Here is a 205006-nt window from a genome sequence, read left to right on the forward strand (position 1 = left end):
TGTCCTGGCATTTCTTCATCGGCCAATGCTCCTTCTGCGGGCTGTGCGAGCAGAACTGCCCGACCCGGGCGATCCATCTGCGCGCCGACGTCCCCGGTTCGATGAACAGCGCCAGCGGCGACGGGCTGCGGCTGGAAAGCGTCATCCGCCTGCAGCCCTGCACCCGCTGCGGCGCCGCCCATGTCCCGCTGCCGGCGGCGACGATGGACGCGCTGTGGGCAGCGGGTGCGGACGAGGCCGAGCGCGGCTATTGCCCCGACTGCCGTCGCTGGGCGGCGAGCGCGCGTCTGCGCACCGCCTTCATCCCGGACGGCGCCGTCGCGGAGGGAGGTCGCCATGACCGCTGACACCATGACCGCCGACATCGAAAGCACCGAACGCGCATTCCCGCGCCTGACCGAGGCGCTCAGGGCCATTCCCGGCGTCCGCTCGGTCGCCGCCCGCAACGGCGCGCTGTGGGCCGACGCTCCGCTGCTGGATGTGGAGGCGATGGCCGCCGCGATGGCGGCACTGGGCATCCGGCTCGGCACCGTCACCGCCATTCCGCACCCCGACAGCGCCGAATCGACGGTGATCTACCATTACATCGACGAACATCGGATCATCAACGTCAAGACCTGCACCCGCAACGGCGCGCTCGCCTCGCTGGCGCCCAGCGTCCGGGCGGCGTCCTGGGCCGAGCGCGAGATCCGCGACCTGTTCGCGGTCGAGTTCCCCGGCCACCCCAACCCGGTCCCGCTGATCCGCCCGGAGGGGATCGACACGGCGACGCTGCGCGAGGCGATGTGCCGCCCGGCGACGGTTGCCCGCAAGCCTTCTTCTCCGCTGGCCTCTCCCCCGGCCTCGCCGCCCGCCCCCCCTCCGGCCCGTTCCTAGGAGTTCCCGGCCATGCCCTACAGCTTTCCGCTCGGCCCTTATCACCCGGCCCTGGAAGAGCCCTTCAAGGTCAAGGTGCAGTGCAGGGGCGAGGTCATCGAGTCCGCCACCGTCGAGGTCGGCTTCAGCTATCGCGGCATCGAGCTGCTGGCGCAGAAACGCAACTGGGTCGAGGTCATCACCCTGATCGAGCGCGTCTGCGGCATCTGCTCCAACACCCACGCCATGACCTTCTGCATGGCGGCGGAGACCATCGCCGGCATCGAGCTGCCCAAGCGCGCCGCCCACATCCGCACCATCATCGCCGAGCTGGAACGGCTGCATTCGCACCTGCTGTGGGCCGGCGTCGGGGCGGAGGACATCGGCTTCCATTCGCTGTTCATGGAGGTCTTCACCCTGCGCGAGCGGGTGATGGACACGCTGGAGGCGATCAGCGGCAACCGGGTCAATTACGGCATGAACTGCATCGGCGGCGTCCTGCGCGACATCCCCGATCCGGCGGCGCATCTGCCGGCGCTTGACGCGCTGGCCAAGGGACTGGGCGAGATCGTCATCCCCACCTTCACCCAGAACCCGACCGCGCTGGCCCGCACCCGCGGCGTCGGCCGGCTGAGCAGGGAGCAGGCGGTGGAATGGGCGGTGGTCGGCCCGGTGGCGCGCGCCTCCGGTCTCGACATCGACGTGCGCAAGGACCAGCCCTACCTGTCCTACGCCGATCTCGGCTTCGAGAGCGTCGTCCGGCCGGAAGGCGACGTTCAGGCCCGCGTCGTGGTGCGGGCGCTGGAGATGATGGAGAGCGTTCGGCTGATCCGCGAGGCGCTGCTGTCGCTGCCCCCCGGCCCGCTGAGGGCGACCCAGGGGCTGCCGGAGATACCGGCCGGCGAGGCGACCATCCGCACCGAGGCGCCGCGCGGCGAGGCCTTCTACTACGTCGCCTCGGAAGGCGGGGCCTCGCCGGCCCGCGTCAAGATCCGCACCCCGTCCTTCGTCAACATCCCGGCGATCGAACCGATGGTGATGGGCCAGACGCTGGCCGACCTCTCGATCATCCAGGCCTCGGTGGACCCATGCATTTCCTGCACCGACCGGTAGCGAACGGCGTTGGTGCACGGAGGCAGCGAAGGGCGGATTTGGGAAAATCAAAAGGTTAGAGTCTGTCCGACGCTTCAATAAGCATCGGACACCTCCCTGCGGGCCTGGTCGCGGGTTTCGAACCGAGTACGATGGACCAACTCGACCTTGAGAGTGTGGAGGAAGCTCTCCATGGGAGCATTGTCGTAGCAGCAGCCCCTGCGCGACATGGACTGCCGCATCCCGGCCGCCTGCAACATGTCCCGGTAGTCCCGGGAGGCATACTGACTGCCGCGATCGGAATGCTGGATGAGACCTACAGGCGGCCGTTGGCGCTGGATGGCCATGACCTGGGCCGAGGTGGCGAGTTCGGCGCGCATATGGTCGCGCATCGCCCAGCCAACGATCTTCCGGGTCGCCAAGTCGAGGACAGCCGCCAGATACAGCCAGCCTTCAGCTGTGGGCAAACAGGTGATGTCGGCAAGCCAGACCCGGTTGGGCTCGGCCACCTGAAAGGCCTGGCCCAGCAGATCGGGAGCGACTGGCAGGCCATGGCGGCTGTCGGTCGTGACGGGCCGGAACCGGCGTGCGGCGGCACCCCGGATGCCGTGCCGGCGCATCAGACGCGCCACCCGGCCCCGGCTGGCGGCGACGCCCTCCGCGCGGAGGGCTGCATGCACGCGCGGGCTGCCATAGCGACCATGGTGATGATCATGAACGCGTCGAACCTCGACCAGAAGCTGTCGGTTGGCAGCGGCCCGCTGGCTTTCCGGCCGCCCACGCCACGCGTAGTAACCGCTGGCGGACACCCCCGAGCACCGAGCACATGAGCCGGGTCGGGAACTCGTCCCGATGATCCTCGATGAAGCGGAATCTCATCTCGGTGGTTCCGAGAAGAAGCTGATGGCCATTTTTAAAATGTCGCGTTCCTGCCGGACGCGCTCCAACTCGCGTCGCAGCCTCGCGATCTCTGCCGTCTGCTCGTCCGGCTTGGCCGTGCCGGATACGGCGGGGGCACCGGACTGTGAGCGCGGCGGGTGGCCTTGGGCTACCCGCCGCCGGTTCCGCATCACCGAGGCCTGCAGGCCCAACTCCCGCGCCACATGCTCCAGTGGCCGCCCGCTCCCTTCCAGCAGGGCAACGGCCTCACGCTTGAACTCGTCCGTGAAGGATCGCCTCGCCTTCGGCATCAGACACCTTCCCGCTCCACGCGGAGCTTAGCTGTGGTGTCCACCCAACCGGGGCAAGATCAGTTATTACATTCGCCGCGGCTCCGGAAACTCCAGCGTCGGCATGTCCGGCAGCGCCGCCTGTCCGGGCATCACCCCTCCGGCCGTCCCGTCCAGGATGCGGCGGGCCGCTTCGGCGCATTGGCTGCGCAGTTCCGGCACCGCGGTCATTTCCCAGAAGGGGGCCTTGGCGACCGGGCCGAAAGCCAGCAGTCTAGGGGAGGGCGTGCCGTCGGCGGCGATGACCGCACCGCTTTCCGTCACGTCCAGCCCCAGCCGCAATGGGTCCGGCCGGGCGAGCCCGCGGTCCAGCAGCGAACGCACCAGCGGATGGCGGATGCGGGTATAGTCGCAGTTGGTGCCGGTGGCGTTGATCAGCGCGCCCACATTCAGCAGACGCTCCGCCGTGCCACCGCGCTCGGCAATGCGCAGTTCCAATCCGTCGGCGGTGAGCGCCGCGTCCTTCAGGCGGCCTTGCAGGATGCTCAATTGGCCTTCAGCACGGGCGGCGGCGATGCGGTCCGCCACCTGCGGCGCCATGCGGTGGCGGTGGACCTCCCAGAAGGGCCGGGCATGGCGCAGGAAGCGGCGGCGCTCCTCCATCGGCAGATGGGCCCAGATGCGGTGATGGTGCGGCCGCAGCGCGTCGAAGGCCGATCGCCAGTCGTAGCCCGCCTCGACCGCCCGCCGCGCATCGGCCTTCAAGGCGATCAGCACATCCAGCACCGTGCTCGGCAGCACGTCCGGATGCAGGAAGGTGGTGTAGGGCCGCGTCTCCTCATGGTGCAGCGGCAGCAGACCGCGGCGCGACACCGCGGTGATCGGCCCGCGATGCCCCTGGTCGAGCAGCGACAGCACCGTGTCCACCATGGTCAGGCCGGTGCCGAGGATGGCGACGGCGGCATCTCGGTCGATCCCGCCGATGGCGGCGGCATCCCAGGGGTCGCCGACGAAGCGGTCGGAGGCGAAAGCCTCGTCGGCGGTCGCGGACGCCAGAGAGGGTGGAGAGGGTGGGAAATTGCCGATACAGAGTGCGACGGCATCGGCGCTGATCCCCCGGCCGTCGCCGAGCCGCACATGCACCGACGGCCGGCCGCCGGCCGGGCTTTCGGTGCGGACGTCCAGCGCTTCGCCGCGGATCAGATTCAGCCGCGCATGGGCGGGTGCCTCGGCCTGCGCTTCGGCCAGCACGTCCTGGATATAGGCGCCGTACAACGCGCGGGATACGAAGGCATGGCCGCTGGGCGGCATCGGCTGATCCGGCGTCGGCCCCTCGGCCCGGCTCCACAGCCAGCGCAGAAAATGGCGCGGATCGTCGGGATAGGCGCTCATGTTGTATGCGCGGACGTTCAGGACATGCGTGCCATTGGGGGTGGAATAGGCGACGCCGGTGCCCGGCCGGTGTCCGTATTCGATCAGATGGACCACCAGCGGCGCCTGGGCGCCGCGCAGCAGATGGGCCGCCAGCAGGCTGCCGGTGAATCCGGCGCCGACAATGGCGATCTGGCCGGGCTGGTTGAAGGAGCTTGGCGGGGTGCCGCCGGTGGGGTGGAAGTGAGGCGTTGCAGGCATCGGTGTCCGTCCTTCCGTGAGTCATTCCGGAAAAAGGCCGGCCGTTGGCGTCTGTTCCCCAGAGTTCGGCCCGTCAGCCTCCGCTCTATGGGTCCCGTTCGGTAAGGGGATTCGCGTCGGCCGTGTGTCTGCTCGGTCCGCTTCATTCTCTCCTGCATATCACAGGGCCCGGACGCGCACCATCGGCCGAACGGCAAACACCATTACCAAAGTAGAATTCATTTTATTTCCACACAGAAGTTTTTTTGTGCATTGACTCATATCCCACTCATCGAGTAGAGAATTGGGGCGAACCCGCTACCGGAGCCGCCGCGGCAATTTGAATCAGCAGCTTGCGCCGCGTCACCAAACGCTAAAGCGCCACGATCCCGGTCGTGGAATCGTCGAAGGAGTGACCGGACATGTCCTTGGTCGCATTTCCAGTTTCCATCCCGTCTTCCGTCGTTCCGACCTCACCGACGCTCTGTTGTCGCTGCCGCCGTGCATGAGGCTTCAAGCCTGAAGGCATGCGTCCGCCCCCTCGCGGCGGAAAACCGCACCTGACTTCGGGCGCCTGAAACCCTATGCGTGGTGCCCCGTGCCTGATGCCGGGCGCAGCCGATCCTTGTCCATCCGGTCCCCGGATGTGCTGCCGCCATCTGTGGCCTCGCCATTCCCCGGCCCGTCGCCCCGTCCTGGAGGCCATGACGGCGTGCGCGACTCTCCGCGCCGCACCGGGAGACCTGCACCGATTTTAAAGGTGGTCAGTCCATGAAACCATTCGCAAAACGGATCTCCCGCGCGCTCCTGGCAGCGGCCGCCGTCCTGGCGGTCGCCGGAAGCGCCGTCGCCGAGCCGGTCACCATCCGCTTCGGCTTCGCCCAGGTCGGAGTGGGCAACCGCCAGTTCGGCAGCGGCAACACCGCGGCAATCCTGCATTCCAGGGATATCCTGGCCGAAGAGTTCAGGAACGATCCCGACGTCAAACTCGACTGGTCCTTCTTCAAGGGCGCCGGCCCCGCAGTGAACGAGGCGATCGCCAACGGCCAGCTCGACTTCGCCCTGCAGGGCGACCTGCCGTCGCTGGTCGGCCGTTCCAACGGGCTGAAGACCAGGATCCTGGCGGCCAGCGGCCTGCGCTCGAACCTCTATCTGGCGGTAACGCCGAAATCGGGCATCCAGTCGATCGCCGATCTGAAAGGCCGCAAGGTGGCGCAGTTCCGCGGCACCAACCTGCAATTGGCGACCGACAAGCTGCTGGCCGCCCACGGCCTGACCGAACGCGACATCAAATTCATCAACATGGACTTCGCCACTGCCACGGCGGCGCTCGCCACCGGCGACATCGACGCGGCGTTCGGGCAGGCCGACTATCTGGCGCTCGACGGCCAAGGCGTCGCCAGGGTCGTCTACAGCACCCGCGGCGACGATCCGGCCTTCACCCGCCATTCGCACCTGTTGGTGACGGAGGCGTTCGAGAAGGCCCATCCCGACGTCACCTATCGCGTGGTGAAGGCGCTGGTGAAGGCCGCGGCGTGGGCTTCGGACGAGGCCAACCGCGAGGCGGTCTTCGAGGAATGGGCCAAGTCGGGCATTCCGGCCGAGACCTTCCGCGCCGATTTCGACGGGCAGGCGCTGGGCTACCGCAACAGCCCGCTGATCGACGATTTCCTCGTCGCTGCCTACCAAGATCAGGCGGAGCGGGCCAAGGGGTACCGGCTGGTGCGCGGCGACGTGCGGATCGACGGCTGGTTCGAGCCCGCCTATGTCGACCGCGCCGTGGCCGAACTGGGGCTGGCCGGCACCTGGAAACGCTACGACGCCAACGGGCATCAGCAGACGGCGGCGAAGTGACGCCCCGCCGATCGAAGGAGTTCGCCGCATGACGAACCTCGAACTGAGCCGTGCCGCCCATGAATCCGCTCTGATCGCCGGCAACGGGCGGCTGGATTTTCCGGTAGAGACCGACCCGAAGCCGATCGGTGCCTTGCTGCGTCCCGCGTTGCGCCCGGCGTTGTGCGTCGTGGAAGCGCTTGCCTTCCCGCTGGCCCTGTTCGGGCTGTGGACGCTGTCGTCACGGCTGGGCTGGCTGCCGGTCCAGATCCTGCCGACGCCGGAACAGGTGGCCGCCACCCTGGCCGATCTCGCCGGCAGTGGCGACCTGTGGTTCCACACCAGCATCAGCCTGCTGCGCGTGGTGCAGGGTTTCGCGCTCGGCGGCACGGCGGGGCTTCTGCTGGGCATCGCCATGGGGCTGTCGCCCCGGGTCCGCCGGACCGTCGAACCACTCTTCACCGCACTGGCCCAGGTGCCGCCGCTCGGCTGGATTCCCGTGCTGATGCTGCTGGTCGGCATCGACGAGGGGTTGAAGCTGCTGATCATCGCCAAGGCGGCGCTCGTCCCGGTGGCGCTGAACACCCAGAAGGGCATCCGCAACGTTCCCGACAGCCTGCGCGAGGTCGGGGCGGTCCTGGCCTTCGGCCGATGGGCGACGCTGACGCGCATCGTCCTGCCGGCGGCGGTGCCGTCGGTCTTTACCGGCGTGCGCTACGGCTTGACCAGCGCGTGGCTGGCGCTGGTGGCGGTGGAGCTGCTCGCCTCGTCGGAGGGGCTGGGATACCTGATGGTGTGGGGCCGCCAGCTGTTCCAGCTGGACATGGTGATCGCCGCGATGCTGGTGGTCGGGCTGGTCGGCTTCGCGCTGGACTGGACGCTCTCGCGGGTGGAACGCCGCCTGCAACGGTGGGAGCTCGCCGGATCATGAGCACGCCCGACCTCGCAATCGCTCCGTCTTCCCGCCGCCTCCCAGCCCGTCTGTTTCATCCCCGTCGCCTTCAGGGTCTGGCCCCGGTACTGGCCCTGCTGGCGGGATGGGAGATTGCCAGCCGCAGCGGCCTGCTCGACCCGAAGCTTCTCCCCTCCCTGCTGACCGTCGCCGGGCGTGCCGGGCGGGAGTTGGCCGAGGGACGGCTCGCAGTCGACGTCGCGGCCAGCCTCGCCCGCGACATCGCCGGCTTCGGCATCGGCAGCCTCGCCGGAATCGTTGTCGGACTGGCACTCGGCCTGTCGCGAGCGGCCGGCAGGCTGATCGGTCCCAGCTTCAACGCCGTCAAGCAGATCGCGATCTTCGCCTGGATCCCGCTGATCTCGGTGTGGTTCGGGGTGGGAGAGGAGGCGAAGATCGCTTTCATCGCGCTCGCCGCCTTCACTCCCGTCGCCGTCAACACATGGGAGGGCGCCTGCGCCGCACCGTGCAAGCTGATGGAGGTCGCCCGGGTGCTGGAGTTCGGCCGCTGGCGCAGCCTGCGGCTGGTGATCCTGCCGGCGGCGCTGCCCGCCATCTTCGCCGGACTGCATCTGGGGCTGATCAACGCCTGGCTCGCCACGGTGGGGGCCGAATACTTCATGACCGTCGGCCCCGGCATCGGCGGGCTGATGACCGAGGGGCGCGAGCATTTCCACATGGACCTCGTCCTGCTCGGCGTCCTGCTGCTGGGGCTGATCGGCCTCGCCCTCAACACCCTCGCTGCCCGGCTGGAGGCACGCGCCCTGCGCTGGCGCCACCGCTGAGCCTGAAAGGAGAATTCCCACCATGGCCGACACCATCCATCCGATCCATCATCCCGCCCATCAGGCCGCGGCGCGCGGCGCGCTGGAGATCCGCGGGCTGACAAAGCGCTACCGCGTGTCGGGCACGCCCTTCACCGCCTTGCAGGACATCGGCCTGTCGGTGGCGCCGGGCGAGTTCGTCTCCATCGTCGGCGCGTCCGGCTGCGGCAAGTCGACCCTGCTGCGGCTGATCGTCGGGCTGGAGCGGCAGTTCGACGGCGAGATTCTGCTGGACGGTCGCCCGGTCGCCGGCCCCGGCCTGGACCGCGCCATCGTCTTCCAGGAGCACCGCCTGTTTCCCTGGCTGACGGCAGAGGAGAATGTGGCGCTCGGCCTGCTGAAATCGCACCATCCCGCGGCGGACAAGCGCAGGCTGGTGCGGGAGCATCTGGAACTGGTCGGGCTCGGCGCCTTCGCCAAGGCCTATCCGTCGCAGTTGTCCGGCGGCATGTCGCAGCGGGTCGCCATCGCCCGCGCCCTGGTCGCCCGCCCGCGCATCCTGCTGCTGGACGAACCCTTCGGCGCGCTGGACGCACTGACCCGCAGCCATCTGCAGGCCGAACTTCTGCGCATCGTCCGGGCCGAAGGCATCACCGCCATCCTCGTCACCCACGACGTGGAGGAGGCGCTCTATCTGGGCGACCGCGTGGTGGTGATGCACCCGCGCCCCGGCCGGATCGCCGGCATCATCCCGGCCGGTCGCCTGCCCCTGGCGGAGGACGGCGGCGCTCCCGGCCCCGGCTTCGGACATGACCGTGCCGACCCGGCCTTCATCCGCCTGCGCGAAGCCGTGCTGGCCGAACTCGGCGCCGGCCATGCCCAACCGCCCGCCCGGCGTGCCGCCTGACCCCGCTTCTTTCCATTCCCTTTCCAAATCCCATACCCAACGATAAGGACCTCCCGATCATGACGACCCTGACCGACGGCATCGATACCCGTTCCGATTCCACGCTGGCCGGCTTCGGCCTCGACATCCGCCCGATCGGCGGACGCATCGGGGCGGAAGTGCAAGGCTTCCGCCTGTCCGGCGACCTGCAGCCCGCCACCATCCGCGCCATCCGGCAGGCGCTGACCGCACACAAAGTCCTCTTCTTCCGCGGCCAGACCCATCTCGACGAAGTGGAACAGGAGGCCTTCGGCCGGCTGTTCGGCGATCTGGTTTCCCACCCGACGGTGCCGTCGCTGGCGGGAACGGAGCATGTGCTGGACGTCGACGGCAGCCGCGGCGAGCGCGCCAGTTCCTGGCATGCCGACGTCACCTTCGTACCGGATTATCCGTCGATCTCGATCCTGCGCAGCGTCGTGGCGCCCGAGCGCGGCGGCGACACCATGTGGGCCGACAACGTGTCCGCCTACGACGAGTTGCCGGAACCGCTGCGCGAGCTGGCGGAGAAGCTGTGGGTGGTGCATTCCAACGTCTACGACTATGTCGGCGACCGCCAGAACCGGTCGGAACAGGCGCTGCACCGCTACCAGACCGTCTTCACCTCCACCCGCTACGAGACGGAGCATCCGCTGGTCCATGTCCATGCCGAAAGCGGGGTGAAGGCCCTGATCCTCGGCCATTTCAGCCAGAAGATCGTCGGCCTGACCAGCACCGACTCCCGCCTGCTGCTCGACCTGTTCCAGAGCCATGCCACCCGCCCGGAGAATGTCGTGCGCTGGCGCTGGAGCCCGGGCGACGTGGCGATCTGGGACAACCGCACCACCCAGCACCGCGCCGTCGACGATTACGGCGACCAGCCCCGCGTCGTTCGCCGGGTGACGGTCGCCGGCGTTGCGCCGGTGGCGGTCGACGGGCGCCGCAGCTTCTCCCGCTCGATCGTTCGCGCCAGCGCCGCGGCCTGAGGCGGACAGGGGGCGAGGCGGGGCGGATTTTCCCATCCCGCACCGCCCCCGTATCATCGCGGTCGCCAATCCGGCGCCGATGCAGCACATGCGATGGGGCGTTCCCGTCGAGGCGCGCCTCGTCCCATGACCCGCTCCCGCCATGACGCGGCCGCTGGACGAAACCCAATGTCCCGATCTTACGTGTCGGAGCCTGCGGACGGCCCAAGGCCGTGGGGAGCGGGGACCATCGACACGATGCGGGTGAACAGCGAGCGGAACTCCCCGGTCGGGCCGGACCAGGGATCCTTGTTGGCTTCAAATGCGGCGTCGATGTTGGCCCATTCCCCCTCGCTCAACCCCTTGCGGGCCAGCGGCAGAAGCTCGCGCTCCTCCAGTGCGACATGGCTCCAGCTGTTGGCGATATAGGCGCGGGCCGTCGCCTCGAACGTCCGGAAGCCTTCCGGTCCCTCCTCCCGATAGCGGCGCAGCGTGTCGCGCAGTTCCGCGATGTGCCGGTTGCCCTCGGCATGGTCGTGCTGGAGCTTGTCGATCAATGCACCCGCCTGCGGGAGGCGCGCTCGCAGGGCCACGAACAGGACCTCGTCCTCCTTGGGGTGATGCAGCTTGTCGGGGACCTCGGTGATGTATTCGATCATCGCCTCCAGCAGGGTGAAGTCAGGCTTCAACCGGCCGTCGCGCACCTCGTCGAGGATGAAGCCGAACGCCTGGAGCACGGCGCCCAGCGCGCGGTGTTCGGCGTGGATGATGTCGATCGCTTTCATGACGGTCTTCCTGTCGATCAGTGCGCCACGACGCCGAGCCAGCCGTCCAGCAGCGCGCGGTCGTTGAGCAGGGTTTCGCTGTCGCCGCGATAGACGGCCTTGCCGCGTTCCAGCACAAGCGCCTGACGGGTCAGCGGCAGGATCTGACGGGCATGCTGCTCGACCAGGATGATCGCCATGCCGCTGTCTTCGGTCAGGCGCTGGATGATCGTCATCAATTCCTGCACGATCAGCGGCGCCAGCCCCTCCATCGGTTCGTCCAGCAGCAGAAGCCTGGGGTTCAGCATCAGCGCGCGGCCCATCGCCAGCATCTGTTGCTCGCCGCCCGACAACTGGTTGCCCATGTTGCCGCGGCGCTCCTTCAGGCGGGGGAACATCTCGTAGACCCGCTGCAGGGTCCAGGGGCCGCGTGTCGCCACCACGGTCAGGTTCTCCTCCACCGTCAGGGAGGGAAAGATGTCGCGTTCCTGCGGCACCCAGCCGAGCCCGGAATGGGCGCGGGCGTGGGCCGGCACCCGGGTCAGATCGCGGCCGGCGAAGCGGATCGCTCCGGATCGGTGCCGGGCCGCCCCCATCAGGGTGGAGAACAGCGTCGTCTTGCCCATGCCGTTGCGGCCGAGCAGGGATAGGCTGTCGCCTTCCCCCAGCGTCAGGGAGATGTCCTCCAGCACCACGGCGTCGCCATAGCCGGCCCAGACGTTCTCCAGCGTCAGAAGCTCAGGCACAGATCGCCTCCCCCAGATAGACTTCGCGGACCTTCGGATCGTTGGCGATCACCTCGGGCGTGCCGTGGGTCAGCAGCGCTCCGCCGACCAGGACCGAGATGCGGTCGGCGAAGCGGAACACGAGGTCCATGTCGTGCTCGATCAGCAGGATGGTCACGTCGCGCGGCAGCGCGGCGATGGACTCGAACAGCTCACGGCTTTCGGTGGTCGGCACGCCGGCCGCCGGCTCGTCCAGCAGCAGGACGCGCGGCTTCATCGCCAGCGCCAGCGCGATCTCAATCAGCCGCTGCTTGCCGTAGGCAAGGCTGCGGGTCTTCTCGTGGGCGACATCGAGCAGGCGCAGGCTGTCCAGCAATGCCACCGCCTCCTCCACCGCCTGGCCATGGGCGCCGACCGGCTTCCAGAAGCGGGCACCCAGCCCCAGCCGCTCATTGACCGCCATGGTCACCGATTCCAGCACGGTCAGGTCGGCGAACAGCCGGTTGATCTGGAAGGTCCGCGCCAGACCGCGCTTGACCCGCTGGTGCTGGCCCAGCCGTGTCACATCCTCGCCCTGAAGGATGACATGGCCGGCCGTCGGCTCAAGAAAGCCGGTGAGCAGGTTGATGAGCGTGGTCTTGCCGGCGCCGTTCGGGCCGATCAGCGCGTGGCGCGCGCCGGCCTCGACATTCAGGCTGACATTGTTGGTGGCGGTGAAGCCGCCGAAATTCTTGGCGAGATTGCGTGTCTGCAGAGCGTAATCCATCACCGTGCTCCCTTCCGGAGGCCGCCGGCCGCATGGCTCAGCCGCCGCAAGCCACCCATCACCCCGTCCCGCGCGAAGAGAACGACCACCACCAGAAGGGCGCCCAGCCAGAACTGCCAGTATTCGGGGTTCATGTCGGACAGCACATGGTGGGCCGACATGAAGACGATGGCCCCGATCACCGCGCCGTAGAGCGATCCCGACCCGCCGAGAACCAGGATCAGCATCAGCTCGGCCGACCGGTTGAAGGACAGGACGTCCAAGGCGACGAACTGCGTCGTCTGGGCCAGCAGCGCCCCGGCGATTCCGGCATAGGCGGCGCCGATCGTGTAGATGGCGGACAGCCGGGCATTGACCGGCGCCCCGATGGCCGGCATGCGCGCGACGTTCAGGCGGATGCCCTTCAGGCTCAGTCCGAACGGGCTGTGCACCAGCTTGCGCGCCGCCCAGAACAGCAAGAACAGGACGGCGACCGCGTACCAATAGGCGGTCTTGCCGTAGAGGTCGAAAGTGAACCGGCCGAGCAGCGGCGTCATCTCGATGCCTTGCAGCCCGTCGACCCCGCCGGTGAGGTCGGTCAGCTTGTTGGCGACCTCGTACAGCATCATCGCGATGCCCAGCGTCACCATCAGCCGGGTCAGGTCGGAACCGCGCAGCACCAGGAAGCTGGTGACGAAGCCGAGCGCGGCGCTCGCCAGTGCGGCCACCGCCAGACCGGCCAGCGGATCGCCGATGCCGTTGGCGGCCAGCAGCCCGGCCGCGTAGGCGCCAAACCCGAAGAAGGCGGCGTGGCCGAGCGAAACGATGCCGGCATAGCCGAGGATCAGGTCCAGCGACAGGCAGAACAGCGCGGTGATGGCGATCTGGGTCAGCAGGACCAGATTGTCGGGAAAGACCAGATAGGCGGCGACCGGCAGCAGCCAGAAGGCCAGTTCCGCCGGATGCCAGCGATCGGCGCGGCGGAGCGGGGTCAGATCGAAGGTTGCGAGACTCATGCTCTTGTCCTCTAGCGCGCCGCGCGGCGCCCGAACAACCCTTGCGGGCGAAAGATCAGCATCACCACCATGACGGCGTAGATGACGAAGGCGCCGATCTGCGGGACGTAGTATTTTCCGGCGACGTCGAGCACGCCGAGAATGAGCGAGGCGACCAGCGACCCGGTGATGTTGCCGCTGCCGCCGACGGCGACGACGATCAGGAAATAGACGATGTATTTGACCGGAAAGCCGGGATCGAGGCCCAGCATCTCGACGCCCAGCGCGCCGCCCAGCCCGGCCAGCGCCGTTCCCAGGGCGAAGGTCAGGGTGAAGACGCGCTCGACATTGATGCCGACGCCGCGCGCCGCCCGCGGGTTGTCGACCGATGCCCGCAGCTCCGCCCCGAACCGGGTGCCGCCGACCAGACGCTGCAGGCCAAAGGCGATCACCAGGCTGAGCAGGATGAGAAACAGGCGGTAGGCGCCCATGTCCAGTCCCGGCAGGCTGATCTGGCCGCGCAGGAAATCCGGCAGGGTCAGGGGTTGCTGCTGCGCACCGAAAAGGAACTGGGCCGCCGCGATCGACATGAAGACCAGACCGATCGAGAACAGCACCTGATCGAGATGGGTTGCCGTGTACAGCCGGCGGTACAACGTGCGTTCCAGCACCACCCCGACCAGGGCGGTCAGGCCGGCCGCCAGCGGCAGCGCGGCCAGGAACGGCACGCCGACGCGGTTCAGCAGCAGGACGCACAGATAGCCGCCGACCATGGCGAAGGCGCCATGTGCCAGATTGACGAAATTCATCAGCCCCAGCGTGACCGACAGACCGACGCTGATGAGAAACAGCAACATCCCCGAGGCGACACCGTCGAAGAGGACGGTCATGGCAAGCTCCTTTGTCGACGGTGCGAAAGGGCGGCACGAAAGGACGCGATGAAAAGCGGAAGGTTGCGGTCCCCGGCGGGGGCACCCGGGACCGCGGCGCGCGGTTAAGGCTTGCCCGGATCGCGGACGTTGGCCACGGCGTCGAACTCGACGTTCTGAAGCTTGCCGTCGACCCGCTCGACCTTGCGGATGTAGATGGTCTGGGTGATGTCGCGGGTATCCGGATCGATGGCGATGGAGCCGCGCGGACTGGTCCAGCTCATGCCGCGGGCGGCCGCCATGAATTTGTCGGCGGTGACGTCGCCGCCGGTCTTCTCCAATGTGCGGGCGATCAGCTGCATGCCGTCGAATCCGCTCACCGACATGTAGTTGGGGCGGTCCTTCGGATAGGCGGCGTAATAGGCCCGGGTGTAGGCGGCGTTCTCCGGCGAGTTGTGGACTTCCGAATATTGCAGCGAGGTGATCAGCCCCAGCGCGTTGTCGCCGACGGCGTCGAGGATGTCCTCCTCCGTCAGGTCGCCGGTGGCCACGATGCGGATGCCGGCCTTGGCGAGGTCGCGCTCGACGAAGCCCTTCATGAAGGCGACCGTCTGCTCGCCGGGCGGCACGAACAGGAACACCGCGTCCGGCTTGATGTCCTTGATCTTCTGCAGGAAGGGAGCGAAGTCCGGGTTCTTCACCGGGGTGCGCACCTCGCCGACGATCTCGCCGCCGCCGGCGGTGAAAGTCTTCTTGAACTGTGCCTCGGCGTCGTGGCCGGGGCCGAAATCGGCGACCAGCGTATAGACCTTGCGGATGCCGTTCTTGACCGCCCAGTCGGCGATGGGGGCGGTCAGCTGCGGCAGCGTGTGCGAGACGCGCAGGACGTAGTTGGATTTGGTGGTGATCGCCGACGCGGCCGCGTTCATCACGATCATCGGCTTCTTCGCCTCGGTGGCGATCGGCGCGGCGGCGAAGGCCGACGGCGTCAGGCCGAAGCCGCCCAGCACGTCAACCTTGTCCTTGACCACCAGCTCCTGCGCCGCGCGCTTGCTGATTTCCGGGGCGACGCCGGTGTCGTCCTTGACGATCAGTTCCACCGGGCGGCCGGCGATGGTTCCGCCGGACTGCTGGAGGTAGAGGCGGGCGCCATGCTCGATCTGCTTGCCGTAGGAGGCGAAGGGCCCGGACATCGGCAGGACCAGCCCGACCTTCAGCGGATCCGCGGCCCAGGCGCTGTGGGCGGCGAGCGATAGGGCAGAGGCGGCGAGCGCGGCGGTCACCCACGCGATGGACGTCCTCGGTTGCATTCTTCCCTCCCTTTTTTCTGTTCGGTCTTGTGTGGCGGTTCGGTGTGGCGGTCAGGTTGCGTCGGGCTGGTTCGCAGGTGCGGCGCGGCGGAAGGCATCAAGGGCGGCGCAGGCGCGGTCGATCGCCACCAGTGTGGGGTAGGGCGTCAGGTCGACGTTGAACCGCCGCGCGCTCTCGATCTGCGGCACCAGATAGACGTCGGCGATCGTGGGCGCGTCGCCGAAGCAGAAGGCGCCCCGCCGCGTGTCGGTGGCGAGCATCGTCTCCAGCGCCTGGAAGCCGGCGTCGATCCAGGTGGCGCACCAGGCGAGCACCGCCGCCTCGCCACAGTCCAGCGACCTGCGCAGATATTCAAGGACCCGGCGGTTGTTCAACGGGTGGATGTCGCAACCGACCAGGGCGGCCAGCGCCCGCACCCGCGCCCGCGCATCAGGATCGGCGGGAAGCAGGGGCGGTATCGGGTAGCGCTCCTCCAGCCATTCGATGATCGCCGGGGATTGGGTCAGCGCGTGGGCGCCCTTTTCCCCATCGACGGCCAACACCGGCACCAGCCCCTGCGGGTTGATCGCCCGGAACGCGGTGCCGCTATGCTCTTCGGTGCGCAGGTCGACTGCGACGTACTCGACGTCGAGCCCCTTCAGGTTCAGCGCGATGCGCAGGCGATGCGACGTTCCGCTGCGAAAGAAGTTGTAGAGCTGCATCATGGCCTTGAACCCTTCAGCCCTGGGCCAGGCAATTGCCGATGTTCCAGCCGTACAGCCATTCCATCGCATCGTAGAAGCGCTCGGTCGGGCGGCCCTTCCACAGCGAGTTGCGGACCAGACGCTCGACGCCCTTTGCGTGGTAGATTCGCCCCATTTCGCGGCCGGAGAGCACAATCCGCGCGGTGCGGGTGATGCGCGACCGCTGGTACAGGTCCAGCGCCTTGGGCCAGTCGTTGCCGGTGACCCGCAGGGCCTCGCCCAGCGTCACCGCGTCCTCCAGCGCCATGCAGGCGCCCTGGGCCATGTACTGCGTCGTCGGGTGGGCGGCGTCGCCCAGCAGCGTGACGCGGCCGAAGGTCCATTGCGGGATCGGCTCGCGGTCGGCGGTGGCCCAGCGCTTCCACTGCTTGGGCAGGTCGATCAGCTGGCGGGCCTTCGGGCAGATGTCCTGGAAATAGCTGCGGACTTCCTCCGGGCTGCCTTCGGTCACGCCCCACTCCTCCTTGTTGCGGCTGTGGAAGGTGACGACGACGTTGTATTGCTCGCCGCCGCGCAGCGGGTAATGCACCAGATGGCAGTTGGGACCGACCCAGATGCTGGCCGCGTTCCATTTCAGCTCGTCGGGGAACTCCGACTTGTCGATCACCGCGCGGTAGACGACATGGCCGGTGACGCGCGGCGGGTCGTTCACATACTGCTGGCGCACCACAGACCGCACGCCGTCCGCGCCGATCAGGGCCACGCCCCTGTAGGCGTTGCCGTTCTGGTCATAAACGGTGACGCTGGTGTCGTCCTGCTCGATGCGTTCGATCCGGGTGTTGGTGCGGAACTCGACCCGGCCGGTCTCCTGCGCCCCCTCCAGCAGCGACAGATGCACGTCGACCCGGTGGATGACGGCGTACGGGTTGCCGAAGCGCTGGCGGAACGCCTCGCCTGTCGGGATCTTGCCGACCTGATATTCGTCGATGGCGTCGTGCATCACCATGTAGTCGGTGAAGACGGACCGGCTGCGGGCCTTGTCGCCGACACCCAGCGCGTCGAAGGCATGGAAGGCATTCGGGCCAAGCTGAATGCCGGCACCGATCTCGCCGATCTCGGGGGCCTGCTCGAACACCTGGACCTTGAAGCCGCGGCGCACGAGGGCCAGGGCCGCCGCCAGACCGCCGATGCCGCCGCCGGCGACGAGCACGGGAAGTTCTTCAGTCATCTCTTCCTCGGATTTTCGAAACGGAGGGGTGTCGGGGCGTTATTCGGCAGTGCCGATGGTGAGGGCGATGTCGCCGACCTTCTCGACGTGCCCGGTGAGACGGTCGCCGGGCTTGACCGGGCCGACACCCTCCGGTGTTCCGGTAAAGATCAGGTCGCCGGGCTGCAGGTGGTAATAGTGTGAAAGATCGGCCAGAAGCTCGGGGATGTCCCAGATCAGCTGGCTGAGGTCGGCGCTCTGCTTCTGCTCGCCATTAACCTGAAGGCTGATCGCGCCGGTCTTCAGAACGCCGAGATCACCCTGCGGAACGATCGCGCCGCACACCGTGGAGTTCTCGAAGTTCTTCCCAAGATCCCACGGCCGACCCTGGTCGCGGGCCACCAGCTGCAGATCGCGGCGGGTCATGTCGAGCCCGGCGCAATAGCCGTAGATCAGGCGTCCGGCATCGGATTCGGTGACACGGAAGCCCTCGGCGCCGATGGCGACAACCAGCTCCATCTCATACTGGTAGTTGGCGGTCCCGGCTGGGTAGGGAACCGTCATGCCGGACGGCACCAGGGTCGACGGGTCCTTCAGGAAGTAGAAGGGCTTGGACGACGCCTTGTCGACCGGGCGGCTCATTTCGATGGCGTGGGCATGATAGTTGCGACCGACACAGAAGATCCGCTTCACCGGGAAGCGCGCGTCGCTGCCCCGCACCGGCAACGAGGTGACCGGCGCGGGCGTCCAAAGATATTTGGCATCAGACATGTCTCGTCTCTTTTCTTTGACTTAAGTGCGGACTTCGTAGAGGCCCAGCTTCTTCTGAAGCGGCGCGTCGTCGGCGATGAAGAGGAAGGCGGGTTGCTCGGCGGACGGGTTGCGCAGGTTCACCGGTTCGTAGCCGGGCACGCAGCAGGTGTCGGCCTCCGCCAGGGCCAGGTGCTTGCCGTCCAGTGTGACGTCGGCGGCGCCCTTGATCAGGTGGAAGACCATGGCGGTGGACCGCGCCGGCAGGTCGAGCCGTTCGCCCGGACGCAGCATCAAGGCCGAGAAACCGAGAAGTTTCTGGCAGTCGGTACCGGTCTCCGGGTTGACGTAGGCGACCTGTACCGCGTCGATGCCGGGCTGGCTCTCCGCCAGGGCCAGCAGCGCCTTGCGAACGTCGGCCCAGGGGTAGCGCAGCATCGGGAAGGGCTTTCCGGCCCGGTTGAAGACGGGCGACGGAACCACGCCGCCGCGCTGGTAGGCGCGTTCGGCCGCCTCGCCATTTACCGACTGGGCGTTGCCTTCGGTGACGTAGGAAGCTTCCATGTAATAGACCATCGGCAGGTCCAGCACGTCGAGCCAGACCACTGGCTTGTCGCCGTCATGGCCATGCTCGTGCCACAGGCCGGTCGGGGTCAGGATCAGGTCGCCGCGGCTCATCGGGCATTTCTCGCCGTCCACCGTGGTGTAGGCGCCTTCGCCTTCGACGATCATGCGCACGGCGTTCGGCGTATGCCGGTGGGCCGGCGCCCATTCGCCGGGCAGCAGAAGTTGCATGCCGAGATAAATCGTCGACGTCGCCTGCATCTTTTCCAGGCCATGCCCGGGATTGGCCATCACCAGCACGCGCCGTTCCGCCTTTTCCATCGGCGTCAGGTCACCGGCGCGGAGCAGCAGCGGGCGCAGGTCCCGATACGACCAGGCGATCGGCTGGGTCCGCCGCGCGGGCTTGCCGGGTGGCAGGACGGCCCGCAGGCTGGGCCACAACGGCACCAGATTCTGCGCGGTCAGGGCGGCACGGTAGTCCTCCGGCAGGTCTTCGAGACGACCGAGTTCAAGCATGGAGAGTCCTCCGATTCCGGCGTCAGCCGGTTCTGGCAAAGTTTGGGTGCAGGGCGCCGTTCGCCGGCTTCGTCAAGCGGCGGGCGGGTGTTCGGAATCTGGAAATTTCAAAACAGGGAAATTATCAAATGAAACTATAGGAGCATGAAGAAAGCGCGCCAAACTCCTGGCGCACGGGTCAGTCAATCATCTGGCCAACTTGCCAGAATGGGCAGCGTTTACTTCTTGAATGGAGCGCGGCTGCTTTCGTTGTTCTCGTCCACCAGGCGTTCCAGCAGGGCCATGAAAACCGCGCGCTCGTCGCCGTTCAGCGGTTCCAGCAGGCGTTGCTGCACCCGCTCCACCGACGGCTCCACCGTTTCCAGCATGGCTTGCCCGGCTTCAGTGAGGGACACCAGCTTCTGGCGCCGATCCTCCACCCCGACCGTCCGGCGGATCCAGCCCTTTTCCTCCAGCCGTTCGACCAGACCGCCGATGGTCGAACGGTCCAAGGCCGCCCGTGACGCCAGGGTGATCTGATCGAGGTCCGATTTCTCCCGCAGCACGGCGAGCACCGCGTATTGCGTCGGAGTCAGGTCGAATTCCTTGCACTCATCAAGAAAGATCGACACCGCGATCTGTTGCGCCCGGCGGATCAAATGGCCGGGTTTGAGATGCAGGTCGCCGTGCAACATGAAGTCCCCCATTGCCGCCTAACTCCAGATCGATGGCGCGACGTGTTTCGTAGCACGAACCGCACACCGTGCAATCCCCACCTGCCTCCGCGCCCGCCGGTCATCTCTCCGCTCCGTCGAAGTTAATCAGTGTGCTGATAGACAGCATACTGATCGTCAGTGATTTGTTCAACATGTTTTTTGGTGGGGATGGCGGGGTGATCGAAGGGTTGAACGGAACGATTGCCAGCGCCGTCCGGCGCCGTCGGCAGGGCTGGCGATGATTTGAGAAGCGATGATCGGCCACCAGCCGTCTTGTGCTCAGACCAACTGATACTATATTCTAGGATCAAATGATCGGAGGCGGAGATGCAGGTTCAGGAGATTGTCAACGTCATGGGCGGCTGCGCCACCTTTGGCGGTGCCGTCACCACGCCGATGGATCTGCTGCGCCGGATTGGCGAGGGGGTGACCGTCGACGCCCTCGACCAAGTTGCCCGCCATGTTTATGCCGATCCGGTGGCGCGCCGGACGCTGATGAACCGCATCGTGCCGGAAGGAACGCTGAAGCGCCGCCTGCGGGAGGGACGGCTCAGCCCGGCGGAAGGCGAGCGCACGGCGCGCGTGGCGAACGTCATCGCGCATGCCGAATACGTGTGGCGCAATGCCGAGGATGCCCGGCAGTGGTTGACGACGCCGCACCCGGAACTCGCCGATCGTGCTCCCATCGAGGTGGCCGTCGATGAATTCGGCGCCCGGCATGTCGAGGACATTCTCGACGCGATCCTGCACGGTCTGCCCGCGTAAGCCATGCCATCACACACGACGGGGCCGTTGACGGCATTTCGCATCGCGGATGACCGCTTTCCGCTGCTGGACGGTGGCGGGGCCTTCAGGACCGGCGGCCGCTGGAACTCCAAGGGACGTCATGTCGTCTATGCCGGGCTTGGCTTCGCCACCGCGATGCTCGAAAAGCTGGCGCACACACGGATCGGCCGGATCCCCGCCGGGCAGCAGTTCGCCGAGATCTTCATTCCGGGGCACGTCGAGGTCGAGGAGATCGGACTCGGTGACGTGCCCGGATGGGACGATCCCGGCTACGCGGCCAGCCGAGCCTATGGCGACGCGTGGTACGACAGCCGACGGTCGGCGGTCCTGGTCGTGCCGTCGCACCCGGCCATGGGCTTCGAGCGCAACCTCCTGATCAATCAGATTCACCCGGACTTCGCCGACATCCGCGCATCCCGCCCTCGGCCCGTGATCTGGGATGCCCGCTTGCTTGGGCCGTCCCCCTGAGGGCTCTGTGGCAAAGTTGGCCGGCACGCGGCGGAATGGCTGGCAGTTGAATGGAGCCAAGCCGATTGGCTGCCCCTGTTCCCCGTGCGGCGGAGCTGCTCGGAGCTGTCCGCCGAGGAGGGGGGTGGATCATGCGCCAAGTCGCCTGAAGCGCGGCCATTCCCCGACGTCCCCCTCCCGGCGGAGGTCAGCAGGTCACGCCGTCGTGGAGATGATCGAAATGGTGGAACGGCGTCATTGCTGAACCGCCCCGGGTTTGTCGGAGGCCATTCGGCTTGAGTCACGCGGCCATGGCGACGTCGTCAGCTTGGGCATAGTAGCGTGCTTCGGCCTCGGCGGGAGGAATATTGCCGATGGGTTCGAGCAGGCGCCGGTGATTGAACCAGTCCACCCATTCCAGGGTGGCGAACTCGACGGTGCTGTCAGGTTGGCGGGCGCGCCCTGTCTGTGACAGGTTTCCGGTCATGAGCACGCCCATCAACCCGTACCGCGGCTTCCGTTTTCCGGCGGCGATCATCAACGAGGCCGTATGGCTGTACCATTGCTTCAGCCTGAGCCTGCGCGAGGTCGAGCTGATCCTGGCGGCTCGCGGTATCGAAGTCAGCTACGAGACCATCCGGGATTGGGGCCTCCGGTTCGGGCGTGACTTCGCCGACACCCTCAGGCGTCGCCGGCCCAGACCGGGTGACAAATGGTTTTTCGACGAGGTGTTCATTCGTATCCGCGGCAAGCAGCACTACCTGTGGCGTGCTATCGACCAGGATGGCGTGGTCCTCGACATCTTGGTCCAGAGCCGCCGCAACACGAAGGCAGCCAAGCGCTTCTTCCGCGAGCTGCTGAAGGGGCTGCGCTATGCCCCGCGTGTCCTGGTGACCGACAAGTTGAAATCCTACGCGGCGGCGAAGAAGGACTTGAAGCTCGGCAGCGAGCATCGGCAAAGCCGCTACCTTAACAACGCCTGCGAAGTGTCGCATCAACCGACCCGACGGCGCGAGCGGCACATGAAGAGGTTCAAATCCGCCCAGCATGCCCCAAGGTTCCTCTCCATCCACAGCGCAATCCACAACCATTTCCAGCTGCACCGCCACCTGATCTCCGCTACCGAGTACCGTACTACCCGAGCTCGCGCCTTCACCATCTGGCGCGAGGTGACCGGCCTCGCCCTGACCCCCTGAAGCATCCAGAACGTAGGTTGTTCAGACCCTCAGCTCGTCAACCGACCGTGAAGTTGACAGTACCGCCGGCAGGAAGAGCAGATGGGCGCCGACATCCCACATGGCCTTGCATGCGGCAGCTCCCTTATGACTGCTGACCTCGTCGAGAACGACAACATCTCCCGGCTTCCCTGCAGCACCGCCGTTATCTATGCAACAACCCGAGTTCATGGATCCATGCTCGCTGGACTATTTATCCTTGATTGCGAATGTCTCGAAGCGAGACCAGAGCCGTTCCGCTTCCTTCAAGCGGTCGGCGATTTCAGTCTTGCGGAGTGCGGCCACGACGTTGCTCAGAGCGTTGGCCGCGAACATCAGAGCCGCATAGGAATCGAACAACGAGGCCCCTTCGACCGGGCAGTGGATGCCGAAACTGGCCATCGCGGCTATCGGCGACGTTTCACTGTCGCCGAGCAGCAGGACCTGGGCCGAGCGCTCACTAAAGGTTTGCGCCACGTAGAGCGATGAACGGGCATAGCGTCGGGGATCGACGACCAGCAGACTGTCGTCGGGGCCAACCTGCAGCAAGCGGTCCGCAAGCAGCGACTGCTCGGACGTCAGCATCACCACCCGGTCCAGACAAAGATTGAGTTGGGCGTACAGGTAGAAGGCGACGGCATGCGCCTTCTTTTCCCCGTAGACGTAGAGCGTTCCTTTCGACTGTACGAGGATCTCGGCCATGCCGATGATCCGGCTCGGTTGCATCCCGGCACTGGCCGCCTGAATATTGCGCAGATCGCGCTCCATGGTCTGGGCGACCAAGTCCGTCATCGACTCCGCGTTGGCCCCCTTCGTCCCCAAGCGGCCGAGCGGCGAACTCAGGCGCTGCTCGATCTGTTCGCGGACTTCACGCTGCACGTCGGCAAAGCTGTCATAGCCCAGCTTCGTGAAAAACCGCGTCGCGGTCGCCGCGCTGACATCGCACTTCTGCGCAATCTGGGCTGCCGGCTCGTAGGCGAGGCCGGCGTAGTTCATCGCGACGTAGCGGGCGAGCGCCTGCTCGCTTTCCGTCAGATCGTCGCGGCGCAGGCCGATCCGTTCCAGCAGGTTCATCTCTAGGTCTTCCCGGTTACGCGTGTCGCTTAAATTTCATGATTGCCTATCAATGAAAAACACATTGCGCCTTTTTACGCAATGATGCAAGATACCTTTCATTAAATCGCCATAACGAAACGCGTGGCTCTACGAACTGTGCGTTGACCACTCATAAGGGAGGACACCTTGCTCTCATTGCGGACCCTTACCCTCCTGTCCGTGTCGCTGGCGGTCGCGCTGGGCAGTGCGGCTCCATCTCGTGCGCAAGAGAAGGAGCTGGTCGTCGTCGCGACGGGCGGCGCGTTCGAGCAGGCGCTGCGCAAGAATTTCTATGAGCCCTTCACGGAAAAGACCGGTATCCGCATCCGTCCGGTGGCCGCCAGCAACGCGGAAACCTGGACCAAGGTGAAGGCCATGCGCGAGGCGAACGCTATCGGCTGGGACATCGTCACGGCTTGGCCGGAGGATCTGGTGGCGCAGGCCGACAGCCTGGCCAAGCTTGACTGCTCCAGGCTCACGAACCTCTCCCAGGCGGTTGACGGTGCCTGCACCGAGCGCGGCCTGCTGCGCACCATGGGCGGCGTCAGCATCGTGTACGACGCCAAGCGGTTCCCTCAGGGCGGGCCACAGACCTGGGCCGATTTCTGGGACGTCAAGCGCTTCCCCGGACCGCGCGCGATGCCCAACGCCGGCGCGCCCTGGTGGCCGCTCATGGCGGCACTGATGGCCGATGGGGTGCCGCGGGACAAGCTCTTCCCGCTCGACCTCGACCGTGCGTTCAAGAAACTCGACGAGCTGCGCCCATCGATCGCCGTCTGGTGGCGCACCGGCGACCAGAGCATGCAGCTGCTCCGCTCTGGCGAGGTCGTCATGGCCATGATGTGGTCAGGCAGCGGTTTCGTCCTCAAGGACCAGGGGCTGCCCATCTCCGTCGTCTGGAACGACGCCGTGCCGAATATCGGCTATTGGGCGATGCTCAAGGGTGGAGCGAACCAGGACAAGGCCTACGCCTTTCTCGACTATTACCTGACCCGGCCGGAAGCACACCTCACCTTCGCGAACGCATTCAAATACGACACCTCGAACCGCAACATGCTGGCGCTTCTCAGCCCCGAGGACCGTGCAGCGCGTGGCTCGGCGCCGGAAAACATGGCGAAGATGGCCGTGATCGACCCTGCATGGATCGCCGCCAACCGCGCCGCGGTCATCGAACGGTGGAATCGCTGGCTCAGCAGGTGACGCTCCCGACCGTCGCCCCAGCCTGAAAACGCGAGCCTGAAACGCGAGCCTGAAACGATGGCGCCGATCGAAACGGCGCATCAATCCTGGATTCATCGACCATGGACGCTTGCAATCCGAATGGGTCCGGTCTGACCCTATCCCAACTGGCGACGGCTCTGGCCGAGGGCCATCTGTCCTCCGAAGCCGTCGTCTCCGGCTGTCTCGATCGCATTCGGCGGGACGATCCGACGTTGAACTCCTTCGTCGCCCTGGCCGACGACGCTTTGTCGCTGGCCCAGGAAAGCGATGCCCGCCGCCGCAGCGGGCTGGCGCGCGGTCCGCTCGACGGCATTCCGCTGGCGGTCAAGGACCTGTTCGACGTGGCCGGCCTGCCGACGCGCGGCGGGTCGAACGCGCGACCGCCGACCCCGGCGCCTGCGTCCTCCTGGCCGGTGAAGCGGCTGCAGGATGCCGGGATGATCGTTCTCGGCAAGACCGCGACGGTCGAGCTGGGCTGCGGCGGCTGGGGCACCCAGAGCGCGTCCCCGGTCCCCCGCAACCCCTGGAACGCCGGGGAGCACTGCGTTCCCGGCGGGTCGAGCAGCGGGTCCGCGGTCGCCGTCGCCGCCGGGTTGGCACCGATTGCCCTGGGCTCCGACACCGGAGGGTCGGTGCGCATTCCTGCCGGCTTCTGCGGCATCGTCGGATTCAAGCCATCTCCGGGGCTGGTGCCGCTCGACGGGGTGATCCCCTACAGCCCGACGCACGACGTCGTCGGGTTGCTCGGCCAGACCGTCGAGGACGTGCGGATAGTCTTCACGTCGCTGTTGCAAGGGGGCGGGACCGCTGGCGGATCGTCATGGGATTCCGGCGCTCCGCTGCGGATCGGCGATCTCGAGGACGCCGAACTGGACACGGTGACCCCGGAGATCCAGGCGATCTACCGGGCGGCCCTGGCCAAGCTGGCGCATGCCGGGCACCGGGTCGGACGGTTCCGCAGCCCGGAGCGCCTCGAAACCTACTCGGCGCTGGCTGGCCACCTTGCACTCTACGAGGCCTACACCATCCATGGGGCGGCGATCGAGGCGACGCCGGAACTGTTCGGGCCGGTCGTCCGCAATCGCATCCTGAGCGGCCGGGTCAAGCCGCCGCACGAGGTGATGATCGCGGAGCGGCGGCAGCACCAGCGGCGGTTCGACACCGCGATGCGCGGGTTCGACGTCATCGCGCTTCCGACCTGCCCCGACGGCGCGATCGCCGTGTCCAAGGTGGACGAGGACCGCGTGCCGACCGTCTTCACCCGGTTCGCCAACTATCTCGACCTCCCGGCGCTGTCCATCCCGATCGGCTTCACGGCCCGAGGCATGCCGGTGGGCCTGCAGTTCGCCGCACGGCGCCATGACGACACGATGCTGCTGTCGTTCGCGACTGAGGCGGAGCGCGCCATCGACAGCCCGGTTCCAGGGCAGCGCGCGACGCTGTGCCGCGTCGCGGCGTGACGCACCGCGTCCCGGAATTTACCCCGTCACTGCACCAAGAACCCTGCCCCGCCGTCAGGCAGCGGCGGGTGTCTCCTGAGAGGAGAGCTCCATGACCACAGCCCACCCCATCCACGAGGACTATTCCGGCTTGCAGCCCATTCGCGGCGGAACGGTGTCGATGGACAGCATCATCAAACACTACGGAAGTTTCAAGGCGGTGGACGGCGTCAGCCTCTCCGTCGGCCGGGGTGAGTTCGTGGCGCTGCTCGGCCCCAGCGGGTCGGGCAAGACGACGTTGCTGATGATGATCGCCGGCTTCGAACACCCGGACAGCGGCTCCGTGTGCATCGACGGGGTCGACGTGTCACGCATGCCGGCGCACCGCCGCGACGTTGGCATGGTGTTCCAGAAGTACGCGCTGTTCCCCCACATGACCATCCTTGACAATGTGGCGTTCCCGCTGCGCATGCGCGGCGTCACCACCGGGGAGCGCCGGCTGAAGGCGCTGGACGCGCTGCGCGTCGTCGGGCTGGAGGGCATGGAGAAGCGGCTGCCGGCGCAGCTCTCCGGTGGCCAGCAGCAGCGCGTGGCCCTGGCCCGCGCCATCGTCTACCGGCCCCCGGTGCTGCTGATGGACGAGCCGTTGGGGGCGCTCGACAAGAAGCTGCGCGAGCGCATGCAGATCGAGATCAAGCACCTCCAGGAGTCGCTGGGCGCCACGGTGATCTACGTCACCCACGACCAGGAGGAGGCGCTGACCATGGCCGACCGCATCGCGGTCATGAACCGCGGCCGGCTGGAGCAGGTCGGCACCCCAGCGGAGCTGTACGAGCGGCCGGCGAACCCCTTCGTCGCCAGCTTCATCGGCGAGACAAACCTGCTGGACGGCGAGCTTGTGGCTACCGCCGGCATGGAGTGGATGGTGCGGCTTGCCGGTGGCGCGGTGGTGCGGGGCACGCCGGCGGCGGCGGCCCGTCACGGCACGGCGGCGGGAGCACGCGTGCGTCTGACGGTCCGTCCGGAGCGCATTGAGTTGGCGCCCGCCACCGCCGGCGGGATGTCCGCCACGGTGTCCGACGTGATCTATGCCGGCCCGACGCTGATCTACCTGCTGCGCTCGGGCGGCCTGCCCGAGATCACCGTGCGCGTCCCGGTGCAGAGCGACGCGATGAAGCCCGCGCGCGGCGAGGCGGTGTCCCTGACCTGGGACCCCGCTAACGCGCTGGTCTATTGAGAGGCGCCGCCATGACCGCATCACTGAAACGGTTCGCGGCCACGCTGTGGCAAGCCGACGGGCGGAGGTTTCCGGCGCCGCTCTCCCTGCTGCTGGTCGGCCCGCTGGTGATCGGCCTGTGCGTGGCCTTCATCCTGCCGGTCGGCCGCCTTCTTGCGGTGAGCGTCTGGAACCCGGATTTCACCCTCGCCGAGTTCGTCCACATCACCGAGTCCCCGCTTTACCTGCGCATCCTCGGCCGGACCTTCCTGCTGGGCGGCGTGGTCACCGTCCTGACGCTGGTGCTCGCTTATCCGGTGGCCTTCCTGATGGCCCGGCTGAGCGGCTGGCGGCTCGCCGTGGCGACCGCCTGCGTCCTGGTGCCGCTGTGGACCAGCGTGCTGGTGCGCAGCTACGCCTGGATCATCATTCTGCAACGCAATGGCCTGCTCAATTCCATACTGACGGGCCTGGGGCTGACCGATGCGCCGCTGCCGCTGCTCTACAACGAGCTGTCAGTCACCATCGCCATGACCCACGTGCTGCTGCCCTACATGATCCTACCGATCTGGGCGGCGCTGCGCACCATCCCGCGGGACCTGCCGCTGGCGGCACAGAGCCTGGGCGCCAACGCCGTCCGCGTCTTCTTCCTGGTGGTCCTGCCGCTGAGCCTGCCGGGCGTCGCTTCGGGCGTGCTGATGGTCTTCATCCTGTCGCTGGGCTTCTATGTCACGCCGGCGCTGGTCGGCGGACCGGAGACGCTGATGGTCGCCACGCTCATCGGCCAGCAGACCACGGAGCTGCTCAACTGGCCTTTCGCCGGAGCGCTCGCAGCCCTTCTGCTCGGCATCACCCTGCTGCTCGTCACGGTGTTCAACCGCTTCCTCGGGCTCGACAAGAAGGCCGCGTCATGACCTCGCACGCGCATTCCGCGCCGGCGGCCAACGCGGCCGCCCGGCGCCAGAACCTCTCGAAACTCCTCGGCGACGCGCTGCTCAAGGGCGTCTGCGCCCTGATCTTCCTGTTCCTGCTGCTGCCGACCCTCGTCGTCATTCCGACATCGTTCAGCGATACCCAGTATCTGGCTTTCCCGCCGGCCCACTGGTCGCTGCGCTGGTACGTCGCGTATTTCCAGGACCCGGAATGGATCGGCGCCACGCTGTTCAGCCTGAAGGTCGCCGGATTGACCACTGTCGCGGCCATGACCTTCGGCACCTTGGGCGCGCTGGCGCTGGTGCGGGGCAGGGTGCCGTTGAAGGGCGCGGTGCGGGCCGTCGTGCTGGCCCCGATGATCGTGCCGCACATCGTGATCGCCGTCGCCATGTACATGGTCTACATGAAGTGGAACCTGCTGGGCTCGCTGACCGGCTTCGTGCTGGCCCACACGGTGGTCTGTCTGCCCTTCGTGGTCATCACCGTCTCGGCCGGCCTCCAGAAGATGGACCCTAGCCTGGAGATGGCGGCGGCCAGCCTGGGGGCGAACCGGCTGCGCGCCTTCCGGCACGTCACGCTGCCGCTGCTGGGGCCGAGCTTCGCGACCGCCGCGGCCTTCGCCTTCATCACCTCGCTGGACGAGGCGGTGATCTCCTACTTCCTGTCCAGCAGCACCGAAAAGACGCTGACGCGCAAGATGTTCGAGGACATCGACTTCGACCTGTCGCCGACCATCGCGGTGGTTTCCACGCTCATCATCGTCATGTCCGTACTGCTGATGGGCACCATCGAGGGACTGCGGGCGCGGGCGGCACGCCGGGCCAAGGCATAAGGACACATCATGGAAATGCTCATCACTCCGTCTCTGCCGCAGCCCTGCGGCGGGGACGGAAACGGGGAACCGCGACCGCTCTACGACGTGGTCCTGCGCAACGGCATGGTGGCCGACGGCAGCGGGCGACCGGTCTTCGCGGCGGATGTCGCCATCGTGGCGGACCGTATCGTCGCGGTCGGTCCGTTGCCACCGGCCAGCGGCGCGCTGGAGCTGGACGTGGCCGGACTGGTGGTGGCGCCCGGATTCATCGACGTCCACACCCACGACGACCGGCTGATCCTCATCCAGCCGGAGGCGGAGCCGAAGGTCACGCAGGGCGTGACGACCGTGGTCACCGGCAATTGTGGCGTCAGCCTCGCTCCCGTGATTCTTGATGCCGAAGCCTCCGACGGTGCGGTGCCGGCTCCGCTGAACGTGCTGGGCAGGGCGACGGACGACTTCTTCGGCACCTTTCCCGCCTATCTGGCGGCGGTGGAGGGGGCGTCACCGGCGGTGAACGTGGTGCCGCTGGTCGGCCACATGGGGCTGCGTGCGTCGGTCGGCGCCGACCCGGCACGGGCGGCGTCGGACAACGAGGTCGCCGCCATGCAGGCGATGCTGGACGGGGCGATGCGGGCGGGAGCCTTCGGTTTCTCCACCGGTCTCGCCTATCCCTTCAGCCGCAATGCGCCGATGGAAGAGGTGGTGGCGCTCGCCTCGGTCGCCGGCCGCTATGGTGCGGTCTACACCACCCACATGCGCGACGAAGGCGAGGGGGTGCTGGCGTCCCTGGCGGAATCCTTCGCCACTGCGCGGGCGGCCGGCGTGCGGCTGGTCATCTCCCACCACAAGTGTCTCGGCGTGTCGGTCTGGGGGCGTAGCGTCCTGACGCTGGCGGCCATCGACGCGGCGGCTGAGATGTCGGACATCGCCCTTGACGCCTACCCCTACACCGCAAGCTCTACCGTTCTGCTGCCGGAAAAGCTCAAGCGGTCCAGCGAGACCTGGGTGACCTGGTCCACCCCCTTTCCCGAGGCGACCAGCCGGCGGGTCGAGGATATCGCCGCCGACTGGGGCTGCACGCCGGAGGAAGCGGCGGAACGTCTGGCGCCGGCCGGTGCGATCTACGTCAATATGGACGAAGGGGATGTCCGCCGCATCCTGAAGCACCGGCTCTGCATGATCGGGTCCGACGGCCTGCCGCACGATCAGCACCCGCACCCGCGGCTTTGGGGCACGTTCCCGCGCGTGCTCGGCCATTATTGCCGCGAGACTGGCCTGTTCACCCTGGAGGAAGCGGTGCACCGGATGACCGGGTTGCCGGCGCAGCAGTTTGGCATTCCGGATCGCGGAGCGGTGCGCGCCGGGGCCTATGCCGACCTCTGCATCTTCGACCCGGCCACGGTGTGCGATCGCGCCGACTTCCGCAACCCCACCGAGCCGGCGGCCGGCATCGTCCACGTCTTCGTCAACGGCCAGCCCGTGCTGCGGGACGGCGGCATCGTCGGCGCGCGTCCCGGACGGGTCATCCGCAATCCCCACACCAGCGCGGCCTGACCCGCGCAGGAGGCGTTCATGAACACAGGTCCGGGCACGCGCGCCAAAGGCATCGCGACCAAGCTGCTCCTCCTCTTCGGTATGTTCGTGGCGGTGTCATTCGCCGTGGCCGGCGTCAATCTTCGGGGTCTGGAGGCGATCGGCCGCAGCGGGGAGGCCACCGTCCAGGGATATGAAGTGATCGGCCGGCTGCAGCAGATCCTCCAGAACGTCTCCGAGCAGGACATGGCCGTCAGCCTCTATCTGGCGTCCACCAATCCGGAGGTTCTGGCGCCGTTCAAGGACACGCTCAGGCGACGGTTCGACACCCTTGTCGCGGAGACGCAGGCGCTCCGACCAGCCGACCTGCCTCACCGCGCCCGGCTCGAGGCGACCGTTGAGGCGGTCAAGCAGTGGCGCGGCGCGGTGCAGGGCGACATCCGGATCATGACCGCCACCGACGCGTCGCGCAATGCGATCGAACGCATTCGCCACTCGGTCAGCGAAACCATCGAAGCGGAGCGCACGGCCCTTGCCGCGCAGTCGCAGGCCGCGTCGGAACGCTTCGCCGAGCAGCGCCTGATCATGGCCGTCGGAGCGGCGGCGTCGGTGATCGGAGCGGTCATCCTCTATGCGTTCGTGGCGCGGATGGTGTCCCGTCCGATGCTGCGTATCGCGCAGGTCATGCAGCAGCTGTCGGCCGGCGATACGAGGATCACGGTGCCGCATGCTTCGCGCTCCGACGAGATCGGCACCATGGCGCGATCCGTCCAGGTGTTCCGCGACGCGCTGCTGGAGCGTGCGCGGCTGGAGTCCGAAGCGGCGGCACAGGCCGACCGGGCCGCGGCCGAGCAGCAACATCTGATGGCCGGCATCTCGAACCGCCTGGAAAGCAGCGTGCACAGCGTGGTGGCGGCGCTCAACGAGCGTGCCGGCCAGCTCCAGAAACGCTTTGGTATCGTCTTCGAGGCCGCCGAGTGCTCGAGCCGCGAGGCGGCCAAGGTCGCCTGCCTGGCCGACGAGGCGTCGGTGCGCGTGGATGCCGTGGCCGGCGGTGCCGAGGAACTGTCGGCATCCATCGCCGACGTGTCCAGCCAGGTCAGCCGCGCCGCCGATGTCGCCCGCGAGGCCACCGCCAAGGCCCATCACACCAACGCGATGGTTGCCGGCCTGGAGACGGCGGCGGAGCGCATCGGTCGCATCGTCACGCTGATCAGCGAGATCGCCCACCGGACCAACCTGCTGGCTCTGAACGCCACCATCGAGGCGGCCCGGGCCGGCGAAATGGGCCGCGGGTTCGCGGTCGTCGCCTCGGAAGTGAAGAGCCTGGCCTCGCAGACGGGCAAGGCGACCGACGAGATCAAGGCGCAGGTCGACGCGATGCAAAGCGCCACCGGCGCAGCCGTGACCGCCATTCGCGAGATCGCCGACACGATCACCGCCATGCAGGAGATCTCCGCCACCATCGCCACGGCGGTCGAACAGCAGGGTGCCGCCACCGCCGACATTGCCCGCAACGTGCAGGGAGTGGCATCGGGCACACGGGAGGTATCGCACCACATCACTGACGTCAGCGTGGCGGCGGAGACCTCTTCGGCGACGGTTCGCGAGGTGCAGGCGGTCGCCAGCGAGTTCGTGACCGAGGCTGAAAACCTGCACGGAGCGGTGGCCCGGTTCCTGGCGCAGTTGCGCGCCGCGTGAGCGGATGCCGCGCTCCAATTGAAAGATGCACGCATGAACATCATCGTTCTCGGGGCCGGTATCGCCGGCCTGACCACCGCTTACTGCCTTGCCCGGGACGGCCACGATGTCACGGTCGTCGACCGGGAGCACGGTCCGGCGCGCGGTGCCAGCTATGCCAACGGCGGTCAGCTCAGCTACAGCTACGTCGCACCGCTGGCCGGCCCCGGCGCCTTGCGGGATTTGCCGCTCTGGCTGCTCGACCGCAATTCGCCATTGCGTTTCCATCCGCGTCTCGACCCGCATCAATGGCGCTGGTGCCTGCAGTTCCTGGCGGCGTGCACCGGCCGGCAGAGTCGCCGCGCAACTGAGCGGCTGCTGGACCTCTCCTTGTACAGCCGCGCTCTGCTGGAAGAGTTCGTAGCGCGAACCGAACTGGACTTCTCGCACTCCCGCACGGGCAAGCTGGTTGTCTACTCCAGCGAGAAGAGTTTCCAGGGTGCCGTCGCGCAAATGCGCTACCAGGAGCGCTTCGGCTGCGTTCAGCACGCCATGGATGCGGCGGAGTGCCTGACGATCGAGCCGTCTCTGTCCCGCATTCGCGACCGTCTGGTCGGCGGGATTTTCACGCCCAGCGAGCAGGCTGCCGATTGCCATCGGTTCTGCGTCGGGCTGGAAGCGCTGCTCCGCGCAGAGCCCTACACTGTCAAATTCGCCTACGGCCTCGCGGCCAGCCGGTTCGTCTGCGACCGGGAGCGGGTGCTGGCGCTCGAAACCGACCAGGGCGCGATTGAGGCCGACGCCTATGTCCTTGCTTTCGGAACGGGAAGCCGGGCGCTGGCCGGCACGGCGGGGATCGATCTGCCGATCTACCCGCTGAAGGGATACAGCATTTCGGTGGCGGTGCGCGCAGCGGCGGCGTCTCCCGCCGTCAGCGTCACGGATTATGCCCGGAAGATCGTCTACGCTCCGTTGGGCGATCGGCTGCGTGTCGCGGGTATGGCCGACATCGTCGGGTACGGGCGGGACATGGACGAACAGCGGCTGGCGCTGCTGATCCGGGAGGCGAGGGCTGCTTTCCCCGACGTTTCCGACTATCGGCAGGTCGAGCCATGGTGCGGCTTGCGGCCGGCGACGCCGACCAGCATGCCGATCCTCGGACCGACGAAGTTCCCCAATCTGCTCTTGAACGTCGGGCACGGCGCTCTCGGCTTCACCCTGGCGATGGGGTCGGCGCGGGTCGTCGGTGATCTGGTGGCCGGCCGTCGCCCGGCCATTTCGCTCCAGGGGTTCAGCTTGCCCAGCCTCGCCGCAACCAGCGCCGGACTGGTTCCCGCCTCTTAACAAGTGTCTGAGGGGGTATCCGGGCGGATAGGGCAATGGGACTGACCAATCTTCCAACGCGATTCAACGGCGGCAATTCCGCCATTTCCGGAGGTTATAGTGTTCATCAGCGATGCGGACGTTCGTAGCGTCCTGACCTTTCCCGATGCCATCGCTGCCATGGCAGACGCTTTCCGCGATCATGGACGCGGCGGCGGCGCCATGCAGGACCGTGTTCGGGTATATGGCGGCGGTGTATCGCTCAGCATGATGGGTGCCATCCTCACCGACGCCGGCGTCACGGGCGCCAAGGTCTACCCGACGGTGGACGGCAAGTTCAATTTCATCCTCCCTCTGTTTTCCAACACCGATGGCCGGCTGATCGCCGTCATGGAAGGCAACGCGCTGACTGAATTCCGCACCGCGGCAGTCACGGTGGTGGCGGCCAATGCATTGGCCCGGCGCGATGCCGAGGTGCTGGCCGTGTTCGGCACAGGCATCCAGGCCCGTGCGCATTTGGAAGCCTTTCTGACCACTCGGTCGTTCGGCTTCGTGCATATTGTCGGCCGGGAGGGGGCTGTCGATTGCGCCAGATGGGTTCGCGACCGCTTCGGGGTCGATGCGGCGGCGGTCGAGGCGGCTGAGGCCCTGCGTGAGGCTGACATCATCGTTACGGCTACCCGTGCCAAGACCCCGCTTTTTTCCGGAAATGCAGTGAAGCGTGGTGCCTTCGTGGCGGCGATCGGATCAAGCAAGCCCGACACACGGGAAATCGATGCGATCCTGCTCGAGCGCGCGGAGCGCATTGTCGTGGAGTGGAAGCCGCAGGCGCGCCGCGAGGCGGGGGATCTGGTGCTCGCTGGCGACGTGGTGGACTGGGAGCGCGTTGAGGAGCTGGGCGCCGTGGTCGCTGAACCCAACGCGTGGAGAGGTGATCACGAACAGATCATCGTCTTCAAGTCGGTTGGCGTAGGAATTGAAGATGTGGCGCTCGCCAACCTCGTTGCTCGTCGGCTCTGTATCCGCACATAAGATTAGAGAATTGCCACTGAGATCTTGTTCGTAGCGGGGCGTTTCAATTGGAATTCTTGAGAACACTCCTTTGAGGAGAGCGGTGCTGTTGCAGCGGTCGGACGGACTGGTATGCAGATATCCGTCACCAGTGCCTGCAACAGCATTCGTAAGACACGTCGATGCCGCCGACCTCCCGGTGGCTGAGAGTAAAGCCCAGATACAGCCAGATCGCATGCTGGACAATCGCGGGCCGGAATTGGTGGCGGGCATATGATAACGGCGACATCCTGCGAGGTTTCCGTCACGAATGACAGGCCGCCACCGTTGATGTGACAATGCCCCTTCGACGTAGCACGCGCCGACGGCCGCCGGCGTTGGCGACGCTGCCTAACCGGATGTCGCCAAGCCGCGGTTTCTGCGCCAAGTGAAGCGCGAGGTCGTCTTTAAAGACAAGATCCACTCGCTCACGATCCTGCCGGCGCGGATCGAGCGCCGAGTGAAGAATGGCGGCACCGACGTCGTTGCGGAAATCGACGCGTTTCCCGGTGAGCAGGTCGTTCAGAAGGTCATCCGCCGGCTTTGCCGATGATACGGCCCACCCCGCCGCCGGTAGGGCGGCCGTCGCGCAACGCCATGTGCCCGTTGACAAGCACATGGACGATGCCGGCGGCAGGCTCCGTCGGACGAGCGAAATCGGCGTGGTCACGCACCGTCGCCGGATCGAAAACGCAGAGGTCGGCAAAGGCGCCGACGGTGACGGTGCCGCGGTCGGCGATGCCGAAGTGGCGGGCCGGCAGGCCGGACATGCGATGCACCGCCTCCTCCAGGGGGAACAGCCCGATATCCCGGCTATAGTGGCCGAGGACCCGCGGGAACGTGCCCCACAGCCGCGGGTGCGGGTGTTGGTCATGCGGCAGCCCGTCCGATCCGATCATGCACAGCGGGTGATTCAGGATGCGGCGGACATCCGCTTCGTCCATGTTGACGTAGATGGCGCCGGCCGGGCCGAGCCGTGCCGCCGCCTCTTCAGGCGTGCAGCCCCAGTCGGCGGCGATGTCCTCGACGCGCCGGCCGGTCGCCTCCGGGTGCGGGGTCGACCACGTCACCCAGGCCTCGCGCGCGGTCTTGAGCTTGCCGGGCAACAGGATGGTCGAGCTGGCCGTGTAGGGATAAGCGTCGAACGCGACATCCCACGACCGCGCAGCCTCGTCGATCACCGCCAGCGTCTGTGCGCTGCGCCCCCACATCGACATGCCGAGGCACTTGTGATGCGAGATGACCAACCGCACCCCGGCGGCGCGCGCGGTGGCGAACGACTCTTCCAGGGCCGCCAGCATGCCTTCACCCTCGTCGCGAATGTGGGTGGTGTAGATGGCGCCGAATTCTCCGGCCACCGCGGCGAGCGCCGTCACTTCCGCCGTGGACGCGTTGTTGCTGAACGGATAGGCCAGTCCGGTCGAAAATCCGCAGGCGCCGGCTTCCAGGGCTTCCCTCAGCATGGCCTGCATGCGGACGATCTCGTCGGCCGACGCCGCCCGTGCCGGGTCGGCGCCGACCGACGCGCGCAAGGTCATGTGTCCGACCAGCGGCACGACATTCACCGCGGGGGAGGCCTTCCCGACGGCTGCCATGTAATCGGCGAACGAGGCGAAGAAGTCGCCGGCGCTCTTGCCCAGGAGGTTCAGAGGTCCCGGGACCGGGTCGTTCAGCATGGCCGGTGCGAGACTGGCCCCGCAGTTGCCGGTCACCACGGTCGTGACCCCTTGGGTGATCTTCGGCGCCGCCTGCGGCTGGATGAGCACCAGCCGGTCGTCGTGGGTGTGGACGTCGATGAATCCGGGGGCCACCACCAGCCCGGTCACGTCCACCTCCGCTACGCCGCTTTCCGCCGGCAACCGGCCGACCGCGGCGATGCGGTCCGCGGCGATCGCAACGTCCGCTGCGAAGCCCGCCCGGCCGCTGCCGTCCACCACGGTTCCGTTGCGCAGGACCAGATCATAGGCCGGCCGTAACGCTTCCAAACTGTTCATGGGGTAAATCCTTCCGGCCCGGCGGCGCCATCTGGCGATAGGTGGCGGTGCGATGGAAAGGAGAAGGGCCGTGGTGGCGACATCATGGTGCAGCCTTGATCAGGGGGTGGGGCGACGGACGTGGACCGGGCTATGCGGCGAGATGGCACGCCACCCGATGCGACGGGGGGCCGCCCGCGGCGGGCGGCGCCAGCGCCGGCGCGGTCTCCCGGCATTCGGCCCGGGCGAACGGACAGCGGGGATGGAAGCCGCAGCCGCTCGGCGGCTTGAACGGACTCGGCGGGTCGCCGAGCGGGAGCACCCGCTCCGCTTTCGCCCCGGGGCGGGGCGACGGCACCGACGACAGCAGCATCCGGGTGTAAGGGTGGGCGGGGTTGTTGAACAGCGTGTCGCGGTCCGCGATCTCGACGATGCGGCCGAGATACATCACCGCCACCCGGTGGCTGATGTGGCGGACCACCGCCAGATCATGGGCCACGAACAGATAGGCTATGCCGAATTCCGCCTGCAGGTCCATCAGCAGGTTGACCACCTGAGCCTGGACCGAGACGTCGAGTGCCGACACCGGTTCGTCGCAGACGATCAGCTTCGGGTTGAGTGCCAGCGCGCGGGCGATGCCCAGACGCTGGCGCTGTCCGCCGGAGAACTCGGCCGGCAGCTTGCGCATCGCCTCTGGCCGCAAACCGACCCTGGAGAACAACCAGGCGATGCGGTCCTCCCGTTGTCTTGCCGAGCGCCAAGCCGGGTCGTCGAAGTTGCGCAGCGGCTCGGCGACGATCTCGCCGGCCGGCAGGCGCGGGTTCAGCGAGGCATAGGGATCCTGGAAGACGATCTGCATGTCGCGACGGCGGCGGCGCATTTGGGTCGGGGACAGCGAGAGCACATCCTCGCCGTCGAGGCGGATCGAGCCACCGCTGGGTTCTATCAGGCGCAGCACCGACTTACCCGTGGTGGTCTTGCCGCAGCCGGACTCGCCGACCAGCGAAAGCGTCTCGCCCCGGTCCAGCGCGAAGGACACACCGTCCACCGCCTTCACGCTCGGGGCAGGCGCCCACGGCGCCCGGCGGCTGAGCACGAAGTGCTTGGTGAGGTTCGTCACGTCCAGGAGAGGCGACGGGGTGACGATCGATTGCGGGGTCATGCGGATGCTCCAGCCTGGGATGGAGAGGTCTGGAAGGGGAGGGGGAAGGCCGCTGTGATGCAGCCCACGCGCTCCGCCTCGAAGCAGGCGACGGCATGGCCGGCGCCGACGGCGGTCAGGGGCGGGGGCTCGCGCCGGCATCGCTCCGTGGTGAAGGCGCAGCGCGGGGCGAAGGCGCAACCGGCGCCGAGATCCTGGGGAGCGGGAACCATGCCCGGAATTTCCGGCAGGCGCGAACCGCCGCCGGCCATGGACGGCATCGATGCCATCAGCGCGCGGGTGTAGGGATGCAGCGGACGGTCGAACAGATCCTCGACCGGCGCCTCCTCCACCTTGCGGCCGGCATACATCACAACGACGCGGTCGCAGCATTCTGCCACCACCCCGAGATCATGAGTGATCATGATGATCCCCATGCCGAGCCGGGCCTGAAGATCGCGCAGCAGGTCGAGGATCTGCGCCTGGATGGTCACGTCCAGCGCGGTCGTCGGCTCGTCGGCGATCAGCACGTCGGGATGGCAGGCCAGCGCCAGCGCGATCATCACCCGCTGGCGCATCCCGCCCGACATCTGATGCGGGTACTCGGCGGCACGGCGGTCCGGCTCGGCGATCTGGACCAGCCGCAGCATCTCCACGGCGCGGGCCCACGCTGCGCGCCGGCCGAGGCCCTGGTGCAGCATGACCGTCTCGGCGATCTGACGTCCGACCGTCAGCACCGGGTTCAGCGAAGTCATCGGCTCTTGGAAGATCATCGAAATCCGGTTGCCGCGGATGTCGCGCATCTCGCGTTCCGACAGCGACAGCAGATCGATACCGCGGAAGCGGATGGCGCCTCCGGCGAAGCGGGCCGGCGGCGATGGCAGCAGGCGCAGGATCGACAGGGCGGTCACGCTCTTGCCGCATCCGGACTCGCCGACAATGCCGAGCGTTTCCCCGGCGTTCAGCCGGTAGGAGACGCCGTCCACCGACCGGACGGTGCCGGCCAGCGTGTCGAAATGGGTGCGCAGCTCGTCGATTTCCAACAGGGGCGGATCGTCCCGCAGGTCGCGTGAGGCGGTCATGGCGGAATCCTAGAGTTGGCGGGCCAGACGGGGATCGAGTGCATCTCGCAGCCCGTCGCCGATCAGGTTCACCGACAGCACGGTGGCGGCAAGGAACAGACCGGGGAACAGAGCGGCGTGGAAGGCGATGGCAATGAAGTTGCGGGCGTCCGCCATCATGGTGCCCCAGCTCGGGATCTGCGGCGGCAGCCCGACGCCCAGGAAGGACAGCAGCGCCTCGATCAGAATGGCGGTCGCGGCGATGAAGGTCGCCTGCACGATCAGCGGCGTGATCATGTTGGGCAGCACATGGCGGATCAGGATCACCGGCAGCGGCGTGCCCAGCGCATGCGCGGCCTCGACATACTGCCGCTCGCGCAGGCTCAGCGCCAGCGAGCGGACCAGACGCACCACCCTCGGCACCTGTGGAACGGTGATGGCCACGACCACGGTGGTCAGGCCGGCGCGCGTCACCGCCATCAGCGCGATGGCGAGCAGGATGTCCGGAATGGCCATCAACCCGTCCATCAGCCGCATCACCGGCCCCTCTGCCCAGCGGACGAAGCCGGCCAGCAGGCCGAGCGCCACCCCGGCCGAGGTCGCCAGCACCGCGACCAGCAGGCCGACCGACAGGGAGGCGCGGCCGCCCCAGACGGTGCGGCTGAACAGGTCGCGGCCCATCGCATCCGTGCCGAAAAGATGCTCGGCCGAGGGCGGCCGGAATCGGGCCAGCGGATCGAGCGCCTGGGGATCATGGCTGGCGATCCAGGGTGCCGCCACCGACAGGGCGGCGACGGTGGACAGCAGGGCGGCGCCAACGATCAGGGTCGGATGTTTGCGCAGCCAGCGGCGCATGCGCGAGCGGATGGTGGGCGTGCATACAGCGGCACCGGCCGCCGCCGGAGCGAGAGAAACTGTCGTCATGGCAGTGGACCTTTCGTCGGGGCTTTCATTCCGGCCGGCATTCCGGCCGGGTTCAGGCGCGGATGCGCGGATCGAACAGGCGATAGCTGAGATCGATCAGCAGATTGATCAGCACATACATGCCCGCCGACAGCAGCAGCACGCTCTGGATCACCGGATAGTCGTGGCGTTGGACGGAATCGATCACCAGCCGCCCGACACCGGGGATCGCGAACACCGTCTCGCTCACCACCACGCCGCCGATCAGAAAGGCGATGCCGACGCCTATGGTGGTCACGATGGGAATGGCGGCGTTGCGCAGCGCGTGGCCCAGCACCGCGACCACCCCCAGCCCCTTGGCGCGGGCGGTCCGGATATAGTCCTCGTGCAACACGTCGAGCACGGTGGCGCGCGTCATCCGGGTCAGGAGCGCGATGTAGACCAGCGACAGGTTCACGCAAGGCAGGATCAGGTGGCTCAGCCACGGCCAGAAGCCCTTGGCGAGGCTGACATAGCCCTGCACCGGCAGCCAGCCGAGCCTGATGGCGAAGCCGTAGATGAACAGGTAGCCGACCAGGAAGACGGGCGTCGAAAAGGCCAGCACGGCGAAGATCATGACCAGCCGATCGACCCAGCTTCCCGCCTTGTGCGCCGCCAGCACCCCGAGCGGCACCGATACCAGCACGGCCAGCGTCATGGTCAGCAGCGCGATGGAAAGCGTCGGTTCCAGCCGCTGTGCCAGAAGCGAGGCGACCGGCACTCCCGTGAAGATCGAGGTGCCGAGGTCACCCCCGGCGAGCCGGCCGATCCACCGCAGGAACTGATTCCAGAGCGGCTGGTCGAGGCCGAGCACGCCGCGCAGCCGGGCGATGTCCTCGGCGGTGGCGGTGTCGCCGGCGATCAGGGCGGCCGGATCACCGGATGACAGGTGGATCAGCAGAAAGACGAGGATCGCGACGACCGCCATCACCGGCAACGTGGCGGCGACGCGGCGAAGAACATAGGTCATGACGATCACTCCACGAGCGCGTTGACAGTCATCGGGGGACGGTCATCGGGGGGCAGTCACTTGGTGGTGGTCACTGGGTCACGGGACTCTTGTCCAATACCCACAGCTGGGGTACGTCGCCGGTCAGCCGATCGACGTTCGTCACGTCGTTGCGCACCGCGTAGGGGGAGGCGTACTGGCCAAGCGGGATATAGGGCACCGTCTGGTACGCCCGCTCCTGGAAGGCGTCGAGCCGGGCGCGGCGCTCTTCCGGCTTGTCGGCCCGGATCCACTCCGCCCGCAGCTTGTCCAGCGTCTCGTCGCAGGGCCATCCGGGCATGCTGTTGCCACAGGCCGAGCCCAGCATGAAGTTGTTGATCGGCGAGTTGACGTCGAAGCTGGCGGCATAGGTCGCGTACGCGCTCCAGCCGCCTGCGCCCGGCGGATCCTTCCTGGCGCGGCGGGCGACCACCGACGCCCAGTCCATCGACTGTGTCGTGACGTTCATCCCGATGTCCTTCAGCGTCTGGATGACCATCAGTGCCGCGGCATTCAGCACGGCATAGTCGGTGGGCAGCAGCACCACCACCGGCTCGCCCTTGTAACCGGATTCGGCCAGCAGCCGTTTGGCGGTGGCGATGTCGGGCTTCATGTAGGCGTCGGCACCGGCCGAGGTTTCGTTGGGGCCGCTGCAGATGAAGAAAGTCGCGCAATGCTTCATGCGCAGGTCGGGCGGGTAGCCCATGGCGGCCAGGAACTTCTCCTGGTCGATCGCATGCAGCACGGCCTGACGGATTTTCGGGTTGTTGAAAGGGGGGTGCAGATGATTGACGATCATGGAGGCCTGGATGGCGCCGCCCTGCCGGACCTGGATCGTCTTATCGTTGCGCAGGGGGGCGATGTAGTCAGGCGGCACCAGCTCCAGCATGTCGACTTCGCCCAGGGCGAGCGATGCCGTGGCGCTGTTGGAATCGGGAAGGTAAAGCCATTCGATGCGGTCGATATGTCCGGCGCGGTTGCCGGAGAGGAAGTCCGCCGGCTCGCTCCGCCCGACATAGGCCGGATTGCGCACGAACACCACCTTGCTGCCGGGTACCCATTCATCCCGCTTGAACATGTAGGGGCCGGAGCCGATGGCCTCGTTCGATGGCTCGTCGCCCGACCGGCTGGCGGTGCGTTCCGGCATGATGACCGGAATCATGCCGGATGCCTTGGCAAGGGATTCGAGCACCAGACCGAAGGGCTGGGTAAGCGTCAGGGTGAAGCGGCGCTCGTCCTCCACCCGCCACTGCGCGCCGGCGGCCATCATGGCGCGGCCGTAATTGTCGCGCTTGGACCAGCGTTGCAACGACGCGACGCAGTCGGCGGCGCGGACCGGAGCGCCGTCGTGGAAGGCGAGACCGGGTCGGAGAGTGAAGCTCCAGGTCAGCCCGTCGTCGGATCGGGTGTAGCTTTCCACCATCTGCGGTTTCGGCACGCCGTGCGAATCCAGGCCGAACAGCGTGTCGAAAACGAGATAGCCGTAGTTCCGCGTCACGTAATTGGTCGTGAACATCGGATCGAGGAACTTCAGGTCCGCCTGCGGCACCATGCGCAGGGTCGTGGGAGCGCCGGCGGCGCCCACATCCGCAGCGGCGAGCAGCGGCAGGCAGGCGCTGGCGGCGAGGACCGAACGTCGAAGGAGCGATGGCATGGGCAAGGGCATGGGTAAGCTCCGGTCGGGAGGGGACGGCGGGGGTCAGGTCCAGTTCGTGTCGGCGGCGAGATGGACGACGCAGTCGCCGGGTTGCACGTGGGTGAAGCTGCGGACGCAGACCGCGACACCGGAGCCGCGGAAATGCAGTTCCACGGCGTCGCGCCAGGGCGCGTGGGGGTCGTGGATGCGACCGGCGAGCTGCCCCTCGCTGACATCGTCGCCGAGGCGGAAAGCGGGTTCGAACAGGCCGGGGCAGGGGGCGAAGACATAGTGCCGTTCGCCCTCCACGCGCAGCAGCCGGCCCGGGCGCGGCTCGGGTGCCGGATGTTCGGGCAGCAGGCCGACCGTGGTCAGCAGACGCTCGATGCCGTCCTCGACGATGGCCAGGCCGGTCGGATCGCAGGTGCCGAACCCTCCGAATTCCCCGCACAGGAACAGCTTGCCCTGGCGTTCGGCGGCGGCGGCGAAGGTGCGGTCCTCGCCCAGCAGGTTGGCGATCATCACGTTCGGCGCGCCGAACCCCTCGACCAGCCGGCGGTAAAGTCCCTGCCGCTCTTCGTCTGGCGGCGGCGAGGCGAGCAGGGTCGGCAGATGGTTCATTGACGCTCCCCCGGCGTGCAGGTCGAGGGCCAGGTCGGCCATCGGCAGCAGGATGGTCTCCACATAGTGGGCGATCATCTGGGTCGGCGTGCCGTCGCGGGCGCCGGGGAACATCCGGTTCAGGTTGCCCTTGTCGATCGGCGAGGTGCGGCTGCCGTTCATATGGGCCGGGAAGTTCAACGCCGGGATCACGATCAGGCGGCCGCTGATCGCCAGCGCGGGCAGGCGGCGCACCAGCTTGGCCAGGGCGATCGGCCCCTCATATTCGTCGCCGTGATTGCCGCCGGTCAGCAGAACGGTCGGTCCGGTTCCGCGCTTCAGCACGGCGACGGGGATGGCGATGTGCCCGTAGGCGGACCGGTCGTGGGAATGGGGAACGCGCAGCGTGCCGGTCTGGAAGCCGTCGCGTTCGAAATCGACATCGGTGGAGATGCGGGACGTCGCACGGGTCATGCGGACCTCGTTGGGCAAAGGGGGTCTGTTTGAAAGCAGCGTCGCGAGGTGCCGACCGTTCCGGCAGCATCGTTCGGGTCACTGACTGTCATCAGTGTTGCGAATTCCCGATGGAACTGCGAGTGCTGTTTTCTGCTCATACTGATGCCTCCCAGGCATCGGTATGAGCATGGCAGCGCGCCCGGAAAGGGTGGTCAGAGAGCGGCGGTAATGACGGTGCGGAAGCGGATCAGCGCCGGGTTGGCGTTCTCGGACAGGCACGCGAAGGATAGCGGCAGGCGGATCGACACGTCCGCCAGATCGAGGAACTGGGCCCGTGCGGGGGGACGCGCGCGGTTCGCCGAGTTGACGATGGCCGCTCCGATTCCGGCGGAGACCAGCGACAGGATGGCGGCTTCGGTCGACACCTCCTGCACCACATTCAGGGTCAGCCCGGCTTGGCGGCAGGCGCTCAGCAGCAGGTCGTAGTAAGCTGGGTAGATCGAGCGGGGAAAGGTGACGAATGGGCGGCCGGCAAGGTCCCGGGCGCGCATCGGAACATCCGCCGGCAGCCCCCAGGCGCGCGGCACCGCGAGCGTCACGCCATGGTCGAGCAGGGGGACGGTCGCGAGGTTGGCCGGCGGCGGCTCGAACAGGTAGACGAAGCCGCCGTCCAGGGTTCCATCTTCCATTTCTTCCAGCTGCATCGGGGTGTTGAGCGGCGCCAGCTCGAACTGGACACCGGGAGCCTCCCTTTGGAAACGGCTGAACAGTTCCGGCACCAGTCCGTCCCAGCCGGCGTTTTCTACGAAGCCGATCCGCAGCCGCCCCTGTAGACCGGCGGCGATGAGCTTGACGGAGCGGCCGGCGGCTTCCAGTTGTGCCAGGAGTCTGCGCGCCTCGACCAGATAATGGGCGCCGGCGGCGGTGAGCCGCAGCCCGCGCGGTCCGCGATCGAACAGTGCGACCCCCAGTTCCTCCTCCAGGAACTGGATCTGGCGCGAGATGGCGGGTTGAGTGATGTGCACCCGCTTGGACGCCAGCCGCACGCTCTCATGCTCCGCGACGGCAATGAAGTAGCGGAGATGGCGCAATTCCATGTGCTACGCTCCGAATGGGGGCGTTTGGGTGGCGGGTTCCCGGCCGCCGCACGCGCGTGGTCGGCGCGGCGACATCGCCCCGGGGCGATTCATGCGAAGGTACAGTGGAAGCACTCGCCCCTGCGTACGACGCGGCCCGCCGAACGGCCGCCGAAATGTGCGGGAAGGACCAGCGCCGAACGCTCCGCGGTGTGTTCCAGCGCCCAGCGGCGCGATCGGCGGGCCGCTTCGGCATCCTGGCAGAACATCGAATTCCAGGTGGGGCGAAGCACCTGCACCGGGCTGTGAAGGACGTCGCCGCTGAAGAAGGCCTCATGGCCGGCGGAGCGGACGGAAATGGACATGTGGCCGGGTGTATGGCCCGGGGTGGGATGGAAGGTCACCCCCTCGATCACTTCGCCGCCGTCGTCGGGTACGAGGTCGAGCAGGCCGGCCTCGATGACCGGCAGCACGCTGTCCTCATAGACGCCGGCGGCGGGGCCGGTGCGGAATCCTTCGCTGGCCGCCTTGTCGTTCTCAGTCCGCGACCAGAGATAGCGTGCGTTGGGAAATGCGGGGGTCCAGTGCCCGTTGTTCCAGCATGTGTTCCATCCGACATGGTCACTGTGGATATGGGTGCACAGCACGTAATCGACGGCCTCCGGAGCGATGCCGGCCGCCCTCATCCGATCGAGCAGGCCTGTGTGCAGACCGTCGAACTGCGGGATCCGGCGGGTGCGGCCGTCGCCGATCCCGGTGTCGATGACCATGAGATGATGCGGGGTCCTTACCACCCACAGATTGACGTTGACCACCAGACCGGCACTGTCGGGAGTCATCGCATCCGGGATCAACTCGTCCTGATGTGGAGCGATCAACTCGTCGGCCCAGTCCAGCAGGACCATGTTCGCCGCAAAGGGGGGGAGGACGATTTCGGTCAGCCGGAGAATGTCGAGGCTGCCCAATTGGAAGCGCGGTTCGTCGGTCATCCTCGCAGCCTCCCATGGAGCATGGTGTCTGTGGTGCCGTGGCCGGCTAGATATAACATGGGCACCGTCATGTGTGGACGACCGCTGCGGCGCAAGGGAAAAGAGATCTGGCTTGGCGAAAAGGTCGGGTGCGGTCATGTGTCCGGCCTCGAAGAATGCGGTGCTGATGACCGCGGGCCATGATGAACTCCGCGGGATTGGGTCCCGATCAACTTGCCGGGCTCGAGGCGCATGACAGTACGTGGGTCTTCCCAATCCCTGGCTCGAACCGTTTCGCCATCACCTCTCTCTGCACCCTCACACAGCGTGGTCCTGTTCTTCAGCGTTACCAAACCGGACGGTCCAGCGACACGGTGGCTTGCATCCGATGGTGGGACAGACCGCTCGTCGGCGGGGCCTTGTCAAGCCCAGCGCCGCCGCAGGGCCAGGCTTGAGAAGGTTCCGCGGACGGGCGGACCATCCGCTCCGGATGCTCCTGACGCTGACGGCTCAGGTAACCGCCAGAACCGGGACAGTCTTGCGGTAGACGTCGCCGCGGCTGAGCACCGCCCAGGCGATGCGGGCCATCTTGTTGGCCAGCGCGATGCTGGCCAACCGAGCCGGTTTGCGGGCCAGCAGGCCCTTCAGCCACTCGCCCTCGCCGGGCGCTTTGCTGCGGGCATAGCGGATCACCGTGGTGGCGCCCATGACCAGAAGACGGCGGATCGAGCGGTCGCCGGCCTTGGTGATGCCGCCGAGCCGATCCTTGCCGCCGCTGGAATTCTGCCGCGGCACCAGCCCCAGCCACGCGGCCAGATGGCGGCCGTTCTTGAACGCGCTCGGATCGGTGACGGTGGCGGCGAGCACCGAGGCGGTGATCGGCCCGATGCCAGGAATGGTGGCCAGATTGCGACTGGCCTCGGTGGTGCGATGCCACGCCAGGATGGCCTTCTCCAGGGCCGCAATCCGCGCGCTGCAGCTCTCGACCTGCTGGACCAATTCCCCCAGGGCCAAGCGAACCAGCTCGGGGATCGGCAGATCGCTCAGCCGATCGATCAACTCGACCAGCTTCCGGGGGCCCTGCGCCCCCACGATGCCGAATTCCGCCAAATGAGCGCGCAGGGCATTGAGCAGCATGGTACGCTGGCGGACCAGCAGGTCACGGGAGCGGTGAAGGACCAGAACCGCTTGCTGGTCTTCGCTCTTGATCGGAACAAAGGCCATCTGCGGCCGGGTCACGGCCTCGGCGATGGCCGCGGCATCGGCGGCGTCGTTCTTCTTGCCGCGCTGGACGTAGGCCTTGACCCGGGTCGGCGGGATCAGCCGGACCTCATGGCCGAGAGCCCTGATGAGACGCGCCCAGTGATGAGCCGTCGCGCACGCCTCCATACCGACCAGGCAAGGCGTCAAGCCACGAAAGAACGCCTCCATCTGCTCCCGGCGAAGCTGCCGGCGCACGACCACCTTTCCGACTTCATCAACGCCATGAACCTGGAAGACGTGCTTGGCAAGATCGAGACCGACGGTGACAATGCTCATGTGGACGGCCCTCTCGTCTGGTGGGAGTCTGCAACCACCAATCTATGGCACCTCGATGCCGGGAGCAGCGGTCGTCCACACCATCAACTTGTCGGTTACCTTGTTGCCAAGGCCGGCGAAGGCGGGATATGGGACGGCGTGACGACATGCTCCGATCCCCGCTACGCCGGCTACCGCTTTACCGCCGAGATAATCGCGACGGCGGTGGGGCTGTACCTCCGCTTTCCACTCAGCTTGCAAATGGGGAAGGAGATGTTGGCGGCACGCGGCATCGCGGTGAGCCATGAGGGTACTGTCAGGTTGGCGGGAGCGGGACTCTCGTGGCATGTTCGCGGACATGAGCACGACCCGCAACCCCTACCGCGGCTTCCGCTTCCCAGCCGAGATCCTCAGCGAGGCCGTGTGGCTGTACCACCGCTTCAGTCTGAGAGCTTCTCTGATTGGTTTTCCTCTTCGCAAACCCACGGCATCTATGACGTTATCCCGAATAGGCTTTGGTCCCTGTCCCAACAGGTCGAGGCCGCGGCGCACCTCGGATCGGGGATGGCGCTCGGAGGCCGGTCGTCTCAGGGAAACGGAACGAGCTTTCCGTGCGCTTCGTCCCACAGCCAGAGCCGTCCTCCCGCCAACGCCGCACCCAGGGTGAGAGCGGGCACTTCCTGCAGCACCGGAAAGTGCCGGTGGCATTCCTCGAGACGATAGTTGGGAATGCGGGGGTTCAGATGATGGATGTGATGGAAGCCGATGTTGCCGGTAAACCATTTGAGAATGCCGGGGAGGCGCAGGTAGGAGCTTCCCTGCAGGGCCGCCAGTTCCGGATCCCACTCTTCCTGCCGAACCCACAGCGTGTGCTCGAACCGGTGCTGGACCGAGAACAGCCAGACCCCGGCGATGCCAGCGAGGATGGTGATGGGCAACTGCACCAGCAGCACGGTGCCAACGCCGAGCCAGGCCGCGAGTGCCAGCAGGACGACGGCGATCATCAGGTTGGTCGTATGGACGGACAGCCGCTCCCGCCGCCAGTCGGGCGGCGTGTCGAAGGGGAAGCGGTACAGCATGAGGAAGACCAGAGGCGGCAGCAGGATCAGTGCCATCACCGGATGGCGGAGGAGACGATGGAAAAGACGCTCGCGACGGTCGAGCGCATTGTATTCACTCAGCGTCAGGCAGGATGAATAGATGTCGTATCCACTGTTTCGCCGGTCGAGATTGTTCCAGTTGGCGTGATGACCGGCATGCTGGCGCCGCCAGTTGGCATAGGGGGTCAAGGTCATGACGCCACACAGCGTGCCGACGGCGTCGTTGACCCGGCGCGACCGGAAGAAGGCGCCATGCCCGCAATCGTGTTGGATGATGAAAATGCGCACCAGAAAGCCGGCGGCCGGAATGGCCAGCAGCAGCGTGACGGCGTAGCTGATGTCGAGGCTGAGGACCATGAGTGCCCAGCACCCGATGAAGGGCAGGACCGAGGTCGCCAGTTGGGCGAGGCTGCGGGTGAGGATTGGTGTCTGGTAGGGACGAAGCCGATTGCGCAAAAGCGCCTGTCCATCGTTACCGATGGAGACATCGTCGCGCGGAAGCATTTTTATGCCGGCGGCACCCTGAGTCATGGGCCCTCTCCTCGAAGACGCTATTGGAGGCCGGGGCATACTTTCACGGGGGTGGCGTAACGAACCTCAATCGTGACTGCGACATTTATACTCGATGTCGTTTGCCGAAGAGCTGTCCACCCGTGTCCAGATCTCGCTCCGCCCAAAGATCGGTAACCCTATATAGGCACGAACTCTCAATGATTCATCCGACAGGACGGTAATGCCACCGCTATAGGTCCGGCCATCCTGAGGATTGTAAACGGACCCATCCCAATGATCGGGACCGGCTGGGGTGAGGCCGGTTATGACGACGAGGCCGCAGATCCGCTGTGCCTGCCTCGCCGGATCCGGGTTCTTCTGATCCAGGCGAGGCGAACCGCTCCGATCCATGGCGTTCTCCAACCAGATGATCCGACCGCAGAATCGATCGCCACAGCGGGTGATCCTGAGGACCGCATCCTTGTCTGCGGTCAGCCAGACACCTTGCAGGTCGGCTGCCGAAGCCGCCCCCGTCAGTCCGGCGAGCGCCAAGCATCCGGCCGATACCACCACGGTCCGGAACATCGCCAACTTGTCCAATGCCGCCTCCTCCTGATTTCACGGCACCCGTTGATATCGTGGACACCCGACCGGATCGCCATGGGTCGACGTCCACCATCCTTATCAGCGGCACGCTTTCGTAACGGTCCATGTTCTGCCCGAAGGCAGCGTTGCGGAATTGCCGGTGGCCGTTCCGGTGTCACGCCGGGCTATCCCGTTCGCATCGTTCCCTCGTCACAGGCGATCCTCTAGGCTGGAGACTGCCGCGCAGCCCGGAGGCATGCCGTTGGTCGAGGACAGCGCCACCGACGAAGCCTGGAGCCGGCCGATCTCGGCCGTCCTCGAGACGCTGGGTGCGACCCCCGCCGGGCTGAGCCGAACCGAGGTGGAGACGCGCCGTCGCCGATACGGCCTCAACCAACCGCTGGCGCGCCGCCGCCGGCCATTGTGGCTGCAATTCCTGACACGCTTCCTCAACCCGCTGGTGCTGATCCTGCTGTTTGCCAGCGGCCTGTCGGCAGCCACCGGCAACGTCACCAGTTTCGTCATCGTCCTCGTGATGGTCGTACTCAGCGTATCCTTGGATTTTGTCCAGGAAATGCGGGCTGAGAAGGCCGTGGATGCGTTGCGCCGCACCGTCTCGGTGCGCGTCCAGGTCCGCCGGGACGGCGTGGAGGTGTCGGAGCCGGTGGATCAACTGGTCCCTGGCGATGTGGTCCGTCTGGCCGCCGGCGATCTGGTTCCGGCCGACTGCCGCCTCATCGAAGCGCGCGACCTGTTCGTCAACCAAGCCATGCTGACCGGGGAACCCTACCCGGTGGAAAAGCGCGCCGATGCCGTCGCAATCCCGGCCGGAAATGCCGGGCAGGCGCCCGGCACCGTCCTCATGGGGACCTCGGTCATCAGCGGCAGCGCCATCGCCTTGGTCTGCCGGACCGGCGACATGACGGCGTTCGGCCAATTGAGCGGCACCCTGCAGGCGCCTCCACCACCCACCGCTTTCGAGTTGGGCATCCGCCAGTTCGGTTTCCTCATTCTGCGTCTGACGATCTTCCTGGTGCTGTTCGTGCTGGCGGTGAACGTCCTGTTCCACCGGCCCTGGCTGGAATCCCTGATGTTCGCCCTGGCCTTGGCGGTCGGGCTGACGCCGGAACTGCTGCCGATGATCGTCACCGTCACCCTGGCGCGCGGGGCGATGCGGCTGGCGAAGCGCCGGGTCATCGTCAAGCGGCTGGCCGCCATGCACAATGTCGGCGCCATGGACGTCCTGTGCACCGACAAGACCGGGACGCTGACCGAGGCGACGATCCGGATGGTCCGGCACCTGGACTTCCGCAGCGAGGAGAGCGAGCGGGTCTTCCGCCTCGCCTACCTGAACAGCCATTTCGAGAGCGGCATCAAAAGCCCGCTGGACGAGGCCATCATCGCCTTCCGCAGCCTGGACGTGTCCGGCTGGCGGAAGATCGACGAGGTGCCGTTCGACTTCGAGCGGCGACGCGTTTCGGTTCTCGTCACCGATGGCACCGAGCGGCTGCTGGTGGTCAAGGGGGCGCCGGAGGACGTGCTGCGGCAGTCCACCCATTACGAAGGAGAGGGAGGCGTCGAGAAGCCGCTCGACCCGGCGGCGCGGGCCGAGTTGGATGCCCTTTTCCAGAAGCTGGGAGAGGACGGGTTCCGGGTGCTGGCGATCGCCTCCAAGGCGATGGGACCGGAGCATGCCTCCGCCGCGCTGGGAGACGAAAGCGCGTTGGCCTTTGCCGGCTACGCGGTTTTCCTCGATCCGCCCAAGGCAAGCGCGATGGCGGCGATCCGCGATCTGACCGGGGCCGGGGTGGCTGTCCGCATCCTGACCGGCGACAACGAGCGGGTGACGCGGCACGTCTGCGCAGAACTCCGCCTGCCCGTCACCGGCCTGATCACGGGCGACGATCTGCGGGCAATGAGCGAGGACGCGTTGCGCGCCCGCCTCCCCAAGGTCAACGTGTTCTGCCGGGTGACGCCGGCGCAGAAGGAACGCGTGCTGCTGGCCTTCAAGCGGTCCGGCCGGGTGGTCGGTTTCCTCGGTGACGGGATCAACGACGCCTCGGCCCTGCACGCCGCCGACGTCGGCATCTCGGTGGACAGCGCCGCCGACGTTGCCAAGGAAGCCGCCGGCTTGATCCTGCTCGACCACGATCTGTCTGTGGTGCACGAGGCGGTGATGGAGGGGCGCCGGACGGTGCAGAACGTCACCAAGTACATTCTGATGGGAAGCAGTTCGAATTTCGGCAACATGTTCAGCATGGCGGGAGCCTCGCTGTTCCTGCCCTTCCTGCCGATGCTGCCGACCCAGGTGCTGCTCAACAACCTGCTCTACGATGCATCGGAAGCCGGCGTTCCGCTCGACAACGTGGAGGCGGAGGCGTTGGCCCTGCCGGTGCAGTGGGATCTGCGGCTGATCCAGCGTTTCATGCTGGTGCTGGGCCCGGTCAGCTCGCTGTTCGATTTCCTGACCTTCTACGCGTTGCTTCACCTCTTCAACGCCGATGAGGCGCTCTTTCAGACCGGATGGTTCGTGGAGAGCCTGGCCACCCAGGTGCTGGTCATCTTCGTGATCCGCACCCGCCGCAGCCCTTGGCTCAGCCGACCCAATGCGACCCTGGCCGGGTTGTCGCTGGGAGCTGCCGCCGTCGGCGCGCTGCTGCCGCTGACACCGCTGGCATCCTTCTTCGGCTTCGTGGTGCCGCCAGCGTCCTTCTATCTGTTCCTGGCGGCGGCCGTCGTCACCTATCTGGTCCTCGTCGAGATAATCAAGCGGGTGTTCTTCCGCTATGTCGCTCCGCGGCGCGGCGTGCGAGGCCAAGTTACATTGCGGCGCTGATCTTGCGATCCATTCCTTCCGGAAGGTTTACCGGGTGATCGCCACGGAATGACGATGCCGGTCGGATCAGAACCTGTTCGCAGCGGGTGCGTCCCATCCGGCTTTAACCGGGATGCTGCTTTAGGCTGAGCAAGAGTGTTGCGGCAGGAGCGTGATCTGGTGACGTTGGTGCACAAAGCCCGGGCTGGTGGTGGTCGGGAGGGCGAGCGGGTATAGAGGCGGCCCGCTGAAGTCGAGCCGCTGATGCCGTACAAGGTCAATGAGCCCCGCCGCCACAAGATCCCCCGTGCCCGCTACCGGGTGGAAAACTGGTCGGCCTACGATGCGGCGCTGCGCTGGTGTGGCGACCTGACGATCTGGGTAACGCCGGAGGCGATCGCTGCCTGGACGCCGACGCGTTCTGGCCGGCGAGGCCGTCCAGCAGCCTACTCGGACATCGCCATAGAAACCGGGGTCATGCTGCGCTTGGCCTTTGGGCGCCCATGGCGGCAGACGGAGAGGCTGCTGCGCTCCATTGTCCAGATCCTCGGCATGGAGTTGCCGGTTCCCGATTATACGACGCTTGCCCGACGCAGTGCCCGCCTGTCACTGGCGGCCGCGCTAGTGAAGCCGATCGACCCTATGACCTTGGCGGTCGACAGCTCGGGCCTGAAGATGGTCGGAGCCGGCGAGTGGCACTTGGAAAAGCACGGTGGAAAGTCACGCCGGAGTTGGCGAAAACTCCACATTGCCATCGATCCGGACAGCGGTGACATCCTGGCTGCGGAGCTGACCACCACCGGGGACGGCGACGCCTGCCAGGTCGGCCCCTTGCTCGACCAGATCCCCGGCCTGACTTTGGCGCGCAAATGGGCGTGTGCGCAGAGTCTACCGCGGGGCAGCGGTGATCAGGCAACCTTGCGGGAGACTGGCATGCCCGAACCGGTCATGATGTTCATGACCTTGCAGCCGGCAGCGGCCTCGACTTTCTGGGTCAGCAGACGACCGACCTGATGATCGTCGAGCAACGTCTCGATCATCGCGTCGATGGCGAGAAGTCGGGTGCGCCAGAGCGCCAGATCCTCGCAGGCATGCCGGATCCGCACGCGATAGACATCGCCGCTCTGGGCGGCCACGGTCTGCTTGGCGGCGGCGATGAACTGGCGCGCCAACGGGTCGCCAACGAGGTGCCGCGGTCCGTGGCGCAGCTTGGCCAGACGCCGGGGCGTGGCGGCGGCGACGTCCGTCGCGGTTGGGAACGCTTTCAGGATCGTCAGGGCGAGCACCGTGTCCAGCAGGGCGATATGGTGCTTGAAATCGGGGAAGGTGAGGTCCAGCAGGCGATGGAGTTGCCGCACGCTGTCGCCGCAGTCTTGGACGAGGCGGTCGCGATTACGGACCAGTTCGCGCAACTGCTCGGTGGCGTGATCAGGCAAGGTTGCCGGCAGTGGCCGCTTCTACTGGCCGAGGCGGGCGAGCCCCAGGGCGTCGAGTGCGTCGGTCTTGGTGCGCATCAGCGCTTCCTGCTGGAAGCGGGCGGACTGCAGCGGGTTGAGGACGGCCACCGGTAGGCCGCGGGCTACCAGCGCGGCGGCGAGGTTTTCCAATAGTGTCCGGTGGCTTCCAGCACGACGAGCTGAACCGGTGCCAGCCGCTCAAGCTCGGCAAACAGTGCGGTATGTCCCGCTTGGTCCGCGGTGAAGCGGAACGGCTTGCACACAGTCGAGCCCTGATCATTCACCGCGGCGGCGGCATGGACTTCCGCGCCGATGTCGATGCCCACGAAGGTCATGGCGTCCCTCCTGTGATTACGGGCCGCGAAGAGCCTCGGAGCCGTTGCCGGCACCTGTCCTTGTGAATGCTGCGCCACCGGCGGATCGGTGCCGATGCGTCGTGATACCGTGCAGGCCCCGGGGCAATGGACGAGGGTGCCAATCTATGGCGCGGGGCCGAACCCCGGAACGGGCGACGACACCCCTCTTCCGAACCCACCCCTCTCAACCGCGGATGAACGACATCGGCAGCCAAAAGGGCGGACACAGAACATACAAGAACGGACGAAAATATACGCTAAGCGAACAAAATAAGAGCGGCAGGAGACCATGAATTCGATGGGAGCGGGCAGTGAGCGGTGTCTCGACGTGACCGGTGTGGATCAGCTTCCAATCTCGGCCAATCCCTGTATTCGGTTATCTTGTTGAGTTGTTGAGAGAAGCGTTTAGAGGTTTGGTCTTTCAACGACGTCCGTGCAGCCCCCTCCAGAGGAACTTCCTTCTAAAAGTCAATGATATAGCCTGTTAATCCGTATGGCTGCGGTAGGACACCGATCCACAGCTGATACACAGGTGCCTCCTAATCCCGCAATCAAACGGCCCGGACAGTGCCAAGAAAGCTCGACACTTCACGGTTGAGTCGCTTGCTCTCTTCAGAGAGCGCGCCTGCGGCATCGAGCACATTAAGGGCAACACCGGCCGTGCTGTCGACCGCTTGGCGAACCACGCCGACGTTGCCCGATACCCGGCGGGTGCTCTCCGCTGCATTGTTGATGTTGTCGGCGATCTCGCGCGTTGCCGCACCTTGCTGCTCGATGGCGGCGGCAATCGTTGCGGTGATCTCATTCATCCGGGTGACCGTTACGCTGACCTCCCGGATGCGCGTTACCGCTGTCTCCGAGATCGATTCGATTCCCGACACCGTTGCTTGGATCTCATCGGTCGCTTTGGCAGTCTGCGCGGCCAGTGCCTTGACCTCGCCGGCCACGACGGCGAACCCTTTACCGGCTTCGCCCGCACGTGCGGCCTCGATGGTGGCATTCAAGGCCAACAGGTTGGTCTGGCTTGCGATCCGGTTGATCAATTCGACGATGGCCCCGACCCGTTTGGCGGCTTCCGCAAGCTGGGTCATGGCGACCTGAGCCTCACTCGCCTCGCCCATCGCCCCCGAAGCGATCTGGGAGGAGTGCGAGATCTGCCGCGAGATTTCCTGAATTGACGCGGAGAGTTCCTCGGTGGCGGACGCAACGGTTCCGACATTCTCGCTCGTCTGTTCCGCGGCACCAGCAGCCGACGTTGTCTCGCGCTCCGCGAGGTGCGACGATTCCGACAGCGCGTTGGCCGAGCTTTCGATCGTGCCTGACGACGATGCGATGGAATCGACCACAGCCATCACCGAGGCTTCAAACGCATCGGCAAGCTTGTCCATCTCCTGCCTATGCTGGCGGGACGCCTCCGCCTTCATCAGCTCCTGTTCCGTGGAAAGACGCAATGCTTCCTCCGAGCGGAGCTTCAGCACACCGATCGAGTGGGCCAGCGACCCGATCTCATCCCGCCGCCCCTGCCCAGGGACCGCGACCGACAGGTCTCCGTCGGCGATGCGGTTTGTCACGGCGGTGAGGCGCAGGATGGGAAGGGTGATCCTGCGGCCCAGCCAGAAGGCAGCGCCGAAGATCAGCACCGCCAGCGACCCGCCGACCTCGGCAATGGTCGTGGCATTCCGCCAGACCGCCGCCTCGACGTCGTCGAGGTAGACGCCCGAACAGACGACCCATTTCCAGGCGCCTGATTGCAAGGCGTAGGCCACTTTGCGCTGGGGAGGCGTGTTCGGCGCCTTGGGCCAGGAATATTCGGTGAAGCCGCCGCCGGCCTGGGCTGCCTTGATCATCTCCCGGCTGAAATAGACGCCGTTGGCATCCTTGTTGTCGAGTGCGGAGCGTCCATCCCGGTCCTTGAACATGCCGCTCATGGCGACGGTCCCATCCTGTTCAAGGATGAGGATGTATTCGTTGCCGTCGAAGCGGACAGCGCGCAGTGCCTCTTTCGCGGCATCCTTCGCGGCGGCTTCCGGGAGATCGCCATTTGCGACCTTCGCTTCATAGAATTGAACGATCTTCGACGCCGCCTCGACGACGACGCGGGCGCGCGCCTGGCGCTCCTCCCCGGTCACCGTTCCGATCGTGCGGATCGAGAGAACACCGACAATCGCGAATCCTACCAGCGCCATGCCAGTGATGAGATTGATGCGACTGTTGAGGCCGAAAATGACAGATGGCATGGCCATGTCCTCTCTGACTCGGGTTGGCGGGCGCCTCGATGAACGGTTATGAATTATCCTGAGAAAATGAATTCCCGTTTAACGGGATCGAGAGATCTCCAGTATTAAAATTTATCTTTATTGTGCGGCGCAATATAGAACGGTCAAGTCATCCTTGATCCGACTGAACTTGACCGGTTAAGGCGTTCCGTGCGGATGCATTCTATCGCCTGCACGGAACGCCACATTGTCGGAAGCTTCGGTATCAGTAGCCTCGGTCAGAAGGCCACCATCGTCCGGGCCAGAAGCACATGGGCGCGATCGTCGGGCGACCCGGAGGCCAGGGTCACGGCCTTGTCGCTCCTGGTGTCGAAGTAGTCGTACTGGAGTTGCACCCTCAGGCCCGGCGCCACCGTGTAACCGGCTCCCACTTCATAGACGTCGGCGGTCCGCTTGCCGGGACGGTTCACTTGTCCAGGATCCTCAGTCCGGATATAGGCGGCGCCCAGCACATAGGGGCCGGTGACATACTGCGCGCCGATCTGCCAGGTCCAAGTCTCGTCCATGTAGGCATAGCGCGCGTTCTGCCCGCTTTTGCCGTAGTTCAGATAGTCACCGCCAAGCGAAAAGCCGGCATATTCGAACCGGAAGCCGCCGATGTAGCCCCGGAGATCCTTGAAGGAATCCGCGGCCGCTCCGCTGCCGGTCGCCTTGCCGCCCATGTAGGCCGCCGACAGCGTCGCCTTCACCGGGCCGAGCGTCGCCTTGTAGTTCGCGCCGACCTCGACGATGTCCTGGAAGTTGCCGGTGAACTGCGCCGCCGGGGTCGATCCCGTCTTGACGCGGTTGATGTCGGTGTTCGAGCTGTCGTTGCGCGGCGTGTAGCTGCCGCCGACCTGCAGCCCGGCGAAACGCGGCGAGGCGTAGAGGATTTTCGTCGCGCCGGCGTCGGCATTGAGCCAGGGCCACATCAGGGTGGCGGGCGGCTGCAGCGCGTCGCCGACGCCGCCCCGGAAATCGCCGCCGGTGTAGCCCCCGGTCGCCGGGTCCGTTCCCTGGGCGCCGCCGGCCGGTCCGACCCAGGCCGCCGCATGATCGTACAGGCCGAAGGGCAGGTAGGCGATGGGACGGCCGGTGCCGTTGGTCAGATGGGAAATCTCGCCATCGAAGCCCGGCGTGACGCCCAGTCGCACCGTGCCGAAGGAGCCTGAGGAGAACAGGTAGCTGCGGTCGATGTCGACCGCCCGGCTGCCGAGCGCGCTGCGCAGGCGCAGGTTCGCGCCGTATTCCAGACCGTTGTCGGCTTTCGCCTGCGGAACGACGGTCAGGCGGAAACGATTGCGGGCCTCGGTGGATCGCAGATTGCGGTCGTTGGTCTGCGAAACGAGGCCCATTTCAAAATAGGCGTCACCGCTAAGCTGAATGTCGAACCGGCTTTGCGCCTGGGCCGGTCCGGTGATGTACGAAGCCAGCAGTGCGCACAGAGCAATGGTTTGCGTTTGCTTCATGGAAAGATACCGCCGATGAAAAGGAGGTGGATGGAAATCCCATGGCATCCCGCCCAGTCGGGAGGCGTGGCCAGATCGGTCCGGTCACGCCGGTTTTCCATCGGGGGGCGGGGAAGATGAGGGCGGCAGAAGGCGGGGAACGGGAGCGCGCCGAAGGAAGGGACGCTCCGGCGATGCAGCCGTGCGAGCGCAATTCTCCACTCCCGGGTTTCGTCTGCCCGATGTGGAGCGCGCGAAATCTTGGTTCTCAAATCCGGTAGTCGGGGTCAGGCGTCAAATCGGGCCGCGCCTGTCATGCGATCCGGTGCGAGGCACTGCATCGGTGGCCGTGACGAAGGCCGATGGCAAGGTGGGGGGTGCCTAAAGGTGGCAGTTGGATCCCGTCCGTTGCGTTTCCTGCACCGGCGCGCATCCGCTGCCACCCTGGGGCTTGCCTGTTCAGCAGCCTCCGTTCAGGGAGACAGTTCTTCCAGAACCCGGCCCTTGGTCTCGATCGCGAAGAGCGTGGTGACAACCGCTCCGACCAGCGATACGGCGGCGAAGGTTGCAAAGACATACTGGACGCCGACCGACCCCATCAGCACACCGACCAGGATGGGGCCGGTGGAGGAGCCGAGGCGCAGCCAGGCGCTGCCCAGCCCGGTGCCGAGCGCCCGCATGCGCGTGGGATAAAGCTCGGCGGAGTAGAGGTAGAGCGAGAAGGTGATGGTCTGGAGGATCGCGTAGGCCAGACCCGCGAGGATCAGAACTTCAAGTGGCGATGTGGCGCCGAGGAAGGCGAGTGCCAGAAGCGGCAGCGGGGCGGCGAAGAAGGCGATCATGTACCAGCGCTTGCGGCCGACCCGGTCGATCAGCAGGGCGCAGGCGACCGATGCGACGACGCCGGCGACCGAGGTCAACAGCCCGTACAGCAGGCTGGTTTCGAGCGGCAGATTGAAGGTCTGCCGATACAGCGTCGGCAGCCAGGTGATCATCCCGTTGGCGACCAGGTACGAACAGAACCACATTGCCCAGATGGTGAAGGTGCGGCGCCGGTAGAAGCCGGAGAACAGTTCACGCCAGTTGGAGTCCGCCTTCGCGCGGGTGGCGACAGGCTTCGGGGCGTCCAGGCTGTGTCCGGACGCTGTGGCACTCGCCTCGAGCTGGCTGACGATCCGGTCGGCTTCCTCGTAACGGCCCTTGGAGGCCAGCCAGCGCGGCGATTCCCTCATGAAGAAGCGGAACGGGATCAGGATGATGCCGGGAATGATGCCGACGAGGAACATCGCCTGCCAACCATAGACCGGAATCAGCGCCCGGGCGATCAGGCCGGCGCCGACGAGGCCCAGCAGGAACATCACCTCGTAGAGCAGGAAGAAGCGGCCGCGCCCCTTCGATCCGATATATTCGTTGATGTAAGCACTGGCAACCGGCACCTCGCCGCCCGTTCCGATGCCCTGAATGAAACGGAACACCATCATCGATGCCGCGCCCCAGGCGAACAGGCAGGCGACATCCATGCTGACGAACAGCAGGATGGTGAAGAGGAGGACGCTCAGCCGGCCGATCCGCTCGGCGAGCCAGCCGAAGAAGACCGCCCCGATGAGCTGGCCCAGATAGCCCATCGATAGGATCAGGCCGGTCTGTTCGGGTCCCAGCCCCCATTCGCGAACCAGCACCGGCATCGCATAGGCGATGGCGATGACCGTATAACCGTCGAAGAAGGTGGCGGCGCCGATGATGTTGCGGGTCCAGAACACCCGCCGGGTGACCGGAAGCCGTTCAAGCCGGGCGCTGATGTCCGCCTGTCCATCGAACGTGCCGGCCGCGGCGTCGCGCGCCTTGGTGGCGACATCCTCGGATGTCTGCATGAGCATGGCGTTTCCTCTCAAGCCTGATTGTTTGTTTTTTTATTGCCGGAAGCCTTTGGCCGCCGGAGGCCCCCAAGAGTTGGTTCCGCGGCGGCGATCCGGAAAAGCCCGGATCGCCGCCGATTGCATTACGGTACGAAAGAGAGGCCACCCGCAGGGGTGGCCCCGGTCTCTCAGGCGGCGAGGGCGTTCTGGATCACGGTCAGGCCGGACGCCTTCACCGCGGCGCGGATTTCCTCGTCGGCACCGTCGCCCAGCGGCTTCAGCGGCTCGCGGACATTGACGTTGTCGATGAGGCCGCGGGCACGCAGGGCATGCTTCAGCGCAACCGAGCCTTCCATGTGCGACCCGCGATGGTAGACCGCGCGGGTGATCGGCAGCAGCTGCTCGTGATACTTCCGGGCGAGCGTATAGTCCTGCGCCTTGCCGGCGGCGAGATACTCGAGCAGCAACTCCGGCGCCATGTTGCCGTAGCCGACCAGCAGGCCATCGACGTCGAACATCGTCGGCAGCAGCCATTCGTCATGGCACGACATGATGGCGAGGTCGGGGAAGGCGTTCTTCAGCGCCGGGATTTCGTCGTACCAGCGCTTCATGTCGCGCACGCCGTTCTTGGTGGCGGTGACGCCCGGCACGGCGGCGATCTGCAGCTGGGTGTCGAGGTCGTAGTTGGCCTTGGTCACGGCCGGGTACTGGAACAGGATGCATTCCAGGCCGGACTGGGCGACGGCCTTGTAGCGGTCCACGGGAGCGCCCTTCTGGTAGCCGAAGCGCAGCCAGCCGTGGTTCGGATAGACCAGGGCACCGGTGGCGCCGGCCTCGAACTTCTCCTTCGCCTCCAGCTCGGCGACCTTGGTGCCCTCGCCGGTGATGCCGGCGACCACCGGCAGCGGCGTCGCGTCCTTGTAGACGCGGATCAGCTCGATCTGCTCGTCATGGGTGAGGAAGGTGCCCTCGCCGGCATGGCCGAGGATGACGAGGCTCTTCACGCCGGGGATCGAGGCCAACCACTTCGCCAGGCGGGCGTTGCCGTCGAAATCGACGTCGCCGTTGTCCTTGAACAGCGTGACGGGCGCGGGGTTCAGTCCCTTCCAATCGATGGCCATGGTTCCGATGCCTTCCAGAAACATTATGGGATGTGAGGGGGCCGGGCCGTCATTGAGCGGACCGGGAGCGTCCACCAGCATGTTTAGTAACGATACCGGGAACGTTCCCAACGTATGTCTTGAACAATTGGGGTGTCAACCATTATCTTGCATCGAGACGTGGATTCGTGAGGGGCTGGGTGTGTTCACAAAGGACGATCCGCAGGAGAAGCACGGCCGAGTGACGCTGCACGACGTGGCAGCGGCGTCGGGGGTATCGAAGTCGACAGTGTCGCGGATTCTCGACGAGCGTCTGCCGCGGTCCGAGAGCGAGACCGCCCGCAAGGTCCGGCGGGTCGCGGCGGAACTCGGCTATATGCGCGATGTGGCGGCGGCTAGCCTGCGCCGAGGAAACACCAACACGATCGGCGTGATCGTGCCGCGGCTGACCGACACGGTCATGGCGATGCTCTACGAGGCGTTGGCCCATGCCTGTGCACGCTCGGGACGCTTCGCCATCGTGGCGACGACCGACGACGAACCGCAGGCCGACCGTGCCGCGGCGGAAAGCCTGCTTCAGCGTGGGGTGGACGGTCTGGTGCTGTCGACCGCCAGGGAGGGCGACGATTTCCCCGTCCGGCTGGAGAAGCGCGGCATTCCCTATGTGCTTGCGCTGAGAAGCGATGGCCGCAGCATGTCGTCGGTCGGCGATGACAAGCTGGGCGGCTATCTGGCCACCCGCCATCTCCTGGATCTCGGGCATCGTAGGATCGGTATCATCGCGGGGCCAAGCTACGCTTCGAGCAGCCGCGGACGACTCGCCGGCTACCGGTGGGCGATGACCGAGGCAGAAGCGGCGATCGATCCCGATTGGATCGTCGAATCGAGTTTTGGGATCGATTCCGGTGCCGAGGCGGCCGAGCGGCTGATGGGCATACCGGCCCGACCGACCGCGATCTTCGCTATGAACGATAACACCGCCATCGGCGCGCTGTCGGCTCTGATAAAGCTCGGGCTGTCCGTGCCGGAGGATATTTCCTTGGTCGGGTACAACGACATTCCCATCGTCAGCCGGCTGTCTGTGCCGTTAACGTCAGTGCGCGTGCCCTTTGACCGGATCGCGGCGGAAGCCCTGGATCTGCTGTGCCGGGGTGCGGAGTCGCCCAATGATCGTATTCGGATCGCGCCTCCGACGCTTATTCCACGTGCGTCATCGGTCCACTGTCGATCTGCCCTCCGTTAGAGCCTGTTGATATTCATCGTATTATCGGGACGGCTGCGACAAGGTGGATTGTTCCGGCGAAACTTGGGACGACGCCATAGAACAGGGGAAAATATACGGCTCTGTTGCAAAGTTGGCCGGCACGCGGCGGAATGGCTGGACGTTGGAGGGAGCCAAACCGTGTCGGACTTCAAGGGTCGCCATTTCGAGGGCGAGATCGTGCTGTGGGCCGTGCGCTGGTACTGCCGGTACGGGATCAGCTACTGTGACCTCGAGCAGATTATGGCCGAGCGCGGCGTCACGGTCGACCACACCACCATCTACCGTTGGGTCCAGAAGTATGCCCCCGAGATCGAGAAACGGCTGCGCTGGCAGTGGCGCTGCCCACGATCGACCAGTTGGCGGGTCGATGAAACCTATGTGAAGGTCGGTGGCAAGTGGGCCTACCTGTACCGGGCCGTCGACAAGCATGGCAACACCATCGACTTCCACCTTTCGCCCACGCGGAATACCGCGGCCGCCAAGCGCTTCCTCGGCAAGGCGCTGAACGGCCTGAAGGATTGGGAGAAGCCGATGGTCATCAACACCGACAAGGCGCCCACCTATGGGCCGGCCCTAGCGGAGCTGAAGGCCGAGGGCAAATGTCCCGAGGAGACGGAACATCGGCAGGTCAAGTACCTGAACAATGTCGTCGAGGCCGACCACGGCAAGTTGAAGCAGCTGATTCGGCCGGTGCGGGGCTTCAAGACCCTGAAGACGGCTTATGCGACGATCAAGGGGTTCGAGGTGATGCGTGCGCTCCGCAAAGGGCAGGCGGCCGCCTTCAACCTGACCCGCGACATGCACGGCGAGGCACGCCTTGTCGAGCGCGCCTTCAACGTCGGCCCCTGCGTGCTCGCCGAAGCCGTTCAGCTCGTCAACCAGCAGCTCGAACTCCAGGCCGCGTAGCCTCCGACAATGATGCCGGTCGTCATCATCACGCGCCTACAGGAAGAGTTTGCAACAGAGCCGGAACCGGCACACCGGACAACGAAAATTGTCGGCTGTGAAATATTTTTCACTTCTCAAATCGAAAGCGCCACCAATTATAGTCTGGCAGTTATTATTGCCGATATCAAAAAAGATATCTCCATCGGCGCGCGGGTCCATAGCTTTTGCGCGGCAACACATCGGTGAACACTGGCATATCTTCTGGAGAAACCCCGAAACAGGAGAGCTGCGGATGTCTGGAAGGCTGCTGAACGACCGTCGTGTCCTCATCGTTGAGGACGAGTTCCTCGTTACCGTCGTATTGGAGGCGGCAGTCTTGGAGGCAGGCGCCAGTGTTGTTCGGCTTGCCGCTTCGACCGTGGACGCTCTCGCTCTGATCGAAGCCGAAACCTTCCATGTTGCGCTTCTGGATGCCAGATTGGACGAAGAACCGGTCACCTCCGTTGCCGAGGCTCTGGACGCACGGGGCATCCCCTTTGTTTTTCACTCGGGATATGGCCCCGAGCATCTGCCAAGCTCCCACTGTCATCGCCCCCTGCTCCGTAAGCCGTCGCTTTCGTCCACTGTCGTACAAGCGCTGCATGAGGCGATGAAATGATTGGAACCGAAGGATCGTCCACAATGCAGCGAAAACTGCCGAGTTCCTCAGACAGTCACCGTTGCCTGACGCGATGGCCTACATCCCTTCGGCCAAATCGACCAGAAGTGAAGGCATATCGTCGATGTGGAGGATGTGGTCCGGGTGATCGTCACGCAGGGCGCTGAGCGGCATCGAGGGTGCTTCGGCTTCGTGAGGTTGCTGAACGATGATAAGGCCGCCCTGCGCCTTGATGGCTCTGGCGCCTGCCGTTGCGTCGAAATCCCCGCCGGTCAGCACGACCCCGACCGTTCTCGCCCCGTATGTCGCTGCCGCAGACTCGAAAAGCGGGTCAGCTGCCGGGCGGGTGTGGCGGACCTTAGGACCGCGATCAAGGTGAATGGCCCCCGGCTGCAGCCGCATGTGGAGATCGGGCGGCGCAACGTAGATCCGACCGCGTTCGATGGGCTGGCCATGAACGGGATGATAGGCAGGGATGGGGCCGGCTCGGCTGAGGAGATGGGGCAAAAGACTGGGACGGTTGGTACCGATGTGGACGACGACAAAAAGGGTCGCTGCCAAGTCGGCAGGAAGTTGGCTGACCAGTCGCTGGAGGGCCTGAACGCCACCGGCGGACGCCGCAACGACAACAATATCCCGAATCTGCCGATCCATGCCGGACTCTTATCGTTCAGTTCTGTCCATCACCGCCGGATCAACAGCGGACGCGGCCGTCCGACACCGTTGCTTTCGAAATTTCCCGCCTTGCCCGGTTCGCCGCTCAGCCGATGGCAGCGCACAGCGCGCGGATGATGGCAGCGGGATCGGACGGCTTGCGGAGCAACGGCCGGTGACGGTGCCGTGACGGCAGATGCTCCGGTCCATATCCCGAGTGGAAGACGAAGGGCTTTGCGCCGGCTTCGAGCGCGTCGGCGATGGCGGTCACCCGCTCATCATCGAGGCGGGCATCCAGCACGGCGGCGTCGAAGTCTTCCCGCTCGATCAGCGCCAGAGCATCCGCCACGCAGCCCGCCATGCCGACGACCGTGGCTCCTGCATCCTGCAGGATTTCCTCCAACGCCATGGCGATCAGCAATTCGTCCTCGACGATCACGATCCGGCAGCCGTCCAGACACTTTCCGGTCACCGGGCGCTCTCACGGGAATCGGGAGCTTCGTCGTCGCTCCTCAATTGGGCGATCGGTACGGTGAAGGTCGCCTCAAGGCCGGTCGGACGGTAATCGACCGTGGCGTCGCCACGCAGTTCGTAGCGGATCTGCTGGGTGATCAGTTTGGAGCCGAAGCCATGATGGGAAGGCGGCGACAGCGCCGGACCGTCCGCCTCGCGCCAATGGACAAGCAGTGCCGCATCGGCATCCTTCTCCCCGATCTCCCAGGTCACGACGACGCGGCCCTCCGCCACAGACAATGCGCCGTATTTGACGGCGTTGGTCACCAGTTCGTGGATCACCATGCCGAGTGCCAGCGCGGCCTTGGGCCGGAGCTGAACGGCAGGCCCTTCAACGGTGAACCGTCCTTCGTTGCCGGCATAGGGCTTCACCTCGTTGAGCACGATGTCGATCAGGGGAATATTCCCCCAGCGGTCACGGGTCAGCAGGTCGTAGGTGCTGGCAACCGCTTGCAGGCGTCCGAGAAACGCCGTGCATTCCGGGGCCTCGGCAATCGTCTTCAGCGTCTGCTGGGCCAAGGCGATCACGACGGCGAGCATGTTCTTGACCCGATGATCGAGCTCGCCGATCAGCTGGCGCTGCTGCTCCTCGGCCTCCTTGAGCGACGTGACATCCACAAAGGTCAACAACAGGCCTTCCAGATCGTTGCGGGCGTTCCGGTACGGCAGGATGCGCATGATGTAGTGCCTGGTGCCGTCCCGGGAGCGGACCGCCTTTTCCACCGGCTCCGACCCCGAAAGGGCTTGGCCGAGGTCGTGGTCCAGATCCAGCTGATCGAGATGACTGACGATGTCGGTCAGCGGGCGGCCGCGGTCGGTCGCGATCAGATTGAAAATCCGGGTGACCGCCGGCGTGAAGCTCCTGATCAGCAGGGACCGGTCCAGGAAGACGATCCCGATCTGGGTGCTGTTGAACAAATTCTGGAGGTCGTTGTTGGATTGATCAAGTTCCTCCACCTTGCTGCTGAGCTCGATGTTGACGGCATGGAGTTCCTCGTTGACGGACTGAGTTTCCTCCTTGGACGTTTCCAGTTCTTCATTGGTCGATTGCAGCTCCTCATTGACCGAGATGAGTTCCTCGTTTGCGGACTTCAGCTCTTCCAGCGAGGTCTCGTATTCTTCGATCGTGCTCTGGAGACGCTCCTTGGTATCGCGAAGTTCACGCTCCAACTGCTCGACCGCGACGGGATCCTGCCCCCATTGGCTCTCCTTGCCGTAAATGTCCTCCGGCGGACTCGGGCGGCCGACATCGGAAAACAGGACCAGGAAGAAGGACTCCTCCTCGCGGTCGAACGGTTCGATCGTCAGATCCAGCAGCTGGACGCGATCGTCCACCTCCACCGCAAGGTGCTTGCGGGTTACCGGCTTGTGGGTCTGCATGGCCTCGTGCAGGGCGCCGCGCAGATCCAGCCGCAATCCCTTGCGGGCCATCGCCAGAAGCTGGCGGTTCGGAGCGCCGGGTGGCGCCTGAAGGTACTTGCCGGTGTTGGCGGAATAATAGACCACCTCGCCGTTCTGGTTGACGACGACATGGGCCGGGGCGAATCGCTCCAGAACGCGCGCTTCCACATGCCCGCGCAGGCTCGCGGCATTGGACTGGATGGAGCGGGGCGTTTCGGCCGCTCCACGAGCCGGGCGACCGCCATGTTCCGCCAAGGCGAAGGGAATGGTCACCGAGACGGTGTCCTGCCGGCGGAACAGGCGGTGCTTCTTGTCGATGGGCACGAACAGGGCCTGATGCTGCCCGATCGTCTCGGCCACGCCGAGGAACAGATAGGCACTGGGGCGCAGCGCATAGTGGAACATCGGGATGACCTGATCCTGAAGCTCCATCCCCAGGTAGATGAGCAGGTTGCGGCACGAGATCAGGTCGATGCGTGAGAACGGCGGGTCGCGCACCAGGCTGTGCGCCGAGAAGATGCACAGGTCGCGCACCTCCTTGCGGACGAGATAGCTGGTGCCGTCTTCGATGAAATGGCGTTTGAGCCGCTCCGCCGGGACATCCCGCACCAGACTGGCGGGATAGCGCCCGGTGCGGGCCACCTCCAGGGCATGCTCGTCGATATCGGTGGCGAAGACCTGGATCTTCGGCATGGAGTGGAGGGTTTCCGCATACTCTGACAGCAGCATGGCGATGGAGTACACCTCCTCGCCGGTGGCGCAGCCGGGAATCCAGACGCGCACCACGTCGCCGGCGCTTTTCCCGGCGAACAGCTGCGGGATGACAAGCTCCTCCAGCGCCTGGAAGGTTTCGGCGTCGCGGAAGAAGGTGGTGACGCCGATCAACAGGTCGCGGAACAGCGCTGCGGCTTCGGTGCGATCCTCCCGCAGATAGTCGACATAGCTGTCGATGTCCGTCAGCCGCAGGGCCTGCATCCGGCGTTGGACACGACGCAGAAAGGTGTTGTGTTTATAGCCCCGGAAGTCGTGCCCGATCTGGTTGCGCAGGATCGTGGTGATGCTTCGCCGCGCCGCCTCCAGCCGTGCATCCTCACGCACATCCTTCTCGTTCGTCAGGTCGCCCAGCGGCGTGGCGGTTCGTGTGTAGTCCACCAGCGTCGCCGCCATCGTCTCCACCGGCGCGACAAGGTCGACGACGCCGGTGGCGATGGCGCTGTTCGGCATTTCGTCATGGCGGTGGATGCCGTCAGGGCCCTGCGCAATGGTAAAGCCGCCCCGCTCCTTGATCGCCTTGATGCCCAGGGTGCCGTCGCTGCCGCTGCCCGATAGGATGATGCCGACGGCCCTTTCCCCACAGTCGCCGGCAAGAGAGCTGAGGAAGATGTCGATCGGGTTGCGCTCGCGATGGGCCGCGTTTTCCGGCCGGACACGCAGCCGGCCGCTCTCGATGGTCAGCAGGGTTCCGGGCTGCAGGGTATAGATGCGGTCGGGTTCGACCTCATCGCCATCACGCGCCTCGCGTGCCGGTGTGGGGGTGCATCGGCCGATGATGTCCGCCAGCAGGCTTTCGTGTTGCGGCGCCAGATGGGTGACAACCACGAAAGCCATGCCGCTGTCGGCAGGCAAGGCGCGGAACAGTCCCTCCAAGGCCTCCACCCCGCCGGCGGACGCGCCGATGCCGACGATCGGGAAGGATGCCTTATCGCTCATGGTACTGCCCTTCCGCGGCTCCCGAAGGGCCGAACCGATATCGTTTGAGGGTGCCGCTGATGGCGTATTCGCTGACAGTGCATTTCTCGATATTTCAACTGAGACGATCCACGGTTCGGCAACCCGTGCGTCCCAGTCGGCGTTCCATTCTACCGTCGATGCCAAATTTTTACGCCAACGGTCAACTCACTCTTTAGCATCCTCTCGCGGTCGTGCACCACCAGCGTCGTCCCAGTTGCGGAATTGGGAGCCGCGCTCCCGCTGGTATTGACGTTGGCCGGGAACCGTCACGGCTATCGGAAGCACACACGCGGTTTGGATGAACATTTTCCCGTGTAGAAAATGGACATACGATGGACCTTGGGGCACAAATCGACGAGAGGGCAGGGTCCACCGGCGGGCAGTGGTGATCAGGCGACCTTGCGGGTGACCGGCATGCCCAAGGAGGTCATGATGTTTATGACCTTGCAGCCGACGGCGGCCTTGACCTTCTGCGCCTGCAGACTCCGAGCCCGGAGGCAACACCCGATCAGTTGCTTGTAGCGCATCATTGCTACCTCGCCCAAGGAGCGGCGTCCGTACTGGACGGCCCGCTGCCAGCCGAGCCGACCACGCTCAGCGATCAGGTCAATGTGGCAGTCACGCTGTGTGCGGGTGCCTTCGATCATGCTGCTCGCCACCGCGGTCGAGCGCGGTGGGATGATGACCTCCGCCTCGGGGCTGTGGGCGGCCACGGCGCGGTAGACCGTCTCGCCGTCATACGCGCCGTCGGCCAGCACCGTGCTGATCGGGCAGGCGATCTGGTTGAGCAAGGGGCCGACCAGAGAGGCATCTCCCTCTTCGTTGCTCGTCAATGCCGAGGCGAGGATCTCGCCGGTGCCGGGATCGACCGCTAAGTGGAGCTTTCTCCAGCTCCGGCGCGCTTGGCCACCATGCTTTTCCAGGCGCCACTCGCCCGTGCCGATGATTTTCAGCCCGGTCGAATCGATGACCACAGTGACCAGGCCGTCCGTCTTGGACAACGCGGACGCGACCTCCAGATCGGGACTGCGCCGGGAGAAGGTCGTAGGCGGCGATCGCCTCGGGCGTCGCCCAGACGGTCAGGTCGCCGCGCCGGCGTAGTGCCGCATCGTAAGCTGACCAGTTCTCCACTCGGTAGCGGGCGCGCGGGATCTTGTGGCGACGGCTCTCGTTGGCCTTGTACGGCATCCGGATCTCGGTTCCAGCGGGGCCACTTTCCTACCCGACACCCCAGCCCAGGCCAACTCCAACCGATTTACGCGCCAACGTCTTAGGCGCTCTTACTCCGACAGCACATCCCATCTCGCGCGATTCCTGCACGAGTAGGAGGCAGCCATACCAAAAGTGGAAGGTCGGCCGTAAGCGCGGGGAGAGCGAGACAGCGGCCATCAGGTACGCCCGCCGATATTGACGGCAAGCGTTCCTCCTTTCCCCGGCTGCCGCAAATCTGCTATGGCCGCTGGATCGGGCGGGAGCTAGGCCATGCCCGGTTGAAAGGAGTGGGCGTCATGTGGCCCCGGGACTGGATCCGCCATTCTTTGCCACGCACCCTGCGCGGTAAGCTGCTCCTGGTTTCACTTGCCGTGGTGGTCGTGCCCATCTCGCTGACCGGCTATCTGTTGGAACGGGAGGGGCGGCAGGCGCTGGTTCAGGAAAAGTCGGAGAAGCTCTTCGGCCTGACGCGCCTGCTGGATGCGCATCTCGGTCCGGGATTCGATCCCTTGCTGGCCGATATGGGCGTCGCGGCCAACGACCGTGGTGCCGCCATCCAGGCCCTGTCGGCGCGCCTGACTCCCTTCACCGACATGATCGCCAGGGCGAATCCAGGGGTAGGGGTCGGCTTTTACAGCAGGGCGCTCAACGCCATCATCACCTATGGACCCAGCCGGGATTACGGTGCGACGGTCGGCACCAGCATTCCGCCGGAGCATCCGGGCTGGCATGTGCTGGAAAGCGGGAAGCAGGCTGTCGAAAGCGGGCGGCAGGTGCGCGGCTTCATCCTGAACGCGATGCTGCCCATCGTCCGCGATGGCACCGTGATCGGCTACATCTGGGCCAATGAGCTGTCCGACGATGTTGAGCGGCAGGCGGCGGCCATGGACCGCGCGGTTCTGACGGTCAGCCTCGGAGGAATATTGCTCGGGCTTGCGTTGACACAGGTGCTGGCGCGCGGGGTCGGCCGCGACATCCGACAGATCATCGACGGCTTGCTTCGCATGCGCAACGACCTCGGTGACGCGATCCGACCGCCGCCGGGCGAGTTCGGCGCCATCGCGGTCGAGGTCAACGCCATGGCACGCGCCCTGCTGGATGCGAGGTCGCTGACCGAGAACATCCTGCACAGCATCGCCGACGGCGTGATCGCAGTTGATCGGGCCGGGCAGGTCACCGCGCTCAACCCGGCCGCCGAAGCGATGATCGGGGTGACCGCAACCGAGGTGATCGGCAAGCCCTACGAGTCGCTTTTCAAGCCGGATGCCCGGTTCTCCAGCCCGTTGCTCGACACGCTGAAGACCGGTCGGCCGCATGTCGGCGTGACGTTGGAATTCCCGGGGGGCAAGCAGACACTTCATCTGACCGTGTCGAGCAGCGTGCTGCGCAACAGCCACGGCGACGCGATCGGCGCGGTTGTCGTGCTGAGGGACCTGACCGAGCAGCAGCGGCTCCGGACCCAGATCATGCGTGCCGACCGGCTGGCGGCGCTGGGCGAACTGGTCGCCGGCCTCGCCCATGAGGTGCGCAATCCTTTGACCTCGATCCGTGGCTTCATGCAGTTCCTTGAAAGCTCCGACGATGTCGCGGAGTGGCAGCGCTATGCCCCGCTGATCGTGCGGCAGGTCGACAGCCTGAACCGCCTCGTCACCGAATTGCTGGAGTTCGGTCGGCCTCGCCCACCGGCCTTCTCGCCGGTGCAGCTGAACGATCTCATCCGCGAGGTGTCGCTGCTGGCGGGGCGCAAGTCGAACGCGCGCATCGCCCTGCATCTTTCCCCCGACCTGCCTTTGGTCGAAGCCGATGGCGAGGCGTTCAAGCAGGTCATGCTCAACCTGATCATCAACGCGACTCAGGCGACCTCCGAAACCGGAGGCATCTCCATCACCACGGCGGCCGTGACCCAGGACCGTGGCGAGGCCATCGTCACGGTGGCTGACGAGGGCGAGGGGATCGCGTCGGAAAACCTCGACAAAGTGTTCGATCCCTTCTTTTCGACCAAGCCCAACGGCACCGGGTTGGGGCTGGCGATGGCCCACCGGATCGTGGATGCTCACCATGGGACGATCACCATCGTCAGCACGCCCCGATCGGGTACAACGGTGACCTTGCGGATTCCCGTCCTACACAGTCAATCGGTTGAGTCATGACGACCCAGTTTCCAGCGGTGCAGACCACGACAGCGCCGGCCGTCCTGGTGGTCGATGACGACGAGGCGATCCGTGAGATGCTCGTTGCGGTCCTGTCGCGCGACGGGCTGTCGGTGACCACGGCCGCCGACGGGGTGGAAGCCGTCGCCGCCTTCGCCGCGCAACGTCATGCCGTGGTGCTGATGGACGTCCGCATGCCGCGGATGACGGGGTTGCAGGCGCTGGCTGAGATGCGGAAACTCGACCGGTCGGCGTCGGTCATCCTGATGACCGCCTTCGCCGAGGTCGGCTCGGCCGTCCAGGCGATCAAGGATGGCGCCTTTGATTATGTCATCAAGCCGTTCGACATCGCGGAGATCCTGCTGCAGGTCGGGCGGGCGTTGCAGATGCGTCGGATGCGCGACGACATCGCGACCCTGCATCGCGAACTATCCAGCAGCTATCACACCGACCGCATCCTGACCGCCAGCCCGCGCATGGGCGAGCTTCTGCAGACCATCGCCAAGGTGGCCAAGAGCAACGCGACCGTGCTGGTGACCGGCGAGAGCGGCACCGGCAAGGAGCTGGTGGCGGCGGCCATCCACTACAACAGCCCACGCAACGCCGGGCCCTTCGTCAAGGTCAACTGTGCCGCGGTGCCGGAAGGGCTGCTGGAAAGCGAGTTCTTCGGCCACGAGAAGGGTGCCTTCACGGGTGCCCAGGCCCGCCGCCGCGGCCGCTTCGAACAGGCCGAGCACGGCACCCTTTTCCTTGACGAGATCGGCGACATCTCCCCCAGCCTGCAGGTGAAGCTGTTGCGCGTCCTGCAGGAACGTGAGTTCGAGCGGGTCGGCGGCACCGAGCTGGTGCGTACGGACGTGCGCGTCATCGTCGCCACCAACCGGAATCTGGAAGAGATGGTCCGCCAGGGGCTGTTCCGGCAGGATCTCTACTTCCGGCTGAATGTGGTGACCCTCAGGACCGTACCTCTGCGCGAGCGGCCGGAGGATGTCCGCCTGCTCGCCAGCCATTTCCTGCAACGCTTCGCCGCCGAGAACCAGATCGATGTCAGCGGCATCGATGAGCAGGCGATGGAGCGCCTGCTGGCCTACCGCTGGCCGGGCAACATCCGCGAGCTGTCCAATGCCATGGAGCGTGCCGTGGTGATGAGCACCGGCGCGATGATCGTCGTGGAGGATTTGCCGGAACAGATCGCCGGCCGGGCGGACGACGGCGATACCGTGGCCGGCGACTCCGCTGCCGGAATCGAGGCCTCGGCGTCCGTTGCCGGCGGTGGTGCCCTGCGCGAACAGGTCAGCCGATTCGAAGCGCGCGTGGTCGCCGAGGCGCTGGCCCGCAACGACGGCAACCGCATGAAGACCGCGCTGGAGCTTGGGATCAGCCGTCGTTCGCTGCTCTACAAGTTGCAGGAATACGGCATTTCCTGAACAGGGCAGGGGTCCGTCATCGCTGCGCAAAATTTTGCGCAGCACGCACAAAGTTGCGCACCCGACGGCGCCGGCCGTTTACGATTCCGCCCGCTGCCTGACCCGCTCCACGGCCGGAGGCCTCGGTTTTCGCGCTGTCCGCCACGGCACCGCCGGCTGGCACATCCATTGCAAATATGTGGGTATGCCGGTTGGCCCCGAGCATCCCATGCAACGGCGTGGGTGTAGCAGGCCCTCCGATCGCAGCGCTATGAAACCAAGAATGAGCGCGCGGTTCGTCTTTCCGGTCCCGCTTCGGACCGGGGGGCGGGCTCCGCGCCCGCGGGGTCGCGGCGGGCATGCCCTGCTGTGCCCCGACGTCCAAGGGAGACGTCGAATGAGTAAAGTGCGGAAGCTGGAAGACACCGTCGCCATGATTCCCGACGGCGCGGTGCTGATGATCGGGGGATTCATGGGGGTTGGAACGCCGCCCCACCTGATCGACGAATTGCTGCGCCAGAACAAGCGAAACCTGACGGTGATCGCCAACGACACCGCCCGCCCGGCGGTGGGCATCGGCCGGCTGATTGCCGCAAAAGCGGTGCGCAAGGTGATCGCCAGCCACATCGGCACCAACCCCGAAACCCAGCGCCAAATGATCGCCGGCGAGACGGAGGTTGAACTGGTGCCGCAGGGCACGTTGGCAGAGCGGGTGCGGGCCGGCGGCTTCGGCCTTGGCGGTGTGCTGACCCCCACCGGCGTCGGTACGGTGGTGGAGGACGGCAAGCAGCGCATCGAGCTGGATGGAACCGTCTATCTGCTGGAAAAGGCGCTGAAGGCCGATTTCGCCCTGATCGCCGCCAAACGGGCCGATTACCTGGGAAATCTCGAATACGCGCTGACCGCGCGCAACTTCAACCCGCTGATGGCGATGGCCGCCGAAACGGTGATCGTCGAAGCCGAGGACATCGTGCCGGTGGGCGTCATTCCGCCCGACAGCGTCGTCACCCCGAATGTGCTGGTCGACTGCCTGGTCGCCAAGGAGCATCGCCATGGATGAGAAAACCCTGATCGCCAAGCGCGTTGCGCTGGAACTGCGGCCGGGCAACCTGGTGAATCTCGGCATCGGCCTGCCCACCATGGTCGCCGCCCATCTGCCGGCCGGCGTCAACGTCTTCTTCCAGTCGGAGAACGGCATCATCGGCATGGCGCCGGTGCCCGAGCCGGGGGCGGAGAACGAGGATCTGAGCGACGCCGGCGGCAGTCCGATCGGCGCCGTGCCGGGAGCCGCGTCGTTCGACAGCGCGATGTCCTTCGGGCTGATCCGCGGCGGGCATCTGGACGTGACCGTTCTGGGCGGCCTGCAGATCGACGAGGAGGGCCGGCTCGCCAACTGGATGGTACCCGGCAAGATGGTGCCCGGCATGGGCGGTGCGATGGATCTGGTCTCCGGCGCGAAGCGGGTGATCGTCGCCATGCAGCACAGCGCCAAGGGCACGCCGAAGATCGTAAAACGCTGCGAACTGCCGCTGACTTCGGTGCGGCGCGTCGACCTGATCGTCACCGAACTGGCGGTGATCGAGCCGACGGACAAGGGGCTGGTGCTGCGGGAGATCGCGCCCGGCGTCACGGTCGCCGACGTGCTGGCCCAGACCGGCGCCGAGCTGATCGTCCCGTCCGTCGTGCCGACCATGCCGGTCGGCGCCTGACCGTCCTTCATTCTTGAGCATGGGGAGGCCCCTTCCCCGCGCCGCGCGGCTTTCGTGCCCGGCGGCGCAGGAACGGGCCCCCCTTGTGCCGGAGACCCGCCATGAGCGTCACCACAGCCCCCCCGCCGGCGCCGGACGCCAGCGCCCGCTTCAACCCGATTACGCCGATTTCCCGCGCGCTGACCTGGCTGGTCAGCCGCTATCTGCCTGACCCGCTGATCTTCGCCATCATCCTGACCGTGCTGACCTTCGGCTTCGCCTGGTGGCTGACGCCGAGCGGGCCGGTCGATCTGGTGCGCATGTGGGGCAACGGTTTCTGGAACCTGTTGGCCTTCTCGATGCAGATGGCACTGGTCCTGGTCACCGGCCACGCCCTCGCCAGCTCGGAGCCGGTGCGCAACGTCATGGGGCGAGTGGCCTCCATCGCCAAGACGCCGACCCAGGGCGTCATGCTGGTCTGCTTCGCCGCCGCCGTCACCAACGTCGTCAACTGGGGCTTCGGCCTCGTCGTCGGCGCCATGTTCGCCCGCGAGGTGGCGCGCCGCGTTCCGAAATCCGACTACCGGCTGCTGATCGCGTCCGCCTATATCGGCTTCATGACCTGGCATGGCGGCTTCTCGGCCTCGGTTCCGCTGGTTGCCGCCACCAAAGGCAACCCGATGGAGAAGACCGTCGGCCTGATTCCGATCGCCGACACCATCTTCACCACCTACAACATCGGCATCACGCTGGCGCTGATCATCCTCCTGCCGCTGGTCTGCCGGATGATGCACCCGAAGCCGCATGAGGTGGTGGCGGTCGACCCGGCCCTGTTGAAGCCGGAACCCTCGACCAAGCGCGTGCTCGGCCCCGATGCCAGCCCGGCCGAAAAGCTGGAAGAGAGCCGCATCCTCGGCTTCGTCGTCGCGGCGCTCGGCATCGCTTACCTGTTCCTGCACTTCCAGGCCAAGGGTTTCGACCTCAACATCAACACGGTCAACCTGATCATGCTGGTGGCCGGCCTGATCCTGCACGGCACGCCGATGGCCTATGCCCGCGCCGTCGCCAACGCCGCCCGCGGCACCGCCGGTATCATGGTGCAGTTCCCCTTCTATGCCGGCATCCAGATCATGATGGAGCATTCCGGGCTGGGCGGTCTGATCACCAACCTGTTCGTCGACATCGCCAACAAGGAGACCTTCCCGGTCCTCGCCTTCCTGTCGTCGGGCCTGATCAACTTCGCCGTCCCGTCGGGCGGCGGCCACTGGGTGGTCCAGGGTCCCTTCATCATGCCGGCGGCCCAGCAGCTCGGCGTCGATCTCGGCAAGGCGGCCATGGCCATCGCCTATGGCGAGGAGTGGATGAACATGGCCCAGCCCTTCTGGGCGCTGCCGGCGCTCGCCATCGCCGGGCTGGGAGTGCGCGACATCATGGGCTACTGCGCAACGGCGCTGGTCATCACGCTGCCCATCTTCCTGATCGGCCTCTATTTCTGAACCTTTGCGACCAACCGGCCGCCGCGATCCCGAACGGGCGCGGCGGCCTTCCATCCTGCAAGAAACCTTGTTCCGGAGGAGTCCTCCATGACCGAGATCGTCATCGCCAGCGCGGTCCGCACCGCCATCGGCAACTTCAACGGCGCGCTGGCGTCCGTCCCCGCCCATGAGCTTGGCGCCGCCGTGATCCGCGAGGCGCTGTCGCGCGCGCATACCGACGCCGCCGAGGTGACCGAGGTGATCCTGGGCCAGGTGCTGACCGCCGGCCAGGGCCAGAACCCCGCTCGCCAAGCCGCGGTCAAGGCCGGGATTCCGGTCGAGAAGACCGCCTTCGGCATCAATCAGGTCTGCGGGTCCGGCCTGCGCTCTGTGGCGCTCGGGTATCAGGCGATCCGCTGCGGCGACGCCGAGGTGATGGTGGTCGGCGGCCAGGAGAACATGAGCCTGTCGCCCCACCTGATGCAACTGCGCAACGGCACCAAGATGGGTGCCGCCGAGATGCTCGACAGCATGATCAAGGACGGGCTGTGGGAAGTCTTCCACGGCTATCACATGGGCACCACCGCCGAGAATGTCGCCCGCGCATGGGAGCTGAGCCGCGAGCGGCAGGATCAGTTCGCGCTGGCCTCGCAGCAGAAGGCGGAAGCCGCGCAGAAAGCCGGCCGCTTCCGGGACGAGATCGTCCCGGTGACCATCAAGGGCCGCAAGGGCGACACCATCGTCGACAATGACGAATATCCCAAGCACGGCACGACGCTGGAGGCGTTGGCCAAGCTGCGCCCCGCCTTCGCCAAGGACGGCACGGTGACCGCCGGCAACGCCTCCGGCCTCAATGACGGAGCGGCGGCGCTGGTGCTAATGACGGCGGAGAACGCCAAGCGGCGCGGGGTGACGCCGTTGGCGCGCATCGCTTCCTGGGCGACGGCCGGCGTCGATCCCAGCGTCATGGGCACCGGGCCGATCCCGGCCTCGAAGCTGGCTCTGCAGAAGGCCGGCTGGTCGGTGGATGATCTCGACCTGATCGAGGCGAACGAGGCCTTCGCGGCGCAGGCCCTGGCGGTCAACGCCGGGATGGGCTGGGACGAGGGCCGGGTGAACGTCAATGGCGGCGCCATCGCGCTCGGCCATCCCATCGGCGCGTCGGGCGCCCGCATCCTCGTCAGCCTGCTGCATGAGATGGGCCGGCGCGATGCAAAGAAGGGCCTTGCCACCCTGTGCATCGGCGGCGGCATGGGTGTCGCCCTTTGCGTCGAGCGCGGCTGATCCGAGAGATCGACCCGGCAAGTGGCGGAGCCGCCACCGATCCCACCAGCTCGGCGGCGGCTCCGCGACCATTTGTACACTTTCGAAAGATGGTAGTATGGCAGAGATTGTCGAGGTGTCCGTCACCCTGCGCATTGCGGTCGCCGGCGCCCCCGACGGGCCGGCCCTTGCCTTGCGGGCGGCGGAACAGTTCAGCCATGTCAGCCACGCCCAGATCGCCGCGTTCAACGAGGTAAGCCGGGTCCATTCGGCAGACCATGGCACCGTCGAAGCGGTCACCAGCATCGTCGTTGGCACAGGTCGCGGCTCGTAACGTCGGTCCGGCCCCACTGGAGCAGGCCGGAAAGAGGGAAGACTCAAATCATGCGTTTGTCGGAGCTGCCGTTGCGGTGGCGCATCGGATTCCTCGCCTCGCTGTCGATCATCGCCGCCGGATTGGTGGCGGCGGTCGGCGGCCATTTCGTCAACCGTGCGCTGGTCGAGCAGCGGATGAACAGCGTCCGCTTCATCGCCGAGAGCGGCGGCAGCATTGCCGCCCGCTTCCATAAGCTGGCGCAGGACGGCGTGATGAGCGAGGAGGACGCCAAGGAGCGCGCCAGGACGGCGATCGGCGCCATGCGCTACGCCGACGGAGAGTATCTGTGGATCTGGACCTCGCAGATCATCAACGTCATGCATGCCAATCCGGCGCTGATCGGCAAGAGCGGTGCCGAAATCCGCGACCGCAACGGCGTCTACGTCATCCGCGAGGCGGTACGCGGTGCCCTGACGCCGGTTCCGGAATTCGTCACCTACGAATGGCCGCGGCCCAGCGATCCCAAGGGGCCGACCTACGAGAAGCTGGCCTATTCGGTCCATTTCAAGCCGTGGGACTGGGTGATCGGCACCGGTGTCTACACCGACGACCTGCGCTCCGCCTTTCTCGGCATGATGACCGTGTTCGGGCTGGTGGTCGCCGGGCTGTCGGCGCTGGCCCTGCTGCTGGGCTGGGCGGTCGCCCGCAGTGTGACGCGCCCGCTGTCGCGCGTGCATGGCGTCATGCTGCGCCTCGCGGACCATGATCTGGATGCCGAGGTGCCGGAACGCGACCGGCGGGACGAGATCGGCGGCATGGCGCGCACGCTGGAGGTCTTCAAGGAGAACATCCTGCGCAACCGCCAGATGGAGCAGGAACGCCGCAGCGCCGCTGCCCAGGCGGCGACGGAAAAGCGGGAAGCGGTGTTCGATCTGGCGAGCCGGTTCGAGAGCCGTGTCGGCCGCATCGTCGACCAGCTCGGTCAATCCGCCAAGGGCTTTCAGGAAATGGCATCGCACCTGTCCAGAGCGGTCCAGAAGGCCGAGCAGGAGTGCACGTCGGTCGCATCGGCCTCCGAACAGGCGTCAGTCAATGTCCAGGCCGTCGCCTCCGCCGCCGAGGAGATGTCGACGGCGATCCGCGATCTATCGGGACGGGTGGCGCAGGCCGCCCAGCGGTCGAAGATGACCGCCGAACGGGCTGAGCAGGCCCGCAGTCATCTGGATGCGTTGTCGACCGCCATCGAGCAGGTGGATCAGGTCGTCGCATCCATCAATGCGGTCGCCTCGCAGACCAATCTGCTGGCCCTGAACGCCACCATTGAGGCAGCGCGCGCCGGAGAGGCCGGCAAGGGCTTTGCCGTCGTCGCGAGCGAAGTCAAGAATCTGGCCAGTCAGACCCATGCGATGACCGAGCAGATCGGGCAGCAGATCAGCACCGTGAAAGCCGCGTCCGACCGGACCGTGGAAGGGATGCGCATGATCATCGGCCAAATCGAGGACATCGACCAATCGGCCGCCGAGATGGCCGCCTCAGTCGGGCAACAAAGTGCGGCAACCGACGAAATCAGCCGTAATGCTCAGCAGGCGGCAATCGGCACCAATGACGTTTCACGCAGCGTGGTCGACATCCGAAAGGCTGAGCAGGAGAGCGGAGTAGCCGCCAAGCAGGTCATGCAGTCCGCCGACGCCCTGGCCGCCGACGCCGATTTGCTGAAACATGAACTCGAGGCATTCCTGGCGGAGATCCGCGCAGCCTGACGCGGATCAACTCGCGACCTGAAACCTATCCGGAACTGAAGCCGCGTTCGGTAAAAGCCAAATCCTGCCCCACGCAACCAAATCAGCAAACGCCTCGGTTCGAAAGAACCGGGGCGCTCGTGCGTTTGGGCCTTGCGCACCTGAGCAGCGTCCTCGCAGACCGCCGGGACGACGCGGTCGATCATGATCCGTACCATCTCCATCGTCGCCGCGCTGTCCTCGCTGCCAGCGAGAGCAGGTGCTTTACGTTCCGACGGAAGGCGTCTGGTGATATGAGACTGATCCAGCGGAGCTGGAGACCGACGGTCATGGACAAGCAGGACAGCATGTCAGATCTGGATGCGACGATATTGTCGGAAGACCTACGGCGTACCATCGGCATTTTCGTGCGTGCAGTACGCAGTGACGCCAACACGCCAAAAACGGCGCAGTCCGAGACCCTTGGCCACCTGGAGCGTGGTGGCGCCATGAACATTGCAACGCTGGCGCAACTGAGAAAAGTGAAGCACCAGACGATGCGCCTGATCCTCGCACAGTTGGAAGAGGCGGGACTCGTTCAGCGCGGTGCCAACCCTGCCGACCGCCGCAGCCAGCTTTTCGCCCTGTCGAACGCCGGGCGCGAGGAGTTGGCACGGGAGCGCAGCGCCCGCGCCTCGCGAATCGAAAAGATGATCCGCACGGAGCTTTCGCACGAGGAACGCGATCTTCTCCGCGCGTCGATCCGTCTACTGGCGCGGATGAGCGCTGCGCTTGATAGCTGATGCGTGCTCGCGGTGTCAGCTGGCCCTGAGTTGCGCGAGAACGCTCGGCAGAGTGTTGATACCCCAATGCTCGGCATAGCGGCCGCCGGCGATGCGGACGATGTCGATGACGTCGATCTGGATTGGCTGTCCGGTCGCTTCAATCCCCATGAGTGGACCGCTGTGGATGCCGGCGATCGTTTTGCGCGTCGTCACCTTGTCGCCGTCGGCGACTTGGTCGTGGATCGTCACCGACAGCTCCGAAAGCGCCGGCCGCAGGACGTATTGAAAGGTGTTCCATAGGCTTTCCGGGCCGTTCGGCGCACCCGGCGGGGCGGACCGATTTACAAAGCCGGGATCCATGAGGGCTTCAAACGCCTCGCGATTCCCCGCGACGATCACCTCGGTGTTGAAGCGGCGCACCACATCCTTGTTGGCTTGCGTCACATCACTCTCCTTCTGCTACCCCGGCACGCTTGACGATGGCCAAGCCTGAAAATTTATACAGTGTCCCTGTATAATATTGGGCGGTCAAGGAGCATGTGGTTGACGTCCTAGCCGGGACGCTCCCGCGCCCCTGTCACCGCGACCAACTGCAGCACGATATGGATGGGTGCCTTAGAACTGGCCTCGCGTGGTTTTCCTGGGCGAAACACGCCTCGATCCTTCGCGCAGAGTTTGGAATGATTCTACCTCCAGGCGATTGACACTCAAGTGAAGGAAAACCATTCAATTGGCTGGGGCAACACCAGGGGCCGATCAGTTTTTCAACTTGTAGCCCGTGCGAAAAATCCACCACACGACGGCAAGGCAGATCATCAGCAGCAGGCCGGTTATGGCGAGGCTCAAAGCGACGGGCACGTCGGCGGCGCCGTAGAAGCTCCAGCGGAAGCCACTGACCAGATAGACGACCGGGTTGAACAAGGTGATCTTCTGCCAGAAAGGCGGCAGCATGCTGATCGAATAGAAGCTCCCGCCCAGGAAGGCGAGCGGCGTGACGATCAGCATCGGCACGATCTGCAGCTTTTCCCAGCCGTCAGCCCAAATCCCCAGAATGAAGCCGAGCAGGCTGAAGGTCACCGACGTCAGCATGAGGAAGGCGATCATCCAGAAAGGATGTGCAATGGAAAAATCCACGAACAGCCGCGCCGTCAGCAGGATCAGCGTTCCAAGAATTACGGACTTGGTCGCCGCAGCCCCGACATAGCCGATCACCGTTTCGAAGGCGGAGACGGGAGCCGACAGCAGCTCGTAGATTGTGCCGGAATAGCGCGGCATGTAGATGCCAAAGGACGCGTTCGACACGCTTTCCGTCAGCACCGACATCATGACGAGACCAGGGACGAGAAACGCGCCGTAGCTGACGCCCTCGACCGACGCGAAGCGTCCGCCGATCGCCGCCCCGAAGACAATGAAGTACAGTGATGTTGAGATCACCGGTCCGGCGATGCTCTGAAACAGCGTTCGCCAGGTGCGCGCCAGCTCGAAGATGTAGATGGCTTTGATCGCATGAAGGTTCATGCCCGTTCCCTCACCAAGCTGACGAAGATCTCCTCCAAGGAACTCTCCTCGGTGCGCAGGTTCGTGTAATTGATGCCGTGATCGCCCAGCTTGCGGAGCAGCCCTGCGATGCCGGTGCGCTCGTTCTGGGTGTCGAACCGATAGACCAGTTCCCGCCCACCCTCCGACAAGGTCAGGGGAAAGTCCGCGAGTTCGGCCGGTATGGCATCCAGCGGATTCTGCAGTTGCAGGGTCAGCAACCTCTTGCCCAGCTTCTCCATCAGCGCGGCCTTCTGCTCCACCAGGACGATCCTGCCGCCTGAGATCACGCCGATGCTGTCGGCCATCTCCTCGGCCTCCTCGATGTAATGGGTGGTCAGGATGATGGTGACGCCGCTTTCACGCAGGCGCCCGATCATCTCCCACATGCCGCGGCGAAGCTCCACATCGACGCCGGCGGTCGGCTCGTCGAGGAACAGAATGCGTGGCTCGTGCGACAGCGCCTTGGCGATCAGCACGCGTCGTTTCATGCCGCCGGACAGCGCCATGACCTTGGTGTCCCTCTTGTCCCACAAGGACAGGTCCTTCAGGATTCTCTCGATCACCACAGGGTTGGGAGGCTTGCCGAACAGTCCCCGGCTGAAGCTGACGGTTGCCCAGACGCTTTCGAACGCCTCAGTCGTCAGTTCCTGTGGGACGAGGCCGATCAGGGACCGTGCAGCGCGCCAGTCGCGCAGGATGTCGTGGCCGTCCACCGTCACGCTGCCGGCCGTAGCCCGGACGATGCCGCAGACGATGCTGATCAGGGTCGTTTTGCCGGCACCGTTCGGCCCCAGCAACGCGAGGATCTCGCCACGGCGGATGTCGAGATCGACGCCCTTCAGGGCTTGGAAGCCGGATGCGTAGGTCTTCTTCAACCCACGGATCTCAATGATAGGCTGCATGTCTTCCCTCGGCTTAGGGCTATTTCCCGGGCACGGACGCAATCAGGGCCAGCCACCATAGCGCTCAGCGGTGTTTGGCGGAATTCTAACCTGAGTGGTGGTAACCGACGTCGGTGCATGAACCGCCCCGGGTTTGTCGGAGGCCATTCGGCTTGAGTCACGCGGCCATGGCGACGTCGTCAGCTTGAGCATAGTAGCGCGCTTCGGCCTCGGCGGGAGGAATATTGCCGATGGGTTCGAGCAGGCGCCGGTGATTGAACCAGTCCACCCATTCCAGTGTGGCGAATTCGACGGCTTCGAGGGTGCGCCATGGTCCGCGGCGGCGGATCACCTCGGTCTTGTAGAGGCCGTTGATCGTCTCGGCCAAGGCGTTGTCGTAGGAATCGCCGACGCTACCGACGGAGGGCTCGACACCGGCGTCGGTCAGGCGCTCGGGATACTTGATGGCAACCTATTGCGAGCCGCGGTCGGAGTGATGGATGAGGCCGCTGCCCTTTGCCGGTCGGCGGTCGTGGAGCGCTTGCTCCAAGGCGTCCAGCACAAAATCAGCGTGGGCTGTTCTGGACACCCGCCAGCCGACGATGCGGCGGGCGAAGGCGTCGATGACGAAGGCCACGTAGACGAAGCCCTGCCATGTCGATACGTAGGTGAAATCGGCCAACCACAAGGCGTTTGGGCGTGGCGCCTGGAACTGGCGGTTCACCCGGTCGGCCAGCTCTCGCGGTTCCGTTCCGGAACCGCTGCCGCCGCAAGGGGGGCATGACGCCGCCCGGTCGCTGATCGTGGTGCGGACCGTCTTGCCCCGTGTTGCCCCCTTCAGGCCCATCTGCTTCATCAGTCGGGCCACTGTGCAGCGCGCCACGTCGAGGCCTTCCCGCCGCAACTGCCGCCAGACCTTCCGTACCCCATAGACCTGGAAGTTCGCGTCCCAGACCCGCCGGATAGCCCCACTCAGCGCCGCGTCGCTTCGCGAGCGGGCCGGCACCTTGGACGGATCGGCCCGACGGGCGGCATTGGCATGGTAGGTGGACGGGGCGATCGGCAGCACTCGGCAGATCGGCTCGCCCCCGTGGACGGCGCGGTGTGCGTCGATGAAGGCGATCATTTCCGAAACGGGCGGTCGAGCTCCGCCTGGGCGAAATACGCCGACGCCTTGCGTAGGATCTCGTTCGCTTGGCGCAGTTCCCGGACCTCGCGTTCCAGCGCCTTGATCCGCTCCTGCTCGTCCGTCGTTTGCCCCGACCGCTTGCCCTGGTCACGTTCGGCCTGCCGGACCCAGCCCCGCAACGTCTCCGCCGTGCAGCCGATCTTCCCCGCGATCGAGCTGATCGTCGCCCACTGCGAGGCATGCTCGCCTTCGTGCTCGAACACCATTCGAATCGCGCGCTCGCGCACTTCAGGGGCGTATTTGGGTGATGCCTGTTTCGTCATGATGACCCCATCCTCTCAGGAAACGGGGCCTCCGACAAACCAGGGGCGGTTCATTTTCTTGCTCCTGTCAATGCGTCCCCGGATTGGCCCGCGCCCCCGTCACCGCTTTCGCCACGTCGGTCCAGGCCGCCTTGTCCGGTGCGAAGCGGCCACGCAGGTAGGCCAGCAGATCGGCGACCTGCCTGTCGGACAGGCTGTCGCGGAAGGCCGGCATATAGCCGAGGTCGCGGGTCGCCGGGTTCTGGATGCCGTGCAGGATGACGCGGGCGAGATTGTCGGGGCTGTCGCTGTGGACGTTGCTGTTCACCGCCATGGAGGGGCTGACGCCGAACAGCGTCGGCCCTTCGCCGTCGCCGTGGCAGGCCTTGCAGGCGCCGTTGAAGATGCGCTCTCCATTGGCCGAATTGGCGGGTGCCGGGATGACGGCCGATGTCTCCTTGGATTCGCCGCCCAGCGAGGCGAGATAAACCGCCATCGCCCGCACATCGGTTTCCGGCACGGTGGACAGCTCATGCACCACCGGGGCCATCGGGCCGGCGGCGACGCCGTGGCGCTGGGAGAAGCCGGTGCGCAGGTAGGTGAACAGGTCGTCCTCCGTCCAGGGCTTCGGCGCCTTGGACAGGCTGGTCAGGGCCGGTGCCTCCCAGCCATCGACGGTGCCGCCGGCGAGGAAAGCCTCGCCCATCTTCTCCGCGCCCAACGCATTGCGCGGGCTGTGGCAGGCGGCGCAGTGGCCGAGGCCGTTGACCAGATAGTTGCCGCGATTCCACTCCGCAGACTTCTGCGGGTCCGGCTTGAAGGTCTCGCGGTTGAGGAACAGCGTGTTCCACCCCGCCATCATCGGGCGCAGGTTGAAGGGGAAGCGCATGGTGTTGGCCGGCGTCTCGCTGCGTACCGGCTGCTGCGTCATCATGTAGGCGTAGAGCGCCTGCATGTCGTCGTCGGTCATGTTGCGGAAGGCGGTGTAGGGGAAGGCCGGATAGAGATGCCGGCCGTCGCGGCTGATCCCCTCGCGCATCGCCCGGTCGAAGGCGGCCAAGGACCAGCGTCCGATCCCGCTGTCCGGGTCCGGCGTGATGTTGGTGCTGTAAACGGTGCCGAACGGCGTCTCGAACGGCCGGCCGCCGGCATTGGTCGCACCGTTCTCCACCGTGTGGCAGACCGCGCAGTCGCCGAGCGCCGCCAACTGCCGCCCGCGTTCGATGGTGGCCGAGGACCACAGCCCGGCCGACGGCGGCGACACCGGGGCAATCTCGGCGCGGAAGGGCAGGGCGCTGCTCGCCATGCCGATCATCACCCCGCATAAGCCGGTCAGCGAGGCGCCGAGCCATGCCTTCCACCCCCGCTTGCGCGGCTTCACCGCTTCCGGCGGGGATGGCGGGACCGGTTCGGACGGGCCGTTCAGTGCCTCGCGCACCCGCTCCGCGGTGATCGGCAGTTCGCGGAAGCGGATGCCGGTGGCGTCGAAGATGGCGTTGGCAATGGCCGCCGCGCTGGGGACGGACGCGGATTCGCCCGATCCCAGCGGTGGCTCGTTCTCCCGCGGCATCATCAGCACGTCGATGTCCGGCACCTCGGGGAAGGTCATGATCGGGTAGCCGCCCCATTCCTTGGCGGCGACCACCGAGTCCTCGAACTCCACCTGTTCCTTCAGCACGCGGCTGGTCGATTGGATGACGTTGCCGTGGATCTGGTGGCGCACGCCGTCGGGGTTGATCATCTGCCCGGCGTCATGGCCGACGACCACGCGGGTCACCGCGATCTCTCCGGTCCTGCGGTCCACCGCCACGTCGGCCACCCACGCCGCCCAGGCGGCGCCGAAGCCGGGAAACTTGCTATGGATGTAGCGGGCATAGGCGAAGCCGCGGCCGCGCAGGATGCCGCCCTCAGGCGGGGTCTGCTGCGGCGCCGTGCGCGGCTGCCAGCCGGCGCGGCTGGCGACGGCGCGGATCAGGTCGGCGGCGCGTTCGTCCTCGCGCAGGTGACGCAGGCGGAATTCCACCGGATCGACCCCGGCGGCGAAGGCCAGCTCGTCGATGTAGCTGTCATGGGCGAAGCTGTTGGGCATCGCCGACACCCCCCGCATCCAGGAGGCGCGGACGATGGGGGCCATGTCGTTGATGACCACCCGCATGTTCTCATAGTCGTAGGGCGGGATGGAGGTGCGGTCGCCCATCTCGAACACGGCGGCCACCGGATCGACCCGCCCGGTCAGCAGCAGCGCCAGCGTCGGCGCGCCGTTCGACGGATAGCTGGTGGCGAAGTCGTAGGCGACAATGCCGCCGTCGGCGCTGATTCCGCCATCGACCTCCATCAGTTGGGCGGTGCCCTTCGGCTCCCACAGATGCTCCTGCTCGCGGGTCAGCTGGACGCGCACCGGACGGCCGACCGCCTGCGACAGCAGAAGCGCATCCGCCGCCACATCGTCGGCGCAGTTGCGGCCATAGCAGCCGGCCGCCTCCATCCGCACCACATCGATCCGCTCCTCCGGCCATTCCAGCAGCCAGGCGAGGTCGGCGCGCAGCAGATGCGGATTCTGGGTGCCGGACCAGACGGTCGCGCGGTCCGCCTTGCAGTCGGCCACGGCGCAGGACGGCCCGATCGAGCCGTGCATCTGGTAGGGCCAGACATAGGTGCGCGTCATCCGCTGGTCGGCGGCGGCAAGCGCGGCATCGACGTCGCCCTTGTCCAGCACCTTGCGCGGTGTGCTGGGATTCTCGCGCAGGGCCTGGGCGAGGTTCGACAGGTCGGGCAGCTTGCGGGTCCAGGGCTTCCAAGTGATCTTCAGCTCGCGCGCGGCCTTGATCGCCTGCTCCTCGCGCTCCGCCACCACACCGACGAAGTCGCGCAGCACCACCACCTTGATGACGCCGGGAATGTGGGCGATGGAGCCTTCGTCGATGCTCTCCAGGCTGTTGCCGACGAACTCGCCGCTGTCGATGCCGGCATAGGGCGGGCGGACCACCCGGCCATGAAGCATCCCCGGCAGCCGCAGGTCGTGGACGTACGAGAATTCACCGGTGGCCTTGGCCGGGATGTCGACACGAGGCGCCCCCTTGCCGACCAGCTTGTACTGCTCGCGCGCCTTCAGCGGGGCCTTGCCGCTGATGCGCAGTTCCACCCGCTCGCCCCGCACCAGTTCGCCGTAGGAGATGCGACGGTTGCCGGGTCTGCCGGTTTCTGGGGCGCTTTCCGGGGCGATCACCACACCCTCTTCGACGCGCAACTCTCCCGCCGGCACGCCGAACAGGGCGGCGGCGCGCTCCAGCAGGTAGCGGCGCGCCTCCGCCGCGGCGTTGCGCAAGGGGACCGCCGAAATCTGGATGGTGGCACTGGCGATGGTGGCGCCCTGGTTGGGCGCACGGCCGGTGTCGCCCAGCACCATGCGCAGCTGGTCCATGCGCAGGTCCAGCTCCTCCGCGACGATCTGGGTCAGCGCCGTCTGGATGCCGGTGCCGAGATCGACATGGCCGTTGAAGGCGAAGACCTGTCCGTCGTCGCGCACCGCCAGGAACAGCGCCATTTCCGGCGGCTTAGACGTCGCGGTGCCACCCTTGGCGACCGGGCCGGAGGGCGGCTGGATCTCGTCAACGATCAGCAGGACGCCGGTCGCCGCCATCAGCTCCGCACGGGTCGGCGTCGGCTGGGACTGCAATTCGGGCGTTGGGTTGATCGTCATGATGTGCTCCGGGGGAGGAGAGAAGCCGCGCAGCCCGCATGACGGCGCGCAGGATTTCGACATGGGTACCGCAGCGGCACAGGTTGCCGGACAGGGCGCGGCGCACCTCGTCCATGGTCGGGGTCGGATTGCGGTCGAGCAGCGCCTTGGCGGTCATGATCATGCCGTTCATGCAATAGCCGCACTGGGCGGCCTGCTCGTCGATGAAGGCCTGCTGGACCGGGTGCGGGGCGGCGCTGCTGCCCAGCCCTTCCAGCGTCACCACCTCACGCCCCTCCGCCCCCGCCAGCGGGATGACGCAGGACCGCGCGGCGACGCCGTCGAGGATGACGGTGCAGGCCCCGCATTCGCCGAGCCCGCAGCCGTATTTCGGCCCGTTCAGGGCCAGATCGTTGCGCAGGATGTAGAGCAGCGGCGTGTCGGCCATCGCCGTCACCGAGACGGCGCGGCCATTCACCCGCAGCGCGATGGTCTTTTCCATAAAGCGTCCGTCCGGTGCGATGAGTCCCGCATGCCCGCGACAGCCGCGGGGTGACGTGGCCTGTCGGCCATCCAGCGGGGGGTTACTCCTCCCCGTCCTGTGCGATCATCTTCTGCAGGACATGGGTGACCGCCAGCCGTTCCGCCGGGTTCAGCTGTCCCATGGTGAGCTCGCTGATCCGCTTGGCGCAGGGGACCATGTCCTCCAGCAGCTGCCGTCCTTCGTCGGTCAGGCAGTTGATGACCTTGCGCCGGTCCTGCGCGTCGGAGGTCTGGCGGATCAGCCCGCGCGCCTTCAGCCGGTCGACGATGCCGCGGATCGTCGCCTGGTCGATGGCGGTGGACTTCACCAGCTCGATCAGCGAACTCGGCCCGTTGTCGCGGATGGCGCAGAGCGTGACGAACTGCACCGAGGTCAATTGCGGGTCGCAGGCGTTGCGCTGAAAGATGGCGAGGTGCCGCTGATAGGCCCGCCGCAGCAGATGGCCGATCTGGTCGGAAAAGACGTAATCGGCTTCTCCGGGGCCAGCTTTGGGGCCGTCTTCAGGCAGCAGGTCTTGGGACATCGGGGACAACATGCGGTGGACCGGGTGTGTGGCGAACGATAGCAGCGGCGGCGGGGGCAGGGAAGGGCGGTGGGCTTCCGCCATGCCGCCCGTCATGGCAAGCGTCATGCCTTGGACGCTTCAGGCGCCACCACGTCGCCGGCCAGCACCACCGGCTCGCCGTCCAGCAGGATGTCGCAGCCGCGAAGCGGGATGTCCATGTGGCAGGGGGTCTTGCGGCTGCCGCCGACCTCGGTGTTCGGGCCGGTGGAGAACAGGAAGTTGCCGTAGAAGGCGCGGGCGTCCATGCACATGCCGTCGTTCTTGTCGTGCAGGCCCATAGCCGTCCATTGAGCCCGCGGCTGCAGGCCCCAGCCGATATGAGAGATGCCGTAGACCTCCGGATCCTTGAAATAGGCCATGTAGTCGCGCAGGTACTCCGCCTCGAACCCGCCATGGATGCGGCGGATGAAGCCTTCCTCGATCTCCAGCGTCACCTTCTCCCGCACATAGGTCTTGAAGGGCAGCAGGATGTCGCCGACGTCGAGCACCAGCGTTCCCTCTGCGCTGCCCTCGTCCGGCCAGGAGAACAGGAAGCCGCTCGGCCAATGGTCCCAGCGGCCGGGCTCGTCGGCAAAACCGTACTCCGTCGCCGTCGGATACTGGCCGAGCGTCGCGCGGAAATCGCAGCCGGCCTTGGATGTCACGGCGATGGAGCGGGCGCGCTTCAGCCGTTCCGCCGCGGCATTGACGCGGAGCTTGTCCTCTTCCGTCGGCAGAATGCGGGCCAGCACCTCCGGCGGCTCCACCGCCAGCAGGATACGGGTGCCGGTCTTCAGGATCTGTTCCTGCTCCGGCGAATGGAGAAGCATCATCGTGTCGACGATCAGGTCGGCCGCCTCCAGCGCGCGCTGGGCGGCGAGATTGCCGGTCAGGGGCGTGTCGCCGCAATAGGCGGTCATGTCCATGCCCATGGCGCGCGGGTGGTTGAAGGCCGGCAGTTCGACCCCGTAGACGTTCGCGCCCAGGCGCTGGGCCGCATCCATCGCCGCACGCACGATGCGCGGGTTGGAATAGTCGCTTTTCAACACAGCGACGCTCTGGGTCTTGTCCACCTTGGACAGGGTCAGAACCCGTTCGAACATCTGCGTCAGTTCGCGATCGCTCACCGGCATCTCATCTCTCCCAACCTTGGTGGCCCCAGCCGCCGAATGCGCGATCCGGGCCGTGTTTCCGGGTGGACATCCGCTGTCATCGCAGCGGGCTGACCAGGATATATAGAGCGTATAAGCTTAATTCGACCATGAACAGTGTGGGGGTAAGCCCTTCGCTGCCGCTGTGCCGATATGAATGTTAAATAGGCAGCCGTGATTTAAAATGAGGCTGTGCAAGGCTAAAACGCGGTCACTTCATGCCGCAGACGGCCTTGGCGGCCCCGCAATGCCTGAGTAGCGTTGTATGACGAATTGTGTTGCGTGGCAAGTTGAAACAGCGTACACACTTCATATCGAGTTCAACGCAACGGTCGACGGCCGGAGCCGGGGCGAGAAACCCCCGGACACTCCTCCCGCACCCTTGCATCCGGTCGCGAGCCCTTCGGCGGCGCCGACCGAACACCCCCACGTCAGCAAAGGGCCATATCCATGGGAAAGACTCAGAGAATCGCTATTGTCGGGGCCGGCCTGGGCGGAGCCGCCGCCGCCGGGCTCCTGCAGCAGGCCGGGTTCCAGGTGGATGTCTACGAACAGGCGCCTGAATTCTCCCGGCTGGGCGCGGGGATTCACGTCGGTCCCAACGTGATGAAGGTGTTCCGCCGCCTGGGCATCGAAAAGCCGCTGGAGGCGATGGGCTCCAAGCCGGACTTCTGGTTCAGCCGCGACGGCTTCACCGGCGATTATCTGTCGCGCATCCCGCTGGGCGACTTCGCCAAGCGCGAATACGGCGCCGCCTATGTCACGGTCCACCGCGGCGACATGCACCTGCTGCAGATGGACACGCTGGCCCCCGGCTCCGTCCACTTTGACAAGCGGCTGGAAACGATCACCGACAGCGGCGACGACGTGCATCTGACCTTCGCCGACGGGACCGAGGCGCGCGCCGACATCGTCATCGGCGCCGACGGCATCAACTCCCGCATCCGCGAGGCCCTGCTGGGTGTCGAGGCGCCGAACTACAGCGGCTGGGTCGCGCACCGCGCGCTGATCCGCGGCGATCAGCTGGCGAAATACGACCTGACCTTCGAGGACTGCATCAAGTGGTGGACCGAGGACCGTCACATGATGGTCTATTTCACCACCGGGAAGCGCGACGAGTATTACTACGTCACCGGCGTGCCGCATCCGGCCTGGGACTTCCAGGAGGCCTTCGTCGACAGCAGCCGCGAAGAGATGTTCGAGGCGTTCCAGGGCTATCACCCGACCGTCCAGGCGCTGATCGAGTGCACGGAAGAGGTCACCAAGTGGCCGCTGCGCAACCGCAACCCGCTGCCGCTGTGGAGCCGTGGCCGGCTGGTCCTGCTGGGCGACGCCTGCCATCCGATGAAGCCGCACATGGCGCAGGGCGCCGGCATGGCGATCGAGGACGCGGCAATGCTGACCCGCTGCCTGACCGAAACCGGCCTGACCGACTACCGCACCGCCTTCGCCCTGTACGAGGCCAATCGCAAGGATCGTGCGACGCGCGTGCAGGCGGTGTCCAACGCCAACACCTTCCTGCGCAACCAGGAGGATCCCGCCTGGGTCTTCGGCTACGACGTGTATGAGCAGCCGCTGCGCGAAGGCATCGCGGCATGACCGCCTCGACCTTCCTCTACGGCGCCAACGTCCGGGCCAACGGCATCCGCCAGCATTACCTGCGCTACGGCGGGGAGCGGCATGCCGGACGCCCGGCCATCGTGCTGATCCCCGGCATCACCAGCCCGGCCGTCACCTGGGGCTTCGTAGCCGAGCGGTTCGGGCAGCAGTTCGACACCTATGTGCTGGACGTGCGCGGGCGCGGGCTGTCGGAAAGCGGGCCGCATCTGGATTACGGCATCGACGCCTGCGCCGACGACGTGAACGCCTTCGTCGCGGCGCTGGGCCTGACCGACTACGTCCTGGTCGGCCATTCCATGGGCGCCCGCTTCGCCATCCGCGCCTCGGTGCGCGGCCATGCCAAGGGCCTGCGCCAACTGGTGCTGATCGATCCGCCGGTCTCCGGCCCCGGCCGCCGGCCCTATCCCAGCGGCCTGCCCTGGTACGTGGATTCGATCCGCCAATCCTTGAAGGGCATGGATGCCGACGCCATGCGCGCCTTCTGCCCGACCTGGACGGAGGAGCAGCTGCGGCTGCGCGCGGAATGGCTGCACACCTGCTACGAGCCGGCCATCGTCCGGACCTATGAGGGCTTCCACCAGGACGACATCCACGCCGACCTGCCGAAGCTGCCGGTCCCGGCGCTGCTGATCGTCGCCGGCCGCGGCGGCGTCATCCAGCCGGAGGACGAGGAGGAGATCGCCCGCCTCCAGCCGGCTATCCGCATCGCCCGCGTCCCCAACGCCGGGCACATGATCCCCTGGGACGACCTCGACGGCTTCTTCGCCGCCTTCGGCGACAGCCTCGGCCACCCGCTCGCCTGACACACAGGAACCATCCCCATGTCTTCGCTGTACCGCATCGGCCAGATCGTCCCCAGCTCCAACGTCACCATGGAAACGGAAATCCCGGCCATGCTGACCGCGCGTCAGGCGATCCGCCCGGAACGCTTCACCTTCCACTCCGCCCGCATGCGGATGAAGACGGTCAAGAAGGACGAGTTGGCGGCGATGGACGCCGAGTCCGACCGCTGCGCCGTCGAGCTGTCGGACGCCCGCGTCGATGTGCTGGGCTATGCCTGCCTCGTCGCCATCATGTCGATGGGTCTCGGCTACCACCGCGATTCCGAGGCGCGCCTCGCCCGCAAGACGCTGGAGAACGACGCGCCGGCACCGGTGGTCACCAGCGCCGGCGCCTTGGTCGACGGGCTGAAGGTGATGGGCGCCAAGCGCATCGCCATCGTCGCCCCCTACATGCGCCCGCTGACCGAGCTGGTGGTTGATTACATCCGCGCCGAAGGCTTCGAGGTGCAGGACTGGCGCGCGCTGGAGATCCCCGACAATCTCGACGTCGCCCGCCACGACCCCAACAACCTGCCGGACATCGTGCGCAGCATGAACCTGGAGGGCGTGGACGTGGTCGTCCTGTCCGCCTGCGTGCAGATGCCGTCACTGCCGGTGGTGCCGCGGGTGGAGGCGGAGACCGGAAAGCCGGTGCTGACAGCCGCCATCGCCACGACCTACGCCATGCTGAAGGCGCTGAAGCTGGAGCCGGTCGTGCCCGGCGCCGGTGCCCTTCTGTCTGGCGCCTACTGAGGAGCGGCCACATGACCGACGGGCAGAGCGCATCCGACAATTACAAGGGCGTCTGGGGCAACCGGATCGGCTTCGGCGAGCGGCCGGCCCTGCTGGTGATCGACTTCATGCAGGGCTACACCACCGAAGGCGCGCCGCTCTACGCCCCCGGCGTGGTGAGCGCGGTGGCGGAGACGGTGGACCTGCTGGAGGCCGCCCGCCGCCATGGCATCCCGGTCGTCCACACCAACATCCGCTACCATCCCGGCCATTTCGCCGATGGCGGCATGTGGGTGCGCAAGGCCCCGGTGATGAAGGACATGGTGGAGGGCAACCCGCTCGCCGCCTTCTGTCCGGAGGTCGTTCCGCTTCCCGACGAGGTGGTGATCTCCAAGCAGTATGCCAGCGCCTTCTTCGGCACCAGCCTCGCCCCGATGCTGCATGCCATGGGCGTCGATACGGTGGTGCTGACCGGCTGCTCGACCAGCGGCTGCATCCGCGCCAGCGCCGTCGATGCGGTCCAGCACGGCTTCCGCACCATCGTGGTGCGCGAATGCGTCGGCGACCGCCACGATGGTCCGCACGAGGCCAACCTGTTCGACATCGACAGCAAATACGGCGATGTGGTGAAGAAGCAGGAGGCGCTTGCGCAGTTCGTAAAGAAGGCCGGTTAAAAAACGCTTTCCGGTATCAGGACCAATAAAAAGAAAACTGGGGCCAACACCCGGCGCCGCACCCGAGACAGGCGGCGCCGGCATGAAAAAACAGGACGGGTTCACAACGCGATCAGCGTAAGGAGACAGAAGACATGTCCTATGCCCAGACGACAACAGCGAATGCCGCACCCAATGCAGCTTTGGGCGCGGCACAGTCCGTCGATGCGGACCAGCTTTATAAGAAGATCACCTGGCGCCTCATTCCCTTCCTCTGCTTCTGCTATCTGGCGGCCTATCTCGACCGCATCAACATCGGCTTCGCCAAGCTGCAGATGATGGGAGACCTGCAGTTCAGCGAGGCGGCCTACGGCCTGGGCGCCGGCCTGTTCTTCGTCGGCTACATCCTGTTCGAGGTGCCGAGCAACCTCGTGCTGACCAAGGTCGGCGCGCGGCTGTGGATCGCCCGCATCATGATCACCTGGGGCCTGTTGTCGGCCGCCACCATGCTGGTCTCCACCCCGACGCAGTTCTACATCGTCCGTTTCCTGCTGGGCGCCGCCGAAGCCGGCTTCCTGCCGGGCGTGCTCTATTACCTGACGCTGTGGTTCCCGACCTACCGCCGCGGCCGCATCATGGCGCTGTTCGTCATCGGCCTGCCGCTGTCCAGCGTGATCGGCGGTCCGTTGTCGGGCTGGATCATGAGCCATTTCGACCATGTCCAGGGCCTGCGCGGCTGGCAGTGGCTGTTCCTGCTGGAATCGATCCCCAGCGTGCTTCTCGGCTTCCTGACCTTCGTGGCGTTGCCCAACTCCTTCCGCGATGCCAAGTGGCTGTCGGGCGATGAGAAGGCCCGGATTGCCGCCGACCTGCACGGCGACGATTCGGAAGCCAAGCATGCCGGCCACAGCTTCAAGGAAGGGTTGCTGAACCTGAAGGTCTGGATGCTGGGCGGCATCGATTTCGCCATCCTGCTGACCGCCTACGCCATCGGCTTCTGGCTGCCGACCTTCATCCGCAAGACCGGCGTGGTCGACCCGTTCCACATCGGTCTCTTGACGATGATCCCCAACATCCTGGCCGTGATCGGCATCCTGCTGATCGGCGCCAGTTCCGACCGGATGCGCGAGCGGCGCTGGCACATCATCGTTCCCTTCCTGGCCGCTTCGGCCGCCATGGCCGCCAGCACCTTCTTCGCCGAGAATCTCGTCGCCACCGTGGCGCTGTTCACCATCGCGTCGGTCGGCGTGCTGGGTCCGCTTCCTGCCTATTTCAGCCTGCCGGCTACCTTCCTGAAGGGCACGGCGGCGGCCACCGGCTTCGCCATGGCGATCTCGCTCGCCAGCATCGCGGGTCTGGTCAGCAACTCGCTGATCGGCATCGTCATCGACCTGACCGGCAGCAGCAGCGCGGCCCTGTGGTTCTTCTCCGGCTGTCTGGTGATCGGCGCCCTGCTGGTCTACGCCCTTCCGCCGAAAGTGGTGAACCGCTAACCAAATTGTGTAGCACGTAAACCATATGTGAAAGCTTGCATGGCACAATCATGCGACGGGCCTGGCCGGCGTCTCACCCGTGGGTGGGACGCCGGCCAGGCCGTTCCGACAAGGCCCATCAAGCAAGACGCCAGAAGCCGAGGGACGAGAGAGACATGATTTCAGCATTGCGTGGCATCCGGGGGCGCCTGCTGCTGCTGCCCCTAATCACCGTCCTGGCGCTGGTCGGCGCCGGGGCCATGACCGCAAGGTCGCTCGGCACCGTGATGATGGAGGAGCGGCAGGCCCGCGCCCGCATCGCCGTCGAAACGGTGACATCCATCATCGAACGCCTCGAACAGCGGGCTGCCGCTGGCGAGCTTCCCCTGGCCGACGCGCAGAAGCTGGCTCTCGACGTCGCGCGCTCCGCCCGTTACGACGGGTCGGAATACACGCTGATCCTCGACCGCAAGGGCAATGTCCTGGCCCACCTGAACCCCAAGGTCGAAGGCAAGGCGATGTGGGACACCGCCGACAAAACGGGCCGGCTGTTCGTCCGCGACGAAATCGCCTCCGCCGAAGCCGGCGGCGGCTATGTCCCCTTCTTCTTTCCCAAGCCAGGTTCCAGCGAACCGGTCGAGAAGTCGGGCTATTCCAAGCTGACCAAGGGCTGGGGCTGGGTCGTCAGCTCCGGCGTCTATCTCGACACCGTCGCTGCGGCGCGGATGCAGAATCTGCTGAACATCGGCGCGGTCATCGCGGTGCTGGCGGCGGTCAGCCTTGGCCTTGCCGTCTGGATCGGCCGGCGGATCACCACGCCGATCCTGCAACTGACCCAGGCCACCAACCGCATCTCCACCGGCGATCTGTCGGTCGCGATCGACCACCAGGACCGCCGTGACGAGGTCGGCACGCTGGCCCGCGCGCTTGAGGAGTTCAAGCGCGAAGGTCTGGAGGTCCGCCGCCTTCAGGCGGATGCCGAGGCACAGAAGGACCGCACGGAGGCCGAGCGCCGCGCCGCCCTGCTCGACATGGCGGCCCAGTTCGAGGCGCGCGTGATGGGCATGGTCGCCGCCGTCGCCGCCGCCGCGCACGAGATGGAAGCCAACGCCTCCGGCATGGCCGCCGCCGCCGACCGCTCCGGCACCCAGGCCGATGCGGTGTCGCAAGCGTCCGAACAGGCCAGCAGCAACGTCAACACCGTCGCCGCGGCGACGGAGGAACTGTTCGCCTCCATTGCCGAGATCGGTCGTCAGGTGACCATGTCGACCAGCGTTGCCGGCCGGGCGGTGGACGAGGCGGCGAAGATCGACGGGATGATCCAGAGCCTGGCGTCTGCCGCCCAGGAGATCGGGCAGGTGGTGGAACTGATCAACGCCATTGCCGGCCAGACCAACCTGCTGGCGCTCAACGCCACCATCGAGGCGGCGCGCGCCGGCGAACACGGCAAGGGCTTCGCCGTCGTCGCGTCGGAGGTGAAGGCGCTTGCCAACCAGACCGCCCGCGCCACCGACGACATCCAGGCCAAGGTGCTGGAAATCCAACAATTCACCGGCAGCACGGTGACGGCGGTGCAGGGCATCGGAGCCACCATCACCTCGGTCAGCGACATCGCCACCGCCATCGCTTCGGCGGTGGAGCAGCAGAGCGCCGCCACCAAGGACATCGGCGCCAACATTCAGCAGGCCGCCCGCCACACCGCGGAGGTCAACAGCAACATCGCCGGCGTCGCCCAGACGGTCGGCCAGACCGGCAGCGCCGCGTCCGGCGTGCTGTCCGCCTCCAGCGGCCTCGTCCGCGAGACGGTCAGGCTGCGCAGCGAGGTGGAGGACTTCCTGTCGACGGTCCGCGCCGCCTGAGAATGTGGTGCACCGTCATGGTGGACTTTGTTGCGCAAATCGGCGTGACGGGGGAGTCCACCTCGGGGCAGTGATGATCAGGCGACGTTGCGGGTGGTCGGCATGCCCAAGCTGGTCATGATGTTCATGACCTTGCAAGCAACAGCAGCCTCGGCCTTTTGCGTGGGCAGACTCCGGGGGCGGAGGCTACGGCCGATCAGTTGCTTGGAGCGCATCATCGCCACCTCGCCCAAGGAGCGGCGGCCGTAGCGGACGTCCCGCTGCCAGCCGCGCCGTCCAGATCGACACTGCACCGGGAGAAGGTCGTGTGGTCCGGAACCGGCAGCGTCAGGCCAAGCAGACGCGTCAGCGAACCCAACAACCCCTCAGTCAGGCGCCACGGCCGCCCAAAGGCCAGGCGCAGAATCATCCCAGCCTCGATGGCCACGTCCGAGTAGCGCGCTGGACGGCCGCGTCGCCCCGTCTCGGGCGGTGTCCACGCGGCAATCGTCTCCGGCGTCACCCAGATCGTCAGGTCACCGCGCCGGCGCAGCGCCGCATCGTAGGCCGCCCAATTCTCCACCCGCTAGCGGGCACGTGGGATCTTATGGCGGCAGCTCTCGTTCATTTTGTATGGCATCGCAGGCTCGGCTTCAGCGGGGCCGCTTTCTACCTTGCCATCCTGCCGCAGCCAACCTCCCGCCCATTTGTGCGCCAAGGTCGACTGGTGCTGGTCAGGCAGCGGCCGGGATCGGCCAACGGGGTGTTGTTCCTGACGCTCGAAGATGAAACCGGCGTCGCGAACATCATCGTTTGGAAGAAGCTCTTCGAGCAGCGGCGGCGTATTATCCTCGGAGCCAGCATGCATTCCTTTGCGTATCCGTCGGCCAGCGCGTGAGGAATATTCGCTGCGATCAGCAGAGCCGATAACATAAAGAGCCGCATTGCCACCATCACCTCCAACGTGGAAATAAAACACACATAAGAACTATTATGGAAAAATTTATCGCTTATGCGATATCGCATAAGACGACCTACCGTAGCCAGCATCATCGCTACCGCGACAGGAGCCGTTCCTCGGAATCGATGGGACAAAATGTCGCAGCTTCCGCTGTCCCGGAGGAAGATGGCCGCGTCCGCCCGGCGTAGCCTCGTCCTTGTCATGGAAGGGAGGTTGACGTGACAGTCTCTTCGAATGAACCAACGCCCATAAATCAAAGGGACCTTCGAAACGCCTTCGGGATGTTCCTGACCGGAGTCACGGTTGTCACCGTGCTTGATGAAGAGGGAAATCCCCGTGGGATCACGGCAAATTCCTTCACGTCCGTTTCACTAGATCCTCCACTGGTCCTAGTCTGTATCGGCAACCGGTCGTTCAGTTTTCCGATCTTCTGCAGCGCACCTTCATTCGCCGTGAACCTGCTGCACGAGGGACAGGCCGATGTCTCCGGCCTTTTCGCCTCCCGTTCGCCCGAGAAATTCCGCTCAACCGGGTTTGGCCCGAAATACACCGGCGCACCGGTCCTGACCGATTGCCTCGCTTGGTTCGACTGCACGGTGCATGACCGCGTCTTCGCCGGCGACCACCTCATTCTCATCGGCCGTGTGCAGGGCTTTGGTCCGAGTGAACCGGCAAGCCGGACAGCTCCGCTCGGATTCTGCCGGGGCAGGTATACGACGGTGCGCGACGCCCCGGACGGCGGTGCAGAGGCACCGCACGGCATTCAGGTCGGCTACCTCATCGAAGCGGACGACGGTATCCTGTTGCAGTCCGACGGAGCGGGCGGTTGGCGCCTGCCGGGTGGCCGCAGCCGCAAGGCCGAATGGACGCTGCCACTGGCAGACGGGGGTACGCTGCCGCTGCGGCCGGATGACAGCTTCCTCTATTCGGTCTTCGACATCGCCGGACAGGACGCCGGCTGTCTGGTCTATCGCGCCCGCCTCTCGGCCGACGCCGCAACCACGACCCTGCCGCCGGGCTTCCGCTTTTTCGCGCTCGACGCCCTGCCCTTCGAGGCGATGCCGATGCGCGAGACCCGAGCGATGCTGCGCCGCTATATCCGGGAACGGCAAGCGGACCGTTTCGGCATCTACATCGACTCAAGCGATGGCGGGCGGCTGGCGATGGTCGACGGCAGCACCTCTTCCTGGCCCGGCGCTTTCGCCGAAAACGGCTGATCGCCCGCCGCTCCTTCACAAGAATACGAGATCGCGATGCACACCACCTGCAGATCGCTCGAAGGCACCCGCCGCAGCCTCTATATCGGCGGACGGTTCGTGGAACCGAAAAGCGGCCGCTACATGCCGAGCTACGATCCCACCACCGCCGAGCCCTGGTATGAATTGGCCGATGCCGGTGCGGAGGATGTCGACGCCGCCGTCGCCGCGGCCCGGGCCGCGTTCACCGATCCGGCATGGCGGCGCATGACCCAAAGCGACCGCGGCAAGCTCGTACGCCGCCTGGCCGATCTGATCCTCGCCAACGCCGAGGAGCTGGCGCTGATGGAAACCCGCGACAACGGCAAGCTGATCAAGGAGATGCGCGCCCAGATGCGCGCCATCCCCGACAGCTACCTCTACTTCGCCGGGATGGCCGACAAGCTGCAGGGCGACACCATCCCGGTGAACAAGCTCGACATGCTGAACTTCAACCTGCGTGAACCGCTGGGTGTCGTCGGCATGATCACGCCGTGGAACTCGCCGCTGATGCTGCTGACCGGCACGCTGGCGCCTTGTCTGGCCATCGGCAACACGGTGGTGATCAAACCGTCGGAGCACGCCACCGCCTCCACCCTGGCGCTCGCCGAGCTGGTCACTGAAGCCGGCTTCCCGGACGGCGTTGTGAATGTGGTGACCGGCGGTGGCGGAACCGCCGGGGAGGCGCTGACCCGCCACCCCGGAATCGCCAAGATCGTCTTCACCGGCAGCACCCAGACGGGCAGCCGCATCGCCGCCAACGCCGCCGCCAACCTCGTGCCTTGCCAGATGGAGTTGGGCGGCAAGTCGCCTCATGTGGTGTTCGGCGACGCGGATATCGAGCGGGCGGTGAACGGTGTGGTCGCCGGCGTCTTCGCCGCCGCCGGACAGACCTGCGTCGCCGGGTCGCGCTGCTTCGTCGAGGCCTCCATCTACGACCGCTTCGTCGAAGCCCTGGTCACCCGTACCGGACGCATCACCGTCAACCACCCGATGGAGGAGAACACCGATATCGGTCCGCTCGCCCTGTCGGCCCAGCTCGCCAAGGTCGAGGGCTATGTCGCCTCGGGCCTGCGTGACGGTGCCCGGCTGGCGGCCGGCGGCCGGCGGCCCCAGGCGGCCGGTCTGGAAAAGGGCTGGTACTACGAGCCGACGGTACTGGCCGACGCGCGCAACGACATGGGCTTCATGCGCGACGAGATCTTCGGGCCGGTCGTCGGCGTGGTGCCCTTCGCCTCGGAAGACGAGATGATCGCCATGGCGAACGACACCCGCTACGGCCTCGCGTCCGGCATCTGGACCAGCGACATCGACCGCGCCATGCGCTTTGCTACCCGGATCGATGCCGGCACGGTCTGGATCAACACCTACCGCGCCGCCGCCTACATGTCGTCGAACGGCGGCTTCAAGCAGAGCGGCTACGGCCGGCGTGGCGGCTTCGACGTAATGCGCGAGTTCTCGCGGTCGAAGAACGTCGTCATCGATTATTCCGGCGCCATGCAGGACCCCTTCGTCATCCGGCTGCGCTGATCCGCCCCGACCGGGCTTCTTCTCCCCCGAACAAAGGACCAGGACATGAAGTTCGCCGTCGCGCTCGCCATGGAGCGCTTTTCACCGGACACGCCGATGAGCGACGTGACCAGCACCATGCTGGAACTGGTGAGAATGGCCGACCAGGGCGGTTTCGAGACCCTGTGGACCGCCGAGCATCACACGATCGAGTGCACGATCTCCCCCAACCCCTTCACCATCCTGACCTGGCTCGCCCAGCACACCGAGCGCATCCGGCTCGGCACCGCCACGGTCGTCGCCCCCTACTGGAGCCCGATCCGTCTGGCCGGCGAGGCGGCGCTGTGCGACCATCTGACCGGCGGCCGGCTGGAGTTCGGCATCGCCCGCGGCGCCTACCAGTACGAGTTCGACCGCATGGCCGGCGGCATGCCCCAGCAGGAGGGCGTCGCCTACATGAAGGAGCTGGTGCCGGCGGTGCAGAAGCTGTGGGCCGGCGACTACGCCCATGACGGCCATTACTGGAAATTCCCTCTCGCCACCTCGGTGCCCAAGCCGCTGCAGACACCGCACCCGCGCATCTGGGTGGCGGCCCGCGATCCCGGCACCTTCGATTGGGCCGTCGGCATCGGCGCCAGCATCCTGTCGACGCCGCTGGCCGCCCCGGCCGCCGAGATCGCCGTGCTGGGCGAGAAGTTCCGCAAGGCGGTGGCCGACCATCCGGAGGTTCCGCGCCCGCGCTTCATGATGCAGCGCCGCACCTGCTGCTATGAGCGGCCGGAGGAGGCCGAACAGGCGGTGCAACACAGCATCGACTATGGCCGCAGCTTCGAGAACCTGTTCCAGAACATTGGCACGGTGACCAACGGCTTCCCGACCGCCGTCCCCTATGAAAGCGTCGCCGGCCGCGACAACTACAAGCCGGAGAATGTCCTGAAGAACCTCATGTTCGGCACGCCGGACGAGGTGATCGAAAAGCTGCTGGAATACGAGGCGGCGGGCGTCGACCAGTTCTCGCTCGGCCTGTCCTTCAACCTGCCGTTCGAGTTGCAGCGCAAGACGCTCGACCTGTTCACCCGCGAGGTGCTGCCCATCTTCGCCGCACGCGAGCGGGACCGGCAGCGCGAGGAGGATCGCCGCCTTGCCGCGGCGGCGCCGCGCATGGCTGCGGCGGGACGTTGACCATGGCGGACTCCCGTCACTTCACAGTCGGGCCGGTGACGCTGAACTACCGGCTCGACGGTCGGGGGCCGGAGCCGTTGGTCTGCGTCCACGGCGTCGGCTCCTACCTGGAGGCCTGGAGCGGTGTGGTAGAGCGGCTCGCCGACCGCTTCACCATCCTGACCTTCGACCTGCGCGGCCATGGCGGCTCCACCCGGATCAAGGGCCGATACGAGATCGACGATTTCGTCGGTGAGACGCTGGCTCTGGCCGCCCATGTCGGGTTCGACCGCTTCAACCTGGCGGGATTCTCGCTCGGCGGGCTGATCGCACAGCGTCTGACCTTGAACCACCCCGAGCGCGTCAAGCGCCTCGTGCTGCTGTCCACCGTCGCCGGACGCAACCCGGAGGAACGGCGGCGGGTGCTGGACCGCCTTGCCGCCTTGCAGGCCGGCCAGCCGGGTTCGCACTATGACGCCTCCCTGTCGCGCTGGCTGACGGAGGATTTTCAGGAGCGGAGCCCGGATCTGATCCAGGTCCTGCGCCGGCGCAACGCCGAGAACGACCCCGATTGCTATGCCGCCGCCTACCGCGTCCTGGCGGAAACCGACTTTGGCGGCTTCCTCGACCAGATCCGCTGTCCGACCCTGATCGCGACGGGCGAAGAGGACATCGGCTCCAACCCGCGCATGGCCCGCACCATGCACGACAGCATTCCCGGTTCCGAGCTGCACATCCTGCCCGGCCTGCGTCATTCGATCCTGATCGAGGCGCCGGACGCGGTGGCGGGGCTGATGGGACGCTTCCTGACCCCCGCCCACCCTGCCCCCGACGGGCATCCCGTTGTCGACCATTCCGCCAACCTTTCCGGGGAGATCGCAAACCATGGATGAGCCCCTGCAACGGGTGGGTGAACGCGTCCGGCGCGACGTGCTCGGCGACGCCTATGTCGACCGCGCGATGGCCGCGGCCGACGACTTCTCCCGCCCCTTTCAGCAGATGGTCAATGAATATTGCTGGGGGCAATGCTGGGCGGACGACTCGCTCGACCGCCGCCAGCGTAGCCTGCTCAACCTCGGCATGATCGCGGCGCTGGGACGCATGCATGAGTTCGAGCTTCATTTGCGCGGCGCTATCCGGAACGGCCTTTCCGATGCCGAACTGCAGGCGGCGCTGATGCAGATCGCGGTCTATTGCGGCATTCCCGCCGGCGTGGAGTGCTTCCGCATCGCCCGCAAGATTCGGCAGGAGATCGCCGCAGACGGCACGGGAGGCACACCATGATCGTCGAGGAACGAATCTACCGCATCCGCTCGGGCAAGCTGCGCGACTATCTGGCGCTCGTACAGAATGAAGGGCTGGAGATCCAGCAACCGATCCTCGGCAACCTGATCGGTTACTTCGTCAGCGAGATCGGCCCGCTCAACCATGTGGTCCATATGTGGGGTTACGCGGATTTCGAGGACCGCACCGTCCGCCGCCGGCGGCTCTCCGAGGATCCGCGCTGGCAGGTCTTCATTCCGAAGCTGACGGCGCTGATCGAAACGGCGGAAAACCGCATCCTGCTGCCGACGGCCTTCTCACCCCTGAAATGACGGAAAGGCGTCGCCCGCATGCTCCGGTTCGCAGGAATGATCGGGCTGCATTTACTCCGTTTGACGGGAAGACAGGAAGAGGTCCAGTTTTTCTAAATGGGCATAAGTAAAAAAACTTTGAAAACAGGGAAAGCCCACCGACCACAACGATGGGAGACGGTTGTGACCGAACGACTGAGGGTAGAGAATCTTTGTAAAGTTTTCTCCAAATCTCCCGAGCCGGCTTTGAGAATGCTCGCGGCCGGCGCGAAAAAGTCCGAAGTGCTGACAAAAACCGGAATGGTCGTGGGGTTGAACGACGTTTCACTGTCGGTGCAGAGCGGCGCCATCTATATGGTCATGGGGCTGTCGGGGTCGGGCAAGTCCACTCTGGCGCGCTGCATCAACCGGCTGAACGAACCGAGCGCCGGCCGCATCCTGCTGGACGGCCAGGACATCGTCGCCGCCGGCGAGGCCGAACTCCGCGACATCCGCCGCACGCGGATCTCCATGGTGTTCCAACACTTCGCCCTGCTGCCCAACCGCACCGTCGCCGAGAATGCGGAATTCGGCCTGAAACTCCAGGGGGTATCCCCCCAGGTCCGGCGGCGTCGGGCGGAAGAGGTTCTGTCGATCGTCGGGCTGGCGCGCTGGGGAAATCATTATCCCCACGAGTTGAGCGGGGGCATGCGCCAGCGGGTCGGGTTGGCCCGCGCGCTCGCCACCGACGCCGACGTGCTCATCATGGACGAGGCGTTCAGCGCACTCGATCCGCTGATCCGGACGGAAATGCAGGACGAACTGCTGCGCCTGCAGCGCACCCTGAAGAAGACCATCCTGTTCATCACCCACGACTTCCAGGAAGCGCTGAAACTCGGCACCCGGATCGCCATCATGGCTGACGGCGAGTTGGTCCGCGAAGGCACGCCCCAGTCGATCGTGCTGGATCCCGGCAGCGACTATGTCGCCGCCTTCACCCGCGAAGTCGACCGCTCGCGCCTGTTCGACGCCCGCTCGGCGATGAGCCCGGTGCAGCCCGTTCCACTGACCGCCGGACTGTGCCTCGCCGAGACCGGCGACGGTGGCGGGCTGGTGCTGGACGACGGCGGGCATGTCGTCGGCGTGCTGGACGCCGAGACGCTGCGGGGCCTGCGCGAAGGCAAGCCGTATGGGGACGCAAACTTCGGAACCCTGCGCAAGGATTTCGTCACCGTGCGCGAATGCGACAGCCTCCTCGACGCCGCCCGCGCCCACCGGGCCGGACGACCCATGGCGGTCGTCGACGAGGAAGGCCGGTTGACCGGAACACTCGCCGGCGACCGCATCCTGGCCGGCATTGCGTCGGCCCCTCCTCACCCCGCGGGAGGTCTGCATGCTTGACGCCAACGACCTGAACGTCTTCCCCGTCGATGCCTGGATCCAGGACGGCGTCGCCTGGATCGCATTGAACCTGCGCCCGCTCTTCCTCGCCATCAAATGGCCGGTCGAATATGTCCTGACGCTCAACATCTTCCTGCTTCAGGAAATCCCCTTCCTCGCCGTCGTGGCGGTGGCGGTGCTGCTGGCCTGGCGGCTGGCAAGCCTGGGCGTCGCCTGCTTCACCGGCATCGCCCTGGTCGCCATTGCGGCCCTGGGGGTGTGGTCGGAAGCGATGACGACCCTGTCGCTTATCACCACCGCCATCGTCATCTGCGCGGCCGTCGGCATCCCGATCGGCATCGGCTGCGCCCGCAGCGACCGGCTGTGGGGCGTGGTCCGTCCGATCCTCGACATCATGCAGACCACCCCGACCTTCGTGTATCTGGTTCCGGTGGTGATGCTGTTCGGCGTCGGCACGGTGCCGGGCGAGGTGGCGGTGGTGACGGCGGCGGCGCCGCCGTTGATCCGCTTCACCAATCTCGGCATCCGCATGGTCGAGACCGAGATGGTGGAGGCGGGCCTCGCCTTCGGCGCCACCAGGCGGCAGCTGCTGTGGGAGGTCCAGCTTCCCCTTGCCGTGCCGACCATCCTCGGCGGCCTGAACCAGACGGTGCTGACCGCGATGGTGATGTCGGTGGTCGTCGCCATGATCGGGGCGGAGGGGCTGGGGCTGGTGGTGCTCCAGGGCCTCGGACGGCTTGACGTCGGCCGCGCCGCGGTGGGGGGCATCGCCATCGTCCTGCTCGCCATGGTGCTCGACCGCATCACCCAGAAGCTGGCACAGCCCGGAGGCCCCGGCGGACGCCCATTGTTACGCAGCCTGCGGGCGCTGGTCCGCTCCGGCCCTTCGGCGGAGGACAAGGGTGTCGCCCGAACGGCAGTTTCCAATCCCGTCATCTCCAGTCCGGACCAGTGATTCCGGCCTGCGCCGTACTCCCTATCCCGGCCTCATCCTATTCCGTCCCGACCCCGTTCGAGGAGATCGCCATGCCCTTCTTCAGCGCCAAAACGGCCGTCAAATCCCTGTCCGTCGCCGCATTCTTCGCCCTGGCCAGCGCCCAGCCCTCGCTGGCCGCCGACCTGCCCGGCAAGGGCAAGACCATCCGCTACGCCCAATCCGACAGCCTGGGCGCCAACTACGTCACCGCCCAGATCGTCTCCGCCGCCTTCAAGGAACTGGGATATTCGGTCAAGCTCAGCACCCTCAGCACGACCCTGTTCTTCCAGGCGGCTGCGCAGGGCGACCTGGACATCGCCACCGACATCAACTTTCCCCAGCGCGAACCCGCCTTCCGCAAGGTGGAGCAGCAGGCGATGATCGTCGGCGGCGGACTGATCAAGGAAGGCGGCGTCAACGGCTATCTGATCGACAAGAAGACCGCCGACGCCCACCACATCACCTCGCTTGAGCAGATGAAGGATCCGAAGATCGCCGCGCTGTTCGGCAAGGGCGGCAAGGCCGATCTGGTCAATTGCGATCCCGGCTGGAGCTGCGGCGACGTTGTCGATTACCAGATCGACAAGTTCGGCCTGAAGGACACGGTGAACTCGGTCCGCGGCAAGTATGAGCCGCTGATGGTGGAGGCCGTCGCCCGCGTCCGCCGCGGCGAACCGGCCTTCTTCTATGCCTGGAGTCCGTCCTGGGTCACCAACACGCTGATCCCGGGCAAGGACGTGGTTTGGCTGCCCACCCCGTTCGACGCCCTGCCGCCGTCGGTGCCCAACAAGGGAACCGCCCTCGTCAAAGGCGTATCGGGCTGCGCCGGCGATGCCGACCCCTGCCGGATGGCCATGGCGTCGTGGAACTGGAACACCGTCGCCAACCGCGACTTCATCGCCGCCAACCCAGCAGTGAAGGCGCTGGTCGAATCCATCGGCTTCCCGCTGCAGACCTGGGCCGGCTGGGAACGCAGCATCAGCGAGAAGGGCGCCAGCGAGAGCCACATCCGCGCACTCGCCCAGGAATGGCTCTCCGCCAACAAGCCGACCTTCGAGCAATGGGTCGCCAGCGCCAAGGCGGCAAGCTGAACCGTCGCGCGAACCACGCAACGCCAGTCGAACAGCGTCCTGTTGCCGGCCGCACTCACCCGGTTCGGCCGGCGACGGAATCGAGATTCAAGAAAAGCGAACGGACCATCATGGACATCGGACTGCGCAAGATCTCCACCTTCATCGAGGAGACCATCGTCGAAGGCGGCAAGCCGGCCGAACGGCCGATCACGTCGGTCGTGGTCGCCGCCGTGCTGCGCAATCCCTGGGCCGGCCAGGGCTTCGTCGAAAATCTGCGGCCGGAAATTCTGCGTGTGGCGCCGGTGCTGGGGGCGGAGATGACGCGGCGGCTTGTCGCCCTGATGCCGGCAGGACGTATCGAGGCCTACGGCAAGGCCGCTTCGGTCGGCGTCAATGGGGAGATCGAGCATGCCTCGGCCCTGATCCATACCCTGCGCTTCGGCAACATGTTCCGCGAGGCGGCGCAGGGAACCACCTTCCTCAGTTTCACCAACACCCGCAACGCCCCGGGCGCGCTGCTCGCCCTGCCGATGATCCACAAGACCGAGACGGGCAAGCGGGCCCATTTCCTGACCGCGAACTTCCAGGTTCCCGACGCCCCCGGTCCGGACGAGTTGCTGGTCGCCATCGGTGCGTCGGACGGCAGCCGCGCCCACCCGCGCATCGGCGACCGCTTTCTCGACATGGAGGAGATGGAGGCCGAAAATGCCGGAACCCTGACCCCCGCCCGCACCTGAGCCGGCCGGAGACGCGGAGATCGATGCCGCCGTTGCTGCCGATCATGGCCGCCGCCATTCTGCTTCAGGCCGGCAACGGACTGCTCCAGGCCCTGCTGCCGTTGAGCATGCAGGCACAGGGCCTGTCGGCGGCCGATATCGGCATGGTTGCATCCGGTTACGGCGTCGGCTTCGCCGCCGGCTGCCTTGCTGCCCCCAGGGTGGTTCGCCATCTCGGCTTCGTCCGTGCCTATGCCGGACTGGCCGCGCTCATGGCGATCCTGGTTCTGGCCCTGCCGCTGGCCGGTGGCGGCATCGGTTGGTTCCTGTTACGCGCGATGACCGGCGTCGGGTTCGCAGGACTGTTCACGGTGGTCGAAGGATGGATCGGCGCCGGAACGCAGAACGGCCAGCGCGGGCGTATCCTGGCGATCTACATGGTCACCACCAAGCTGGCGCTGATGGCCGGTCCCCTTCTGCTCGACCCCGGCGGCGATCAGCCCTTCCGGCTGCTGATCCTCCTGATCCTGCTCTCCGTGCTGCCGGTCGCCACCGCCCGCCCTGCGCGCCCTGCCCTGCCGACGGCCGTGACGCTCGACCTGCGCGGGCTGTTCAGGCTGGCGCCATCCGCCCTGGCCGGCTGCTTCACAGTCGGCGTGGTGACCGGCACGATGATCGCGTTCGCTCCGCTGTACGGGCTGCGCATCGGCATGTCCGCGTCGGCCGCCGCCGCCCTGCTCGTTGCGCTCCAGGGCGGCAGCCTGCTCGCCCAATGGCCGCTCGGCGCGCTGTCTGACCGGCGCGACCGGCGCATCGTCATCGCGGCCGTGGCGGCGAACGGCGCCATTCTGTCCGCCGGCATGGCGCTGTTGCCGGCCGGAAGCCCGGAGTGGCTGGTATGGACGGGCTTCGCGCTGTGGGGCAGCCAGGTGCTGTGCATCTACGCCCTGTGCGTCGCCCATGCCTGCGACGTGGTGCCGCCGGGCCGCATCGTCCCGACGGTCAGCGGCCTGCTGGTGGTCTGGGCCGCCGGTGCGATGATCGGCCCCGTCCCCGGCGCCTTGCTGATGGACAGGTTCGGCCCGTCGGGCCTGTTCGTCTATGCCGCCGCCGGCTGCGCCGGACTGACCGGGTTCGTCCTCGTCCGTCGTGCCGTGCGGGAGCGGGGGCATGCGTCCGAACGTGCGGCTTTCCTCCCGCTGCCGGCCGAAAGCCTGACCGGTGCCGCGATCTCCAAGCCGCGCATGGTCATCGACACGGCAGACGTTGAGACGGCGGACGGCGAACCGCCGGAGGGACGCTGAGGTTCCAGCTTTTTCCGACCGCCATAGTCGGGTTAGAGTCAGCAGGATTTGATCCGGGGCCTGTCCCTTCAGCGGAGGAAACGTGGTCGAGACATCGCGCATCCAGTCGCTGCGCGTGGTGGCAAGCCTGATCAATTCAGGCGGCGATCTGGCGACGGTGCTTCAGCGCCTGGTCCTGGCCGCCTGCCGGCATGCCAACTGGTCGATGGGATCGATCATGGCGGTGGACGTCGAGCATGGCTATGCCCTGGTCGTGGTCCGTCACGACCCGACGCTGATCCAGCGCCCCCTGCCCGACCGCTGGGAGCTTGCGACCAGCCCATCGCTGGTCGCCCTGCGGCGGAACGAGCCCGTCTTCATCCCTGACGCCCGGGTGTCGGAGGAATTTCCCGGCTACCGCCGGGAGGCGTTCGAGCGCGACTATCACAGCGTGCTGGTCGTACCGATGAACTGCACCGACGACAGCGGCCGGCCGCTGGTGCTGAGCGTCGTCTCCCGCGGCATTGTCGAGGTGAGCGAGGAGGATCTGACCTTCATCGGCATGATCGTCCAACTGGGCGAGATCGCGGTGGAGCGCCAGCATCGGTTGCGGGCGGAGTCCCTTGCCGCCGAACGTTTGCAGCGGGCGCTGGAAGTGAATACGTCCCTTCTGCGGCAAGCGCTGGAAGACGGGGCGATGGCCACTCTCCTCCCGCTCATCCGCGACCTGCTGCCCTACTCGATCGTCATCGTCGACTTCACTGCCAACCTCGTAACCGCCGACCGAGCGCCTTGCGGCAGCGACATCGGCGATGCCGACTGGCAGGCGGCGGTCGCGAGCAGCCTCGGCCCGTCGATCATGAAGGCGGCGCGCGACGCCATCGACCATCCCGCCGCAGGCGAAGCGACCGTGTTCTGGGACGTCGGCGGCAAGCGCATCCGCACGGCCCCGCGCATCGACCCGCTGACCGCCGACGGCGAGGTGGTCGGCGCGCTGATGATCTTTCCGGGGCCGCAGCCCTACGGCCAGTCCGATCAGCTCCTGCTCGACGGCATCATGCACGCTCTCAGCATCCAGATGCTGCGCAACGTCATCCGCTTCCGCTACGAGAACCGGACGCTCACCGATCTGTTCCTGGAACTGGTGGAACGGCGCTGGCGCGATCATCGCGACATCGGGGAGCGCGCGTTGCGGCTCGGTCTCAACCTCGATCTGCCGACCCAGATGATCGTGGTCGGACTGCCCGGCCGCAGTCCGCGGGCAGTGAGCGCCGCGGCAGACCTCCACCTTCCGGTCCAGCGGCTGTTGGCGCCCAGCGGGGTTGCAGGAACGCTCGTCACCGTTCCGGCCGGTCTGGTCTGCCTCATTCCTGCCGTCGACGAGCGCAGCCAGGGACCGGTCAAGCGGCTGATGGCGCAGATTGCGCGTTCCGTCGCCGACATCCTGCACGCCGAGCCTTTCGTCGTGCTGACGAGCCGCTGCACGGCTCCGCCGGACTATGCGGAGGCGTGGGAGCGCTCGTGGCGGATGATCCGGATCGCCGACGAGTTCGGTCGCCCCGGTGTGCTGGATGCCCGGCAGTTCGGTCCGCTGCCGATGCTGCTGGCCGCGGCGAACACCCACGAGGTGCGCGGCTATGTCGCCGACAGCATCGGCGCTCTCGTCGAGTACGACCGCCGGCATGGAACGCCTTACCTGGAGACGCTTTCCGCATATCTGAAGACCGGATGCCGCACCAAGGCCTGTTCCGACCAGCTTGGTGTGCACGTCACCACCCTGCGCTATCGCTTGACGCGCATCACCGAGTTGTTCGGCATCGACGTCGAAAGCCCGGAGCGACGTTTCTCGGTCGAACTCGCCATTCACCTGAGCGGGGTTATCGACCAAGCCAATTGAACTTCGCCACTTTCTCCCGGCAATCCACCCCCAACCATTGCCGTCTGCCGCGTCAGATCTGTGCAGAACAGGGCGCGTTGGCAGACGGGAGCGGGTGAGACTTTCCAGCATTTCACTCGATGGAAGCGTCTGCCGACCGAGGCACCGGCGCGTTGGCCGCAAATGCGGGAATGGTGCGCAAGGTCGAGATGACGGAGGCGATGCGCGGCCACACCGCGAGGGAGAAGCCGACCCGCTCCGCGTTGACGGCTTGCGGGAAAAGTACGATATCCGCGACCGACGGAGCGTCTCCAAGGGCGAACAGTCTCTCCGGCTGCCGGGACAGCAGGGCTTCGATCGCAGTCAATCCTTCCTGAATCCAGTGGCGGTTCCATTCCCTAACGGTCATGGAGTCGGCGCCCGGAATGGTGCCCAGCCGCTTCGTCACGCGGGGCGGCAAAAGGGGATGGATGTCCGACGCGATCGAAAGGGCCACCGACCGGGCCAGGGCGCGTTCGTCCGGATCGGCCGGCAGAAGCGCCGGTTCGGGAAACCGCTCGTCGAGAAATTCGACAATTGCCAGCGATTGCGTGATCAACACGCCGTCGTCGGTCAGAAGCGCCGGCACAAGGCCCTGCGGGTTGACCGCAAGGTAATCGGCGCTCCGGCTGCGCGGCTGCGCACCGAGGATGGAAATCGGGACGCTTTCGACCTCCACCCCCTTCAGCGCCAACGCGATGCGCACACGGGCGACGGCGGAGGAAATCCGGTCTTCGAAAAGCTTCATGTCTTCGTCCTCACTGGTGGGGGGTGCTCACCGCTGCCGGTGCTTTGACAGGCTGGTGTGAAAAGGGTGCGACAGAGGAAGGGAGTGGCTGCGGCCGCGAGAGCAGCGCCAGGATGGAGGGCGCCTCGCGGGGGTCATCGTCCCAGGCACAGGGGGCGGCGGCGAGCCCGATGGCCGCCGCCATTGCGAGAAGGACACGCATCGCGCTGTCTCCCACGGTGGATGTATGATAATCATTATGATCGTAACAACATTGACGTGCCGCCGAGCCGAGCGGTTGCCGCGATGGTGATCAGGACAACCGAACTTCCGGTGACGACATGAGCCGCAAGACCGCCAGCACACCCGCCGCCCCCCCCTCCGACACGCCGGCCGCTGCGCCGGCCGGGAGGTCGCAAACCGCCCGGCTGGCCGATTTCATGTGCTTCACGATTTATTCGGCCAACCTCGCCTATTCGCGGGTCTACAAACCGGTGCTGGAGCAGCTTGGGGTCACCTATCCCCAGTACATCACCATCATCGCCCTGTGGGAGGAGGACCGGCAGACCGTCAAGAGCCTCAGCGAGAAGCTGTTCCTCGAACCCAGCACCATGACGCCGATGCTGCAAAGGCTGGAGTCGATGGGCTATGTCACGCGGACACGCGACGACGAGGATGAACGCAGCGTGCGCGTCTCTCTGACGGAGGCCGGCCGGCAACTTCGCGAGAAGGGCTTTGGCTTCGGCGAGATGACGGTGAAGGCCTCCGGACTTCCGCCAGACGAGTTCCGAGCGCTCCAGAGAGCGGTCGCCCGACTGCGCGACAACCTCCGGCAGGCCGGCAAGTGAAAGAGATCGGATGCGGAGGGTCGACGCCATGAGGGACTCTCCTCAGCCGAAGGTGAAGGCGTAGGCGTCGACGCCGGGATCGAGAAAGCGCACCTCGAACGTCCGTTCCCGCACCGCGCCCGCCTGTCGCACCAGCTGATAGAGCCGGGTTTCCGAAACGGTGCCGTAGCCCTCGGCGTCCGTGTCCGTTCCGTGATCCGGACCGGGGGCCATGCCGTCGACTGTGACCTGGAAACGGACCGGCTTGCCATCCTGGGCGGGGCCGAGGATGAGGTGCAGGTCGCGCGCCCGGAAGCGGTAGGCGATCGCCCCGCCAGCCCGATTCAGCCGCGCCTGCTCGGCCCCGACCGTCCAGTTGCCGGAGAGCCCCCAGCGATTGAGCCGCAGCGCACCAACCGTATAGTCCTGCGGCCGGTCGATGCCGTCCCGCTCCGGCGAGGCGAAGTTCGCAGCCTGCCGATAACCGACATAGGTTTCGCCGGAGCGGATGTCGTCGAGGTCGGCGGGCGCCTGCGCGCCCTGCCCCGCCGGGCTGACCAGCCTGCCATCCTCGTCCCGACGTCCGGCGGCCTCTGCCAGCAAATCCTGAATGACCCGTTCGGTTCGCTCATACCCGCCCTCCCCGAACTGATGATGGCGGATGCGGCCCGTGGAGTCGGCGATATAGAAGGCCGGCCAATAGCTGTTGCCGAACGCCCGCCAGATCCGGAAGTCATTGTCTATTGCCACCGGGTAGGTGATGGCGAAATCCCGCAGCGCCGTCTGCACGTTCCCGATCCGCTTTTCAAAGGCGAACTCCGGGGCATGGACGCCGACCACCACCAGCCCCTGGTCCCGGTACTTCTCCGCCCATGCCTGCAGGTAGGGCAACGTCCGGATGCAGTTGATGCAGGAGTAGGTCCAGAAATCGATCAGGACGACCTTTCCACGCAGCTCCTCTGTACTGAGCGGCTTTGAGTTCAGCCAGTCCGTCGCACCGTCCAAGGACGGGAGAAGGCCCTCGACCGGCAGACTGCTGCGGTAGACCCGCCGGGCATCGGCAAGCACCAGACCCGTCGCGGACGTCTCCGGCGCACCCGACGTTCCGGAAGCCGCAGGGGCAGAGGCAGGAGCGAACCGGTCGATCAGCGACTGTTCGACGCCGGACGTTCCGGCATAGGACAGGCGGGCCAGCAGCCCGGTGTCGAGCCCCAGGGCTATGACGCCGACACCGGCAAGGACGGCGATGCCGAGTCCCTGGCGCAGACGCTCCCCGATGGCGAGCGACCGCTTCATCGCCGCCAGCACCCGGCCGCCGGCCAGAAGGGCGAGCGTCAGGGATGTCGCCGCTCCGGCCGCATAGGCCGCCAGCAGCAGGGTGGTTTGCAGGCTGGCGCCGTGAAGCGCCGCACCGGTCAGGACCAGCCCGAGGATCGGTCCGGCGCACGGTGTCCAGAGCAGGCCGGTGGCGACGCCCAGAAGAAGCGATCCGGCAACACCGGCCCGACCGGACAGCCGGTTGCCGGCGGCGACCAGCGGGCGGCTGAGCATCGCCGCGGCGCGCGGCGACAGGAGCGTCCATCCGAACACGGCCATCAGCGCGATGGCGGCGGCCCGCCCGGCTCCGTTCGCTTCCACCGCCCAACTTCCGCCGACAGCGGACAGCGTGGCGACACCGGCGAAGCTGATCACCATACCGAACAGCATCGGCAGGACGCTGCGGAACAGCGGCTGCCCCGCCCGGGAGAAGACGAAGGGCACGACCGGCAGGATGCAGGGACTGACGATGGTCAGGACGCCCGCCAGGAAGCAGACGAGAAAGAGGATCATGACTGAACGCTTTCGACGGGACGGGCGCGGGTTGGTGCCCGGCCCGGCAAATCATTGGAAGGTCACTGCGAAACCGCCTCGGCCGCCTCGACGATCAGGGCAGCGACGGCCTCGGGTTTGGCGGCATAGACGGCATGGCTGGCCTCGACCGGCCGGACATGGCTGCCGGCACGGTGGGCCATCTCCAGTTCCAGCTCCGGGTTGATCGACCGATCGGCGGTCGCCACCAGCGCCCAGCTCGGTTTGGATTTCCATGCCGGTTCGCCGGCCGGCGCCGTGAAGGCGTCCTTCGCCGCGAAGACCTGGGAATGGGCGAGGAAGGTCGCATCCGCCGCCGGAAGGTCCGCGGCGAAGGCACCGGCGAAAGCTGGCGGGTCGAGGTAGAGGTAGCCGTCGGCGGTGGCCTTGACGGCTCCCGGCTCGGCACCCGACACCGGCTTGCTCTCGGCCAGTTTGGCGAGGCTCTCGCCCTTATCGGGCTGGAAGGCGGCGACATAGACCAGGGCCGCGACATGGCTGTCGTTCCCGGCCTCGCTGATCACCATACCGCCATAGCTGTGGCCGACCAGGACGGCCGGGCCCGTCTGAAGGGAGAGGACGCGGCGGGTGGCCGCGACATCGTCGCCGAGCGAGGTCAGCGGCTGCTGGACGATCGACACGGCAAAGCCCTTGGCGGTCAGGAAGTCGGACACCCTGCGCCAGCCCGAGCCGTCGGCGAAGGCGCCATGCACGATGACCACGGACTTCACCGGGGCGGAGGCGGCCGGGGACCAGGGCGCGGCCAGCGACAGGGCGAGACCGAGCAGGGCGGCCGGAAACTTGCACCAGAGCATGGAGGTATTCCCCTCATGTGATTTGCATCATAATTATTATTTTGATAAGTATATCGCGGAACGGCAGGCTGTCCAGACGGAACGATGCGGATGCCAGCTCGCGGCAGGGGGTTTTTTGTACCGGCATGTATCAGCCGACGGGGCGGATACAGACCGACACAAGCCGCCGGAAGCGGGCAAGGCTCCACCCGTCGTAAGACCGCCGAACAGCAGCGGGGTTCGACCGAATGGATCACATCGACCACGTCCTGATCGTCGACGACGACCGCGACATCAGGGAACTCGTGTCCGGCTATCTGAAAAGGAATGGCCTGCGCGTGACCCTCGCCGCCGACGGACGGCAGATGCGGTCGTTCCTGGAGCGCGACCGGGTGGACCTCATCGTGCTCGACATCATGATGCCGGGCGACGACGGGCTGGTTCTGTGCCGGGAGCTTCGTGCCGGCCGGCATGCCGCGACGCCGGTGCTGATGCTGACCGCGCGCAACGACGAGATGGACCGCATCCTCGGCCTGGAGATGGGAGCCGACGACTATCTGGCGAAGCCGTTCGCGGCACGCGAGCTGCTGGCGCGCATCAAGGCGATCCTGCGCCGGGCGCGCATGCTGCCGCCCAACCTCCAGATCAGCGAGGCCGGACATCTGCTGAGCTTCGGCAGCTGGAGGCTCGACACCGTCGCCCGCCATCTGCTCGACCAGGACGGCACGGCCGTCGCGCTGAGCGGTGCCGAATACCGGCTGCTGCGCGTCTTCCTCGACCACCCGCAACGGGTCCTGTCGCGCGACCAGCTCCTGAACCTGACGCAGGGGCGGGAGGCGGAACTGTTCGAACGGTCGGTCGACCTGCTTGTCAGCCGGCTCCGACAGCGGCTGCGCGACGACGCGCGCGAGCCCGGCCACATCAAGACGGTCCGCAACGAAGGCTATGTGCTGGCGATGCCGGTCGAGATCACGAGGACAAGACCATGAAGGGCACGGCCATCAGGGGCGCGGTCCTCCGGTTCCGTCGCTTCTTGCACCCGCCGCGTACCCTGCGCTGGCGGCTGTTCCTGATCCTCCTGACCGGGCTTGTCCTGGCGCACGGGCTGTCCTTCGGCGCGCTGTTCCTGGAGCGCACCAGTGCCGCCAAGGCGATGATGCTCGGCACGCTGGAGCAGGATGTGGCGACCTCGGTCGCCCTGCTCGACCGCCTGCCGCCGGAGGAGCGCGGCCGCTGGCTGGCGGTGCTGGAGCGGCGCACCTACCGCTACGAGCTTGGTCCCGGCCTGCCGGGCATACCGGAGCTGAGCAGCCGCGGCGCGGAGATCGCCCGCGCCATCAACAGCGGTGCCGGCCCCGGCTTCCCAGTGGTGGTCGAAAGCATTCCGGGTGATCGCCCGCATCTCCAGGCCCATGTCACGCTTCGCGACGGTTCACCAGTGACGATCGACGTGACGCCGGCGCTCATGCCGCTCGCCGCCTGGCTCCCCCTGCTGCTGGTCGGTCAACTCCTGCTGCTGGTCCTCTGCACCTGGCTTGCCATGCGGCAGGCGATCCGCCCGCTGGCGCGCTTCGCCAAGGCTGCCGAAACGCTCGACCCCGGCGGCACGTCGGCACGGCTGGAGGAGGACGGCCCGAGCGAGGTCGCCCATGCTGCGACCGCCTTCAACGCCATGCGGGACAGGATCACCCATTACCTGGAAGAGCGTGTGCGGATCCTCGCCGCCATCTCCCACGACCTGCAGACGCCGATCACCCGCATGGCGCTGCGGGTCGAGATGGCGGAAGACAGCCCGGAGAAGGAACGGCTGCTCCGGGACCTGTCGCAGATCGAACGGCTGGTGCGCGAAGGTGTGGCCTATGCGCGCAGCGCCCATGGCGATGTCGAGACGCCGGCCCGCATCGATGTCGGGTCCTTCGTCGAGAGCCTCGCCTTCGACTATCAGGACATGGGCAAGCCGGTGACCGTCCGCGGGCTCTCCGGCGCGGTGCTGACAACCCGGCCGCACGCGCTGCGCCGCATCCTGACCAACCTGATCGACAATGCCCTGAAATTCGCCGGAGAGGCCGAGATCACGGTGAGCCGGGACGGCGCCGGCCGGATCGGCATCGCGGTCCGCGACACCGGCCTCGGCATTCCCGAGCATCAGCTCGCCGCCGTCCTCCAGCCATTCTACCGGCTCGAACAGTCCCGCAACCGTGACTCCGGAGGAACCGGACTGGGGCTGGCCATCGCCCACCAGTTGGCGCTGGCGATCGGCGGGGCGCTGACACTGCGGAACCGGCCGGCGGGCGGCCTCTGTGCCGAGGTGACGCTCGGCTGACCGGGGGCTAACCGTTTCCGAAGGCGGTGGTGAAGACGGTCCAGCGCTCCTCGAACAGCCGCAAGAGGGAGGGCGCATCCGCCGCCGCGTCTTCGCCGAGCCGCAGGCGGTTGTTCACGCCCTCCAGCAGGTCGATCAGGATCCCGCAGACCGAAGCCGGATCGCCGGGTCGCAGTTCGCCCGCCGCTTGCGCAGTCGAAACGAGCCCGACCAGCGGTTCCAGGGCATCGCGTGACCAGGATGCCAGCCGCTCCCGAAGAACCGGCGAAACCGCGGCCTCGGCGCTGACGGAGAGATAGAAGGCGGCGTAGTCGCGCGACGACCCGATCTCGACATAGTGGAACGCGGCGCGGCGCAGCGCGTCGAGCGCCCTACCCTCGCCGGCGGCAGCGGACAGCAGGGCTTCGCGGAACCGCACGACGTCACGCCCGACCACGGCCTCAAGAAGGGCGGCCTTGTTGGGGTAACGGCGGTAAAGCGTGTGCTTGGACACACCGAGTTCTGCCGCAATCTCCTCCAAACCGCTGTTGGCGACGCCCTTGCGGCAGAAGACGGCCCTGGCGCCATCGAGGATGCGCGCATCGATGGCCGCTGCCTGCTCCCTGGTCGGTCTCCCTCCGGGCTTGCGTCCACCGATGTCCACGCTCACGTCCTTTCAATTCTCTACCCACCGCCAAAACAGCACAGGATCGTTGCGTTTTCCACCACCACCTGATATCAGCACGTATGCGTGCTGATATCTCGAATCCAACAAGGGGTGACGCATGGCGGCCATTTCCCTGTCCCGGATCAGTTGGGTGACGCCAGATGGCCACGGTGTCCTGACCGGTCTCGACCTGAATTTCGGACAAGAGCGCACCGGCCTCGTCGGACGGAACGGCATCGGCAAGACAACCGTGCTGAAACTCATCACGGGAGAACTCAAGCCAATGACCGGCAGCGTCCGGGTCACCGGCACGCTCGGCCAGTTGAAACAGGTGGTCAAACCCGGCGAGCGGGAAACGGTGGCCGACCTGTTCGGCGTGACCGGGGCGCTCGCCCTCCTGCGCCGCGCCGAGGCCGGGACGGCAAGCGTGGAGGAACTGGCGGACGCCGATTGGACGCTGGCGGAGCGCATCACCGCCGCCTTGGCCCGCGTCGGGCTCGATGCCGGTCCCGATACCCGGCTGGCGGAACTTTCGGGCGGCCAGCGGACGCGCGCCAGCCTTGCCGCGGCGGTCTTCGCCGCACCCGATTTCCTGCTGCTTGACGAACCGACCAACAATCTCGACCGCTCCGGCCACGACGCGGTGGTCGCCCTCCTCGCCGGCTGGCGGGCCGGAGCGATCGTGGTCAGCCACGACCGCGAGCTTCTCAACCAGATGGACTCAATCATTGAACTGACCTCGCTGGGCGCGACGCGCTACGGCGGCAACTGGACGCACTTTCGCGAGCGCAAGGCGACGGAACTGGAAGCGGCACAGCAGGACGTGGCCCACGCGGAAAGGCAGGCGGCGGAGGTCCGGCGCAAGGCGCAGCTTGCGGCGGAACGGAAGGATCGGCGCGATACGGCCGGGTCACGGAAGGCGGCACAAGGAGGTATGCCCCGCATCCTCCTGGGCGCACGCAAGAGCAACGCCGAGGCAAGCCGGGGTGCCGGCGCCAAACTGGCCGACCGCCAGCGGGCGGAGGCCCAGGCCGCACTCGCCTCGGCGCGGTCCCGCATCGAGATCCTGCAGGACCTCTCGGTGGCGCTGACACCCACCGGGCTTCCGGCCAACCGGACCGTCCTGCGGCTGGATGGCGTCACGGCAGGCCATGACCCGGACCATCCGATCATCCGTGATTTTTCATTCACGATGGAGGGGCCGGAACGGGTCGCCATCGTCGGACCGAACGGATCGGGCAAGACGACGCTGCTGATGCTGATCGCCGGCGGGATCGCGCCGATCCGGGGAACGATGTCGGTCGCCGTCGACTTCGCCATGTTGGACCAGCGCGTCGGCATCCTCGATCCCGCCGCGTCGATCCTCGATAACTTCAAACGCATCAATCCCGGCGCAACCGACAATGCCTGCCGGGCAGCACTCGCCCGCTTCCTGTTCCGGGCGGACGCGGCCCTGCAACAGGTCGGGACGCTGAGCGGCGGACAGATGCTGCGCGCCGGACTCGCTTGCACGCTGGGCGGATCGCGGCCACCGGCGCTGCTGATCCTGGACGAACCGACCAATCACCTGGACATCGAATCGGTCGAAGCCATGGAGGCGGGGCTGAGATCCTATGACGGTGCCATCCTGCTGGTCAGCCATGACGAGACCTTCATGACCAACATCGGCATCGAACGGCGGCTGAGCCTCGGCCCACGGGGAGGCGGGAGCGCTTAGCCTCCGCCGGCATCGACGATCCGGAACGGGATCGGGACGGTCACCCCCGTCGGGACTTTGTATCCCATTGTATCCGATGGGCAGGACGATACAGACGCTTTCACCATGCCCCATGGCCCGACATGCGGGGGATACATCGGCATCGGATGTTGCCGCCAGGAATGAACGCATCAAAGGAGAAATCGATGGCACGGGACATAGAGACGGAGACCGTCGGCACGGCCCTGGTCGACCATGGGCGGCGGCGCTTCATCGGCACGGCGACCCTCGCAGCCGCGGCGGCCAGCCTCGGGCTGGGAATGGGACGGGCGGAGGCAGCGGAACCACCCACGGCCCGGTCGACGGCGGGATCCCCCTTGCCCACCGGCTTCAAATCGCTGAAGCAGATCGATGCCGGACCGCTCAACATCGGCTACGCCGAGGATGGTCCCGCCGACGGGCCGGTGGTTCTCCTCCTCCACGGCTGGCCCTATGACATCCACAGCTATGTGGAGGTGGCCCCAATCCTCGCGGCGGCCGGCTACCGTGTCATCGTCCCTCATCTGCGCGGCTACGGCACGACGCGCTTCCTGTCCGCCGCGACGCCGCGCAACGGCCAGCAGGCAGCCATCGCCGCCGACATGATCGCCCTGATGGATGCGCTGAAAATTCAGAGCGCTATACTTGGCGGCTACGATTGGGGCGCCAGGACGGCGAACATCATGGCCGCACTCTGGCCGGAACGCTGCAAGGGCATGGTTTCGGTGAGCGGCTATCTGATCGGCAGTCAGGACCTCAACCGGGCGCCGCTGCCTCCCAAGGCGGAGTTGCAATGGTGGTATCAGTATTACTTCGCGACCGAACGCGGCCGGGCCGGCTACGCGAAGTATACGCACGACTTCGCCCGGCTCATCTGGCAACTCGCCTCTCCCAACTGGTCCTTCGACGACGCCACGTTCGAACGGTCTGCGGTTTCCCTCGACAATCCGGACCATGTCGACATCAGCATCCATAACTATCGCTGGCGGCTCGGCCTTGCGGAGGGGGAAGCGCAGTATGATGCGCTTGAACGGGCGCTGGCGGCCTTCCCGACCATCAAGGTTCCGACGATCACCATGGAAGGCGACGCCAATGGCGCGCCACACCCGGAACCGGACATGTACCGTGCGAAGTTCACCAGCCGGTACGAGCATCGGCTGATCACCGGCGGCATCGGTCACAACCTGCCGCAGGAGGCGCCGAAGGCCCTCGCCCAGGCCGTGTTGGACGTCGGCAAAGCCTGACCAAGGCTTGGCCGCAAAAGTCGCATTGGCTTTGCGGTTGGATGTCGACAATGCGGATGCCGATTGAGTTCGCAGCCGGCGCCGGCCAAGAGCCCGAAACCGCCTGATGGTCACGAACCCTGCTCTGCGGCCCCCTGCCCGAGGGTATGGAGGACAGGTGGCTGCGGCAGGCCGAGCATGGATGCCATGCTGCGGCGATGGCGGACAATGTCGGCCAGGGTGTAGTCGTCGAGGACGGCCAGGAAGGCCTGCAACGCCTCATGCAGGGCGCTGCGCAGGTTGCAGGCCGGACTCAGTCGACAGAGGGGCGGGTCCTGCAACGCGCCCATGCAGTCGACGATGGCCATTTCCTCTTCGGTGTAGCGGACGACGTCGCCGATCCGGATTAGCTCGGCCGGACGACCGAGGCGCAGTCCGCCGTTCCGTCCCCTCACGGTTTCGATATAGCCGCCACGCCCGAGATCGTTCGCCACCTTCATCAGATGGTTTTTCGAAATGCCATACACCTGCGCAACCTCGCTGATGGTCGGCAACCCCTCCTGCCTCACAGCGAGGTACATGAGCAGGCGCAGAGCATAATCCGTATAGCTCGACAAGCGCATCGCCGACCAAACCTGCATAAATTCTACATCAATATATTCGTGCTTCTTGGATTCTGCAATCGACCGTTCCATTCCGTCCGGGCGGAACGCCGGCCGAAAACGCGGTTCAATGGGCGCCGCCCCCGCCCAAATGGTCGGGCTTCTTCAGCAGGGTCGCCAGGACGATCCTGACGGGAATGCGCTGCACGATCCTGGTGACGTTGGCGGTGGCAGGCTGTCGACATGGCCCCTCAGTTCGTCGCCGGGGAAGCCGCCAGCCGCGCTCTCCACCCCTTCATCGACCTGCTTGCCGTCCATTTCGCCCGCCATCGGGAATGGCTGAACCCCTTCGACTCCACCTCCACGCTGTCAGAAGCTGGCCCCGAAGGGTCGCCCTTGTACAGGGACTGAGCAGCCATGCAGGAGGCTTGAACCCGCATCGCCGCCTGATGATGCAGCATCCTCACCCGGCGACATTAACACGGATAGATTCAGTCTTCGTTTCTGCTTGCTCCGTTAAACACGGACTGATATGGTCTGCGTTATCGGGTGAGCAGACGAATTACGGTGATCCGCAGGATCCGAACGCTCGCCGCCGCCATTCCCGGCGTTTCAATCGGGCACCGGATGCCCATCGGACAAAAGAGGGACTCATGAAAATCGTCGTCATCGGTGGAACGGGACTGATCGGTTCCAAGCTTGTCGCCACTCTGAGCGCCAGCGGCCACGAGGTCGTTGCCGCCTCGCCCAGCAAGGGCGTGAACACCATCACCGGCGAGGGATTGGCCGGCGCGCTGGCCGGGGCCGGGGTGGTCGTCGACGTGTCCAATGCCCCGTCCTTCGACGAATCGGTCGTGACTGATTTCTTCCGGACCTCCGGCACCAATCTGGCCGCTGCCGAAGCGAAGGCCGGCGTCCGCCACCATGTTGCCCTCTCGATCGTCGGCACCGACCGCGTCTCCGACCTCGGTTATTTTCGTGCGAAGGTAGAGCAGGAGCGGCTGATCGCGCGGTCCGGCATTCCCTACACCATCGTCCGCGCCACCCAGTTCCTGGAATTCCTCGCCGGCATAGCCGACGGCCATACCGACGGCGACCGGGTACGGTTGGCGCCGGTGCAGTTCCAACCGATCGCCGCGGACGATGTGGCCGCCATTCTGGCCGAAACCGCGCTTGCGCCGCCGCTCGACGGACACATCGACATCGCAGGTCCGGACCGCGGCCCCTTTGCCGAAATCATCGGCCGCTATCTGGAGGCGGTGGGCGATCGTCGCACCGCCGTCGGCGATCCGGCAGCCCGCTATTTCGGCGGCAGCGTCACCGAACTCTCCCTGGTCCCCACCGGTCCGTCCCGCCTTGGCCACATTGGTCTGAACGATTGGCTCGAACGGTCCCGGATGGGTGGCTGATCGACGTTCCTCCAGATTGGCGTCCGTTACCCGGTGCCCATCCAACACCATCGATCACTGAAGGACCAGAACCATGAAGCGCTTTCTAGCCCCACTCCTGGTTGCGACCCTGCCGTTCGCCACGGCTCTCGCCGATACTCCCCAATCGAAAAATGCCAAGGTGACCCTGGTTTACGAACACGCGCTGCCCGACGTGCCCGGCAAAAGCGTCAAGGGCGTGCTGGTCGAATATGGTCCGGGCGGCTATTCGCCTGCCCATACCCATGCGAAGTCGGCGCTCATCTACGCCACCGTCTTGGAGGGAGCTATCCGCAGCAAGGTCAATGACGGCCCGACCAAGACCTATCGGGTGGGCGAGAACTTCACCGAACTGCCGGGCGACCACCATGGGGTCAGCGCCAACGCCAGCGACACCCGGCCGGCGAAGCTCCTCGCGGTCTTCGTCGTGGACGCCGCGGATTCGGAGCTGACCACGCCGGACAAGAGGTGACGAAGGAATTGCGGAACAGGGACGGCTTGCGCTTTGAAACACGGATGACTAACGTCCCCGTTCCTTTGCATCCTGTCGGAACCAGCCATGGCACATCTCACCGTCAGCGTCGAGTACGGCATTCACTGCCTTCTCTGGCTGGTCTCATCGGGTGACCAGCCGCTGAGTAGCCGCGATCTGGCCGAATTGCAGGGCATCTCGCCGACCTTCCTCGCCAAGATCTTTCCGAAGCTTGAAAAAGCGGGGCTCGTGATGGCCAGCGAAGGTGTGCGCGGCGGCTACCGGCTCGCCAAAGCGCCGGAGGACATCACTTTTCTCCAAATCGTCGATGCGATCGAGGGCGACAAGCCGCTTTTCGATTGCCAGGAAATCCGCGGCCGCTGCGCGGTGTTCGGGCAGCGGCCGCCCTCCTGGGCGACATCCGGCGTCTGTGCGGTGCATGCGGTGATGCTGCGCGCGGAAAAGGCGATGCGGGCGGAATTGGCCCAGGAGACACTTGCCAATGTCGCCAATACATTCGGCCGAAAGGCCCCGCCGGAATTCTCCGACAAAATTGCACACTGGATGCAGGACCGGTTCGATGCCCGGACCTCGACACGCACGTCGCGATCCAAATGAATCGTCCGTCATCCCGTAGGCGGGCCGCAGAGCATCGGACATTGAGCTTGGATGCGGCGTCGGGACCGAGATTATCGCATTAACATTCATAAAATAAGTATGATTCGCATCACTGGGCGTCTCATAACCGTGCGGCCTGCCCACAAACCTCATTGACGAGCGCAGAGCGGTGCCTCAAACAACCGCTTCTCTCGACCGTCATCCGAATCCCGGGAGCGAAGTGCGACAATCTGTCCGCTCTTAAAGATATATTTTTCGCGCATATTATAGCCACACCATCAAGCGGCTGGCGCCATCGGCGACCCGCTCGATGCACCTGACACGTCACGCTGTGGACGCCGTCGACAACCGCCGACAGAGCGTACCGGCGCACTGGAGCCGAGGAGCTCAGATCATGAATACCTTGATCCTCACCACGCATCACACGCCGCGCAACGTCAGCGACCACATCGCGCTGGGCTTCACCAAGGCGCTGCGCCTGCTCGCCGACACCTTCTTCGCCAAGCGCTATGGACATCGCGCCATCGTGCTGGAAACGGTGGCGGCGGTTCCGGGCATGGTCGGCGCGACGTTGCAGCATCTGCGCTGCCTGCGCCGCATGCAGCATGATCAGGGCTGGATTCACACCCTGCTCGACGAGGCCGAGAATGAACGCATGCACCTGATGACCTTCATCGAGGTGGCGAAGCCGAACTGGCTGGAACGCGCCCTGATCCTGCTGACCCAGGGAGCCTTCTACAACGCTTTCTTCCTGTTGTATCTGGTCTCGCCGCAGACGGCCCACCGTGTGGTCGGCTATTTCGAAGAGGAAGCGGTCATCAGCTACACCGGCTACCTCGCTGAAATCGATGCCGGCCGTCACGCGAACCCGCCGGCCCCGCGCCTTGCCATCGACTACTGGCAGCTTCCGGAAACCGCCACCCTGCGCGATGTCGTGCTCGCCGTGCGCAATGACGAGGCCAACCACCGCGACGTGAACCACGGCTTCGCCGATTCGCTGGCCGGCCAGCCGTCTGCCGATGCGGATCACCGTGACGAGCCGCGCAAGGCTGCTTGATCGGGCATGATGGACACCCTGCGATAATAAGAATTGTTCGCATTCCAAGTTCAGTGCGGCTATACCGGTGGGACCGGCGTCCCGGGCAATGGCCCCACGGATGCCGGTCCCTTCGTTCCCGCCATTCCGCGCATCCGTGACCGACACCTTCCGCCCTGCCCTGTCCGATGACCTCCGCTCCCGGCCCGCCCGATGACCGGCCCTGTCGGCACCTGGGCGCGCAGGATCGCGGAACTGTTCGATGCGCATCGGCTGCGGGTGGAGCGTGCCATCGCCCGGCGGACCGGCGATCCGCAGACGGCAGGCGATCTGGCGCAAGATGCCTTTTTGCGGTTGGCCCGCCTGCCCGACGGCGAGGCGGTGCAGAATCCGGCCGGTCTGCTCTATGTGGTAGCCGACCGCATCGCGTTGGACCATTGCCGCGCCGCCAAGCGCCAGCGCCTGCGCGAGGCCGGTCCGCCCGACGAGGAGTTGCCGGCCGTCGGCCCCGGCGCCGACGCGGTGGTGGAGCGGAACCAGACCATGGCCCGGCTGCGCGGCGCCATCGATGCCCTGCCGCCCAAGACCCGCGAAGTCTTCCTGCTCTACCATGTCGAAGGCCTGCCCTACCGCGCCATCGGCGAACGGCTCGGCATCTCCCCGCGCACGGTGGAGTACCATCTGCGCACGGCGCTGGAACAGTGCCGCGCCCATATGAAGCGGCGCCCGCCGCGATGATCGGCAATTTCCCTTCCCCAGCAGGCGATTTTCTTTGAGGGATCGGCCTTCGTTGGGCGTCTCACCAAACACGGGGCAACAGGAGCTTGCGGCAAGACGCGATGGATCATCGGGATGAACGGCAGAGGGACCCGGCAGACGGGGAGCCGGTAGATGGGGAGCCGGCAGTCGGCGGACCGGATGAGGACCGCCTGTTCTCGGAAGCCAACGCATGGTTCTTCCGCCTGCAGTCCGACGACCTCACCCCGGTGGAGCGCACCGCCTTCGCCGAGTGGCTGGCCCGCAGCCCGGCCCATTCCCGCGCCTGGGGCGAACTGCGCACCCTCCTGCACAACCTCAAGGAACCCGCCCGCGCCGCCTATGACGGGTCCCGTATTGCGCCTCCCCGCCGTCCGGCGATGGCCGCTGTTCGGCGCTTCGCTACGGCGATGGCGGTCCTTCTGGTGGCCGGCGGGCTCGGCGTCTGGCGCGGACCGACGCTCTACCAGAATGCCGTCGCCGATCAGGTGACCTCGACCGGGCAGCGGCGGACATTGACCCTGCCGGACGGCTCCACCGCCGAGATGAACGGCAACACCGCGCTGGTTCTCGATTTCCGCGATGGCGAGAGGCGTGTCCGGATTCTGCGCGGAGAGGCGTGGTTCCACGTCACCCGCGATCCCGACCATCCCTTCGTCGTCGATGGCGGGGCAGGTGCCGCCCGCGTGCTGGGCACCCAATTCAGTGTCCGGCGTGAGGACGACCGCACGACGGTGACGGTCGGCGAGGGGCTGGTGGAGGTCGCCGCCCATCGAAACGCCGACAGCCACGCCCCCTGGCCCGACAGCATCCGCCTGCATCCCGGCGAAAGCGCGGAGGCCGCCCCCCACGGCCTGACCGGGCCACGGGCGGTGGATCCTGCCGTCGCCTTCGCATGGCGCCAGGGTCAGATCGTCTTCCGTCAGCAGTCACTCGCCTCGGTCATCACCGCGCTGAACCAGCAATGGCCGGGCCGCGTGGTCCTGCTGAACGACGAGGCGGCGGAGCGCGTGGTTTCCGGCGTCTTCGCGCTCGACCGGCCGGATGCCGTGTTCGATGCGCTGGAGCGCGGCCTCGGCGTGCGCGCCATCCGCATCACCCCCTACCTGACCCTGCTTGAGGGGAGCGCGACAGGTGTCAGGTAAACAACGCCGCCATTATCAATCAAAGGGTTCTGCTGCAAAGCCGGTGTTTTGGTGGAAGTCATTCTGGTTTTAACAGCTTCAGGCGGCAGACCCGAACAGGGTGGCGATGAAGGAGACCTGGCTGCCCAGGTCGTTGGCGGGAATGGCCGCCCTTGAACGGGTCCTTCTTGGATCGCATCACCCTGCCACCCCAACGGTCAAAAGAGGCTGGGTTCTATCCGATCCGGGCGGCGCCGGAAAAGCTGCAACAGAGCCGTTGACCGTGCCGTCGGGAATCAGGAACCCGTCCGCGTCGGGGGCTGGTCTGACAGGGCGCGTCTGATCGCGGTCAGCAATGGGTCCGGACTGAGTGGCTTATGCAGCAGCAGGAAGCCGCTGGCACTCGCTTCCCGGATGCGTTCGGGCGAGGTGTCGCCGGTCAGGAGGATTCCAGGCAGTCGGACGGCGAAGTGCCGCGCCAGCCGCCTGATCACCTCCGATCCGTTTTCTGTGCCCTTGAGCCGGAAATCGGCGATGACCAGGTCTGGCGCTTGGTTCGCCAATCGTTTCACGGCGGTATCGCCGTCTGGTGCCGCCACCACCTCATACCCCAGTTCCTGAAGAAAGGCGGTGACCCCGTCGAGGACCGCCGGGTCGTCGTCGACCACCGCGACCCGCTCGCCGTTGCCTCCGTTGGGTATCGGCGTCTCCTCGTCCTTCGTAACGGGATCGTTCTGACTGGCTAACGGAACAAGGATCTCGAACATCGATCCCCGCCCCGGCGTCGACCGAACTTGGATCGGGTGCTGAAGCAGCGTGGCGAGGCGTTCCACGATGGCAAGCCCCAGCCCCAGCCCCTGCCGGCGGTCGCGCTCCGGATTTTCGACCTGATGAAACTCCTCGAAGATCGAGGCCAGCTGGTTCGGCGGAATGCCGCGCCCGGTGTCCCAAACCTGGATGCGCAGGTTCGTGCCGGCACGGCGGCACCCCACCAGGATGCCGCCCCGGTCGGTGTATTTGATCGCGTTGGCGATGAAATTCCGCAGAATGCGCTCCAGCAGCTTGGGGTCGCTCCGCACCGCAAGGTTGGTCGGAATGCAGCGCAACTCCAGGTCGGCTGCTTCGGCCAATGGCGAAAATTCGGCGCACAGTGAAGCGATCATCGTCTGGATCGAGCAGGACCGCAGCATGACCTCGATGATGCCGGCGTCCAGCCGCGACACGTCCAGGATGTCGTCAAGCATGACGGTCATGGCGCCCAGCGCGTTGCCCATGCTGGCAAGCAGCTTGGCTGCCGCCTCGCCCTGAGGCTGCATGGCTACCAGATGATGGAACATGATCAGGGCCTGCACCGGCTGTCGCAGATCATGGCTGGCAGCGGCGAGAAAGCGGGTCTTGCTGGCGCTCGCCTGTTCGGCCGCGGCCTTGGCGGCGGCGAGGGCCTGGCGGACGCGCACCTGCTCGGTGACGTCCTCCATCGCCAACAGGATCAGCCTGCCCGCCTGATTCAAGCGGCGGGCGTTCAGCAACAGGGTGCGTCTGGTGAGGTTCCGGCCATCGGCGTCTTGGCCGCCGGCCTCCTGGTTAACGGTGTCCCGACCGACGGTCAGTTCCAACGCCTCGATGACCGTGCCGTTGGGGATGATCCGTTCCAGCGCCCGGCGCAATCCGGGATCGGCCAGCAGACCACCGGCCATTTCGGCCAGCCGGGCGCCCAGCACGTCCTCCGGCGTGGTGGCGAAGATGTGATGGAAGGCCGCGCTGGCGCCGACCACCCGCAGCGTCTCGTCCAGCACAAGCAGAGGTTCGCGCACCGTGTCGACGATGGCCTGGGCGAAATCGCGCTCCGCCCGCGCTGCGCGCAGCACCCCGGCCCGCTCGATGACCAGCCCCAGCACGCTGGCGATGGCTTGGACGAATTCCAGGTCGGCGTCTCCGAACCGTCCCGCCGTTTGGCTGAGCACCGCGAGAACGGATGGTCCCCGCGTCCCGTCGCCGAAGGGGACTCCCAGGCCGCTGACGGCCGGACCGCCGGGCAGCGCCAGAGGGGAGCGGACGCGCTGATCGGTGGCGAAATCCTCGACGATCAGCGGCTGCCGGGACCGGAACACCCGTCCGACCAGCGTTGCCATGTCGGTGGAGATCCTGACCGCGGGGTCTTGCGGAACGGAAAATCCGACGCTACCGAGGAGGACAAGGTCGTCGGCATCCCCGGTGCGGCGGCCGGACGGATCGTCGCCGGGGCCGAGGATGGCGACGCCGTCCACGCCCAGCCCTTCGGCGATGAGGTGGGCCGCTTCCGCCAGCGTCTCCGGCCCGTCGGCTCCGACGGGATCCTTGCGTCCGAGATCGGCGATCAGCTTGTACTGGCGGGCGCGCAGAGCCATGGCCAGGCTGGTTCGCTTCAGCGGCGTCACGTCGCTGAAAGTGATGACGACGCCCTCCACCTGGGCGTGCTGGGTGCGGTAGGGCTGGATACGGCGCAGGTACGTGGTGTCGCCGTCCATCGACACTTCCCGTTCCGACGGCGTCATGGACGACAGCACGGAGCGGATGTCGGTCAGCAGGTAGGGGTCGGAGAAATGGCGGGCGATGTCGGTGATCCGGCGTCCGGTATCCTGCGGCAGCAGGGCGAACAGCCGGGTCGCCGACGGAGTGAAACGCTTGATCCGCAGATCCGATGACAGGAAGACCGTGGCGATGTCGGTGCTGCTCAGCAGATTGCCGAGGTCGTTGGTGGTCGCCTCCAGTTCGTCGACCTTTTCATGGAGCTGGGTGTTCAGCGTGCTGAGTTCCTCGTTGAGGGATTGCAGTTCTTCCTTCGATGTCTCCAGTTCTTCGGTGGTCGACTGGTACTCCTCGCCGATCGACAGGATCTCCTCGTTGGCGACCCGCAATGCCTCGCTGGTCGCGCTGAGTTCCTCGATGGTTTCGTTCAACTCCTCGCGGGTCATGCGCAGCTCGCTTTCGAGCTGTTCGACGCTGTCCATGGCGGCCGGCAGCACCGGGGCCTCGCCGGTCGGGATGCTTGGTGCCGCGTCGCCGGCCGTGAAGGTCACCAGCAGCAGCTCGTTGCCGGCGCGAGGAAAGCGCACCGGGATCACCAGGATGGTCACCGGCACCATAACCCCTTGGCGCTTGTGTCTGATCCCCGAGATCTGGACCCGTCCGTGCGAAGCGAGCGCCTGGGCGACGGCGCGGCGCAATTGCAGGCGCAACTCCCCGCGTGTCATCGCCGTCAGATCCCAGGGCGGCTCCCCCGTCGGCAGGTCGAGAAACTCGCCGGTCGGACCGAACAGGTATTGGACCCGGTGCTGACCGTCGATCAAAACAGCTGCAGGCGCGTATTCCAGCAACAGGGCCTGTCGGATCAGGTCGGCCGGGCTGTTGCCGCGCAAGGGGGTGGACGGCGCCGGCAGCGTGATCGCGGATCGCCCGCCCGTGGGCGGAACCGACATCGCGCTGCCGCGGGTGGTGCCGATCTTCCGGTAAAGGCGCCATTTCTTGGATAATGGCTGGAACAGGTCGGAGCGCGCGTCGATGGTCTCCGCGGTGCCGAGGAGCAGGCCGCCATTCTCGACCAGAGCGAAATGGAAAAGCGCGAAGATGGCCTTCTGCACGTCCGGCTCAATGTAGATCAGCATGTTGCGGCAGCTGATGAGATCGAGCTTGGAAAACGGAGGATCGCTGAGCAGGTCGTGCTGGGCGAAGGATACCGCGTCGCGCAACGGCTTGGCCACCTTGTAGCCGCCTTCGGCCTTGGTGAAGAAGCGGTCGAGCCGTTCGGCGGACACGTCCACGGTGATGGTTTCCGGATACAGGCCGGTGCGGGCGATGGTCAGTGCCCGGCTGTCCACATCGGTGGCAAACACCCGGAAGTCGGGGGATGATCCACTCTGCGCGCAGGCCTCCAGCAGCATGATGGCGATGGAGTAAGCCTCTTCCCCGGTGGCGCAGGCCGGGACCCACACGCGGATCGGCTTGCCCGCCGGCCGGCTCCGCACCAGTGGGGCGATGAAATCGTCAGCCAGGGCCTCGAAAGCCGGACCATCGCGGAAAAAGCGGGTTACGCTGATCAGAATGTCGCGGGACAGCAGTTCGATCTCGGCGGGGTGCGTGCCCAGAAAGGCCCGGTATTCCGACATGTCGCCGATGTGGTGAATTCCCATTCGCCGTTCGATGCGGCGGGAAAGCGACCGCGGTTTGTAGGCCCGGTGGTCTCGCTTGGTCTGTACGTTCAGCAGGTCCAGGATGCCATCCAATGCACCGTCCGGCGCCTCTACACTCTGTAACGCCATAGGGCCGAGATAGGGCTGGTGAACGAAGTCGACGATGACGCCGGGCATGCGCTCCGGCGCCAGGATGTAGTCGGCCATACCGGTGGCGATGGCACTGTTCGGCATGCCGTCGAACTCGGCGGTCGTCGGGTCTTGGACGACCACCAACCCGCCGCACTCTTTGATCGAGCGGAGGCCGTTGGTGCCGTCCGCCCCGGTGCCGGACAGCACGACGCAGATCGCCTTCTCATGCTGGTCGGTCGCCAGCGTACGGAAGAAGATGTCGATGGGCAGGCTGGCATCGGCCGACATCTTCGGTTCGCGAATACGCAGTTGGCCGGCCTCCATGGTCGGCAACAGGCCCGCGGGAGCGATGTATATGTGATCGGCCTCCAGCAGAAGGCCGTCATGCGCCGTTTGGACCGACAGCGCCGTTGCTTTTTCCAGCAGATCGGACAGCAGCCTCTCGTTGTTCGGAATCCGATGCTGGATAACCACGAAGGCGAGGCGGCTGGCCGTCGGCACGGCGCCGAGCAGCGCGGTGATGGCCTTCAGGCCGCCGGCCGAAGCGCCGATTCCGACGATTGCCAAAGGACCGGCCTGCGTGTCCCGCCGTTCGGTCCGAGCAACGGGCTCCTGGCCATATCGGTCCGAGCCTTCATCCGCTGAAATCATGACCGGCCTCCATCCCATACCTCGATCCCGACCCACGATGGTCTTAGCCGATACCACCATGCCGCCATACCGAACCATTTTGGTGGGATGGCAGCGAGGTGGGCGGCATTAGGCCGGTATGCGGACGACGACCAATTCATATATTTAGAAGTCTACAGCATGCCGTCGTGTGTTTGGAAAATTATAAGCATTAGCGGTATGGTTTCGTATACACGACGACGTTAAGGCCTCCGGCATCCCTGAATTCTTGAGCATAAAATCTCAGCAGTCATTTGATTGTATTCAAGATGCCATCTTCCAATCCGTGTGATATTCCACTGGAATGTATGGTTCAGCCCATGGGAAAATCGCTTGCGCGGATCCTGATCGCCCGGAAACCCTCCGGTCCCGTCTTCCCCCAGCCCTCCAGCTTCCGGCCGTCTTTCGTTACGCTGTCGGGCGGCAATTCCGGCGGACCAAGGACGGCGGGATCAGCATCCGCTCCGCCATAGCTGTCTTTGGTTGATGATGGCGGCGTTGTTTACCTGACACCTATCGCGCTCTCCTCCGCTTCACTGAAAAAATCCGGGAGGTCTAAAAAACTTCCCAGGGATCTCCGCATCCCCATCGTCATCACCGGGAAAGAAGAGAATGAGACGCAGTCGCAGAAAGCGGCGCGGTCTCTCACCGGATGACAGAGGCGAGCGATGGCATTGGCGAAGATTGGGTCGGGGATTGGGGCAAAGATCGGAATGGCCGGGGTGATGATCGGGCGCCGGGGCAGCGTCGCTGGCGACCGGTTCGGCCGCGTGTTCCTGGGGCGTTTGCTGGCGACGACGGTGCTGATCGCGCCGGGCCTCCTGCTCTCCCACGTCCCCGTAGCGACGGCGCAAACGAATCCGGCCGGCGCGGTGTCCTTCGCCATAGCGCCGCAATCGGTGGACGGAGCGCTCGCCGCTTTCGCCGCCGCGACACGCATCCAGGTGCTGAGCCCCGGCGCGGTGACGCAGGGCGTCAACTCACCCGGCGTCAGCGGTTCGATGTCCGCGCGCGAAGGACTGAACCGCCTGCTGTCCGGCACCGGGCTGGTCGCCCGCTTCCTCAACACCGAAACAGTGACGGTCGAACGTGCGGCCGCCGGCGGCGCCATCCAGCTGGACCCGGTGCAGATCGAAGGCAGCGGGGGCGCGACCGGTCCCGGCGCTCTGCCCCCGGCCTATGCCGGCGGTCAGGTGGCGCGCGGCGGGCGCATCGGTGCGCTGGGCAACCAGGACGCGATGGATGTTCCGTTCTCCGTCACCGGCTACACCGCCGAAACCATCCGCAACCAGCAGGCGGATACCATCGCCGATGTGCTGGCCAACGACCCGGCGGTGCGCAGCGGCCTCGGCTATGGCAACTTCGCGGAGAGCTTCGTCATCCGCGGCTTCCAGCTTATGGGCGAGGATCTGTCGATCGACGGACTCTACGGAACCGCACCGCGCCAGATCGTCGCCACCAACATGTTCGAACGGGTGGAGGTGCTGAAGGGTGCCAACGCCTTCCTGAATGGTGCGGCTCCCAGCGGATCCGGCATCGGCGGCGGCGTGAATCTCGTGCCCAAGCGGGCGGAGGATGAACCTCTGACCCGCCTGACCGCCAGCTATGCCATGGACAGCCGCTTCGGCCTGTCCGCCGATGTCGGCCGCCGGTTCGGCGACGCCAACCAGTTCGGCGTGCGCGTCAACGCCGCCGTCCGCGGCGGCGAGACCGCCATCGACGACGAGGAGCGGACGCTGAAGCTCGGCTCCCTGGCGCTCGACTATCGCGGCGAGCGCACCCGCGTGACGCTCGACGTCGGTACCCAGACCCAACGGGTGGAGCAGGGCCGCCCGGTGGTCTATTTCGGCAGCTTCGTCCCGGCGGTGCCCTCGGCTTCGCAGAACTACGCGCAGCCCTGGAGCTATTCGCAGATGCGCGACACCTTCGGCCAGATCCGTGCCGAATACGACATCCTGCCGAACCTGACCGCCTATGGCGCCTTCGGCCTGCGCAGCATGCGCGAGGACGGCGACTATGCCTCCCCCACCGTCACGCGGGTCGACGGCTCCGGCACCGTCAGGCGCCTGACCGTCCCGCGCGAGGATTTCACCAGCACCGGCCAGGCCGGAATCCGGGCCGACCTGCACACCGGTCCGATCCGGCACCAGTTGAATGCCGGCGCCTCCGCGTTGCGGACGACCAACAACAACGGCTTCGAATTCGGCACGACCACCACCATCAACCTCTACAGCATGGTCGGCTTTCCGCGCCCGGCGACGACGTCGTCCAGCGGCATGGTCGGCGATCCGCCGAAGGTCAGCGAGTCGGTGCTGCGCAGCGTCTATGCGTCGGACACGCTGTCGATCCTCGACGACCGGGTGATGGTCACCGCCGGCCTGCGCCAGCAGAACATCCAGGTCCGCGGCTTCAACCGCGCCAACGGCGCCCGCACCTCCGATTACGATCAGTCGGCGCTGACGCCGGTGGTTGGGCTGGTGGTGAAGCCGATCGAGGAACTGTCGCTCTACGCCAACCGCATCGAGGGGCTGGCGCAGGGGCCGACCGCCCCGTCCACGGCGGCCAATTCCGGAGAGATCTTCGAGCCCTACCGCTCAGTCCAGTACGAGGTCGGCGGCAAGCTGGACTTCGGCAGCTTCGGCGGCTCGCTGTCGCTGTTCCAGACCACCCAGCCCAGCGGCGTCACCGACGCGTTCACCCGCATCTACAGCGTGTCCGGCGAACAGCGCAACCGCGGCATCGAGCTGATGCTGTATGGCGAACCGGTGCAGGGCGTCCGGCTGCTGGGCGGCGCCACCTTCATCGATCCGGAGATGACCGATACCGGAAGCGCCGCGACCGAGGGCAAGGACGCCGTCGGCGTGCCGCGCCACCAGTTCAATGCCAATGTCGAATGGGACCTGCCCTTCCTCCCGGCCTCCTTCCCCACCGTGACGCTGACCGGGCGCGTGATCCACACCGGGTCGCAGTATCTCAACACCGCCAACACGCTGAAGATCCCAAGCTGGACCCGCTTCGACGTCGGCGCGCGGATGGTCACCGACATCCGGAACCGCCCGGTCACCGTCCGGGCGGCCGTGGAGAACGTCACCGACAAGGCCTATTGGGCGTCGGCCTATGGCGGTTACCTGAGCCAGGGCGCTCCGCTGACCGCCAAGCTGTCGCTGTCGGTCGATTTCTGAACGGTGCATTCATGACGGCGGCATGGGGAGTGCCCGATGACCAACCGAACCATCCGGATTTGGACGCTGATCCACAAATGGACCAGCCTGATCTGCACGCTCTTCATGCTGCTGCTGTGCTTGACCGGCCTGCCGCTGATCTTCCATGACGAGATCGAGTCGCTGTCGGCGGAAGACAACCTTCCGCCCATGCCGGCCGAAACGCCCATGAAATCTTTGGACGAGGCGGTTGCCTCGGCGCTGGCAACCTATCCCGGCGAGCGTCCGCTGTTCCTCAGCTTCGACGAGGACCGGCCGGTGGTGAACGTCACGACCGGCCCGACCGCTCGTCCGCCGGTGTCGCAGATGCACATCTCCGCCATCGACCTGCGCACCACGCGGATTCTGGCCGACCTGAACGACGATCAGGGCTTCATGCATGCGATGCTGCGCCTGCATGTGGACATGTTCGCAGGGCTGCCCGGCGAGCTGTTCCTCGGCTTCATGGGCTTCCTGCTGTTTCTCGCCACCCTGTCCGGCGTGGTGATCTACGCCCCCTTCATGCGCAAGCTGTCTTTCGGCACGGTGCGGGCCGGGCGCAGCAGGCGGCTGAAATGGCTCGATCTGCACAACATGCTGGGGATCGTCACGCTGATGTGGGTGGTGGTGGTCGGGCTGACCGGCGTCATCAACACCCTGTCGGTTCCGCTGGTCGCCTATTGGCGATCCAACGAGCTGGCGGCGATGATCGCCCCCTACGAGGGCAAGCCGGTGCCGGAACGCTTCGCCTCCGTCGATGCGGCCGTCCGCAAGGCGATGGAGGCCGCCCCCGGCATGCGCCCGCAGTTCGTCGCCTTCCCCGGCGTGCGGTTCTCCAGCAACCATCACTACGCGGTGTGGCTGAAGGGAGCCACGCCGGCCACCAACCGGATCCTGACCCCTGCCCTGATCGACGCCGAAACCGGGGCCTTCACCGACATGCGTTCCATGCCCTGGTACATGCTGGCGCTGCGGCTGTCGCAGCCGCTGCATTTCGGCGACTATGGCGGGCTGCCGATGAAGGTCCTGTGGGCGGTGCTGGACGTGCTGACCATCGTCATCCTCGGCAGCGGCCTGTATCTGTGGATCGCCCGCCGCCGCGGCGCCCAGGAACAGGCCGGCGCAAGCCCCGGCCTGCGCGCCGTCGCCGGGGAGGCCGCGGAATGAAGCCGCGCGCTCCCCTCCCCCTGCCGGCGATCTTCGGCATTCCCGCCGCAATCGCGCTCGTCACCACCGCCGGGCTGGTCATCGCCCTGCTGGACGACGGCCTGGTGGACGCGCTGTCCTGGGCGGCGCTGTCCGTACCCATCCTGGCCGCGGTCTGGTCCTGGCGGAACCGCGAGCGCTGACGGCTCCTCACGACACCACGGCGGGGACCGGATGATAACATCGGGCACTGTTATCGATCCGAAATAATGCATTGACGGAGCTGGTGGATCCGGGAAACCTCAGTCTCTTGACAATAGGGACACCAAGGTTCCGCGCCCGATGCAGCCGTCCACCCGGAACGCCGCTCCAACTCCCGCACCGCCGGCCACGCAACCTCTGCTCAGCGTCGAGGGTTTGTCCGTCGAGTTCGGCGGGCAACGGGTCATCGACGATCTGAGCTTCCGTGTTCATCCGGGTCGGACGCTCGCGATCGTCGGCGAGTCGGGGTCGGGCAAGTCGGTGACGTCGCTGTCGGTGATGCGGCTCGCCGACATGGCCGGGGCGCGCTTCCCCACCGGCCGCATCCTGTTCCAGGGCAGCCAGGGGCCGCGCGACCTGCTGACGGCCACGCAGAAGGAGATGCGGGCGATCCGCGGCAAGGAGATCGCCATGATCTTCCAGGAGCCGATGACCTCGCTGAACCCCGTCTTCACCATCGGCGACCAGATCGGCGAAACGCTGACCCTGCACGAAGGCATGGGCAAGGCCGCGGCGGCGGAAGAGGCCCGGCGGCTGCTCGACATGGTCCGCCTGCCGGATGCCGCCCAGATCCTGAAGCGCTACCCGCACCAGCTCTCGGGCGGCATGCGCCAGCGGGTGATGATCGCCATGGCGCTGGCCTGCCGGCCCAGGCTGCTGATCGCGGACGAACCGACGACCGCGCTCGACGTGACGATCCAGGCGCAGATCCTGACCATCATGCGCGACCTGCAGGCCGAACTCGGCATGGCGATGATGTTCATCACCCACGACATGGGCGTGGTGGCCGAGATGGCGGACGACGTCGTCGTCATGTGGAAAGGCCGCAAGGTCGAGGAGGGTCGTGCCGCCGATCTCTTCGCCACCCCGCGCCAACCCTATACCCGCGCCCTGCTGGCCGCCGTGCCCCGGCTGGGTTCCATGGCGGGGCAGGATCATCCCCGCCGCCTGCCGCTGACCGTGCTGGACGGCGACCACGTCACCACCGTGGGCGAGGCCCGGGTGCAGGATACGGCCGACTACGGCGCAGCACCCCTTCTGTCGGTCCGCGACCTGTCCGTCCGGTTCAAGTCCAGGACCAACTGGCTCGGTTGCGCGACGCATCAGGTCCATGCGGTGACGCAGGTTTCCTTCGACATCCATCCGGGCGAAACGCTGGCGCTGGTCGGCGAGTCCGGTTCCGGCAAATCGACGATCGGGCGCACCATCCAGCAGTTGCAGGAGGCGACCTCCGGCCGCATCTCGTTCCACGGCCGCCCCCTGTCGGAGATGGGCGCGGCGGACCGCAACCGGCTGCGGCGCGACGTCCAGTACATCTTCCAGGATCCCTTTGCGTCGCTGGATCCGCGCAAGACGGTCGGCTTCTCGATCGCGGAGCCGATCCGCACCCACGGCCTGCTCGACGGCGAGCGGGAAATCCGCAAACGGGTGGACGGCCTGCTGGAGCGTGTCGGGCTCACCCCCGCCCACGCCGCCCGCTACCCGCACGAATTTTCCGGCGGCCAGCGCCAGCGCGTCTGCATCGCCCGCGCGCTCGCCTCCGACCCCAAGCTGATCATCGCCGACGAAGCGCTGTCGGCGCTCGACGTGTCGATCCAGGCGCAGGTCATCAACCTGTTCATGGATCTTCAGGCCGAACGCGGCCTCGCCTACCTTTTCATCAGTCACGACATGGCGGTGGTGGAGAAGATGAGCCACCGGGTGGCCGTCCTCTTCCTCGGCCAGATCATGGAAATGGGAAGCCGGCGGCAGATCTTCGAAAGTCCGGCGCACGACTACACGCGCCGCCTGCTGTCCGCGGTCCCGGTCGCCGACCCGTCGCGGCGGAGCCGCCGGGCCCTGCTGGACGGGGAAATCCCGAGCCCGATCCGCGCCGTCGGCGACGACCCGGCGGTCCTGCCGCTGGAAGAGGTGCGGCCGGGCCATTTCGTCCGCCGGAGCGCATGACCCGGCACCCTAGTCAACCAACAACAACCATCGATCAAGGAACAGGTGTCATGGCATTGGGTGTGAAGGGGATCAAAACCGCGTTCATGGCGGCGCTGTTGGCCGGAGCAGCCTTCGCGGCGACGCCCGCGGAGGCCGCCGGGAAACTGACGATCTCATCGCCGCAGGATCCCGGAAGCTGGGACCCGATCGACACCTTCCTGGTCAACTGGGCCTCGGTCGGCACCAACATCTTCGACGGGCTGACCTACCGCGGCCCGGACCGCAAGCTGGTGCCCGGACTGGCCGAATCCTGGACCGAGATGGACGGCGGCAAGCGCATCCGCTTCAAGCTGCGCAGCGGCGTGACCTTCCACAACGGCGAGCCGTTCAACGCCGCCGCCGTGAAGTTCACCTTCGACCGGCTGCTGGGCGAGGAAGGGGCGAAGGGGCCGCAGCGCTCCAACTACATCGCCATTGAAAGCGTCGAGGTCATCGACGACACCACCGTCGATCTCAAGCTGAAGGCGCCCGATCCGGTCCTGCTGACCAAGCTGGCCGGCTATGGCGCGATGATCGTCCCGCCGAAATACATCCAGGAGAAGGGCGACGCCTTCTTCAACGTCAATCCTGTTGGCACCGGGCCTTTCAAGTTCGTCTCCTATGCCCCCAAGACCGGGATCAAGCTGGAGGCCAACCCCAACTACTGGGGAGGGGCGCCAAAACTGTCAGAGGTCGAATACCGCTTCATCACCGAGCCGGCGACCGCGGTCGCGGAGCTTCAGGCCGGCCGCGTCGACGTCGTCCTGCCGCCGACCATTCCCATCGGCATGGTCCCGGTGATCCAGGCCGACCCGAAGCTGACGGTGCTCAGCATTCCGGGGCCGACGGTGGACGCGCTGCGCTTCAACACCAAGTCCGGCATCACCGCCGATCCGCGGGTGCGCAAGGCGCTGATCATGGCGGTGGACCGCGCCGCCATCGTCAAGTCGATCCTGGCCGGACAGGCGTCGGAAATCGCCAGCTTCCAAGGCGAGCTGTCCTTCGGCTACGACCCGGCGCTGAAGCCGCTGCCCTTCGATCCGAAGGGAGCCCAGGCGCTGCTGGCCCAGGCCGGGGTGAAGCCGGGCGCCACGGTGCAGATCGACATCCGCGGCAACGACGCCACGATGAACGAGGTGGCCCAGGCCGTCGCCGCCTATCTGGGCGCGGTCGGCGTCGTCGCGACGATCAAGCCGTACGAGACCAACGTGCTGCTGAACGACATCATCCCGCAGGGCAAGACCGGCGCGATGTTCCAGCAGAAGTGGGGCGGCTGGACCTTCGACTACGACAACACCGCCTACGCCATGTACCATTCCGGCGAAAAGTGGAACCCGTACGAGCAGGACGCCGATCTGGACAAGCTGCTGGAATCCCAGCGTGCGATTACCGACGTGGCGGAGCGCGAGCGCATCCTGAAGCAGATCGCGCACGCCGTCGCCGACAAGGCGCTGGAGATGCCGCTCTACAACTCCAACGCCATCTACGGCGTCGCCAAGCGGGTCAAGAACTTCCCGCCGGCCTCGGACAACCGTCCGAAACTGACCGAAGTGACGGTGGACTGACCGCGCATCCGGCACCGCCCTTCCCATCCGGGGAGCGGCGGTGCCGGATGCGGTTTCGCTCCATTTTTTCAGGCCCGTTTTTCCAGGGTGGCATGTCTTGGCCGGATTCCTTCTCAAGCGCCTGATCCAGGCGGTCTTCGTCATGGTGGTGGTGACGCTGGTCGTCTCCTTCGCGATCCGCCTGACCGGCGATCCGGCCCTCATGCTCACGCAGGGGGCGGGCAGCATCACCGAACAGGACCTGGAGCGCATCCGCGAGGCGCTGGGGGTCAACCGGCCCTTCCTCGTCCAGTACGGAGGCTTCCTGACCGGACTGCTGCGGTTCGACTTCGGCAACAGCTTCCTTGGCGGCACCCCCGTGTCGCGGCTGATCGCCGACGCGCTGCCGGCCACGCTGCTGCTGGCGCTGGTGTCGATGGCCGTATCCATCGCCCTGTCCATTCCGCTCGGCATCAGGGCGGCGACGGCGCGGGGCGGGGTTGCCGATCAGGCGATCCGCATCCTGTCGCTGGTCGGCCTGTCGGTGCCCAACTTCTGGCTGGCGACGATGCTGGTGTTGCTGTTCGCCATCACCTTGGGTTGGCTGCCGCCGAGCGGCATGGAGAGTCCGTCGAACTTCGTCCTGCCGGCGGTCACCATGGGCGTCATCCTGACCGCGACCAATGTTCGACTGGTGCGCAGCGCCATGCTGGAAACCCTGCAGTCACAGTATGTCATGGTGGCGCGCGCCAAGGGGCTGAGCGAGGGCAAGGTCCTCTACAAGCACGCGCTGCGCAACTGCGCCATCCCGCTGATCACCTATTTCGGCCTGCAGTTCGGCGGCCTGCTGGGCGGCATCGTCGTGGTGGAGCGCGTCTTCAACTGGCCGGGGCTGGGCACGCTGGCCTTCGACGCGGTGGCCGCGCGCGACTACCCGGTGCTTCAGGGCGTCATCACCGTCCTGTCGCTGCTGATCGTCGGCGTCAACCTGCTGGTCGACATCGCCTACGGGCTGGTCGATCCGCGCATCCGGACCTCGTGACCGCCATGGCCGCTGCGCTCTCCTTCCTGCGCTCCCCGCGCTTCCGCAATCTCGAATTCCTGCTCGGCGCGTCGCTGACCCTGGTCATCTGCCTGGCCGTGCTCTTTTCTGACCAGCTGTTCCCCGGTGGCGCCGACAAGATGGACCTGATGGCCCGCCTGTCGCCGCCCTTCCGGACTGCGGCGCACCCGCTTGGCACCGACCCCTTGGGGCGCGACGTGCTGGCCCGCGTGGTGGCGGGCGGCAAGATCTCGCTGCTGGTCGGTTTCGTCTCGGTCGCCGGGGCGGCGGTGATCGGCGTGCTGATGGGCCTGATCTCCGGCTATTACCGCGGCATCTGCGACATCGTGGTGATGCGCTTCGCCGATGTGCAGCTGGCGCTGCCCTTCATCCTGCTGGCGATCACCTTCATCGCCATCGTCGGCGGCAGCCTGACCAACACCATCATCCTGCTGATCGTGTCGCAGTGGGTGCAGTACGCACGCCTCGTCCGCGGCTCCGTCCTGGCATTGCGCGAGCGGGAGTTCATCCTGTCCGCCCGCGCCATCGGGGTCAAGGATTGGCGGATCATCGTCCAGCACCTGCTGCCGAACCTGATCGGCCCGGTGATCGTGCTGCTGACGCTGAACGTCGCCAACAACATCCTGCTGGAAAGCAGCCTGACCTTCCTCGGGCTCGGCATCGATCCCACCATCCCCAGCTGGGGCGGCATGCTGGCCTCGGGGCGCACCTATCTCCAGGTCGCCTGGTGGGTCAGCGTCTTCCCCGGCCTCGCCATTCTTCTGACCGTGCTGGGCCTGAACCTGCTCGGCGACTGGCTGCGCGACAGCCTCGACCCCACCGGGAGAACGTCTCGATGACCGTCCTGTTCGAAGCCTCGTTCGAGCGGACGCTCGATCGCCTGTGCGCCCAGTTGAAAGGCAAGACGGCGGAGGCCTGGACCTTCGACGACGCGCAGAGCCGCCGCGCCGCCGAACGGCGCCTCGCGGAGCGCGGCGTGTCCGCCCGAATCCGCAGCGCCTACAAGCCCCTGCTGCATTTCTTCCTGGAAGAGGCGGAGCCCCACGATCTGGCGGCGGTGACCGTCGCCTATCCGGTCCACCCGCAGGCTCCGGCGAACCGCTTCCTGCTGGAAGCCTATCCGCTGGCCGCCCTGCTGGCGGGGGCGGAGGTCGCGTTCCGCCCGCGGGCGGACGGCGCGTTCCATTACGACGTGACGCTGACCTTCAAGGATGGCCGGCGGGAGGAACGGCGGGTGGCGGCGCCCAACCGCGTCCACACCGACATGGCGGGGGAGACCGGCGTCTCGCCGACCGGCTGGCTGCGCCTGAGTGACGATGGGGACGGAGAACGGCTGGAGACGGATTACGAGCGGCTGTTCGAGTCCGCCATGACGGCCATCACCGCCCATAACTGGACCGGCGGCGAGCCCTATTTCGAGGAACTGAGCATCCGCGCCGAATATCCGGCGGCTGACGAACCGTTGGGTTTCGCCGACGAGGTGGTGAGCCTGCGCGAAGCCTTGCACGAGGACTTCTACTTCTCCCTGCTGGAGGTGTTCCAGCGCAAGTCCGGCCGGCCGCTCGGCGACCGCGGGCTGAAGCCGGGCCAGATCGCGCCCGATATCGGGTTGAGCGACGGCGCGGTGCGGGTGCGGGTGGAACTGCGTCCCCTGTCACGCGACGCCATCACGTCCGCCGACGAGCCGTTGGACGCCTCCGCGCTGGACCGCACCGCCGCTCCGATCGGAGACGCGGCGATCCGTGCTGGATTGGAACGGATCGGCGGCGAGCCGTTCGAGGCGGGAACGCGCAGCGGACGCCCGGTGCTCGCCCGCCATGTGCGGGGCAGCGACGCGCCGGTGATGATCAGCGGCGGCCAGCACGCGAACGAGACGACCGGCGTGGTCGGCGCCCTGCGCGCGGCGGAACGGCTGGCGCAGCGTCCGGGCGCGCATTTCACCGTGTCGCCCCTGGAGAACCCGGACGGCTACGCCCTGCATCACCGGCTGCGGGCCGGAAACCCGCGCCACATGCACCATGCGGCGCGCTACACCGCGCTCGGCGACGATCTGGAATACCGCAACCCTGCGGAGGCCGGTCCCCATCTGAATGAAAAGGCCGTCCGGCTGGAAGCGGAACGGCGGAGCGGCGCCCGTCTCCACCTGAACCTGCACGGCTACCCCTCGCATGAATGGACCCGGCCGCTGTCGGGCTATGTGCCGCGCAACTTCGCCATGTGGACCCTGCCCAAGGGCTTCTTCCTGGTGATGCGCCACCACGCGGGTTGGGAGACGGCGGCGGAGCGCCTGCTCGACCGGGTGACGGCGCATCTTGCCACGATTCCGGGACTGGCGGCCCGCAACGCCGAACAGATCGCGCTCTACGAAATCCATGCCGGCGAGACCGGGTTCCGCCTCATCAATGGCTTCCCCTGCCTGTCGTCGCTGGATGAACGCAGCACGGTGCCGGTGACGTTGATCACCGAATATCCGGACGAAACCATCTATGGCGATGCCTTCATCCAGGGCCACACCGCGCAGATGGAGACGGTGCTTGCCGCCTACGAGGCCTGGCAGGAGCTTGTCGTGAGCTGACCGGCACCGTGACCCGCCTTACTTCTGCACCAGCGGGCAGCCACCCTCCGACAGAGGGCGGAACGCTTCGGGGCCGGGGATGGTCTTGATCAGCTTGTAGAAGTCCCAGGGTCCCTTCGATTCCTCGGGCTTCTTGACCTCGAAGAACAGCATGTCGTGGACCGCCCGGCCGTCGACGCGGACGCTTCCCTTGCCGAACAGGGGATCGTCGGTCGGCAGGTCCCGCATCTTGGCGGCGACGATGGTGGCGTCGGTGCTGTTGGCGGCCTTGACCGCCTTCAGGTAATGCAGGGCGCCGGCATAGACGCCGGCCTGGTTGCCGGTGGGACGGCGCCCGTCCATCCGGGCGGCGAAGCGGTCGGCGAAGGCGCGGGTGCCGGGATTCAGATCCCAATAGAAGGCCTCTGTCAGATACAATCCCTGCGCATCCTTCAACCCGACGGCGGCAACGTCGCTCAGCTGCATCAGCAGGGCGGCCAACCGCTGTCCGCCGGCGGTGATGCCGAACTCGGTCGCCTGCTTGACCGACCCGATGGTGTCGCCCACCGCATTGGCGAGCCCGATGACCTGCGCGCCGCTGCCCTGCGCCTGCAGCAGGTAGGAGGAGAAATCGGACGCGTTGGGCGGATGGCGGACGCTGCCGACGATGGTGCCGCCCATGCTCTTGACCACCGCCGAGGCGTCGCGCTCCAGCGCATGACCGAAGGCGTAGTCGGCGGTCATGAAGAACCAGCGCTTGCCCCCGCTCTCCGTCACCGCCCGCGCCGTGCCATTGGCCAGCGCCCAGGTATCATAGGTCCACTGGATGGTATTGGGGGAGCATTTCGGGCCGGTCAGTTCGGTCGTGCCGGGACCGGATGCGATAAAGACCGCCTTGGAGTTGCGCGTCACCTCGTTCACCGCCAGCGCCACCGACGAGAAGGGCACGTCCAGAATCGCATCGACATGCTCCTGGTCCAGCCAGCGGCGCGCGGTGGCGGCGCCGATGTCGGGCTTGTTCTGGTGGTCCGCGTGGATGACCTCGATGGTGACGCCGGGCAGTTCCTTGGCGAAATCCTCCGCCGCCAGCTCCGCCGCCACCACCGAGCCCTGCCCGGTGCTGTCGGAGGCGAAGCCGCTCATGTCGGTCAGCACCCCCAGCTTCACCCGGTGGTTCGCGATCTCGGCCGATGCCGGGACGGTGCCGATCGACAATGCGACGAGGCTGGCCGCGGCCATGCCGGCCAGCGTGTATCCGGTCTTCATCAAGGTCCTCCCCTTATTTATTCTGGTGCTTTTCAGTCTTGTCCGCTGCTGTCAGGCGCCGGCGGCCCCGCCACGCAGGTCCTGCAGGACCGCCTGGGCGATGTCCTGGCGCACGGTGCCGCGCTCCACCAGCGCAGCGGCGACGCGATCGATCTCGTCGCCCACCGCGCCGGCCATCATCGCGATGTTCTGGGCGTGCAGGGCCATGTGGCCCTTCTGGATGCCGGTGGTCGCCAGCGCCTTCAGCGCCGAGAAGTTCTGTGCCAGCCCGACCGCGGCGATGATGCGGGCAAGACGTTCGGCGCTGGTCACGGCGAGGATCTTTAGACAGGCCTGCGCCGTCGGATGCGCCTTGGTGGCGCCGCCGATCAGCCCGACCGCCATCGGCAGTTCGATGGAGCCGCTGAGCTGTCCGTCGGCAGTCACCTCGAAGCGGGTCAGGCTGCCATACTGGCCGCTGCGGGCGGCGAAGGCATGGGCGCCGGCCTCCACCGCGCGGGTGTCGTTGCCGGTCGCCAGCACGACCGCGCTGACGCCGTTCATGATCCCCTTGTTGTGGGTGGCGGCGCGATACGGATCGGCGGCTGCGAAGTGATAGGCGCTGACGATGCCGTCGCGCACCGCCTCGCCGCCGATCTGGTCGAGAGGCCACACCGCATGCGCCCGCGCCAGCCGGCGGTCGGCCAGATTGGACAGGATGCGCAGATACACCCGGCCGCCGGTCCAGGCGGAGATGTGGGGGGCCAGCGTCTCCGCCATGCTGTTGACTGCGTTGGCGCCCATTGCGTCGCGGGTATCGACGATCAGATGGGTCACCAGCATCGGCCCGCTCTGGCTGTCGAGCACACGCACCTCGACGTCGCGGAAGCCGCCGCCGAAGGATAGCAGGACCGGATCGCAGCCGTCGCAGATCGCCTTGATCTCCTCGCGCCGCCCGAGGATGCGCAGGCGGGCCGCATGGGGATCGGCCACGTCGACCGCCTGGATCTGCGCGATCATCAGCGTGCCGGACATCGACGTGGTGAAGCCGCCGGCGTCATAGCATTGCCGGGCCGCGTTGCAGACCGCGGCGACGACCGACGACTCCTCCGTCGCCATCGGGATCAGCACATCCTCGCCGTCGACCCTCATATTGGTCGCGATCCCCAGCGGGATATTCATCGATCCGATCACGTTCTCGACCAGACGGTCGGCAAGGCTCAGATCCAGGTTTCCGGTGTCCGACAGCCGCGCTGCGGCCGCGGCATCGAGGCCGGCGAAGTCCGAGACGATGCCCAGGCGCTCCGCAGGCGATTTCTTGTGGAATCCGGAGATGCGGGAACTGCGGGTGGTGTCGATCATTCCTGAACCCTGTCCGTGCGCTTTGTGGATGCATCCCCCTCCGGCGCCGCGCGAAGGCGCGCACCGGATGGGACAATGGGGGCGGGATAATGGTGATGCTGGGGGTAATGCCGGTCGAACGGGCGCCGCGGGCCGTCCCGCCATCACCATTCGCTCCATTGATGATCAGTGATACAAAGGGACAGCACAAGGGACAGTTTCCCGAAATCTCCGGGACACTGTACCAGCGCGTCGGTTGGGACACTGCAGCGGTGATGCGATGACACGGGTGGGCAGCATCGTCGACAGGATCGCCGGACTGATCGGCGAGGGTCTGTTGAAGCCGGGGGAGCGCCTCCTGTCGGTACGGGCCGGCGCCGTCGAACATGGCGTATCGAAGAACACCATGGCCGAGGCCTACGACCGTCTGGTGGCGCTGGGCCATGTCGAGGCGAAGCAGGGGGCCGGCTATTACGTCGCCCGCGTCCGCCACGCGGTGGTGGGGCAGCAGTCCGCCCATGTCGCAGAGGCGGTGGACTTCGTGTCCCTGCTGCGCGAACAGCTGGTGCAGAGCTATGCCGTGCGGATCGGCGACGGCCGGCCGCCGCCGTCCTGGATGGAGCGGTTCGAGGTCGGCGGCAGCCCGCGTTTCCTGGCCGCAACCCGCGGCCTGACGCCGGAACACGGCTACGGCTCCCCCTGGGGCTTCCTGCCGTTGCGGGAGCGGCTGGCGCTGACGCTCGGAGAACGGTCAATCACGGCGTCGCCGGACCAGATCCTGCTGACCCAGGGCGCCAACCACGCACTCGACCTCGTGGCCCGCCAGATGCTGGAACCGGGGGACACCGTGCTGGTCGACAGCCCCGGCTATTACCCGTTGTTCGGCAAGCTCCGGCTGTCGCGCATCAGCATCGTCGGCGTCCAGCGTCGCCACGACGGCCCCGACCTCGACGATCTCGCCGCCAAGGCCGCCGCCCACAAGCCGAAGCTGTTCTTCACCCAGTCGCTGGCGCACAACCCGACCGGCGGCTCGATCACCCCCGCCGTCGCGCACCGCCTGCTGCGGATTGCCGAACAGCACGGCCTGCACATTGTCGAGGACGACCCCTTCGCCGATGTCCTGCCCGCCGCCAGCCCGCGGCTCGCCGCGCTCGACCAGTTGGAGCGGGTCATCTATGTCGGCACCTTCTCCAAAACCCTGTCGGCCAGCCTGCGTGTCGGCTATGTGGCGGCGAAACGCCCGCTGATCGACCGGCTGTGCGACGTCAAGATGCTGACCGTCGTCAGCACCTCCGATTATGTCGAGCGGATGGTCTACGCCTTCATCGCCTCCGGCCAATATCTTCGACATCTGCGCCGGCTGAAGACGCTGATCGGGGAGCATACGGAAAAGGCGACGCTCGCACTGACCCGCATCGGCGTCCGACTGCCGCCGGTTGCTCCCGGCGGATATTATCTGTGGGGTGAACTTCCCGACGGCATCGACGAGGCGGATCTGGTGCGCCAAGCTGCGGAACAGGGAATTTTCCTGGCTCCCGGCACGCTGTTCCTGCCGACGCGGACGGCCACTGCGCCGGCGATGCGGATCAACATCGCCTATGCCGACGATCCGCGCTTCATCGCATTTCTCGGCGACCGTCTGCAGGCAGACGGAGCGCGGTAACAAGGTGCTTTCAACCGCCGTTCCTGTGGTCGCCGTCCCGGCGGCTTTCCTCGACGACCCAGCGGCGGAAGCGGTCGCGACGCTCATCCGGCTTGCGCCGGCTGGAGACGACGAGGAAATAGCCCCGTTCGGTCTGGATCGGCCGGTCGATCAGGGCAACCAGATGCCCGTCCCGCATCAGCTCGTCGGTCAGCGGACTCCATCCCAGCGCCACTCCCTGGCCCATCAGGGCAGCCTGCAGGACCAGTGGATAATTGTTGAAGGTCAGGTCGTGGCCGCCGGCCGGCACTGGCAGTCCGTGCAGGGTGAACCAATCGCTCCAGGACAGCCAGGCGGCCGGCCCGATTGATTCCAGATGCAGGAGTGGCAGGGACGCCAGATCGGCCGGGGAAGCGGCGATTCCGGTGGCGGCACCGGCGGCAAACGGGGCGCGGCTCGCCCGGAAGGCAGGGCTGCAGACCGGCAGGACCCGTTCGGGGAACAGGAGTTCCGCCTCGCAACCGGGCCAATGACCGTGGCCGAAGGAGATGGCGATGTCCACCGCCTCGCGGCGCAGATCGATCGCGTTCTGCGTCGTCACGACCCGCACGTCCAGTTCCGGCAAAAGCTGGCGCAGGGCGCCGAGACGCGGCAACAGCCAACCTGAGGCGAAACCGAAATCGGTGGCGACGTTCAGAACGCCCGGCCGGTGCCTGTCACGGATGCGGGTCACCGCATCACCAATACCGTCCAGCGCCTCGCGGGTCGCCTCGTAGAGCCGTACGCCGTCCGGCGTCAGCGCGACCCCGCGGTGAAGACGACGGAACAGCGCCGTCTCCAGATCTGCCTCCAGCCAGCCGATCTGGTGGCTGACGGCCGACTGGGTACAGGCAAGCTCACGGGCGGCGGCGCTGAAGCTCAGCAGCCGGCCGGCCGCCTCGAAGAAAAGCAGGGTGCGCAGCGGTGGCAGGCGGTCCTTTCCCATGAGCACCCTTCATATCACCATGATGAGACAGGAGCTTCACGCCCCCTGTTGGGTGCGTCAATTCTATCGTTCTCGAACGATCTGTCCACAAACGGTATGAAGCAGGCGGATATGGCACGGCGTCCCAACATCCTTATCCTCATGGCCGACCAGATGATCCCGCAGGCGCTCGGCGCCTACGGCAACCCGACGGTGCGGACGCCGCACATCGACCACCTGGCGGAGGGCGGCGTGGTGTTCGACAGCGCCTACTGCAACAGCCCGCTCTGCGCCCCCTCGCGCTATGTCTTCCTGTCCGGGCGGTTGCCCTCGGCCATCGGCGGCTACGACAACGCCGCCGAATTTCCCTCCGCAGTCCCCACTTTTGCCCATTACCTGCGGCTTGCCGGCTACCAGACCATTCTGTCCGGCAAGATGCACTTCTGTGGGGCCGACCAGCTTCACGGCTTCGAGGAACGGTTGACCACCGACATCTATCCGGCCGATTTCGGCTGGACGCCGGACTGGACCCGGCCCCAGGAGCGGCCGAGCTGGTATCACAACATGAGTTCCGTGCGCGACGCCGGCCCCTGCCTGCGCACCAACCAGCTCGACTTCGACGAGGAGGTGGTCTTCACCGCCGAACGCAAGCTGTACGACATCGCTCGCGGCCGGCGGGAACGGCCCTTCTGCTTCGTGGTATCGCTGACCCATCCGCACGACCCCTACGCCATCACCGAGCGCTATTGGAACCGCCACACCGACGCGGAGGTGCCGCTGCCGCGCGTCACTCTGGCGCCGGACGCGATGGACCCGCATTCGCGGCGGTTGCGCCATGTCTGCGCGATGGACGAGATGCCGCTCAGCGAACGGCAGATCCTCAACGCCCGCCGTGCCTATTACGGGTCCGTCGCCTACGTGGACGATCAGATCGGTCGGCTGATGGGCGCGCTGGAGGAAACCGGACTGGCCGAGGATACCGTCATCGTCCTGCTGTCCGACCATGGCGACATGCTGGGCGAACGCGGGCTGTGGTACAAGATGAGCTTCTACGAGTCCGCCTGCCGTATCCCGCTGATCGTCCGGGCGCCGGGCTGGTTCCAGGCCGGGAGGGTCGCGGCCTCGGTCTCGTCGATGGATCTGCTGCCGACCCTGGTCGAACTCGCCCATGATGGGGCTGCGCCAAGCTGGCGGACGCCGATCGACGGGCGCAGCCTGTTGCCGCACCTTCAGCGCAGCGGCGGCCACGACGAGGTGATCGGCGAATATCTGGCCGAAGGCGCCGTGGCCCCGATCGTGATGATCCGGCGCGGCCGCGACAAATTCATCCATTCGCCGGCCGATCCCGACCAGCTCTACGACCTGTCCGACGACCCGGACGAGTTGGTGAACCGGGCGGAGCAGCCCGCCGCCGGCTCGGCGGCAGCCGATGCCCTGCGACGCTACCGCGCCGAGGTGGAACAACGCTGGGACTTGGCGCGCCTGCATGAGGAGGTTGTCGCCAGTCAACAGCGGCGCCTCCTGGTGGCCGAGGCGCTGCGACAGGGGAAGCACCGCTCCTGGGATTTCCAGCCCTTCACCGATGCAGGCACCAGCTATATGCGCAACCATCTGGATCTCGACGATCTGGAAGCCATGGCTCGTTTCCCGCGCCCTGGTGCCTCTATGCAATAGGACGGCGCGACGGTGCGCCGGACGTCGACCATCACCCGACAGGAGGGAAGGCAGCATGCATATACCAGGGGTTGCAATGGGCGGTTTGACGGCAGGGCGTGCGGCGCTGGCCGGTCTGGTGGCCGCGATCGGGATCACGGCCGGCTCGTTGCCGGCATCGGCGGCAGAGCCAGCCAGTTGCCAGATGGTGAGGATGGCCGATCCCGGCTGGACCGACATCACCGCGACCAATGCGGTGGCGGGAACGCTGCTGGGCGCGCTGGGCTATCAGCAGAAGATCGAGACGGTCGCCGTGCCGATCATTTTCCAGGGGCTGAAGACCGGGCAGATCGATGTCTTCCTCGGCAACTGGATGCCTGCCCAATCCACCTTTCTCGACAAGCTGATCGCCGAGAAATCGGTCGAGATCGTGCGCCCGAACCTGGAAAACGCCAAATTCACCCTGGCAGTTCCGACCGCGGTCGCCGAAGCCGGCGTGCACAGTTTCGCCGACCTCGCCCGGTTCGGTGACCGGTTCGAAAAGAAGATCTACGGGATCGAGCCGGGCGCGCCGGCGAACCAGAATATTCAGCGCATGCTCGACAAGAAGGATTTCGGGCTGGAAGGCTGGACCCTTGTCGAATCGAGCGAGCAGGCCATGCTGGCACAGGCGATGCGCCGGACGCGCAGCAAGGATTGGGTGGTCTTTCTCGGCTGGCAACCGCACCCGATGAACACCCGGATCGACATGACGTATCTCAGCGGCGGCGACGCCTATTTCGGTCCGAACTATGGCAGCACCACGGTCAACACCCTGTCCCGGCGCGGCTACGGCACCGAATGCACGAATGTCCACCGCCTGTTCAGCCAACTCGCCTTCACCGTCGGGATGGAGAACGAGATCATGGCCGCCATCACCGACGACAAGAAGGCGCCCAAGGACGCCGCGGCCAGCTACCTGAAGGCGCATCCCGACCTGCTCGGCCCCTGGCTGGCCGGCGTGTCGACCCGCAACGGCAAGGATGCCGCGACAGCCGTGCGCGCGGCGTTGGGCCTGAAGTGAGGCAACCAAACGATAAGGAGACGAACAACCATGCTTGCCGCGTTGCGCGCATGGGTCCGAAACCGCTTCCCGTCCTGGTTCCGGCCGACCTACCGACCCGAACGCCATTATATGCGGGGCCCCTCCGGTTTGCGATGAGGCCCGAGGGGGAGGATTGCGGACCGTCAATCCGTCGTCTCCCTCCGGTCCGTCAGCCTGGGCAATGCTGGAGGAATCCCACTGCAGAGTAGCCCTGCATCGACACCGATGACAGGCCAACTGTCATAGACTTTATCTCTCTAAATCAATGCAGTAGCCGGGTTCAGTTGTCCGCCGAGCGTGGACGCCGATCCACATTCCACGACGTCAGCTTGCCATCTCTTCGTGAAGGTGGAAGGGCTGTTAACCACATCACACCACCAGATAGTTCGCATTCTCAATCATCGTCATGCAAAGCATCTTGCGGCAAAATGTACGAACTGGTACGTTTGTTGGCATGTACGAACCATGCCGCTGCCGAAAGGGCTCCCATGCCGTCCAGCGCCTTCACCTTCAAAAAGTCGATCGCCACCGTCTCGCTGAGCGGCACCCTGCCGGAGAAGCTTGAGGCGGCGGCCAGCATCGGCTTCGACGGGGTCGAGATTTTCGAGAACGACCTGCTGACCTTCGACGGCTCCCCGGCCGACGTGCGCCGCATTGCGGAGGGTCTGGGGCTGGAAATCACCATCTTCCAGCCCTTCCGCGATTTCGAAGCGATGCCGGACCCGATCCGCGCCCGTAACCTCGACCGGGCGGAACGCAAGTTCGACGTGATGCAGGAATTGGGGACCGACCTCGTGCTGGTCTGCTCCAACGTCCAGCCCGCCGCCATCGACGACCCCGCCCGTGCCGCCGCCGATCTCGCCGAGATGGCGGAGCGGGCGCGGCGCCGCGGTCTGCGCGTCGGCTACGAGGCGCTGGCCTGGGGCCGGCATGTCAACCGCTGGCGTCAGGCCTGGGACATCGTGCAGCGCGCCGATCACCCGGCGCTGGGGCTGATCGTCGACAGCTTCCACACGCTGGCCCTGGACGACGACCCGTCCGGCATTGCCGATCTGCCGGGCGATCGCATCTTCTTCGTGCAGTTGGCCGACGCGCCGAAGCTGTCGATGGACGTGCTGTCCTGGAGCCGCCATTTCCGCAATTTCCCCGGCCAGGGCCAGCTGCCGGTCGGGCGCTTCGTCGACGCGGTGCTGGCATCCGGCTACCGCGGCCCCCTGTCGTTGGAGATCTTCAATGACGAATTCCGCGCCGCCCCAGCCCGCCTGACCGCCCTCGATGGTCTGCGGTCACTGATCCATACGGAGGCCGAAGCAGGCTTCGGACCCGGCCTGCCGGCGCCACCGGTCTGCCGTGGCGTGGAGTTCCTGGAATTTGCCGTCGATGCCGCGGCGCGGGACAAGCTGTCCGCCCTGCTCGGCAGCCTGGGCTTCCGTCATGCCGGGCGCCACCGTTCGAAGGATGTCGACCTCTACCGCCAGGGCGGCGTCAATCTGGTGCTGAACAGCGAGGAGGATTCGGCAGCGTCGGAGCATTTCCAGATGCACGGCCCCTCGGTCTGCGCCATGGCTTTCGCGGTGGACGATGCCGCCCGCACGATTGCCCGGGCCGAGGCCTTGCGCTGCGTGCTGTGGCGCGAGAGGGTCGGCGACGGCGAACGCCGCATCCCGGCGCTGCGCGCCCCCGACGGCACGCTGATCTATCTGGTCGACGACAAGGAAGCCAACCGCAGCATCTGGGAGGACGACTTCCACCTGTTCGCGGAGGAGCCTGCTGGAGCAGCCGGCCCCCCGCCCCTGCTCGGCATCGACCATGTCGCCCAGGCCCTGCCCTTCGGCCGGATGGACGGTTTCGTGTTGTTCTACCGAACGGTCTTCGGCTTCGTTCCGGAAAGCCTGTGGGAGTTGCCCGACCCCTATGGCCTGATCCGCAGCCGGGCGCTGGTCAGCCCCGATGCGGAGCCCGGCCGGGGCGTGCGGCTGCCGCTGAACATCTCGGAAAGCCGGCGGACCGCAACCGGCCGCTTCGTCAGCGCCACCGCCGGAGCCGGCGTCCATCACATCGCCTTCGCGGCGTCGGATGCCGCCGCCCTGGTGGAGGACCGTCTGGCGGCCGGCGCGCCCTTCCTGCCGATCCCCGCCAACTATTATGACGACCTCGCAGTCAAACACCCGCTGGACGATGCGGCATTGGAAGCGCTGAAGCAGCGCGAACTGCTGTATGACCGCGACGGCCAGGCTGACGGGGGTGGCGAGTTCCTGCACGCCTACACCGACAGCTTCGACGACCGCTTCTTCTTCGAGGTGGTGGAACGGCGTGCCGGCTACCGCCAGTTCGGCGCCGTGAATGCCGCCGTGCGCATGGCGGTACAGGCGCAACTGCGCGAAGGCGCCCGCCCCGAACTCTATCTCGACTGAAAATGAACGAAACAGTGCGTTTGTTTGGAGACGCCCCGCCATGAGCCGCCCCACCATAAGCCGTCCAATCCTGGTCCTGAACGGACCCAACCTCAACCTGCTGGGCAAGCGCGAGCCGCACATCTACGGCCATGAGACCCTGGCCGATGTCGAAGCCGACTGCCGCCGCACAGGCGAGACGCTGGGTCTTGCCGTCGACTTCCGCCAGTCCAATGCCGAACATGTCCTGATCGACTGGATTCACGAAGCGCGCGAGACGGTCGACGGGCTGGTCATCAACCCGGCCGGCCTGACCCACACTTCGGTGTCGCTGATGGACGCGCTGTCGGCCTGCGCCTTCCCCATCCTGGAGGTCCATATCTCCAACATCCACCGGCGTGAGGAATTCCGCCATTTCTCCTATGTGTCGCGGGTCGCGGCCGGTGTGATCTGCGGCTTCGGCACCCAGGGCTACACGCTGGCCCTCCAGCGGATGGCCCGCCTGCTGGAGACCGCCGAGAAATGAACGCCATCTCCCGACCGGCCCCCACCCCCGCCGCCGGCAATTCGATCCTCGTCGGGCTGATCGGCGCCGGCATCCAGGCCTCCCGAACCCCGGCGATGCACGAGCGGGAGGCCGACGCCCTCGGCCTGCGCTGCCTCTACCGGCTGATCGACCTCGACCGCCTCGGCATCGGTCCCGATGCCCTGCCGGAACTTCTGTCGGGGGCCGAGCGCATGGGCTACACAGGCCTCAACGTCACCTATCCCTGCAAGCAGGCGATCATCCCGCTGCTGGACGAGTTGTCGGACGATGCCCGCGCCATCGGGGCGGTCAACACCGTCGTGCTGAAGGACGGGCGCCGGGTCGGTCACAACACCGATTGCTCCGGCTTCGCCGAGGGCTTCCGCCGCGGTTTCGGCACCGTTCCGATGGACCGGGTGCTGCTGCTGGGTGCCGGCGGGGCCGGGGCGGCGGTCGGCCATGCCGCCTTCCATCTCGGAGCGGGCCGGCTGGACATCTTCGACGCAGACCCGGCGCGGGCGATGCTGCTGGCCGATCAACTGAACGCCCGCTTCGGCGCCGGGCGAGCCTCGGCGGTTGCCGATCTGACCGGGCTCGGCACCGCGATGGCGGCGGCGGACGGGCTGATCCACGCCACGCCCACCGGCATGGCGAAGTTTCCCGGCCTGCCGCTGCCGGCCGATATGCTGCACCCGCGGTTGTGGGTGGCGGAGATCGTCTATTTCCCGCTGGAGACCGAGCTGCTGCGCACGGCACGGACGATCGGCTGCCGGACGCTGGACGGCGGCGGGATGGCGGTGTTCCAGGCGGTGGATGCTTTCAGGCTGTTCACCGGGGTTTCCCCCGATGCCGAACGCATCCGCGCGCATTTCGCGTCGATGGACGCCGGCCAAGCCACCGGCTGATACTGGCCGCCTGACAATGGCCGCCTGACAATCGGCGCCATTCACACAGACAAGCCGGCGAGGCCGCCGGCACCGGGAGGACCGCATGAGACGGCTGGTCGAGGCCTATTTCACCCTCATCAAAATCCTGATGGCGCTGTGCATGGCCGGCATGGTGGTGCTGGTGTTCGGCAACGTCGTGCTGCGCTACGCCTTCAACAGCGGCATCACGGTGTCGGAGGAGATGTCGCGCCTGTTCTTCGTCTGGATGTGCTTCCTCGGCGCCATCCTGGGCCTGCGGGAACGGGCGCATCTCGGCGTCGATGCGCTGGTGGCGCGCCTGCCGCGGACCGGCAAGCTGGCTTGCGCGGTGGCCAGCTGCGGATTGATGCTGTGGGTCACTTGGCTGGTGCTGCAGGGAAGCTGGACGCAGACCCTCATCAATTGGGACGCGCAGGCACCGGCCACCGGCCTGTCGATGGGGCTGCTGTACGGCGTCGGCGTGGTGTTCGGCCTGTCGACCGGCATCATCCTGCTGCATGAGATGTATCTGCTGCTGACCGGCAAGCTCTCCGACGCCGACCTCGTGATGGTCGCGGAATCCGAGGATCTGCCGGAGGCGACCGCCCATGGCGCCCACACCGGCGGACACCGGACGCACCAGAGCACCAACCGGGAAGGGGCCCGGGATGAAGCCTTGCCGCTGCCTCCCCGCACCGCCTCCAGCCGCTGAGGACGCCGGACCATGACCATCACCATCTTCCTCGGCTCCCTGCTGGGCGCCATGGCCATCGGCATGCCCATCGCCTATGCCCTGCTGCTGTGCGGCGTGGCGCTGATGATCCATCTCGACCTGTTCGACGCGCAGATCGTGGCTCAGAACCTGATCAACGGCGCCGACAGCTTCCCGCTGATGGCCGTGCCCTTCTTCATGCTGGCCGGCGAGATCATGAACACCGGCGGTCTCGCCAAGCGCATCGTCAACCTCGCCATGGCTATGGTCGGCCATATCCGCGGCGGGCTCGGCTACGTCACCATCCTGGCGGCGACGGTGATGGCCAGCCTGTCCGGCTCCGCGGTGGCGGATGCGGCGGCACTCGCCACCCTGCTGGTTCCGATGATGGTGGCAGCCGGCCATGATCGCAACAAGTCGGCCGGGCTGGTCTCCGCCAGCGCCATCATCGCGCCGATCATCCCGCCGTCGATCGGCTTCGTCATCTATGGCGTCGCCGGCAACGTCTCGGTCACCAAGCTGTTCCTCGCCGGCATCTTCCCCGGCATCCTGCTGGCCTTCGGCCTGTGCGGCGCCTGGTGGTACGTGTCGCGCAAGGAGAACCTTTCCCCGCCGCCCCGCCGCTCCCTGCGCGAGGTGCTGACGATCCTGCGCGAAGGCGTGTGGGCGCTGATGTTGCCGGTGATCATCATCATCGGGCTGAAGTTCGGTGTCTTCACCCCCACCGAGGCCGCCGTGGTCGCCGCCGTCTATTCGCTGTTCGTCGCCGTCTGCGTCTATCGCGAGATGTCGATTACCGACATCTATCCAGCCCTGCTGGGGGCGGCGAAGACGACCAGCGTCGTCATGTTCCTGGTCGCCGCGGCGCTGGTGTCGTCCTGGCTGATCACGGTGGCCAACCTGCCGGGGATGGTGACCGATCTGCTGGAGCCGCTGATGGACAGCCCGACCCTGCTGCTGCTGGCGATGATGGCCCTGGTGGTGGCGATCGGCACCGCGATGGACATGACGCCGACCATCCTGATCCTGACACCGATCCTGGTCCCGGTGTGCAAGCAGGCCGGCATCGATCCCGTCTATTTCGGCGTGCTCTTCATCATCAACAACGCCATCGGCCTGATCACGCCGCCGGTCGGCACCGTGCTGAACGTGGTCTGCGGCGTGTCGAAGGTCAGCATGGAGGGCGTCATCAAAGGCGTCTGGCCCTTCATGCTGGTACAACTGGTCGTCCTGTTCCTGCTGACCCTGTTCCCGTCGCTGGTGATGGTTCCGGCGGCCTGGCTCAGCCATTGACCCTTGTTCTCTTCAAGAATGAAAACCGGAGGAAATCCCATGAAGACGCGCATGAAATCCCTGCTCGCCGGCCTGCTGCTGCCGGGCCTGCTGTTCGCCGGTGCCGCCGGCGCTGCGGATTACAAGGACCGCTCGATCAAATTCGCCTTCCAGAACGTCAAGGAACACCCGCAGGGCCAGGGCGCCCAGAAATTCGCCGACATCGTCGAGGCGAAGAGCGGCGGCAAGATCAAGGTGAAGCTGTTCCCCGGCGGCACGCTGGGCGGCGACGTGCAGACCGTGTCGGCGATGCAGGGCGGCATCATCGAAATGTCGGTGATGAATGCCGGCATCCTGGTTTCCCAGGCCAAGGAATTCGCCCTGGTCGACCTTCCCTTCCTGTTCAACAGCGCGTCGGAGGCCGACGCCCTGCTGGACGGCCCTGTCGGCGAGCAGCTGATGGCGAAGCTGCCGGAGAAGGGTCTGGTCGGCCTTGGCTTCTGGGACCTGGGATTCCGCGACCTGACCAACAACCGCCGGCCGGTGAAGACCGCCGCCGACATCGCCGGCCTGAAGATCCGGGTGATCCAGACGCCGATCTACATCGACATCTTCAAAGCGCTGGGCGCCAACCCGGTACCGATGGCCTTCCCGGAGTTGTACGGCGCGTTGGAGACCGGGACCGTCGATGGACAGGAGAATCCGCCCAAGACCATCGAGCTGACCAAGTTCAACGAGGTCCAGAAATACATGACGCTCACGCGGCACATCTACAATCCGCAGGCACTGATCGTCTCCGGCAAGTTCTGGAATACGCTGAGCGCCGATGAAAAGTCTCTGCTCCAGAGCGCTGCCGCCGAAGCCACCGTCTTCCAACGCAATCTGTCGCGCGGGCAGGAAGCCGATGCGTTGGCATCCCTGAAGGCGAAGGGCATGATCATCGACGAACTGCCGGCCGATGAACTCGCCAAAATCCGTGAGAAGGTCAAGCCTGTGGTCGACAAGTACAAGGCCGAAATCGGCGATGCGCTGGTCACGCAGGCCTATGCGACGATCGAAAAGAAACGCGCTTCGAACTGACGGTGAAGCCCTGTGGTGGAGTGCGTTCGCGCACTCCACCACTCCGGCATTGAGCTTTCCCCAACGTTCGTCCATTACCTCCGTTAAGGGCGCTCTCCGCGCCGCAAAACCATGGGACAGGGCATGACGGCGGACGACGCGACCGGCACAACCAACAAAACCAAGCCAAGCCGCAAGAACGATCCGGAAGGCACCCGCCAGGACATCCTCGAGGTGGCGACGGAGGAGTTCTCCTCGCTGGGCTTCAGCGGTGGCCGGGTCGACGCCATCGCCGCGCGCACCCGCACCACCAAGCGCATGATCTACTATTACTTCGGCGGCAAGGAGGAACTGTACCTTGCCGTGCTGGAGAAGGTCTATGGCGACATCCGCGCCATCGAGAACCGCCTGAACCTACAGAATCTGGAGCCGGAGGCGGCGATCCGCGCCCTGATCGACTTCACCTTCGACTATCAGGAACAGCACGAGGACTTCATCCGGCTGGTGAGCATCGAGAACATCCACCGCGCCGAACACATGAAGAAATCGAAGGCGATCGCCAATCTGAACATCACGGTGATCGACACGCTGGCCCGAATCCTGGAGCGCGGCCGGGCTTTGGGCGTGTTCAAGACCGACATCCAGCCGATCGACCTGCATCTGATGATCAGCGCCTTCTGTTTCTTCCGGGTGTCGAACCGCCACACCTTCAATCTGATCTTCCATCAGGACCTGACCGCCACCGACACCCGCGCCCGCCACAAAAGGATGATTGCGGACGCCATCGTCAGCCTGCTCAAGGGGACAGCAAGCACCTAGCTCCGGTTCGAGGCGCAAAGATGGATGCGTCGGCTCTCGCACCACGGCGTGAGTGGACAGCGGACGGCATCGAAAGGGCACCGTCAACCTATCGCAGCTGGAACTTGATGCCGCGCTTCAGCCTGCTCCCAGGATCGGGAGACGGGACATCAGAACGGACCGCCGGATCATACGGCAACCATCTCCATCAGCCGGGCACGATCGGCAGGGGAGGCCGCTTCACCATGGAGCGTGATGCGCCCCCGTTCCACCGCGTAGAAGCGGTCGGCGACATCCAGGGCACGGTGGATGTTCTGCTCCACCAGCAGGATGGTCAATCCCGCCCGCTTCAGCTCCGTGATGATCGCGAAGATCTCGTCGACGATCATCGGCGCCAGACCTTCCGTCGGTTCGTCGATCAGCAACAGCCTGGCGGTCCCCACCATCACGCGGGCCATCGCCAGCATCTGCTGCTCGCCGCCGGACAAGGTGGTGCCGAGTTGCCGCCGCCGCTCGGCCAGCCGGGGGAAGCGGGCGAAAGCCTGTCCGATCGCCTGTTCATTCTCCCGGCGCGCCCGCCCGGGACATTGGCGCAGCCCCAGCCGCAGGTTCTCCTCGACGCTGAGGCCCGGGAAGATGCGTCGATCCTCCGGCACCAATCCGAGCCCAAGGCGGGCGATCGCGTCGGGTGTCTGCCCGGCCAGATCGACCCCGTCGAAGCGGATCGCGCCGGAACTGGCCGGCACCCAGCCGGCGACGGATTTCAGGATGGTGGTCTTGCCGACGCCGTTGCGGCCGAACAGCCCGACCACCTCGCCCGGACCGGCCTGCAGGGACACCCCTTGCAGAACATGGCTCAGGCCGTAATGCGCGTGCAGGTTCTCGATGGAAAGCATGGGTGTCACCCGTGTCCGAAATAGGCGGCCTGAACGGCGGGATCGGCGCGCACCACGGCGGGCGGCCCTTCGGCGATCTTCCGGCCCTGGGCCATCACGACGACATGGTCCGACAGGCTCATCACCAGCCCGATGTCGTGTTCGATCAGCAGCACCGTCAGTTCGCCGGCCAGCGAACGGATCAGCGCGCCGGTGTCGGCCGTGTCGCCATGGCTCATGCCCTGGGTCGGCTCGTCCAGCAGCAGCACCCGCGGTTCCGCGGCCAGCGCCACCGCGATCTCCAGCCGCCGCTGTTCGCCGTGCGACAGGTTGCCGGCAAGCTCGCGCGCCTTGGCCGACAGGCCGAAGCGCTCCAGCAGCGCGTCGGCCTTGGCCAGCGCCCGGCGGCTGTGGCCGACCGGACGCAGCGCATACCAGGGCCTCTCCAGCACCTGCGCGGCGATCCGCAGATTTTCCAGCACCGGCAGTTCGAAGAACAGGTTGGTGATCTGGAAGGACCGCGACAGTCCGGCGGCGAGCAGGCGGTCGGGGGACCGCCCGGTGACGTCGGCGCCGTCCAGGGTCACACGGCCACCGGTAGGGCGGATGGCGCCACTGATCAGGTTGAACAGCGTGCTCTTGCCCGCCCCGTTCGGCCCGATGACTGACGTGATCCGCCCGGCGGCGGCGTCGAAGCCGACGCCCGCCACCGCTTGGAGCCCGCCGAAATTCACCGACAGGTCGCGCACGCCGAGCGCACAGGCTACGCCCGCACCGGCTGCCGCCGTCTTGAGGGAGGATGCGATCATGACCCCGTCCTCCCGGATTCGCCGCGGCGGTTCAGCCGGGCCAGCAGGGCGCCGACCAACCCCTTGCGCAGGAAGATGACGGACAGCATGAAGATGACCCCCACGACGATCAGGTGATGCTCGGTCCAGGATCCGACGACGGAGCGCAGGGCGGTCAGCAGCAGGCTGCCCACCACCGGCCCGACCAGTGTGCCGACGCCGCCGACGATGACCGTGATGACGGCGTTGCCGGAGGTCTCGAAGAACATCAGTTCCGGCGAGACGAAGCCGCGCAGCATCGGGTAGAGCGCCCCCGCCAGCGCCGCGACGCAGGCCGCCAGCACATAGACCGCCAGCTTGTAGCGCCAGGCGTTGAAGCCCAGGAACGGCACGCGCTTCTCGTTGGCGCGGATGGCGGCCAATGTCCGCCCGAACGGCGCGTCCATCAGATAGGCCAGCCCGGCATAGGCCGCGACGGTCAGGGCCAGTACCAGCAGAAAGAAGGAGAGCGGATCGGCCGTGTCGAGACTGACCGGTCCAAATCCAACCTGGATCTGCGGGATGCCGATCAGCCCATCCGACGCTCCCAGCGCGCGGGTGTTGTAGACGGTCTTGGCGGCGACCTGGGCCAGCCCGAAGGTGATGAGGGCGAAATAGACGCCCTTCACCCGGTTGGCGATGACGCCGCCGATCAGGCCCGCCACGCTTCCCGCCAGCAGGGCCGCCGCCATCGCCAGCCAGAAGCTGGGGGCGACATCGCGCAGGACGAGCGCCGAGACATAGGCGCCCAGCCCGAAATACAGCGCCTGCCCCAGCGACAGCAGCCCGGTATAGCCCAGCAGCAGGTCGACGCTCATCGCCAGCCCGGCGAAGATCAGCGCCTCGGTCGCCAGCCGCAGGTAGAATCCATTGCCGGTCGCCCAGGCCGCGGCGGCGAAGCCCAGCGCCGCCGCCAGGAAGGCCAGCGCCAGCCAATGGACCGGGGCCAGACGGGAAAGCCGGGACGCCGGACCGGCGCGGCCGGGATCGGACAGGGTGCGCAACGTGGTGGCTTCAGGCATGTCCCAGCCTCCCGAACAGGCCCTGCGGCCGGACCATCAGCACCAGCACCATGATCCCGAACACCAGCGGGTCCGACCAGACCGGCGAGATATAGAGGCTCGACAGCGCCTGCACCTGGGTCAGCAGCAGGCCGGCGATCACCGCCCCCTGGATCGACCCCATCCCGCCGACGATCACCACGGTGAAGGCCATCAGGATGAAATCGCGTCCCATGGTCGGGAACACCGAATAGATCGGCGCCAGCAGCACGCCGGCCAGCCCGGCCAGCGCCACGCCGAAGGCGAAGGTTCCGGCATAGACCCGGCGCACCGGCACCCCCAGCGACGAGGCCATGTCCTTGTCGAAGGCGGCCGCCCGGACCATGGCGCCCAGCCCGGTGCGGAAGACCACCAGCCAGACCGCGGCGATCAGCGCGAGGCCGAAGCCGATCAGGAACAGCCGGTAGTTCGGCAGGAACATGCCGAGGATCTCGGTGCCGCCCTCGATCGGGTTCTCGGGCCGCAGGGTGTTGGGTCCATAGATCAGCTTCAGCAGATCCTCCAGGATCATCCCCAGCCCGAAGGTCAGCAGCAGGGTCAGGATGTGGCGGTCGCGGCTGTGGAAGACCCGCGCGATCAGCCAGCGTTCGGCCAGCCAGCCGATCGGCAGCATCAGCAGCGGCACCAGCACCAGCAGCGCCCAGAATCCGACCCCCAGCCCGGCCAGGGTCAGGGACAGGAAGGCACCCATGGCGTAGAATTCGCCATGGGCCATGTTGATGACGTCCAGCAGCCCGAAGATGATGGTCAGGCCCAGCGCCATCAGGACGACGGCAACCCCGAGCGACAGACCGTTCAGCGCCTGCGGCGCCAGGACGAATTGCAGATAGTCGATGAGATCGGCCATGGCATCGGCTCCTTGACTGCGTCCTCAGAAGCGGGTGCAGAGGTCCGGCCCGATGGCCGCATCGCCCGGAACGGTGCCGACCACGTCGAAGCGGTTGTTGGTGCCGTCCGACGAGATGCGCACCGCGTACATGTCCTGGACCGCCTGATGGTCGCCGGCCCGCATCGTCTTGGTGCCCTGGGGCGTGTTCCAGCTCAGCCCTTCCATTGCCTTGCGCAGCGCGTCGGTGTCGGTGCCGCCGGCCTTCTCCACCGCCGCCTTGAAGAAGCCGATCAGGCCGTAGCTATCGGCGCCGTAGAGGTCGGGGGCGGTGTCGTAGGCCTTGCGGAAGGCGGCGACGAAGGCCTTGTTCTCGGGCGTCGCCAGTTCCGCCGAATAGCCGACGCCGGTGACAAAGCCGTCGGCCGCCTTGCCGATGGCGCCGATGTTCTGGGCGGTGACGGTGCCGGACGCGCCGACGATGGTCAGGTTGCGCAGCAGCCCGTACTCGCCCATCTGCGTCAGCAGCCGGACGGTGTCGTTGCCGGCGGTTGAGGTGTAGAGCACGCTGGGCCGCGCGGCGCGGAGCTGGCCGAAATACTGCGAGTAATCCTTGCTGCCGAGCGGCGCGAAGACCTCGCCGGTCGATTGCGCGCCGGTCTTCTCCGCCGCCGCCTTGAAGGCCGCGACGGTGGAGCGGCCCATCTCGTAATCGGGTCCGAGATAATAGACCTTGGCCTTCGGCTTGTCCTTGGCCAGCCATTCCGCCAGCGCCGCCGACTGCTGACCCGCCCGCGCGTTCACCCGGAAGACGTTGGGCGAGCATTTGTCGGTGGTGATGGCGTCGGAGAAGGAGACGGTGGTGGCGATCAGCCGGCCATTGCGCTCCGCAAGCTGCCCGACCGCCAGGGTGGAGCCGGAATTGACGGTGCCGGTCAGGAAATCGACCTTGTTGACCTGGAACAGCTTCTCCGCCTTCTGGGTGGCGACGGCGGGGTTGGCCTCCTCGTCCTCGAACAGCAGTTCGATCTGGCGCCCCATGATGCCGCCGGCGGCGTTGGCCTCCTTCGTCGCCAGTTCCAGCCCCCAGCGGACCTGCTGGCCGATGGGCGCGTAGGTGCCCGACAGCGGGGTCACCACCCCGATGCGGATCGGTTCGGCGGCGGACGCGCCGCCGGCGAGCCCGAGCAGGATAAGCGCGGCGGTGCCGAGAAGCGTGGTCTTGGTCATGATTTTTGGTTCCTCCCTATGTTGTCCGTGCTTGGAGGCGTCGGTCAGACACCCTTGAACACCGGCTTGCGCTTCTCGTGGAAGGAGGCGACGCCCTCCTTGAAGTCCTCCGAGCCGCGCAGGCGGCCGTAGGCTTGTCCCTCGATCTCGATGGCGCCGTTGACCGAGACGTTGTTGCCGCTGTTCAGCACGCCCTTGATCGTGCGCTGGGCCAGCGGCGAGAAGCCGCGCAGCTCGTCCACCAGGGCGGCGACCGTCGCTTCCAGCTCGGCGTCGGCGACGCAGTCGGTGACGAAGCCCCAGTCGGCGGCCTGACGGCCTGGGATGCGCTTGGCCCGCATCACCATGTCCTTGGTCCGGCAGATGCCGATCATGTGCAGCAGGCGGGCCGAGCCGCCCGAGCCGGGGATCATGCCGATGCGCATTTCCGGCAAGGCGAACTGCGCGGTCTCCGACACGATGCGGAAATCGCAGGCCAGCGACAGCTCGAAGCCAACGCCGAAGCAATAGCCGCGGACCTGGGCGATCACCGGCTTGCGACAGCGTTCCGGGGCGGCGATGTTGACCGCCAGCTCCGACACATGCTCCGCCGACTTCTCCATGAAGCCGGCGATGTTGCCGCCGGACGAGAAGTTCTCGCCCTCGGCGCGCAGGACGATCACGCGCACCTTGGGATCGCGGTCCAGCACCGCGAACACCGCGGCGAACTGGTCGCGCTGGAGCATGCTGACGATGTTGAAGGGCGGACGGTGCAGCACGATGTCGGCGCGTTCCTTGGCCTCGTCGATCTCCACGCGGAAGCCGTCGAGGTCGGCGAGCAGGCGGTCGGTGCTGTCGAAACGGTAGGGGGTCACGGTCGAAAACTCCATGGATAAGGGCTGTATTCAGGAGAGTGTCGGGCTGTGTTCGGCCGGGCTCTATTCGACCGGACTTTGCTCCAGGGCGAATTCGCCGGCCTGCAGCTTGCGGCGCAGGATCTTGCCGACCGGCGATTTCGGGATTTCATCGAGGAAGACGTACTCGCGCGGGCGCTTGAAGTTGGCGAGGCCGGAGGTGCGGCAATGGTCGTCGAGATCCGTCGCCTCGACGCCGCGGGCACGCTTGACGAAGGCGACCACCCGCTGGCCCCAGCGCTCGTCGGGCAGGCCGGCGACCGCGACCTCCAGCACGCCGTCATGCAGCGACAGCACGCTTTCGATCTCGACCGGCGAGACATTCTCGCCGCCGGTGATGATCATGTCGTCGACCCGGCCGGTGACGAAGAGATCGCCGTCGGCGTCAAGGAAGCCGATGTCGCCGGTGAAGTACCAGCCGGCATGCAGCGCCTTGGCGTCGGCGTCCGGCCGCTTCCAATAGCCTTCGAAGGATTCGTCGCCGAACAGGTCGGCGACGATCTGTCCCTCCTCTCCGGACGCGGCGCAGTCGTCGGGATCGAAGCTGCCGAGACGGACGATGCGGATGCGCTGGTTCAGCGCCGCCTTGCCGGCCGACCCCGGCTTGGCCGGCGCGTTCTGGTCGATGGTGAAGGTATAGATCTCGGATGAGCCGTAATGGTTGACGAACAGCTCGGGCCGGAAGGCAGCGTCCAGCCGCTTCAGCAGGCCGTCGGTCATCGACGCTCCGGCGAAACCCAGCTTGCGCACCGACGACACGTCGGTGCTTGCGAATTTCGGATCGGCCAGCAGGTCGTGGTAAAGCGTCGGCACCAGATAGAGGCAGCTCAGCCGCTCAGACGCGATCAGGTCAAGCGCGCGGCCGGTGTCAAAGCGCGGCAGACAGACGAAGCAGCCGTCGACCAGCGCCATCGCCAGCAGCGAGCGCACCCCCATCGTGTGGTAGAGCGGCATGACCCCCAGCGTGCGCTCACCCCGGCGGTAGCAGTTCTGCGCGACATGGGCGATCGCAGCGGCGCGCTCCGTCCGGTGGCGGCGCGGCACGCCCTTGGGCTTGCCGGTGGTGCCGGAGGTGTAGAGGAACAGCGAGACATGCTCCGCCGTGGCGCGCGGCAGCGCCGGAGCCGGCTCGCTGTCCAGCAGGTCGGCGAAGCATTGGTCGCTATGGTCGCCGGCATCGGCCGGATCGCCGACCACGATGCGGGGCAGAGCCTGCGCCGCGGCGGACTCCCGGACGGCGTCGGCCGACACGTCCTGATAGAACAGGGCGCGCACCTCGGCGTTGGGCAGGCAATAATCCAGCTCGTCGGCCTTCACCCGCCAGTTCAGCGGCACGACGGCGATGCCGGCGAGTTGGCAGGCCCAATGGATGGTCGCCATTTGCCAAGTGTTCTGCAACGCGGTGGCGATGCGGTCGCCGGGGCGCAAGGCCAGCCGGTCGAAGGCACCGACCAGCCGGCGGATGCGTTCCAGCCATTGTGCGTAGGTCAGCCGCAGGTCGCCGTCGATGATGGCGATTGCGTCGGGGCTGCGTTCCGCGCTGGCCAGGATGCTGCGGCCGAGGTCAAACATGGGCGACCTCCTTCATCGTCTGGCCCGTGACCTCCATCACGGCGCGGACGATGCCGGCATAGCCGGTGCAGCGGCAAAGATGGCCGCTCAGCATGTCGCGTAGCTCCTCTTCGGTGGGTTTGGGATTGCGGTCCAGGTAATCGGTCAGCGACATCAGGATGCCGGCAGTGCAGAAGCCGCATTGCAGGGCGTGATGCCGGCGGAAGGCCTCCTGGAGCGCGGTCATGCGCCCCCCGTTGGCCTGCGCCAGCCCTTCGACAGTGTCGATGCGCCGGCCGTCGGCCTGCACCGCCAGGGTCAGGCAGGCGCGCTGTGCCACCCCCTCGATGCGGACGGTGCAGGCGCCGCAGACGCCATGTTCGCAGCCGACGCGGGTGCCGTGGGCGCCCAGCTCGTGGCGCAGGAAATCGCTCAGCAGCAGGCGCGGATGGGCATGGCCGGTGCGCGGCGTGCCGTTCAGGACGATGGAGACGGCGTGTCGCGTCTCCGCCGTCAGCGCGGATGTGGATGTCAGCGGCGGCATGACAGGGCTTCCTCAAGGACAGTGCGGCCGATCCGGCGGACGAGGTCGCGGCGGTAGCGCGCGGTGGCGTGCTGGTCGTCGTCGCCGCCGAGATCCCAGGCAAAAGCGTTCAGCGCATCGTCGAGATCCGGCGGCAGTCCGCCGGCGACCAGCGGCCAGGAGCGCGTCGTCGGCCGGTCGGCAACCCCGCCGACGGCAAGGCTGGCGCGCTCCCCATCCACCGTTGCGGCGCAGGCAGCGATGGCGAAATCGCCGTGCCGCATCGACTGCTCGCGGAAGGCATGGCCGCTGCCCGGCCGGGCGAGCGGAAAGCGGATGCATTCGACGATCTCGTCCGCCGCCTTCACCGTCGTCAGCGGCCCCAGGAAGAAGTCGGCCGCGGCGACGGTGCGGCGGCGGCGCAGGTTGCGCAGCACCACCTCGCCGCCGGTGGCGACCAGGCAGAGCGGCGTCTCGGCGCTGGGATCGGCATGGGCGACCGAGCCGCAGAGCGTGCCGCGGTTGCGGGTCTGGAAATGGCCGACCCACGGCAGGGCGGCGGCCAGCAGCGGCACCTCCTGCGCCAGGGTCCGGCGGGCCAGCACCTCGGCCTGGGTGACGGCGGCGCCGACGCTCAGCCAGCCATCCTCGACCCGCAGCGTGCGCAGTTCCTCCAGCCGGCCCAGATCGATCAGCAGGCGCGGCTGCACCAGCCGCATGTTCAACATCGGCATCAAGGACTGGCCGCCGGCGATCACGCGGGCGTCGTCGCCCCCGGCCGCCAGCGCTGCCAGCGCATCGGCAACCGTCGCCGGCCGCAGATAGTCGAAGGACGCGGGTTTCATCGGTTGAGTCCCAGAAGGCGCAGCAGGCGCGCCAGAAGCGACGGAGTTTCAGGCCGTGCAGCCGGGCCGCCGGCACGGGCGACCAGCTTCTCGAAGAACTGGCCGATCAGCAGGCGGGATGCGCTGTCGAGCATCCGGCCGCCGACTGCCGCGACCTTGCCGCCGACCTCGGCGGAATAGCGATAGGTGACGCGGGTGCCCCCGGCCGTGCGCTCCAGCCTGACGTGGCCGGTGCCCCGCCCGGTGCCGAGCGCGCTCGACCCGCTGCCGGTCAGGGTCAGCGCGTTGGGCGGGTCGAGGTCGGACAGCGCCACCTCGGCGGTGTAGCGGCCGCGCACCGGGCCGATGCCGACCACCACCTCCGCCCGGTAGGCGTTGGGACCGACGAGGTCCAGCGCCTCGCAGCCGGGTAGCAGCGCCGCCAGCTCCTTCGGGTCGAGCAGGATGGCCCAGACCTGTTCGGGCGTCGCCGGCACCTCGCGGCTGCCCTCCCCGGTCAAGCCGCGCCCGCCCTTGACCGCGGCCGGCGGCGACGTTTCCCCGGAACCCGCGGCGGATGCCGGGCGCGGTGGTTCCGGCGGATGGATCAGCGCCGCCAGCTTGGCCGGGGTGATCGGCAGGGACGGCACCTCATCAACCGCTATGCCGGACAGCGCATCGGCCACCGCATTGGCGAGGCAGACCGGCGTGCTCATGCAGTTCCCCTCCCCCACCCCCTTGGCGCCGAGCGGCGTCACCGGAGACGGGCTTTCGCGATGGAGGATCACCGGGACCGGCACCTCGCAGGCGGTCGGCACCAGATAGTCGGCGAAGGTACCGGACAGGAACCGGCCGTCGTCGCCATAGGCGTATTCCTCATACAGCGCGGTGCCGACGGCATGGGCGAAACCGCCCAGGATCTGGCCTTCCACCAGCAGCGGGTTCAGCAATCGGCCGGCATCGTGCATGGTGACGTAGCGGTCGATCCGCAGCGCGCCCGTCGTCCGGTCGATCTCGACCCCGCAGAAATCGAAGATGAAGCCGTAGCAGGCCGAGCTGTTGATGTGATCGGCGTCGGTCGGCGCCTTCAGCGGCTCCGGCGTCCAAAAGGCGGTCTCGCGCAGCGCCGCCTCCTGCCCGTCCGGCAGCGTGCCGGGGGCCCAATGGCCGGCGGCGGCGACGCGGGAGAAGGACAGGCTGTTGTCCGGGTTGGCGTCGGAGAAGACCTTGCCGCCGGCGAAGCGCACATCCTCCACCCGGCAATTCAGCGGACCGGCGACCAGCGCCGCCATGCGGCCGCGCAGCCGGGTCGCCGCCACCTGCGCCGCCCCCGCCACCGCCCCGGCGAAGCGGCTGGAATAGTTGCCCGACGCGATCGACCAGGCATCCTTGCCGGTGTCGAGGTCAGTGTTGACGCGGATGTCCTCGAAGCGCAGGCCGAAGACGTCGGCCACCACCTGGGCCAGCACCGTACGGTGCCCCTGGCCCTGGGGCGCCGAGGCCACCGTCACCGACACGCCGCCGGTGGGATCGACGGCGACGCTGGCCGTCGCCTGCGCGCCGTTCTTCGGCCCGGCCTTGTGCCGTTCCTCGGCGGTCAGAACGGTGGTGATGTAGCCCATGTTGGAGATCGACGGCTCGACCACCGCGGCATAGCCGATGCCGTAGAGCCGCCCCTCCGCCCGCAAGGCGTCGCGCCGTGCCTTCAGCGTATCGAGCGCCCCTTCGCGTACCGCTTGCTCTAACGTCGCCCGGTAGTCGCCGCTGTCGAGCGTCCCGCCCGACGCCGTCCGGTATGGCATGGCGTCGGCCGCTACCAGATTGCGGCGGATGACGTCGAGCGGGTCGAGCCCCAGTTCCGCCGCCACCCGGTTCATCAGCCGCTCCAACCCGTAATAGAGCTGCCCGCCACCGAAGCCGCGGTTGAGGCCGGTCGGCGTCTTGTTGGTGACGACGATGCGGTTGCTCACCGCCAGGTTGGGAATGTCATAGGCGCCGGTCAGGTTGCCGTGGTTGCGGTAGAGCGAGGCCGGTTCCGGTGCCCGCAGGTAGGCGCCGCAATCCTCGGTCTGCTCCATCCGCAGCGCCAGCACCCGGCCGTCCGGTTCCACCGCCGCGTCGATGCGCATCCGGCGCGCGGTGGCCGAGGTGGCGGCCATCAGATGCTCCAGCCGATCCTCCACCCACTTCACCGGCCGGCCGGCGACGCGGGCGCACAGCCCCATCAGCACGACATAGGGGAACACCGCCTGCTTGTTGCCGAAGCTGCCGCCGGAATGGGGCGGCGTCTTCAGCCGCAGCCGCGACCCCGGCACTTTCAACGCCCGCGCCATCACCGGATGGACGGCGAAGGGGCCGGAGAAGTTGGACAGCACCTCGTAGGAATCCTCAGCCGCGTCATAGTCGGCGAGAACGACGAAGCACTCCATCGGGGTGCAGGAGTTGCGGGGATACTCGACCTCGACCGACACGGTGCGGGCGGCACGGGCGAAGGCGGCCTCGGGATCGCCGTAGCGGAATCTGCGGCTGTTGACGAGGTTGGAGCCCACCGCCGGATGCAGCGGCTCCGATCCCTCCTCCAGCGCCAGGGCGATCGAGGTCACCGGCGGCAGCGGGCGATAGCGCACCTCGATGCGGTCGAGCGCGTCCTCCGCCAGATAGCGGCTGTCGGCCAGCACCACAGCCACCGGTTCGCCGACATGGCGCACGCGGTCGATGGCGAGGCACCAATGCTCCATCGGCGCACGGACGCCGACCAGGAAGGCGCTGGCATGGCGCTGGGCGTCCGCCCCGGTCACCACGGCGGCGACGCCGGGAACCGCCAGGGCGGCGGCGGTATCGATGCCCAGCAGGTCGGCATGGGCGTGCGGCGAGCGCAGGATCGCCGCGTGCAGGGTGCCCGGCTTCACCGGCAGGTCGTCGGCATAGCGGGCGACGCCGGTCAGCAGCGCCGCATCCTCGACCCGCGGCATCGCGCGACCGACGAATGGCGCCGGACTTGCTTTGGTTTCAATGGTCTGCGTGGCGGTCTGCGTGGCCGTCATCGTCATCCTCCGGTTACCGGAGAAGACTAGACCCTGCGCCCCGCAACGCTTTTACCGTGGAGTGTCGCGATTTACCCTAGCGTCTCATTTTCATGCATGCCCGGCCTCAGGCGGCCCTCCGCCTGCCCGGTCCACCAGATTGACGACGCGGCGGTACTCGGTGGGTGTCACGCCCTGGTGATTGCGGAAGAAACGGCTGAAATGGCTGGGCGCCGAAAAGCCGAGCCGGCCCGATACCTCGGTTGCGCTCTCCACCCCGGCGGCCATGGCGTCGATGGCCGCTTCCATCCGCAGCACGTTGAAATAGAGCGCCGGGGTGATCGCCATCGTCTGCTGGAACAGCCGGAACATGTGGGCACGCGACAGACCGGCGGCGGCGGCGACGCGGCCGGCGTCGAATTCCTCGCCCAGGGTTCCCCGCATGAAACGAATGGCCTGACGGATGCGGAAGTCGCCGGCCGCCGGGGCGGCATAGCGCGTGCCGCCCAGTGTCCGCCATTCGGAGAAACGGTCGATGATGGCGATCATCAGGTCGAACAGTGCCTCCTCCATCCTCTCGCCGGACGGGTCGTCATACAGCAGTTCCGCCGCCATGCGGTCGGCCAGCCGGCGGATGTACGGCGTCAGCTCGCCGCAGGACTGCGCGAAGAAGCCGGGATTGCCGCTGGCGTTGAGTTCCCGCTGCATGGCACCGAGCCAGCGCGGCTCGATGTACAGCGCCAGGATCACGGTGCGCGGTGCGCCCGGCTGATGGGCATAGGAATGGGCCTCCCAGCTGTTGACCAGCACCGCGGTGTCGTCACGCAGCGGATAGAGCCGCTCCCCCACCGCGAAGCGGGTGTCGGCACCCGACGCCTTGATCAGCACATGGCAATGGGGGTGCGCGTGATGGATCAACGCATTGTCCATGTCCAACAAGGCGACGCGGCCAAAGCTTCCCTGATGGATGCGCATCGCTTTCGACATGGCTTCCGGTCCTTTCCTACCCGCCCTCGGCCAGCAGCGGCCGGGGTGATCTTCGATAGTTTGCTTTACAAGCTAATCGTCAGCGACCACCTTTACCAGATCCATCGGATGGGATCCCTTGGACGCATGGCTGCCGGCAACAGGAGAAGGAGCGGCAATAAAGAAGGGCCGGCCCGCTGCCCGAAGACAGCGGATACTCCATCCGGCGCTTGGCAGAGGTGTCCACTGATTCGGAGGAGGGTCATTGCTCCAAAAGAGTATGCACGAAGACCTTGAGAAACCTCCGCCATGACCGTATCGTTCCTGTGTCGCAGATAGACTGCGGCGTTCTTTCAGCAAGGAGCTTGCTGAGCATGGTCTCTACCAGCTGCACCGGACGCGAGTCCGGCACCCTGTCGTTGCCGAGGAAGACCGCGGTTCCCTGTGCCCAAGGTCCCTTGGCCACCAGAGCCGAAAGCGTCTCGGCATACGATTTTTTGGTCTTTGTCGGCCGCTTCCGCCCGTTCCATCTCGGCCATCTCACAGTCATGCAGCGGGCTTTGTCGCTGGGGCGCCATCTGATCGTGCTGGTCGGATCGTCGCGTCAGGCGCGCAGCCACCGCAATCCCTTCCGCTTCGAAGAGGTGCGCTCCTGCATAGTGGGCGCCTTCACACCGGAAGAGTGCGAGCGCATCACGGTGCTTCCCCTCATCGACCGCTACAACGACCTGGAATGGATCCGCGATGTGCAGGCCACGGTGCATGGCGTCGTCGTGCAGCATCACCGGCCTGCCGATGGCTCAGCCCCAAGGGTCGGCCTGATCGGTCACTCGAAGGACCACAGCAGCTACTATCTGCGCATGTTCCCGCAATGGGGCGCCGTGGAATGCATGAACTGCCGGGGGATTTCGGCCACGCCCATCCGCGACGCCTATTTCGCCGACGCGACAGCGGCGCTCGAGGCGTGGAAAGAAGCACTGCCCGCGAATGTCGCCGCCTTCATGGCGGAGTTCGCGCGCACCGATGAGTACAAGCGGCTGGCCGAGGAAAGCGCCTATATCGCCAAATACAAGGCGGGGTGGGCCAATGCTCCCTACCCTCCGACCTTCCTGACCACCGATGCAGTGGTGGTTCTGTCCGGTCACGTCCTGTTGGTCGAACGCCGGGGCCTGCCCGGACGCGGCCTGCTGGCACTGCCCGGCGGCTTCGTCGGTCAGCATGAGCGGATCAAGGACGCCATGATCCGGGAGTTGCGGGAGGAAACGAAACTCAAGGTTCCGGCGGGCTTTCTGGAGGGCGGCATCCGCGCCAGCCAAATTTTCGATCACCCCTACCGCTCGTCGCGCGGGCGCACGGTGACCCAGGCCTTCCTCATCCAGCTCAAGGCCACCGACGAAGGTTTCCCCAAGGTGCGCGGCGGCGACGACGCCAAATCGGCCCGTTGGGTGCCGATCGCGGAAATCGATCCCGAACAGATGTTCGAAGATCACTTTCACATCATCCAAACACTGATCGCGCTGTCCAACAGCTGAGCGCGATGCCTGACCGTTGCGGTTGCCAGCCACCTTCACGGCCATCGCCGCATTCCAGTAAGAGGACCAAGCCCGCCGGACAGACCGGCGGCATTCGGCAAAGGAGCTTTGCCATGTTCAGCACTTCGTCCCGCACTCTGCGCATCGTCTGCATCCAGGCCAACCCCACGGTCGGCGCGCTTCAAAGTAATTTCGACATCGTCCGCCGCCACCGCGAGCGGTATCGCGGCAAGGCCGATTTGCTGGTGTTCAGCGAGTGTTTCGGCACCGGCTATCCGCTTCAGGATCTCGTGCTGCGTCCGGGCTTCCGGCGCGATTTCCGCACGGCGCTCGATGCGCTGGCCGGTGAGATGCGGGGCGACGGCGGACCCGCAGTGCTGGTCGGCGGCCCGCTCGACGGCGCCTCACTGCCCTACAATGCAGCCTTCCTCATTGAGACCGACGGATCGATGAAGGTCGTGCTCAAGCACACGCTTCCAAACGACGAGGTCTATGACGAGAAGCGGGTCTTCGCCCCCGGCCCGGTGCCCTCACCCGTCGATTTCCGGGGCTTCCGCCTGGGCATCGCCATCTGCGAGGATTTCTGGCACGGCAAGGTCGCCCAGGCCCTGGCGGCCGAGGGTGCCGAGGTGCTGATCGTGCCGAACGGCTCGCATTTCAGGAACGGAAAGCAGGCGGTCCGGCTCGCCATCGGCCGCCGCACGGTCAAGGCCAGCGGTTTGCCGGTCCTCTACGTCAATCAGGTCGGCGGGCAGGACAGCTTGGTGTTCGACGGAGGCAGCTATGCGATGGACCGCGCCGGGCTGGTGCTCGCCCAGGCCGGCTTTCGGGAATGCGACTTCGACATCACGCTGGAACGCGGCGAGGACGGAGGCGTGAATCTGCGTCGCGGCGACGTCCTCGGCATGCTGCCGAACGGCTATCCCGACGAGACCGAGGCGATGTACCGGGCCCTGGTGCTGGGCTTGCGCGACTACGTGAACAAGAACGGTTTTCCCGGCGTGGTGCTCGGTATGTCGGGCGGCATCGACAGCGCCCTGTCGGCCGCCGTCGCGGTGGACGCGCTGGGCGCCGACCGCGTGCTGCTGGTGCGCATGCCGTCGCCCTACACCTCGGCGGAGAGCATGGAGGATGCCGAACGGGCCGCGGCTCTGCTCGGCACCCGCCTGCTGACCGTGCCGATCGCGCCGGCGATGAACGCCTTCGACGGCATGCTCGCTCCGGTCTTTGCCGGCCGGCCGGTGCCGGCGGACGACACGACCTTCGAGAATGTCCAGGCGAGGGCGCGCGGAATGACCCTGATGGCCCTGTCCAACCGGCTTGGGCTGATGGTGCTGAGCACCGGCAACAAGAGCGAGATGAGTGTGGGCTATGCGACCCTCTACGGTGACATGTGCGGCGGCTATTCGGTGCTGAAAGACGTCTACAAGACGGTCGTCTTCCGTCTGGCGCGCTGGCGCAACGCGCACATCCCGTCCGGCCTGCTCGGTCCGCGAGGTGCCGTGATGCCCGGCCGCATCATCGTCAGGCCGCCGAGCGCCGAACTGCGCGCGGGGCAGACGGACGAACAGGCCCTGGGCGCCTATGAGCATCTGGACGCGGTGCTGGCGACCATGGTCGAGGGACTGAATGGCGCCGATCGCGCCGCCGAACTGGCGAGCGCTGCGGTGGGACAGCCGATTTCCGTCGCCTATGCCGAGCGCATCGGCCGGATGACGGCGCGTGCGCAGTACAAGCGCGACCAGAGCCCTCCGGGTGTGGTCGTCACCGAACGGACCTACGGGCCGGGCTGGCGTCTGCCGGTCACCAATCACTACGGGCTGTGACCCGGTCAGCGAGAACAGGAGGTTTCAGCCATGCTCGTCAATTTCAGCGGCCGCGCCCACAACCACAATTTCGCCACCGACTTCATCGTCCGCTCCCTGCTGGACACCGACTGGTACAAGCTGGCGATGCTGCAGTTCATCTGGCGGCATTTCCGCGACGTGAAGGTCCGCTTCAGCCTGATCAACCGCACCCGCTCGGTGAAGCTGGCCCGGATCATCGACGAGGCCGAACTGCGCCGCCAGCTCGACAATGTGCGCTCGCTGCGCCTGAAGCGGTCCGAGGCGATCTGGCTGCAAGGCAACACCTTCTACGGTCAGCGCGGGATTTTCCGTCCCGAGTTCGTCGCTTGGCTCGCCGACGACTTCGCCCTGCCCGACTACCGGCTGTCGGAGGAGGACGGCCAGTGGCGCCTGGATTTCGAAGGGTCGTGGGCGATGACGACGATGTGGGAGATCTACGCCCTCAGCGTCATCAACGAACTGAAGACGCGCGCCGCGCTCGCCAGCATGACCGAGACCGAACTCGACATTCTCTACGCCCGCGCCAAGGTCCGTCTGTGGGACAAGATCGAACGGCTGCGCCCATTGGAGGATCTCAGCCTCTCCGATTTCGGCACGCGGCGGCGCCACAGCTTCCTCTGGCAGGAATATGTGGTGGAAACGATGGCGGCCGAACTCGGCCCGCGCTTCATCGGCACCTCCAACACCCATCTCGCCATGAAGCACGACCTGGAAGCCATCGGCACCAACGCGCACGAGCTGCCGACAACGGTCGCGGCGCTGGCCCGGACCGATGACGATTTGCGGGTGGCGCAGTACGACGTGCTTCGGCTGTGGCAGGAGACCTATGGCGGCGCGATGCTGGTATTCCTGCCGGATACCTTCGGATCGACGCAGTTCCTGCGGAACGCGCCGGAGTGGGTGGCGGACTGGACCGGCATGCGGGTCGACAGCAAGGACCCGGTGACGGCGGGCGAAGAGTATATCGGCTGGCTGCAGCGCCACGGCCGTGATCCCCACGAAAAGCGCGTGCTGTTCAGCGACGGGCTGGACGTCGAGGACATCCTGCGGCTCCACCGGACTTTCGCTGGCCGCATTCGCGATGGCTACGGCTGGGGCACCCTGCTGACCTCGGATTTCCGGAACTGCCACCCGCGCAACGGACAGGGGCTCGATCCGCTGAGTCTCGTCTGCAAGGTGACGGCGGTCGAGGTCGACGGCGCCTGGAAGGGGGCGGTGAAGCTCAGCGACAATTACGAGAAGGCCACCGGACCGGCCTCCGAAGTCGCCCGCTACCGTGCCATCTTCGGCACCGAGGGCGTCGCCAACGTCCCGGTGCTGGTCTGAACCGGAGGAGACGCATCATGACCGAGACCATCATCAGCCCGGCCGCCGCGCTGGAGGCCGTCGCCGCCGCCCTGCCGGTGCGCAGGACCGCCGTCCCGTTGGCCGGCAAGCGGGTTGGAAAGCTCGACGTCGATCCGGTGAAGGGGTTCGCCGCCATCGGTGGCGGCAATCTGGCGCCGCCAGCGGCCAACGCCCAGATCAGCCGCATGATCGCCGAGATTGACCGCACCGACCGGCTGTTCATCGAGGCCGGCTATCCCATCGCGGTGTTCCTCGACACCCATGAGCCGGGCAAGCCCGAGTACCCCTATCCGCCCCACTGCGAGGCCGGCACTGGCGAGGAGAATCTGGTCGAGGAGCTGTCCTGGCTGGACGGCGCCCCCAGTGTCACGCTGATGCGAAAGGACTGCATCAACGGCGTCGTCGGGACGACCGACCTCGCGACCGGCCGGAACCGGCTGTTCGACTGGATCGCCGCCAACGGCATCGAGACGCTGGTGGTGGACGGCATCTGCACCGACATCTGCGTCCTTCAGGCGGTGCAGGCCCTGCTGTCGGCACGCAACCACGGCATGACCGGGCCGCTGCGCGAGATCGTGGTGTATGAGCCGGGATGTGCCACCTACGACCTGCCGCTGGACACCGCGCGCGGCCTCGGCCTGCCCGACACCGCGGCCCACCCGCAGAGGGTCGCCCACCACATCGGGCTGTACCTGATGCAGGCGAGCGGCGCGGTGATCGCCGACGATCTGCTCATGCAGACCCCGTGACCGCCTGCGTCGTCAGGCCGACGCGATCATGTGCGGGACGAAGCGGCTGGTGTTGCCGGTGATGAGCGTGCGGTCTTCACGGATCCCCAGGCCGCATGCCGTGTCGCCGGCCATCCAGACGCCGAAGACGGCATGGTTGCCGTCGGACTCCGCCAGCGGCGTGTAGGCTTGGTAGACCCAGCCGTCGTCGACATAGGGTCCCTCGGTCTGGGCGATCGGCTGGCCGACCGGGAAGCCGGCGGCGTCGAGGGTGGCGATGCTGACATTGCTGCCCTCGCGGCCGAGCAGCGGCTTCGCCACCACAATGCTGCCGGCTGGAAAGCCGCTGCGGTCGAGCGCCGTCTGCAACAGGTTGGGATGGCCGGGATTCAGCTCCCACAGCAGGGCGAACAGCCCCTTCGATGCCATCACCATCTTCCAGGCCGGCTCGATCATCCGGATCCGCCCTTGAGCGGCGGCAGCCACCAGTTCGCGGCCGGTCTCCTCGCGGATCATCCAGTCCCAGGGATACAGCTTCATGAGGTGCCGGATCGGCAGACCGGCATCGTCGAGAAAACAACCGGAGGCGTCGTCGTAGCGGATCGCCTGGATCGGCATCGCCTTGGTGGTCATGCCGGCGCGCAAGGCCAGGGTCTGGAGATAGGCGATGGTCGCCTCGTCCTCCGGATGCGGCATCAGGCAGGCGAAATGAACCGCCTCCGCCTGCGATTCCAGTGCTGGAAAAGCCCGCATCCGCGCCTGCCAGCGCCCGACCAGAGCCTCCTCCAGGCTGTTGAACTGATCGGCTTCCGGATAGGCATTCTGAAGCCAGCACCATTGAGCGACGGCGGTCTCGTAGAGCGAGGTCGGCGTCTCGGCGTTCAGCTCCAGCGCCTTCGGCGGCCCGCCCTTGCCGTCCCACGCGAAATCGAAGCGGGCGTAGAGCGCCATATCCCGCCCCTCACGCTCCGCCCAACTCGCCTCGATGGCCGGGGCGGCCCAGCGGGGAAGTCCGACCGCTTCGTACAGGCCCCGTGTCACGACATGGCCGACCGCCTGCTCGCACAGCCGGTAGACCTCCTCGGCGGCAGCCTCCAGCGTCTCGATTTCGGCGAGAGAGAAGCGCCAATGGGCGCTTTCGTCCCAATAGGCCGTGCCGTCGGCATCGGTATGAAACGGAAAGCCGATCTCGTCGAGCTTGGCCTGCCACTGCGGGCGGGGCGCCGTCGGCACGCGCTCCATGGCCTCAGCTCCCCGAAAAGCCGCGCGACGATCCGGTCGAGCCGAAGCCGGCGCTGCGCCCGGTCGTGGTAACCGTGAAGGACTTGCCGGCATTGCCCGAGCCCGGCCGGTAATAGGAACCGGAACTGGAGGCCGCACCGCCGCTGCCCTGCCGAATCTCGTCCCGGCGCTGCGGCGGCAGCGGCGTCTCGGCGATCCGGGTGTTGCCGCTGCGGGCATAGCCCTGGCGGTCGAAATAGACCGGCTGGGCGTAGCCACCTGTCAGGCTGCGGCCGATCATGAAGCCGACCAGGGCCGGAACGAAGACGTTCCCCACGCTGCTTCCCCCGCCTTCGTTCGCCCCCTCATTAGCCGGCGTGCAGGCGCCGTCGCCCATCTCCGCCTCGCAGGCCTCCCGGCTGGCGAAGCGGGGGGCGCCCGCCCGATGCTCGTCACGCGCAGCGGCGAAGGCCGCGGCACAGTCGCCCGCCGGCATCTCGGCGGTGCAGGCTTCGACGGAGGGATAGACGGTCGCCTCTTCAGGGCCGTCCTCGCCGCAGGCGACCAGGATCGGGCTGATGCCGCCCAGCAGCAGGGCCGCCACGGTGCGCGAGCGCTTCATTGGGAAACCGTCCTTCAATCAATAAGTCAGCGAGCCATAGTTCAACAGCCCGACCGCTATGGAGAAGCTGGCGAGCAGGATGCCGTAAGCGGTGCGGTCGGCTTCGACACCGGCACGGAATTCCGGCAACAGCACGCGCGAGCCGATGACGTAGGCCAGGAGTTGCGACACCAGCGCGATCATTCCCCACACCGCGAGATCGACGATGCTGCTGGTGTGGGATGCGACACTCGTCAAAGGCAGGGCGAAGCCGATCATGGCGCCGCCCAGGGTGAGGGCCGCGGTCGTGTTCCCCTGACGGACCAGGGCCAGGTCGCGATAGGGGGTGACGGCGGTGTAGGCCAGGATGAACAGTAGCAGGAACCCCAGCATCACCAAGGCGAAGAGCAGATATGACGGCAGGGTTGTCAGAGACTGGAGAACCGAGGTCATACCTTCATCCAACGTTGCATCACCACCCCACAGCGTTGCATCGTTTGCAGACGTCCGACAAGGCCGGACGGGCCGGCAGCGGTCGAACCAAGCCGGATCATAAGTGGTAAACCTCCGGGCAGCGGCGCGGAGCCAGAGACCTATCCTTTTTCGCCGTTGCGCACATGAAATGGCCTCGTCACCTTGTGAGTGAACATTCATTCACATGGAGGCGTCATGTCCACCGACGTTCGCCACAAGGTCCGCGATGCCGCCATCGCGCTGTTCGCCCAGAAAGGGGTGAAGGCGACGACGGTCCGCGACATCGCCCGCGCCGCCGGGGTGTCGGAGGGGGCGCTCTACCGCCACTGGCCGAGCAAGGAGGAACTGGCGGCCGACCTGTTCGCGGCGGAATACACGGCCATGTCGCAGAGCCTGCGCGACGCGGCCGGCCACGGCCCGGCGCCGGAGCGGCTGCGGCGGGTCATCCACCATGCCTTCCATCTGGCGGAGGCGGCGCCCGACCGCACCCGCTTCCTTCTGCTGTCGCAGCATGAATCGCTGCCCCTGGTGCCACAGGGCCAGGAGACGCCGGTCGACGTGATCTGCGGCATCGTCGCCGACGGGATCGCCGAGGGCAGCATCGTTCCGGCCGACCGCGACGCACTGTCCCACATCGTCATCGGCGCCATCGTGCTGAACGTGCAGTCGCAGGTCTACGGCCGGCAGAAGGCGCCGCTCGCCACCCTCGCCGGCCCAATCGCCGACGCGATCCTCAACGGGATTTCCAGAACCGGAGCCGGGCAATGAACGCTTCCGCCCTTCTCGCTTCGCGGCGCTTCCTGCCGCTGTTCCTCGCCCAGTTCCTCGGCGCTTTCGGCGACAATGTGCTGCGCGGCGCCATCGCCGTGCTGGCGGTGTACGGCGTGTCCGGGAATGGCGCCCTGAGCGGGGCGATGGTCTCGACGCTGGCGGCGGGCGCCTTCACCCTGCCCTTCCTGCTGCTGTCCGCCACCGCCGGCCAGCTGGCCGACCGCTACGACCGCACGCTGATCGCCCGCGCCGTCAAGCTGGCGGAGATCGGCCTGATGGCCGTGGCGTCCTGGGGCATCGTCGCCGCCGATCTGCCCGTCCTGATCATCGCGCTGGTCGGCATGGGCGCCCATTCGACGATGTTCGGGCCGGTCAAATACGGCCTGCTGCCCGACCTGCTCGCCCCGTCCGAGCTGACCGCCGCCAACGGTCTGGTCGAAGCCGGAACCTTCGTCGCCATCCTGTTGGGCACCATCGCCGGCGGCTCGCTGGCCCTGCTCCATCCCTGGGCGGTGCCGGGGCTGCTCGGCGCTTCCGCCGTGCTGGGTCTGGCCGCGTCGCTGTTCATCCCGCGCGCCGGCAACGCCGACCCGGCGGTGCGCGTCGGGCTGAATCCGCTGTCGGTGACGGTGCGGGTGCTGCGCTCGGTCGCCGGCGACAGGGCGTCGATGCGGGCGATCCACGGCATCTCGGTGTTCTGGGGCGTCGGCGCGGTGGTGATGGCGCAATTCCCGTCCATCGCCCGCGAGACGCTGGGCACCGACAGCGGCGGCGCCACCCTGCTGCTGGCGGTGTTCGCCGTCGGCGTGGCGGCCGGATCGATGTTTGCCGGCCTCAGCCACCGCACGCCGTCCACCGCCGACGCCGGCCGCGCCGCGCTGGCCGGTCTGGTCGCCGCCCTGGCGGGTGCCGCCCTGCCCCTGCTGACGCCGGCAGTCCCCGCGGCGGAGCCGCTCTCGCCGCTGGCCCTGCTGGCCCAGCCCTGGGCGCTGCCGCTGCTGGCCGATCTGTTCGTCATCGCCGCCGCCGGCGGGGCCTTCGCCGTTCCGCTCTATGCGCTGATCCAGTACCGGGCGGCGGCGGGAACCCGCGCCCGCGTCATCGCTACCGCCAATGTGGTCAACGCGCTCTACATGGTGGCCGGCTCGGCCGCTGCCGCCGCGATGCTGGCGCTGGGCTTCTCGCCGCTGGCGGTCGCCTCCGTGGGCGGTGCCAGCATGCTGGTCGCGGTGGTGATGGCGCTCGCCGTCGATGCCCAGGCGCTGATGCGCGCCGTCTTCCGCGGCCTGTTCCGACTGGCCTTCCGTGTCGAGGTACGCGGGGCGGAGCATCTGGCCGGTCTCGACGGTGCCGCCGTCGTGACGCCGAACCACCAGTCCTTCCTGGACGGCGCGCTGCTCGCCGCCTTCCTGCCGGGCATGCGCTTCGCGGTCGATACCCACATCGCCAAGCTGGCACTGGTCAAGCCGTTCCTGGCGATCGCCGACCATGTGACCATCGACCCGACCAACCCGCTCGGCACCCGAATCCTGGCCCGCGCACTCGCCGACGGCGACAAGGTCTGCGTCTTTCCGGAGGGGCGGATCACCGTCACCGGGTCGCTGATGAAGATCAACGGCGGCCCCGGCATGCTTGCCGACAAGGCGCGCTGCCCGGTGGTGCCGGTCTGCATCGAGGGCGCCCAGCGTTCGATCCTGTCGCGCATGCATGGCCGGCTGCGGCTAGGCCTGTTCCCGCGGATCACCATCACCGTGCTGCCGCCGGTCATGACGCCCGAGGTTGGCGGCCCCAATGGCGGTCTAATCGGCAAGAAGCGGCGCGCCGCCCTGAAGTCCTGGCTTTCGCGCGTGATGACGGAGAGCGTCTTCGCCGCCCGCCCGCGGCCCGAGACGCTGATGCTGGCCCTGCTCGATGCCCGGGCCAAGACCGGGGCGCGGGAGGATGCCGTCCAGGACGGCGACTTCTCCACCCTGTCCTACCGCGCGCTGGCGGCCCGTGCCCTGGTGCTTGGCCGCATCCTGACCAAGGGCACGGACGCGAACGAGCCGGTGGGCGTGCTGCTGCCGACCGCCTCGCCGACGGCAGCGGTGTTCTTCGGCCTCGCCGCCCATGGCCGGCCGGCCGCCATGCTGAACTTCACCGCCGGCCATGAGTCGGTGAAGGCCGCCTGCCGCGCCGCCGGGGTGCGCCGGATCGTCACCTCTGCCCAGTTCGTCGAAAAGGCCCGCCTCGGCGCCCTGGTCGAGACGCTGGCCGCCGACCACGCCATCATCCATCTCGAAGACGTCAAGGGCGGGCTGCGGCTGGGCGACAAGCTGCGCGCTTTGGCGGCGCTGGTCGCCCCGGAGCGGCTGCTGCCGCCGCAGGGAAGCCGCGACGACATCGCCGCCATCCTCTTCACCTCCGGGTCGGAGGGACCGCCCAAGGGCGTGGCGCTCAGCCACGGCAACCTGCTCGCCAACATGGCGCAGGTGGCGTCGGTGGTGGACTTCAACCGGCAGGACGTGGTGTTCAACTGCCTGCCCGTCTTCCACTCCTTCGGCCTGACCGGCGGCATGCTTCTGCCGATCCTGAACGGCGTGAAGACGGTGCTCTACCCCAACCCGCGCCATGTCCGGCTGATCCCTGAACTGGTCTACCAGACCAACGCCACCGTCCTGTTCGGTACCGACTTCTTCCTGAACGCCTGGGCGCGGTCCGCCGATCCCTACGACTACCGCTCGCTGCGCCTCGTCTTCGCCGGGGCGGAGCGTCTCCAGGACGAGACCCGGCGCGTCTACACCGAACGGCTGCGCGTCCATCTGCTGGAGGGCTACGGCACCACCGAGACCGCGCCGGTGATCGCCGTCAATACCCCTGCCCGCTTCCGCTCCGGCAGCGTCGGGCAGGCCCTGCCCGGCATCGAGACCGAGCTGGTGCCGGTGCCCGGCGTCGATGCCGGCGGGCGGCTGCGGGTGCGCGGGCCGAACGTGATGAAGGGTTACCTGCACGCCGACCGTCCCGGCGTGATCCAGCCGCCGGCCGATGGTTGGCACGACACCGGCGACATCGTCGAAATCGACGCCGACGGCTTCATCCGCATCGTCGGCCGGGTCAAGCGCTTCGCCAAGTTGGCGGGCGAGATGATCCCGCTCGGCCTCGTCGAAGAGCTGGCAAGCCTCGCCGATCCGGACGCCACGCACGCCGCCGTCGCCCTGCCCGACGCCAAGCGCGGCGAGCGGATCGTGCTGGCGACGACCAGCAGCGCGCTGTCTCGCGACGCGCTGGTCGCCGCCGCAAGGACCAGGGGAGCACCCGAGATCGCCATTCCGCGCGACATCCTGCGCATCGACGCCGTCCCGCTGCTGGGCACCGGCAAGACCGACTATCCGGCCGTGACGCGCTTCGTCGCCGACATCGCCGCCAAGGAGCCTGCATGATGGAAACCTCCGCAACCGCCGCCAAGGCTGCCGCCGACCGGCGCCCCATCGCCACCCGGTCGGCCCGCTGGGCGCAACGGCTGGCGGCGTGGCTGACCACGACGCCCGTGACTCCCAACCAGATCTCTTTGCTGTCGGCGGTGTGGGCGGCAATCGGCGGCGCGCTGCTGCTGCAGGGTGGTGTGCTGGCCTGGATCGGCGCAGCGCTGTGCGTCCAACTGCGCCTTGTGTGCAACCTGCTCGACGGCATGGTCGCGGTGGAGGGCGGCAAGGGATCGCCGGTCGGCGCGCTCTACAACGAGATCCCCGACCGCGTCGCCGACACCGCCTTCCTGGTGCCGTTGGGCTACGCCGCCGGCCTGCCCTGGCTCGGCTGGGCGGCGGCGCTCGCCGCCATGATGACCGCCTATGTCCGCACCTTCGGCGGCGCCCTCGGGCTGGCGCAGGATTTCGGTGGCGTGATGGCCAAGCAGCGCCGCATGGCGGCTCTCACCGTCGCCCTGCTCGCCCAGGCGCTCGAGCATGCGCTTTGGGGGACGAGGTACAGCCTGCTCGCGGCGGCCTGGATCATCATGGCCGGCAGCCTGCTGACCGTCGCGACGCGCACGCTCGGCATCGCCCGCCGCCTGAAAATCCAGCATCCGAACGCCCAACATCTGGAAGCCCATAAACCGGAGGCCCGGTCATGATCCCTCTTTTCCAACCCGCACTCCGCCATGGCCTGCTCGGACTGACCCGCCTGCTGGTCGGCGCCCGCGCGAGCTGGGAAGGCAGCGCTCCCGTGGATGTCCCGCGCATCTACTTCGCCAACCACACCAGCCACCTCGACACGCTCGCCGTCATGGCGGCCCTGCCGGCGAAGCTGCGGGCACGCACGCATCCGGTGGCGGCGCTCGACTATTGGGGCGGCTCGGCCCTGCGCCGCGCGGTGGCGGTGGGTTGCCTGAACGCGCTGCTGGTCGACCGCACCGGCAAGGCGACGGCAGAGGTGATGGACGCCATGGCGGCGGTGCTGGAAAGCGGACAGTCGCTGATCCTGTTCCCTGAGGGAACCCGTGGCGACGGCACCGTGGCTCCGTTCAAGAGCGGCCTCTATCATCTCTCCCAACGGGTGCCGAATGCCGAACTGGTGCCCGTCTTCATCGAGAACCTGCACCGCGTGATGCCGAAGGGTATGCCGCTGCTGGTGCCGCTGATCTGCACCATGCGCTTCGGCGCACCCCTGGAACCGGTCGCGGGGGAGGAAAAGGCGGCCTTCCTGGAGCGGGCGCGCGATGCGCTGGTGTCGCTGTCCGGGCCCAAATCCCAATCCAATCCCCAGTCCAACTCCCCGTCCTCTGGCCAACGGACCGCCCAATGAGCAGCGTGATGACCGCAGTGACGAGCTTCTTCACCACCACCGACCCGCTGTTCCTCTGGCTGTCGGGCGCCGCCCTGGGCCTGCTGGTCGTCGCCACCCTGATCGGCGCCGTCCTGGCCTATCGCGTGCGGACACCGGCCGGGCGCGACACCGTGCGCAACCTGAACGCCCGCATCCGTTCCTGGTGGGTGATGGTGGCGCTGTTCGCGGCGGCGATGCTGCTGGGCAGCGTGGTGACGCTGGTCCTGTTCACCCTGCTCTCCTATCTGGCGTTGCGCGAGTTCCTCACGCTGACGCCGACCCGGCGCGGCGACCATGCCGGGCTGTTCCTGTCCTTCTTCGTGGTCGTGCCGCTGCAGTACTGGCTGATTGGGGTCGGCTGGTACGGGCTGTTCTCGATCTTCATCCCCGTCTACGTGTTCATGGCGCTGCCGTCGCTGTCGGTGTTGGGCGCCGACGCCACCGATTTCCTGACCCGCACCGCCAAGGCGCAGTGGGGACTGATGCTGGCGGTCTACTGCACCAGCCACGCGCCGGCCCTGCTGTGGCTCGACATCCCGGGCTACCGGCTGCCCAGCGCCCTGCTGCTGCTGTACCTGATGACGGTGGCGCAGCTGAGCGACGTCTTCCAGTATGTCTTCGGCAAGCTGTGGGGCAAGACCCGGCTGTCGCCCGGCATCAGCCCGTCCAAGACGGTAGAGGGGCTGATCGGCGGCGGGCTGACCGCCGTTGCCATCGGCACCGCGCTGCACGTCATCACGCCCTTCACGCCGCTCCAGGCGGCGGGGATGTCGCTGACGATCGTGACGGCGGGATTCTTCGGCGGCTTCGTCCTGTCGGCAATGAAGCGCGACCTCGGGGTCAAGGATTGGGGCACCATGATCGAGGGTCATGGCGGCGTCCTCGACCGCCTCGATTCCATCGTGTTCTCGGCACCGCTGTTCTTCCACCTCACGCGCTACTGGTTCACCTGACCAAGCTTCCCGCTCCACAACGCCCGCGCGCCCTGTTCGTGGGGCCGGCGTTGCCGGTTCCAAGCGCAGCCATGGGAATCAGCCGGATATGCCATTGATCCAGGTGAAAATTTTCGGTGGAGGGAGGGCACTCTCACCCAACATGAAGCGCAAACCCCAAAGCATCCACGATCAAGACGGATTGCCGTGCCCGATAACGGAATGTCACCCGCGTTCTGCCGCTGTCCTCTTCCATTCCCAGTTCATGCACTTGGTAAACCATGCCTCTCTTCAACTCTTCCATGAATACTTCGGGTTTGAGCCCGAGGAGGGGAGCCACGCATGTTGCATCGAACACCAAGCTGCCGGCCTGGTCCCTTCCTGCGACTTGCGTGCCGACGAGTGTCTGCGGCCTTGCCTGTGAACTGGTCATGTGCGTCACCCGATTGCCGATAACGAGGTACAGGACAGTATGACACCGTCGACAGAGGGTCTGTTTGCGATTCGGCAAACCCGCCGCCGCAACAGGTCTTCACCTCCTAAAACACTTGGTCATCGCGTTGCTTTAGAGATCAACGGGCTTTGGCAGGATCGCCGTACTGGATGGCCTGCCCCTCGCGATGGGTCTCGAGGCCGAAGCGGCCGGCCATCTGGTGCAGGGCGTCGCGGTCCTTCTGGATGGCCACCAGGCTGGTGATGGCGAAGGTCGAAAGCTCGCGATCGGGGGAATTCGACGCCTCGGTCTGGTAGAGATCGACCAGCCTGTCGTGCAGCCGCAGCTGGGCTTCGACATAGGTTTTGCCGAACGCCTCGCCGCTCGCCTCCGACAGCGATTGAACCGCCTTGGCAGACAGATCCTCCCGCGCGTTGGCCGGGTTGGTGACGGCTCCGGCGGCGCCGAAACGGTCCGCTTCCTCCTGCTTCAGCTTGCTCGCCGGCGGCAGATTGCGGGACGAGGCCAGGCGCTCGATCTCGCTTCCGAGCGTCCTTTGGGTGTCCACGATGCGCTGTACCAGTGCGCGCAGCGCATCGTCGGTCGCCTTCTCTGCGGCAATGCGTCCCAATTCGGCCTGCCCCCGACTGGCGAGGGCGGCTTCCTTGAGGAACAGGGCGTCCTCATAGGGCAGCGACTGGCCGGGCTGGGGCGGCACCCGTGGATTGGGATCCGGCCGGAGGTTGGCTTGCGACCAGACCGGGGCCGGCATCAAGGCGAACCCCAACAGGGCGAGTGCGGCGATCTTGCGCATGGCGGCTCTCCTTCGGGGGTCCGTCACCCCGTCAACTGGCGGTAAAGGGCGGGCAGCGCCGCGGACAGGCGGCCCACATGCGGGAAGATGGCATAGGCGCCGGGGCCGAAGATGAAGGGGAGATAGTCGCGCCCCTTCTCGTCCACCGTGACGCCGAACAGCTTCAGCCCGGCCCGACGGGCCTCCAGCACAGCCATCCGGGTGTCCTCGACGGCGTGGCGGCCTTCGTAATGGTCGGTGTCGTTGGGCTTGCCGTCCGTCAGGATCAGCAGCAGGCGGTGCGTGCGGGGACGATCCTTCAACTGGGCGGTAGCGTGGCGGAGGGCCGCCCCCATGCGGGTGTAGCGGCCGGGCCGCAGCGCCTGGATACGGCGCAGGACGCGGGCGTTCAGCGGTTGTCGGAAATCTTTCACTGTGCGCACCTCCACCCGCTGCCGGCGGTGCGAGGTGAAGGTCAGGATGGCGTGCTCGTCGCCGCAGGCGGTCAGCCCGTGGGTTAGGACCAGCAGCGCCTCCTTCTCCACGTCGAGCACGCGGCGGTCCTCCACGTAACTGTCGGTCGACAGCGACACGTCGACCAGGACGCAGACCGACAGGTCACGGGCGATGTTGCGCACGGCGGTGAACACCCGGTCCGATCCGCAGCCGCCGGCGCGGCGGTCGGCGACCGACGCGACCAGGGCGGACAGGTCGAGTTCGTCGCCGTCGGGCTGGGCGGGAAGGCGCTGGCGCCGGGGGCGCATCGCCTCGAACTGGCGCCGGACCAGACGGATGCGGCGCAGCGCGCCATCCTCCGGCCGCCAGTCCTCCCCTTCCAGCGCCGCCGGTTCGGCGATCACGCGGCAGTGGTCCAGCAGGTAGCGGCGGTGTTTCCAATCCCATTCGGGGTACAGGACCTCGGCGGTAAGCGGTTCAAGGTCGGCATCCGCGGGCGCAAGATCGAGGTCGAGCTTGAGGCGGGTGGCCGCCCGGCGCTCGTGCTGACCGAGCGCGATCTCGTCGAGGTCTTCGGCGGCCTTGCGGGCGTTCTCCGCGTCGTCATCCTCGACCTTGCGGTTCAGGTTGACCATCTCGGCCAAGCCGAGGATCTTCTCGAAGCGGTTCAGCATCAGAGGATCGTCGCGCTGCGTCTGGTCGCTGTTCCGCCGCGAAGCCTTGCGGCGCTTGCCGTCGGCATCCTCGCCGCTTCCGGCCTCATCCTCCGTTCCGGCGGTGGGTGCGCTGCCGGCGGGCGGAGCCGACACCTCCCCCCACAGCGGCACCGGCAGGAAGGGACGATAATCGGGAGCGGAGCAAATGCCGTCGAGCGGCGCCGCCGGGTCCGCGGCCAAAACCCACAGCGTCCGGTCGGGCTGGATGTCGGCACCGAGCAGAGCCATGACCAACGCCTCCACCGCGGCCTCCTGCCCGGTCAGGCGCCGGGCCGGCCGGGCCGCGCGAAGGGCGGCGCACAGGCGGTCGTGCAGCGGGCGCAGTCCGGGCAGGCTTTCGAGCGCCCGGCCGGTGGCCAAGCGGGCAGTGCGCAGGCGGACAATGTCGGCCTGCCGCGGGTCGTCCGGGAGCGGAAGCGCCGGCGGCGCATGGGCGAAGAAGGCGGCCAGCCACTCGTAGAGTCCGGCATTGAGCGAGCGCTCGGCGAACAGGTCGATGCTGTCCGGCAGGTGAAGCGTCACGCCGTCGTAGCGCGGGCGGGCGAGCTTTTCGACGTCCAGCCCAAGGCGCTGGCGCAGGCCGAGCCGGTGGTGGGAGGTCTCGGCGGTGCCGGCGGCGAGGCGGACGGCGCCGGGGCCGCCCATCGCGCGGAACAGCACGCCGAGGCGGACGCGCAGGTCGTCCAGCCGGACCGCAGCTTCCGGATGGTGCCGGTAGGAGGCGGTGTTGCCGACGAGGCGGTGCCACAGGCCGCCGACGAATTCCTCCGGTTCCCAGAAAGATGCCATGGCGTCCCTCACCCGATCGTGAGTTCGGCGGTCCGCAGCAAGGCCGCCTTCACCTCGTCGTCGTCGGTCAGCGGTTCGACCATGGCGGCCAGAACCGCGTCGCCGCGCGGCAGGCCGGAGCGGATCAGCGTGGCGCAATAGATCAGCAGGCGGGTCGAAACACCCTCCTCCAGATCCTGGCCCTTCAGCGCGCGGAGCGCGTTGGCGAGGCGGACCAGCGGAGCGACTTGATTGTGTTCCAGCCCGCTTTCCCGTGCGACGATGGCCGTTTCCGCCTCCGGTGCCGGGAAGTCGAAGCTGATGGCGACGAAACGCTGGCGGGTGCTGGGCTTCAGGGATTTCAGGATGTTCTGGTAACCGGGGTTGTAGGAAACCACCAGCATGAAGTCCGGCGGTGCTTCCAGCGTTTCGCCGGTGCGCTCCAGCGGCAGGATGCGGCGGTCGTCGGTCAGCGGGTGCAGCACGACGGTGACGTCCTTGCGTGCCTCCACCACTTCGTCGAGATAGCAAACGGCGCCCTCCCGCACGGCACGGGTCAGCGGGCCGTCGGCCCAGACGGTGTCGCCGCCCTTCAGCAGGTAGCGGCCGGTCAGGTCGGCGGCGGTCAGGTCGTCGTGGCAGGATACGGTGTGGAGCGGCCGGCCCAGCCGCGCCGCCATGTGGGCGACGAAGCGCGTCTTGCCGCAGCCGGTCGGCCCCTTCAGCAGCACCGGCAACCGGTTGCGATGGGCATGCTCGAACAGCGCCACCTCGTTGCCGGTCGCCGCGTAGAAGGGGACTGCCATGCCGTCCGGCCCGGTCGTCATTCGGCCGGCGCCACGGAGGGCCGCGACCGCTGCGGGATCTGCTCGCGGGCCGGGCCGAACATCGCGTAGAGGAAGAGCAGCACCGACAACGCCACGACGATGCCGGAGCCGAGCCGCATCCAGTAGAACAGCGCAAGCTGATCCTGCACCTCCATATAGGTCATGCCCATGACGCGCTGAAGATGGACCTGGACGACCCCGGCGAAGGTCAGGGTGAAGGTCATGAACGCCATCGCCGAGGTCATGATCCAGAAGCTCCACATGTTGAGCACCTGGTTGTAGGGCGCACGATTGCGCAGGTTGGGCATCGCATAGGAGATCATCGACAGGTTCAGCATCACGTAGGCGCCGAAGAAGGCGAGATGCCCGTGTGCCGCGGTGACCTGGGTGCCGTGGCTGTAGTAGTTGACGAAGGACAGGGTGTGCAGGAAGCCCCAGACACCGCCGCCGAAGAAGGCCATTACCGGCGTGCCCAGCGTCCACAGGAAGGCCGCCTTGTTCGGATGGTCGCGCCGGCCCTTCCAGGCCATGGAGAAGGCGAACAGCACCATGGCGAAGAAGGGTGCGACCTCCAGCGTCGAGAAGACGGAGCCGATCCACTGCCAATAGCCGGGCGCGCCGATCCAGTAATAATGGTGCCCGGTGCCGAGCAGTCCGGAGAACAGGGCAAGTCCGACGATGGCGTAGAGCCATTTCTCCACCACCTCGCGGTCGACGCCGGTCATCTTGATGACCAGGAAGGCGAGGATGGAGGCCATGATCAGCTCCCACACACCCTCGACCCACAGATGGACGACGTACCACCAGTACAGCTTGTCCACCGCGATGTTGCTGGGATTGTAGAAGGCGAACAGGAAGAAGATCGCCAGGCCCCAGAGTCCGAGCAGCAGGACGTTGGTGACAGCCGTGCGCCGCCCGCGCAGGACCGTCAGCGAGACGTTGTAGAGGAAGATCAGCGCCGCCACGACGATGCCGATCTTGACCCACAGCGGCTGTTCCAGGAACTCGCGCCCGCCATGGATGCCCAGCATGTAGCTGCCGACCGCCCCCAGCGCGCCGACCATCAGAATCACCAGCTGCGCATAGGCCAGCATCGGGCTTTCGATGTCGCGCTCCGCCTCTTCCGGGATCAGGTAATAGGCGGCGCCGAAGAAGCCCAGCAGCAGCCAGACGATCAGCGCATTGGTGTGGATCATGCGCAGGATGTTGAACGGCAGGATCTCCGACAGGAAGTTCGGGATCACATAGACGGTTCCGGCCAGGGCCCCGAACAGGATCTGGACGCCGAACAGCGCCATGGCGCAGACAAAGTACCAGTAGGCGATGCGTTGCGTGGCGAATCTCATCCGATGGCCCCCCTCAGCCCGCGTTGTTCGGTGGCCAGCCCTGGGTCTTGACGCGGCTGGTCCATTCCAGGAAATCGACCAGATCGTCGAGTTCCTGGTCGGTGAGGTTGAATTGCGGCATCTGGCGGCGCCCTTCGACGCCGCTCGGCTGCGACTGCATCCACGCCTTCAGCGCGTCGCGGGCGCCCTGCGGATCGTCGCGTCCGCCATAGCGGATCCAGACATTGCCGAGTTCCGGCGCGAAATAGGCACCTTCCCCCAGCAGCGTGTGGCAATTGATGCAGGAATTCCTTTCCCACACATGTTTGCCGCGAATCACGCTCTCACTCAGCGTTGATTCGTCGGTGCTGACAGTACGCATGTAATAGTGGGTGTGGGCGGTCAGAAGGACGAATACCACAAAGAAGAATGCGGAGCCGCCGTAGAAGATGTTTCGCGTGGCCGATTTGGTCAGGCGTTCAGCCATCGTCACCCTCCTTCAGCATGCGCTGTCTCGGGTTGAAGGTGCTGCGTCGACCCTACAACTCGACCGTGCTCACGGACGGGTGGCATAGGGTTGGCACCGAAGATTGAATGGATTAAGCACTTTGGTTCCATTTTTGGCGTCTCCCTCCGTTGAGCTGACTTCTCTGTGTCGACACCTGCCAGCCACGGAATGCGTCTTGCTGTGAGCAACGATCAGTTCGCTTGCGGCGAAGGTCGGCTGCAATCCCGAAACGCTCCGGGGCTGGATAAGCCCATCAATGCCTTCGCCGAAACGATTTACGGCCATTGAAAGGCCGAGGTTGTTCGCCGCCGCGGACCGCGGCGTACCCTGGAAGCCATCGCGTCCGCCACCCTGGAAAGGGTGGACCGCTTTGGTCATCGGTATCTGCTCGAAACCATCCGCAACAGGCCTCCCGCTGAGACCAATGCACGTTGTTCCGTCCGAACCGAGAGCGTGCCCATGGCGGCGAGTTCCCGGTCAAATGGCCTCCGAAAAATCCGGCGCGGTTCAGTTCAACTCAGCGTCGGATCATTGGCTTGAGCCAGGGCGAGATGGCGAAGACGTCGGTGAAATATCCCTGCTTGATGACCGCGCATCCCGCCTTGTGGATGTTGGCGGGCAGCGAGCCCAACTCTCCCTTTCGGGTCACCACATGGATCGAGCGGCGGAACCCGGAGGTCGGTAACGGCAGCACGCGCATATGGTTCAGGTGCTGACGGCTTTTCACCAGCGCGGTCGGCGGAAGCAGACTCCATCCCATCTCTTCCGCCACCATCGCCATCACGGTGTCGGTCGCGTCGAAGGCGAAGCTGCGCGGCACCTCCATGCCCAGGCGCCGCAGATGCTGGTCCACCAGCCGGCCAAGCGCACTGTCCGTCGTGCTGCGGATCAGCGGCAGGGTCCGGGACAGCGCCCGTAGGGCGGTTTCATCGACGACCTCGGGGCAGCTGCGCGGCAGCAGCAGCACGAACGGTTCGGTGAGCAGGCACAGACTGTCCACTTGGTCCATGTCGTCGAAGCTGTCGTTGGTGAATAGCACGTCCAGGCGGCGGGCGAGGAATTGTTCGCGCAGTTGCCCGCACAGGCCCGACGCGATGCTGAAGGACGGCACATTGTCGCGCAGCCGCTGAAGCAGCCGGGGAATGAAGGGCGCCGCCAGCGTGTCGATGCAGCCGATGCGCAGTTCCGGCATGAAGGGCGCGTCCGTTCCGCCGATCGCCGCCGGCAATTGCCGCGCATCGGTCAGGATGCGGTTGCTCCAATGCCAAAGCCGCTGCCCGGCGGCGGTCAGCGCCATGGGTCTGATGCTGCGGTCGAGCAATTGGGTGGCGAAGGCGGTTTCCAGCTGGCGCACGACATGCGACACGGCCGATTGCGTCAGTCCGAGCCGGCCGGCGGCGCGGGTCATGCTTCCCAGTTCGGCAACGGCGACGAACACTTCCAGGGAACCCAGATCGAAGTCGCGGTGATGCATGGGGCTCCCATCTTTGGGGTTGGTGGTGGCTGCACCTTGCATACTATCTTATGCCTGATGCTTTCATGAATGAGGCTCATGCCGACCATGAAATAAATTTCTCCGGCTGACGGTAACCGTGATTTTCGCGGCAGCCTGAAGGACCTGCTTGCAAGTTCCGCCGGAGACCGTGCCATGACGCCGCCCCCTGACGATCTCCCCTCCCCCGCCGCCGCCCGGCAAATCGGCGATTGGGTGGCGGGTCTTCAACGAAGCAATGTGCCGGAACCGACCGCTGCCGTCGCGCTGGACTGCATCGTCGACACGCTGGGGGTGGCACTCGCCGGGACCAAGGAGGCGGCCACCCGACTGGCGGCGGACGAAGCGCTCGAAAGCTATGCCGCGGGACCTTCGCGGCTGCTGATCGGTGGCCGCCTGTGTGCGGAGGGCGCCGCCTTCGCCAATGTCGCGGCCGCCCATGCGCTGGATTTCGACGATAACAGCTATGCCGGCTTCGTCCACGGCTCCGCCGTCGTGGTGCCGACGGCGCTGGCGATGGTCGAGGCGGCCGGCGGTACGGGGAGCGATCTGCTGACCGCCGTCGTGGCCGGTGCGGAGGCGCAATATGCCTTGGCGGAGGCGGTCGGCAACGGGGTCTATCACGACGGCTGGTGGACCACCGCGCTGTTCGGCACCGTCGGCGCCGCCGCCGCCAGCGCGAAGGCCCTCGGATTGAACGGACGAGTGGCGGCCGACGCCATCGCCTTTGCGCTGTGCGGGACCGGGGGTTTGCGCGCCTGCTTCGGCACCGGTGCCAAGCCCCTGCTGGCCGCACAGGCCGCGGCGAACGGAGTGCGGGCCGCCCGGCTGGCCGCGCGAGGCCTGACCGTGCCCCATGCGGTGGTGGAGGATCCGCGCGGTTTCGCCCGCCTGATTGCGGCGAGCAATTTCGATCCGACCACCCTGGATGCGCTTGGCCAACGCTGGCGCCTGCTCGACCCCGGCATCGACACCAAGCTCTATCCGGTTTGCCTGTCCGCCCATGCCGCCATCGATGCGGTGCGCGACCTGATGGCGGAGCGAGGGCTCGCACCCAGCGACATCCGGACCGTCAACTGCCGGGTCCCGCCGGTGGTGGCCGCCAACCTGACCTATGACCGCCCGATGACATCGGGAGAAGCCCGCTTCAGCCTGCCTTTCGCAGTGGCCTGCGCGATGCTGCACGGAACCTTGACGCTGGACCATCTGGATGAGGCGACGCTCGCCGATCCGGTGATGCGCGAAGCCATCGATCGTGTCTGCATGACGGCCGATCCGGAATGGAACGCCGATCCCGGCCGCGCCCGCACCGCACCGGAGGGCGCCGAGGTGGGCATCGAAACGACATCGGGGGAGCGCTTCGTCCGCTTCTGCCCCTCGGCGCGCGGCACGGTGGCCCGCCCGCTGTCGGCAGTGGAGCATGCAGCCAAGTTCCTGACCTGCGCCGCCCTCGCGGTCGGGCAGGACGGAGCGGAACGCCTCCACCGGAAATTGCGCCGGCTCGAGGCGGAGTCTGACCTGTCCCGCCTATTTGACCTTGCCCACCATGGCGGCTGTTCATGATGTCGATGAAAATCGGTCATGATGGGTATGCCGGCTCATCGGCGGCGGCCTGCTTTTTCAACAAGCGGGGCCATCGAACCATCCGCGGAAAACATAGGAAAACCAGCGGTTTCATCGAGAGTGCACTGCACAAAATCTATGCGCATTGACTGGCTGCCTAAGTTTTAGCCCATCCGTCGCCCGGTTTGTCGTCTTCCCGCCGCCCTTTCCTCGTGCGGCGGCCCTGTGAGACCGTTTCGATCAAGCGGAAACCAAGGTCCGCCCTTAAGGACCGGCAAACAGAGGGGCTTTCATGATGATGCGACGTTTGGTGGCACGGGCCGTGCTCTCGGCCATCCTGCTGTCCGGGACGGCCATGTCGGTCCAGGCCGCAGGCACGCTCAAGGTTTCGGTGGATTCCAACCTGAACACGCTGGACCCCGCCAAGATGAAGGGCGGCCAGGAGTATGTCGCCGCCTACCTGATCTTCAACGGCCTGACCGTCATCGGTCACGACATGACGGTGAAACCCGATCTGGCCGAACGTTGGGAGCACAGCGACGATCTGAAGACCTGGACCTTCCACCTGCGCAAGGGCGTCAAGTTCCACAACGGCAAGGATCTGGAAGCCGAGGACGTCGTCGCCACCATCGCACGCATCCAGGACAAGGCCACCGGCTCCACCGCCCGCGTCAATTTCGAGATCGTGGAGTCGATGAAGGCGCTGGACCCGCTGACCGTCCAGTTCCAGTTGAAGACCCCCTATGCCGGCTTCGCCGAACTGTTCGGCGAACGGCAGGCGCGTATCGTGCCGCGCGATGCCGTCGACACGCTGGCTTCCAAACCGATCGGCACCGGCCCGTTCGAATTCGTATCCTTCGCCCCCGGCGACCGCGTCGTCCTGAAACGCAACCCCAACTATTTCGAACCCGGCCTGCCAAAGCTGGACGAGGTGGTGGTGCGAATCCTGCCGGAACCGGCGGCCCAGGTGGCGGCGCTGACCACCGGTGAGCTGGATCTGGTGTGGAACCTGCCGCTGGAGGCCATTGACAAGGTCAAGGCCGACCCGAAGCTGAAGATCGATTCTGTCCCGACCTCGACCTGGGACGGCGTCATCATGAACAACATCGTCAAGCCCTTCGACGATCCGCGCGTGCGCAAGGCGGTGGCGATGGCGCTCGACAAGCAGGCGATCACCCAGATCGCGCTTTTCGGCAACGGCACCCCGACCCATTCGCCGATTCCGCCGAGCCACCCCTACTTCAACAAGGACCTGAAGATCGCCAAGGGCGACCCGGCCGGGGCGAAGAAGCTGCTGGCCGAGGCGGGCTATCCCAACGGCTTCGAGGTCACGCTGCACACGCCGGCCGGCCGCGCCACCCGCGAACGTCTCGGCCTTGCCGTGCGTGAATTGCTGAAGCCGGCGGGCATCACAGTCAATGTCCAGCGCGTGCCCTTCGACGTCTTCCTGAAGGATATCGAGGGCAAGGCCGGCTTCTACATCGACGGCTTCTTCAGCCGTCCGACCATCGATACATCCGTCTATCCCTGGTACCACTCCCGCGGATCGTGGAACACTGCGCTGTGGAACTACTCCAACCCCAAGATGGACACGCTGCTCGACAGCGCCCGCCAAGCCAAGAGCGATGACGAGGCGAAGTCGCTCTACGGCCAGGTCCAGGCGCTGGCGGTGGAGGATTCGCCCGGCGTCATCCCCTACGTGATCAACCACATCAACGGCCTCAGCACCAAGGTGCACGGGTTCCATTCGCACCCGATGATGTTCCTCGACCTGCGCGACGTGTCGGTCGACTGAGGCCGACCGGAAACCGGCTGCGACCATGGCGGCCGGTTTCCCTCCTCCTTCCGGGGATGCTGCCCATGCTTGCCTACACATTGACCCGTCTCGTCTATCTGGCGCTGGTCCTGGCCGTGATGTCGGTCCTGATCTTCCTGGTGACGCAGGCCATGCCCGGCGACGTCGCCTCGATGATCGCCGGCCAGTTCGCCTCGAAGGAGGTGGTGGACGCCATCGCGGTCAAGCTCGGGCTGGACCAGCCTCTGGTCGTCCAATACGGACAGTGGGCGGCCGGCATCCTGCGCGGCGACCTCGGCCGCTCGCTGGTGCTGGAACAGCCCATCGCCCCCATCCTGATGGAGGCGCTGGCCCGCTCGCTGGTGCTGGCCGTCGTGGCGCTGGCGGTGGTGGCGGTGGTCGGCATCGGGCTCGGCGTCCTGGCGGCGGTGCAGCGCGGCAAGCTGACCGACCAGCTGGTCTCCGGCATCTCCTATCTCGGCATCGCGGTCCCCGACTTCTTCTGGGCCATCGTGCTGGTGCTGATCTTCGGCAGCTATATGAAGCTGCTGCCGACCGGCGGCTATGCCCCGATCGCCGACGGCTTCCTGCCCTGGGCCTCGCATCTGGTGCTGCCGGTCATCACGCTGGTGCTGATGCTGCTGGCCCGCATCGCCCGGCTGACGCGGTCCAGCATGATCGACGTGCTGCAGACCAACTACGTGAAGTTCGCCCGTGCCAAGGGCATGCCGGAATCGGTGGTCATCCTGCGCCATGCGCTGAAGAACGCGCTGCTGCCGACCATCACCGTGCTCGCCATCGACTTCGGCCTGATCCTGGGCGGCGTGGTGGTGATCGAGACGATCTTCTCCTATCCGGGGATGGGCCGGCTGCTGCTGTTCGCCATCCAGCGCCACGACCTGCCGCTGATCCAGGCGACGATCCTGGTGGTCTCCGCCGCTTACTGCCTCGCCAACCTGACCGCCGACCTGCTCTACGCCTATGTGAACCCGAAGATCCGCCACGGCATGAAGGCCGCTTGACATGACCGACGCGACTCCCGCCCCACTCGCCCCGCGCCGGCACCTGCCATCCCTGCCCGTCTCGCTGATCGTGGGAATTGTCCTGCTCGCTCCGCTTGCCGTGGCCGCCGTCGCCGGGTCCTGGCTCGCCCCCTACCCCTATGACGAAATGAACATCATGAGCCGGCTGCAGCCACCCGGCCCGGAGTTCTGGTTCGGCACCGACGAGTTCGGCCGCGACGTGTTCAGCCGTACCCTGGTCGGCACCGGCAGTTCCCTGGTGATGGGCGTCGCCGCCACGGCGCTGAGCCTGTTGGCCGGCGTGCCGCTGGGGCTGATCGCCGGCTACAAGGGTGGGCGCATCGGCGAGGCGATCATGCGGGCCATGGACGTGCTGATGTCCTTCCCACCGATCCTGCTGGGCATCCTGGTGCTGGCCGTCACCCAGCCGGCGCAATGGAAGGCCATCGTCGCCATCGGCATCGTCTATGTGCCGCAGGTGGTCCGCCTGACCCGCGCCATCACGCTGGAACTGATGCAGGAGGAGTTCATCACCGCCGCCCGCCTGCGCGGAGAGAACGCCGCCTACATCCTCTTCCATGAAATCCTGCCGAACATCTGGCCGCCGCTGGCGGTGGAAGCCAGCCTGCGCGTGGTCTTCGCCATCCTGCTCGGCGCTTCGCTCAGCTTCATCGGCATGGGGGCGCAGCCGCCCTCCTCCGACTGGGGCCTGATGATCAGCGAGGCGCGGCCCTTCGTGGAGCAGGCGCCCTGGATCGCGCTCTGCCCCGGCTTCGCGCTGGCAACCGCGGTGATCGGCATCAACCTGCTGGGCGACGGGCTGCGCGCCCTGCTCGACCCGCGCAACACGGGAGCGCACTGAGATGATGACCGCTCCGCAAGCCCGCCCGGCCGTCGCCCCGGTGACCGTTACGGCGCCCGCGCCCGAGCCGGCGCCGCTGCTCGACGTCCGCGGCCTGACCATCAGCTATGGCAACGCCCGCGGCACGCTGCGCGCGGCCAGCGACGTAGGCTTCGCCATCCGTCCCGGCGAGGTGATGGGTCTGGTCGGCGAGTCCGGATCGGGCAAGAGCACCATCGCCATGGCCATCCTCGATCTGCTGGGCGGGGGCGGCCGGGTGGACTCCGGCGAGATCCTGTTCGACGGCGTCGATCTGCGCCGCTTGCCGGCGGCCGAGCGCCGGGCGCTGCGCGGCGACCGCATCGCCGCCGTCTTCCAGGACCCCTTCACCTCGCTGAACCCGGCGCTGACCGTCGGCCGCCAGATCGCCGAACCGCTCATCCAGCACAAGAGCCTCTCCCCCCGGCAGGCCGCCGCACGGGTGCTGGATCTGCTGGCGGAGGTCGGCATCCGCGATCCCCGCCGCGTCACCGCCGCCTATCCGCACGAGCTGTCGGGCGGCATGCAGCAGCGGGCGCTGATCGCCACCGCGCTGGGCTGCGAGCCCAAGCTGCTGATCCTCGACGAGCCGACCACCGCGCTGGACGTGACGGTGGAGGCCCGCATTATCGATCTGCTGGCCAAGCTGTGCGACAGCCACGGGCTCAGCGCGCTGTTCGTCTCCCACAATCTCGGCATCGTCAACCGCATCTGCCAGACCGTCACCGTCCTCTATGGCGGGCTGGTGGTGGAGACGGGGCCGACCGGCCGCGTGCTGTCCCGCCCGGCCCATCCCTACAGCAAAGGGCTGGTCGCCGCCCTGCCGCGCATCACCGCCGGCCGGCGCCACCGCCTGCCGTCGATCCCCGGCACGGTCGCCAAGCTTTCCGGGCCGCCCGCCGCCTGCGTCTTCGCCCCGCGCTGCCCCTTCGCCGAGGAGACCTGCCGCAGCCAGCCACAGGCAATGCTGACCGACGCGGCCGGCGACGGCGTACGCTGCTGGAAGGCCGACGCGCTGGCCGGCACGCCCTGGCCGGACGAGGAGTCCGCGGCCCGCAAGCCCGCACCGCAAGCCCCGGCTCAGCCGACCGCGCCGCTGGTGGAGGTCGACCATCTGCGCAAGGTCTACGGCGCCAACCGCTCCATCCTGCCCTGGCTGCGCCGGGCCGGCACCGTGGCGGTGGAGGATGTCTCCTTCACCGTCGGCCGCGGCGAGGTGGTGGGCGTGGTCGGTGAAAGCGGCAGCGGAAAGAGCACCATCGGCCGCGCCCTGCTGGCGCTGACCGAACCAAGCGCCGGCACCGTGCTGTTCGACGGGACCGACCTGACCCGGCAGGTGAAGCAGGGCGACCAGGACTTGCGCCGGCGCGCCCAGCTGGTCTTCCAGAATTCCGCCGCCTCGCTGAACCCGCGCAAGACGGTGGGGGACGCGATGGACCGGCCGCTGGTGCTGGCCGGCCGGGCGGACGCGGAGGAGCGCCGCAAGACCGTCGCCGGCCTGCTGACTCGCGTCGGATTGCCGTCCGCCTATGCCGACCGCTACCCGCACGAACTGAGCGGCGGCGAACGCCAGCGCGTCAACATCGCCCGCGCGCTCGCCACCGATCCCGACTTCGTCGTCTGCGACGAGGCGGTGTCGGCGCTCGACGTGTCGGTCCAGGCCAACATCCTGAACCTGCTGGCCGAACTGCGCGACGAGATGGGGCTGTCCTATCTCTTCATCACCCACGACATCGCCGTCGTGTCGCACATCGCCGACCGCGTGCTGGTCGTCTATGGCGGCACCATCTGCGAGGAGGGTCCGACCGGCCGCGTGCTCCGCCCGCCCTACCATCCCTATACCGAGGCGCTGCTGTCAGCCGTGCCCCGGCTGGCGGAGGATGGGCAGGAGGCGCCGCGAATCCTGCTGGAGGACGCGGCCCCCACCCCCGGCGGACAGGGCTGCGCCTTCGCCGCCCGCTGCCCGCGCAAGCTGGGCGCGATCTGCGACGAGCAGGCTCCGCCGGTCCACCGGGCGGATGACGGCCACCGCATCGCCTGCCACATCCCATTGGCGACGCTGGCCGAACGCGCCGCGGTCTTCCCGGAGCTGGTCGGCGACGCCGCGCACTGACCGGGCCAATTCCAAAGACATTTCCTCCCGGCGCACCCGAACGGGGCCGCCGGACGCCGCCCCCTTGCCTTCTTACCCAACCCCGAACCTGACCAGGGCTCCCGCCATGACCGTCCACACCCGCATCCGCCAGTTCAACACCAAGAAGACCTATCCCGAGCAGTCGATCGACAACGACCTGTGCCAGACCGTCGTCGCGCGCGGCACCATGGTCTTCGTCCGCGGCCAGATCGGCCAGAATCTCGACACCAGCGAAAGCGTCGCGGTCGGCGATGCCGCCGGCCAGACCGAGCAGGCGATGTCCAACATCAAGATGCTGCTGGAAGAGGCCGGTTCGTCGCTGGAGCATATCTGCAAGATCACCGTCTACATCACCGACCCGCGCTACCGCGAGCCGGTCTACCGCACCATCGGCAAGTGGCTGAAGGGCGTCTATCCCGTGTCGACCGGCCTCGTGATCAGCGCGCTCGCCCGCCCGGAATGGGTGGTGGAGGTCGATGCGATCGCGGTGATCCCGGACGCTTGAGGCTCCGGTCCCACCGCCAACCGTCCCACCAACCGACAAGAAGAACCGCCGCCATGACCACCAGCCTGACCAACCCGCCGCGCCGCGAGCTGCAGAGCTTCCTGGATTTCCCGATCTGCACCGACATCGACCAGCTCGACGGCCATATCGGCATCCTGGGCATCCCCTACGGCGATCCCTATTCGATCGACGAGGTGACCAACGATCAGACCAACGCCCCGACCTGGGTGCGCCGCTACACCGAGCGGGCGCTGCGCAAGCTGGAGCGCTGGGACTTCGACATCGGCGGCCCGCTGCTGGGCGGCAAGGACATCAAGGTGGTGGATTGCGGCGATGTGAAGGCCGATCCCCGCAATCTCGACCTGCATTACCAGAATGCCGAGGCGGTGGTGCGCCGGATGCTCGCCAAGGGCATGCTGCCCATCGTCATCGGCGGCGACCACGGCATCCCGATCCCGGTGCTGCGCGCCTATGACGACCAGGGGCCGATCACCCTGGTCCACATCGACGCCCATCTCGATTGGCGCGACGACGTGAACGGCGCCCGCAACGGCTATTCCAGCCCGATCCGCCGCGCCGCCGAGATGGATCATATCGGCCAGATCTTCCAGATCGGACTGCGTTCCGCCGGCAGCGCCCGGCCGGAAGAGGTCGAGGCGGCGATTGCTTACGGCGCGGTGCTGGTCCCCGACGTCGAATTGCAGGACATCGGCATGAAGGCGGTGCTCGACCGCATTCCCGATGGCGGCCGTTATTACCTGACCATCGACGCCGATGGAATGGATCCGACCATCATGCCGGCGGTCAACGGTCCGGCGCCGGGCGGCGTCACCTATCCGCAGATCCGCACGCTGATCCACGGGCTGGTCGCCAAGGGCCGCGTCGTCGGCATGGACATCGTCGAGATCACGCCGAAGAAGGACGTCAACGGCATCACCGCGATCACCGCCGGCCGCATCATCTGCAACCTGATCGGCAAGACCATCCAGGCCGGCTATTTCGACGCCAAATGACGGGGACGGGGAGCATGGAGCGATGACCGCCTCCCGCCGGCTCGACCGGCTTTTCTGCGACCGGGCGCTGCTGGCCGGCGGCTGGGCGTCGGGGGTGCTGCTGCGCTTCGACGCGAAGGGGCTGATCGCCGCCATCGAAACGGGGGTGGACAAGACGCCGGCCGAAGTGGAGCGGGCCGCCGGGCCGGTCATTCCCGGCATGCCCAACCTGCACAGCCATGCCTTCCAGCGGGCGATGGCCGGGCTGACCGAACGGGCCGGCCCGGCGGAGGACAGCTTCTGGACCTGGCGGGAGGTGATGTACGGCTTCGTCCGCCGCATCGACCCCGACGGGCTCCAGGCGGTGGCCGCGATGGCCTACGCCGAGATGCTGGAACGGGGCTATACCTCGGTGGCGGAGTTCCACTACCTCCACCACGCCACCGACGGCCGGCCCTATGCCGATCCGGCCGAGATGTCGATGCCCATCCTGGCGGCGGCGGACGCCACCGGCATCGGGCTGACCCATCTGCCGGTGCTCTACGCCCAGGGCGGTTTCGGCGGACAGCCGGCGGGCGAGGGGCAGCAGCGCTTCCTCAACACGCCCGACCGGCTGCTGGCCATCGTCGAAACCTGCCGCGCCGTGCCCGGCGGGCATCGCGTCGGTATGGCCCTGCATTCCCTGCGCGCGGTGTCGCCCGACGCGATGGCAGCGGCGCTCGACGGCATGGCGGCGCTCGATCCGGAGGCGCCGATCCACATCCACGTCGCCGAGCAGACGGCGGAGGTTGAGTCCTGTCTCAGTTGGTCGGGGCGGCGGCCGGTGGAATGGCTGCTCGACCGCGGCTGGCCGGGGCCGTCCTGGTGCCTTGTTCATGCAACCCATGTCACCGCTGCCGAGGTGGCAGGCATCGCGGCCTCGGGGGCTGTGGCGGGGCTTTGCCCCACAACGGAAGCCGACCTCGGCGACGGGCTTTTTCCGGCACGTGACTTCCTGGCGCGGGGCGGCCGGTTCGGCATCGGCTCCGACAGCCAGATCGTCATCGATGCCGCAGAAGAGCTGCGCCTGCTGGAATTCGGCCAGCGGCTGACCGCAAGGCGGCGCAATCTGCTGGCGCCGCATCCGGACGGTTCGACCGGTGCCGCCCTCTACCGGGGGGCGGTGGCCGGCGGCGCTCAGGCGCTGGGCCAGCCGGAACCGGCAGGCGGTCTCAAAGCCGGACAGCGTGCCGATCTGGTCGTGCTCGATGCGGACGATCCGCGTCTCTACGGCCGTTGCGACGACACGCTGCTCGACTCCTACGTCTTTACCGGCGCCCGCAATGCCGTGCGCGAGGTGGTGGCAGGGGGGCGGCTGGTGGTCCGGAACGGCCGGCATGTCGATGCCGATGCGATCCGCAACGGCTGGCGTCGTGCCGTCGACCGGCTGCAAGCCGCCTGATTGAAATTCCCAACGAACAGGGACGACCCCGATGACGGCGACCATCGACATCCTCGACCGGCTGGTGTCCTTCAACACCGTCAGCCGCGACAGCAACCTCGATTTGATCCGCTGGGTGCAGGTGCGGTTGGAAACTGCCGGTGCCACAACATCGCTGGTGCCGAGCGAGGATGGCCGCAAGGCCAACCTGTTCGCGACGCTGGGGCCGGCGGACCGTCCCGGTGTCCTGCTGTCCGGACACAGTGACGTGGTGCCGGTCGAAGGGCAGGCCTGGACCAGCGATCCCTTCCGCCTGACCCGCCGCGACGGCAAGCTGTTCGGCCGGGGCACCGCCGACATGAAGGGCTTCATCGCCGCGGCACTTGCCCTGTTCGACCGCGCCGCCGGACGAACCCTGTCCCAGCCGCTGCATCTGGCCCTGTCCTATGACGAGGAGGTCGGCTGCCTCGGCGTTCGGCGCCTGATCGAGATGATGGCCGCCCTGCCCGTCCGCCCGCGCTTCTGCATCGCCGGCGAACCGACCGGCATGCAGGTGGTCACCGCCCACAAGGGCAAAACCGCTCTGCGCGCCGAGTGCCACGGCGTCGAATGCCATTCGAGCCTGGCGCCGCAGGGCTTGAACGCCATCCACATGGCGAGCGACCTGCTGACCGGCCTGCGCCGCATCCAGAAAAGCCTGAGCGACGAAGGCGCCCATGACCGCGCCTATGACGTGCCCTGGACCACCATCCATGCCGGGGTCATCCAGGGGGGCGAGGCATTGAACATCGTGCCGAACCGCTGCCGGCTCGATTTCGAAATCCGCCATCTGCCCCAGGATCCGGTGGAACCGCTGCTGGACGGCATCCAGGCGGAAGCCGACGCCATCGTCCGGCGCCTGCGTCCCGATTTCCCGACCGCCGGTCTGACCATCGCCGAGCTTTCCAGCTATCCGGCGCTCGACACCGACCGTACCGCAGAGGTTGTTGCCTTCGTCAAATCGCTGACCGGCGGCAACAGCACCGGCAAGATCTCCTTTGGAACGGAAGGCGGACTGTTCCAGCAACGGCTGTCGATGCCCACCGTGGTGTGCGGCCCCGGCAGCATCGGCGAAGCCCACAAGCCCGACGAATTCATCGCCGAGGACCAATTGGCCGCCTGCGACCGGATGTTGGATGCTCTGCTCGTGCAGATGGCCTGACGCCGCTCCGCATCCATCCCGATCAATGGGGCGCCAGATTGACGAACTTCACCTGTTCGAATGCCTGGAACCCTTCGGTACCGCCCTCAAGTCCCTGGCCGCCCGGCCGGCGGCGGGCATTCCGCACCGGGTCCATCTGGGTTGCGGGATCGAAAGGATCGCCCACGCGGATCGCAGACGCGGCCTCGGTAAAGATCGCCTCGGCCTCCAACAGTCGCTCGGCAATCCGCTGGGGATGTCCGGTCCACGGCTGGCGACCACCGCATTGATCGAACCGGAGCTGCGCGGTGGCCGGTACGCCCTGTGCACCATGTGCATTGGTGTCGGCCAGGGCATCGCAGCCTTATTCTGTGAGCGATTGACGCGCGATCACAGCGCCTGCTGCAGCTCCGGCACAGCCTTGAACAGGTCGGCGACGAGGCCGTAGTCGGCGACCTGGAAGATCGGCGCCTCCTCGTCCTTGTTGATCGCGACGATCACCTTGCTGTCCTT

Annotated in this window: 174 protein-coding genes, 10 pseudogenes and 1 other annotated feature (1 of these 185 running past the window's edge); of the genes and pseudogenes, 106 read left to right on the forward strand and 78 right to left on the reverse strand. The window is 66.7% G+C overall.

The genetic code is table 11. The features are described 5' to 3' along the window. The 3 genes in view from FZ938_RS17925 to FZ938_RS17935 are tightly spaced (at most 12 nt apart) and all read left to right on the forward strand, a layout consistent with a single transcriptional unit that may run on beyond the window. Window positions 1-347, forward strand: the 3' portion of a protein-coding gene (locus FZ938_RS17925) for a 4Fe-4S binding protein (protein WP_149199821.1). Its footprint begins 196 nt before the window's first position; 347 of the gene's 543 nt are visible here — the last part of the coding sequence; its start codon lies off the left edge, out of view; the stop codon is at window positions 345-347. Then, window positions 337-876, forward strand: a complete 540-nt coding sequence (locus tag FZ938_RS17930; RefSeq protein WP_246457342.1) for an NADH-quinone oxidoreductase subunit C — start codon at window positions 337-339, stop codon at window positions 874-876. Before FZ938_RS17925 ends, FZ938_RS17930 begins: the two co-directional genes overlap by 11 nt. Before the next feature lie 12 nt (window positions 877-888). Then, on the forward strand, window positions 889-1968 hold the full coding sequence (locus FZ938_RS17935; protein WP_149199822.1) for a hydrogenase large subunit: 1080 nt from the start codon (window positions 889-891) through the stop codon (window positions 1966-1968). Window positions 1969-2057: 89 nt separating this feature from the next. On the opposite strand, the pseudogene FZ938_RS31080 reads toward FZ938_RS17935, so the two are convergent. Together FZ938_RS31080 and FZ938_RS17950 are read right to left on the reverse strand one after the other, a co-directional pair. Continuing rightward, a pseudogene (locus tag FZ938_RS31080) lies at window positions 2058-3137 on the reverse strand (IS3 family transposase); the annotation flags it as partial. A gap of 66 nt (window positions 3138-3203) precedes the next feature. Continuing rightward, window positions 3204-4748, reverse strand: coding sequence for an FAD/NAD(P)-binding protein (locus tag FZ938_RS17950; protein WP_149199825.1), 1545 nt, complete (start codon window positions 4746-4748; stop codon window positions 3204-3206). Between the two features lie 750 nt (window positions 4749-5498). On the opposite strand from FZ938_RS17950, the gene FZ938_RS17955 reads away from it, so the two are divergent. Genes FZ938_RS17955 through FZ938_RS17975 form a run of 5 tightly spaced genes read left to right on the forward strand, consistent with a single transcriptional unit; the run spans window position 5499 to window position 10184 of the window. After that, on the forward strand, window positions 5499-6581 hold the full coding sequence (locus tag FZ938_RS17955) for an ABC transporter substrate-binding protein (protein WP_149199826.1): 1083 nt from the start codon (window positions 5499-5501) through the stop codon (window positions 6579-6581). A 28-nt stretch (window positions 6582-6609) separates the two neighbouring features. Beyond that, complete coding sequence (locus tag FZ938_RS17960) at window positions 6610-7491, forward strand: ABC transporter permease (protein WP_149199827.1); 882 nt, start codon at window positions 6610-6612, stop codon at window positions 7489-7491. Continuing rightward, window positions 7488-8297, forward strand: coding sequence for an ABC transporter permease (locus FZ938_RS17965; RefSeq protein ID WP_149199828.1), 810 nt, complete (start codon window positions 7488-7490; stop codon window positions 8295-8297). Before FZ938_RS17960 ends, FZ938_RS17965 begins: the two co-directional genes overlap by 4 nt. 22 nt (window positions 8298-8319) lie before the next feature. Then, window positions 8320-9183 carry an ABC transporter ATP-binding protein gene (locus FZ938_RS17970; RefSeq protein ID WP_149199829.1) on the forward strand — a complete coding sequence of 288 codons (864 nt, stop codon included), beginning with the start codon at window positions 8320-8322 and terminating at the stop codon, window positions 9181-9183. Window positions 9184-9242: 59 nt separating this feature from the next. Beyond that, entirely contained in the window at window positions 9243-10184 is a 942-nt protein-coding gene (locus tag FZ938_RS17975) for a TauD/TfdA dioxygenase family protein (protein ID WP_149199830.1), read from the forward strand. 179 nt (window positions 10185-10363) lie between these two features. Here FZ938_RS17975 and FZ938_RS17980 read toward each other — a convergent pair whose 3' ends face one another. From FZ938_RS17980 to FZ938_RS18030, 11 genes are all read right to left on the reverse strand, one after another. After that, complete coding sequence (locus FZ938_RS17980) at window positions 10364-10948, reverse strand: hemerythrin domain-containing protein (RefSeq protein ID WP_149199831.1); 585 nt, start codon at window positions 10946-10948, stop codon at window positions 10364-10366. A gap of 17 nt (window positions 10949-10965) precedes the next feature. Beyond that, window positions 10966-11673 carry an ABC transporter ATP-binding protein gene (locus FZ938_RS17985; protein WP_149199832.1) on the reverse strand — a complete coding sequence of 236 codons (708 nt, stop codon included), beginning with the start codon at window positions 11671-11673 and terminating at the stop codon, window positions 10966-10968. Further along, entirely contained in the window at window positions 11666-12418 is a 753-nt protein-coding gene (locus tag FZ938_RS17990; protein ID WP_149199833.1) for an ABC transporter ATP-binding protein, read from the reverse strand. Before FZ938_RS17990 ends, FZ938_RS17985 begins: the two co-directional genes overlap by 8 nt. Continuing rightward, window positions 12418-13413: a branched-chain amino acid ABC transporter permease gene (locus FZ938_RS17995; protein WP_149199834.1), complete on the reverse strand. Its 996-nt coding sequence runs from the start codon at window positions 13411-13413 to the stop codon at window positions 12418-12420. Before FZ938_RS17995 ends, FZ938_RS17990 begins: the two co-directional genes overlap by 1 nt. Window positions 13414-13424: 11 nt before the next feature. Continuing rightward, window positions 13425-14282 carry a branched-chain amino acid ABC transporter permease gene (locus tag FZ938_RS18000; RefSeq protein WP_149199835.1) on the reverse strand — a complete coding sequence of 286 codons (858 nt, stop codon included), beginning with the start codon at window positions 14280-14282 and terminating at the stop codon, window positions 13425-13427. A 104-nt stretch (window positions 14283-14386) separates the two neighbouring features. Further along, window positions 14387-15571 carry an ABC transporter substrate-binding protein gene (locus tag FZ938_RS18005; protein ID WP_149199836.1) on the reverse strand — a complete coding sequence of 395 codons (1185 nt, stop codon included), beginning with the start codon at window positions 15569-15571 and terminating at the stop codon, window positions 14387-14389. A 51-nt stretch (window positions 15572-15622) separates the two neighbouring features. Beyond that, the gene (maiA, locus tag FZ938_RS18010) at window positions 15623-16276 is read right to left on the reverse strand and encodes a maleylacetoacetate isomerase (RefSeq protein WP_149199837.1); all 654 of its coding nucleotides are present in this window, start codon (window positions 16274-16276) and stop codon (window positions 15623-15625) included. A gap of 13 nt (window positions 16277-16289) precedes the next feature. Next, window positions 16290-17483 carry a 3-hydroxybenzoate 6-monooxygenase gene (locus FZ938_RS18015; protein WP_149199838.1) on the reverse strand — a complete coding sequence of 398 codons (1194 nt, stop codon included), beginning with the start codon at window positions 17481-17483 and terminating at the stop codon, window positions 16290-16292. Between the two features lie 39 nt (window positions 17484-17522). After that, the gene (locus FZ938_RS18020) at window positions 17523-18233 is read right to left on the reverse strand and encodes a fumarylacetoacetate hydrolase family protein (RefSeq protein ID WP_149199839.1); all 711 of its coding nucleotides are present in this window, start codon (window positions 18231-18233) and stop codon (window positions 17523-17525) included. Between the two features lie 21 nt (window positions 18234-18254). Further along, complete coding sequence (locus FZ938_RS18025) at window positions 18255-19292, reverse strand: cupin domain-containing protein (RefSeq protein WP_149199840.1); 1038 nt, start codon at window positions 19290-19292, stop codon at window positions 18255-18257. 218 nt (window positions 19293-19510) lie between these two features. Beyond that, on the reverse strand, window positions 19511-19978 hold the full coding sequence (locus tag FZ938_RS18030) for a MarR family winged helix-turn-helix transcriptional regulator (RefSeq protein ID WP_149199841.1): 468 nt from the start codon (window positions 19976-19978) through the stop codon (window positions 19511-19513). 336 nt (window positions 19979-20314) lie between these two features. Between FZ938_RS18030 and FZ938_RS18035 the strand changes: the two genes are divergently transcribed. Next, the gene (locus FZ938_RS18035; RefSeq protein ID WP_149199842.1) at window positions 20315-20752 is read left to right on the forward strand and encodes an antitoxin Xre/MbcA/ParS toxin-binding domain-containing protein; all 438 of its coding nucleotides are present in this window, start codon (window positions 20315-20317) and stop codon (window positions 20750-20752) included. Window positions 20753-20779: 27 nt separating this feature from the next. Then, window positions 20780-21241 (forward strand): RES family NAD+ phosphorylase, encoded by a 462-nt coding sequence (locus FZ938_RS18040; protein WP_246457341.1) that lies wholly within the window; start codon window positions 20780-20782, stop codon window positions 21239-21241. Between the two features lie 280 nt (window positions 21242-21521). Here FZ938_RS18040 and FZ938_RS18045 read toward each other — a convergent pair. Next, window positions 21522-21656: pseudogene (locus tag FZ938_RS18045) on the reverse strand (IS3 family transposase); the annotation flags it as partial. 49 nt (window positions 21657-21705) lie between these two features. Between FZ938_RS18045 and FZ938_RS18050 the strand changes: the two are divergent. Beyond that, window positions 21706-22416, forward strand: coding sequence for an IS6 family transposase (locus tag FZ938_RS18050; RefSeq protein WP_149199844.1), 711 nt, complete (start codon window positions 21706-21708; stop codon window positions 22414-22416). A gap of 228 nt (window positions 22417-22644) precedes the next feature. Here FZ938_RS18050 and FZ938_RS18055 read toward each other — a convergent pair whose 3' ends face one another. Further along, entirely contained in the window at window positions 22645-23508 is an 864-nt protein-coding gene (locus tag FZ938_RS18055) for a MurR/RpiR family transcriptional regulator (RefSeq protein ID WP_149199845.1), read from the reverse strand. A gap of 168 nt (window positions 23509-23676) precedes the next feature. Between FZ938_RS18055 and FZ938_RS18060 the strand changes: the two genes are divergently transcribed. The 10 genes from FZ938_RS18060 to FZ938_RS30640 all read left to right on the forward strand — a co-directional run bounded on the left by FZ938_RS18060 (window position 23677) and on the right by FZ938_RS30640 (window position 35294). After that, entirely contained in the window at window positions 23677-24729 is a 1053-nt protein-coding gene (locus FZ938_RS18060; RefSeq protein WP_211101096.1) for an ABC transporter substrate-binding protein, read from the forward strand. Window positions 24730-24830: 101 nt separating this feature from the next. Then, window positions 24831-26210: an amidase gene (locus FZ938_RS18065; RefSeq protein ID WP_149199847.1), complete on the forward strand. Its 1380-nt coding sequence runs from the start codon at window positions 24831-24833 to the stop codon at window positions 26208-26210. Window positions 26211-26301: 91 nt separating this feature from the next. Then, a complete protein-coding gene (locus FZ938_RS18070) occupies window positions 26302-27426 on the forward strand; it encodes an ABC transporter ATP-binding protein (RefSeq protein WP_149199848.1) in 1125 nt (374 codons plus the stop codon). An 11-nt stretch (window positions 27427-27437) separates the two neighbouring features. Next, window positions 27438-28319 (forward strand): ABC transporter permease, encoded by an 882-nt coding sequence (locus FZ938_RS18075; protein WP_149199849.1) that lies wholly within the window; start codon window positions 27438-27440, stop codon window positions 28317-28319. Further along, complete coding sequence (locus FZ938_RS18080) at window positions 28316-29170, forward strand: ABC transporter permease (protein ID WP_149199850.1); 855 nt, start codon at window positions 28316-28318, stop codon at window positions 29168-29170. The genes FZ938_RS18075 and FZ938_RS18080 overlap by 4 nt, the downstream gene beginning before the upstream one ends. 9 nt (window positions 29171-29179) lie before the next feature. Next, window positions 29180-30709: an N-acyl-D-amino-acid deacylase family protein gene (locus tag FZ938_RS18085; RefSeq protein WP_246457340.1), complete on the forward strand. Its 1530-nt coding sequence runs from the start codon at window positions 29180-29182 to the stop codon at window positions 30707-30709. An 18-nt stretch (window positions 30710-30727) separates the two neighbouring features. After that, the gene (locus tag FZ938_RS18090) at window positions 30728-32389 is read left to right on the forward strand and encodes a methyl-accepting chemotaxis protein (RefSeq protein WP_149199851.1); all 1662 of its coding nucleotides are present in this window, start codon (window positions 30728-30730) and stop codon (window positions 32387-32389) included. A gap of 33 nt (window positions 32390-32422) precedes the next feature. Continuing rightward, on the forward strand, window positions 32423-33712 hold the full coding sequence (locus FZ938_RS18095; protein ID WP_149199852.1) for a D-amino acid dehydrogenase: 1290 nt from the start codon (window positions 32423-32425) through the stop codon (window positions 33710-33712). A gap of 99 nt (window positions 33713-33811) precedes the next feature. Further along, window positions 33812-34723, forward strand: coding sequence for an ornithine cyclodeaminase family protein (locus FZ938_RS18100; RefSeq protein WP_211101097.1), 912 nt, complete (start codon window positions 33812-33814; stop codon window positions 34721-34723). Between the two features lie 406 nt (window positions 34724-35129). Next, a complete protein-coding gene (locus FZ938_RS30640; RefSeq protein WP_174757149.1) occupies window positions 35130-35294 on the forward strand; it encodes a hypothetical protein in 165 nt (54 codons plus the stop codon). Here the strand turns inward: FZ938_RS30640 and FZ938_RS18105 are convergent. From FZ938_RS18105 to FZ938_RS18170, 12 genes are all read right to left on the reverse strand, one after another. Further along, window positions 35272-36735 (reverse strand): N-acyl-D-amino-acid deacylase family protein, encoded by a 1464-nt coding sequence (locus tag FZ938_RS18105; protein ID WP_149199854.1) that lies wholly within the window; start codon window positions 36733-36735, stop codon window positions 35272-35274. The two genes, FZ938_RS30640 and FZ938_RS18105, sit on opposite strands and share 23 nt — an antisense overlap. 130 nt (window positions 36736-36865) lie before the next feature. Continuing rightward, window positions 36866-37876, reverse strand: coding sequence for an ABC transporter ATP-binding protein (locus tag FZ938_RS18110; protein WP_149199855.1), 1011 nt, complete (start codon window positions 37874-37876; stop codon window positions 36866-36868). Beyond that, window positions 37873-38937: an ABC transporter ATP-binding protein gene (locus FZ938_RS18115; RefSeq protein WP_149199856.1), complete on the reverse strand. Its 1065-nt coding sequence runs from the start codon at window positions 38935-38937 to the stop codon at window positions 37873-37875. Before FZ938_RS18115 ends, FZ938_RS18110 begins: the two co-directional genes overlap by 4 nt. 9 nt (window positions 38938-38946) lie before the next feature. Beyond that, window positions 38947-39840 (reverse strand): ABC transporter permease, encoded by an 894-nt coding sequence (locus FZ938_RS18120; RefSeq protein WP_149199857.1) that lies wholly within the window; start codon window positions 39838-39840, stop codon window positions 38947-38949. 52 nt (window positions 39841-39892) lie between these two features. Then, window positions 39893-40828 (reverse strand): ABC transporter permease, encoded by a 936-nt coding sequence (locus FZ938_RS18125; RefSeq protein WP_149199858.1) that lies wholly within the window; start codon window positions 40826-40828, stop codon window positions 39893-39895. A 70-nt stretch (window positions 40829-40898) separates the two neighbouring features. Then, window positions 40899-42512: an ABC transporter substrate-binding protein gene (locus FZ938_RS18130; RefSeq protein WP_149199859.1), complete on the reverse strand. Its 1614-nt coding sequence runs from the start codon at window positions 42510-42512 to the stop codon at window positions 40899-40901. A 33-nt stretch (window positions 42513-42545) separates the two neighbouring features. Then, window positions 42546-43556 (reverse strand): succinylglutamate desuccinylase/aspartoacylase family protein, encoded by a 1011-nt coding sequence (locus tag FZ938_RS18135; RefSeq protein WP_149199860.1) that lies wholly within the window; start codon window positions 43554-43556, stop codon window positions 42546-42548. 194 nt (window positions 43557-43750) lie between these two features. Further along, window positions 43751-44635, reverse strand: coding sequence for a LysR family transcriptional regulator (locus tag FZ938_RS18140; RefSeq protein WP_149199861.1), 885 nt, complete (start codon window positions 44633-44635; stop codon window positions 43751-43753). 89 nt (window positions 44636-44724) lie between these two features. Further along, entirely contained in the window at window positions 44725-45603 is an 879-nt protein-coding gene (locus tag FZ938_RS18145; protein WP_174757147.1) for an MBL fold metallo-hydrolase, read from the reverse strand. Window positions 45604-46092: 489 nt separating this feature from the next. Continuing rightward, window positions 46093-47121, reverse strand: coding sequence for an IS110 family RNA-guided transposase (locus FZ938_RS18150; protein ID WP_149199863.1), 1029 nt, complete (start codon window positions 47119-47121; stop codon window positions 46093-46095). A 566-nt stretch (window positions 47122-47687) separates the two neighbouring features. Next, a complete protein-coding gene (locus tag FZ938_RS18165) occupies window positions 47688-48731 on the reverse strand; it encodes a fatty acid desaturase (RefSeq protein ID WP_246457339.1) in 1044 nt (347 codons plus the stop codon). 66 nt (window positions 48732-48797) lie between these two features. Continuing rightward, entirely contained in the window at window positions 48798-49292 is a 495-nt protein-coding gene (locus FZ938_RS18170; protein WP_149199864.1) for a DUF2147 domain-containing protein, read from the reverse strand. Between the two features lie 241 nt (window positions 49293-49533). Between FZ938_RS18170 and mgtA the strand changes: the two genes are divergently transcribed. Beyond that, entirely contained in the window at window positions 49534-52113 is a 2580-nt protein-coding gene (mgtA, locus tag FZ938_RS18175) for a magnesium-translocating P-type ATPase (RefSeq protein WP_149199865.1), read from the forward strand. 243 nt (window positions 52114-52356) lie between these two features. After that, window positions 52357-52944: pseudogene (locus FZ938_RS18180) on the forward strand (IS5 family transposase); the annotation flags it as partial. Window positions 52945-53000: 56 nt separating this feature from the next. Here FZ938_RS18180 and FZ938_RS18185 read toward each other — a convergent pair. The 6 genes and pseudogenes from FZ938_RS18185 to FZ938_RS18215 form a co-directional block, all read right to left on the reverse strand. Continuing rightward, window positions 53001-53528, reverse strand: coding sequence for an IS110 family transposase (locus FZ938_RS18185; protein ID WP_149199866.1), 528 nt, complete (start codon window positions 53526-53528; stop codon window positions 53001-53003). A gap of 21 nt (window positions 53529-53549) precedes the next feature. Further along, a pseudogene (locus FZ938_RS31580) lies at window positions 53550-53884 on the reverse strand (IS110 family transposase). Between the two features lie 572 nt (window positions 53885-54456). Beyond that, window positions 54457-56142 (reverse strand): methyl-accepting chemotaxis protein, encoded by a 1686-nt coding sequence (locus FZ938_RS18200; RefSeq protein ID WP_174757144.1) that lies wholly within the window; start codon window positions 56140-56142, stop codon window positions 54457-54459. A 257-nt stretch (window positions 56143-56399) separates the two neighbouring features. Further along, window positions 56400-57629 carry a porin gene (locus FZ938_RS18205; protein WP_149199870.1) on the reverse strand — a complete coding sequence of 410 codons (1230 nt, stop codon included), beginning with the start codon at window positions 57627-57629 and terminating at the stop codon, window positions 56400-56402. A 452-nt stretch (window positions 57630-58081) separates the two neighbouring features. Further along, window positions 58082-59479 (reverse strand): MFS transporter, encoded by a 1398-nt coding sequence (locus tag FZ938_RS18210; RefSeq protein WP_246799056.1) that lies wholly within the window; start codon window positions 59477-59479, stop codon window positions 58082-58084. 173 nt (window positions 59480-59652) lie between these two features. Further along, window positions 59653-60585 (reverse strand): dihydrodipicolinate synthase family protein, encoded by a 933-nt coding sequence (locus FZ938_RS18215; RefSeq protein WP_149199871.1) that lies wholly within the window; start codon window positions 60583-60585, stop codon window positions 59653-59655. Between the two features lie 220 nt (window positions 60586-60805). Here FZ938_RS18215 and FZ938_RS18220 point away from each other — a divergent pair, with 220 nt between their 5' ends. The 4 genes from FZ938_RS18220 (at window position 60806) to FZ938_RS18235 (ending at window position 63374) form a co-directional block, all read left to right on the forward strand. Continuing rightward, the gene (locus tag FZ938_RS18220) at window positions 60806-61807 is read left to right on the forward strand and encodes a LacI family DNA-binding transcriptional regulator (protein WP_246799057.1); all 1002 of its coding nucleotides are present in this window, start codon (window positions 60806-60808) and stop codon (window positions 61805-61807) included. A gap of 159 nt (window positions 61808-61966) precedes the next feature. Next, window positions 61967-62734: an IS6 family transposase gene (locus FZ938_RS18225; RefSeq protein ID WP_149199872.1), complete on the forward strand. Its 768-nt coding sequence runs from the start codon at window positions 61967-61969 to the stop codon at window positions 62732-62734. Window positions 62735-62743: 9 nt separating this feature from the next. Continuing rightward, a complete protein-coding gene (locus FZ938_RS18230; RefSeq protein WP_149199873.1) occupies window positions 62744-62962 on the forward strand; it encodes a hypothetical protein in 219 nt (72 codons plus the stop codon). A 46-nt stretch (window positions 62963-63008) separates the two neighbouring features. Next, the gene (locus FZ938_RS18235) at window positions 63009-63374 is read left to right on the forward strand and encodes a response regulator (protein WP_098735085.1); all 366 of its coding nucleotides are present in this window, start codon (window positions 63009-63011) and stop codon (window positions 63372-63374) included. Window positions 63375-63452: 78 nt separating this feature from the next. Here FZ938_RS18235 and FZ938_RS18240 read toward each other — a convergent pair whose 3' ends face one another. The 4 genes and pseudogenes from FZ938_RS18240 to FZ938_RS18255 form a co-directional block, all read right to left on the reverse strand. Beyond that, entirely contained in the window at window positions 63453-64028 is a 576-nt protein-coding gene (locus FZ938_RS18240) for a chemotaxis protein CheB (protein WP_149199874.1), read from the reverse strand. A gap of 106 nt (window positions 64029-64134) precedes the next feature. Then, window positions 64135-64500 carry a response regulator gene (locus FZ938_RS18245; RefSeq protein ID WP_149199875.1) on the reverse strand — a complete coding sequence of 122 codons (366 nt, stop codon included), beginning with the start codon at window positions 64498-64500 and terminating at the stop codon, window positions 64135-64137. Beyond that, window positions 64497-67652, reverse strand: a complete 3156-nt coding sequence (locus FZ938_RS18250) for a chemotaxis protein CheB (RefSeq protein WP_149199876.1) — start codon at window positions 67650-67652, stop codon at window positions 64497-64499. Before FZ938_RS18250 ends, FZ938_RS18245 begins: the two co-directional genes overlap by 4 nt. Before the next feature lie 410 nt (window positions 67653-68062). Further along, window positions 68063-68861 (reverse strand): annotated as a pseudogene (locus FZ938_RS18255) (IS5 family transposase). A gap of 320 nt (window positions 68862-69181) precedes the next feature. On the opposite strand from FZ938_RS18255, the gene atoS reads away from it, so the two are divergent. The 9 genes from atoS to FZ938_RS18300 all read left to right on the forward strand — a co-directional run bounded on the left by atoS (window position 69182) and on the right by FZ938_RS18300 (window position 79704). After that, the gene (gene atoS, locus FZ938_RS18260; protein WP_149199877.1) at window positions 69182-71035 is read left to right on the forward strand and encodes a two-component system sensor histidine kinase AtoS; all 1854 of its coding nucleotides are present in this window, start codon (window positions 69182-69184) and stop codon (window positions 71033-71035) included. Next, entirely contained in the window at window positions 71032-72462 is a 1431-nt protein-coding gene (gene atoC / locus FZ938_RS18265) for an acetoacetate metabolism transcriptional regulator AtoC (RefSeq protein ID WP_149199878.1), read from the forward strand. Before atoS ends, atoC begins: the two co-directional genes overlap by 4 nt. Before the next feature lie 376 nt (window positions 72463-72838). Further along, window positions 72839-73501, forward strand: coding sequence for a CoA transferase subunit A (locus tag FZ938_RS18270; RefSeq protein ID WP_149199879.1), 663 nt, complete (start codon window positions 72839-72841; stop codon window positions 73499-73501). Beyond that, window positions 73494-74150 (forward strand): 3-oxoacid CoA-transferase subunit B, encoded by a 657-nt coding sequence (locus tag FZ938_RS18275; RefSeq protein WP_149199880.1) that lies wholly within the window; start codon window positions 73494-73496, stop codon window positions 74148-74150. Before FZ938_RS18270 ends, FZ938_RS18275 begins: the two co-directional genes overlap by 8 nt. Before the next feature lie 101 nt (window positions 74151-74251). Then, window positions 74252-75625 carry a TIGR00366 family protein gene (locus FZ938_RS18280; protein ID WP_149199881.1) on the forward strand — a complete coding sequence of 458 codons (1374 nt, stop codon included), beginning with the start codon at window positions 74252-74254 and terminating at the stop codon, window positions 75623-75625. Between the two features lie 87 nt (window positions 75626-75712). After that, window positions 75713-76888 carry an acetyl-CoA C-acetyltransferase gene (locus FZ938_RS18285; protein WP_149199882.1) on the forward strand — a complete coding sequence of 392 codons (1176 nt, stop codon included), beginning with the start codon at window positions 75713-75715 and terminating at the stop codon, window positions 76886-76888. A gap of 97 nt (window positions 76889-76985) precedes the next feature. After that, a complete protein-coding gene (locus FZ938_RS18290; RefSeq protein WP_149199883.1) occupies window positions 76986-77201 on the forward strand; it encodes a hypothetical protein in 216 nt (71 codons plus the stop codon). A 50-nt stretch (window positions 77202-77251) separates the two neighbouring features. Beyond that, the gene (locus FZ938_RS18295) at window positions 77252-78943 is read left to right on the forward strand and encodes a methyl-accepting chemotaxis protein (protein WP_149199884.1); all 1692 of its coding nucleotides are present in this window, start codon (window positions 77252-77254) and stop codon (window positions 78941-78943) included. Window positions 78944-79251: 308 nt separating this feature from the next. Further along, window positions 79252-79704, forward strand: a complete 453-nt coding sequence (locus FZ938_RS18300) for a MarR family winged helix-turn-helix transcriptional regulator (protein ID WP_149199885.1) — start codon at window positions 79252-79254, stop codon at window positions 79702-79704. A gap of 15 nt (window positions 79705-79719) precedes the next feature. Here the strand turns inward: FZ938_RS18300 and FZ938_RS18305 are convergent, their stop codons facing one another. From FZ938_RS18305 to FZ938_RS18340, 8 genes and pseudogenes are all read right to left on the reverse strand, one after another. Then, entirely contained in the window at window positions 79720-80130 is a 411-nt protein-coding gene (locus tag FZ938_RS18305; RefSeq protein ID WP_149199886.1) for an ester cyclase, read from the reverse strand. Window positions 80131-80442: 312 nt separating this feature from the next. Then, window positions 80443-81204, reverse strand: a complete 762-nt coding sequence (locus FZ938_RS18310; protein ID WP_149199887.1) for an ABC transporter permease — start codon at window positions 81202-81204, stop codon at window positions 80443-80445. Beyond that, entirely contained in the window at window positions 81201-82127 is a 927-nt protein-coding gene (locus FZ938_RS18315; protein ID WP_149199888.1) for an ABC transporter ATP-binding protein, read from the reverse strand. Before FZ938_RS18315 ends, FZ938_RS18310 begins: the two co-directional genes overlap by 4 nt. A gap of 157 nt (window positions 82128-82284) precedes the next feature. Then, window positions 82285-83558, reverse strand: a pseudogene (locus FZ938_RS18320) (IS3 family transposase). Continuing rightward, window positions 83158-83274 (reverse strand) — a sequence feature (AL1L pseudoknot). (Overlaps the previous pseudogene by 117 nt.) Before the next feature lie 67 nt (window positions 83559-83625). Then, window positions 83626-87237, reverse strand: a complete 3612-nt coding sequence (locus tag FZ938_RS18325; protein WP_149199889.1) for a molybdopterin cofactor-binding domain-containing protein — start codon at window positions 87235-87237, stop codon at window positions 83626-83628. Then, entirely contained in the window at window positions 87146-87718 is a 573-nt protein-coding gene (locus FZ938_RS18330; RefSeq protein ID WP_149199890.1) for a (2Fe-2S)-binding protein, read from the reverse strand. The genes FZ938_RS18325 and FZ938_RS18330 overlap by 92 nt, the downstream gene beginning before the upstream one ends. An 82-nt stretch (window positions 87719-87800) precedes the next feature. Next, window positions 87801-88283 (reverse strand): MarR family winged helix-turn-helix transcriptional regulator, encoded by a 483-nt coding sequence (locus tag FZ938_RS18335; protein ID WP_211101099.1) that lies wholly within the window; start codon window positions 88281-88283, stop codon window positions 87801-87803. A gap of 104 nt (window positions 88284-88387) precedes the next feature. Next, window positions 88388-89437 carry a 2,5-dihydroxypyridine 5,6-dioxygenase gene (locus FZ938_RS18340; RefSeq protein WP_149199891.1) on the reverse strand — a complete coding sequence of 350 codons (1050 nt, stop codon included), beginning with the start codon at window positions 89435-89437 and terminating at the stop codon, window positions 88388-88390. Window positions 89438-89905: 468 nt separating this feature from the next. On the opposite strand from FZ938_RS18340, the gene FZ938_RS18345 reads away from it, so the two are divergent. The 6 genes from FZ938_RS18345 (at window position 89906) to FZ938_RS18370 (ending at window position 96612) form a co-directional block, all read left to right on the forward strand. After that, window positions 89906-91054: an FAD-dependent monooxygenase gene (locus tag FZ938_RS18345; RefSeq protein WP_109154295.1), complete on the forward strand. Its 1149-nt coding sequence runs from the start codon at window positions 89906-89908 to the stop codon at window positions 91052-91054. Then, window positions 91051-91878: an alpha/beta fold hydrolase gene (locus FZ938_RS18350; RefSeq protein ID WP_149199892.1), complete on the forward strand. Its 828-nt coding sequence runs from the start codon at window positions 91051-91053 to the stop codon at window positions 91876-91878. Before FZ938_RS18345 ends, FZ938_RS18350 begins: the two co-directional genes overlap by 4 nt. 18 nt (window positions 91879-91896) lie before the next feature. Beyond that, a complete protein-coding gene (locus tag FZ938_RS18355; protein WP_149199893.1) occupies window positions 91897-92649 on the forward strand; it encodes a maleate cis-trans isomerase family protein in 753 nt (250 codons plus the stop codon). Between the two features lie 11 nt (window positions 92650-92660). Next, window positions 92661-93302: an N-carbamoylsarcosine amidohydrolase gene (locus tag FZ938_RS18360; RefSeq protein WP_149199894.1), complete on the forward strand. Its 642-nt coding sequence runs from the start codon at window positions 92661-92663 to the stop codon at window positions 93300-93302. 134 nt (window positions 93303-93436) lie between these two features. Next, complete coding sequence (locus tag FZ938_RS18365) at window positions 93437-94774, forward strand: MFS transporter (RefSeq protein WP_211101100.1); 1338 nt, start codon at window positions 93437-93439, stop codon at window positions 94772-94774. A gap of 155 nt (window positions 94775-94929) precedes the next feature. Further along, window positions 94930-96612 carry a methyl-accepting chemotaxis protein gene (locus FZ938_RS18370; protein WP_149199895.1) on the forward strand — a complete coding sequence of 561 codons (1683 nt, stop codon included), beginning with the start codon at window positions 94930-94932 and terminating at the stop codon, window positions 96610-96612. Window positions 96613-96689: 77 nt separating this feature from the next. Here FZ938_RS18370 and FZ938_RS18375 read toward each other — a convergent pair. Continuing rightward, window positions 96690-97174: pseudogene (locus FZ938_RS18375) on the reverse strand (transposase). A gap of 24 nt (window positions 97175-97198) precedes the next feature. Between FZ938_RS18375 and FZ938_RS18380 the strand changes: the two are divergent. The 13 genes from FZ938_RS18380 (at window position 97199) to FZ938_RS18440 (ending at window position 110356) form a co-directional block, all read left to right on the forward strand. Continuing rightward, window positions 97199-97489 carry a hypothetical protein gene (locus tag FZ938_RS18380; protein WP_149199896.1) on the forward strand — a complete coding sequence of 97 codons (291 nt, stop codon included), beginning with the start codon at window positions 97199-97201 and terminating at the stop codon, window positions 97487-97489. 344 nt (window positions 97490-97833) lie between these two features. Continuing rightward, window positions 97834-98769 carry a flavin reductase family protein gene (locus FZ938_RS18385; RefSeq protein ID WP_149199897.1) on the forward strand — a complete coding sequence of 312 codons (936 nt, stop codon included), beginning with the start codon at window positions 97834-97836 and terminating at the stop codon, window positions 98767-98769. Window positions 98770-98805: 36 nt separating this feature from the next. Continuing rightward, on the forward strand, window positions 98806-100317 hold the full coding sequence (locus tag FZ938_RS18390) for an aldehyde dehydrogenase (protein ID WP_149199898.1): 1512 nt from the start codon (window positions 98806-98808) through the stop codon (window positions 100315-100317). A 45-nt stretch (window positions 100318-100362) separates the two neighbouring features. Beyond that, entirely contained in the window at window positions 100363-101478 is a 1116-nt protein-coding gene (locus FZ938_RS18395; RefSeq protein WP_149199899.1) for an LLM class flavin-dependent oxidoreductase, read from the forward strand. A 2-nt stretch (window positions 101479-101480) separates the two neighbouring features. Further along, window positions 101481-102350, forward strand: a complete 870-nt coding sequence (locus FZ938_RS18400) for an alpha/beta fold hydrolase (RefSeq protein ID WP_149199900.1) — start codon at window positions 101481-101483, stop codon at window positions 102348-102350. Continuing rightward, on the forward strand, window positions 102343-102741 hold the full coding sequence (locus tag FZ938_RS18405; protein WP_149199901.1) for a carboxymuconolactone decarboxylase family protein: 399 nt from the start codon (window positions 102343-102345) through the stop codon (window positions 102739-102741). Before FZ938_RS18400 ends, FZ938_RS18405 begins: the two co-directional genes overlap by 8 nt. Beyond that, on the forward strand, window positions 102738-103052 hold the full coding sequence (locus FZ938_RS18410) for an NIPSNAP family protein (RefSeq protein WP_149199902.1): 315 nt from the start codon (window positions 102738-102740) through the stop codon (window positions 103050-103052). Before FZ938_RS18405 ends, FZ938_RS18410 begins: the two co-directional genes overlap by 4 nt. A 279-nt stretch (window positions 103053-103331) precedes the next feature. Further along, a complete protein-coding gene (locus FZ938_RS18415) occupies window positions 103332-104411 on the forward strand; it encodes a quaternary amine ABC transporter ATP-binding protein (RefSeq protein WP_425529371.1) in 1080 nt (359 codons plus the stop codon). Next, entirely contained in the window at window positions 104404-105366 is a 963-nt protein-coding gene (locus FZ938_RS18420; RefSeq protein ID WP_149199904.1) for an ABC transporter permease, read from the forward strand. The genes FZ938_RS18415 and FZ938_RS18420 overlap by 8 nt, the downstream gene beginning before the upstream one ends. 71 nt (window positions 105367-105437) lie before the next feature. After that, window positions 105438-106478, forward strand: a complete 1041-nt coding sequence (gene proX, locus FZ938_RS18425) for a glycine betaine/L-proline ABC transporter substrate-binding protein ProX (protein WP_149199905.1) — start codon at window positions 105438-105440, stop codon at window positions 106476-106478. Between the two features lie 110 nt (window positions 106479-106588). Continuing rightward, window positions 106589-107197 carry an amino acid synthesis family protein gene (locus FZ938_RS18430; RefSeq protein ID WP_149199906.1) on the forward strand — a complete coding sequence of 203 codons (609 nt, stop codon included), beginning with the start codon at window positions 106589-106591 and terminating at the stop codon, window positions 107195-107197. A 23-nt stretch (window positions 107198-107220) separates the two neighbouring features. Continuing rightward, window positions 107221-108480 (forward strand): MFS transporter, encoded by a 1260-nt coding sequence (locus FZ938_RS18435; RefSeq protein WP_149199907.1) that lies wholly within the window; start codon window positions 107221-107223, stop codon window positions 108478-108480. An 82-nt stretch (window positions 108481-108562) separates the two neighbouring features. After that, window positions 108563-110356 carry a helix-turn-helix domain-containing protein gene (locus tag FZ938_RS18440; RefSeq protein WP_149199908.1) on the forward strand — a complete coding sequence of 598 codons (1794 nt, stop codon included), beginning with the start codon at window positions 108563-108565 and terminating at the stop codon, window positions 110354-110356. A 112-nt stretch (window positions 110357-110468) separates the two neighbouring features. On the opposite strand, the gene maiA (FZ938_RS18445) is transcribed toward FZ938_RS18440, so the two are convergent. Continuing rightward, entirely contained in the window at window positions 110469-111122 is a 654-nt protein-coding gene (gene maiA / locus FZ938_RS18445; protein WP_149199909.1) for a maleylacetoacetate isomerase, read from the reverse strand. A 320-nt stretch (window positions 111123-111442) separates the two neighbouring features. Between maiA (FZ938_RS18445) and FZ938_RS18450 the strand changes: the two genes are divergently transcribed. Beyond that, on the forward strand, window positions 111443-111949 hold the full coding sequence (locus tag FZ938_RS18450) for a MarR family winged helix-turn-helix transcriptional regulator (RefSeq protein ID WP_149199910.1): 507 nt from the start codon (window positions 111443-111445) through the stop codon (window positions 111947-111949). Window positions 111950-111991: 42 nt separating this feature from the next. Here FZ938_RS18450 and FZ938_RS18455 read toward each other — a convergent pair whose 3' ends face one another. Continuing rightward, window positions 111992-113758, reverse strand: coding sequence for a cytochrome c biogenesis protein DipZ (locus tag FZ938_RS18455; RefSeq protein ID WP_149199911.1), 1767 nt, complete (start codon window positions 113756-113758; stop codon window positions 111992-111994). 62 nt (window positions 113759-113820) lie between these two features. Further along, window positions 113821-114591 (reverse strand): alpha/beta fold hydrolase, encoded by a 771-nt coding sequence (locus FZ938_RS18460; RefSeq protein ID WP_149199912.1) that lies wholly within the window; start codon window positions 114589-114591, stop codon window positions 113821-113823. A gap of 227 nt (window positions 114592-114818) precedes the next feature. Here FZ938_RS18460 and FZ938_RS18465 point away from each other — a divergent pair, with 227 nt between their 5' ends. Both FZ938_RS18465 and FZ938_RS18470 read left to right on the forward strand, forming a co-directional pair. Next, window positions 114819-115559, forward strand: coding sequence for a response regulator (locus FZ938_RS18465; protein WP_149199913.1), 741 nt, complete (start codon window positions 114819-114821; stop codon window positions 115557-115559). A 44-nt stretch (window positions 115560-115603) separates the two neighbouring features. Next, complete coding sequence (locus tag FZ938_RS18470) at window positions 115604-116893, forward strand: sensor histidine kinase (RefSeq protein ID WP_246457337.1); 1290 nt, start codon at window positions 115604-115606, stop codon at window positions 116891-116893. Between the two features lie 7 nt (window positions 116894-116900). Here the strand turns inward: FZ938_RS18470 and FZ938_RS18475 are convergent, their stop codons facing one another. Beyond that, the gene (locus FZ938_RS18475) at window positions 116901-117542 is read right to left on the reverse strand and encodes a TetR/AcrR family transcriptional regulator (RefSeq protein WP_211101102.1); all 642 of its coding nucleotides are present in this window, start codon (window positions 117540-117542) and stop codon (window positions 116901-116903) included. Between the two features lie 115 nt (window positions 117543-117657). Between FZ938_RS18475 and FZ938_RS18480 the strand changes: the two genes are divergently transcribed. Both FZ938_RS18480 and FZ938_RS18485 read left to right on the forward strand, forming a co-directional pair. After that, entirely contained in the window at window positions 117658-119256 is a 1599-nt protein-coding gene (locus FZ938_RS18480) for an ABC-F family ATP-binding cassette domain-containing protein (protein WP_149199915.1), read from the forward strand. 185 nt (window positions 119257-119441) lie between these two features. Next, a complete protein-coding gene (locus FZ938_RS18485) occupies window positions 119442-120518 on the forward strand; it encodes an alpha/beta fold hydrolase (protein ID WP_149199916.1) in 1077 nt (358 codons plus the stop codon). Window positions 120519-120628: 110 nt separating this feature from the next. On the opposite strand, the gene FZ938_RS18490 is transcribed toward FZ938_RS18485, so the two are convergent. After that, on the reverse strand, window positions 120629-121192 hold the full coding sequence (locus FZ938_RS18490; protein ID WP_343075079.1) for an Rrf2 family transcriptional regulator: 564 nt from the start codon (window positions 121190-121192) through the stop codon (window positions 120629-120631). A gap of 150 nt (window positions 121193-121342) precedes the next feature. On the opposite strand from FZ938_RS18490, the gene FZ938_RS30645 reads away from it, so the two are divergent. From FZ938_RS30645 to FZ938_RS18520, 7 genes are all read left to right on the forward strand, one after another. Further along, window positions 121343-121510, forward strand: coding sequence for a hypothetical protein (locus tag FZ938_RS30645; RefSeq protein WP_174757142.1), 168 nt, complete (start codon window positions 121343-121345; stop codon window positions 121508-121510). Window positions 121511-121752: 242 nt separating this feature from the next. Then, complete coding sequence (locus FZ938_RS18495; protein ID WP_149199917.1) at window positions 121753-122508, forward strand: SDR family oxidoreductase; 756 nt, start codon at window positions 121753-121755, stop codon at window positions 122506-122508. A gap of 73 nt (window positions 122509-122581) precedes the next feature. Beyond that, window positions 122582-122998 carry a cupin domain-containing protein gene (locus FZ938_RS18500; RefSeq protein WP_149199918.1) on the forward strand — a complete coding sequence of 139 codons (417 nt, stop codon included), beginning with the start codon at window positions 122582-122584 and terminating at the stop codon, window positions 122996-122998. Between the two features lie 87 nt (window positions 122999-123085). Next, on the forward strand, window positions 123086-123616 hold the full coding sequence (locus FZ938_RS18505) for an RrF2 family transcriptional regulator (RefSeq protein ID WP_149199919.1): 531 nt from the start codon (window positions 123086-123088) through the stop codon (window positions 123614-123616). A 394-nt stretch (window positions 123617-124010) separates the two neighbouring features. Continuing rightward, a complete protein-coding gene (locus tag FZ938_RS18510; protein WP_149199920.1) occupies window positions 124011-124673 on the forward strand; it encodes an alternative oxidase in 663 nt (220 codons plus the stop codon). Between the two features lie 192 nt (window positions 124674-124865). Beyond that, on the forward strand, window positions 124866-125390 hold the full coding sequence (locus FZ938_RS18515) for an RNA polymerase sigma factor (RefSeq protein ID WP_149199921.1): 525 nt from the start codon (window positions 124866-124868) through the stop codon (window positions 125388-125390). A gap of 101 nt (window positions 125391-125491) precedes the next feature. Further along, window positions 125492-126553, forward strand: a complete 1062-nt coding sequence (locus tag FZ938_RS18520) for a FecR family protein (RefSeq protein ID WP_149199922.1) — start codon at window positions 125492-125494, stop codon at window positions 126551-126553. Between the two features lie 275 nt (window positions 126554-126828). On the opposite strand, the gene FZ938_RS18525 is transcribed toward FZ938_RS18520, so the two are convergent. Next, window positions 126829-131400 carry a chemotaxis protein CheB gene (locus FZ938_RS18525; protein WP_246457336.1) on the reverse strand — a complete coding sequence of 1524 codons (4572 nt, stop codon included), beginning with the start codon at window positions 131398-131400 and terminating at the stop codon, window positions 126829-126831. Window positions 131401-131848: 448 nt separating this feature from the next. Here FZ938_RS18525 and FZ938_RS31100 point away from each other — a divergent pair. The 9 genes and pseudogenes from FZ938_RS31100 to FZ938_RS18565 all read left to right on the forward strand — a co-directional run. Then, window positions 131849-131989, forward strand: a pseudogene (locus FZ938_RS31100) (IS1595 family transposase); the annotation flags it as partial. Window positions 131990-132227: 238 nt separating this feature from the next. After that, window positions 132228-134684 carry a TonB-dependent receptor gene (locus FZ938_RS18530; protein WP_246457334.1) on the forward strand — a complete coding sequence of 819 codons (2457 nt, stop codon included), beginning with the start codon at window positions 132228-132230 and terminating at the stop codon, window positions 134682-134684. 36 nt (window positions 134685-134720) lie between these two features. Next, window positions 134721-135869: a PepSY-associated TM helix domain-containing protein gene (locus FZ938_RS18535; protein ID WP_149199924.1), complete on the forward strand. Its 1149-nt coding sequence runs from the start codon at window positions 134721-134723 to the stop codon at window positions 135867-135869. Beyond that, window positions 135866-136051: a hypothetical protein gene (locus tag FZ938_RS18540; RefSeq protein ID WP_149199925.1), complete on the forward strand. Its 186-nt coding sequence runs from the start codon at window positions 135866-135868 to the stop codon at window positions 136049-136051. The genes FZ938_RS18535 and FZ938_RS18540 overlap by 4 nt, the downstream gene beginning before the upstream one ends. 139 nt (window positions 136052-136190) lie before the next feature. Beyond that, entirely contained in the window at window positions 136191-138056 is a 1866-nt protein-coding gene (locus tag FZ938_RS18545) for an ABC transporter ATP-binding protein (RefSeq protein ID WP_149199926.1), read from the forward strand. Between the two features lie 50 nt (window positions 138057-138106). Further along, complete coding sequence (locus tag FZ938_RS18550) at window positions 138107-139642, forward strand: ABC transporter substrate-binding protein (protein ID WP_149199927.1); 1536 nt, start codon at window positions 138107-138109, stop codon at window positions 139640-139642. 97 nt (window positions 139643-139739) lie between these two features. Continuing rightward, window positions 139740-140663, forward strand: a complete 924-nt coding sequence (locus tag FZ938_RS18555) for an ABC transporter permease (protein WP_149199928.1) — start codon at window positions 139740-139742, stop codon at window positions 140661-140663. A 5-nt stretch (window positions 140664-140668) separates the two neighbouring features. Further along, window positions 140669-141523, forward strand: coding sequence for an ABC transporter permease (locus FZ938_RS18560; protein ID WP_149199929.1), 855 nt, complete (start codon window positions 140669-140671; stop codon window positions 141521-141523). Continuing rightward, window positions 141520-143259, forward strand: coding sequence for a M14 family metallopeptidase (locus FZ938_RS18565; protein WP_149199930.1), 1740 nt, complete (start codon window positions 141520-141522; stop codon window positions 143257-143259). Before FZ938_RS18560 ends, FZ938_RS18565 begins: the two co-directional genes overlap by 4 nt. Window positions 143260-143277: 18 nt before the next feature. Here FZ938_RS18565 and FZ938_RS18570 read toward each other — a convergent pair whose 3' ends face one another. Both FZ938_RS18570 and FZ938_RS18575 read right to left on the reverse strand, forming a co-directional pair. Next, window positions 143278-144504, reverse strand: a complete 1227-nt coding sequence (locus tag FZ938_RS18570; RefSeq protein WP_149199931.1) for an ABC transporter substrate-binding protein — start codon at window positions 144502-144504, stop codon at window positions 143278-143280. 51 nt (window positions 144505-144555) lie between these two features. Then, complete coding sequence (locus FZ938_RS18575) at window positions 144556-145845, reverse strand: hydroxymethylglutaryl-CoA reductase, degradative (protein WP_149199932.1); 1290 nt, start codon at window positions 145843-145845, stop codon at window positions 144556-144558. Between the two features lie 259 nt (window positions 145846-146104). Here FZ938_RS18575 and FZ938_RS18580 point away from each other — a divergent pair, with 259 nt between their 5' ends. Continuing rightward, window positions 146105-147487: an aminotransferase-like domain-containing protein gene (locus FZ938_RS18580; RefSeq protein ID WP_149199933.1), complete on the forward strand. Its 1383-nt coding sequence runs from the start codon at window positions 146105-146107 to the stop codon at window positions 147485-147487. A gap of 10 nt (window positions 147488-147497) precedes the next feature. On the opposite strand, the gene FZ938_RS18585 is transcribed toward FZ938_RS18580, so the two are convergent. Next, on the reverse strand, window positions 147498-148451 hold the full coding sequence (locus FZ938_RS18585) for a choline sulfate utilization transcriptional regulator (RefSeq protein WP_149199934.1): 954 nt from the start codon (window positions 148449-148451) through the stop codon (window positions 147498-147500). 111 nt (window positions 148452-148562) lie between these two features. Here FZ938_RS18585 and betC point away from each other — a divergent pair, with 111 nt between their 5' ends. The 9 genes from betC (at window position 148563) to FZ938_RS18630 (ending at window position 158853) form a co-directional block, all read left to right on the forward strand. After that, on the forward strand, window positions 148563-150104 hold the full coding sequence (gene betC / locus FZ938_RS18590) for a choline-sulfatase (protein WP_149199935.1): 1542 nt from the start codon (window positions 148563-148565) through the stop codon (window positions 150102-150104). 76 nt (window positions 150105-150180) lie between these two features. Next, complete coding sequence (locus FZ938_RS18595) at window positions 150181-151146, forward strand: choline ABC transporter substrate-binding protein (RefSeq protein WP_149199936.1); 966 nt, start codon at window positions 150181-150183, stop codon at window positions 151144-151146. A 509-nt stretch (window positions 151147-151655) separates the two neighbouring features. After that, window positions 151656-153581: a bifunctional sugar phosphate isomerase/epimerase/4-hydroxyphenylpyruvate dioxygenase family protein gene (locus FZ938_RS18600; RefSeq protein WP_149199937.1), complete on the forward strand. Its 1926-nt coding sequence runs from the start codon at window positions 151656-151658 to the stop codon at window positions 153579-153581. Window positions 153582-153621: 40 nt separating this feature from the next. Continuing rightward, entirely contained in the window at window positions 153622-154086 is a 465-nt protein-coding gene (gene aroQ / locus FZ938_RS18605; RefSeq protein WP_149199938.1) for a type II 3-dehydroquinate dehydratase, read from the forward strand. After that, a complete protein-coding gene (locus FZ938_RS18610) occupies window positions 154083-154991 on the forward strand; it encodes a shikimate dehydrogenase (RefSeq protein WP_149199939.1) in 909 nt (302 codons plus the stop codon). Before aroQ ends, FZ938_RS18610 begins: the two co-directional genes overlap by 4 nt. 85 nt (window positions 154992-155076) lie before the next feature. Further along, window positions 155077-155703 carry a TRAP transporter small permease gene (locus FZ938_RS18615; RefSeq protein ID WP_149199940.1) on the forward strand — a complete coding sequence of 209 codons (627 nt, stop codon included), beginning with the start codon at window positions 155077-155079 and terminating at the stop codon, window positions 155701-155703. 12 nt (window positions 155704-155715) lie between these two features. Further along, the gene (locus tag FZ938_RS18620) at window positions 155716-156996 is read left to right on the forward strand and encodes a TRAP transporter large permease subunit (RefSeq protein WP_149199941.1); all 1281 of its coding nucleotides are present in this window, start codon (window positions 155716-155718) and stop codon (window positions 156994-156996) included. Between the two features lie 39 nt (window positions 156997-157035). After that, window positions 157036-158055 carry a TRAP transporter substrate-binding protein gene (locus tag FZ938_RS18625; protein ID WP_149199942.1) on the forward strand — a complete coding sequence of 340 codons (1020 nt, stop codon included), beginning with the start codon at window positions 157036-157038 and terminating at the stop codon, window positions 158053-158055. A 123-nt stretch (window positions 158056-158178) separates the two neighbouring features. Continuing rightward, a complete protein-coding gene (locus FZ938_RS18630; RefSeq protein ID WP_149199943.1) occupies window positions 158179-158853 on the forward strand; it encodes a TetR/AcrR family transcriptional regulator in 675 nt (224 codons plus the stop codon). Window positions 158854-159020: 167 nt separating this feature from the next. Here the strand turns inward: FZ938_RS18630 and FZ938_RS18635 are convergent, their stop codons facing one another. From FZ938_RS18635 to FZ938_RS18685, 11 genes are all read right to left on the reverse strand, one after another. Next, window positions 159021-159728, reverse strand: a complete 708-nt coding sequence (locus tag FZ938_RS18635; RefSeq protein ID WP_149199944.1) for an ABC transporter ATP-binding protein — start codon at window positions 159726-159728, stop codon at window positions 159021-159023. A 5-nt stretch (window positions 159729-159733) separates the two neighbouring features. Next, window positions 159734-160516 carry an ABC transporter ATP-binding protein gene (locus tag FZ938_RS18640; RefSeq protein ID WP_149199945.1) on the reverse strand — a complete coding sequence of 261 codons (783 nt, stop codon included), beginning with the start codon at window positions 160514-160516 and terminating at the stop codon, window positions 159734-159736. Then, entirely contained in the window at window positions 160513-161556 is a 1044-nt protein-coding gene (locus tag FZ938_RS18645; protein WP_149199946.1) for a branched-chain amino acid ABC transporter permease, read from the reverse strand. The genes FZ938_RS18640 and FZ938_RS18645 overlap by 4 nt, the downstream gene beginning before the upstream one ends. Further along, entirely contained in the window at window positions 161549-162442 is an 894-nt protein-coding gene (locus tag FZ938_RS18650) for a branched-chain amino acid ABC transporter permease (RefSeq protein ID WP_149199947.1), read from the reverse strand. Before FZ938_RS18650 ends, FZ938_RS18645 begins: the two co-directional genes overlap by 8 nt. Before the next feature lie 24 nt (window positions 162443-162466). Continuing rightward, window positions 162467-163651: an ABC transporter substrate-binding protein gene (locus FZ938_RS18655; RefSeq protein WP_149199948.1), complete on the reverse strand. Its 1185-nt coding sequence runs from the start codon at window positions 163649-163651 to the stop codon at window positions 162467-162469. Window positions 163652-163695: 44 nt separating this feature from the next. Beyond that, a complete protein-coding gene (locus tag FZ938_RS18660; RefSeq protein WP_246799061.1) occupies window positions 163696-164505 on the reverse strand; it encodes an enoyl-CoA hydratase/isomerase family protein in 810 nt (269 codons plus the stop codon). Between the two features lie 63 nt (window positions 164506-164568). Further along, complete coding sequence (locus FZ938_RS18665) at window positions 164569-166116, reverse strand: AMP-binding protein (RefSeq protein WP_149199950.1); 1548 nt, start codon at window positions 166114-166116, stop codon at window positions 164569-164571. Continuing rightward, on the reverse strand, window positions 166109-166639 hold the full coding sequence (locus FZ938_RS18670; protein ID WP_149199951.1) for a (2Fe-2S)-binding protein: 531 nt from the start codon (window positions 166637-166639) through the stop codon (window positions 166109-166111). Before FZ938_RS18670 ends, FZ938_RS18665 begins: the two co-directional genes overlap by 8 nt. Next, entirely contained in the window at window positions 166627-167463 is an 837-nt protein-coding gene (locus FZ938_RS18675; protein WP_149199952.1) for an FAD binding domain-containing protein, read from the reverse strand. Before FZ938_RS18675 ends, FZ938_RS18670 begins: the two co-directional genes overlap by 13 nt. Continuing rightward, window positions 167460-170486 carry a xanthine dehydrogenase family protein molybdopterin-binding subunit gene (locus FZ938_RS18680; RefSeq protein ID WP_149199953.1) on the reverse strand — a complete coding sequence of 1009 codons (3027 nt, stop codon included), beginning with the start codon at window positions 170484-170486 and terminating at the stop codon, window positions 167460-167462. Before FZ938_RS18680 ends, FZ938_RS18675 begins: the two co-directional genes overlap by 4 nt. Before the next feature lie 90 nt (window positions 170487-170576). Beyond that, entirely contained in the window at window positions 170577-171452 is an 876-nt protein-coding gene (locus FZ938_RS18685; protein WP_149199954.1) for an AraC family transcriptional regulator, read from the reverse strand. A gap of 353 nt (window positions 171453-171805) precedes the next feature. Between FZ938_RS18685 and FZ938_RS18690 the strand changes: the two genes are divergently transcribed. From FZ938_RS18690 to FZ938_RS18705, 4 genes are all read left to right on the forward strand, one after another. Further along, the gene (locus FZ938_RS18690; RefSeq protein ID WP_149199955.1) at window positions 171806-172963 is read left to right on the forward strand and encodes a bifunctional nicotinamide-nucleotide adenylyltransferase/Nudix hydroxylase; all 1158 of its coding nucleotides are present in this window, start codon (window positions 171806-171808) and stop codon (window positions 172961-172963) included. A gap of 113 nt (window positions 172964-173076) precedes the next feature. Then, a complete protein-coding gene (locus FZ938_RS18695) occupies window positions 173077-174789 on the forward strand; it encodes an NAD+ synthase (protein ID WP_149199956.1) in 1713 nt (570 codons plus the stop codon). A gap of 30 nt (window positions 174790-174819) precedes the next feature. Then, window positions 174820-176136 carry a nicotinate phosphoribosyltransferase gene (locus tag FZ938_RS18700; protein WP_149199957.1) on the forward strand — a complete coding sequence of 439 codons (1317 nt, stop codon included), beginning with the start codon at window positions 174820-174822 and terminating at the stop codon, window positions 176134-176136. A 17-nt stretch (window positions 176137-176153) separates the two neighbouring features. Beyond that, window positions 176154-176906, forward strand: coding sequence for an isochorismatase family protein (locus FZ938_RS18705; RefSeq protein ID WP_149199958.1), 753 nt, complete (start codon window positions 176154-176156; stop codon window positions 176904-176906). Between the two features lie 12 nt (window positions 176907-176918). Here the strand turns inward: FZ938_RS18705 and FZ938_RS18710 are convergent, their stop codons facing one another. Genes FZ938_RS18710 through FZ938_RS18720 form a run of 3 tightly spaced genes read right to left on the reverse strand, consistent with a single transcriptional unit; the run spans window position 176919 to window position 179160 of the window. Further along, complete coding sequence (locus FZ938_RS18710) at window positions 176919-178127, reverse strand: glutathionylspermidine synthase family protein (RefSeq protein WP_149199959.1); 1209 nt, start codon at window positions 178125-178127, stop codon at window positions 176919-176921. A 4-nt stretch (window positions 178128-178131) separates the two neighbouring features. Then, a complete protein-coding gene (locus FZ938_RS18715; RefSeq protein WP_246457370.1) occupies window positions 178132-178728 on the reverse strand; it encodes a DUF1190 domain-containing protein in 597 nt (198 codons plus the stop codon). 18 nt (window positions 178729-178746) lie between these two features. Continuing rightward, window positions 178747-179160, reverse strand: coding sequence for a DUF350 domain-containing protein (locus FZ938_RS18720; RefSeq protein WP_149199961.1), 414 nt, complete (start codon window positions 179158-179160; stop codon window positions 178747-178749). Window positions 179161-179376: 216 nt separating this feature from the next. Between FZ938_RS18720 and FZ938_RS18725 the strand changes: the two genes are divergently transcribed. From FZ938_RS18725 to FZ938_RS18745, 5 genes are read left to right on the forward strand one after another with little or no spacing between them, the layout of a single operon-like run. Then, window positions 179377-179949, forward strand: coding sequence for a TetR/AcrR family transcriptional regulator (locus FZ938_RS18725; protein WP_174757141.1), 573 nt, complete (start codon window positions 179377-179379; stop codon window positions 179947-179949). Next, window positions 179946-183371 carry an acyl-[ACP]--phospholipid O-acyltransferase gene (locus FZ938_RS18730; protein ID WP_149199963.1) on the forward strand — a complete coding sequence of 1142 codons (3426 nt, stop codon included), beginning with the start codon at window positions 179946-179948 and terminating at the stop codon, window positions 183369-183371. Before FZ938_RS18725 ends, FZ938_RS18730 begins: the two co-directional genes overlap by 4 nt. After that, entirely contained in the window at window positions 183371-184060 is a 690-nt protein-coding gene (locus tag FZ938_RS18735) for a CDP-alcohol phosphatidyltransferase family protein (protein WP_149200007.1), read from the forward strand. Before FZ938_RS18730 ends, FZ938_RS18735 begins: the two co-directional genes overlap by 1 nt. Next, window positions 184057-184731, forward strand: a complete 675-nt coding sequence (locus FZ938_RS18740) for a lysophospholipid acyltransferase family protein (RefSeq protein ID WP_149199964.1) — start codon at window positions 184057-184059, stop codon at window positions 184729-184731. Before FZ938_RS18735 ends, FZ938_RS18740 begins: the two co-directional genes overlap by 4 nt. A gap of 8 nt (window positions 184732-184739) precedes the next feature. Then, entirely contained in the window at window positions 184740-185705 is a 966-nt protein-coding gene (locus FZ938_RS18745; protein ID WP_149199965.1) for a phosphatidate cytidylyltransferase, read from the forward strand. Window positions 185706-185838: 133 nt separating this feature from the next. Here FZ938_RS18745 and FZ938_RS18750 read toward each other — a convergent pair whose 3' ends face one another. The 6 genes from FZ938_RS18750 to FZ938_RS18775 form a co-directional block, all read right to left on the reverse strand. Beyond that, a complete protein-coding gene (locus FZ938_RS18750; RefSeq protein WP_149199966.1) occupies window positions 185839-186117 on the reverse strand; it encodes a DUF6522 family protein in 279 nt (92 codons plus the stop codon). 139 nt (window positions 186118-186256) lie between these two features. Further along, entirely contained in the window at window positions 186257-186931 is a 675-nt protein-coding gene (locus FZ938_RS18755; protein WP_149199967.1) for a DUF4142 domain-containing protein, read from the reverse strand. A gap of 23 nt (window positions 186932-186954) precedes the next feature. Beyond that, window positions 186955-188871 carry a nitric oxide reductase activation protein NorD gene (locus FZ938_RS18760; RefSeq protein WP_149199968.1) on the reverse strand — a complete coding sequence of 639 codons (1917 nt, stop codon included), beginning with the start codon at window positions 188869-188871 and terminating at the stop codon, window positions 186955-186957. 8 nt (window positions 188872-188879) lie between these two features. Continuing rightward, on the reverse strand, window positions 188880-189677 hold the full coding sequence (locus FZ938_RS18765) for a CbbQ/NirQ/NorQ/GpvN family protein (RefSeq protein ID WP_149199969.1): 798 nt from the start codon (window positions 189675-189677) through the stop codon (window positions 188880-188882). Beyond that, window positions 189674-191023 carry a cbb3-type cytochrome c oxidase subunit I gene (locus FZ938_RS18770; RefSeq protein ID WP_149199970.1) on the reverse strand — a complete coding sequence of 450 codons (1350 nt, stop codon included), beginning with the start codon at window positions 191021-191023 and terminating at the stop codon, window positions 189674-189676. Before FZ938_RS18770 ends, FZ938_RS18765 begins: the two co-directional genes overlap by 4 nt. A 13-nt stretch (window positions 191024-191036) precedes the next feature. Next, a complete protein-coding gene (locus FZ938_RS18775) occupies window positions 191037-191489 on the reverse strand; it encodes a c-type cytochrome (RefSeq protein ID WP_149199971.1) in 453 nt (150 codons plus the stop codon). A 276-nt stretch (window positions 191490-191765) separates the two neighbouring features. On the opposite strand from FZ938_RS18775, the pseudogene FZ938_RS31105 reads away from it, so the two are divergent. After that, window positions 191766-191978, forward strand: a pseudogene (locus tag FZ938_RS31105) (IS3 family transposase); the annotation flags it as partial. 49 nt (window positions 191979-192027) lie between these two features. Here FZ938_RS31105 and FZ938_RS18785 read toward each other — a convergent pair. Further along, window positions 192028-192984, reverse strand: a complete 957-nt coding sequence (locus FZ938_RS18785) for a LysR family transcriptional regulator (RefSeq protein WP_246457368.1) — start codon at window positions 192982-192984, stop codon at window positions 192028-192030. A gap of 174 nt (window positions 192985-193158) precedes the next feature. On the opposite strand from FZ938_RS18785, the gene FZ938_RS18790 reads away from it, so the two are divergent. From FZ938_RS18790 to argE, 9 genes are all read left to right on the forward strand, one after another. Continuing rightward, window positions 193159-194565 carry an MmgE/PrpD family protein gene (locus tag FZ938_RS18790; protein WP_149199974.1) on the forward strand — a complete coding sequence of 469 codons (1407 nt, stop codon included), beginning with the start codon at window positions 193159-193161 and terminating at the stop codon, window positions 194563-194565. A 292-nt stretch (window positions 194566-194857) separates the two neighbouring features. Beyond that, window positions 194858-196360, forward strand: a complete 1503-nt coding sequence (locus FZ938_RS18795) for an ABC transporter substrate-binding protein (RefSeq protein ID WP_246457366.1) — start codon at window positions 194858-194860, stop codon at window positions 196358-196360. Between the two features lie 65 nt (window positions 196361-196425). Next, window positions 196426-197382 carry an ABC transporter permease gene (locus FZ938_RS18800; protein ID WP_149199975.1) on the forward strand — a complete coding sequence of 319 codons (957 nt, stop codon included), beginning with the start codon at window positions 196426-196428 and terminating at the stop codon, window positions 197380-197382. 1 nt (window position 197383) lies between these two features. Next, complete coding sequence (locus FZ938_RS18805; RefSeq protein ID WP_149199976.1) at window positions 197384-198244, forward strand: ABC transporter permease; 861 nt, start codon at window positions 197384-197386, stop codon at window positions 198242-198244. 4 nt (window positions 198245-198248) lie between these two features. Further along, window positions 198249-200375, forward strand: a complete 2127-nt coding sequence (locus tag FZ938_RS18810; RefSeq protein WP_246799062.1) for a dipeptide ABC transporter ATP-binding protein — start codon at window positions 198249-198251, stop codon at window positions 200373-200375. 106 nt (window positions 200376-200481) lie between these two features. Next, window positions 200482-200901 carry a RidA family protein gene (locus FZ938_RS18815; RefSeq protein ID WP_109157419.1) on the forward strand — a complete coding sequence of 140 codons (420 nt, stop codon included), beginning with the start codon at window positions 200482-200484 and terminating at the stop codon, window positions 200899-200901. Window positions 200902-200954: 53 nt separating this feature from the next. Beyond that, window positions 200955-201914 (forward strand): agmatinase, encoded by a 960-nt coding sequence (locus FZ938_RS18820; protein ID WP_149199978.1) that lies wholly within the window; start codon window positions 200955-200957, stop codon window positions 201912-201914. A gap of 22 nt (window positions 201915-201936) precedes the next feature. Next, the gene (locus FZ938_RS18825; protein ID WP_149199979.1) at window positions 201937-203334 is read left to right on the forward strand and encodes a formimidoylglutamate deiminase; all 1398 of its coding nucleotides are present in this window, start codon (window positions 201937-201939) and stop codon (window positions 203332-203334) included. A 31-nt stretch (window positions 203335-203365) separates the two neighbouring features. Next, window positions 203366-204514, forward strand: coding sequence for an acetylornithine deacetylase (gene argE, locus FZ938_RS18830; protein WP_149199980.1), 1149 nt, complete (start codon window positions 203366-203368; stop codon window positions 204512-204514). Window positions 204515-204536: 22 nt separating this feature from the next. Here argE and FZ938_RS31110 read toward each other — a convergent pair whose 3' ends face one another. Beyond that, on the reverse strand, window positions 204537-204725 hold the full coding sequence (locus FZ938_RS31110) for a hypothetical protein (protein WP_246457379.1): 189 nt from the start codon (window positions 204723-204725) through the stop codon (window positions 204537-204539). Between FZ938_RS31110 and FZ938_RS31115 the strand changes: the two genes are divergently transcribed. After that, on the forward strand, window positions 204672-204941 hold the full coding sequence (locus FZ938_RS31115) for a hypothetical protein (protein ID WP_425529372.1): 270 nt from the start codon (window positions 204672-204674) through the stop codon (window positions 204939-204941). The two genes, FZ938_RS31110 and FZ938_RS31115, sit on opposite strands and share 54 nt — an antisense overlap. On the opposite strand, the pseudogene FZ938_RS31120 reads toward FZ938_RS31115, so the two are convergent. Then, window positions 204884-205006, reverse strand: a pseudogene (locus FZ938_RS31120) (electron transfer flavoprotein subunit alpha/FixB family protein); the annotation flags it as partial. The gene FZ938_RS31115 and the pseudogene FZ938_RS31120 sit on opposite strands and share 58 nt — an antisense overlap.

The organism is Azospirillum oryzae (assembly GCF_008364795.1).
GTDB lineage: Bacteria > Pseudomonadota > Alphaproteobacteria > Azospirillales > Azospirillaceae > Azospirillum > Azospirillum oryzae.

Coding starts and splice junctions, on each gene's coding strand:
- FZ938_RS18620 (WP_149199941.1), top strand. CDS start 155,716: ATGACCATCACCATCTTCCTCGGCTCCCTGCTGGGCGCCATGGCCATC.
- FZ938_RS18070 (WP_149199848.1), top strand. CDS start 26,302: ATGACCACAGCCCACCCCATCCACGAGGACTATTCCGGCTTGCAGCCC.
- FZ938_RS17955 (WP_149199826.1), top strand. CDS start 5,499: ATGAAACCATTCGCAAAACGGATCTCCCGCGCGCTCCTGGCAGCGGCC.
- FZ938_RS17980 (WP_149199831.1), bottom strand. CDS start 10,948: ATGAAAGCGATCGACATCATCCACGCCGAACACCGCGCGCTGGGCGCC.
- FZ938_RS17935 (WP_149199822.1), top strand. CDS start 889: ATGCCCTACAGCTTTCCGCTCGGCCCTTATCACCCGGCCCTGGAAGAG.
- FZ938_RS18380 (WP_149199896.1), top strand. CDS start 97,199: ATGGCGGCAGCTCTCGTTCATTTTGTATGGCATCGCAGGCTCGGCTTC.
- FZ938_RS18635 (WP_149199944.1), bottom strand. CDS start 159,728: ATGCTTTCCATCGAGAACCTGCACGCGCATTACGGCCTGAGCCATGTT.
- FZ938_RS17965 (WP_149199828.1), top strand. CDS start 7,488: ATGAGCACGCCCGACCTCGCAATCGCTCCGTCTTCCCGCCGCCTCCCA.
- atoC (WP_149199878.1), top strand. CDS start 71,032: ATGACGACCCAGTTTCCAGCGGTGCAGACCACGACAGCGCCGGCCGTC.
- FZ938_RS18540 (WP_149199925.1), top strand. CDS start 135,866: ATGAAGCCGCGCGCTCCCCTCCCCCTGCCGGCGATCTTCGGCATTCCC.
- FZ938_RS18140 (WP_149199861.1), bottom strand. CDS start 44,635: ATGGAATTGCGCCATCTCCGCTACTTCATTGCCGTCGCGGAGCATGAG.
- FZ938_RS18690 (WP_149199955.1), top strand. CDS start 171,806: ATGGTCTCTACCAGCTGCACCGGACGCGAGTCCGGCACCCTGTCGTTG.
- FZ938_RS18030 (WP_149199841.1), bottom strand. CDS start 19,978: ATGGGGGACTTCATGTTGCACGGCGACCTGCATCTCAAACCCGGCCAT.
- FZ938_RS18280 (WP_149199881.1), top strand. CDS start 74,252: ATGAGCGTCACCACAGCCCCCCCGCCGGCGCCGGACGCCAGCGCCCGC.
- FZ938_RS18600 (WP_149199937.1), top strand. CDS start 151,656: ATGCCGTCCAGCGCCTTCACCTTCAAAAAGTCGATCGCCACCGTCTCG.
- mgtA (WP_149199865.1), top strand. CDS start 49,534: ATGCCGTTGGTCGAGGACAGCGCCACCGACGAAGCCTGGAGCCGGCCG.
- FZ938_RS18710 (WP_149199959.1), bottom strand. CDS start 178,127: ATGGAGCGCGTGCCGACGGCGCCCCGCCCGCAGTGGCAGGCCAAGCTC.
- FZ938_RS18550 (WP_149199927.1), top strand. CDS start 138,107: ATGGCATTGGGTGTGAAGGGGATCAAAACCGCGTTCATGGCGGCGCTG.
- atoS (WP_149199877.1), top strand. CDS start 69,182: ATGTGGCCCCGGGACTGGATCCGCCATTCTTTGCCACGCACCCTGCGC.
- FZ938_RS18695 (WP_149199956.1), top strand. CDS start 173,077: ATGTTCAGCACTTCGTCCCGCACTCTGCGCATCGTCTGCATCCAGGCC.
- FZ938_RS18725 (WP_174757141.1), top strand. CDS start 179,377: ATGTCCACCGACGTTCGCCACAAGGTCCGCGATGCCGCCATCGCGCTG.
- FZ938_RS18050 (WP_149199844.1), top strand. CDS start 21,706: ATGAGCACGCCCATCAACCCGTACCGCGGCTTCCGTTTTCCGGCGGCG.
- FZ938_RS18705 (WP_149199958.1), top strand. CDS start 176,154: ATGACCGAGACCATCATCAGCCCGGCCGCCGCGCTGGAGGCCGTCGCC.
- FZ938_RS18135 (WP_149199860.1), bottom strand. CDS start 43,556: ATGACCCGTGCGACGTCCCGCATCTCCACCGATGTCGATTTCGAACGC.
- FZ938_RS18360 (WP_149199894.1), top strand. CDS start 92,661: ATGACCGACGGGCAGAGCGCATCCGACAATTACAAGGGCGTCTGGGGC.
- FZ938_RS18655 (WP_149199948.1), bottom strand. CDS start 163,651: ATGACCAAGACCACGCTTCTCGGCACCGCCGCGCTTATCCTGCTCGGG.
- FZ938_RS18420 (WP_149199904.1), top strand. CDS start 104,404: ATGCTTGACGCCAACGACCTGAACGTCTTCCCCGTCGATGCCTGGATC.
- FZ938_RS18110 (WP_149199855.1), bottom strand. CDS start 37,876: ATGACCCCGCAATCGATCGTCACCCCGTCGCCTCTCCTGGACGTGACG.
- FZ938_RS18390 (WP_149199898.1), top strand. CDS start 98,806: ATGCACACCACCTGCAGATCGCTCGAAGGCACCCGCCGCAGCCTCTAT.
- FZ938_RS18505 (WP_149199919.1), top strand. CDS start 123,086: ATGGCACATCTCACCGTCAGCGTCGAGTACGGCATTCACTGCCTTCTC.
- FZ938_RS18730 (WP_149199963.1), top strand. CDS start 179,946: ATGAACGCTTCCGCCCTTCTCGCTTCGCGGCGCTTCCTGCCGCTGTTC.
- FZ938_RS18615 (WP_149199940.1), top strand. CDS start 155,077: ATGAGACGGCTGGTCGAGGCCTATTTCACCCTCATCAAAATCCTGATG.
- FZ938_RS18200 (WP_174757144.1), bottom strand. CDS start 56,142: ATGCCATCTGTCATTTTCGGCCTCAACAGTCGCATCAATCTCATCACT.
- FZ938_RS17990 (WP_149199833.1), bottom strand. CDS start 12,418: ATGGATTACGCTCTGCAGACACGCAATCTCGCCAAGAATTTCGGCGGC.
- FZ938_RS18645 (WP_149199946.1), bottom strand. CDS start 161,556: ATGCCTGAAGCCACCACGTTGCGCACCCTGTCCGATCCCGGCCGCGCC.
- FZ938_RS18435 (WP_149199907.1), top strand. CDS start 107,221: ATGCCGCCGTTGCTGCCGATCATGGCCGCCGCCATTCTGCTTCAGGCC.
- aroQ (WP_149199938.1), top strand. CDS start 153,622: ATGAGCCGCCCCACCATAAGCCGTCCAATCCTGGTCCTGAACGGACCC.
- FZ938_RS18295 (WP_149199884.1), top strand. CDS start 77,252: ATGCGTTTGTCGGAGCTGCCGTTGCGGTGGCGCATCGGATTCCTCGCC.
- FZ938_RS18350 (WP_149199892.1), top strand. CDS start 91,051: ATGACCGCCTCGACCTTCCTCTACGGCGCCAACGTCCGGGCCAACGGC.
- FZ938_RS18630 (WP_149199943.1), top strand. CDS start 158,179: ATGACGGCGGACGACGCGACCGGCACAACCAACAAAACCAAGCCAAGC.
- FZ938_RS18005 (WP_149199836.1), bottom strand. CDS start 15,571: ATGCAACCGAGGACGTCCATCGCGTGGGTGACCGCCGCGCTCGCCGCC.
- FZ938_RS18515 (WP_149199921.1), top strand. CDS start 124,866: ATGACCGGCCCTGTCGGCACCTGGGCGCGCAGGATCGCGGAACTGTTC.
- FZ938_RS18115 (WP_149199856.1), bottom strand. CDS start 38,937: ATGACCGCCTCACGCGACCTGCGGGACGATCCGCCCCTGTTGGAAATC.
- FZ938_RS18625 (WP_149199942.1), top strand. CDS start 157,036: ATGAAGACGCGCATGAAATCCCTGCTCGCCGGCCTGCTGCTGCCGGGC.
- FZ938_RS18775 (WP_149199971.1), bottom strand. CDS start 191,489: ATGGCTGAACGCCTGACCAAATCGGCCACGCGAAACATCTTCTACGGC.
- betC (WP_149199935.1), top strand. CDS start 148,563: ATGGCACGGCGTCCCAACATCCTTATCCTCATGGCCGACCAGATGATC.
- FZ938_RS18345 (WP_109154295.1), top strand. CDS start 89,906: ATGGGAAAGACTCAGAGAATCGCTATTGTCGGGGCCGGCCTGGGCGGA.
- FZ938_RS18020 (WP_149199839.1), bottom strand. CDS start 18,233: ATGTCTGATGCCAAATATCTTTGGACGCCCGCGCCGGTCACCTCGTTG.
- FZ938_RS18750 (WP_149199966.1), bottom strand. CDS start 186,117: ATGACCAGTTCACAGGCAAGGCCGCAGACACTCGTCGGCACGCAAGTC.
- FZ938_RS17995 (WP_149199834.1), bottom strand. CDS start 13,413: ATGAGTCTCGCAACCTTCGATCTGACCCCGCTCCGCCGCGCCGATCGC.
- FZ938_RS18685 (WP_149199954.1), bottom strand. CDS start 171,452: ATGTCGAAAGCGATGCGCATCCATCAGGGAAGCTTTGGCCGCGTCGCC.
- FZ938_RS18570 (WP_149199931.1), bottom strand. CDS start 144,504: ATGAAGACCGGATACACGCTGGCCGGCATGGCCGCGGCCAGCCTCGTC.
- FZ938_RS18365 (WP_211101100.1), top strand. CDS start 93,437: ATGTCCTATGCCCAGACGACAACAGCGAATGCCGCACCCAATGCAGCT.
- FZ938_RS17930 (WP_246457342.1), top strand. CDS start 337: ATGACCGCTGACACCATGACCGCCGACATCGAAAGCACCGAACGCGCA.
- FZ938_RS18075 (WP_149199849.1), top strand. CDS start 27,438: ATGACCGCATCACTGAAACGGTTCGCGGCCACGCTGTGGCAAGCCGAC.
- FZ938_RS18740 (WP_149199964.1), top strand. CDS start 184,057: ATGATCCCTCTTTTCCAACCCGCACTCCGCCATGGCCTGCTCGGACTG.
- FZ938_RS18340 (WP_149199891.1), bottom strand. CDS start 89,437: ATGCCGGTGAGCGATCGCGAACTGACGCAGATGTTCGAACGGGTTCTG.
- FZ938_RS18285 (WP_149199882.1), top strand. CDS start 75,713: ATGACCGAGATCGTCATCGCCAGCGCGGTCCGCACCGCCATCGGCAAC.
- FZ938_RS18755 (WP_149199967.1), bottom strand. CDS start 186,931: ATGCGCAAGATCGCCGCACTCGCCCTGTTGGGGTTCGCCTTGATGCCG.
- FZ938_RS18800 (WP_149199975.1), top strand. CDS start 196,426: ATGCTTGCCTACACATTGACCCGTCTCGTCTATCTGGCGCTGGTCCTG.
- FZ938_RS18370 (WP_149199895.1), top strand. CDS start 94,930: ATGATTTCAGCATTGCGTGGCATCCGGGGGCGCCTGCTGCTGCTGCCC.
- FZ938_RS17970 (WP_149199829.1), top strand. CDS start 8,320: ATGGCCGACACCATCCATCCGATCCATCATCCCGCCCATCAGGCCGCG.
- FZ938_RS18545 (WP_149199926.1), top strand. CDS start 136,191: ATGCAGCCGTCCACCCGGAACGCCGCTCCAACTCCCGCACCGCCGGCC.
- FZ938_RS18355 (WP_149199893.1), top strand. CDS start 91,897: ATGTCTTCGCTGTACCGCATCGGCCAGATCGTCCCCAGCTCCAACGTC.
- FZ938_RS18310 (WP_149199887.1), bottom strand. CDS start 81,204: ATGAACCTTCATGCGATCAAAGCCATCTACATCTTCGAGCTGGCGCGC.
- FZ938_RS18565 (WP_149199930.1), top strand. CDS start 141,520: ATGACCGTCCTGTTCGAAGCCTCGTTCGAGCGGACGCTCGATCGCCTG.
- FZ938_RS18480 (WP_149199915.1), top strand. CDS start 117,658: ATGGCGGCCATTTCCCTGTCCCGGATCAGTTGGGTGACGCCAGATGGC.
- FZ938_RS18560 (WP_149199929.1), top strand. CDS start 140,669: ATGGCCGCTGCGCTCTCCTTCCTGCGCTCCCCGCGCTTCCGCAATCTC.
- argE (WP_149199980.1), top strand. CDS start 203,366: ATGACGGCGACCATCGACATCCTCGACCGGCTGGTGTCCTTCAACACC.
- FZ938_RS18665 (WP_149199950.1), bottom strand. CDS start 166,116: ATGTTTGACCTCGGCCGCAGCATCCTGGCCAGCGCGGAACGCAGCCCC.
- FZ938_RS18415 (WP_425529371.1), top strand. CDS start 103,332: ATGGTCGTGGGGTTGAACGACGTTTCACTGTCGGTGCAGAGCGGCGCC.
- FZ938_RS18215 (WP_149199871.1), bottom strand. CDS start 60,585: ATGGCCATCGATTGGAAGGGACTGAACCCCGCGCCCGTCACGCTGTTC.
- FZ938_RS18165 (WP_246457339.1), bottom strand. CDS start 48,731: ATGACTCAGGGTGCCGCCGGCATAAAAATGCTTCCGCGCGACGATGTC.
- FZ938_RS18735 (WP_149200007.1), top strand. CDS start 183,371: ATGGAAACCTCCGCAACCGCCGCCAAGGCTGCCGCCGACCGGCGCCCC.
- FZ938_RS18065 (WP_149199847.1), top strand. CDS start 24,831: ATGGACGCTTGCAATCCGAATGGGTCCGGTCTGACCCTATCCCAACTG.
- FZ938_RS18530 (WP_246457334.1), top strand. CDS start 132,228: ATGATCGGGCGCCGGGGCAGCGTCGCTGGCGACCGGTTCGGCCGCGTG.
- FZ938_RS18580 (WP_149199933.1), top strand. CDS start 146,105: ATGACACGGGTGGGCAGCATCGTCGACAGGATCGCCGGACTGATCGGC.
- FZ938_RS18125 (WP_149199858.1), bottom strand. CDS start 40,828: ATGACCTATGTTCTTCGCCGCGTCGCCGCCACGTTGCCGGTGATGGCG.
- FZ938_RS18485 (WP_149199916.1), top strand. CDS start 119,442: ATGGCACGGGACATAGAGACGGAGACCGTCGGCACGGCCCTGGTCGAC.
- FZ938_RS18575 (WP_149199932.1), bottom strand. CDS start 145,845: ATGATCGACACCACCCGCAGTTCCCGCATCTCCGGATTCCACAAGAAA.
- FZ938_RS18700 (WP_149199957.1), top strand. CDS start 174,820: ATGCTCGTCAATTTCAGCGGCCGCGCCCACAACCACAATTTCGCCACC.
- FZ938_RS18785 (WP_246457368.1), bottom strand. CDS start 192,984: ATGCATCACCGCGACTTCGATCTGGGTTCCCTGGAAGTGTTCGTCGCC.
- FZ938_RS18145 (WP_174757147.1), bottom strand. CDS start 45,603: ATGACCGACGAACCGCGCTTCCAATTGGGCAGCCTCGACATTCTCCGG.
- FZ938_RS18315 (WP_149199888.1), bottom strand. CDS start 82,127: ATGCAGCCTATCATTGAGATCCGTGGGTTGAAGAAGACCTACGCATCC.
- FZ938_RS18795 (WP_246457366.1), top strand. CDS start 194,858: ATGATGATGCGACGTTTGGTGGCACGGGCCGTGCTCTCGGCCATCCTG.
- FZ938_RS18585 (WP_149199934.1), bottom strand. CDS start 148,451: ATGGGAAAGGACCGCCTGCCACCGCTGCGCACCCTGCTTTTCTTCGAG.
- FZ938_RS18770 (WP_149199970.1), bottom strand. CDS start 191,023: ATGAGATTCGCCACGCAACGCATCGCCTACTGGTACTTTGTCTGCGCC.
- FZ938_RS18455 (WP_149199911.1), bottom strand. CDS start 113,758: ATGATCCTCTTTCTCGTCTGCTTCCTGGCGGGCGTCCTGACCATCGTC.
- FZ938_RS18235 (WP_098735085.1), top strand. CDS start 63,009: ATGTCTGGAAGGCTGCTGAACGACCGTCGTGTCCTCATCGTTGAGGAC.
- FZ938_RS18095 (WP_149199852.1), top strand. CDS start 32,423: ATGAACATCATCGTTCTCGGGGCCGGTATCGCCGGCCTGACCACCGCT.
- FZ938_RS18465 (WP_149199913.1), top strand. CDS start 114,819: ATGGATCACATCGACCACGTCCTGATCGTCGACGACGACCGCGACATC.
- FZ938_RS18410 (WP_149199902.1), top strand. CDS start 102,738: ATGATCGTCGAGGAACGAATCTACCGCATCCGCTCGGGCAAGCTGCGC.
- FZ938_RS18120 (WP_149199857.1), bottom strand. CDS start 39,840: ATGACGACAGTTTCTCTCGCTCCGGCGGCGGCCGGTGCCGCTGTATGC.
- FZ938_RS18510 (WP_149199920.1), top strand. CDS start 124,011: ATGAATACCTTGATCCTCACCACGCATCACACGCCGCGCAACGTCAGC.
- FZ938_RS18240 (WP_149199874.1), bottom strand. CDS start 64,028: ATGGATCGGCAGATTCGGGATATTGTTGTCGTTGCGGCGTCCGCCGGT.
- FZ938_RS18085 (WP_246457340.1), top strand. CDS start 29,180: ATGGAAATGCTCATCACTCCGTCTCTGCCGCAGCCCTGCGGCGGGGAC.
- FZ938_RS18520 (WP_149199922.1), top strand. CDS start 125,492: ATGGATCATCGGGATGAACGGCAGAGGGACCCGGCAGACGGGGAGCCG.
- FZ938_RS18105 (WP_149199854.1), bottom strand. CDS start 36,735: ATGAACAGTTTGGAAGCGTTACGGCCGGCCTATGATCTGGTCCTGCGC.
- FZ938_RS18385 (WP_149199897.1), top strand. CDS start 97,834: ATGTTCCTGACCGGAGTCACGGTTGTCACCGTGCTTGATGAAGAGGGA.
- FZ938_RS18720 (WP_149199961.1), bottom strand. CDS start 179,160: ATGACCTCGGTTCTCCAGTCTCTGACAACCCTGCCGTCATATCTGCTC.
- FZ938_RS18210 (WP_246799056.1), bottom strand. CDS start 59,479: ATGCAGACATCCGAGGATGTCGCCACCAAGGCGCGCGACGCCGCGGCC.
- FZ938_RS18805 (WP_149199976.1), top strand. CDS start 197,384: ATGACCGACGCGACTCCCGCCCCACTCGCCCCGCGCCGGCACCTGCCA.
- FZ938_RS18460 (WP_149199912.1), bottom strand. CDS start 114,591: ATGCTCTGGTGCAAGTTTCCGGCCGCCCTGCTCGGTCTCGCCCTGTCG.
- FZ938_RS18270 (WP_149199879.1), top strand. CDS start 72,839: ATGAGTAAAGTGCGGAAGCTGGAAGACACCGTCGCCATGATTCCCGAC.
- FZ938_RS18820 (WP_149199978.1), top strand. CDS start 200,955: ATGACCACCAGCCTGACCAACCCGCCGCGCCGCGAGCTGCAGAGCTTC.
- proX (WP_149199905.1), top strand. CDS start 105,438: ATGCCCTTCTTCAGCGCCAAAACGGCCGTCAAATCCCTGTCCGTCGCC.
- FZ938_RS18205 (WP_149199870.1), bottom strand. CDS start 57,629: ATGAAGCAAACGCAAACCATTGCTCTGTGCGCACTGCTGGCTTCGTAC.
- FZ938_RS17950 (WP_149199825.1), bottom strand. CDS start 4,748: ATGCCTGCAACGCCTCACTTCCACCCCACCGGCGGCACCCCGCCAAGC.
- FZ938_RS18490 (WP_343075079.1), bottom strand. CDS start 121,192: ATGGAACGGTCGATTGCAGAATCCAAGAAGCACGAATATATTGATGTA.
- FZ938_RS18275 (WP_149199880.1), top strand. CDS start 73,494: ATGGATGAGAAAACCCTGATCGCCAAGCGCGTTGCGCTGGAACTGCGG.
- FZ938_RS18290 (WP_149199883.1), top strand. CDS start 76,986: ATGGCAGAGATTGTCGAGGTGTCCGTCACCCTGCGCATTGCGGTCGCC.
- FZ938_RS18670 (WP_149199951.1), bottom strand. CDS start 166,639: ATGCCGCCGCTGACATCCACATCCGCGCTGACGGCGGAGACGCGACAC.
- FZ938_RS18335 (WP_211101099.1), bottom strand. CDS start 88,283: ATGTCCCAAGACCTGCTGCCTGAAGACGGCCCCAAAGCTGGCCCCGGA.
- FZ938_RS18650 (WP_149199947.1), bottom strand. CDS start 162,442: ATGGCCGATCTCATCGACTATCTGCAATTCGTCCTGGCGCCGCAGGCG.
- FZ938_RS18535 (WP_149199924.1), top strand. CDS start 134,721: ATGACCAACCGAACCATCCGGATTTGGACGCTGATCCACAAATGGACC.
- FZ938_RS18500 (WP_149199918.1), top strand. CDS start 122,582: ATGAAGCGCTTTCTAGCCCCACTCCTGGTTGCGACCCTGCCGTTCGCC.
- FZ938_RS18715 (WP_246457370.1), bottom strand. CDS start 178,728: ATGAAGCGCTCGCGCACCGTGGCGGCCCTGCTGCTGGGCGGCATCAGC.
- FZ938_RS18810 (WP_246799062.1), top strand. CDS start 198,249: ATGACCGCTCCGCAAGCCCGCCCGGCCGTCGCCCCGGTGACCGTTACG.
- FZ938_RS18330 (WP_149199890.1), bottom strand. CDS start 87,718: ATGGAAAAGACCATCGCGCTGCGGGTGAATGGCCGCGCCGTCTCGGTG.
- FZ938_RS18025 (WP_149199840.1), bottom strand. CDS start 19,292: ATGCTTGAACTCGGTCGTCTCGAAGACCTGCCGGAGGACTACCGTGCC.
- FZ938_RS18395 (WP_149199899.1), top strand. CDS start 100,363: ATGAAGTTCGCCGTCGCGCTCGCCATGGAGCGCTTTTCACCGGACACG.
- FZ938_RS18000 (WP_149199835.1), bottom strand. CDS start 14,282: ATGACCGTCCTCTTCGACGGTGTCGCCTCGGGGATGTTGCTGTTTCTC.
- FZ938_RS30645 (WP_174757142.1), top strand. CDS start 121,343: ATGGCCCCTCAGTTCGTCGCCGGGGAAGCCGCCAGCCGCGCTCTCCAC.
- FZ938_RS18400 (WP_149199900.1), top strand. CDS start 101,481: ATGGCGGACTCCCGTCACTTCACAGTCGGGCCGGTGACGCTGAACTAC.
- FZ938_RS18080 (WP_149199850.1), top strand. CDS start 28,316: ATGACCTCGCACGCGCATTCCGCGCCGGCGGCCAACGCGGCCGCCCGG.
- FZ938_RS18790 (WP_149199974.1), top strand. CDS start 193,159: ATGACGCCGCCCCCTGACGATCTCCCCTCCCCCGCCGCCGCCCGGCAA.
- FZ938_RS18640 (WP_149199945.1), bottom strand. CDS start 160,516: ATGATCGCATCCTCCCTCAAGACGGCGGCAGCCGGTGCGGGCGTAGCC.
- FZ938_RS18610 (WP_149199939.1), top strand. CDS start 154,083: ATGAACGCCATCTCCCGACCGGCCCCCACCCCCGCCGCCGGCAATTCG.
- FZ938_RS18680 (WP_149199953.1), bottom strand. CDS start 170,486: ATGACGGCCACGCAGACCGCCACGCAGACCATTGAAACCAAAGCAAGT.
- FZ938_RS18035 (WP_149199842.1), top strand. CDS start 20,315: ATGCAGGTTCAGGAGATTGTCAACGTCATGGGCGGCTGCGCCACCTTT.
- FZ938_RS17975 (WP_149199830.1), top strand. CDS start 9,243: ATGACGACCCTGACCGACGGCATCGATACCCGTTCCGATTCCACGCTG.
- maiA (WP_149199837.1), bottom strand. CDS start 16,276: ATGATGCAGCTCTACAACTTCTTTCGCAGCGGAACGTCGCATCGCCTG.
- FZ938_RS18015 (WP_149199838.1), bottom strand. CDS start 17,483: ATGACTGAAGAACTTCCCGTGCTCGTCGCCGGCGGCGGCATCGGCGGT.
- FZ938_RS18055 (WP_149199845.1), bottom strand. CDS start 23,508: ATGAACCTGCTGGAACGGATCGGCCTGCGCCGCGACGATCTGACGGAA.
- FZ938_RS18825 (WP_149199979.1), top strand. CDS start 201,937: ATGACCGCCTCCCGCCGGCTCGACCGGCTTTTCTGCGACCGGGCGCTG.
- FZ938_RS18090 (WP_149199851.1), top strand. CDS start 30,728: ATGAACACAGGTCCGGGCACGCGCGCCAAAGGCATCGCGACCAAGCTG.
- FZ938_RS18675 (WP_149199952.1), bottom strand. CDS start 167,463: ATGAAACCCGCGTCCTTCGACTATCTGCGGCCGGCGACGGTTGCCGAT.
- FZ938_RS18405 (WP_149199901.1), top strand. CDS start 102,343: ATGGATGAGCCCCTGCAACGGGTGGGTGAACGCGTCCGGCGCGACGTG.
- FZ938_RS18325 (WP_149199889.1), bottom strand. CDS start 87,237: ATGACGATCAACCCAACGCCCGAATTGCAGTCCCAGCCGACGCCGACC.
- FZ938_RS18745 (WP_149199965.1), top strand. CDS start 184,740: ATGACCGCAGTGACGAGCTTCTTCACCACCACCGACCCGCTGTTCCTC.
- FZ938_RS18130 (WP_149199859.1), bottom strand. CDS start 42,512: ATGCCCTTGCCCATGCCATCGCTCCTTCGACGTTCGGTCCTCGCCGCC.
- FZ938_RS18765 (WP_149199969.1), bottom strand. CDS start 189,677: ATGACGACCGGGCCGGACGGCATGGCAGTCCCCTTCTACGCGGCGACC.
- FZ938_RS18815 (WP_109157419.1), top strand. CDS start 200,482: ATGACCGTCCACACCCGCATCCGCCAGTTCAACACCAAGAAGACCTAT.
- FZ938_RS17960 (WP_149199827.1), top strand. CDS start 6,610: ATGACGAACCTCGAACTGAGCCGTGCCGCCCATGAATCCGCTCTGATC.
- FZ938_RS18230 (WP_149199873.1), top strand. CDS start 62,744: ATGATGCCGGTCGTCATCATCACGCGCCTACAGGAAGAGTTTGCAACA.
- FZ938_RS18250 (WP_149199876.1), bottom strand. CDS start 67,652: ATGAGCGATAAGGCATCCTTCCCGATCGTCGGCATCGGCGCGTCCGCC.
- FZ938_RS18150 (WP_149199863.1), bottom strand. CDS start 47,121: ATGAGCATTGTCACCGTCGGTCTCGATCTTGCCAAGCACGTCTTCCAG.
- maiA (WP_149199909.1), bottom strand. CDS start 111,122: ATGAAGCTTTTCGAAGACCGGATTTCCTCCGCCGTCGCCCGTGTGCGC.
- FZ938_RS18450 (WP_149199910.1), top strand. CDS start 111,443: ATGAGCCGCAAGACCGCCAGCACACCCGCCGCCCCCCCCTCCGACACG.
- FZ938_RS18760 (WP_149199968.1), bottom strand. CDS start 188,871: ATGGCATCTTTCTGGGAACCGGAGGAATTCGTCGGCGGCCTGTGGCAC.
- FZ938_RS18300 (WP_149199885.1), top strand. CDS start 79,252: ATGGACAAGCAGGACAGCATGTCAGATCTGGATGCGACGATATTGTCG.
- FZ938_RS18430 (WP_149199906.1), top strand. CDS start 106,589: ATGGACATCGGACTGCGCAAGATCTCCACCTTCATCGAGGAGACCATC.
- FZ938_RS18595 (WP_149199936.1), top strand. CDS start 150,181: ATGGGCGGTTTGACGGCAGGGCGTGCGGCGCTGGCCGGTCTGGTGGCC.
- FZ938_RS18495 (WP_149199917.1), top strand. CDS start 121,753: ATGAAAATCGTCGTCATCGGTGGAACGGGACTGATCGGTTCCAAGCTT.